223 protein-coding genes and 1 tRNA gene (2 of these 224 running past the window's edge) are annotated in these 226,603 nt (G+C 69.3%); 105 read left to right on the top strand and 119 right to left on the bottom strand.

Annotated elements, in window-relative coordinates; translation table 11 throughout:
* Positions 1-5, bottom strand: the beginning of a protein-coding gene (gene sodX, locus HRC28_RS11785) for a nickel-type superoxide dismutase maturation protease (RefSeq protein ID WP_182380255.1). It extends 358 nt beyond the left edge of the window; 5 of the gene's 363 nt are visible here — the first part of the coding sequence; it begins with the start codon at positions 3-5; its stop codon lies beyond the left edge, outside the window.
* A gap of 57 nt (positions 6-62) precedes the next feature.
* On the opposite strand from sodX, the gene sodN reads away from it, so the two are divergent.
* From sodN to HRC28_RS11765, 4 genes are all read left to right on the top strand, one after another.
* Positions 63-476 (top strand): superoxide dismutase, Ni, encoded by a 414-nt coding sequence (gene sodN, locus HRC28_RS11780; protein ID WP_056706331.1) that lies wholly within the window; start codon positions 63-65, stop codon positions 474-476.
* A gap of 142 nt (positions 477-618) precedes the next feature.
* Complete coding sequence (locus HRC28_RS11775) at positions 619-1,359, top strand: hypothetical protein (protein ID WP_182380254.1); 741 nt, start codon at positions 619-621, stop codon at positions 1,357-1,359.
* Between the two features lie 136 nt (positions 1,360-1,495).
* Positions 1,496-1,918 carry an anti-sigma factor gene (locus tag HRC28_RS11770; RefSeq protein ID WP_182380253.1) on the top strand — a complete coding sequence of 141 codons (423 nt, stop codon included), beginning with the start codon at positions 1,496-1,498 and terminating at the stop codon, positions 1,916-1,918.
* Positions 1,915-2,787: an RNA polymerase sigma factor SigF gene (locus HRC28_RS11765; RefSeq protein WP_182380252.1), complete on the top strand. Its 873-nt coding sequence runs from the start codon at positions 1,915-1,917 to the stop codon at positions 2,785-2,787. The genes HRC28_RS11770 and HRC28_RS11765 overlap by 4 nt, the downstream gene beginning before the upstream one ends.
* A gap of 4 nt (positions 2,788-2,791) precedes the next feature.
* Here the strand turns inward: HRC28_RS11765 and HRC28_RS11760 are convergent, their stop codons facing one another.
* Positions 2,792-3,190 (bottom strand): hypothetical protein, encoded by a 399-nt coding sequence (locus HRC28_RS11760; RefSeq protein ID WP_182380251.1) that lies wholly within the window; start codon positions 3,188-3,190, stop codon positions 2,792-2,794.
* A gap of 184 nt (positions 3,191-3,374) precedes the next feature.
* Here HRC28_RS11760 and HRC28_RS11755 point away from each other — a divergent pair, with 184 nt between their 5' ends.
* The gene (locus HRC28_RS11755; protein ID WP_056706341.1) at positions 3,375-3,629 is read left to right on the top strand and encodes a WhiB family transcriptional regulator; all 255 of its coding nucleotides are present in this window, start codon (positions 3,375-3,377) and stop codon (positions 3,627-3,629) included.
* A gap of 31 nt (positions 3,630-3,660) precedes the next feature.
* Here HRC28_RS11755 and HRC28_RS11750 read toward each other — a convergent pair whose 3' ends face one another.
* A complete protein-coding gene (locus HRC28_RS11750) occupies positions 3,661-5,139 on the bottom strand; it encodes a PAS domain-containing sensor histidine kinase (RefSeq protein ID WP_182380250.1) in 1,479 nt (492 codons plus the stop codon).
* A 101-nt stretch (positions 5,140-5,240) separates the two neighbouring features.
* On the opposite strand from HRC28_RS11750, the gene HRC28_RS11745 reads away from it, so the two are divergent.
* The 5 genes from HRC28_RS11745 (at position 5,241) to HRC28_RS11725 (ending at position 9,084) form a co-directional block, all read left to right on the top strand.
* Positions 5,241-6,089, top strand: a complete 849-nt coding sequence (locus HRC28_RS11745) for a DUF2785 domain-containing protein (protein WP_182380249.1) — start codon at positions 5,241-5,243, stop codon at positions 6,087-6,089.
* A gap of 29 nt (positions 6,090-6,118) precedes the next feature.
* Entirely contained in the window at positions 6,119-7,813 is a 1,695-nt protein-coding gene (locus tag HRC28_RS11740) for an acetolactate synthase (protein WP_182380248.1), read from the top strand.
* Position 7,814: 1 nt separating this feature from the next.
* Positions 7,815-8,198 (top strand): hotdog domain-containing protein, encoded by a 384-nt coding sequence (locus HRC28_RS11735; RefSeq protein ID WP_182380247.1) that lies wholly within the window; start codon positions 7,815-7,817, stop codon positions 8,196-8,198.
* Positions 8,199-8,473: 275 nt separating this feature from the next.
* On the top strand, positions 8,474-8,704 hold the full coding sequence (locus HRC28_RS11730; RefSeq protein WP_182380246.1) for a type II toxin-antitoxin system Phd/YefM family antitoxin: 231 nt from the start codon (positions 8,474-8,476) through the stop codon (positions 8,702-8,704).
* Entirely contained in the window at positions 8,701-9,084 is a 384-nt protein-coding gene (locus tag HRC28_RS11725) for a type II toxin-antitoxin system VapC family toxin (RefSeq protein ID WP_182380245.1), read from the top strand. The genes HRC28_RS11730 and HRC28_RS11725 overlap by 4 nt, the downstream gene beginning before the upstream one ends.
* Before the next feature lie 13 nt (positions 9,085-9,097).
* Here the strand turns inward: HRC28_RS11725 and HRC28_RS11720 are convergent, their stop codons facing one another.
* From HRC28_RS11720 to HRC28_RS11700, 5 genes are all read right to left on the bottom strand, one after another.
* The gene (locus tag HRC28_RS11720) at positions 9,098-9,925 is read right to left on the bottom strand and encodes an SDR family NAD(P)-dependent oxidoreductase (RefSeq protein WP_182380244.1); all 828 of its coding nucleotides are present in this window, start codon (positions 9,923-9,925) and stop codon (positions 9,098-9,100) included.
* A gap of 32 nt (positions 9,926-9,957) precedes the next feature.
* The gene (rsrA, locus tag HRC28_RS11715; protein WP_182380243.1) at positions 9,958-10,257 is read right to left on the bottom strand and encodes a mycothiol system anti-sigma-R factor; all 300 of its coding nucleotides are present in this window, start codon (positions 10,255-10,257) and stop codon (positions 9,958-9,960) included.
* Entirely contained in the window at positions 10,254-10,916 is a 663-nt protein-coding gene (locus tag HRC28_RS11710) for a sigma-70 family RNA polymerase sigma factor (protein WP_182380242.1), read from the bottom strand. Before HRC28_RS11710 ends, rsrA begins: the two co-directional genes overlap by 4 nt.
* Positions 10,917-10,996: 80 nt before the next feature.
* Positions 10,997-11,656, bottom strand: coding sequence for an alpha/beta family hydrolase (locus HRC28_RS11705; protein WP_237111804.1), 660 nt, complete (start codon positions 11,654-11,656; stop codon positions 10,997-10,999).
* On the bottom strand, positions 11,653-12,438 hold the full coding sequence (locus tag HRC28_RS11700; protein WP_182380241.1) for an SOS response-associated peptidase: 786 nt from the start codon (positions 12,436-12,438) through the stop codon (positions 11,653-11,655). The genes HRC28_RS11705 and HRC28_RS11700 overlap by 4 nt, the downstream gene beginning before the upstream one ends.
* A gap of 61 nt (positions 12,439-12,499) precedes the next feature.
* Between HRC28_RS11700 and HRC28_RS11695 the strand changes: the two genes are divergently transcribed.
* The 3 genes from HRC28_RS11695 to rsgA are packed head-to-tail and all read left to right on the top strand — an operon-like array spanning position 12,500 to position 15,407.
* Positions 12,500-13,012 carry a DoxX family protein gene (locus HRC28_RS11695; protein ID WP_182380240.1) on the top strand — a complete coding sequence of 171 codons (513 nt, stop codon included), beginning with the start codon at positions 12,500-12,502 and terminating at the stop codon, positions 13,010-13,012.
* Positions 13,013-13,059: 47 nt separating this feature from the next.
* A complete protein-coding gene (gene aroA / locus HRC28_RS11690) occupies positions 13,060-14,397 on the top strand; it encodes a 3-phosphoshikimate 1-carboxyvinyltransferase (RefSeq protein WP_182380239.1) in 1,338 nt (445 codons plus the stop codon).
* The gene (gene rsgA, locus HRC28_RS11685) at positions 14,397-15,407 is read left to right on the top strand and encodes a ribosome small subunit-dependent GTPase A (protein WP_182380238.1); all 1,011 of its coding nucleotides are present in this window, start codon (positions 14,397-14,399) and stop codon (positions 15,405-15,407) included. Before aroA ends, rsgA begins: the two co-directional genes overlap by 1 nt.
* Before the next feature lie 135 nt (positions 15,408-15,542).
* On the opposite strand, the gene HRC28_RS11680 is transcribed toward rsgA, so the two are convergent.
* Positions 15,543-15,992: a DUF2231 domain-containing protein gene (locus tag HRC28_RS11680; protein ID WP_182380237.1), complete on the bottom strand. Its 450-nt coding sequence runs from the start codon at positions 15,990-15,992 to the stop codon at positions 15,543-15,545.
* Positions 15,993-16,051: 59 nt separating this feature from the next.
* Between HRC28_RS11680 and HRC28_RS11675 the strand changes: the two genes are divergently transcribed.
* Both HRC28_RS11675 and HRC28_RS11670 read left to right on the top strand, forming a co-directional pair.
* A complete protein-coding gene (locus HRC28_RS11675; RefSeq protein ID WP_182380236.1) occupies positions 16,052-16,954 on the top strand; it encodes an inositol monophosphatase family protein in 903 nt (300 codons plus the stop codon).
* Positions 16,955-16,971: 17 nt separating this feature from the next.
* On the top strand, positions 16,972-17,403 hold the full coding sequence (locus tag HRC28_RS11670; RefSeq protein WP_182380235.1) for a CBS domain-containing protein: 432 nt from the start codon (positions 16,972-16,974) through the stop codon (positions 17,401-17,403).
* Between the two features lie 61 nt (positions 17,404-17,464).
* Here HRC28_RS11670 and HRC28_RS11665 read toward each other — a convergent pair whose 3' ends face one another.
* The 14 genes from HRC28_RS11665 to HRC28_RS11600 form a co-directional block, all read right to left on the bottom strand.
* Positions 17,465-18,436 (bottom strand): alpha/beta fold hydrolase, encoded by a 972-nt coding sequence (locus HRC28_RS11665; RefSeq protein ID WP_182380234.1) that lies wholly within the window; start codon positions 18,434-18,436, stop codon positions 17,465-17,467.
* The gene (locus HRC28_RS11660; RefSeq protein ID WP_182380233.1) at positions 18,433-19,896 is read right to left on the bottom strand and encodes a wax ester/triacylglycerol synthase family O-acyltransferase; all 1,464 of its coding nucleotides are present in this window, start codon (positions 19,894-19,896) and stop codon (positions 18,433-18,435) included. The genes HRC28_RS11665 and HRC28_RS11660 overlap by 4 nt, the downstream gene beginning before the upstream one ends.
* Positions 19,893-21,524, bottom strand: a complete 1,632-nt coding sequence (locus HRC28_RS11655) for an AMP-binding protein (protein ID WP_182380232.1) — start codon at positions 21,522-21,524, stop codon at positions 19,893-19,895. Before HRC28_RS11655 ends, HRC28_RS11660 begins: the two co-directional genes overlap by 4 nt.
* Positions 21,525-21,529: 5 nt before the next feature.
* The gene (locus HRC28_RS11650) at positions 21,530-22,321 is read right to left on the bottom strand and encodes a lysophospholipid acyltransferase family protein (RefSeq protein ID WP_202033314.1); all 792 of its coding nucleotides are present in this window, start codon (positions 22,319-22,321) and stop codon (positions 21,530-21,532) included.
* Entirely contained in the window at positions 22,318-23,091 is a 774-nt protein-coding gene (locus tag HRC28_RS11645) for an alpha/beta hydrolase (RefSeq protein WP_182380231.1), read from the bottom strand. Before HRC28_RS11645 ends, HRC28_RS11650 begins: the two co-directional genes overlap by 4 nt.
* A 139-nt stretch (positions 23,092-23,230) precedes the next feature.
* On the bottom strand, positions 23,231-24,214 hold the full coding sequence (locus HRC28_RS11640) for a hypothetical protein (protein ID WP_182380230.1): 984 nt from the start codon (positions 24,212-24,214) through the stop codon (positions 23,231-23,233).
* A gap of 32 nt (positions 24,215-24,246) precedes the next feature.
* Complete coding sequence (locus HRC28_RS11635) at positions 24,247-26,808, bottom strand: transglutaminase domain-containing protein (RefSeq protein ID WP_182380229.1); 2,562 nt, start codon at positions 26,806-26,808, stop codon at positions 24,247-24,249.
* Positions 26,738-28,021, bottom strand: coding sequence for a DUF58 domain-containing protein (locus HRC28_RS11630; RefSeq protein WP_182380228.1), 1,284 nt, complete (start codon positions 28,019-28,021; stop codon positions 26,738-26,740). The genes HRC28_RS11635 and HRC28_RS11630 overlap by 71 nt, the downstream gene beginning before the upstream one ends.
* Before the next feature lie 4 nt (positions 28,022-28,025).
* Positions 28,026-28,997: a MoxR family ATPase gene (locus tag HRC28_RS11625; protein ID WP_182380227.1), complete on the bottom strand. Its 972-nt coding sequence runs from the start codon at positions 28,995-28,997 to the stop codon at positions 28,026-28,028.
* A gap of 37 nt (positions 28,998-29,034) precedes the next feature.
* A complete protein-coding gene (locus HRC28_RS11620) occupies positions 29,035-35,181 on the bottom strand; it encodes an Ig-like domain-containing protein (RefSeq protein ID WP_182380226.1) in 6,147 nt (2,048 codons plus the stop codon).
* On the bottom strand, positions 35,178-36,656 hold the full coding sequence (locus HRC28_RS11615) for a serine/threonine-protein kinase (protein ID WP_182380225.1): 1,479 nt from the start codon (positions 36,654-36,656) through the stop codon (positions 35,178-35,180). The genes HRC28_RS11620 and HRC28_RS11615 overlap by 4 nt, the downstream gene beginning before the upstream one ends.
* Before the next feature lies 1 nt (position 36,657).
* Entirely contained in the window at positions 36,658-37,887 is a 1,230-nt protein-coding gene (locus HRC28_RS11610; protein WP_182380224.1) for an FHA domain-containing protein, read from the bottom strand.
* A complete protein-coding gene (locus HRC28_RS11605; protein WP_182380223.1) occupies positions 37,884-38,735 on the bottom strand; it encodes a protein phosphatase 2C domain-containing protein in 852 nt (283 codons plus the stop codon). The genes HRC28_RS11610 and HRC28_RS11605 overlap by 4 nt, the downstream gene beginning before the upstream one ends.
* 45 nt (positions 38,736-38,780) lie before the next feature.
* Positions 38,781-40,133 (bottom strand): lipase family protein, encoded by a 1,353-nt coding sequence (locus tag HRC28_RS11600; protein ID WP_182380222.1) that lies wholly within the window; start codon positions 40,131-40,133, stop codon positions 38,781-38,783.
* Positions 40,134-40,275: 142 nt separating this feature from the next.
* On the opposite strand from HRC28_RS11600, the gene HRC28_RS11595 reads away from it, so the two are divergent.
* Positions 40,276-40,644: an FKBP-type peptidyl-prolyl cis-trans isomerase gene (locus HRC28_RS11595; RefSeq protein ID WP_182380221.1), complete on the top strand. Its 369-nt coding sequence runs from the start codon at positions 40,276-40,278 to the stop codon at positions 40,642-40,644.
* A gap of 30 nt (positions 40,645-40,674) precedes the next feature.
* Here the strand turns inward: HRC28_RS11595 and HRC28_RS11590 are convergent, their stop codons facing one another.
* From HRC28_RS11590 to HRC28_RS11580, 3 genes are all read right to left on the bottom strand, one after another.
* Positions 40,675-40,908, bottom strand: coding sequence for an RNA-binding S4 domain-containing protein (locus HRC28_RS11590; RefSeq protein WP_182380592.1), 234 nt, complete (start codon positions 40,906-40,908; stop codon positions 40,675-40,677).
* A gap of 29 nt (positions 40,909-40,937) precedes the next feature.
* On the bottom strand, positions 40,938-42,197 hold the full coding sequence (locus HRC28_RS11585) for a DUF445 domain-containing protein (RefSeq protein WP_237111803.1): 1,260 nt from the start codon (positions 42,195-42,197) through the stop codon (positions 40,938-40,940).
* Positions 42,198-42,374: 177 nt separating this feature from the next.
* Positions 42,375-43,808 (bottom strand): MFS transporter, encoded by a 1,434-nt coding sequence (locus tag HRC28_RS11580; protein WP_202033313.1) that lies wholly within the window; start codon positions 43,806-43,808, stop codon positions 42,375-42,377.
* A 74-nt stretch (positions 43,809-43,882) separates the two neighbouring features.
* Between HRC28_RS11580 and HRC28_RS25615 the strand changes: the two genes are divergently transcribed.
* Together HRC28_RS25615 and HRC28_RS11565 are read left to right on the top strand one after the other, a co-directional pair.
* Positions 43,883-44,467 carry a TetR family transcriptional regulator gene (locus tag HRC28_RS25615; RefSeq protein WP_272902676.1) on the top strand — a complete coding sequence of 195 codons (585 nt, stop codon included), beginning with the start codon at positions 43,883-43,885 and terminating at the stop codon, positions 44,465-44,467.
* Complete coding sequence (locus HRC28_RS11565; protein WP_182380219.1) at positions 44,464-45,099, top strand: Pr6Pr family membrane protein; 636 nt, start codon at positions 44,464-44,466, stop codon at positions 45,097-45,099. The genes HRC28_RS25615 and HRC28_RS11565 overlap by 4 nt, the downstream gene beginning before the upstream one ends.
* A gap of 95 nt (positions 45,100-45,194) precedes the next feature.
* On the opposite strand, the gene HRC28_RS11560 is transcribed toward HRC28_RS11565, so the two are convergent.
* The 3 genes from HRC28_RS11560 to HRC28_RS11550 form a co-directional block, all read right to left on the bottom strand.
* Positions 45,195-47,339: a DEAD/DEAH box helicase gene (locus HRC28_RS11560; RefSeq protein ID WP_182380218.1), complete on the bottom strand. Its 2,145-nt coding sequence runs from the start codon at positions 47,337-47,339 to the stop codon at positions 45,195-45,197.
* Positions 47,340-47,491: 152 nt separating this feature from the next.
* The gene (locus HRC28_RS11555; RefSeq protein WP_182380217.1) at positions 47,492-48,466 is read right to left on the bottom strand and encodes a TIGR03086 family metal-binding protein; all 975 of its coding nucleotides are present in this window, start codon (positions 48,464-48,466) and stop codon (positions 47,492-47,494) included.
* 4 nt (positions 48,467-48,470) lie between these two features.
* A complete protein-coding gene (locus tag HRC28_RS11550) occupies positions 48,471-48,785 on the bottom strand; it encodes a metalloregulator ArsR/SmtB family transcription factor (protein ID WP_202033312.1) in 315 nt (104 codons plus the stop codon).
* 149 nt (positions 48,786-48,934) lie between these two features.
* Here HRC28_RS11550 and HRC28_RS11545 point away from each other — a divergent pair, with 149 nt between their 5' ends.
* Positions 48,935-49,489, top strand: coding sequence for a hypothetical protein (locus HRC28_RS11545; RefSeq protein ID WP_202033311.1), 555 nt, complete (start codon positions 48,935-48,937; stop codon positions 49,487-49,489).
* Between the two features lie 32 nt (positions 49,490-49,521).
* On the opposite strand, the gene HRC28_RS11540 is transcribed toward HRC28_RS11545, so the two are convergent.
* Complete coding sequence (locus HRC28_RS11540; protein ID WP_182380215.1) at positions 49,522-50,646, bottom strand: acyl-CoA dehydrogenase family protein; 1,125 nt, start codon at positions 50,644-50,646, stop codon at positions 49,522-49,524.
* A 107-nt stretch (positions 50,647-50,753) separates the two neighbouring features.
* On the opposite strand from HRC28_RS11540, the gene HRC28_RS11535 reads away from it, so the two are divergent.
* The 8 genes from HRC28_RS11535 to HRC28_RS11500 all read left to right on the top strand — a co-directional run bounded on the left by HRC28_RS11535 (position 50,754) and on the right by HRC28_RS11500 (position 57,357).
* Complete coding sequence (locus tag HRC28_RS11535) at positions 50,754-51,452, top strand: helix-turn-helix domain-containing protein (protein ID WP_182380214.1); 699 nt, start codon at positions 50,754-50,756, stop codon at positions 51,450-51,452.
* Positions 51,453-51,514: 62 nt separating this feature from the next.
* Positions 51,515-52,846 carry an NAD(P)-binding domain-containing protein gene (locus tag HRC28_RS11530; RefSeq protein ID WP_182380213.1) on the top strand — a complete coding sequence of 444 codons (1,332 nt, stop codon included), beginning with the start codon at positions 51,515-51,517 and terminating at the stop codon, positions 52,844-52,846.
* Positions 52,847-52,872: 26 nt separating this feature from the next.
* On the top strand, positions 52,873-53,229 hold the full coding sequence (locus HRC28_RS11525; protein ID WP_182380212.1) for a metalloregulator ArsR/SmtB family transcription factor: 357 nt from the start codon (positions 52,873-52,875) through the stop codon (positions 53,227-53,229).
* Complete coding sequence (locus HRC28_RS11520; RefSeq protein WP_182380211.1) at positions 53,226-53,921, top strand: aquaporin; 696 nt, start codon at positions 53,226-53,228, stop codon at positions 53,919-53,921. The genes HRC28_RS11525 and HRC28_RS11520 overlap by 4 nt, the downstream gene beginning before the upstream one ends.
* Positions 53,918-54,322 carry an arsenate reductase ArsC gene (locus HRC28_RS11515; RefSeq protein ID WP_182380210.1) on the top strand — a complete coding sequence of 135 codons (405 nt, stop codon included), beginning with the start codon at positions 53,918-53,920 and terminating at the stop codon, positions 54,320-54,322. Before HRC28_RS11520 ends, HRC28_RS11515 begins: the two co-directional genes overlap by 4 nt.
* Positions 54,323-54,425: 103 nt before the next feature.
* Positions 54,426-54,977 (top strand): PadR family transcriptional regulator, encoded by a 552-nt coding sequence (locus HRC28_RS11510; protein WP_182380209.1) that lies wholly within the window; start codon positions 54,426-54,428, stop codon positions 54,975-54,977.
* Entirely contained in the window at positions 54,974-56,977 is a 2,004-nt protein-coding gene (locus HRC28_RS11505) for an NADPH-dependent 2,4-dienoyl-CoA reductase (RefSeq protein WP_182380208.1), read from the top strand. Before HRC28_RS11510 ends, HRC28_RS11505 begins: the two co-directional genes overlap by 4 nt.
* Entirely contained in the window at positions 56,974-57,357 is a 384-nt protein-coding gene (locus HRC28_RS11500) for a nuclear transport factor 2 family protein (RefSeq protein WP_182380207.1), read from the top strand. Before HRC28_RS11505 ends, HRC28_RS11500 begins: the two co-directional genes overlap by 4 nt.
* A 63-nt stretch (positions 57,358-57,420) precedes the next feature.
* Here the strand turns inward: HRC28_RS11500 and HRC28_RS11495 are convergent, their stop codons facing one another.
* Positions 57,421-58,041, bottom strand: coding sequence for a LysE family translocator (locus tag HRC28_RS11495; RefSeq protein ID WP_182380206.1), 621 nt, complete (start codon positions 58,039-58,041; stop codon positions 57,421-57,423).
* A gap of 65 nt (positions 58,042-58,106) precedes the next feature.
* On the opposite strand from HRC28_RS11495, the gene HRC28_RS11490 reads away from it, so the two are divergent.
* The 7 genes from HRC28_RS11490 (at position 58,107) to HRC28_RS11460 (ending at position 63,597) form a co-directional block, all read left to right on the top strand.
* Positions 58,107-59,027 carry a LysR family transcriptional regulator gene (locus HRC28_RS11490; RefSeq protein ID WP_182380205.1) on the top strand — a complete coding sequence of 307 codons (921 nt, stop codon included), beginning with the start codon at positions 58,107-58,109 and terminating at the stop codon, positions 59,025-59,027.
* 148 nt (positions 59,028-59,175) lie between these two features.
* A complete protein-coding gene (locus HRC28_RS11485) occupies positions 59,176-59,991 on the top strand; it encodes an ATP-binding cassette domain-containing protein (protein WP_182380204.1) in 816 nt (271 codons plus the stop codon).
* Positions 59,988-60,650 (top strand): ABC transporter permease subunit, encoded by a 663-nt coding sequence (locus HRC28_RS11480; protein ID WP_182380203.1) that lies wholly within the window; start codon positions 59,988-59,990, stop codon positions 60,648-60,650. The genes HRC28_RS11485 and HRC28_RS11480 overlap by 4 nt, the downstream gene beginning before the upstream one ends.
* The gene (locus HRC28_RS11475; protein ID WP_182380202.1) at positions 60,647-61,354 is read left to right on the top strand and encodes an ABC transporter permease subunit; all 708 of its coding nucleotides are present in this window, start codon (positions 60,647-60,649) and stop codon (positions 61,352-61,354) included. Before HRC28_RS11480 ends, HRC28_RS11475 begins: the two co-directional genes overlap by 4 nt.
* Positions 61,355-61,356: 2 nt before the next feature.
* The gene (locus HRC28_RS11470; protein ID WP_182380201.1) at positions 61,357-62,271 is read left to right on the top strand and encodes an ABC transporter substrate-binding protein; all 915 of its coding nucleotides are present in this window, start codon (positions 61,357-61,359) and stop codon (positions 62,269-62,271) included.
* 76 nt (positions 62,272-62,347) lie between these two features.
* Positions 62,348-63,193: an SDR family oxidoreductase gene (locus HRC28_RS11465; RefSeq protein WP_182380200.1), complete on the top strand. Its 846-nt coding sequence runs from the start codon at positions 62,348-62,350 to the stop codon at positions 63,191-63,193.
* A gap of 14 nt (positions 63,194-63,207) precedes the next feature.
* Positions 63,208-63,597 carry a DUF1304 domain-containing protein gene (locus HRC28_RS11460; RefSeq protein ID WP_182380199.1) on the top strand — a complete coding sequence of 130 codons (390 nt, stop codon included), beginning with the start codon at positions 63,208-63,210 and terminating at the stop codon, positions 63,595-63,597.
* A 128-nt stretch (positions 63,598-63,725) separates the two neighbouring features.
* Here the strand turns inward: HRC28_RS11460 and HRC28_RS11455 are convergent, their stop codons facing one another.
* From HRC28_RS11455 to HRC28_RS11440, 4 genes are all read right to left on the bottom strand, one after another.
* Complete coding sequence (locus HRC28_RS11455; protein WP_182380198.1) at positions 63,726-64,061, bottom strand: GIY-YIG nuclease family protein; 336 nt, start codon at positions 64,059-64,061, stop codon at positions 63,726-63,728.
* 101 nt (positions 64,062-64,162) lie between these two features.
* Positions 64,163-65,425 (bottom strand): DUF1501 domain-containing protein, encoded by a 1,263-nt coding sequence (locus HRC28_RS11450; protein WP_182380197.1) that lies wholly within the window; start codon positions 65,423-65,425, stop codon positions 64,163-64,165.
* 7 nt (positions 65,426-65,432) lie between these two features.
* A complete protein-coding gene (locus HRC28_RS11445; RefSeq protein ID WP_182380196.1) occupies positions 65,433-66,893 on the bottom strand; it encodes a DUF1800 domain-containing protein in 1,461 nt (486 codons plus the stop codon).
* Between the two features lie 7 nt (positions 66,894-66,900).
* The gene (locus tag HRC28_RS11440; protein ID WP_182380195.1) at positions 66,901-67,326 is read right to left on the bottom strand and encodes a hypothetical protein; all 426 of its coding nucleotides are present in this window, start codon (positions 67,324-67,326) and stop codon (positions 66,901-66,903) included.
* A gap of 42 nt (positions 67,327-67,368) precedes the next feature.
* Between HRC28_RS11440 and HRC28_RS11435 the strand changes: the two genes are divergently transcribed.
* Together HRC28_RS11435 and HRC28_RS11430 are read left to right on the top strand one after the other, a co-directional pair.
* A complete protein-coding gene (locus tag HRC28_RS11435) occupies positions 67,369-68,712 on the top strand; it encodes a deoxyribodipyrimidine photo-lyase (protein WP_182380194.1) in 1,344 nt (447 codons plus the stop codon).
* Positions 68,709-69,341 carry an alpha/beta fold hydrolase gene (locus HRC28_RS11430; protein WP_182380193.1) on the top strand — a complete coding sequence of 211 codons (633 nt, stop codon included), beginning with the start codon at positions 68,709-68,711 and terminating at the stop codon, positions 69,339-69,341. The genes HRC28_RS11435 and HRC28_RS11430 overlap by 4 nt, the downstream gene beginning before the upstream one ends.
* 9 nt (positions 69,342-69,350) lie before the next feature.
* Here HRC28_RS11430 and HRC28_RS11425 read toward each other — a convergent pair whose 3' ends face one another.
* Both HRC28_RS11425 and HRC28_RS11420 read right to left on the bottom strand, forming a co-directional pair.
* Positions 69,351-69,611 carry a metal-sensitive transcriptional regulator gene (locus HRC28_RS11425; RefSeq protein ID WP_182380192.1) on the bottom strand — a complete coding sequence of 87 codons (261 nt, stop codon included), beginning with the start codon at positions 69,609-69,611 and terminating at the stop codon, positions 69,351-69,353.
* Complete coding sequence (locus HRC28_RS11420) at positions 69,595-70,026, bottom strand: DUF302 domain-containing protein (RefSeq protein ID WP_182380191.1); 432 nt, start codon at positions 70,024-70,026, stop codon at positions 69,595-69,597. The genes HRC28_RS11425 and HRC28_RS11420 overlap by 17 nt, the downstream gene beginning before the upstream one ends.
* Positions 70,027-70,121: 95 nt before the next feature.
* Between HRC28_RS11420 and HRC28_RS11415 the strand changes: the two genes are divergently transcribed.
* The 5 genes from HRC28_RS11415 to HRC28_RS11395 all read left to right on the top strand — a co-directional run bounded on the left by HRC28_RS11415 (position 70,122) and on the right by HRC28_RS11395 (position 74,817).
* Positions 70,122-72,281 carry an MMPL family transporter gene (locus tag HRC28_RS11415; protein WP_237111801.1) on the top strand — a complete coding sequence of 720 codons (2,160 nt, stop codon included), beginning with the start codon at positions 70,122-70,124 and terminating at the stop codon, positions 72,279-72,281.
* A 49-nt stretch (positions 72,282-72,330) separates the two neighbouring features.
* On the top strand, positions 72,331-72,732 hold the full coding sequence (locus HRC28_RS11410; protein ID WP_182380190.1) for a carboxymuconolactone decarboxylase family protein: 402 nt from the start codon (positions 72,331-72,333) through the stop codon (positions 72,730-72,732).
* Complete coding sequence (locus tag HRC28_RS11405) at positions 72,729-72,932, top strand: DUF2892 domain-containing protein (RefSeq protein WP_182380189.1); 204 nt, start codon at positions 72,729-72,731, stop codon at positions 72,930-72,932. The genes HRC28_RS11410 and HRC28_RS11405 overlap by 4 nt, the downstream gene beginning before the upstream one ends.
* Before the next feature lie 44 nt (positions 72,933-72,976).
* Entirely contained in the window at positions 72,977-74,449 is a 1,473-nt protein-coding gene (gene cls, locus HRC28_RS11400; protein ID WP_182380188.1) for a cardiolipin synthase, read from the top strand.
* Positions 74,450-74,604: 155 nt separating this feature from the next.
* Entirely contained in the window at positions 74,605-74,817 is a 213-nt protein-coding gene (locus HRC28_RS11395; RefSeq protein WP_182380187.1) for a hypothetical protein, read from the top strand.
* A gap of 190 nt (positions 74,818-75,007) precedes the next feature.
* Here the strand turns inward: HRC28_RS11395 and HRC28_RS11390 are convergent, their stop codons facing one another.
* The 9 genes from HRC28_RS11390 to HRC28_RS11350 form a co-directional block, all read right to left on the bottom strand.
* On the bottom strand, positions 75,008-75,340 hold the full coding sequence (locus HRC28_RS11390) for a helix-turn-helix domain-containing protein (RefSeq protein ID WP_202033310.1): 333 nt from the start codon (positions 75,338-75,340) through the stop codon (positions 75,008-75,010).
* Positions 75,341-75,708: 368 nt separating this feature from the next.
* Positions 75,709-76,461: an A24 family peptidase gene (locus tag HRC28_RS11385; protein WP_272902683.1), complete on the bottom strand. Its 753-nt coding sequence runs from the start codon at positions 76,459-76,461 to the stop codon at positions 75,709-75,711.
* Positions 76,462-76,514: 53 nt separating this feature from the next.
* Positions 76,515-78,698: a hypothetical protein gene (locus HRC28_RS11380; protein WP_182380185.1), complete on the bottom strand. Its 2,184-nt coding sequence runs from the start codon at positions 78,696-78,698 to the stop codon at positions 76,515-76,517.
* A 62-nt stretch (positions 78,699-78,760) separates the two neighbouring features.
* Positions 78,761-79,411 (bottom strand): type II secretion system protein, encoded by a 651-nt coding sequence (locus HRC28_RS11375; protein WP_182380184.1) that lies wholly within the window; start codon positions 79,409-79,411, stop codon positions 78,761-78,763.
* Positions 79,402-79,884: a type II secretion system protein gene (locus tag HRC28_RS11370; protein ID WP_182380183.1), complete on the bottom strand. Its 483-nt coding sequence runs from the start codon at positions 79,882-79,884 to the stop codon at positions 79,402-79,404. Before HRC28_RS11370 ends, HRC28_RS11375 begins: the two co-directional genes overlap by 10 nt.
* Entirely contained in the window at positions 79,884-81,089 is a 1,206-nt protein-coding gene (locus HRC28_RS11365) for a type II secretion system F family protein (protein WP_182380182.1), read from the bottom strand. Before HRC28_RS11365 ends, HRC28_RS11370 begins: the two co-directional genes overlap by 1 nt.
* Before the next feature lie 2 nt (positions 81,090-81,091).
* Complete coding sequence (locus HRC28_RS11360; RefSeq protein WP_182380181.1) at positions 81,092-82,831, bottom strand: GspE/PulE family protein; 1,740 nt, start codon at positions 82,829-82,831, stop codon at positions 81,092-81,094.
* Positions 82,832-82,840: 9 nt separating this feature from the next.
* A complete protein-coding gene (locus HRC28_RS11355) occupies positions 82,841-83,941 on the bottom strand; it encodes a type IV pilus twitching motility protein PilT (protein WP_237111800.1) in 1,101 nt (366 codons plus the stop codon).
* A gap of 79 nt (positions 83,942-84,020) precedes the next feature.
* Positions 84,021-84,365: a prepilin-type N-terminal cleavage/methylation domain-containing protein gene (locus tag HRC28_RS11350; RefSeq protein ID WP_182380180.1), complete on the bottom strand. Its 345-nt coding sequence runs from the start codon at positions 84,363-84,365 to the stop codon at positions 84,021-84,023.
* 210 nt (positions 84,366-84,575) lie between these two features.
* Here HRC28_RS11350 and HRC28_RS11345 point away from each other — a divergent pair, with 210 nt between their 5' ends.
* From HRC28_RS11345 to HRC28_RS11335, 3 genes are all read left to right on the top strand, one after another.
* Complete coding sequence (locus HRC28_RS11345; RefSeq protein WP_182380179.1) at positions 84,576-85,625, top strand: alpha/beta fold hydrolase; 1,050 nt, start codon at positions 84,576-84,578, stop codon at positions 85,623-85,625.
* A gap of 175 nt (positions 85,626-85,800) precedes the next feature.
* The gene (locus HRC28_RS11340; RefSeq protein ID WP_182380178.1) at positions 85,801-86,397 is read left to right on the top strand and encodes a hypothetical protein; all 597 of its coding nucleotides are present in this window, start codon (positions 85,801-85,803) and stop codon (positions 86,395-86,397) included.
* Positions 86,394-86,633, top strand: coding sequence for a hypothetical protein (locus HRC28_RS11335; RefSeq protein ID WP_182380177.1), 240 nt, complete (start codon positions 86,394-86,396; stop codon positions 86,631-86,633). Before HRC28_RS11340 ends, HRC28_RS11335 begins: the two co-directional genes overlap by 4 nt.
* Before the next feature lie 63 nt (positions 86,634-86,696).
* Here HRC28_RS11335 and HRC28_RS11330 read toward each other — a convergent pair whose 3' ends face one another.
* Both HRC28_RS11330 and HRC28_RS11325 read right to left on the bottom strand, forming a co-directional pair.
* Positions 86,697-87,473, bottom strand: coding sequence for an SDR family NAD(P)-dependent oxidoreductase (locus HRC28_RS11330; protein ID WP_182380176.1), 777 nt, complete (start codon positions 87,471-87,473; stop codon positions 86,697-86,699).
* A 16-nt stretch (positions 87,474-87,489) separates the two neighbouring features.
* Positions 87,490-87,921, bottom strand: a complete 432-nt coding sequence (locus tag HRC28_RS11325) for an Lrp/AsnC family transcriptional regulator (RefSeq protein ID WP_182380175.1) — start codon at positions 87,919-87,921, stop codon at positions 87,490-87,492.
* Positions 87,922-88,011: 90 nt separating this feature from the next.
* Between HRC28_RS11325 and HRC28_RS11320 the strand changes: the two genes are divergently transcribed.
* Together HRC28_RS11320 and HRC28_RS11315 are read left to right on the top strand one after the other, a co-directional pair.
* Positions 88,012-88,911: a phenylalanine 4-monooxygenase gene (locus HRC28_RS11320; RefSeq protein ID WP_182380174.1), complete on the top strand. Its 900-nt coding sequence runs from the start codon at positions 88,012-88,014 to the stop codon at positions 88,909-88,911.
* A 76-nt stretch (positions 88,912-88,987) separates the two neighbouring features.
* Positions 88,988-92,107, top strand: a complete 3,120-nt coding sequence (locus tag HRC28_RS11315; protein WP_182380173.1) for a M14 family metallopeptidase — start codon at positions 88,988-88,990, stop codon at positions 92,105-92,107.
* 96 nt (positions 92,108-92,203) lie between these two features.
* Here the strand turns inward: HRC28_RS11315 and HRC28_RS11310 are convergent, their stop codons facing one another.
* Positions 92,204-93,127 carry a LysR family transcriptional regulator gene (locus HRC28_RS11310; protein ID WP_202033307.1) on the bottom strand — a complete coding sequence of 308 codons (924 nt, stop codon included), beginning with the start codon at positions 93,125-93,127 and terminating at the stop codon, positions 92,204-92,206.
* Positions 93,128-93,203: 76 nt separating this feature from the next.
* On the opposite strand from HRC28_RS11310, the gene HRC28_RS11305 reads away from it, so the two are divergent.
* Entirely contained in the window at positions 93,204-94,541 is a 1,338-nt protein-coding gene (locus HRC28_RS11305; RefSeq protein WP_182380171.1) for an FAD-dependent oxidoreductase, read from the top strand.
* 58 nt (positions 94,542-94,599) lie between these two features.
* Here HRC28_RS11305 and HRC28_RS11300 read toward each other — a convergent pair whose 3' ends face one another.
* Together HRC28_RS11300 and HRC28_RS11295 are read right to left on the bottom strand one after the other, a co-directional pair.
* Entirely contained in the window at positions 94,600-94,965 is a 366-nt protein-coding gene (locus HRC28_RS11300; protein ID WP_182380170.1) for a DsrE family protein, read from the bottom strand.
* A gap of 144 nt (positions 94,966-95,109) precedes the next feature.
* Positions 95,110-96,180 (bottom strand): alpha/beta fold hydrolase, encoded by a 1,071-nt coding sequence (locus tag HRC28_RS11295; RefSeq protein WP_202033305.1) that lies wholly within the window; start codon positions 96,178-96,180, stop codon positions 95,110-95,112.
* 344 nt (positions 96,181-96,524) lie between these two features.
* Here HRC28_RS11295 and HRC28_RS11290 point away from each other — a divergent pair, with 344 nt between their 5' ends.
* The gene (locus HRC28_RS11290) at positions 96,525-96,857 is read left to right on the top strand and encodes a GIY-YIG nuclease family protein (protein WP_182380169.1); all 333 of its coding nucleotides are present in this window, start codon (positions 96,525-96,527) and stop codon (positions 96,855-96,857) included.
* 257 nt (positions 96,858-97,114) lie between these two features.
* Here HRC28_RS11290 and pruA read toward each other — a convergent pair whose 3' ends face one another.
* Together pruA and HRC28_RS11280 are read right to left on the bottom strand one after the other, a co-directional pair.
* Positions 97,115-98,755: an L-glutamate gamma-semialdehyde dehydrogenase gene (gene pruA / locus HRC28_RS11285; protein ID WP_182380168.1), complete on the bottom strand. Its 1,641-nt coding sequence runs from the start codon at positions 98,753-98,755 to the stop codon at positions 97,115-97,117.
* Between the two features lie 22 nt (positions 98,756-98,777).
* Positions 98,778-99,704: a proline dehydrogenase family protein gene (locus HRC28_RS11280; protein WP_182380167.1), complete on the bottom strand. Its 927-nt coding sequence runs from the start codon at positions 99,702-99,704 to the stop codon at positions 98,778-98,780.
* A gap of 82 nt (positions 99,705-99,786) precedes the next feature.
* On the opposite strand from HRC28_RS11280, the gene HRC28_RS11275 reads away from it, so the two are divergent.
* Positions 99,787-100,938: a helix-turn-helix domain-containing protein gene (locus HRC28_RS11275; RefSeq protein ID WP_182380166.1), complete on the top strand. Its 1,152-nt coding sequence runs from the start codon at positions 99,787-99,789 to the stop codon at positions 100,936-100,938.
* Between the two features lie 19 nt (positions 100,939-100,957).
* Positions 100,958-101,644 carry a lysoplasmalogenase gene (locus HRC28_RS11270; RefSeq protein WP_182380165.1) on the top strand — a complete coding sequence of 229 codons (687 nt, stop codon included), beginning with the start codon at positions 100,958-100,960 and terminating at the stop codon, positions 101,642-101,644.
* Positions 101,645-101,647: 3 nt separating this feature from the next.
* On the opposite strand, the gene HRC28_RS11265 is transcribed toward HRC28_RS11270, so the two are convergent.
* From HRC28_RS11265 to HRC28_RS11235, 7 genes are read right to left on the bottom strand one after another with little or no spacing between them, the layout of a single operon-like run.
* Positions 101,648-102,940 carry a serine hydrolase domain-containing protein gene (locus tag HRC28_RS11265; RefSeq protein WP_182380164.1) on the bottom strand — a complete coding sequence of 431 codons (1,293 nt, stop codon included), beginning with the start codon at positions 102,938-102,940 and terminating at the stop codon, positions 101,648-101,650.
* 22 nt (positions 102,941-102,962) lie between these two features.
* Positions 102,963-103,652: a histidine phosphatase family protein gene (locus HRC28_RS11260; protein ID WP_237111799.1), complete on the bottom strand. Its 690-nt coding sequence runs from the start codon at positions 103,650-103,652 to the stop codon at positions 102,963-102,965.
* A 1-nt stretch (position 103,653) separates the two neighbouring features.
* Positions 103,654-104,703, bottom strand: coding sequence for a phosphotransferase family protein (locus HRC28_RS11255; RefSeq protein ID WP_182380163.1), 1,050 nt, complete (start codon positions 104,701-104,703; stop codon positions 103,654-103,656).
* Positions 104,700-105,449 carry an SDR family oxidoreductase gene (locus tag HRC28_RS11250; RefSeq protein ID WP_182380162.1) on the bottom strand — a complete coding sequence of 250 codons (750 nt, stop codon included), beginning with the start codon at positions 105,447-105,449 and terminating at the stop codon, positions 104,700-104,702. Before HRC28_RS11250 ends, HRC28_RS11255 begins: the two co-directional genes overlap by 4 nt.
* Positions 105,450-105,457: 8 nt before the next feature.
* Positions 105,458-106,249 carry an SDR family NAD(P)-dependent oxidoreductase gene (locus HRC28_RS11245; protein ID WP_182380161.1) on the bottom strand — a complete coding sequence of 264 codons (792 nt, stop codon included), beginning with the start codon at positions 106,247-106,249 and terminating at the stop codon, positions 105,458-105,460.
* A complete protein-coding gene (locus HRC28_RS11240) occupies positions 106,246-107,547 on the bottom strand; it encodes a hypothetical protein (RefSeq protein WP_182380160.1) in 1,302 nt (433 codons plus the stop codon). The genes HRC28_RS11245 and HRC28_RS11240 overlap by 4 nt, the downstream gene beginning before the upstream one ends.
* Positions 107,544-108,803 (bottom strand): acyl-CoA dehydrogenase family protein, encoded by a 1,260-nt coding sequence (locus HRC28_RS11235; protein WP_182380159.1) that lies wholly within the window; start codon positions 108,801-108,803, stop codon positions 107,544-107,546. The genes HRC28_RS11240 and HRC28_RS11235 overlap by 4 nt, the downstream gene beginning before the upstream one ends.
* A gap of 39 nt (positions 108,804-108,842) precedes the next feature.
* Between HRC28_RS11235 and HRC28_RS11230 the strand changes: the two genes are divergently transcribed.
* The gene (locus tag HRC28_RS11230) at positions 108,843-109,418 is read left to right on the top strand and encodes a TetR/AcrR family transcriptional regulator (protein WP_202033304.1); all 576 of its coding nucleotides are present in this window, start codon (positions 108,843-108,845) and stop codon (positions 109,416-109,418) included.
* A gap of 146 nt (positions 109,419-109,564) precedes the next feature.
* A complete protein-coding gene (locus tag HRC28_RS11225) occupies positions 109,565-109,804 on the top strand; it encodes a hypothetical protein (RefSeq protein ID WP_182380158.1) in 240 nt (79 codons plus the stop codon).
* Between the two features lie 128 nt (positions 109,805-109,932).
* Here HRC28_RS11225 and HRC28_RS11220 read toward each other — a convergent pair whose 3' ends face one another.
* Genes HRC28_RS11220 through HRC28_RS11175 form a run of 10 tightly spaced genes read right to left on the bottom strand, consistent with a single transcriptional unit; the run spans position 109,933 to position 119,714 of the window.
* Positions 109,933-110,895, bottom strand: coding sequence for an NAD-dependent epimerase/dehydratase family protein (locus HRC28_RS11220; protein WP_182380157.1), 963 nt, complete (start codon positions 110,893-110,895; stop codon positions 109,933-109,935).
* Entirely contained in the window at positions 110,892-111,725 is an 834-nt protein-coding gene (locus HRC28_RS11215) for an SDR family NAD(P)-dependent oxidoreductase (RefSeq protein ID WP_182380156.1), read from the bottom strand. The genes HRC28_RS11220 and HRC28_RS11215 overlap by 4 nt, the downstream gene beginning before the upstream one ends.
* Positions 111,722-112,864: a hypothetical protein gene (locus HRC28_RS11210; RefSeq protein ID WP_182380155.1), complete on the bottom strand. Its 1,143-nt coding sequence runs from the start codon at positions 112,862-112,864 to the stop codon at positions 111,722-111,724. Before HRC28_RS11210 ends, HRC28_RS11215 begins: the two co-directional genes overlap by 4 nt.
* Before the next feature lie 42 nt (positions 112,865-112,906).
* Complete coding sequence (locus HRC28_RS11205) at positions 112,907-113,929, bottom strand: AraC family transcriptional regulator (RefSeq protein ID WP_182380154.1); 1,023 nt, start codon at positions 113,927-113,929, stop codon at positions 112,907-112,909.
* Between the two features lie 30 nt (positions 113,930-113,959).
* Positions 113,960-114,445 carry an SRPBCC family protein gene (locus tag HRC28_RS11200; RefSeq protein ID WP_182380153.1) on the bottom strand — a complete coding sequence of 162 codons (486 nt, stop codon included), beginning with the start codon at positions 114,443-114,445 and terminating at the stop codon, positions 113,960-113,962.
* Positions 114,442-115,437 (bottom strand): alpha/beta hydrolase, encoded by a 996-nt coding sequence (locus HRC28_RS11195; protein WP_182380152.1) that lies wholly within the window; start codon positions 115,435-115,437, stop codon positions 114,442-114,444. The genes HRC28_RS11200 and HRC28_RS11195 overlap by 4 nt, the downstream gene beginning before the upstream one ends.
* A complete protein-coding gene (locus HRC28_RS11190) occupies positions 115,434-116,291 on the bottom strand; it encodes a short-chain dehydrogenase/reductase (protein ID WP_182380151.1) in 858 nt (285 codons plus the stop codon). The genes HRC28_RS11195 and HRC28_RS11190 overlap by 4 nt, the downstream gene beginning before the upstream one ends.
* Positions 116,288-117,760 (bottom strand): NAD(P)/FAD-dependent oxidoreductase, encoded by a 1,473-nt coding sequence (locus tag HRC28_RS11185; protein WP_182380150.1) that lies wholly within the window; start codon positions 117,758-117,760, stop codon positions 116,288-116,290. The genes HRC28_RS11190 and HRC28_RS11185 overlap by 4 nt, the downstream gene beginning before the upstream one ends.
* A gap of 14 nt (positions 117,761-117,774) precedes the next feature.
* Complete coding sequence (locus tag HRC28_RS11180) at positions 117,775-118,821, bottom strand: PDR/VanB family oxidoreductase (RefSeq protein ID WP_202033300.1); 1,047 nt, start codon at positions 118,819-118,821, stop codon at positions 117,775-117,777.
* Positions 118,818-119,714, bottom strand: a complete 897-nt coding sequence (locus tag HRC28_RS11175) for a metal-dependent hydrolase (protein WP_182380149.1) — start codon at positions 119,712-119,714, stop codon at positions 118,818-118,820. Before HRC28_RS11175 ends, HRC28_RS11180 begins: the two co-directional genes overlap by 4 nt.
* Before the next feature lie 85 nt (positions 119,715-119,799).
* Between HRC28_RS11175 and HRC28_RS11170 the strand changes: the two genes are divergently transcribed.
* On the top strand, positions 119,800-120,459 hold the full coding sequence (locus HRC28_RS11170; protein ID WP_182380148.1) for a TetR/AcrR family transcriptional regulator: 660 nt from the start codon (positions 119,800-119,802) through the stop codon (positions 120,457-120,459).
* Here the strand turns inward: HRC28_RS11170 and HRC28_RS11165 are convergent.
* The 5 genes from HRC28_RS11165 to HRC28_RS11145 are packed head-to-tail and all read right to left on the bottom strand — an operon-like array spanning position 120,437 to position 128,048.
* The gene (locus HRC28_RS11165; RefSeq protein ID WP_182380147.1) at positions 120,437-121,903 is read right to left on the bottom strand and encodes an aldehyde dehydrogenase family protein; all 1,467 of its coding nucleotides are present in this window, start codon (positions 121,901-121,903) and stop codon (positions 120,437-120,439) included. The genes HRC28_RS11170 and HRC28_RS11165 overlap by 23 nt on opposite strands.
* On the bottom strand, positions 121,900-123,432 hold the full coding sequence (locus tag HRC28_RS11160) for a long-chain-fatty-acid--CoA ligase (RefSeq protein ID WP_182380146.1): 1,533 nt from the start codon (positions 123,430-123,432) through the stop codon (positions 121,900-121,902). The genes HRC28_RS11165 and HRC28_RS11160 overlap by 4 nt, the downstream gene beginning before the upstream one ends.
* Positions 123,432-125,600: a 3-hydroxyacyl-CoA dehydrogenase NAD-binding domain-containing protein gene (locus HRC28_RS11155; protein ID WP_182380145.1), complete on the bottom strand. Its 2,169-nt coding sequence runs from the start codon at positions 125,598-125,600 to the stop codon at positions 123,432-123,434. The genes HRC28_RS11160 and HRC28_RS11155 overlap by 1 nt, the downstream gene beginning before the upstream one ends.
* Positions 125,601-125,648: 48 nt before the next feature.
* Entirely contained in the window at positions 125,649-126,860 is a 1,212-nt protein-coding gene (locus tag HRC28_RS11150) for an acetyl-CoA C-acetyltransferase (protein ID WP_182380144.1), read from the bottom strand.
* A 60-nt stretch (positions 126,861-126,920) separates the two neighbouring features.
* On the bottom strand, positions 126,921-128,048 hold the full coding sequence (locus tag HRC28_RS11145; RefSeq protein WP_182380143.1) for an acyl-CoA dehydrogenase family protein: 1,128 nt from the start codon (positions 128,046-128,048) through the stop codon (positions 126,921-126,923).
* Positions 128,049-128,142: 94 nt separating this feature from the next.
* Between HRC28_RS11145 and HRC28_RS11140 the strand changes: the two genes are divergently transcribed.
* Positions 128,143-129,000: an enoyl-CoA hydratase-related protein gene (locus tag HRC28_RS11140; RefSeq protein WP_182380142.1), complete on the top strand. Its 858-nt coding sequence runs from the start codon at positions 128,143-128,145 to the stop codon at positions 128,998-129,000.
* A gap of 15 nt (positions 129,001-129,015) precedes the next feature.
* On the top strand, positions 129,016-129,639 hold the full coding sequence (locus HRC28_RS11135) for a TetR/AcrR family transcriptional regulator (protein ID WP_182380141.1): 624 nt from the start codon (positions 129,016-129,018) through the stop codon (positions 129,637-129,639).
* Positions 129,640-129,650: 11 nt separating this feature from the next.
* Here HRC28_RS11135 and HRC28_RS11130 read toward each other — a convergent pair whose 3' ends face one another.
* Complete coding sequence (locus HRC28_RS11130; protein WP_182380140.1) at positions 129,651-130,151, bottom strand: hypothetical protein; 501 nt, start codon at positions 130,149-130,151, stop codon at positions 129,651-129,653.
* Between the two features lie 152 nt (positions 130,152-130,303).
* Here HRC28_RS11130 and HRC28_RS11125 point away from each other — a divergent pair, with 152 nt between their 5' ends.
* Positions 130,304-131,605, top strand: a complete 1,302-nt coding sequence (locus HRC28_RS11125) for a lipase family protein (RefSeq protein WP_182380139.1) — start codon at positions 130,304-130,306, stop codon at positions 131,603-131,605.
* Between the two features lie 83 nt (positions 131,606-131,688).
* Here HRC28_RS11125 and HRC28_RS11120 read toward each other — a convergent pair whose 3' ends face one another.
* Entirely contained in the window at positions 131,689-132,246 is a 558-nt protein-coding gene (locus tag HRC28_RS11120) for a hypothetical protein (protein ID WP_182380138.1), read from the bottom strand.
* 230 nt (positions 132,247-132,476) lie between these two features.
* On the opposite strand from HRC28_RS11120, the gene HRC28_RS11115 reads away from it, so the two are divergent.
* The gene (locus tag HRC28_RS11115; protein WP_182380137.1) at positions 132,477-133,025 is read left to right on the top strand and encodes a hypothetical protein; all 549 of its coding nucleotides are present in this window, start codon (positions 132,477-132,479) and stop codon (positions 133,023-133,025) included.
* 80 nt (positions 133,026-133,105) lie between these two features.
* Here the strand turns inward: HRC28_RS11115 and HRC28_RS11110 are convergent, their stop codons facing one another.
* From HRC28_RS11110 to HRC28_RS11075, 8 genes are all read right to left on the bottom strand, one after another.
* Positions 133,106-133,354, bottom strand: coding sequence for a hypothetical protein (locus HRC28_RS11110; protein ID WP_182380136.1), 249 nt, complete (start codon positions 133,352-133,354; stop codon positions 133,106-133,108).
* Between the two features lie 40 nt (positions 133,355-133,394).
* Positions 133,395-133,637: a hypothetical protein gene (locus HRC28_RS11105; RefSeq protein ID WP_182380135.1), complete on the bottom strand. Its 243-nt coding sequence runs from the start codon at positions 133,635-133,637 to the stop codon at positions 133,395-133,397.
* Between the two features lie 84 nt (positions 133,638-133,721).
* Complete coding sequence (locus tag HRC28_RS11100) at positions 133,722-134,519, bottom strand: inositol monophosphatase family protein (protein WP_237111798.1); 798 nt, start codon at positions 134,517-134,519, stop codon at positions 133,722-133,724.
* Positions 134,520-134,816: 297 nt separating this feature from the next.
* Entirely contained in the window at positions 134,817-135,644 is an 828-nt protein-coding gene (locus tag HRC28_RS11095; protein ID WP_182380134.1) for a sterol desaturase family protein, read from the bottom strand.
* A gap of 31 nt (positions 135,645-135,675) precedes the next feature.
* Complete coding sequence (locus HRC28_RS11090) at positions 135,676-136,917, bottom strand: hypothetical protein (RefSeq protein ID WP_182380133.1); 1,242 nt, start codon at positions 136,915-136,917, stop codon at positions 135,676-135,678.
* On the bottom strand, positions 136,914-137,624 hold the full coding sequence (locus tag HRC28_RS11085; protein ID WP_237111797.1) for a hemolysin III family protein: 711 nt from the start codon (positions 137,622-137,624) through the stop codon (positions 136,914-136,916). The genes HRC28_RS11090 and HRC28_RS11085 overlap by 4 nt, the downstream gene beginning before the upstream one ends.
* A complete protein-coding gene (locus HRC28_RS11080; protein WP_182380132.1) occupies positions 137,621-138,520 on the bottom strand; it encodes a diacylglycerol kinase family protein in 900 nt (299 codons plus the stop codon). Before HRC28_RS11080 ends, HRC28_RS11085 begins: the two co-directional genes overlap by 4 nt.
* Entirely contained in the window at positions 138,517-140,079 is a 1,563-nt protein-coding gene (locus HRC28_RS11075) for an FAD-binding oxidoreductase (RefSeq protein WP_182380131.1), read from the bottom strand. Before HRC28_RS11075 ends, HRC28_RS11080 begins: the two co-directional genes overlap by 4 nt.
* A 17-nt stretch (positions 140,080-140,096) precedes the next feature.
* Here HRC28_RS11075 and HRC28_RS11070 point away from each other — a divergent pair, with 17 nt between their 5' ends.
* Positions 140,097-140,678: a TetR/AcrR family transcriptional regulator gene (locus HRC28_RS11070; protein WP_182380130.1), complete on the top strand. Its 582-nt coding sequence runs from the start codon at positions 140,097-140,099 to the stop codon at positions 140,676-140,678.
* The gene (locus HRC28_RS11065; protein WP_182380129.1) at positions 140,675-142,180 is read left to right on the top strand and encodes a glycerol-3-phosphate dehydrogenase/oxidase; all 1,506 of its coding nucleotides are present in this window, start codon (positions 140,675-140,677) and stop codon (positions 142,178-142,180) included. The genes HRC28_RS11070 and HRC28_RS11065 overlap by 4 nt, the downstream gene beginning before the upstream one ends.
* Here the strand turns inward: HRC28_RS11065 and HRC28_RS11060 are convergent.
* On the bottom strand, positions 142,177-142,575 hold the full coding sequence (locus HRC28_RS11060) for a low affinity iron permease family protein (RefSeq protein WP_182380128.1): 399 nt from the start codon (positions 142,573-142,575) through the stop codon (positions 142,177-142,179). The two genes, HRC28_RS11065 and HRC28_RS11060, sit on opposite strands and share 4 nt — an antisense overlap.
* A gap of 82 nt (positions 142,576-142,657) precedes the next feature.
* On the opposite strand from HRC28_RS11060, the gene HRC28_RS11055 reads away from it, so the two are divergent.
* The 11 genes from HRC28_RS11055 (at position 142,658) to HRC28_RS11005 (ending at position 155,021) form a co-directional block, all read left to right on the top strand.
* Positions 142,658-144,832, top strand: coding sequence for a molybdopterin-dependent oxidoreductase (locus HRC28_RS11055; protein WP_182380127.1), 2,175 nt, complete (start codon positions 142,658-142,660; stop codon positions 144,830-144,832).
* A gap of 1 nt (position 144,833) precedes the next feature.
* Positions 144,834-145,460 carry a class I SAM-dependent methyltransferase gene (locus HRC28_RS11050; RefSeq protein ID WP_182380126.1) on the top strand — a complete coding sequence of 209 codons (627 nt, stop codon included), beginning with the start codon at positions 144,834-144,836 and terminating at the stop codon, positions 145,458-145,460.
* Positions 145,460-146,416: a hypothetical protein gene (locus HRC28_RS11045; RefSeq protein ID WP_182380125.1), complete on the top strand. Its 957-nt coding sequence runs from the start codon at positions 145,460-145,462 to the stop codon at positions 146,414-146,416. Before HRC28_RS11050 ends, HRC28_RS11045 begins: the two co-directional genes overlap by 1 nt.
* Positions 146,417-146,533: 117 nt before the next feature.
* Complete coding sequence (locus HRC28_RS11040; RefSeq protein WP_182380124.1) at positions 146,534-148,168, top strand: GMC oxidoreductase; 1,635 nt, start codon at positions 146,534-146,536, stop codon at positions 148,166-148,168.
* A gap of 98 nt (positions 148,169-148,266) precedes the next feature.
* Positions 148,267-148,851, top strand: coding sequence for a hypothetical protein (locus HRC28_RS11035; RefSeq protein WP_182380123.1), 585 nt, complete (start codon positions 148,267-148,269; stop codon positions 148,849-148,851).
* A gap of 83 nt (positions 148,852-148,934) precedes the next feature.
* The gene (locus tag HRC28_RS11030) at positions 148,935-149,858 is read left to right on the top strand and encodes a zinc-binding alcohol dehydrogenase family protein (RefSeq protein WP_182380122.1); all 924 of its coding nucleotides are present in this window, start codon (positions 148,935-148,937) and stop codon (positions 149,856-149,858) included.
* 1 nt (position 149,859) lies between these two features.
* The gene (locus tag HRC28_RS11025) at positions 149,860-150,438 is read left to right on the top strand and encodes a nucleotidyltransferase family protein (protein WP_182380121.1); all 579 of its coding nucleotides are present in this window, start codon (positions 149,860-149,862) and stop codon (positions 150,436-150,438) included.
* A 128-nt stretch (positions 150,439-150,566) separates the two neighbouring features.
* Positions 150,567-152,048: an NAD(P)/FAD-dependent oxidoreductase gene (locus tag HRC28_RS11020; RefSeq protein WP_182380120.1), complete on the top strand. Its 1,482-nt coding sequence runs from the start codon at positions 150,567-150,569 to the stop codon at positions 152,046-152,048.
* Between the two features lies 1 nt (position 152,049).
* Positions 152,050-152,988: an alpha/beta fold hydrolase gene (locus HRC28_RS11015; RefSeq protein ID WP_182380119.1), complete on the top strand. Its 939-nt coding sequence runs from the start codon at positions 152,050-152,052 to the stop codon at positions 152,986-152,988.
* Entirely contained in the window at positions 152,985-153,851 is an 867-nt protein-coding gene (locus tag HRC28_RS11010) for a short-chain dehydrogenase/reductase (protein WP_182380118.1), read from the top strand. The genes HRC28_RS11015 and HRC28_RS11010 overlap by 4 nt, the downstream gene beginning before the upstream one ends.
* Before the next feature lie 165 nt (positions 153,852-154,016).
* Positions 154,017-155,021 (top strand): AraC family transcriptional regulator, encoded by a 1,005-nt coding sequence (locus tag HRC28_RS11005; protein WP_182380117.1) that lies wholly within the window; start codon positions 154,017-154,019, stop codon positions 155,019-155,021.
* On the opposite strand, the gene HRC28_RS11000 is transcribed toward HRC28_RS11005, so the two are convergent.
* From HRC28_RS11000 to HRC28_RS10990, 3 genes are all read right to left on the bottom strand, one after another.
* Positions 155,014-156,711: a cholesterol oxidase substrate-binding domain-containing protein gene (locus tag HRC28_RS11000; RefSeq protein ID WP_182380116.1), complete on the bottom strand. Its 1,698-nt coding sequence runs from the start codon at positions 156,709-156,711 to the stop codon at positions 155,014-155,016. The genes HRC28_RS11005 and HRC28_RS11000 overlap by 8 nt on opposite strands.
* Positions 156,712-156,818: 107 nt before the next feature.
* Positions 156,819-157,973, bottom strand: a complete 1,155-nt coding sequence (locus tag HRC28_RS10995) for a DUF1214 domain-containing protein (RefSeq protein WP_182380115.1) — start codon at positions 157,971-157,973, stop codon at positions 156,819-156,821.
* The gene (locus HRC28_RS10990; protein WP_182380114.1) at positions 157,970-158,566 is read right to left on the bottom strand and encodes a TetR/AcrR family transcriptional regulator; all 597 of its coding nucleotides are present in this window, start codon (positions 158,564-158,566) and stop codon (positions 157,970-157,972) included. Before HRC28_RS10990 ends, HRC28_RS10995 begins: the two co-directional genes overlap by 4 nt.
* A 27-nt stretch (positions 158,567-158,593) precedes the next feature.
* Between HRC28_RS10990 and HRC28_RS10985 the strand changes: the two genes are divergently transcribed.
* From HRC28_RS10985 to HRC28_RS10975, 3 genes are read left to right on the top strand one after another with little or no spacing between them, the layout of a single operon-like run.
* Positions 158,594-159,829: a sulfotransferase gene (locus HRC28_RS10985; protein ID WP_182380113.1), complete on the top strand. Its 1,236-nt coding sequence runs from the start codon at positions 158,594-158,596 to the stop codon at positions 159,827-159,829.
* Positions 159,826-160,845, top strand: a complete 1,020-nt coding sequence (locus HRC28_RS10980; protein WP_182380112.1) for a TIGR03617 family F420-dependent LLM class oxidoreductase — start codon at positions 159,826-159,828, stop codon at positions 160,843-160,845. Before HRC28_RS10985 ends, HRC28_RS10980 begins: the two co-directional genes overlap by 4 nt.
* Positions 160,842-161,645, top strand: coding sequence for an enoyl-CoA hydratase-related protein (locus HRC28_RS10975; RefSeq protein WP_182380111.1), 804 nt, complete (start codon positions 160,842-160,844; stop codon positions 161,643-161,645). The genes HRC28_RS10980 and HRC28_RS10975 overlap by 4 nt, the downstream gene beginning before the upstream one ends.
* Here HRC28_RS10975 and HRC28_RS10970 read toward each other — a convergent pair.
* Together HRC28_RS10970 and HRC28_RS10965 are read right to left on the bottom strand one after the other, a co-directional pair.
* Positions 161,629-163,155 (bottom strand): cellulase family glycosylhydrolase, encoded by a 1,527-nt coding sequence (locus HRC28_RS10970; RefSeq protein ID WP_182380110.1) that lies wholly within the window; start codon positions 163,153-163,155, stop codon positions 161,629-161,631. The two genes, HRC28_RS10975 and HRC28_RS10970, sit on opposite strands and share 17 nt — an antisense overlap.
* Before the next feature lie 41 nt (positions 163,156-163,196).
* Positions 163,197-163,832, bottom strand: a complete 636-nt coding sequence (locus tag HRC28_RS10965) for a TetR family transcriptional regulator (protein WP_182380109.1) — start codon at positions 163,830-163,832, stop codon at positions 163,197-163,199.
* 128 nt (positions 163,833-163,960) lie between these two features.
* Between HRC28_RS10965 and HRC28_RS10960 the strand changes: the two genes are divergently transcribed.
* Together HRC28_RS10960 and HRC28_RS10955 are read left to right on the top strand one after the other, a co-directional pair.
* Entirely contained in the window at positions 163,961-165,169 is a 1,209-nt protein-coding gene (locus HRC28_RS10960) for a serine hydrolase (protein ID WP_182380108.1), read from the top strand.
* A gap of 223 nt (positions 165,170-165,392) precedes the next feature.
* On the top strand, positions 165,393-165,728 hold the full coding sequence (locus tag HRC28_RS10955) for a cupin domain-containing protein (protein ID WP_237111795.1): 336 nt from the start codon (positions 165,393-165,395) through the stop codon (positions 165,726-165,728).
* On the opposite strand, the gene HRC28_RS10950 is transcribed toward HRC28_RS10955, so the two are convergent.
* Positions 165,710-166,858, bottom strand: coding sequence for an AGE family epimerase/isomerase (locus HRC28_RS10950; RefSeq protein ID WP_182380106.1), 1,149 nt, complete (start codon positions 166,856-166,858; stop codon positions 165,710-165,712). The two genes, HRC28_RS10955 and HRC28_RS10950, sit on opposite strands and share 19 nt — an antisense overlap.
* 90 nt (positions 166,859-166,948) lie before the next feature.
* Here HRC28_RS10950 and HRC28_RS10945 point away from each other — a divergent pair, with 90 nt between their 5' ends.
* The 4 genes from HRC28_RS10945 to HRC28_RS10930 all read left to right on the top strand — a co-directional run bounded on the left by HRC28_RS10945 (position 166,949) and on the right by HRC28_RS10930 (position 173,179).
* Positions 166,949-167,638: a response regulator transcription factor gene (locus tag HRC28_RS10945; protein WP_182380105.1), complete on the top strand. Its 690-nt coding sequence runs from the start codon at positions 166,949-166,951 to the stop codon at positions 167,636-167,638.
* Complete coding sequence (locus tag HRC28_RS10940; protein WP_182380104.1) at positions 167,635-170,226, top strand: DUF4153 domain-containing protein; 2,592 nt, start codon at positions 167,635-167,637, stop codon at positions 170,224-170,226. The genes HRC28_RS10945 and HRC28_RS10940 overlap by 4 nt, the downstream gene beginning before the upstream one ends.
* Positions 170,227-170,264: 38 nt before the next feature.
* Positions 170,265-171,875, top strand: coding sequence for a helix-turn-helix transcriptional regulator (locus tag HRC28_RS25145; protein ID WP_202033299.1), 1,611 nt, complete (start codon positions 170,265-170,267; stop codon positions 171,873-171,875).
* An 89-nt stretch (positions 171,876-171,964) separates the two neighbouring features.
* Positions 171,965-173,179, top strand: coding sequence for an NAD(P)/FAD-dependent oxidoreductase (locus HRC28_RS10930; RefSeq protein ID WP_182380103.1), 1,215 nt, complete (start codon positions 171,965-171,967; stop codon positions 173,177-173,179).
* Between the two features lie 28 nt (positions 173,180-173,207).
* On the opposite strand, the gene HRC28_RS10925 is transcribed toward HRC28_RS10930, so the two are convergent.
* Entirely contained in the window at positions 173,208-174,086 is an 879-nt protein-coding gene (locus tag HRC28_RS10925; RefSeq protein WP_202033298.1) for an LLM class flavin-dependent oxidoreductase, read from the bottom strand.
* Positions 174,087-174,103: 17 nt separating this feature from the next.
* The gene (locus HRC28_RS10920) at positions 174,104-174,814 is read right to left on the bottom strand and encodes an SDR family oxidoreductase (protein WP_182380101.1); all 711 of its coding nucleotides are present in this window, start codon (positions 174,812-174,814) and stop codon (positions 174,104-174,106) included.
* Positions 174,815-174,996: 182 nt separating this feature from the next.
* On the opposite strand from HRC28_RS10920, the gene HRC28_RS10915 reads away from it, so the two are divergent.
* The 5 genes from HRC28_RS10915 (at position 174,997) to HRC28_RS10895 (ending at position 179,961) form a co-directional block, all read left to right on the top strand.
* The gene (locus HRC28_RS10915) at positions 174,997-175,806 is read left to right on the top strand and encodes an SGNH/GDSL hydrolase family protein (protein WP_182380100.1); all 810 of its coding nucleotides are present in this window, start codon (positions 174,997-174,999) and stop codon (positions 175,804-175,806) included.
* Between the two features lie 147 nt (positions 175,807-175,953).
* Positions 175,954-177,618, top strand: coding sequence for a lytic polysaccharide monooxygenase (locus HRC28_RS10910; RefSeq protein ID WP_182380099.1), 1,665 nt, complete (start codon positions 175,954-175,956; stop codon positions 177,616-177,618).
* 29 nt (positions 177,619-177,647) lie between these two features.
* Positions 177,648-178,238, top strand: coding sequence for a hypothetical protein (locus HRC28_RS10905; protein WP_182380098.1), 591 nt, complete (start codon positions 177,648-177,650; stop codon positions 178,236-178,238).
* Positions 178,239-178,337: 99 nt separating this feature from the next.
* The gene (locus HRC28_RS10900) at positions 178,338-178,958 is read left to right on the top strand and encodes a sigma-70 family RNA polymerase sigma factor (protein WP_202033297.1); all 621 of its coding nucleotides are present in this window, start codon (positions 178,338-178,340) and stop codon (positions 178,956-178,958) included.
* A 1-nt stretch (position 178,959) separates the two neighbouring features.
* Positions 178,960-179,961 carry a cellulose binding domain-containing protein gene (locus HRC28_RS10895; RefSeq protein WP_182380096.1) on the top strand — a complete coding sequence of 334 codons (1,002 nt, stop codon included), beginning with the start codon at positions 178,960-178,962 and terminating at the stop codon, positions 179,959-179,961.
* A 100-nt stretch (positions 179,962-180,061) separates the two neighbouring features.
* Here HRC28_RS10895 and HRC28_RS10890 read toward each other — a convergent pair.
* Positions 180,062-180,135, bottom strand: a tRNA-Met gene (locus HRC28_RS10890).
* Positions 180,136-180,270: 135 nt separating this feature from the next.
* On the opposite strand from HRC28_RS10890, the gene HRC28_RS10885 reads away from it, so the two are divergent.
* From HRC28_RS10885 to sph, 7 genes are all read left to right on the top strand, one after another.
* Positions 180,271-181,569 carry a D-arabinono-1,4-lactone oxidase gene (locus HRC28_RS10885; RefSeq protein ID WP_182380095.1) on the top strand — a complete coding sequence of 433 codons (1,299 nt, stop codon included), beginning with the start codon at positions 180,271-180,273 and terminating at the stop codon, positions 181,567-181,569.
* On the top strand, positions 181,566-182,813 hold the full coding sequence (locus HRC28_RS10880; RefSeq protein WP_182380094.1) for an alanine racemase: 1,248 nt from the start codon (positions 181,566-181,568) through the stop codon (positions 182,811-182,813). The genes HRC28_RS10885 and HRC28_RS10880 overlap by 4 nt, the downstream gene beginning before the upstream one ends.
* 9 nt (positions 182,814-182,822) lie before the next feature.
* Complete coding sequence (locus HRC28_RS10875) at positions 182,823-183,794, top strand: LysR substrate-binding domain-containing protein (RefSeq protein ID WP_202033296.1); 972 nt, start codon at positions 182,823-182,825, stop codon at positions 183,792-183,794.
* A 76-nt stretch (positions 183,795-183,870) separates the two neighbouring features.
* The gene (locus HRC28_RS10870; RefSeq protein ID WP_237111794.1) at positions 183,871-184,707 is read left to right on the top strand and encodes an MFS transporter; all 837 of its coding nucleotides are present in this window, start codon (positions 183,871-183,873) and stop codon (positions 184,705-184,707) included.
* Positions 184,668-185,090 (top strand): hypothetical protein, encoded by a 423-nt coding sequence (locus tag HRC28_RS25350; protein ID WP_237111793.1) that lies wholly within the window; start codon positions 184,668-184,670, stop codon positions 185,088-185,090. The genes HRC28_RS10870 and HRC28_RS25350 overlap by 40 nt, the downstream gene beginning before the upstream one ends.
* 93 nt (positions 185,091-185,183) lie before the next feature.
* Positions 185,184-186,458: a discoidin domain-containing protein gene (locus HRC28_RS10865; RefSeq protein ID WP_182380093.1), complete on the top strand. Its 1,275-nt coding sequence runs from the start codon at positions 185,184-185,186 to the stop codon at positions 186,456-186,458.
* Positions 186,455-187,420 carry a sphingomyelin phosphodiesterase gene (gene sph, locus HRC28_RS10860; RefSeq protein WP_182380092.1) on the top strand — a complete coding sequence of 322 codons (966 nt, stop codon included), beginning with the start codon at positions 186,455-186,457 and terminating at the stop codon, positions 187,418-187,420. The genes HRC28_RS10865 and sph overlap by 4 nt, the downstream gene beginning before the upstream one ends.
* Here the strand turns inward: sph and HRC28_RS10855 are convergent.
* The 6 genes from HRC28_RS10855 to HRC28_RS10830 form a co-directional block, all read right to left on the bottom strand.
* Complete coding sequence (locus tag HRC28_RS10855; protein ID WP_182380091.1) at positions 187,399-188,028, bottom strand: trimeric intracellular cation channel family protein; 630 nt, start codon at positions 188,026-188,028, stop codon at positions 187,399-187,401. The two genes, sph and HRC28_RS10855, sit on opposite strands and share 22 nt — an antisense overlap.
* Positions 188,029-188,040: 12 nt before the next feature.
* Complete coding sequence (locus HRC28_RS10850; RefSeq protein WP_237111792.1) at positions 188,041-190,986, bottom strand: UPF0182 family protein; 2,946 nt, start codon at positions 190,984-190,986, stop codon at positions 188,041-188,043.
* Positions 190,979-191,539 carry a PPA1309 family protein gene (locus HRC28_RS10845; RefSeq protein WP_182380090.1) on the bottom strand — a complete coding sequence of 187 codons (561 nt, stop codon included), beginning with the start codon at positions 191,537-191,539 and terminating at the stop codon, positions 190,979-190,981. The genes HRC28_RS10850 and HRC28_RS10845 overlap by 8 nt, the downstream gene beginning before the upstream one ends.
* Before the next feature lie 37 nt (positions 191,540-191,576).
* A complete protein-coding gene (locus tag HRC28_RS10840) occupies positions 191,577-192,614 on the bottom strand; it encodes a PDZ domain-containing protein (protein WP_182380089.1) in 1,038 nt (345 codons plus the stop codon).
* Between the two features lie 27 nt (positions 192,615-192,641).
* On the bottom strand, positions 192,642-192,959 hold the full coding sequence (locus tag HRC28_RS10835) for a hypothetical protein (RefSeq protein ID WP_182380088.1): 318 nt from the start codon (positions 192,957-192,959) through the stop codon (positions 192,642-192,644).
* Between the two features lie 164 nt (positions 192,960-193,123).
* On the bottom strand, positions 193,124-193,552 hold the full coding sequence (locus HRC28_RS10830) for a molybdenum cofactor biosynthesis protein MoaE (RefSeq protein WP_182380087.1): 429 nt from the start codon (positions 193,550-193,552) through the stop codon (positions 193,124-193,126).
* Positions 193,553-193,657: 105 nt separating this feature from the next.
* Here HRC28_RS10830 and HRC28_RS10825 point away from each other — a divergent pair, with 105 nt between their 5' ends.
* Together HRC28_RS10825 and HRC28_RS10820 are read left to right on the top strand one after the other, a co-directional pair.
* A complete protein-coding gene (locus HRC28_RS10825; RefSeq protein ID WP_182380086.1) occupies positions 193,658-195,052 on the top strand; it encodes a zinc-dependent metalloprotease in 1,395 nt (464 codons plus the stop codon).
* Positions 195,049-195,591 (top strand): NUDIX domain-containing protein, encoded by a 543-nt coding sequence (locus tag HRC28_RS10820; RefSeq protein WP_182380085.1) that lies wholly within the window; start codon positions 195,049-195,051, stop codon positions 195,589-195,591. Before HRC28_RS10825 ends, HRC28_RS10820 begins: the two co-directional genes overlap by 4 nt.
* Position 195,592: 1 nt before the next feature.
* On the opposite strand, the gene HRC28_RS10815 is transcribed toward HRC28_RS10820, so the two are convergent.
* The 3 genes from HRC28_RS10815 to HRC28_RS10805 form a co-directional block, all read right to left on the bottom strand.
* Complete coding sequence (locus HRC28_RS10815; RefSeq protein WP_182380084.1) at positions 195,593-196,162, bottom strand: M48 family metallopeptidase; 570 nt, start codon at positions 196,160-196,162, stop codon at positions 195,593-195,595.
* Between the two features lie 9 nt (positions 196,163-196,171).
* On the bottom strand, positions 196,172-197,215 hold the full coding sequence (locus HRC28_RS10810) for a PHP domain-containing protein (protein WP_237111791.1): 1,044 nt from the start codon (positions 197,213-197,215) through the stop codon (positions 196,172-196,174).
* Positions 197,216-197,564: 349 nt separating this feature from the next.
* Positions 197,565-198,386 (bottom strand): enoyl-CoA hydratase/isomerase family protein, encoded by an 822-nt coding sequence (locus tag HRC28_RS10805; protein WP_182380082.1) that lies wholly within the window; start codon positions 198,384-198,386, stop codon positions 197,565-197,567.
* Positions 198,387-198,525: 139 nt separating this feature from the next.
* On the opposite strand from HRC28_RS10805, the gene HRC28_RS10800 reads away from it, so the two are divergent.
* Together HRC28_RS10800 and HRC28_RS10795 are read left to right on the top strand one after the other, a co-directional pair.
* Complete coding sequence (locus tag HRC28_RS10800; protein ID WP_168618186.1) at positions 198,526-198,684, top strand: DUF5679 domain-containing protein; 159 nt, start codon at positions 198,526-198,528, stop codon at positions 198,682-198,684.
* Positions 198,685-198,820: 136 nt separating this feature from the next.
* The gene (locus tag HRC28_RS10795) at positions 198,821-199,723 is read left to right on the top strand and encodes a hypothetical protein (RefSeq protein WP_182380081.1); all 903 of its coding nucleotides are present in this window, start codon (positions 198,821-198,823) and stop codon (positions 199,721-199,723) included.
* A gap of 28 nt (positions 199,724-199,751) precedes the next feature.
* On the opposite strand, the gene HRC28_RS10790 is transcribed toward HRC28_RS10795, so the two are convergent.
* The 5 genes from HRC28_RS10790 to HRC28_RS10770 all read right to left on the bottom strand — a co-directional run bounded on the left by HRC28_RS10790 (position 199,752) and on the right by HRC28_RS10770 (position 203,191).
* Positions 199,752-199,916, bottom strand: coding sequence for a hypothetical protein (locus HRC28_RS10790; protein WP_182380080.1), 165 nt, complete (start codon positions 199,914-199,916; stop codon positions 199,752-199,754).
* Between the two features lie 168 nt (positions 199,917-200,084).
* Positions 200,085-200,243, bottom strand: a complete 159-nt coding sequence (locus HRC28_RS10785; protein ID WP_162251469.1) for a hypothetical protein — start codon at positions 200,241-200,243, stop codon at positions 200,085-200,087.
* Positions 200,244-200,307: 64 nt separating this feature from the next.
* Entirely contained in the window at positions 200,308-200,574 is a 267-nt protein-coding gene (locus tag HRC28_RS10780) for a WhiB family transcriptional regulator (protein ID WP_056707208.1), read from the bottom strand.
* 152 nt (positions 200,575-200,726) lie between these two features.
* Entirely contained in the window at positions 200,727-200,981 is a 255-nt protein-coding gene (locus HRC28_RS10775) for a hypothetical protein (RefSeq protein WP_182380079.1), read from the bottom strand.
* Positions 200,982-201,106: 125 nt separating this feature from the next.
* On the bottom strand, positions 201,107-203,191 hold the full coding sequence (locus HRC28_RS10770) for an ATP-dependent DNA helicase UvrD2 (RefSeq protein ID WP_182380078.1): 2,085 nt from the start codon (positions 203,189-203,191) through the stop codon (positions 201,107-201,109).
* Positions 203,192-203,289: 98 nt separating this feature from the next.
* On the opposite strand from HRC28_RS10770, the gene HRC28_RS10765 reads away from it, so the two are divergent.
* Positions 203,290-203,535 (top strand): mycoredoxin, encoded by a 246-nt coding sequence (locus HRC28_RS10765; protein ID WP_182380077.1) that lies wholly within the window; start codon positions 203,290-203,292, stop codon positions 203,533-203,535.
* A gap of 1 nt (position 203,536) precedes the next feature.
* On the opposite strand, the gene nudC is transcribed toward HRC28_RS10765, so the two are convergent.
* Complete coding sequence (gene nudC / locus HRC28_RS10760) at positions 203,537-204,448, bottom strand: NAD(+) diphosphatase (RefSeq protein ID WP_182380076.1); 912 nt, start codon at positions 204,446-204,448, stop codon at positions 203,537-203,539.
* 39 nt (positions 204,449-204,487) lie between these two features.
* Here nudC and HRC28_RS10755 point away from each other — a divergent pair, with 39 nt between their 5' ends.
* The gene (locus HRC28_RS10755) at positions 204,488-204,991 is read left to right on the top strand and encodes an OsmC family protein (RefSeq protein ID WP_182380075.1); all 504 of its coding nucleotides are present in this window, start codon (positions 204,488-204,490) and stop codon (positions 204,989-204,991) included.
* A gap of 23 nt (positions 204,992-205,014) precedes the next feature.
* On the opposite strand, the gene HRC28_RS10750 is transcribed toward HRC28_RS10755, so the two are convergent.
* The 3 genes from HRC28_RS10750 to HRC28_RS10740 are packed head-to-tail and all read right to left on the bottom strand — an operon-like array spanning position 205,015 to position 211,762.
* The gene (locus tag HRC28_RS10750) at positions 205,015-208,167 is read right to left on the bottom strand and encodes an ATP-dependent DNA helicase (protein ID WP_182380074.1); all 3,153 of its coding nucleotides are present in this window, start codon (positions 208,165-208,167) and stop codon (positions 205,015-205,017) included.
* Positions 208,164-211,307, bottom strand: coding sequence for an ATP-dependent DNA helicase (locus HRC28_RS10745; RefSeq protein WP_182380073.1), 3,144 nt, complete (start codon positions 211,305-211,307; stop codon positions 208,164-208,166). Before HRC28_RS10745 ends, HRC28_RS10750 begins: the two co-directional genes overlap by 4 nt.
* Positions 211,308-211,351: 44 nt before the next feature.
* Entirely contained in the window at positions 211,352-211,762 is a 411-nt protein-coding gene (locus HRC28_RS10740) for a cupin domain-containing protein (protein ID WP_182380072.1), read from the bottom strand.
* Positions 211,763-212,383: 621 nt separating this feature from the next.
* Between HRC28_RS10740 and HRC28_RS10735 the strand changes: the two genes are divergently transcribed.
* Together HRC28_RS10735 and tpx are read left to right on the top strand one after the other, a co-directional pair.
* A complete protein-coding gene (locus HRC28_RS10735) occupies positions 212,384-214,990 on the top strand; it encodes a hypothetical protein (RefSeq protein ID WP_182380071.1) in 2,607 nt (868 codons plus the stop codon).
* Positions 214,991-215,047: 57 nt separating this feature from the next.
* The gene (gene tpx, locus HRC28_RS10730) at positions 215,048-215,539 is read left to right on the top strand and encodes a thiol peroxidase (protein WP_182380070.1); all 492 of its coding nucleotides are present in this window, start codon (positions 215,048-215,050) and stop codon (positions 215,537-215,539) included.
* 13 nt (positions 215,540-215,552) lie between these two features.
* On the opposite strand, the gene HRC28_RS10725 is transcribed toward tpx, so the two are convergent.
* Positions 215,553-215,852 carry an MGMT family protein gene (locus HRC28_RS10725; protein WP_237111790.1) on the bottom strand — a complete coding sequence of 100 codons (300 nt, stop codon included), beginning with the start codon at positions 215,850-215,852 and terminating at the stop codon, positions 215,553-215,555.
* A 359-nt stretch (positions 215,853-216,211) separates the two neighbouring features.
* On the opposite strand from HRC28_RS10725, the gene HRC28_RS10720 reads away from it, so the two are divergent.
* Positions 216,212-218,479 carry an immune inhibitor A domain-containing protein gene (locus tag HRC28_RS10720; RefSeq protein ID WP_182380068.1) on the top strand — a complete coding sequence of 756 codons (2,268 nt, stop codon included), beginning with the start codon at positions 216,212-216,214 and terminating at the stop codon, positions 218,477-218,479.
* An 81-nt stretch (positions 218,480-218,560) separates the two neighbouring features.
* On the opposite strand, the gene moeZ is transcribed toward HRC28_RS10720, so the two are convergent.
* Positions 218,561-219,769: an adenylyltransferase/sulfurtransferase MoeZ gene (gene moeZ, locus HRC28_RS10715; RefSeq protein WP_182380067.1), complete on the bottom strand. Its 1,209-nt coding sequence runs from the start codon at positions 219,767-219,769 to the stop codon at positions 218,561-218,563.
* 189 nt (positions 219,770-219,958) lie between these two features.
* On the opposite strand from moeZ, the gene HRC28_RS10710 reads away from it, so the two are divergent.
* The 4 genes from HRC28_RS10710 to HRC28_RS10695 all read left to right on the top strand — a co-directional run bounded on the left by HRC28_RS10710 (position 219,959) and on the right by HRC28_RS10695 (position 222,284).
* A complete protein-coding gene (locus HRC28_RS10710) occupies positions 219,959-220,609 on the top strand; it encodes a TetR/AcrR family transcriptional regulator (protein ID WP_182380066.1) in 651 nt (216 codons plus the stop codon).
* 87 nt (positions 220,610-220,696) lie between these two features.
* A complete protein-coding gene (locus tag HRC28_RS10705; RefSeq protein WP_182380065.1) occupies positions 220,697-220,924 on the top strand; it encodes a DUF3107 domain-containing protein in 228 nt (75 codons plus the stop codon).
* Between the two features lie 89 nt (positions 220,925-221,013).
* Positions 221,014-221,853 (top strand): protein phosphatase 2C domain-containing protein, encoded by an 840-nt coding sequence (locus HRC28_RS10700; protein WP_182380064.1) that lies wholly within the window; start codon positions 221,014-221,016, stop codon positions 221,851-221,853.
* A 59-nt stretch (positions 221,854-221,912) separates the two neighbouring features.
* Positions 221,913-222,284, top strand: a complete 372-nt coding sequence (locus HRC28_RS10695) for a hypothetical protein (protein ID WP_182380063.1) — start codon at positions 221,913-221,915, stop codon at positions 222,282-222,284.
* Here HRC28_RS10695 and ligD (HRC28_RS10690) read toward each other — a convergent pair.
* The 3 genes from ligD (HRC28_RS10690) to lhgO all read right to left on the bottom strand — a co-directional run bounded on the left by ligD (HRC28_RS10690) (position 222,264) and on the right by lhgO (position 225,436).
* A complete protein-coding gene (gene ligD, locus HRC28_RS10690) occupies positions 222,264-223,190 on the bottom strand; it encodes a non-homologous end-joining DNA ligase (protein ID WP_182380062.1) in 927 nt (308 codons plus the stop codon). The genes HRC28_RS10695 and ligD (HRC28_RS10690) overlap by 21 nt on opposite strands.
* Complete coding sequence (gene ligD, locus HRC28_RS10685) at positions 223,190-224,152, bottom strand: non-homologous end-joining DNA ligase (RefSeq protein ID WP_182380061.1); 963 nt, start codon at positions 224,150-224,152, stop codon at positions 223,190-223,192. The genes ligD (HRC28_RS10690) and ligD (HRC28_RS10685) overlap by 1 nt, the downstream gene beginning before the upstream one ends.
* Before the next feature lie 69 nt (positions 224,153-224,221).
* The gene (gene lhgO / locus HRC28_RS10680; RefSeq protein ID WP_237111789.1) at positions 224,222-225,436 is read right to left on the bottom strand and encodes an L-2-hydroxyglutarate oxidase; all 1,215 of its coding nucleotides are present in this window, start codon (positions 225,434-225,436) and stop codon (positions 224,222-224,224) included.
* Positions 225,437-225,488: 52 nt separating this feature from the next.
* Here lhgO and HRC28_RS10675 point away from each other — a divergent pair, with 52 nt between their 5' ends.
* Complete coding sequence (locus tag HRC28_RS10675) at positions 225,489-226,412, top strand: Ku protein (RefSeq protein ID WP_182380059.1); 924 nt, start codon at positions 225,489-225,491, stop codon at positions 226,410-226,412.
* On the opposite strand, the gene HRC28_RS10670 is transcribed toward HRC28_RS10675, so the two are convergent.
* A protein-coding gene (locus HRC28_RS10670) for a trypsin-like peptidase domain-containing protein (protein WP_237111788.1) crosses the window boundary here: on the bottom strand, positions 226,409-226,603 show its 3' portion. It continues 1,224 nt past the right edge of the window; 195 of the gene's 1,419 nt are visible here — the last part of the coding sequence; the start codon falls outside the window, past its right edge; the stop codon is at positions 226,409-226,411. The two genes, HRC28_RS10675 and HRC28_RS10670, sit on opposite strands and share 4 nt — an antisense overlap.

Raw genomic sequence — 226,603 nt, 5'->3', positions numbered from 1 at the left:
GCCATGCCGAGTAGTGTCGCAGGCGCAGCTTCGTTCCCCATCGAACTCAGGAGAGGACCCACATGTTCTCGCGTCTCATTCCCAGCCTGATCGCCCCGTCGATCGAGGTTTCCGCGCACTGCGACCTGCCGTGCGGCGTCTACGACCCGGCCCAGGCCCGCATCGAAGCCGAGTCGATCAAGGCCGTGATCGCCAAGGCACTCGACAGCGACGACCCGGACTTCCGGACCCGCGCCGTCCTCATCAAGGAGCAGCGCTCCGAGCTGGTCAAGCACCACCTGTGGGTGCTGTGGACCGACTACTTCAAGCCGCCGCACTTCGAGGCGTACCCGCAGCTGCACACGCTGATCAACGAGGCCACCAAGCTCGCCGGTGCCGGTGGCACCAAGGGCACCCTCGACGCCGGCGTGGCCGACCAGCTGCTCGCCAAGATCGACGAGATCGCCGAGATCTTCTGGGCGACCAAGAAGGCCTGACGAACCGGGACCAACGTCCCGATTTCGGAACCGCACGTCCTTCGGGGCGTGCGGTCCCTGTCATTTCGGGTGTCCCTGCCGATCGGGAGCTTCGTACCCGGGCGCCTCCAGACCCGGGAACCACCGGAGGGAGACACCCGCGATGCATCGCGCCCTGTTCAAGATTCTCGTCGTCCTGGGCCTCGGCCTGGGTCTGACGTTCACGTCCGCGCCGGTTGCGGGCGCGAGTGCACCGACCGCTGACCGCGCAGTGGCCGTCGCCGCCCAGGTGGCGCCGGACTGCTCCGCCAAGGAGGCCGCCCTGGCCAAGGCCCGCGCCAATTACGGCAGCCGGGTCAGCATGGCCAAGAAGGTCCGCAACCTGGTGGCGAAGGCCCAGCGGGCGGAGAAGCGCGCCAAGACGCGCAAGGCCAAGAAGGCCCGCCACGCCAAGGTGGTCAAGCTCAACAAGCAGTTCAAGGCCGAGATGGCCAAGGTCCGTGCCGGTCTGGCCGTGGTCAGGGTCCACCAGGCCCGGGTGACGGCGTGCAAGAACCCCGTTCCGACTGGTCCGACCGCGAGCCCGATCCAGACCCTCTGCGATGCCGGCGTCCCGCAGCAGGTCTGCGACATCCTCGGCCAGCTCGTTCCCGGCGGTTCCACGGCGAGCCCGCTGTACCTGCTCTGCTCGTCCGCTCCGCAGGCGAAGCCGCTCTGCGACCTGATCTCAACGGGCACCGCGCCTGAGCCGGCCGACCTGCTCAATGTCGTCAACACCGTGCTCAGCGCTCTCGGCCTCGGTGACCTGCTGGACGACCTGCTCGACGGCCTCGGCCTCGGGTCCGTCCTGGACCTGGACGACCTGCTGGACCTGCTCGACCTGCTCGGTGGTCTGCTGCCCTGAAGACTGACCTGAAGGCTGCCTTGAGGCTGGCCTGACCGCCGCTTGCTACCGGATGACGGCCGCGCTCCCGACGGGGCGCGGCCGTTGTCGTAGGCTCATGCCGTTCAGGTCCCCAGCCTTCCCTCGGAGGAACGGTATGCCCGAGACGAGCACCCCCGTATCCGGTGACACCGCCACCGCAGGCGACCCCACGGAGGTCGAGCTGCGGCTCCCTGCGGACGGCGCCTACGCAGCGGTGCTGCGCACCCTGACTGCCGGCCTGGCCGCTCGTCTGGACTTCACCATGGACGACATCGAGGACCTCCGCATCGCGGTGTCCGAGGCTGCGGCAATGGTGCTCGAGGAGGCCGACGAAGGCACCGTCCTCGACTGTCGGTTCCGGCTGACCCCGGGCGAACTCATGCTCACGATCAGCGCCGAGGCGCAGTCGCCAACACCGCCGGACTACGAGAGCTTCGGCTGGCAGGTCCTGGCAACGCTGGCGGCGGAGGCCGCGATCGACACCGCCCCCGGCTCCTATGCGGTGCGCCTCACGGTGCGGTCGTCGCTCGAGTCATGACTGCCGACCTCTCTCGGGGGAGCGCTGGCAGCGGGCGGTCAGCTGCAACCGAACGCACCCGCCGGATCAGCGCCCTGCTGTTCCTGTGGCTGCGCGACCCGGATGCCTTCGAGGACATCCGCGACGACGTACTCGATGAGTTCCGCGCGGACGACGTCTGCCAGGCCCTGCTGCGCAAGGACCCGCGCGAGGCCCTCCTCGAGCTGCACATGCCGCTGGTGGAGCACTGCGCGCGGCGCTTCCGCAACCGCGGCGAGCCCTACGAGGACCTCGTCCAGGTCGGCACCATCGGCCTGATCAAGTCGGTCGACCGCTTCGACACCGAGCGCGGCGTGGAGTTCTCGACCTATGCCACGCCGACGATCATCGGCGAGATCAAGCGGTACTTCCGCGACAAGGGCTGGGCGATCCGGGTCCCCCGTCGGCTGCAGGAACTGCGAATGCAGATCAGCGCGACGACCGCCGAGCTCACGCAGAGCCTGGGTCGCTCCCCCACGGCCCGCGAACTCTCTGAAGCGATCGGCTGCTCGGTCGAGGAGATCGTCGAGGGCCTGGAATCGAGCAACGCCTACTCCACGCTGTCCCTGGACGCCACCGACGACGACTCCGACCGCGGCGGCGGACAGAGCATGCTCGACGCGATGGGCGTCGACGACGAAGCTCTTGAGCACGTGGAGATCCGCGAGTCGGTCAAGCCGCTCCTGGAGAACCTCCCGCCGCGGGAGAAGAAGATCCTGCTGCTGCGCTTCTTCAAGAACATGACCCAGTCGCAGATCGCCGAGGAGATCGGCGTCTCCCAGATGCACGTCTCCCGACTCCTGGGCCGCACCCTCGAGCAGTTGCGCGAGTCCCTGGAGTCCGAGGCCTGACCAGCTACCGCGGCGCGGTCGGGTCGTGCTCGAGCGCCTCGATGGTGTCGGGGTGCAGCAGGCCGGCCAGCACGATCCCCGCACACAGCACCAGGCCGATCGTCACCGGCAGGTGCTCGCGCAGGTTCCACGCGAGCCCCAGGGCGATCAACTGGGTGAGCAGCACCGGACCGCGTGCCCAACCACTCCGGCGAAACAGTCCCCAGCCTGCGGCCATCAGCACGACGGCGTACACGAGCAGGAAGCCAGCCGTCGACAACCCCAGAGCCACCCGTTCGGAGTCCACACTCGCGAACTCGAGGACCGCAAGACAGAGCAGCACAATGCCCTCGACTCCGACCAGCGACGCCGCTACGGTCAGTGGCGGCGGGTTCTGGGCGGGCTCCACGGGGCTCTCGGTCACAAGTTTCAGCCTAGTTGCACGCTCAGCAGCACCCTTTGTGACCCATCCGACCACCCGAATTGCTTGATTAGTGAGCGATTCCTTGGAAGCCTTGCAGAAGCGATCGTGAAACCGTTCACTTTTGCGGTTTCACGTATGCCCGCAGCCGGGCCACCAGCACGTAGGAAAGAAGGCATCTCCACCCATGGATTGGCGACACGTCTCCGCATGCCTCGATGAGGATCCGGAGCTGTTCTTCCCGATCGGCAACACCGGCCCAGCCATCCTCCAGATCGAGGAGGCCAAGGCCGTGTGCCGGCGCTGCGACGTGCGCGAGCAATGTCTCGCGTGGGCGCTCGAGGCGGGACAGGACCACGGTGTCTGGGGTGGCCTCAGTGAGGACGAGCGTCGCGCGCTGAAGCGCCGCAACGCCCGCGCCCGCGTCCGCACGCCTGTCTGATCATTTGGCGCGCTGCCGCGCGGCGAGCGCGTCACTCCACGGGGAGGCTGATGCCTGCCCGGGTGCCACCGTCGACGCTGTGTCCCAGCGTCAGGTGTCCCCCGAGTTCGGACTCGACCAGGGTGCGCACGATCGACAGCCCCAGGCTGGTCGCGGCGTCCAGGTCGAAGCCGTCGGGCAAACCGCGGCCGTCGTCCTCGACGGTGACGTCGAGAATCGCTCCGTGCCGTTCGGCCCGCAGCACGATCTCGCCCTCGTCACCGTCGGCGTAGCCGTGCTCGGCCGCGTTCTGCATCAACTCCATGACCACCATCGCCAGCGGCGTGGCGATCTCGGAGTCGAGGACGCCGAAGCTGCCCTCGCGGCGGACCTGCACCTTCGCGGCGGTCGACCCGACGTCGATCACCAGCCGCGCCAGCCGGTCGGCGATGTCGTCGAAGGCGACGGTCTCCTCGACCGCCTGGCTCAGGGTCTCGTGGACGATCGCGATCGAGCCGACGCGTCGTACGGCCTCCTCGAGGGCTGCCGCGGCCTCCGGTGACTCGATCCGGCGCGCCTGGAGGCGCAGCAGGGCGGCGACGGTCTGCAGGTTGTTCTTCACCCGGTGGTGGATCTCCCGGATGGTGGCGTCCTTGGTGATGAGTTCGCGGTCACGGCGGCGCAGGTCGGTGACGTCGCGCAGCAGGATCATCCCGCCGATGTGCTCGCCCTTGGGGCGCAGCGGGATCGAGCGCACGATGAGCGAAACGCCGTCTCCGGGGCCGCCGGCGGACCCGAGCTCGGTGTCGCGATGGGCGCGCCCGCCGAGCACAGCACTCAGCGTCTCCTCGTCGGGCCGCTTCTTGGGCGGGACCAGGTCGCGGGTCAGGTCCGTCAGCAGCTGCCCGGTCAGGTCACCGATCAGGCCCAGCTTGCGAAACACCGACAGTCCGTTCGGGCTGGCGTAGACGACCCGGCCCTCGGCGTCGACGCGCAGGAACCCGTCGCCGACCCGGGGCGAGTCCGCGTGGTCACTGCGCTGGCCGGCGCTGGGGAACAGTCCGGCCGCGATCATGCTGGCGAGATCGGAGGCCGTCTGGAGGTAGTTGATCTCGAGCAGGCTGGGGGTACGGACGCCGAGCAGGTTCGTGTTGCGACTGATCACGGCGATGACCCGACCCTCGCGGCGCACCGGGATCGCCTCGACCCGCACCGGCACCTCGTCGCGCCACTCCGGGTCACCCTCGCGCGCGATCCGGCCGAGCTCGTAGGCGGTGTCGACGAGGGTACGACGACCGGCCGGCAGGAAGGTGCCGACGATGTCGTCGACGTACGCCGTCGGGCCGGTGGTGGGGCGCATCTGGTCCCCCGCCCAGAACCCCTTTCCCTGGCGGTCCGGGAGCCACATGACCAGGTCGGCGAAGGACAGATCGGCGATCACCTGCCAGTCGGCCTGGATCAGTTGCAGCCACGCGACATCGGCGGCGTCGAGGTCCGTATGACGCCGTGCAATCGCAGACAGGGAGGGCACGCGAGCAAACGTAACGGACCGGCCGTCGACTCCTTCACCCCCTTTGGCACAATGACCCCGGGGGATTCGGTTCGGGCTGGTCCGTGGAGGGTTTTTCTTTGATGGCGTCGGTGGACTGGTCAGGTCTCCAACGAGGCCTCCGCAACGGTGAACGCACGCCGCCCGCGGAGCATCGGCTTGCCGACCTCACAGCCGACCTCACCCGGATGCTGGGTGATCCGGACCCGCAGGTCCGCGACGGCCTGGCCTACCCGCTCCTTGCCACCTGGACCGAGCACGGCGTCTACGACGACCTGCTGGCCGCTCTGGGTGACGGCATGTGTGCCGGCCTGGAGGTCGGGTTGGGCGAGCGCGACACCGATTCGGTGTTCCGCCGCAGCTTCTCCGCGCTGGTGCTCGGCGAGTGCATCGACCGCGACACCCGCGTCCGCCGCCAGCCGCCCACCCGGATCCTGCAGTGGGGCGACCGGCTCGCCGCCTGGTACCTCCGTGAGCAGGACCTGCGTGGCTTCGTGCCCGGCAAGGGCTGGGCGCATGCGGCCGCCAACGGAGCCGATGCCCTCGGCGCGCTGGCCCGGTCGCCGTACTTCGGCTCCACCGAGCTGACCGTGCTCCTCGACATCATCGCCGACCGGGTCCTCTCCCCCGGCACCCCGCTGCTGGTCCACGGTGAGCCGGACCGGATCGCCTACGCGGTGCTCGAGATCCTGCGCCGCGACCGCGTCCCGCTGGCCGTCGTCGAGCCCTGGGTGCGCCGCATCGAGGCCGGGGCGACCGATCGTGCGTCGCGCAGCCGCGACCCGTACCTCGCCAGCGGCAACGCACAGGCCGTCCTGCGGGCGCTCTACCTCCAGCTCACGATCTCGCCGCGCCACCCCGCGATCCGCCCGGACCTGCTGCTCACGCTCGTCGACTCGCTGCGCCGGATCCACCCCGCGTTCCTCGCCTGATTCCGCAGCGCGCTGGCTAGGGTGCGGGGGTGACCTCCACTCCCCCGGAATCCGCACCCACCGAACTCACCGGCCACGCCGGTGAACTCGCCGTCGCCGTCGCCCAGGCCCACGGCGTCTCCACGATGTTCACCCTGTCGGGCGCCCACGTCTTCCCGATGTACGACGGCGCCGTGAAGTCCCAGGCTGAGGGGGCCGTGGGCCCGCCGGTGTCGATCCTCGACGTGCGGCACGAACAGACCGCCGCCTTCGCCGCAGAAGCCACCGGCAAGCTCACCCGGGTTCCCGGGCTGGCCGTGCTCACCGCCGGCCCCGGCGTCACCAACGGGGTCAGCGCGATGGCCCAGGCGAACTTCGCCGGGTCCCCGATGGTTGTCGTCGGGGGCCGCGCTCCCAACAACCGCTGGGGCACCGGCGCGCTGCAGGAGATCGACCACCTGCCGATCGTCACGCCGGTGACGAAGCACGCCGCGACACTGATGACCGCGAACGACGTCGCCGCCGGGTTCGACACCGCCTTCGCGCTGGCCCGGTCGTCCCACCGCGGACCGACCTACGTCGACGTGCCGATGGACGAGTTCTTCAACGTCGGCTCGGGATCGGTCCCGAGCATCGTCAACTACCGCGGCGCGGAGCCCGACAGCGACGCCATCGGGCGGATCGCGGCGTTGATCGCCCGCGCCGAGCGGCCGGTACTGGTGCTCGGCACCGACGTGTGGGCCGACTTCGCCGAGGAGGCCGCGCTGCGCCTGGTCGAGGAGATGGGCCTGCCCGCCATCACCAACGGCATGGGGCGTGGCGTGATCCCCGGCGGCCACCGCCTGCTCGTCACGAAGGCCCGCGGCGCGGCGCTCGGTGGGGCCGACCTGGTCGTGGTGGTCGGGACGCCGCTGGACTTCCGGCTCGGGTACGGCGTGTTCGGTGGCAAGGACGGAGCGGAACCCGCGGCCGTCGTACACATTGCCGACTCGGCGGACCAACTGTCGCGCCACGCCCCGCTGGCCGACTCGGTGGCCGGCGACCTCAGTTCGGTGTTCGACGGCCTGCTGACGGCGCTCGCGGGCTCCTCGCGGAAGGACGGGTCGGCGTGGGTCTCCTCGCTCCAGGACACTGCGGCCGCCGCAGCAGCCAGGGATGCCGGACTCCTCGGTGCAGAGGCCGACCCGATCCATCCGGCGCGGATCTACGGCGAGCTGGTCCCCCGACTGGCCGACGACGCCGTGGTCATCGGCGACGGCGGCGACTTCGTGTCGTTCGCCGGCAAGTTCGTCGAGCCGAAGCGGCCGGGCTGCTGGCTCGACCCCGGACCCTACGGCTGCCTGGGCGCCGGTCTGGGTGCAGCCATCGGCGCCCGCGTCGCGCGGCCATCCGCCCAGGTGGTGCTGCTCCTGGGGGACGGCGCTGCCGGCTTCTCACTGATGGACGTCGACACCCTGGTCCGGCACAACCTGCCCGTCGTGATGGTGATGGGCAACAACTCCGCGTGGGGCCTGGAGAAGGGGCCCATGCAGATGCTCTACGGGTACGACGTCGCTGCCGACCTCGCGCCGCGGACGGCGTACGACCAGGTCGTCTCCTCGCTCGGTGGCGCCGGGGAGACGGTCACCGACCCCCGTCAGATCGGGCCCGCCATGGATCGTGCATTCGCTGCCAATGCGCCGTACCTCATCAACGTGATCACCGACGTCAACGCGGCCTACCCGCGCACCACGTTCGGGATCTGAGGTGAGCGAGGCACGCCAGACGTTCGTCGTGACCGAGGCCGACACGGCTGCGGCCGTGGGCTCGGGGAGCCTGCCCGTGCTCGGGACGCCGCGCCTTCTGGCGTGGTGCGAGGCAGTGACCTGCAGCGCCCTCGAGAGCGCGCTCGGCGACGGCGAGACCAGCGTGGGCACGCGCATCGAGCTCGAGCACCTGGTCGCAACACCCGTCGGCGGCTCGGTCGAGGTGACGGCGCGGATCGTCCACAGCGACGGCCGGTTGCGGCGCTTCGCTGTCGCGGCGCGCAACCTCAGCGCAGCCGGGCGTCCCGGCAAACTGGCCGGTTCCGGTGAGGTGACCCGCGTGGTCGTCGACGCCGAGCGCTTCCTGGCCCGCGTCACCGGCTGACCGGAACAAGTTCCCGACCCGGATTGCGGTCCGGGACGGGTGACCTGAGAGACTGGGTCGATCTCGACCTCAGGAGGAACCATGGGCAAGACCGGACGCAAGCGCCGCTCCCGCCGCAAGAAGGGCGCGAACCACGGCAAGCGCCCCAACTGCTGACACGTCAGCGAGCGCCCGAACCCCCCGACCTCCCTGGTCCGGGGGTTCGTCGTTTTTGGGGCACCTCAGCGGGAGACGTGACCTAGTCCAACTGGACTAAGTCCGATACTATGAATGTCATGACGACGGTCAACATCCACGAGGCGAAGACGCATCTCTCCCGGCTGCTCGAACGGGTCGAGGCAGGCGAGCAGATCACCATCGCGCGCGCGGGGAAACCCGTGGCCGACCTCGTGCCGCACGCACGGGTGGACCTGGTCTTCGGAGCCCTGGCTGACCGGATCGACTACGACTCCGACCATTTCGACGACACCGATCCGACACTCAACGACCTCTTCGGTGTCTCGTGAAACGACTCCTGCTCGACACCCATGTGCTCCTGTGGCTACTGGACGACAATCCGCGCCTCGGCACCGCGGCGCGGCACCGCATCGCCACGAGCCCATCGGTGCTGGTGTCCTCAGCGAGCACCTGGGAGATCGCCATCAAGTCGTCCCTCGGGAAGCTGAGCGTTCCGAATGACCTCAGCGACGCGATCGTGGCCTCGGGACTCCACGACCTCCCCGTCACCCGGGCCCACACCCTGGCCTCCGACATCACGGCACTTCCCCACCGCGATCCATTCGACGCCCTCCTGGTAGCCCAGGCCCGGATCGAACGCGCGTCGCTGCTGACGGCCGACACCAAGATCCTCGACGCATGCGAGGACGCGATCGACGCACGGGTGTGACGTCGACGAACCCCTATTCCGGGCGCGGGAACTGCGCGCGCATCGCCAGGTCCCAGCCGCGATCGCCCAGCACCTTGCGGGCAGCCATCGCTGCCGGCGCCGAGATGGTCACGGTGTAGCGCGGCTTCGGGTGGGCCTTGGTCAGCGCCTTCTCGATCACCTTCGCCACCGCCTCGGGCGGGCCACCGAACTTCGCCATCGGACCGTTGTAGACGTCGCTGGTGGAGGACTGGACCAGTTCGTTGAACTTCGCGTACGGCCCGTCACCGGTCGGCATCCCGGCGGCGACGGCTGCCTCGAAGTTGGTCGTGATCAACCCGGGCTCGATGAGGACGACCTTGACGCCGAAGCCGCCGACCTCGAAGCGGAGCGCGTCGGAGAGGGCTTCGACGGCGTACTTGCTCGCGTGGTAGGCGCCGCCGCCCGGGAAGGTGAGCTTGCCGCCCATCGAGCCGATGTTCACGATCCGCCCCGAGCCCTGTTCACGCATGGAGGGCAGCACCAGTTGGGTGAGCCGGATCAGGCCGAAGACGTTCGTCTCGAACTGCCGTCGTACGTCGTCGACGTCGAGCGACTCGAGGGCGCCGGACTGGGAGTAGCCGGCGTTGTTGACCAGGGCGTCGATCCGGCCGGCACCGGCCAGGACCGTGTCGACGGCGGTCACCATCGACGCCTCGTCGGTGACGTCGAGGGCCAGCGTGTGGCAGCCGGCCGCCTCGAGGTCCGCGAGGACCTCGGGTCGACGCGCGGTGGCCCACACGTCCCAGCCGTTGGCAGCGAGACGGGCCGCGGTCGCAGCACCGATACCGGAGGAGCAGCCGGTGATGAGGACAGAGTTCACGTCCAGATCTTGCCGCAGATCCCGGCTTCTGGTCAGGCTCCGGTGATGCGGACCTGGATCTCCTGGATCTGGATCCGGACCCGCGCACGCAAGTCGTCGGGTGCCGTCTCGCCACACGAGCGGGCGACCAGGGTCTTGACCGTGCGCTGCAGGTCGTAGCGCTCCAGACAGGGGCTGCAGGAGTCGATGTGGGCGCGCACGATCGTGCAGTCGCCGGGCTCGAGCTCGTTGTCGATCAGCCGGACGATCCGCTCCAGGAAGTCGGCACACTCGGCGTTGGTCGGGTCGTCCCCGTGCGCGTGCTCGTGGCTGTGCGCGTGCTCGTCGTTCATCGCTGACCTCCCTCGACCGGAGCGTCGCCGCCGGTGCGGACGTAGTCGGAGAGCATGTCGCGGAGCTGGCGCCGACCGCGGTGGAGGCGGGACATCACCGTCCCGATCGGCGTTTCCATGATCTCGGCGATCTCCTTGTAGGCGAATCCCTCGACGTCGGCGAGGTAGACCGCGAGCCGGAACTCCTCCGGCAGTCGCTGCAGTGCGTCCTTGACCTGGCTGTCGGGAAGGTGCTCGAGCGCCTCCATCTCGGCCGACTTGAGGCCGGTGGAGGTGTGCGACTCCGCACGGGCGAGCTGCCAGTCCTCGACGTCACCGGTGTCGCCAGCAAAAGCCTGCTGCGGCTGGCGCTGCTTCTTCCGGTAGGTGTTGATGAACGTGTTGGTCAGGATCCGGTAGAGCCACGCCTTGAGGTTCGTGCCCGGCCGGAACTGGTGGAAAGCGGAGAACGCCTTCGCGAAGGTCTCCTGGACGAGGTCCTCGGCGTCGGACGGGTTGCGGGTCATCCGCATGGCGGCGCCGTACAACTGGTCCAGGAAGGGCAGCGCGTCCCGCTCGAAGCGGGCCGCGCGGTCCTCGGGGGTCTCGGTCGCGACGTCGACCTCGGCACCGGTGTCGAGGTCGGTGTCGAGGGAGGGCAGGTCAGAAGTCTCGGTCATCGCACCCCAGCCTAGAGGTTGCCCAACGGGCATGCCCTCGGTCGGGCGTTCCAGAGTCGCGATCATGTGAGCGGAACGCTTCAGACAGGGGCGGCATTCCCCACAATTTCACGGACGATCCATTCGAGCGTGGACTCGACCACGATCGCCATGGCGTCCTCCTCCGAGACCGGCCCGCTCTTCGGCACCTTGAGCCCGTGATCTGCGCCAGGCACAACGGCCAGATCGGCGTTGGCAGGCAACGGGTCGGGGAACTCTTCGGGACGGCCCATCGGGTCGCGTTCACCCTGGACGATCAGCATCGGGACCCCGGCACCGGTGAGCTCGCTGAGCCGGGACTTCTCGGGCTTGCCCGGCGGGTGCAGCGGGAACGACAGGGCCAGCACTCCGCTCGCGCCGAGCCCCCTGGCCGTGCGGGCGGCCGAGCGGGCCCCGGCCGAGCGACCACCGACCACCAGTGGGGTGCGGACCCGCAGGGCGTTGGCCGCGGCCCGGAGCCCGACGTCGAGGGTCGCCGGCGGCGTGGCCACCTTCCTGCCCGCCCGACGCCACGGCTGCTCGAAGCGCACGACGTTGATGCCCTGCCCGGGAAGCTGGGTCGCCAGAGCGACCAGGTCGCGGGCCTCGATCCCGCCGCCGGCACCGTGGCTGAGCAGGAGGGTCACCATGGGACGGCGGGCGCGGTGCATGACGATCCGGCCTTCGCCGTACTCGGTCGGGATCAGTCGTTCCTCGGTCACAGCAGCGTCTCCTGGCCGTCGTCGGGATCGGCGAGCGCGAGCGGCGCCACCAGTTCGGGGCCGTTGTTGCGGACGTTGCCCACCGCCGCCGAGACCGGGTACGCCGTCAGGCCGGCCTGCTGCGCGGGGGTGAGCAGGCTCGACAGATCCGCGACGGTGCGCCGCGGGTCGAGCCACTCGGCGCGGCTTGCCCGGTCGACCAGCAGCGGCATCCGGTCGTGGATCCGACCGAGTTCGTCGGTCGCCTCGGTGGTGAGCACCGTGCAGGTCCAGCGGAACCGGTCCTCGGCGTCCTCGGGCTTCGACGGGTCGCGCCAGATCTCGTAGAGGCCGGCCATCGCCAGGACGCCGCTGTCGTCGGGGTGAATGAAGAAGGGCTGCTTCTGCGGCTTGCCCTTCGCATCGGGCTGATCCAGGACGTACCACTCGTAGTAGCCGTCGGCCGGCAGGATGCAGCGGCGGGAAGCGAACGCCTTGCGGAAGGCAGGCTTCTCGGCCACCGTCTCCACCCGGGCGTTGATCATCCGGCTGCCGATCTTCTCGTCCTTGGCCCAGGACGGCACCAGGCCCCAGCGCAGCGCGCGCAGCTGCCGCACGGGATCGCCCTCGCGGTCCGGGTCGTCGTCGGTGCGCGGCGTGCGCTCCATGATCGCGTGGACCGGGTCGGTGGGCGCGATGTTCCACGACGGCGGCACGACCGCGCTTTCGAGGCGCGGGTCGAGCACCTCGAACTCCTCGACCAGGTCCTCCGGACTGCGACTGGAGGCGTAGCGCCCGCACATGCGGGCCAATCTATCCGGCCGCACCCCCGTGTGCTGCGACGGATGTCGGGTACGGAAGGCCATGGCTCTCACTCGATTGATCGCCCGACCGCTGCTCTCGTCGTACTTCCTGGCGAACGGGACGCAGGACCTCACCGACGCCCCGGCTCGCGCCAAGGACGTCGCGCCTCTCGCCGACATGCTGGCGCCCGCGCTCGCCAACGCGACGCCGGACTCGGTGCGCGTACCCACAGACCCGGTGACGTGGGTACGAATCAGTGGCGCCATCCAGCTCGCCGCCGGCCTCTCGCTCGCCGCCGGCAAGATGCCGCGCCTCTCCGCCGCCGTACTCGGCGCGACCCTGGTGCCGTCCACCGCCGCCCACCTGCGGTTCTGGGAAGCCGGCGACTCCGCCGACCGCAAGGCGCAGATCGTCCAGTTCACCCGGAACGCCTCACTGGCCGGCGGCCTCCTGATCGCGGCCTTCGACACGGCCGGCAAGCCCGGGCTGGCCTGGCGCGCCCACCACGCCGCCCACGACGCACGCCGCGAAGCCGCGCTGGTGACCTCGAAGGTGAAGGCACGCGTGCACTAGCGGTGGAGTGCTCCTGCACGCTCGAGCGTCACTAGACTGCACGGGACATGACCACGCCCTTGCCGCCTGCCGACCCCTGGCCCGCTCCCACCGCCAGCGCGCCGCTGCACGCGACGGTCGCGCTGCCCGGGAGCAAGTCGCTCACCAACCGCGCACTGATCCTGGCCGCGCTGGCCGATGGCCCCTCCGTCGTACGACGGGCGCTGCGCTCGCGCGACACCCTGCTGATGGCGCAGGCGCTGACCTCGGTGGGGGCCACCGTCGACACGTCCGGCGACGACTGGGTGGTGACGCCACTCGACGGCTCGGTGCCCGGTGATCGTGCCGTTGTGGACTGCGGGCTGGCCGGGACCGTGATGCGGTTCGTGCCGCCGGTCGCCGCTCTGGTGCGCGGCGAGGTCGCCTTCGACGGCGACGCCCACATGCGCAACCGTCCGGTGGGCGAAGTGCTCTCCGCGCTCGAAGCCCTCGGCATCTCCCTCGACTCCTCCGTGGGTACGCCCGGCGCGCTGCCCTTCACGATCGCGGGCACCGGCGCGGTGCCCGGTGGCACCGTCGTCATCGACGCGTCGGCCTCCTCCCAGTTCGTTTCCGCGCTGCTGCTGGCGGGTGCGCGGTTCGACGCGGGCGTCGACGTACGCCACGACGGCAAGCCGATCCCGTCGCTCCCCCACATCGAGATGACGATCGCGATGCTGCGCGACCGCGGTGTCGCCGTGGACGACGGCGACGCCAACCGCTGGGCCGTGGCGCCGGGTCCGATCGCAGCGCACGACGAGGCGATCGAACCCGACCTGTCGAACGCCGCACCGTTCCTCGCCCTGGCTGCCGTCTCCGGTGGTTCGGTGACGGTGCGGGACTGGCCGCTGGCGACCACGCAGGCCGGCGACGCCCTGCGCGACCTGCTCACCCGGATGGGCTGCGACGTCGCGTTCGGCGACGACGGCCTCACCGTGACCGGCCCCGAGGGCGGCCACCGCGGCCTGCTCGGGCTCGAGGCGGACCTGCACGACGTGGGCGAACTCGCTCCGGCGATCGCCGCCCTCTGCGCACTGGCGTCGACGCCTTCTCATCTCACCGGCATCGCCCACATCCGTGGCCACGAGACCGACCGGCTCGCGGCGCTTGCGACGGAACTCGGCGCCCTCGGCGCGGCCGTCATCGAGCACCCCGACGGGCTCTCGATCAAGCCCGCTCCCCTGTCGGGCGGCGTCTTCCACACCTACGCCGACCACCGGATGGCGCACGCGGGCGTGATCATCGGCGCCGCCGTTCCGGGCGTGCTCGTCGAGAACGTTGCGACCACGAGCAAGACCTTCCCCGACTTCGCCGCCTTCTGGTCCGGCCTCTTCTCCCCCGGCCGCCTCTCTTCCGGTCCGGTCTGATGGCGCGCTACACCGACCACGACGTCGAGCACTACGAACGTCCCCGGAAGCGCACCCGCCCCCGCACCAAGGACCGCCCCGCCCACGACGACGCCGTCGACGGCGTCGTCGTCACCGTCGACCGCGGCCGCTACACCCTGCTGATCGGCGACGCCGTCGTCACGGCGATGAAGGCCCGCCCACTCGGCCGCAAAGGCGTCGTCACCGGTGACCGCGTACGCGTCGTGGGCGACGTGTCGGGCGTCGACGGCTCACTGGCCCGGATCGTGGAGGTCACACCGCGTACGACCGTCCTTCGTCGTACGGCGGACGACGACGACCCCGTCGAGCGGGTCCTGGTCTCCAACGCCAGCCAACTGGTCGTGGTCACCGCACTCGCCGACCCCGAGCCGCGCACCGGCCTGATCGACCGCGCCCTCGTGGCGGCGTACGACGCCGGGCTGTCGCCGTTGCTCTGTCTCACCAAGTCCGACCTGGCCGACCCCGAGGTCCTGCTGTCGACGTACCGCTCGCTCGGCGTGCCCTGGGTGGTCACCCAGCGCGGACCGGACCGCACCATCCTGGGCCTGGAGGCCGTGCAGGAACGGCTGGCCGGCGAAGTCAGCGTCCTGGTCGGCCACAGCGGCGTCGGCAAGTCGACCCTGGTCAACGCGTTGGTGCCGGACGCGCACCGGAAGATCGGACACGTGAACGCCGTCACCGGCCGCGGCCGGCACACGTCGACCTCGGCCGTCCTGCTGCCGTTGCCGGACGACTGGGCCGGCGGCGGCTGGATCATCGACACCCCGGGCATCCGCTCGTTCGGGCTGGCGCACGTGAAGCCCGAGACGCTCATCGAAGCGTTTCCCGACCTCGACGAGATGACCGAGGACTGCCCGCGCGGCTGCACGCACGGCGAGGACGAACCCGAGTGCGGGCTGGACGTCGCGATCACCGACGGTGCGGCCGACCCGGACCGGGTGACGTCGTTCCGGCGGCTCCTCGCGGCCCGCTCGGTCACCGACTACTAGCGCGACTTGGGGCCTGTGACCGCCGAGTTGGGGTTTGCGACCGCCGAGTTGTGACTTGTCGACCGCGTCGACGTACAGAAACCCCAAGTCGCGCGTCACAAACCCCAACTCGCGCGCAAGAAACCCCAAGTCGCGCTAGGAGTCGATCTTCCAGGTGGCCTGGGCACCGGCGTCGCCGGTGAGGAAGACCAGTACGCCCGTGGCGAGGGCGGCCAGGACGGTCAGCGCCGTCAGCACGGTGCGGACGGTGCCGGTGCGGGTGTGGAACCAGGCCGACACGAACGCCAGGGCAGCGAAGACGGTGACCCCGATGCGCAGCTTCTCCGCCCACTCCTCGTGGTCCTCGATCCGCTCGGCCAGAGTTCCGGTCACCGCACCGAACCGTTCGTCGCGCAGGTCCTCGCCGGAGAAGAACGCAACCCAGATGCTGACCAGCGAGATGGCCGCGAGGACGACCAGCGGCCAGCGCAGGCGGTCGCGCCAGGACGGGACCGCGTAGGCCAGCGCCGCCAGTACGGCGAGCGGCGTGAACACGACAGCGGAATGGACGACGAGCGGGTGCAAGGGAACGCCGTTGATCTCCATGGTTGAAGAGTGCACCACCGCACCACACCGGATCCAGACCCACGCCGTAGGGTGCCCCTGTGGCCGCCCCTGATTACACCGACGACCTGCGACTGGCGCACCTGCTCGCCGACGACGCGGACTCGCTCACCATGGCCCGGTTCCGCGCGCTGGACCTGCACGTGATGAGCAAGCCCGACCTCACTCCCGTGACCGACGCCGACCAGGCCGTCGAGGAGTCGATTCGTCGTACTCTCTCCAAGGCGCGCAGCCGCGACGCCATCACCGGCGAGGAGCAGGGCACCTCGGGCCACTCACAGCGCCGCTGGATCATCGACCCGATCGACGGCACCAAGAACTACGTCCGCGGCGTCCCCGTCTGGGCCACCCTGATCTCGCTGGTCGTCGACGACGAGGTCGTCCTGGGCGTCGTATCGGCTCCGGCGCTCCAGCGCCGCTGGTGGGCGTCCACCGGCAACGGCGCGTGGACCGGCAAGGGCCTGATGAAGGCCACCGAGTGTCGCGTCTCCGACATCCGGCGCCTCGAGGACGCCTCGCTGTCCTACTCCTCCATCACCGGCTGGGAGAACCGCGGCATCGGCGACGACCTGCTCACACTGATGCGCCGCGTCTGGCGGACGCGTGCGTACGGCGACTTCTGGTCCTACATGCTGCTCGCCGAGGGCGCCGTCGACATCGCCGCCGAGCCCGAACTCGAGGTATATGACATGGCCGCGCTCGACATCATCGTGCGCGAGGCCGGCGGCCGGTTCACGTCCCTGGACGGTGCCGACGGGCCCTGGGGCGGCAACGCGCTGGCCAGCAACGGACACCTCCACGAGGCGGCGCTGTCGTTCCTCGGGAGCGTCACCGACGAGCGCACCGACCCCGACTGGCCGACCTCCGGACCGGGCAGCGTTTCCGACCTCCGGGCACATCGGCACCGTCTCACTGACGAAGACCGTGACGAGCCCGACCGCTGACGAGTAGCGTGGGTCACATGCGCATCAGCGACGTGCTCCAGTCGAAGTCACTCCGTGACGTGGTCACCATCCGCCCGGACGCGGGCGTCCGCGAGTTGCTCGCGACGCTCGCGGAGAACAACATCGGAGCAGTGGTCGTCAGTGCCGACGGCACGTCCCTCGACGGGATCGTGTCCGAACGGGACGTCGTGCGGACGCTGCACAGCGACGGCACGGTCATCAACGCCGTGGTCTCCTCGATCATGACGCCGCAGGTGAAGACCTGCTCCCCCGAGGACGAACTCGACGTCGTCATGCAGATCATGACCGACGGCCGCTTCCGGCACATCCCGGTCATCTCGGACGGCCAGGTCGTCGGGATCGTCAGCATCGGCGACATGGTCAAGCAGAAGATCGACCAGTTGCAGTTCGAGCGGGACCAGCTCGACAGCTACGTCCACCAGGGGTAGCGGCACACTTCCAGCAGCGGCTCACCGGGTTTCGAGGCTCGTCGCTAGCGCTCCTCGCACCTCAACCAGCGAGACGAGCCACCACGTCGGCGACGGCCGTCAGGAACACCGGTCGCCAGCGGTCGACGTCGAACACCACCGACGCGTGCCCACCGGGCGCCTCGAAGACGGCCGCGTCCGGGATCGCTGCGGCCAGCGCGCGCTGACGTGCGGTCGGGATGGCGTGATCGCGTGCGGTGACCACCACGGCCGTCGGTACGTCGATGTCCCCCAGCCACGGGCGGGCATCGAACCCGCCGAGCACGCCGAGCACCTCGGGCAGTGCCCACGCGCTCGTGCTGCGGAACTCGCGCCAGGCCCAGGTCGACATCTCGCTGCCCGCAGGTTCTGGGGTGTTCAGCGTCGCGCGGACCTCGCCGACGCGCTCGCGGTAGTGGTCGCGGAACCGGTCGTTGGCCGCGCCGAGCACCGGATAGAACATCGCGTCGCCCCGGTTGGCGTTCCAGCAACCCGAGGTCGAGGCCAACACGAGGCCGGCCGTGCGCGCCCCGTGCCGCCGCCAGAACATCTGCGCCAGCGCTCCGCCCATCGAGTAGCCGACCGCGACGACCGCGGGGATCTCCAGGGCGTCGAGCACCGCGGCCGCGTCGTCGACACACTCCTCGAGCGAGAAGCGCTCGGAGACGATGCCGCGACCGTGCCAGCGCTGGTCGAGCATCACGATGCGGTGGCTCCCCCGCAACTGGTCGAGCGTGCTGAACCAGGTGAGGTACGACGTCGTGGCCAGCCCGTGGAAGAGCAGCAGCGTCGGCGCGCCCGGATGGGGCGCCCCCGTGTCGACGACGAAGACCTCCCCTCGGCCCGGCAGGTCGAGGAAGCGTCCTTCGGGCAGGTCCGGCAACGCCGGGAACCGTTGTGTACGACGGATGCCGGTGCGGACGCCGTACACAGCCGCCTTGCCGCCGGCGCGGGCGGTGACGTACGAGCCGCGCAGCGCGTGTCGACCGGCGGACTTCATCACTCGGGTGGTCACGAAATCTTCTTTCGGCGGGTCTTGGTCGTGGTCACGGCGACGGGCGCGAGGTCGAGCTCGGCCAGCGCCTCGGGGAAGTACGACGCCAGCACCTGCACGTCCGGGAGCAGGTCCGGGCACGCGAGCAGCGAGAAGTTCATCCGGTCGACGTAGGACCAGACGGTGACGTTGAGGCCGATGCCGTCGACGAGCGGCCCGACGCTGAACAGGTCGGCGAGTCGGGCGCCGCCGACGGTCGCGGGCTCCCGCGGTCCGGGCACGTTCGAGACGATCGCCGAGAACGCGGCCGGGTGCCAGGACGCGGCGCGCAGCCGGGAGTAGGCGCCGACGGCGGCCTGGAACGGCCGAGGCGGCGTGAACTGCGACCAGTCCGCGAGGATCGAGGTGCCCAGCCGGGCCTGGATCCGCTTCGCGGACGAGGTGGTTTCGGAGATCTTCTGCAGCCGGGCAACCGGGTCGTCGATGTCGGTGGCCAGGGTGGTGAACAGGTTGGAGACGCGGTTGCCGCCGAGGCGCGGTACGGCGTCGCGCTCGTCAGCGCTGACCGGAACCCCCGCGAGCAACGAGGACGACGGCCGCTCGTCGTGGTCGGCCATCCAGCGCCGCAGTGCCCCGGAGACCGTGGCGAGGACGACGTCGTTGAGGGTCACTCCCTCGTGCTGCACCCGGATCCGCTTGAGCTCGGCCAGCGGCAGCGTCACTGTCGCGAACGAACGCAGCGGCGTGAGCGCTCCGTTGAACGACACCCGCGGCGCGTGCAGCACCGGCACCGGTGTCTTCGCTCCCGCGCGGCGCTCGCGAAACACCCCGAGGATGCCGAGGAACGTGCGCACCAGCAGCCCGGGAATGGTCGTGATCTGGGCCGCTGCGTCGGCCCACGCGTGCCGGACCAGGTTGAGCCGGCTGGGCAGCCGGTCGGCCGTGGCGTACTCCTCCTGCACCGCCTCGGGCGCGGCCGCGGACCGGACGTCCGTGACATTGGCGAGCAGTGCATTGGCCGCGGCACCGTCGGCGAGGGCGTGGTGCATCTTGCCGACGACAGCGACCTTGTTGCCTTCGAGGCCCTCGCAGTAGTGCAGCTCCCACAGCGGACGGTCGCGGTGCAGCGGCGTGCTCGCGATCATCCCGATCAGGCGCTCCAGGTCGCGCATGCTGCCGTCCCCGCCGATCCGGTGGCGACGGATGTGGTGCGGCACGTCGATCCGCGCCTGGGTCACCCACACCGGGTGGTTGAGGCCGAACGGGACTTCCACGACGCGGCGGCGCAGCGGGGGCAGGCGCTTGAGCCGGGCCAGCATGCCGGCGACGAACGAGTCGAAGTTCAGGTTGTCGTCGGCGTCGAGGATGGCGATCTTGAGCGTGTGCATGTGGACCGAAGGGGTCTCCATGTAGAGGAACCCGGCGTCGATGCCGGTCATCCGCTCGATGGCCGGCCGCACGTTCGTCGGGCCGCTGCTCACGACGCCACCGTCGGCAGGTCGCGCACCATGATCTTGCCGGACGCATTGCGCGGCAGCGCGTCCAGCTGCACCACCTCGCGCGGCACCTTGTAGCCAGCCAGTTGTGACCGGACGTGTGCCTTGAGGTCGTCCCCGGTCACGTCGTCGGCGTCGTCAGCCAGCGCGACATAGGCCAGCAGGCGCTGGCCGTAGGCCTCGTCGTCGACGCCGATGACGACGACCTCGCGCACGGCCGGGTGCGCACCGAGGACCTTCTCGACCTCGATCGGATAGACGTTCTCGCCGCCCGAAACGATCATGTCGTCGTCGCGGCCGACGACGTAGAGCCGCCCTTCCGCGTCGAGGCGTCCGACGTCACCGCTCACCATGTAACCGGCGATGAAGTCCTTCTCCGCGCCGGCCGTGTAGCCGTCGAACGGCGAGGCGCCGCGGACCAGGATCCGGCCGACCACGTCGGTCGCGACGTCGCGCCCCTGGTCGTCGATGACCCGCAGCAGGGTGCCCCGGACGGGCTTGCCCGCCGTGTCCGGCGCGTGCCGCAGGTCCGCCGGCTGCGCCACGCTGATCTGGCCGGCCTCGGTCGCGTTGTAGCTGTTGTGTACGACGTCCCCGAACCGGTCCATGAAGGCCAGCACCGACTGCGGGCGCATCCGCGAACCGCTCGCCGAGACGAAGCGGAGACTCTGCAGCGAGTACTTGTCGAGGACCGCGGCAGGCAGGTCCATGATCCGCTCGAGCATCACCGGCACCACGCTCAGCGCCGTCGCCCGGTGCTGATCGACCAGCGCCAGGGTGGCCTCGGGATCGAACTTGCGGCGCGTGACGACCGTGCAGGTCATGGTGGCCGCGATGACCAGTTGCCCGAAGCCCCACGCGTGGAACATCGGGGCAGCGACCACCGCGGTCTCGCCGCCGCGCCACGGGATCGACTCCAGCATGCCGGCGAGCTCGTCGGCTCCCCCGCCGCTGCGGCGCGCGCCCTTCGGCGTGCCCGTCGTGCCAGAGGTGAGCAGTACGACGCGACCGCGGGTCGCGGGCTTCGGCGGCACCTGGCCAGCACTGCCCTCGATCAGGCCCTCGATACTCAGGACCCCCGTGGGAACAGGCGATTCGGTCCAGCCGAGGACCTCGACGAGGCCGTCGATCCGGGACCGCGCATCGGCCACGACGTCGGCGAACTCCTCGTCGTAGAGGATCACGCGGGCGCCCTCACGCTCCAGGACGTCGGCCAGTTGCGGGCCGGAGAAGCCGGTGTTCAGCAGCAGCGCACTGCCCCCGAGACGGGAGTTCGCGAGCAGCGCGTCGACGAAGCCGCGGTGGTTGCGGCACAGGATGGCCACGGTCTCCACGGGGCCGCCGGCGAGGGCCAGCAGACCCGCGGCGAGCGCCGCCGAGCGGTCCTGGAGGTCCTGCCAGCTCAACGTACCGCGCTCGTCGATCAGCGCGGGGCCCTGCGGACGTCGTACGGCGGCGAGGGCGAAGCTGGTCGTCGCATTGGTGCCCTGCTCGCGCAGGACCCGGATCAGGCGGACGTACTTCGCCGGGCTCATCGGCACCAGCATCCGGCTGCTGACGAGCATCTTGAACACCCAGAGCTGGGTCCGCAGCTTCGCGATCAGGCTGGTCATGCGAGTCACCCCAGCACCGGGAAACGACGTTCCCGGGCCATCTCGGCGAGCGCGTCCTGCATCCGGCCACGCACCAGAGCGTCGACCTCGACCAGGTCGGGATCGGGCCCGAACTCCGCCTCGACGTCGATCGGGTCGAGCACCCGGGTGGTGATCTTGGTGGGCAGCGGGAAGTTGAGCGGCGCCGGCACGAGGCCGAACGGGAAGCCGACACCGATCGGGAACAGGTCGGTCCGCATGATCTTGCGCAGCGGCGAGTGGCGTCCGATCCACTCCCCGCGGGTGAGGAAGAACTGGGTCTCCTGGCCGCCGATCGAGACGACGGGCACGACCGGGGCACCGGCCTTGAGCGCGGTGCGGAGGTAGCCGGTCCGTCCGTTGAAGTCGACGACATTGGCCTGGAGGGTCGGGCGGAAGGTGTCGTAGTCGCCGCCCGGGAACACGATGGTGACCCCACCGGAGGCGAGGATCTCGTGCGCCGTCTCGCGGGTGGCCTTCACGAAACCGAACTTCCGCATGACCGGGCCGGCAACGCCGGTGAAGAGCATGTCGTGGGCCAGGCAGTACAGCGGGCGGTCGGCGCCGAAGGCGTCCGCGAAGGCCACCGCGATGATCGGGACGTCCATCGGCATCAGGCCGCCGGAGTGGTTGCCGACGATCAGCGCGCCGCCGTCGGGGACCTTCTCCATGCCGCTCACGCTCGAGCGGAAGTACGCCTTCATGGCCAGCTTGAGCGCCGGCAGCACCGTGGCGATGTACGACGGGTCGCGCCCCTCCAGGGCGCTGTGCCCGCTCACGACGCCGGCTTCCACTGGGCCGGGTCCTGACGGAGCCGGTCGACGACCGCGGCGAGCACCAGCGGGTTGGCCACCATGCCGACGTGGCTGCTGAGCACCTCGAGGTTCTCGGCGATCGGGTCGGTCGAAGGATCCACGGTGCAGCCCTGCCACGGAACGATGCCGTCGGTCTTCGACCACACGGCCGTCAGCGGCACCGGCACCGGGCCGCGGACCTGGTCGATGATCGCGCGGGCATTCGGAACGATGCCGTGCTTGTCCTTCGACTTCTCGAACATGCCGGTGGCACGCGTGCGCTCCCCTTCGGCCCGCCAGGGCGAACCGAGGCAGACGACCTGGCGCACCTGGTGCGGGTTCTCGTGGGCGAGCCAGCGGGCGAGCACGCCCCCGAAGCTCCAGCCGACGATGCTCACCGGCTCGTCGTAGCGGGCGGCGATGTCGGCGAACCGCTTCGGCAGGCCGGTGACGATCTTCTCGGTCAGGCCGTGGTTGGTGCCCAGGCCCCAGCCGTGGACGTTCCAGCCGCGCTGCGCGAGGTGCGCCCGCAGCCGACCGGTGAGCTTGTCGTGTGCCGAGAAGCCGGGCAGCACCAGCACCGGGCGGCCCTGCCCGAGGTCACGGTCCGGCAGGACACCGGCGGCAAGGTCGATCAGCCGGGAGGATCCGTACTCGACGGTCCAGCGCGGGAGTTCGAGCAGCATGAGCGCGCGGTGCGGCGCGCCAGATGCGCCGGCAGCCGGAGCACCGTGGTCACCTTCGAAGTCGTACACGCGGACCCAACCCCCAAATGTAGAACAAGTTCTAGTTTTGGAGAGTATGGCGTCCCACTGCGGTCAACGGCAAGGCCGAGCGACGCAGATCACCCGCGCCACCCTGCCCGCTCAGCCCGCCCAGCGAGGCCACCGTGGGTCAGCGGCAGGCCCAGGACGTGGAGCTCGAGGTGAGGGTGCTGCCCGACTTGGTGCGGATGACCACCTTCACCGCGCCTGCCGACGCCGGTGCGATGTTGCTCAGCGTGTACGACGTCCGCTGCAGCGCGCTTCCCGTCAGGACCGCGCGTCGGTCACCGTTGACGTACAGGCTGATCTTGGCGGCGTAGGCCCGGGCCCGACTGGTGAACGGGAGCCGGACGCGATTGAGGGTGCAGTCGCGGTGGTCGACCGAGACGTAGCCGAGGCCGTTGCCACTCAGCGAACGACGGGTGCCGACCGGAATGATGGCCACGAAGCCGTTGAAGACATTGGTGGCCGACGTCGGCGTGGTCGTACCGGGCGGCACGAAGGTCCTCGAACCGGCTCGCGCGGCCATGGTGTACCAACCGGACGGGATCAGCTGCGTCGCGGACCTGCCCGGAGCGACGGTGACGGTGCCCGTGAGGTCGGTGCGCTGTGCGCCCAGGATGCCGGTGACCTCGCCCCGCCCGCGGACGGTGCCACCGATGACGAGCCAGGACTTCTTCGTGACTCCGACATCCTCCGCCAGAGTGCTGGAACCAGTTCCGTAGCTGATCTTGCACGGCGACGCCGCAGACGGCGTCAGGGAAACGGCGTTCGAGATGCTCACGTCGAGGCGGTAGCCGCCACGGGAGTCGGCCGCGACCTTGCCGCGCCCGACCACGATGCCCCGGACCTTGCTCTTGGCCATGGTTCCGGTGCGGTCCAGGTTGACGGTACGCCAGGCACCATCCGCCGGAATCGACCGCGTCGCTGGTCCGGCGCCGGTGATCGCCACCGGACAGTCGGTAACGCTGCCACCCCGCACGATCGACTCCTCGACAGCCAGGTAGGCAGACCCGACGGCCGCTCCGGCCGGTGCCGGGTGAAGTCCCAGCCCCACCGCGAGGAGTCCGGCCGCGCCCGCACTGGCCCAACGACGAACTGCCATCATTCCCACTCCCGAGACCCTTTGGTTGCCGCTGACGACTGTCACGGCTTGCGCCGCAAAATACCATTCCGCCTGGTGCGCTGAGCAACGCGGCGCGGAGTGGACCGGACGCGTGCCACCGGCCCGAGGTTCCACAGGCGCCGCCCAAGTCCCCGCACCCGTGCGGCGACCCGGTCCCGGCCGGCGCGCCACGGCACCGAGGCCAACGAGAAGCGAGCCGCGATCCGGCGCCACCACGGCGTCGCCTTGCGGATCCGCTTGAGCGCGGTGCTCACGTCAGCCCAGTAGGCACTGGCCTCCTCGATGCTCGGCTCCCCCTCGCCGTAGACGTGGCGGTCGGCGGTGTGCGCCAGCGACACCACTGGGACGGCGTCGTACCGGCCGGCGGCGGCGTAGGCGCTCTCGCGACGGGTGGATCCCGGGGTCGGCCGTACGCCGAGGTCCCGCATCCGGTCCGCCAGTTCGCGCCATGCGCCTGTCAGGCGGGCCGTCGCGTCGGTTGACTTCCTGCGCTTGCGGCGGCGGAGGAACTTGAAGAGCAGCACTCCCCACAGCGGTGAGAGGAGCAGCGCGACCTTGCCGACGTTGAAGAGGATCGCGAGCACCGTGCCGAGCACCTCGAGGATGTTGACCCCGTCGCGCTTGCCGTCACCTTGCTGGAGGTTGTCGCTCGCCTCCTTGGGCTCACCGGGAACGCGCGGCGGCTGGAGCACCTGCGGCTGCGGTTCCTCGTTGGGCTCGTCGTTGGGCCGACGCAGCTTCTTGTTCTCCTGCGGCGTGGGCTCGAACGGCACCCATCCGGCGCCCTCGAGGTGGACCTCGGTCCACGCGGTGACCTGCTCGCCCCGGACCGCGCCGCCGCCCGGCGGCACCTTGAAGCCGATGACGACCCGGATCGGGAGGCCCATTTCCTGGCCGATGAGAGCCATCGCGGCGGCGTACTGCTCGGCGTTGCCGGCCGGTGTCGTCGTCTTGGCCAGCACCGCCAGTCGGCTCGTGCCGTGACCAGCCGGGACGTAGTCCTCGACCCCGTCGGAGTAGTAGCCGTGCTCGCGGAACGCGTCGCGCAGGAACAGTGCGATCGGCCCCGCCTCGCCACCACTGAAGCCTGCTTCGGACTGCCAGCGCTGGACCCGGTCCTTCAGCTCCTCGGGCACGATCTCCGGCACCGGCAAGGAAACCGAGTCGTCGGCCCTCAGGAGCGTGACGTCCTCGTCGACGACCTGCGGCGCCACGACCGCCTCGACCTGGAAGGTCGTGCCCTGCTCGACGCCACCGATCTGAGCGACCGTGCCGGTCTGCCGGTTGATGACCAGTTCGCTCGCCGCGACACCGTCGGTGCGGCCGTCCTTGACCGGCGTCATGGACAGCGTCTCTCCAACGCTGGGCACCCACACGCCGGTGTAACCGGCGATGGTGATCGTGCCGCGGGTCGTCGCCTTGAGGTTGGCGTCCGGATCGTTCCGCAGCCGCCGGAAGGTGCCGGAGTCATGGGGCGAGCCGGGGCCGCCGGACACGTTCCACACGATGCCGTCGTAGTAGTCCATGACCGCGAGCCGTACGAGGGTGCCGCTCTCCAGGCCCTCGACGGTGAACAACTGGGCGTTTCTTCCATCGCCCTTCTTGTAGGCGCGGAACTTCGACAACGGGCTCGGGTAGTCACGCGGATCGAACGGTGTGTCCACGTGATCGCGCAGCACCACCCGGTTGCCGCCCGGGTCCGCCAGCATGGCGAGGCCGGTGGCGACACCGCCGGCGAGGCCGACGACGACCAGTGTCGAGAGGATCCGGCGCCCCCACCGCGCACGGACGTTGCGCAGCGAGCGCCACCGCAGCCAGACCACACCGAGCGCGGCGGCCGCGAGGCCGCGGGTGAGCACCGCCTCGGCCTGGATGTCGCCGAAGGCCGCAGAGAGCAACAGGATCAGGACGAGGACCAGACCGGCCAGGCCCGGCCACCGCGACCGCCACAGGAGTACGGCGGCCAGCAGTCCGCCGACGAGGCCGATCACGAGCGGCACGATCAGTACGACGCCGTTCTCACCGAGCGGCGCCGGAAGGGTCAGGGACTCACGCCACGAGTGCGCCAGGCCGATCACCAGGTCACGCAGCGAATCGGCCGTGGGGATCACCCCGTTGCGAGCCCGTGTCGGCAACGCGACCGCAGAGCCGACGGCGAGATAGGCGGCCACGGTGACGATCGCGGTGACCCAGGGGCCCCAGCGCCAGCGCGCGCCGAGCCACGCAATGGCGACACCGAGGACGAGTCCGATCACGATGGCGGCCAGCCAGCGGGTGCCGAGGTAGACCTCGCCGAGGGGCCAGGCACACAACGTGCCGAGGCCGATGACGAGGAGCGCATCGATCACGGCGAGCCGCCACGACGGCATGGCGCCGCGTCGGCGACCTTCGGAGACGAGCAGCATCGGGCCGCTGTTGCTCAGGGCATCGCCCTCGCGGACGCGCGGTCCGGCCGCGTGATGCGACGACGGGGGCGGCGGGGCGCAGCAGGCGGCGGGAACGTGGGGGCGCTCATGATGAAACCCGTCGTACGGCGACGCCGAGCTCTTCGAGCCGCCCGACCGTCGCCACGGCGAGGTCACCGAGCCACCGCACCGACGGCTCCTGACCAACGAGGCAGCGCATCGCGATCACCCGGGTGTCGACGGGGAGGTACTGGCGGGCGCGGCGCAGGTCGGTGATGGTCACACCGGATCCGACGCACAGCACCATCACGCTCGCGGACAGCCCGTCACCGCTGAGACGGCGCGAGACGTCGACCAGCCGGGAGGCCTTCCAGTCATAGGCGAGCCCGGACAGCCCGTCGAGGAAACGTTGCGCCCCGCCGGAGGGCAGCGTCCCGTGGGAGGACACGGCGCTGAGTTGCTGGCCATCGGCCAGCGCCTGGGTCCCGAGCGAGCCGGCGACCGAGATCGCCATCTCGAACTCGTCGTCGCTGGCGTAGTCCTCCAGCCGGGAGCTCACCATGGTGAGCAGGTGCGAGCGCCGGGTCTCCTCGAACTGGCGGACCATGAGGGTGCCGGTCTTGGCGCTGGACTTCCAGTGGATGTGGCGGCGGTCGTCGCCGGGGACGTAGCCGCGCAGCGCGTGGAAGGACACGTCGTTGTCGGAGATCTTCGGCACGGTGCGGCCCTCGAGGTCGCGCACCAGCCCGGCGGCCGATCCGTCCACGCGCAGCGTCTTCGGGTGGACGTAGAGGGTGTCCATCCGGTTGAGGTGGCGCTCACGGCGCAACAACCCGAGCGGGTCGGAGCGCACCGCCACGACCGGTCCGACGTCGAGCACGGCCCGATGCGCGGTCGGGATGGCGAAGAGTTCTTCGTGCGTCGCCCCGGGGGCCAGGGCCGGGAGCTCGAACGCGGCGCGACCTGCGCCGACCGGGAACTCCACGACGAGTGAGCGTGACCGGTGCTGCGTCGGATTGGTCAGCGACAGGTAGCCGTTGGCCCGCTCCCCCACGATCACCCGCTCGCGCGCGAGGTCCAGACGCGCCACCAGCGGCTGCCGCCCGACCACGAAGAAGATCGCGAGGAGCAGCACCACGATCAGGAAGATCCCGCCGATCACCAGTTCACTCCAGCGCAGCAGCGGGCCCGCCACGACCAGCGCGATCGCCAGCAGCGCAACGATCCAGCCGGCGGCGGTGACCGTCTCGGTGACCGGCCGGGCCGCCTCACGCACCTTCTGGGTGCGCTCGACGATGCCGTCGCGTACGGCGCCCGTGACCGCCTGACGGCGACGGGAGAGATCGGAGAGCGTACGGCGCAAGCCGGCCGCCCACGAGCGGGGACTCATCGGCTCATCGACCAGCCGGCTCCAGCGGAACCGACACGCGCTCGAGGACGCGACGCACGACGTCCTCGGCCGTCGTACCGCGGAAGTCCTCCTCGGGGTCCAGGACCATCCGGTGCGCGAGGACGGGGACGGCGAGGGTCTTCACGTCGTCGGGGACCACGTAGTTGCGGCCGTACGACGCCGCCCAGGCACGGGAGGCACGCATCAGCGCGAGTCCGGCACGGACACTGGTGCCGAGGACGACCTCGGGTGCCTCGCGGGTGGCCTCGGTGATGCTCGAGATGTACTCGATGACCGCGGGCTCGACGTGGACCTGCTGGGCGAGCTGGATCATGGCGAGGACGTTGTCGCCGGTGATGATCGGGCTGACCACCGTGGCGGCCTTGCCCTTCGGCGCGTTCACAAGGATCCGGACCGTGTTCTCGTGGTCCGGGTAGCCGAGCGACGTCTTGATCAGGAAGCGGTCCAGCTGCGCCTCGGGGAGGCGATAGGTGCCGGCCTGCTCGATGGGGTTCTGGGTGGCGATCACGATGAACGGCTGGCCCACGGCGTGGGTGATGCCGTCCACGGTGACCTGGTTCTCCTCCATGACCTCCAGCAGCGCGGACTGGGTCTTGGGCGAGGCCCGGTTGATCTCGTCGGCGAGGACCACGTTCGAGAAGATCGGTCCCTTGTGGAACTCGAACTCCTGCGTGCGCTGGTCGAAGATCGTCACCCCGGTCACGTCGCTCGGCAGCAGGTCGGGCGTGAACTGGATCCGGTGGTGGTCGCCCTGGATCGTCTGCGCAATCGCCCGCGCCAGCGACGTCTTGCCGGTCCCGGGGTAGTCCTCCAGCAGCAGGTGTCCCTCAGCGAGGAGCGCGACGAACGCGAGCCGGACGATCTCGGGCTTGCCGAGGATCGCCTGCTCGACGTTGCTGACGAGTTGGGCGAAGGTCTGCGAGAACCACTCGGTCTGTTCGGTGGTGAGCGACATGCGTGTCCTTATCTGGCGGGTGGTTCCGTTGATGCGGTCAGTAGTTCTGGACGTGCTTGCCGGAAACGGTGGCTTCGACCTTGCCCACGCCCGTGACGTCACACTGGTTGCCGCCGTAGCGGCCACTGAATGACGCACCGACAGATGCACTGAAGTTGCACTTCGCGGGATCGACGGCAGCGATGTCGACCAGGGTCACGGACGCGGAGTTCGCCGCATCCCGGAACCCAGCGCCGTTCAGATTGACGCGGCAATCGTTGCCAAAGGCGTTGCAGCTGACACCGACCGACAGTTCCCTCGCCTTCGAGGTGCCGGTGAGCGTGATGGGGTCGCTGTACTTCCGGTCGCCCTCGGCCGCCGACACGGTACGGACCTCGATGGACCGCGACGTGTCGCCCTCGGGGACTGCTGGTCGGTAGCGGTAGCCGGAGTTCTCGTCGATCCAGGCACCGCCATCCACCCGGTACTGGACACCGGTCACGTTCATGCCGTTCTCGGCGCCAGCCGTCACCCTGAGGTCGATCTGGTAGTGGTCACCGCTCGTGCCAGACGTGTTCTCGGGGACGCCGGGTTTGCCCCAGGTGTCGATGTCCCCATGGAAGTCGCTCTGGCCCTCGACCGCACGGTCGCCGTTGAAGGTGACCGCCCACACCGTGATGCTGTGCTGGCCGTTCACCGGGAACTTGATCGCGGTACCACCGGACGGAGCCGACGGGACCGTCGTACTCCACCCGGTGTTGCTCTGCACGACGTAGTGATGGATCGTCAGGCCGCCGTCGTCGGCCGGCGCGTCCCAGGCGATCATCGCGGTGAGGTCCGCAGGGGACGAACCGACCTCCCTGAGGTTGCGGACCGGCCCCGCCTTCGTCCACGGCCGACCCGAGACGCTCGGGCTCTGGTCGCTGGTGCCGGCGTCGTTGGACGCGGCGACCGACAGCGTGACGGTCTGGCCCTTGCGAATGCCGTCGTTGGTGTCGAAGGTCTTCGAGGAGACCGTGGCGGGGACCTCGTAGGTCGAACGCGAGCAACCGGAGCAGTTGATGACGTAGCTCGACACCGCGTTGCCGTTGCTCTGGGACTCCGACCACTTCGACCAGTCGATCCGCACCCAGGGCTGCTGGGTGAAGACGTCGGCCTCGCTGGCCGTCAACTGGGGAGGAGCGCCCGATCGCAGGGGAACGCCGAAGGGCGCGACAGCCTTGGAGGCACCAGAGAACTCGCGCCGCGGATCGACGTCGTTGACCGCGCGGATCTCGAAGGCGTACGGCGTCCCGTTGGTCAGCCCGGGAATGGTGTACGACGTCGCGCCGCCCGGCGCCTGCCCGGTCCAGCCGCCCCCGGCTTCCTTGATCTCGTAGGACGTGATCGGCGAACCCTCGTTGTTGGGCGGCGTCCAACGCACCGTGAGCTGTCGGTCCATCCGGCTGCCGGTCGGCTTGGACTCGACGACGATGGTCGGCGGGGTCATCAGGTCCGGCGCCTTGTTGGGGGTGATCTCCTCCGACGCAGGGCTCTCCTCACTCCAGCCGACGGAGTTCTTCGCCTTGACGGTGAACGTGTAGGAGTCGCCCGGGGTCAGGTCGGTCAGGCGACACGTCGTTGCCGGACACTTTCGCTCGTAGCCCCCGGATCCCGTGACCTCGTACTCCTCGATGGGCGCGCCGTTGGCCTCGGGTTCGCGCCACGACAGCACTGCCGAGGATGCCTCGACCGACGACAGCACGGGCTGGGTGGGCGCCTCCGGCACGTCGAGTACGACGACGTAGATGCGCGCCGCGACATCGCGGTCGCGGTCGTCGGAGGCATCCGAGACGGTGACCTTGACCGTGGACCGGCCCGAACCGCTCGGGGTGAACGACACGGCAGAGCCGTCGACCTTCAGGCCCGACAGACGGCCGTTGCCCTCGATCCCCGGGTCGCTGACCTTGATCGGCTCACCCGGGAAGGGGTTCACTGCGTAGTCGGCGATGTCGACGGACATCGACTCGCCCTTCTTGCCGGTGACGTTGATGTCCGGGACCTTGAGCAGCGGCTGGTCCGATCCCACGACGCGCACGGTCACCGTTGCTTCGTCGGTGCCGCCCTCGCCGTCATCGGCGCCGACCTTGACCTTCAGGACGTCGCCGTCGTCGGCGCTGGACGTGATCGACAGGACACTGTCGCCCGCCTGGATGTCGGCCGACAGCCCGGTGTCGGCGGAGATCACGGAGTAGGTCATCGCGTCGAGGTCGCCCTCGTTCGCGTCCCTGGTCAGGCCGGACAGGTCGACCTCGGCAGCGTCGCCGTCGGCGGTGACGTCGACCGCCGCGTCGCGCATCGTCGGCGCGACGTTGCCGGCCGGCTTGACGTCGATCGGGATGGTCAACAGCGAGGTGAGTGCGGCGTCCTCGGCAGCGGTCCTGCCGTCGCTCACCCCGACGGTGACCGAGGCCGCACCGACGTGCCCCCGGGTCGGCGTGAACGAGAGCGAAGTCGGCGCATCCTTCACCGGGGAGGCAGCGCCGTTCACGGCGCTCGGCAGGGTGCCGGTCTCGATCCGCGGTTCGCGACCGGCGCGGGTGATGACCAGGTCCTTGAGATCGAAGACGACCGTCTCTCCCGCAACGACCTCGACGGGAATCCGCTCCTTGTCGGTCGTCAACTGGGGCGGGACGTTGTCCGTGCCGGTGACGAAGATGACGCCGAAGGTGCCGGTGGACTCGTCGTCCGCGTCATCGAGGCGGTAGAGCACGACCTGGTCCTCGGCCGTGAGGGTGACCTCGACGGTCGTGTCGTCGTCGGTCACCTCGCAGGTGCCCTTGCTGCCGGCGTCACAGTCGCTGACGCGCAGGTCGGCCTTGGCACCGTCGAAGTCGAGGTCGTTGTCGAGCACCTCGATCTCGACCGTGTCGCCGGGGTCGCGGCCGATGATGTCGCCCAGTTCCGCCACGTCATCGCGCGCAATCGGGGCATAGAACGGCGCGGCCGTGCTTGCCAAGACCTTGAGCACCGCGCTGTCCCGCGAACCGGCGGCGTCCTCGATCGTGTAGCCGACATTGGTCGCCTTCGAGCCGGTGTCGGGTGCGTCGCCGACCGGGACCTCGATGAAACCGTTGTCGTGCTTGATGTCCTCGGGGTTGAGTTCCTCGATGCGCAGCGGGTCGTCGTCGGGATCGACGTCGTTGGTGAGCACGTTGTAGGAGATCATCCGGTTGGGCTGGACCAGGACGTTGTCGTCGAGCGCGACCGGCGGCTGGTTCTCGACCTCTTCGGCGACGACACCGACCCGCACCTCGGCAATCCCCTCGGCGCCGTACTTGTCCTGGACCCGGATCTGGAAGAAGTCCGTGCCGGTCTTGCCCTCGAAGGCTTCGTAGCGGATCCAGTCCACGCCGGTGTCGAGGATCCGGCCGTTCTGCGGCGCGGTGGCGACGCTGCGGAAGGCCACCGCGTCACCGTCGGGGTCGGCGCCGATCAGGTCGACCGAGATCACCTTGGGACGGCCGCTGATGACACGGTCGATGATGGGCTGCGGCAACGGCGAGTGGTTGTTCTTCGCGGAGTCGGCGACGACGTAGATGCTCACTTCGGCGCTGGCCCTGAGCCCGTCGTCGTCACGCACGCCGTAGAAGACCGAATAGCTCCCCGGCTTCTCCGGTGCCCGCAGCCGCAGCGTGTCGCCTGCTACCCAGACGTCGAGGTCCTGGTCGTTGCGGAGGTCGTCCTGGAACAGGCGCGGCTTGCCGCCGTCGGAGTCCGAGTCGTTGCCCAGCACGGGAATGGTGGTGACGGACCCGGCGCGCACGGTCACCTGGTCCTTGTTGGCGACCGGATGGCGATTGGTCTGGCCGGCTTGACGCTGGGCCACCACCAGGTGCCCGACCGTGGAGCTCTTGCCGTCGGACACGACGTACTCGACCGTGGCCTGCTGCCCGATGATGTCGTTGGCCGAACTGACGACCGCCAGCCGCTTGTCGACGATCGACACCTTGACGCCCGGGATGGACGGACGCCCGATCCGCTTGACCACCAGCACGTCGCCGTCGGGGTCGAGGTCGTTGAGCAGCAGGTCGACCTGCGCCGTGCTGCCGGCAGTGATCGTGGCCTTGTCGCGCACCGCGACCGGCGGTCGGTTGTCCTTGGGCGGGGATTCGATGTCGAGGCGGATGAACGACGACCTGGTCGACGACGAGTTGTAGGCGGAGTACTGGAGGTAGTAGCTCCGGGCCCGGGCCGACTTGAAGGTGAACGTGCCGGACTCGAGGTCCTTGGAGATCTGGGTGCCCTCGTCGTTGCCGATGACCTTGACACTCTTCAGGGTGAGGTCGCGGCCTTCGGGGTTGCGGTCGTTCGTCAGGGGCTGGACCACGACCTGTGCGCCTGCGACGCCGGATGCGAGATCGGCGATGAGCTCAGGAGGTGCCGTGTCGCCGAGGACCTGGACCGGCAACTTCCCCTCGATCGTGTCGAAGCCGTCGTCGACCGTGTACGCGATCTCGGTGACCTTCGCGCCGGCACCCGTGTCGGAGAAGGTGATCGTGCCATCGGGCCGGTACTCGACCTCGCCGCCCCGTGCCCTCGCGTCGACCAGGGTGAGGTCGTCGCCGTCCTCGTCGAAGTAGTCCGCGAGCGCGAAGTAACTCGAGGTGGCGCCGCGGGCGACCTTGAGCTGGGGCTTCCGGTCCTTCATCATCTTCGGCGGGGTGTGCTCGGAGTCCTTGCGGATCGTCAGCCGGACCTCCGCGAAGCGCTCCTCGTTCACACGCCCGTCGCTCACGTAGTAGCGGAAGACCGAGACACCTTCGGCATCCGACGGTACGGCGACCTGGAGCTGGGTTCCGCCGCCGACGATCTTGACCTCGTACTCCGGTCCACTGACGTGCAGGGTCTTGGAGATGCTGATGATGTCGCCGTCGGGATCGTGGTCGTTGAGGGCGACGACGGGCAGCACGGTCGACCGGCCGGGGCGGGCTCCCAGGTCGTCGTCCTCCGGCTCGGGCGGCCGGTTCTCCTGGTCGGGGATCTCCTCGGTCGTCTCCTTGAGCTTGGACCGGTTCTGGTTCTCCGGGGCGACCTGGGGCCAGTTGCTGACCTTGGCCTTGCCGGGCTCCTGCACCAACCAGGAGTCGCCGGTCCGGGCGTCGTTGAGGACCACGACGTCGCGGTTGACCCGGAACCGGAGGTCGGCGTTGTCCTGCATCCCGGGGATGGGCGATTCGTCGTCGAACCGTTCGTTCTTGCAGTCGCGCAGGTAGTTGTGCGGCGACGAGGGGTCCGCCCAGGCGGCGTACACGCACTCGGTGCTGTCGAGGACGATCGGTGCGGCGGGCGACCCTGCGACAGGCTCGGGACTCGTCTTCACCAGCTTGCCGCCGTTGAGCGGAGTGACGTACAGCCCCTCCTGGGTCGCGACGTACAGGCCCTCGCTGGTGCCCGAGGGTTCCTGGAGTTCGACCCGGGTCGTGTCGTCGGTCGGCAACGCGATCGGATCGGCACCGGGTCGCGTCAGTTCGTTGTCCTGACGGTTGAACAGGACCGGCGTCTGGCCCACCACGCTCAGCGTGACCAGTTCCGGATCCCCCGGAATGGCGCCCTCGCCACGCAGGTCGATCTCGTCGTCGGCAACGGCCGCGCCGTTCTCGATCGCGAACGGCGTGACCCGGCCCTCGCGGTCGAGCACGTAGGCCCGGCCGTCCGTGCCGACGACTGCCGAGAGGGCGTTGGTGAGGTCGGGCTTGCTCGTCTTCGGGGAGAAGCTCGAGAACTGGCTCTGTGGCCGGACCCAGGCCTTGCCGCTGAGGTAGTCGACGACGGCGAACGTGTCGGCGCCGTGCGCAACGACGGCTCCGGTCGGCAGCGACGTCGGCTCCTTGACTGCGGCGAAGGCGATGTCGACCGACTTGACCGAACGGTCGGTGGAGCCGTCGTCGACGAAGAGGTTCGTGGCGCGCTGGAAGATGTCGAACTGGGTGCTGCCGGCGTCGACGCCGAGGTCGAGCTCCTTGATCTGCGGGTTGAGCCGAGCGACCAGGCCGAGGTCGTTGTTGGTGACCCACACGCCCCCGTCGTTGAGTTCGACCTCGGTGAACGGCTTGCCGTCGTACCGGTAGGCGAGCACGACGAGGGTGCCGATCAGCAGGGCGAGCGCCGACGCCGAGGCGGTCTTGCGCCACCGGCGTCCCCGGGTCTGCTGCTTCATCTTCATTGACCCACCACGCAGAGGGGCTTGGAGGGAGGCGAGGGCTGGCTGCCGACGCGGTTGAGGGACACGGCGAGGCAGAGGGTGGCGTCCAGTTCCACGGTGAGGGTCCTGCTTGTCTCTTCGACGTAATCGGGCTCAGGCAGGTTCGCTGCGTCCCCCGTGAACACGAGCTTGAACTCGTCGCCTTCCTTGGGATCCATCTGCTCCCAGCGGAAGGTCCAGCGCGTTCCCTTGCCCGACTTGGTGACGACGGGAGCGGCGGGTACGTCGATGACCTCGACCGGGTCCGCGGGCTGCTCGCCCCGGAGAGGCCCGGTCTTGTCGTCGCCTTCGCCGGAGTCACCCGCCACCAGGGCGTACCCGACGCCGGCCACGATCGCCGCGCCGACGACGCCGAGCGCGATCCGCGCCGGCAGGCCCAGGCGGGCGTCCTCCTCACGACGAGGAGCCGTACGGCGGGCAGAGTGCCCGTCCGTCTCGACCTGTGCTGCGCCCGGGATGCGCGTCACCTCGTCGACCGCAGGCTGCAACGGCGCCGGTCGGGCACTCACCGCGGCCGGGATGATCACCGAGACCGGGCGGATCAGGGTGCGCGCGTCGTTGGGGTGCTCCTCGACCAGGGCGGACGGCGAGGCGTCCATGACCTCCAGGCGCGTGGGCGACTGGCGCAACTCGATCTGCACGTCCTGCAGCTGGCGACCCAACGCCATCGCGGAGACCGGTCGCTTCTCGACCTGCAAGGACATGGCGCGGCGCAGGATGTCGACGAGGGACGCCGGGACGTCGGGGCGACGCAGCGGGGTCAGCTGCCCGCGCTCGATGCGCGAGATCAGGTTCGCGTTGTCGTTGGGGCCTTCGCGTCGCTCGAAGGGAGAGTGTCCGATGAGCAGCGAGTAGAGCGTCGCGGCGAGCGAGTAGACGTCGCTGCGAACGTCATGGCTGTCGGCCGACAGGGACTCCGGAGCCGACCACGGGATCGACAGGCCCTGGCCGGACGCGCCGGCCTCCCCCACGACCGAGGCGATGCCGAAGTCCGTCAGGAGCGGGACGCCGAACGCGCTGGTGAGAATGTTGTGCGGCTTGATGTCGCGGTGCAGGATGCCGGCCCGGTGGGCGGTCTCGACGGCACTGGCCACCTTGACGCCGATGTCGAGCACCTCACCGACCGGGAGCGGCTGGGCGCGATACCGCTGGGCGACGTGCGGCGGCGGGCAGAACTCCATCACCAGGAACGCGCGACCGTCCGAACTCACACCAGCCTGGTAGATCGGCACGATCGAGGGGTGGTTGGACAACTGCGCCATCACGTTGGCCTCGGCGCGGAACAACTCGAGCGAGCCCGTGTCGCTGCCACTGCGCAGCACCTTGATCGCGACCTGCCGGGTCGGCAGGTCCTGCTGGTAGCGGAAGACGTCGGCGAAGCCACCCTCACCGACGCGGTCGATGAAGGTGAAGCCGGGGATCTGTGGCGCCTGCATGTCAGCGCCCCTGCGCCGGGATGACGGTTGCGGTCAGTCCCTTGGACAAGGTGAGGACGTCGCCCACCGTCACTTCGGTGGCGACGCCGGGCGGCAGCGGGACCGGTGGCCGGCCGTGACGCGAGATCAGGGTGCCGTTGGTCGAGGTGTCGGTGACCGTGATCCGGGCGCCCTCCGCCGCGACCTCCAGGTGCGTACTGGAGACATACGGGTCATCGACCGTGACGAGGGCAGGCAAGTTGGCGCTGCCGCCGACCTGCTGGACGCGCGGGCTGCGCCCGATCAGCACGCGCCGGCGCACCTGCACCACCCGACCGGTGGAGAGTTCGAGGGACACCATCGGACGGCCCGGGTGCGTCGGGGTCATCGCGGTCGCCGGGGGCTGGCCGGCTCGCATGGCCTGCATCTGGGCCGTGGTGATCGTGCGTCCGTCGTGCTCCGGCGAGATGTCGCCCGTCTGCGGGGTCGGGGGCACGTAGCGCGGGGGCATCGGCGGGGCGTGGGCCGGAACGGGCACCGGCGGAGCGTGGGCCGGCACCGGGACCGGGACCGGCGGGGCGGGCGGGGTCGCGGGGGCGACGGCCGCAGGTGCTGCCGCAGCTCCAGGCACCCGGAAGACGGTGTGTTCGTGGGCGGGCTCCGCGGGCGCAGGCGCCACCGGTTCGGGCGCCACCGGTTCGGGCGCCACCGGCTCGGGCGCCACCGGCTCGGGCGCCACCGGTTCGGGCGCCACCGGCTCGGGCGCCACCGGCTCGGGCTGACGAACGGGCTCAGGGCGCACCGGCTCGACCGCGACCGGCGCAGGGTCGGTCGTCGTACCAACGGCGGGACGCCAGGTGACTCCCCCGCTGTGCACGACGCCCCCCAGCAACGGAAGGGCAACGCCGGTGGAGCGCGCTCCGATCGGAACCACCTCGACCACGGAACCGGCGGCCAGCGGCGCAGACGCCTCGTTCCAGGTGGCCGCGTCGGTGCCCTCGACCCGGAAGCCGTCGACGCACACGGCGAAGGCGCCGCGGACCAGGATGCGGACCTCGGCACGGTCGATCCGTACGGCGGCGAAGTCGGGCAACTCGCTCAGGACACCCCGCGAGAGCACCTCGACAACCGTGAGGGGCTCGAGGCCCCGCCCGGCGAGTGCCGCCACCTCGGCGAGTCGATCGGCCCCAGCAAGGACGACACCCTCGTCCGTGACGAGGGTGGCGAGGTCGCCGGCGACGTACGTCGTCATGCCTGACCCCCTGCCTTCGGGCGGGTGTCCTCGTCGGGCAGTTCGGGCCCGTGGACGACGTCGACCACGACCACCGTCACGTTGTCGTGTCCGCCGGCGGCGACGGCCGCGTCGATCAACGTCGCGACCGTCTGCTCGGGCGACATCTCCTCGGACAGGATGTGGAAGATCGCGATGTCGGAGAGCTCCGAGGTGAGTCCGTCGGAGCACAGCAGCAGCCGGGATCCGGGGACCGCGGGGACGAGCGAGAAGTCGGCCTCGGAGGTGGTCAGTGCGCCGATCGCCCGCGTGACCACGTGGCGGTCCGGGTGGGCGAGGGCCTCCTCCTCGGTGATCTCGCCGGCGTCGATCATCTCCTGGATCACCGAATGGTCCTTGGAGATCTGGTCGAGCACGCCCTCGGTGAAGCAGTACGCGCGGGAGTCGCCGATGTTGGCGAGCAGCCAGTAGCCGCGGCCGTCCTCCAGGACGTACGTCGCGGCGACGAGGGTGGAGCCGGGCGCCGAGGTGAACTCGGCGGCGAGGGCGTCGACGCTGCGTTGTGCGGCACCGATCGCGGCCTCGACGTCGATGGGCTGCACGTCGCGGGCGGCCAGCGGCTCGAACGACTCCGCGACCAGCCGGCTCGCCACGTCGCCGCGTGCGTAGCCACCCATGCCGTCGGCAACCAGGAAGACCGGCGGGGCGACCAGGGAGGAGTCCTCGTTGACGGTGCGGACCCGTCCGGGATGACTCCCGGCGGCGTACACGAGACGGGTCGCGAAGTCAGCGGACGACCACGTGTCCGCTCCCGTGACGTTGACCCGCACCTGCTGTCCCCCCGAGAAGCCCCATCCGTACCCGTCCATTCAACGGGATCCCTTGCAGGTCAGCCTAACGCGGGCACCCCTGTGTCATCTGGCCTTCAGCGGACCCAACGGGTTACCGGCCGGAATCGTTGCACAGTTGTTGCCGGCCGGAGTGCCTGCGAAGCGGGCCATCAACCACGGAACGGCCTCGGCCAACCAGAACGGCACCGACAGGAAATGGCTGAGCGGGTACTCGCGGTGGGTGACCTTGACGCCACCGGAGCAGTACTTCTTCGCCAGCGTCCGGACGTCACCCGCGACCATCACGCCGTCGCCGCGGCCGGGCGCCTTGTTGCCGATGGTGCCCTCCAGTTCGCCACCCGTGCCCTGCCCGATGAGCATCGGGATGGTCGGGTTCGGCCGAGCGCCGAGGTTCAGCTGGTTCACCAGCTTCACGAAGATCGGGATCGTCGACGGGTCGGTGTAGGCAGGCTTGACCAGCTTCTTCCAGGTCAGTCCCGGGTAGGCGCCGAGCACCTGGAGGATCGAGGCCTTCTGCATCTTGTTGTAGACGGTGACGCCGTACGCACTGAGATAGGGGCGGAGGTCGACGTTGAACGACCGGGCGACGCCGACCACGGCCATCGGGACGATGCCCGCCCACACGAGGCTGCCGTCGACGTACGTCAGGTTGGTCGCAGGACGCACCAGCACGCCGCCCTCGGCAGCACCGACGAGGCGCTTGTTGATGTCGGGGGCGTACGACGGCGCGAGGACCGAGGCCCAGTTCGTGGCGATCGCTCCGCCGGAGTAGCCGATCAGGCCGATCTTCGCGGTGAGCGCAACGACGCCGGTCGCGGGCACCTTGAGCGTCGCGCGGAGCGAGTCGAGGGTGACCATGCCGTACTCGGGACCGGCGGCGAAGTCGGCCGTCGGGCCCTGGGTGTCGGACATGACGATCGCATAGCCCTGCAGCAGGAACGGCACCATCATCGCGGTCTCGAAGTGGGCCGCCATCCCGCCCGGGTTCGTGCCACCGGCGACGGACCGGGACGGCCCGTCCTCGGGGTTCAGCGAGTCGTAGAAGGACTGGTAGGACATCACCTTGGAGGTGACCCCCGCGAGCGGCTTGAAGACCGAGGTCACGCCGGCGACGGCCTGGCCGCGCTGGTTGGTCGTGCGGAAGACGATCTGCACCACCTTGAGCGGCAACGGGATCCCGGCGATCGAATAGGACACGGTGCGCGTCTTCAGCACCGATCCGGGCGCGAAGTCCGCAAGCCGCTTCGTGCCGGTGTAGGTGTAGAACGGGTCAGGCGTCGCAGCAGCGGCGGCCACGACGCGGTCGGCGACCGGGGCCGCCTGTGCGGTCTGGCCGGCCGGGATCAGCGTCGCGAGCAGGGCGACCGCGGCCACGAGGACCCACCCGCGCCGTCCGTTGCGTGACGTCTCCTGCATGTCCAGCCTCCCCACCCCGCGTGACGGCCGTCACGCACCCTCGGACATGGTTATTGACGGTTGTGTCACTTGTCAATGGGTGGCGGTAGGACGCGCGCGCCCGCCCCTGACGGCGCTGGTGCCACGCCCTAGGGTGGTGCGCATGGAAAAGCCTGAAATCGACTTCGTCGACCCCACCCCGCCCACCGACCTCGTGATCACCGACCTCACCGTCGGCGACGGCGCCGAGGCCACGTCCGGCAGCACCGTCTCGGTCCACTACGTCGGCGTCGCCCTGTCCACGGGCGAGGAGTTCGACGCGTCGTACAACCGCGGCACCCCGCTGCAGTTCCGCCTCGGCATCGGCCAGGTCATCTCCGGCTGGGACACCGGCGTGCAGGGCATGAAGGTCGGCGGCCGCCGCCAGCTCGTCATCCCGCCCCACCTGGGCTACGGCGACCGTGGCGCCGGCGGTGCCATCAAGGGTGGCGAGACCCTGATCTTCGTCGTGGACCTGCTCGAAGTTCGCTGACCTCCAGCGGTCAGACCAAGGCTTGGCCAATTACCAGGGCAGGTTGTCCGGGGTGTCGCCTTCAGCGACCCGGGCGGCCTGCCCTGCCAGTTCCACGACGTCCCCCGGGACCAGCTGTCGTCCGCGCCGGGTCTCGACCTCGCCGTTCACCGTGACCAGTCCGTCGGCGATGGGCGGCTTCGCCTCCGCCCCCGACTCGACGAGGTTCGCGAGCTTGAGGAACTGACCGAGCCGGATCGATGCGTCGCGGATGCCGACGTCCATGGGGGTTGCCACCTCGCCAGCGTAGGTCCTCAGTGGATCGCGACGGACAACGCGTGGATGAGGACGCCGACCAGGCCGCCCACGATGGTGCCGTTGATCCGGATGAACTGCAGGTCGCGCCCCACGTGGAGCTCGATCCGCTGGGCGGCTTCCTTGCCGTCCCACCGCTCGATGGTGTGCGTGATGACGGCGGTCAGTTCGGCGCCGTACCGCTCCACGGCGAAGACGGCGCCGTCGGCGGCCATCTTGTCGAGCCGGTCGCGCAGCGCAGCGTCGGTGCGCAGGCGCGAGGAGGCGCCTTCGACCTCGACCAGCAGCCGGCGTCGTACGGCGCCCTGGGGGTCGTCGAGCGAGGTGAGCAAGGCCTTGCGGAGGGCCTTCCACATCGAGATCGCGGTCTTGATCACGGCGGGGTGATCGAGCACCCGGTCCTTGAGCCGCTCGGCGCGCTGCTGGGTGTCGGGGTTGACCAGCAGGTCCTGGGACAACCTGACGAGCATCGAGTCGAGCGCCTTGCGGGCCCGGTGGTGGGGGTTGACCTGGATCTCCTCGACCCAGCGCACCAGGTACCGGTGGGCGCGTTCGACGACGACTTCATTGAGCCGTTCGGGCGCCCAGGCCGGCGCCCGCTCCCCGATGACCGCGTAGACGGTCTCGGGGTTGGCGACCAGCCAGCCGTGGATCTCGTCGATCATCAGGTCGACGAGGCCGTGGTGCAGGTTGTCCTGGAGCGCCTCACCGAGCAGGCCGCCGAGCAGTGGGGCGATGGGTTCCTCGTGGAAGCGCGGGACCAGCGCCTCGGTCACCAGGGCCTCGATGTGGTCGTCGCGCACCTTGCCGAGCGCGATGGCAGCGATCTCGGAGCCCTCCTTCACGACGCGTTCGGCGTTCGCCGGGACGGCCAGCCAGTCCCCCACGCGCTGCGCGACGCCGATGCCGAGCACCCGCTCCCGGATGATCGCCTCCTGGAGGAAGTTGTCACCGACGAACTCCTCGAGTCCCTTGCCGAGGTCGTCCTTGCGCTTCGGGATGAGCGCCGTGTGCGGGATCGGGAGACCGAGCGGGTGCTTGAAGAGGGCCGTGACGGCGAACCAGTCCGCGATCGCGCCGACCATCGACGCCTCGGCGCCGGCGTTGACGAAGCCCCAGAATCCGTCCCGGCCCAGCGTCGCGAGGTAGACGGCAGCGGCGAACAGGAGCAGGGAGACGGCCACCGTGCGCATCCGGCGCAGCGCGCTGCGCCGGATCTCGTCGGAGGACGGGTCGGTGGCGATCAAGGGACCTGACACGCGCCCATCCTTGCCTAAAGCAGTAGGGGCGGCCCCGGTCGATGACCGGAACCGCCCCTGCGTGTCGCGGAACCCCCCAGTCACCGCCCCACACTGACCCAACGATGCAGGGACGACGAGGTTCCGGTTAACCGTGAAGTCTTGTCGCAGAAACCTCTCCGAGTGCGTTGTGGTGCTTCAGGCGGTACGACGGCGCGGGACCAGTCCGGCGAACAGGACGCCGAGGAAGGCGGCGCCCGCGCCGACGATGAAGCAGGCCCGGAAGGCGTCGGCGCTGGGGAGCGCGTGACCGCCGAAGTCGACGGTCGTGGCGGTCAGGATCGCGACCATCACGGCGGCCGCGATGCTGGTGCCGATGGACCGCATCAGCCCGTTGATGCCGACCGCCGAACCGGCCTCGCTCACCGGGACGTTCTCGAGGATCAGGGTCGGCATGGCGGCGTACCCGATGCCCACGCCGGCCGAGGTGATGCAGTTCGCCACCATGAGTTGCCACGGGGCGTCGGTGAGGAACACGGCGAAGAGGTAGCCGAGCCCGAGCACGATCCCGCCGATCATCAGGGTCACGCGCGCGCCGAGGAGCCCGATCAGGCGCCCGGAGACGGGCGAGAACGCCATCATCACGAGCCCGCCGGGAGCCAGCCAGAGCCCGGTCTCGATCAGGGTCTGCCCCAGGCCGTAACCCGTCTCGACCGGCGCCTGCAGCAGGCGGGGTACGACGATGGCCTGGGCGAGCATCCCGAAGCCGATCGCGATCGCGGCGATATTGGTCAGCAGGACCGGGCGGCGGGCGCTGACCCGCAGGTCGCACAGCGGGTCACTGACGCGCAGCTCGTAGCTGCCCCAGGCGAGGAGCACCAGCACGCCGGCGATGGCGAGGCCGATGGTGCGGCCGTGCGCCCAGCCCCACTCGTTGCCCTTGGACACGGCGACGAGCAGCGCGACGAGACCGATCGCGAGACCGACGGCACCCACCGCGTCGAACCGGCCGGGCACCGCGTCGCGGACGTGCGGGACCAGGGCGACGACGGCCAGCGCCACGGCAGCGGCCAGCACGGTCGAGACCCAGAACAGGGCGTGCCAGCTGTAGTGCTGAACGATCCACGCGGACAGCGGGAGCGCGATCGCGCCGCCGACGCCGAGGGTGGCGCTCATCGCGGCGATGCCGGTGGCGGTCAGTCGCGGCGGGGTGACCTCGCGCATGAGGGCGATGCCGACAGGGATGAAGCCCATGGCCAGGCCCTGCAGCAGCCGGCCAGCGAGCATCGGCACGAGCGTGTTGCTCAGGGCGCAGACGAGGGACCCGAGGACGAGGGCACCGGCGCAGATCGCCAGGACCCGCTGCTTGCCGAACAGGTCTCCGAGGCGGCCGGCGATCGGCATGGCGACGGCTCCGGCCACCAGCGTTGCCGTGACCACCCAGGAGGCGTTGGCCTCGGTGGTGCCGAGCAACCTGCCGAGCTCGCCCTGGATCGGGATCACCATGGTCTGGGTGAGGGCGGTGACAAGGCCACCGAAGCAGAGCACCACCACGGTGAGGAGCGGCGCGCCCGGGAGATCATCGGCGGGCGTACCGGTGGCCGCGGCCGGGCCGGGAGAAGTGGTGGTCACCAGCAGAGTCAACGGCGTTGACCCTTGGGTGTCAACGCCGTTGACCTTGGTTGTCGATGGCCTACGGTTGCGGTGTGACGAAGACCTCGGCCGAGCCGACCGACGACAGCCGGCTCCGGCCGGCCGGGCGCGCGACCCGGGCCGCGATCGAGGCGGCCGGGAAGAAGCTCTTCGCCGAGCGCGGGTTCGAAGGCGCCTCGGTCCGCGGCATCGCCGCCGAGGCCGGCGTCGATCCCGCCCTGGTGATCCGGCACTTCGGTTCGAAAGAAGCGCTCTTCCTGCGCACCATGGACACCTCGCTGGGCATCGGCCCGGTCATCGAGGGCCCCGTCGAGGACCTCGGCCGACGCCTGGTCACCTACTTCCTCGAGGGCGGGAACACCGCCATGCGGCGCCGCTTCGTCGCCATCGCGCAGGCCTCCCACCTCCAGCAGGTCCGCGATGAGATGGTTCGTCACACTGCCGAGGCCTACATCGCTCCCCTGGCTCCCCGCCTCGAGGGCGAGGATCGCGAGATCCGCGTCGCCCTCGTCGTCGCCCAGATTGCCGGTCTGCTCAACCTGCTGTTCCTCCAGGAGGACCCCGTGCTCAGTGCTGCTCCCCCGGACACCCTCGTCCGGCTGTACGGCGACGCGATCCAGCAGTTGGTGACGCCATGACCCGGGCCCGTGGGTGGCACGCCCTGACCGCGGCGGTGGCGATCGGCGCGCTCGTGCTCCAGACCGTCCTCGTGTTCCAGGGCTCGTCGGTGCTGGTGGAGGAGAACCCCCCGACACTGGCGACCCGCCTGATCCGCCTGGTCGCGTACTTCACGATCCAGAGCAACGTGTTGATCGCGATCGCCACGGCGATGCTCGCCCGCAATCCCGACCGCGACGGCACCGGGTTCCGGTCGCTGCGGCTGGCCGGGATCGTCGGCATCACCGTCACCGGCCTGGTGCACTTCTTCCTGCTGCGCCCACTGCTCGACCTCGAGGGCGGAAGCTACGTCGCTGACAAGTTGCTGCACATGGTCGTCCCGGCCCTCGCCGTCATCGGCTGGATCGCCTTCGGCCCCCGCCCGCGCGTCGAACGACGCGGGATCGAGGTCTCCCTGGCCTGGCCGATCGCCTGGCTCATGGTCATCCTGATCGCCGGTGCGGCCACCGACTGGTTCCCGTACCCGTTCCTCGACTACGACGAGAAGGGCTGGGGCCATGTGATCGCCGTGTGCATCGGGATCACGGCCCTGTTCGGTGCCGTGATCGCGCTCTACGGGTACGCCGACCAGAAGCTGTCCGCGCGCCCGTAGGCCTCAGCGGGATGCCACCTACATCGCTTGACCTGCGCTGGGCACTCACGTGGTGAGTGCTCAGCGCAGGTCAAAGGCATTCGGAGCCACCGGCGTCAGTCGCCGCGTTCCTCCAGCGCCGAGGTCAGCAGGGCGACCAGCGCCTCGGTCTGCAGGTCGATCGAACCGCCCTCGACGTCCTCGCCCGCACCGTCGAGGGCCCGCGCCGCGAGGCCGGCCTTCTTGTCGATGAGTTCGGCGATCCGGGTGTCGAGCGTCTGCGTGGCGATGATCCGCCAGGCGGTGACCGGCTCGTCCTGGCCGATCCGGTGCACCCGGTCGATGGCCTGCGTCTGCTCGGCGTCGGTCCACGAGAGCTCGGCGAGCACCAGGTTGGACGCGACCTGCAGGTTGAGGCCGACGCCGGCCGCGGTGAGCGAGCAGACCGCGACCTGCACCTCGGGGTCGTTCACGAACGCGTCGATCGCCTTCTGGCGAGCGGTGCTCGTTTGGTCGCCACGGATCGAGCTGTACTTGATGCCACGCTCGGCGAAGGTCTTCTCGGCCTGGTCCATCACGTCGATGTGCTTGGCAAAGAAGACGACCTTGCCGACGTTGCGCGCCAACTGGGCGGTGTAGTCCGCCGCGAGGCCGGCCTTGGCCTGGCCGATCCGACGCAGCATGCCGAACACGTTCTCGCCGGTCTTGGTCGAGTTGTCCTCGCGCTCCCAGGTCGCCACCCGACGCACGAGGTCGTGGTCGATCCCGTCGACCACGGTCCCGGCACGACGCGTGGACAGCGCGGCGTCGTACCGCTCCGTCATGCGGCGGGCGAGCTCCTGCTCGGCCTTGCGGATCGAGCGGCCGGCTTCGCCTTCGAGCTCGACCGGCATGTCCGCGATACGGCGGGCGGGGATGTCGGCGGCGACGTCGATCTTGCGGCGGCGCACGATGCCCTCGTCGATGACGGCGCGGCGGGCGGCGGGATAGAAGCCGAGGTCGGCCGGCGACAGGCCGGTCTCCTCGAGGGCTTCCATCAGCTCGCCCTGCGGGACGACGTCGTCGATCCAGCCGAGGAACTGCCAGATCGCGCGGAAGTCCTCGATGTCGTTGATCAGCGGGGTGCCGGTCAGCGCCATCAGCAGCGGACGGGCGATCCGCGCGCGGATCTTCGCGGACAACTCCAGCACGTTCTGCGAGCGCTGGGAGCCCTTGTTCTTGATGTAGTGCGCCTCGTCAACGATCATCCCGCGGAAGCCGTGCGTGGCCAGCCAGCCGGTGTGCCGGTCGAGGATCTCGTAGTTGACGATGAAGACGTCGGCGAAGCCGTCGGCGTCGTCGCCGTCACCGTGCAGGACGGTCGCGCGGCGGTTGGGGACCCACAGGTCCACCTCGCGCGCCCAGTTCGTCTTCACGACATTGGGTACGACGGCCAGCAGCGGGAACGCGCCCGCGGCTTCCGCGGCGAGCAGTGCCTGCGCGGTCTTGCCGAGGCCGGGCTCGTCGGCGAGCAGGTAGGTGCGGTGGCCCTCGGCGGCCGACGCGATCAACTGCGCCTGGTGCGGCATCAGTTCGCGGCCGGCCGGCGCGTGCCGACCGGTCATCGAGACCAGTTGATCGGCTTCCGGCAGCGGCATGCACGCCGGGGCGTCGGGTGCGGCGCGCTCGAAGGAGCGGAACAGCGGCTCGAGCAGTTCCCAACCGGCCAGGCGGCGGGGCCGGACGCGGGACCGGGCGTGCTCGAAGTCAGGGGCGAGGAACGGGTTGGCGAGCTGGCGCGCCTGCACGGACAGTGGGTACGCCCGCCGCTCGGCCGCGGCGCCGTCGACGATCTCGATGACCGGCTCGGGCTCCGGCTCGGGCTCGGCGCCGGCCTTGCGGAGCAGTTCGCGGCGGACGGCCTTGGCCGTCTCCGACATCTCGGCGTTCTCGTCGAGAAGGGTGAACAGGGTGCTGTCGCGGGCGGCGGTCTGGGCGAGGATCGTGGCGATCCCGTCCAGGCGCTTGAGCTCCTCGCCGCGGCGGCTGTCGGACAGTTCGGTGTCGCCCTTGACGCGGGCCCGCTCCTCGCGGGCCAGCAGTGCGACGACCTGGAACTTGGCGCGCACCTCCGGCATCGCGGAGCGGCGCGCGACCGCGGCCTCGACCTCACGCACGGCGCGCGCGAGCTGGGGAATGATCCCCTCTTCGTTGCGGCGCGTACGCGCCGCCTGGGGGTTCCGACGCTGCTGCGTCGCGCCCCGCTGGCCTCCTCGAGCCACAGGTTTCCTTCCGATGCGGACAGGTCCGCGAGGTTCCTTCGACGGTGACCGGGGCTCGCGCTGCTGCGGGAGTGCGCCGATCGGGTGCTCATCACCGGTGGCGCATCAGTTGCGACGACGCTCGGTGGTGGCACCAGATTAGCGCACTCCCTTCAGGCCGCGAGGGGCGTCCGTCCGCTGTACGCCGCCAGGCGGGTCAACGCGTCGGATCCCGCGTCCGCAACGACCTCATCGGCGAAGGCCCGGCCGCGCGCACCGGGGATGACCTGGGCGGCCGATCCGGCGACGTACTCGACGACGGCGTCGCTGACGGTGAGGGTCGCGCCGGTCGCCTGGGCGAAGTCCCAGGCGTGCAGGAGCAACTCGATCGAGACGATGCCGGCGAGGACGGGGGCCGGTGCTTCGCCGAACGGGCTCATCGCCATCCCGTCGAGCCCGCGACGACGCCAGGCCTCGATGACATCGGACGCGAGGGTCGAGACGGTGTCCTCGAGGGTCGTGCCCTGGGGACGGGTGAGCTCGGCGCCGGCCATGGTGCCGAGGGACAGGAGCGTGTCGAGCAGGTGCTCGACGAGCTGGTGGACGGTGAAGTCGGAGCACGGGGTGGGCTTCTCGCGGTCGGTCGAGACGACTTGGCGCAGCACGCCCTGCAGGACGGCGAGGCTCGCTTCGGCCGCGACGATCTCGTTCATCCTCTCGGGCGCGAAGGCCCACTCGTCGGGACCGGCGTCGCCCTTGGCGGCGGCCATCTCGAGGCGGCCGAGGAAGTGGTTCCAGCCCTCCGCGTGGCCGATCTCCTGCTCGGGGGTCAGGCCTTCGTGCACGAGCGTGACGAGCGAGCCGCCGTCGGTGGGCTCGACGGTGATGATCACGGCACTGTCGACGTCCTCGGCGCCGGGCATGTCGTCCCAGGCCCATTCGAGGACGATCCGGCGCCCGGGCTCGATCTCCCGAACAGTGCCAGCGACGACATTGCCCGGGGTCACCGTCCAGCGGTAGTCACCACCGGCGCGCAGGTCGACGCGGGCCGTGACGGCGGTCCAGCGGCGCAACCGCTCGGGCTGGGTGACGAGCGCGAACGCCTCATCGGGCGAGACGGGCAGGGAGACGGTCTTCGAGAAGGTCATGGCTCTACTCCTGGGTGCGGTTGTTGTTGAGTTCGTGGGCGTCGGCGACCAACTGGTCGAGCTCGGAGGTCCAGAACCGATCGATCTCGGCCTGGAGCCGGCGCAGTCCGTCGGGGACGACGCGGTAGATCCGTTGCCGGCCGGACTTCTCGGCCGCGACCAGTCCCGCGTCGGCCAGCACGAGCAGGTGCTGGCTGATCGCCGAACGGGTCACCGGGAACTGGTCGGCGAGCTCGGTGACGCTCATCGGGCCGGCCGCGAGCAACTGCAGGAGACGGCGCCGGCTGGGCTCCGCGGCTGCACTGAACGGGTCGGTCACGTTCAATACGTTAGCCGTCACTAACGCATTAATCAACCCACGGACCGGATTCACAGGTTCCTGCCAGTTCCACCGCAGCGCAGGCCAAGCCCCGGGGCGGACAGTCATGTCAGGTCCCCACCAAGGTGGGCCATGGAGAGGAGCACTTGATGAGCACGTACCGGATGAGGGCCGCGGCCCTCCTTGCCGCGGGCGCGGTTGCCGGCGGCGTCACCGCCGCCAGCCTGACCGCCACCGCGGACGACAGCACCACGAGCGACTCGTCGCCCAGCGCCGACGCCCGACCTGGCCCCGGAGGCCCCGGCGGCCACGGTCGCGGAGGTGCGCACGTCGACACAGCCGCGCTGGCCAAGGCGCTCGGCGTGACCGAGGACAAGCTCACTGCCGCCCTCAAGGCGGTCCGCGAGGACCTGAAGCCGGCCGACGGTGAGAAGCCGGCGGCGGGCGAGAAGCCCACGCCGCCGACGGACGAGGAGAGGGCCGACCGCCAGGCCGCCCTGGCCAAGGCACTCGCCGACGAGCTCGGTCTCGACGAGAGCAAGGTGGCCGACGCACTGGACACCGTCCAGGCCGCACACAAGGCCGAGCGTCGTACCGATCTCAGCGAGCGCCTCGACATGGCCGTCAAGGACGGAGACCTGACCAGTGCGGACAAGGCCTCCGTCCTCAAGGCGTACGACGCCGGGGTGCTCGGCGGGCGCTGAAGCCCCCTTCGCCGCTGGTCGCCGCTGGTCGCCTACAACCCCACTGCGTGGCGACCGGCGGCGACCAGGGTGTCCTCCGGCGTGAGCGGGTGGAACTTGACCGCCCGGATGTCGCGGTAGGCCCGCTCGATCACGGAGCCCTTGAAGAAGGCGCCGCCACCGGCGACCTCCATCGCGAGATCGCAGACCTCGATGCCGGCGCGGGCGACCTCGGCCTTGGCGGCCATCACCGCCAGGAAGGTCTCGTACGACGGCGCGGGGTCGTCGCCCACCAGGGCCAGCGCGCCATCGAGGGCCCAGCTGGCCACCTGCAGTTTGGTGCGCATCAGGCCGACCTGGCGCTGCACGAGGACGTCGTCCCTGCGCCGGGCGGCGGCCGTGACGGCGGCTTCGTAGGCGGCTTCGGCCACGCCGAGGTAGGCCCCGCTGACGATCGGGAACGCGACGCTCGTGATGACCTGGAGCGGCGGGTCGACGACGCCCCACGGACGGTTGGCGAGCACCTTCTCGTCGGGCACGAAGACGTCGACGAGGTCCACGTCGTTGCTCGCCGTCCCGCGCATGCCGAGGGTGTTCCAGTTGTCGGCGACCGTGACGCCCTCGGCGGTGACGGGGACGGCCATGTTGAGGACGCGTCGGCCCTGCTCGGGGTCGTCGAAGCCGAACATCGTGGAGAGCACGTCGCCGTGGCCGGACTGGCTGGCGAAGCGCTTGCGGCCGGTGACGCGGTAGCCGCCGTCGACCTTCACCGCCTCGCCCTGCGGGTGGGTGAAGTCGCCACCGCCGGTGGACACCAGGAGGATGTCCTCCTCGGCGACCCGGCGCAGGGTCGCCTCGGCACCCGGCAGGCCGCGGCGGTAGCGCCAGGCCGTGAACGCGACGACGTGCTGGTGCATGGAACTGGCCAACGCGGTGGAGCCGCAGTGGTGGCCGAGCTCGCGCTGCAGGGCGGTGAGTTCGGAGATCGTGGCGCCGTCGCCGCCGAGTTCGACGGGGACGGCGGCCCGGAGCAACCCGGCGCCCCGCAGGGCGTCGTACGCCTCGGAGACGAAGGTGCCTTCGATGTCGTGGCGGGAGGCGTGGGCGGCCAGCTCGGGGCCGAGTTCGGCGGCGCGAGCGAGCGGCGTGGTCGTGGACTTCGTGTCGGTGATCGTCATGTGTTCAATGTCCGACCATCCGGATCCGCCATCCAGTCCACAAAAGTGACCCGGGTGGTCCAAATTCAGGACTTCCACCCGGGCTCCCGCGGGACCACGATGAGCCCATGCCCGACTACGGCAACTTCTGCCCCGTGTCCATGGCCGCCGAGGTCGTCGCCGACCGCTGGACGCCACTGATCATCCGCGAGCTCGTGCTCGGCAACACGCGGTTCAACGACATCGCCCGCGCGATGCCGGGGATCTCGCGTTCATTGCTGGTGCAACGACTGCGGCATCTCGAGAAGCGCGGCGTGCTGGACACCTGGCCCTCCCCCACCGGCCGCGGCAGCGAGTACCACCTGACACCGGCCGGCCGCGACCTGGAGCGAGTGATCGACAGCCTCGGGCGCTGGGCGATCGAGTGGCTCTTCGACGAGCTGCGACCGCACGACGTGTCGCCGACGACCCTGATGTGGTGGATGCACCGACGCGTCGACCACAGCCGGCTGCCTCCCGGTCGGACCGTCGTGGAGTTCCGGCACACCGCGCCCGACCCGGTGTCGATCTGGCTGGTGATGGAGCACGGCGAGGTCTCGGTGTGCCTGCAACACCCCGGCTTCGAGGTCGACGTCGAGGTCACTGCGGCCACGCCGGCGCTCGCCGACGTCTTCCAGGGCTACTGCAGCTGGGCCGAGGCCGTGGACGCGGGCCGGATCGAGGTCGCCGGCCCGCCGCGTCTGGTCAGGACGCTGCCGAAGTGGTTCCTGTGGAGCCCGTGGGCCGACGTCACGCGGGAGCGGTCGGACCGGGTCCTGAATACATAGACGTTTGTCTATATAGGGGGTACAGTCCTGACATCGACGTTCGTCTATGTCAGGAGTTCTCCATGTCCCACCCCCTCGCCGGCCCCCTCGTCGTGGTCGGCGCCGGCCCGATCGGTCTCGCCGCGGCGGCGCACGCGCACGCACGCGGCCTGCCGGTCGTCGTACTCGAACAGGGGGCGGACGCCGGCAGTGCCGTGAGCGAGTGGGGCCACGTGCGGCTGTTCTCGCCGTGGTCCGAGCTGATCGACCCGGTCGCTGCGGCGTTGCTGGGAGACGGGTGGGTTGCACCCGACAAGGAGGCCTTCCCGACCGGAGCCGAGTGGGTCGCTGGATACCTCGCTCCCCTGGCGGCCGCGCTCGCCGCGACCGGCTCCGTCGAGGTGCGGTTCGGGCATCGCGTCACCGGGGTGGCCCGCCGCGGTCGCGACCTCGTCGTCGACGCGGGCCGTGACAGCGAGCCCTTCGCGCTCCACGTCGAGGGCCCGGACGGCACGGCGACCTTGCTGGCCTCGTCAGTCATCGACGCGTCCGGCACGTGGGGCTCCCCCAACCCGCTCGGGACCGACGGGTACGCCGCCCCCGGCGAGCGGGAGTACGGCGACCGGATCACCTACGGCATGCCCGACCTGGGCGACCCGGCCGTTGCGACGCGGTACGCCGGTAAGCACGTCGCCGTGGCCGGCACGGGCGCCTCGGCACAGAACGTCCTCGTCGCGCTCGGCCGGCTCGCCGCCACCGCCCCCGACACCCGCGTCTCCTGGCTGGTCCGGCGGTCCGACGCCGGATTCGGGGGCGGCGACAACGACCAACTGGTGGAGCGGGGCGCACTCGGCAAGCGCGCCGAGTCGGTGGCGTCGTCCGGCCTGGTCGACCGTCGTACGACGTTCCGGACGACTGCGGTCGCGTCCGCACCGGACGGCCGACTCCAGCTCGCGTCCGCCGACGGCCAGGTGGTTGACGGCGTCGACGAGGTGATCGTGGTGACGGGCTTCCGGCCCGACCTCGCAATCCTCTCGGAGGTGCGCCTCGACCTCGACCCCGTGCTCCAGTCGCCACGCACCCTGGCGCCGCTGATCGACCCGAACGTCCACTCCTGCGGCACGGTCTACCCGCACGGCGCCGCCGAGCTCGCCCAGCCGGAGGCTGGCTTCTACCTCGCGGGGATGAAGTCCTACGGCCGCGCGCCGTCGTTCCTGACCCTGACCGGATTCGAGCAGGTGCGCAGCATCGTCGCGGAGATCGCGGGCGACCACGAGTCGGCGGCGCGAGTCGAGCTCGTGCTGCCCGAGTCGGGCGTGTGCGGTGGATCGGGCTCCTTCGACGAGGCCGATAGCGGCGGGGGCTGCTGCGGCGCACCGGAGCCCGAACTGTTCACCCTCTCGCTACCCCACTAGACATCGACGTCTGTCAACATAGACACATGTCGAAGTCTCTCGAGCTCACCCCGGTGGAAACCGTGGCCTGCTGCTCGCCCCTGATGAGCGAGCCGATCAGCACCGACCAGGCCGACCGGATCGCCCCGTTGCTCAAGGCGCTGGCCGACCCGGTCCGACTTCGCCTGCTGTCGCTGGTCGGCGCGCACGCCGACGGCGAGGCCTGTGTCTGCGACCTCAACGACGCCTTCGACCTGTCGCAGCCGACGATCAGCCACCACCTCAAGGTGCTGCACGAGGTCGGCCTGCTCGACCGCGAGAAGCGCGGCGTGTGGGTCTACTACCGCGTCAACGCGGCGGCACTGGCCGACCTGTCCGGCCTGCTCGGGCGCGGCGTCCGGTGACCGCGCCGGCACGAAGCGCGCTGCTGCGCGCCGCCACGGCCGAGTTCATCGGCACCGCGCTCCTGGTCGCCACCGTCATCGGCTCGGGGATCATGGCGACCCGCCTCTCCCCCGACGACGTCGGCCTGCAGTTGCTGCAGAACAGCCTCGCCACCGGCGCGGTCCTGGTCGCGCTGATCCTCACCCTGCAGCCGGTCTCGGCCGCGTTCAACCCGGTGGTCTCGCTGGTCGAGGCGCTCCTCGGCCGGATCACGGCCATGACGGCGGTCGTGCTCACGGCGGCCCAGGTCGTCGGCGCGGTCGTGGGCGCCGTCCTCGCGAACCTGATGTTCGACCTCGATGCCGTCTCGATCGCCACGACCGAACGCACCGGCGGCCACCTCTGGCTCGCCGAGGGTGTCGCCACCTTCGGCCTGGTGCTCGTCGTGTTCGGCGGGATCCGCACCGGACGCACCGAGACCCTCGCGTTCGCCGTGGGCGGCTACATCACGGCGGCCTACTGGTTCACCTCGTCCACCAGCTTCGCCAACCCGGCCGTCACGATCGGCCGGATCTTCTCCGACACCTTCGCGGGCATCGACCCCGCGTCGGTCGCCATGTTCGTCCTGATGCAGGTCGTCGGCGCGCTGGTTGCGTACGGCGCCGTACGCCTGCTGTTCCCCGAAACCGTCTCCGAGGAGATCACCGCATGAGCAAGCCCACCGTCCTCTTCGTCTGCGTCCACAACGCCGGCCGCTCCCAGATGGCCGCCGGCTTCCTGCAGGCCCTGGCCGGCGACCGGATCGACGTACTCTCGGCCGGTTCGCAGCCCGCCGACCAGATCAACCCGATGGCCGTCGAGGCGATGCGCGAGGTCGGCATCGACATCGCAGCCGAGCAGCCGAAGGTCCTGACCACCGAGTCCGTGCAGGCCTCCGACGTCGTGATCACGATGGGCTGCGGCGACGAGTGCCCGTACTTCCCGGGCAAGCGGTACGAGGACTGGAAGCTCGACGACCCGGCCGGCCAGGGCCTCGACGCCGTGCGGCCGATCCGCGACGAGATCCGTGGGCGGATCGAGGCACTGATCGAATCCCTCAAGGTCGTCGAGTAGTCCGAGCCGCAGGCGGGGTCGTATCGAGACGGCTATGCAACTTGTTGCAGATCACACCCTGCAACTAGTTGCATAGCCGCCCGGGATCGTGCACGCTGGGGCCATGGCCCTCGAGCACGCGATCCTCGTCTCGCTCAGCGAGCGCGCCGCGTCCGGCTCCGAGCTGACCCGTCGCTTCGACGCGTCCATCGGCTTCTTCTGGACCGCCACGCACCAGCAGATCTACCGCGTGCTCGGCCGGATGGAGACCGACGGGTGGATCACCGTCGAAGCGGTCCCGCAGGTCGATCGCCCGACCAAGAAGGTCTACGCCGTCGCCGACGCCGGCCTCGCCGAGCTGCGCCGCTGGATGGCCGAGCCGACCCTGCCCGACCCCGTGCGCAACTCGCTCGGCGTCAAGATGCGCGGCGCCTCCCTCGGCGACCGCGCGGCCCTGCTCGACGACCTGCGCCGCCACCTCGACGAGCACACCAAGCGGCTCTCGCTCTACGAGTTCATGCAGAACCGCGACTTCCCCGACCCGGGCGCCCTGTCCGGCTCCGCCCTCGACATCTACCTCGTGCTGCGTGGCGGTCTCCTCATGGAGGAGTTCTGGATCCGCTGGCTGACCGAGTACCTCGACGCCCACACCGCTGCACCCCAGGAGAACCGATGACCAGCTATCCCCTGCTGACCTCCCGCGCCACCGTCGGCGGCCTCGACCTCCAGTCGCGGGCCGTGATGGGCTCGATGCACACCGGCCTCGAGGACCGCCCCTGGCACGTCGACGAGATGGCGGCGTACTTCGCCGAACGCGCTCGTGGCGGCGTCGGCCTGATCGTGACGGGCGGGTACTCCCCCAACGTCCGCGGCTGGCTGCTGCCCTTCGGCTCGCAGATGACGACGCGCCTCAACGCGCACCGCCACCAGCGGGTGACCGAGGCAGTGCACGCCGAGGGCGGCAAGATCGCGCTCCAGTTGCTGCACGCCGGTCGCTACGGCTACACGCCGTTCAGCGTCTCCGCCAGCGCGACCAAGTCGCCGATCACGCCGTTCAAGGCGTCCGCCCTGTCGACGCGAGCCGTGGAGAAGACGATCGAGGACTTCGTCGACTCGGCCAAGCTCGCGCAGAAGGCCGGGTACGACGGCATCGAGGTGATGGGATCCGAGGGCTACCTCATCAACCAGTTCATCGCTTCGCGCACCAACCGTCGTACGGACAAGTGGGGCGGATCGGCCGAGGCGCGGATGCGCTTCCCCGTGGAGATCGTGCGCCGGATCCGCCAGGAACTGCCCGACTTCTTCGTGATGTACCGGCTCTCGCTGCTCGACCTGGTGCCCGACGGGCAGACCTGGGACGAGACCGTGGAACTGGCCCACAAGCTCGAGGAAGCCGGCGCGAGCGTGTTCAACACCGGCATCGGCTGGCACGAGGCGCGGGTGCCCACGATCGTGACGAGCGTGCCGCGTGCGGCGTGGGCGGACAACACGCTGCGCCTCAAGTCGGAGGTCAGCATCCCGGTGTGCGCAAGCAACCGGATCAACACCCCCGATGTCGCGGAATCCCTGCTGGAGCAGGGCATTGACCTCATTTCGATGGCGCGGCCGTTCCTCGCGGACCCCGAGATCGTGTCGAAGGCCAGGGCGGGTCGCGCCGACGAGATCAACACCTGCATCGGCTGCAACCAGGCCTGCCTGGACCACACATTCAAGAACCAGCGCGCGTCCTGCCTGGTCAACCCGCGTGCCTGCCACGAGACGACGCTGGTGCTCAGCCCGACCCGGTCGGCCAAGCGCGTCGCCATCGTCGGCGGCGGCCCGGCTGGCCTCGCCACCGCTGTCAGCGCAGCCGAGCGTGGCCACGACGTGACGTTGTTCGAGGCGTCCGACGAACTCGGCGGCCAGTTCCGCCTCGCTATGCAGATTCCCGGCAAGGAGGAGTTCGCCGAGACGCTTCGGTACTACCGCCGCCGGATGGAGGTCCTCGGCGTCAACGTGAAGCTCTCGACGCGTGCGACGCCCGAGCAGCTGTCCGGCTTCGACGAAGTCGTCGTCGCGACGGGTGTCGCGCCGCGGACGCCGTCCGTCCCGGGCATCTCGCACCCGAAGGTGGTGTCCTACCCCGACGCGATCACCGGTCGCGTCGCGATCGGCGGCAAGGTCGCCGTGATGGGCGCGGGCGGCATCGGCTTCGACGTGTCGGAGTTGCTGGCGCACGTACCCGAGACGCTCGAGGAGTGGAAGGCCAACTGGGGCGTCGCCGACCCCGCGGTGATCCGCGGTGGTGTGACCGACAAGTTGCCGCGTACGCCGAAGCGCGAGGTGTGGTTGTTGCAGCGCAAGGAGTCCTCGCAGGGCAAGGGCCTGGGCAAGACGTCCGGCTGGGTGCACCGCGCGATCGTCAAGGACCTCGGCGTCCACCAGATCAGCGGCGTGACCTACGACCGCGTCTCCGACGAGGGCCTGCACATCACCGTCGACGGCAAGGCGCAGGTGCTCGACGTCGACCACATCGTGCTCTGCACCGGCCAGGAATCCGTCCGGAGCCTGTACGACGACCTGCTGGCCGCGAAGTTCCCCGGCTCCGTGCACCTGATCGGTGGCGCGGACGTCGCCGCCGAGGTGGACGCGAAGCGTGCGATCAAGCAGGGCACCGAACTGGCGGCGGCGCTGTGAGCGCCTTCCGGACGGCGGTGGAATCCCGCGACCTGGCTGCCATCTCGGATCTTCTGGCCGACGACGTCGTCTTCCGCAGCCCGGTCGCCCACAAGCCCTACGAGGGCAAGAAGATCACCGCCGCGATCTTGGCGAACGTGATCGAGGTGTTCGAGGACTTCCACTACGTCCGCGAGCTCGGGGACGACGCCGGCCACGCGCTCGTCTTCGAGGCGAAGGTGGACGGCCTGCAGATCACCGGGTGCGACTTCCTGGTGCTCGACGACAACGGCCTGATCACCGACTTCACGGTGATGGTCCGTCCGTTGAAGGCCGCCCACGCCCTGGCCGAAGCGATGGGTGCCCGGTTCGACCGCATCGTGGAGATGGCCTCCGCCTGACGCGAGGTGCGCCAGTTTCTGACGCGAGGTGCGCCAGTTTCTGCATCGAGGTGCGGAGGTTTCTCAGGCCTCCAATGCCACCGACGCACCCAGGGCCAGCAACACGGCACCTGAGGCGACGCTGACGCCCCGCTGTACGCCGGGCCGGCTGACCACGCCTCGTCCGCGTGCCACGAGCGCGACGAACAGCAGGTACCACGCAGCGGTCACGGCCGACCACAGCACGCCGAGCGCCAGCGTCGTCCAGAACGCCGCCTCGGTCGCGCCGGCGAAGCGCGGCAGCAGGGACAGCGCGAAGACCCCCGCCTTCGGGTTGCCGAGGTTGGTGGCGAGTCCCGTCAGATAGGCGGTACGTCGACCGCTGGCCGGCGGGTCCACCGCAACAGACACAGCGGACTCACCCGCCGGACGTCGTACGGACCAGAGGGTCCGGAGGCCGACGAATGCCAGGAACGCGCCGCCCGCGAGCAGCAGCACCCGGTAGAGCCCGGGTTCGGCGAGCAGCAAGGCCGACAACCCTGCGGCCGCGGCGAGCGTCCACACCACCAGCCCGGTGGCGGTGCCGGCGATCGTGGCGCGGGCGACGTCGGCGCCGTACACGAGGGTCTGGCGGAGCATGAGCGCCTGTCCGACGCCGGGGAGCATGGCGAGCAACCACGCGGTGACGATGAAGGTGATGAGCACCCGTCCAGATTCGCGCCGTGGCGGCATGAAGAAAACTCACGAAACCCGTGGTTGACTTCAGTATTGTGAAGGCTGATCTCGCAGAACAACTCCGCCTGCTGTCGCTGATCAACGAACACGGCACCCTCGCCGCGGCGGCCGACCTGCTCGGCCTGACGCCGGCCGCCGTCACCCAGCGACTGACCCGAGCCGAGCAGATCTGGGGCGTGCCGCTGGTCGAACGCGGTCCCCGCGGCGCCCGGTTGACGGTCGCCGGCGACGCCCTCGCCCGGCACGGCAACCGCATCGAGCGCGAGGTCGAGGAGGCGACCCAGTCCTTCGCCGCCTACCGGCAGGGCCTGGTCCATCGGCTCCGGGTCGGCGCCTTCCAGGCCGCCGCGCTGCATCTCCTTCCGCCGGCGATGACGGCGTTGCGGCATCACTCGTCCGACGTCGACCTCTCCGTCGTCGACCTCGAGTCGCGCGATGCGGTCGATCTCGTCGCGGACGGCGAGCTCGACGTCGCCGTACTCGCGGCCTGGGACGCACCGCCCGTGCTGCGCCCCGGCGTCGCCGTACAACTCCTGCTGGCGGACCCGATGGTCGTGGTGTTCGCCGACGACCATCCGCTCGCGCGGTCCCGCGGCCGCGTGCGACTCGACCGACTCGCCGACGAGTCGTGGGTCGTGATCCGCGCCGGGACCGCCGCGCGCCTGCAGTTCGACCGCGCCACGCGGGAGGCAGGCTTCGATGCCCGCATCCGCTTCGAGACGGAGTCGTACGACGTCGCGCAGGCCCTCGTCGGGACTGGGTACGGCGTCGCGCTGGTCTCGCAACTGGCCCTGCGCCCCGCGTCGGGACTCGCCCACCGCCGCCTCGCGGGACCGACCCTGCAACGCACGATCCACGCGGCAACGCCGTCCGGAGAGCGACTCACACCGCTCACCGAACGCTTCCGGGACCTGCTCGCCGACGTGGCTGCGGACCTGGCATCCGGCTGGCGCTGACCGCGCAACCGACGCGCCTCGACAGAGAAACCAACGCACTTCGTCGCAGAAACCCCCGCACCTCGACGCAGAACCCCCCGCACCTCGACAGAGAAACCCTCGCACTTCGCGCCACCGGGTTGTCCGTCCCTCCCCCTAGGGTGGACGGATGGGGATCGAGTTCAGGAATGTCGGGAAGACGTATCCGGACGGCACGGTGGCGGTGGCGGACTTCTCCTGCACGATTCCCTCGCACCGGACGCTGGCGCTGGTCGGGTCGTCGGGATCGGGCAAGACCACGCTGATGCGGATGGTCAACCGGATGGTCGATGCGACCGTCGGTGAGGTGCTGATCGACGGCCGTGACGTGCGCGAGCTCGACAAGGTCGCGTTGCGCCGCTCGATCGGTTACGTCCCCCAGGCCGGCGGCCTGCTCCCCCACCGTCGGGTGATCGACAACGTCGCAACGGTGCCGATCCTCAACGGCGTCCCGAAGAAGACCGCCCGTGACACCGCCCTCGACCTGCTCACCGTCGTGGGTCTGGATCACTCCCTGGCGAAGCGCTACCCCGGCCAGCTCTCCGGTGGTCAGCAGCAGCGCGTCGCTGTCGCCCGCGCCCTCGCTTCCGAGCCCAACATCTTGTTGATGGACGAGCCGTTCGGTGCGGTCGACCCGATCGTGCGCCGTGACCTGCAGGAGCAGTTGCTGCAGTTGCAGGCCGAGCTCGGCAAGACGATCGTGCTGGTCACCCACGACATCGACGAGGCGTTCCGGGTCGGCGACGAGGTCGTGATCCTCAAGACCGGCGGCCTCATCGCGCAGGTCGGCACCCCGCAGGAGATCGTCGCGGCACCGGCCGACGACTTCGTGCGCGACTTCGTCGGCACCGACCGCGCCGAACGCACCCTGAAGACCGTCGACATCCGCGGCCAGCAGGTGGTTGTCGACGGCGACGGCCGCCCGGTGGGTGTCCTCGACCGATGACCTGGCTCGACCTCAACCGCGACCTCGTCCTGGACCTCCTCGGCCAGCACGTGCGCCTCGCCGTACCCGCCGTCCTGATCAGCGTCGTCCTCGCGATCGTGCTCGGCCGGATCGCCTGGCGCTGGCCCCGCGTCGGCACCGTCGTCCTCGGCGCCGCGAGCCTGCTCTACTCCGTGCCCGCGCTCCCCTTGCTGATCGTGGTCCCCGTCGTCCTGTCGGTCCCGCTCCGCAGCGAGACCAACCTGATCGTGGCGCTGGCCATCTACGGCACCGCCCTGCTCGCGGGTACGGCGGCCGACGCGTTCCGCTCGGTCGACAGTCGGGTGCGTGAGGCTGCCGAGGCGATGGGCTATTCGCCGACGGGCATCTTCTGGCGGGTGGACCTGCCCCTCGCACTTCCGGTACTGATCTCCGGCATCCGCGTCGTCACCGTCAGCACGGTCAGCCTCGTCACGATCGGCGCCCTGGTCGGCATCTCGAGCCTCGGCAGCCTGTTGACCGACGGCTTCCAGCGCAACATCCGCGAGGAGGTCGCGACGGGCGTGATCGGCACGATGCTGCTCGCGGTCGCCCTGGACCTGCTGATCGTCGTGATCGGCCGGGCCCTGACGCCCTGGCAAACCAGCACCACGAAGACGAAGGCAGGTGCGTCCGCATGAGCCTCTTCGGCGACGCCCTCAACTGGATCTTCGACGGCGCCCACTGGGGCGGCCCCGGCGGCATCGACACCCGGATCCTGCAGCACCTGTGGGTCACCTTCGCGGCCGTCGGCATCGCCGCCGTACTCGCGATGCCGCTCGGCATCCTGATCGGCCACACCGGCCGTGGCCGACTCCTCGTCGTGGCCGTCGCGGGCGCCGTACGCGCGGTTCCCACGCTCGGGTTGCTGACCCTGCTCGGACTCTGGCTCGGCATCGGCGTCGAGGCACCGCTCCTCGCCCTCGTCGCCCTCGGCTTCCCGTCGCTCCTGGCCGGTGCCTACGCCGGCATCGAGTCCGCCGACGACGGTGCGGTCGACGCCGCCCGGGCGATAGGGATGAGCGAGTGGCAGATCATCACCCGCGTCGAGATCCCCCTCGGCGCCGACGTCCTCATCGGCGGCATTCGCGCCGCCACCCTGCAGATCGTGGCCACGGCCACCCTGGCGGCGTACATCTCCGACACCGGCCTGGGCCGCTACCTCTTCGCGGGCCTCAAGACCCGCGACTACCCGCAGATGCTGGCCGGTGCGCTGCTCGTCGCCGCGCTCGCCCTGCTCCTCGATCTCGCGCTCGGAGCCCTCCAGCGCGCCAGCCGGGGCCATACTCGCTCCCACGGCTCCCCGACCCGCATCCCCGCCGGGGCTGCGCCTTCGAAAGGTTGACCATGACCCGCATCCGCTTTGCGCGCAATGCAGTGGCCCTCGCCGCAGCCGGCGTCCTCACCCTCACCGCCTGCGGTGGCTCCGACCCCCTGGCCTCCGACGGCGGCGACAGCGACAGCGCGACCATCGTCATCGGCTCCCAGGCCTACTACTCCAACGAGATCGTCGCGGAGATCTACGCGCAGGCGCTCGAGGCCGACGACATCGAGGTCGACCGCCAGTTCCAGATCGGCCAGCGCGAGGTCTACCTGCCGGAGATCGAGAGCGGCGCGATCGACCTGTTCCCCGAATACACCGGCCCGCTCCTCCTCGCGCTCGACGCGAAGGCCACGGCGACCAAGCCCGACGAGGTGTACGCCGCCCTCGGCGACGCCCTGCCGAAGGGCCTGCGCCTCCTCGACGCCTCCCCCGCCACCGACCAGGACTCCTACGTCGTGACGAAGGAGTTCGCCGACAAGTGGGGCGTCGCGACGATCGAGGACCTCAAGAAGGTCACCGACCCGCTGGTCTTCGGCGCCAACTCCGAGGCGGAGTCCCGCCCGAATGGCCCGAAGGGCCTGAAGGCGACGTACGGCGTCGACGTGAAGTTCGCGCCGATCGAGGACAGCGGCGGCCCGCTCACCGTGAAGGCACTCCAGGACGGCGACATCCAGATCGGCCTGATCTACACCGCCGACCCGTCGATCAAGAAGAACGACCTGGTCACCCTCACCGACTCCAAGGGCCTGTTCCTGGCGTCCGCGTTCGTCCCGGTCGCGAGCGACGACGTCGACGATGACGCCGCCGCGATCATCAACAAGATCAGCGCCGCCATGTCGCCCGAGGACCTGATCGCCCTCAACGCCCGCAGCGTCGAGGAGAAGCTGCCGGCCGCGACGATCGCGAAGGACTGGCTGAAGGCAGAGAACCTGTCGTGATGATTTGGCCGACCGTGTCTCCGGCGCCGAGAGGTCAGCAAGCTGCCGAAAGGCGCCTCCCGCCACGGTGCCGGCCATGACGCTCGCCGTCACCGGTTCCACGGGAGCGCTCGGGCAACTCGTTGCCCGGGCGCTCTCGGAGCAGGGCATCGAGCAGCGCCTGCTGGTCCGCGACCTGGCGCGCGCCCCTGAACTCCCCGGCGCCGCGCCCGTCCTCTTCGCGTACGACGACCACGACCTCGCCCGTTCGGCGCTGGCCGGCGTCGACACCCTGTTCATGGTGTCGGGTGCCGAAGCGGTCGACCGGCTCGCACAGCACCGCGCGTTCGTGGACGCCGCGGCCGACTCCGGGGTGGAGCACATCGTCTACACGTCGTTCTTCGGCGCCGCCCCGGAGTGCACGTTCACGCTGGGCCGCGACCACTGGGCGACCGAGGAACACATCCGCGCGAGCGGCATGGGCTTCACGTTCCTGCGCGACAACTTCTACCTCGAGTTGATGGCCGACCTGGTCGGCGAGGACGGCGTGATCCGTGGGCCAGCGGGCGACGGTCGGGTTTCCGCGGTCTCTCGGGCCGACATCGCCCGATGCGCTGTCGCGGCACTCCTCGATCCCACGACACACGCCGGGTCGACGTACGACCTGACGGGGCCGGAGGCCCTCACCTTCACCGAGATCGCGGCGATCCTCGCGGCTCGGACGGGACGCGCGGTGACCTTCCACGACGAGACCCTCGACGAGGCGTACGCGTCGCGGTTGAAGTGGCCGGCCGAGCAGTGGGAGTACGACGCGTGGGTCTCCACCTACACGGCCGTCGCGCGTGGTGAACTGGCCGCGGTGAGTGGCGACGTACGCCTGCTCACCGGACGCGAACCTGTCAGTCTGGAAACCCTCCTGACCGACGACTCCAGCACCGCCTGAAAGCAGGACCCGCCATGACCGCTGTCGCCCTCGTCTTCGCCGGGCTGGCCGCCCTGCTCCACGTCTACATCTGGGTGATGGAGTCCCTCACCTGGACCAGCCCGAAGACCCGGGCGACCTTCGGCACCAGCGCCGAGGAGGCCGAGGCGACCAAGGAACTGGCCTACAACCAGGGCTTCTACAACCTGTTCCTCGCCGTGGTCACCGCCATCGGCATCGGGCTGATCGCCGCCGACCACGACGACGTGGGCGCCGCCCTGGTCTTCACCGGCGCCGGCTCGATGGTCGCGGCCGGCCTGGTCCTGTTGCTCTCCTCCCCCGACAAGGCCCGCGCCGCCCTGACCCAGCTGACCTTCCCCGCGATCGCCGTCGTCCTCCTGGCCGTGTCCAAGTTCGTCGAGTAGCCGCGAGGAACGAGCGGCGTATCGAGACGCCCGGCCCCGCAAGCTCGTCGCGTATCGAGACGCCCGGCCCCGCAAGCTCGTCGAGTAGCCGCGAGGAACGAGCGGCGTATCGAGACGCCCCGGCGACGCTACTCGCCGGCAACTGCAGGCGGCCCGTCCTCCTCTGAGTTCGCGGGACGCCCGAAGTCCTTCTTCGCAAGCGCCGGCAGCGCTTCGTAGTCCCCGCGAATCAGTGCCTCGCGTTTCGCCCGCGACCAGCCCTGCACCTGCTTCTCGATCGCGAACGCATCAGCGACATTGGCGTACTCGAACGACCAGGCGAGCGTGACGGGGCGCCGCCCCGATCGACTCGTGTACGCCGACCCGGTCCCCTCGTTGTGCTCCCAGAGCCGCTTTTCCAGGGCGTGGGTGCTTCCGACGTAGTAGGAGCCATCGGCACATTGCAGGATGTAGACGAATGCCATCCCGGAACCATGCTCCGGGACCACGCAGTTGTCGAACGGCTATCCACAGGCGTCTCGATACGCAGCTCGCTGGCGCTCGCCGCTACTCGACGAACTTGGCTCTAGAGGATCGCGCCGACGGTCTCGGGCTGGAACCCGGGGAACACCTGCGCGGACGACGCCCCCATCCGTTTCACGGCCACTTCGGCGAGGACGCTGCGGTAGTCGGTGGTGACGAGGAGATCGGCGTTGGCGGTGTTGGTCAGGCCCGGCCAGTTGCCGTAGTAGCCGCCCTTCACGCCCGCACCGAAGAGCATCATCGCGGTGCCGTAGCCGTGGTCGAGGCCGTAGTTCGCGTTCTCCTTGGTACGACGACCGAACTCCGAGAGCGTCACGAGGGTGACCTTCGCGGCCAGTGGTCCCAGGTCGGTGAAGAACGCCGCCACTCCGCGGGCGAACTCGGTCGTCATCCTCTGCATCTGGCCCCAGGCCAGTGGTCCGAGGTCGGCGTGGTGGTCCCAGGAGCCGTAGTCGACGGCGATCACGTCGGCGCCAACGTCCCCGCGAATGGTGCGCGCGGCGGCGGCCATCGCCTTGCCGAAGTCACCGGAGGGGTAGGCGGCGCCGTTGGCCGGTGTGGCGGAGACGGCCCTGACGGGCGCGAAGTCGCCGATCGCCTGCATGGCGGCCCGCGCGCCGACGCCGAGCGGTCCGGGCGCCCCAGCCCACATCGTCCGCATCGACTTCGGGCGCCGGCGCGCGGTGTCCCATTTGTCCGCGCCGGCGAGTTGCATGTCGGCGATGGTGTCGACGGCAACGCTGGCCTGCGGACCGGCGAGCGCGACGGGTGTCACGGATTCGCCGAAGCTGATCGCCTGCAGCGGGTTGGTGTAGCTGTCGCGGCCGATCAGCCGGTTGAGCCAGCCCACCCGGGCGGCCGATCCGGGGTCGGCGTCCTCGACTTCTTCGATGGCCGCGAAGTGGGACCGGTTCGGTGCGGGCAGTCCGGTGGCGTGGACGGTGGCCATCTGACCGGCGTCCCACAACGGCAGCAGCGGCGCGAGGTGCGGGTGCAGGCCGAAGAATCCGTCCTTCGCGAGCAGCGTCTCGGACGGCACCGCGATGCGGGGCCGGGCGGCGTAGTAGACGGGGTCTCCGTGCGGGACGACGAGGCTCATCCCGTCGACCGCGCCGCGCATCGACAACACGACCAGGACGGCGGGTGCCGATCGCGTGGCGGCAAACGAGGTCTCCATGAAGGCGGTGCCGAAGGCGCTCACCGCGGTCAGGCCAACGCCCGCCCCGACGGAACCGCGCAGCAGCCCGCGCCGCGACATCCGGGTGAACTCCGGGCACCCCTCAGCACATCCAGAAGCAGCAGTCACCAGGTCCTCATCTCGTCATGTGCGTCGGTGAGTCGAGGAAGACGGTGAGCACCCGCGCCCACTCCCAGCGCACGATCCGGTGGGTGGAGCTGATGACCTCGGACGGACGACACCCGGTCGCCTCACATGCCACCTGCAACATCAGGGCCGTCGAGCCGGCCCCGTGCACGCTCCGGGCGACGTGGTCGACGAGTTCGTCGAACCGGATCCGTCTCTGCGGCAACCAGCTGACCGCGCTCCGGTAGCCGGTGCCGACCTTGGGCCACCAGCCGCCGGCCATCGTGTAGTGGATGTCGAGCGAGGCGAGGAAGCGCGACGTCGATCCCCAGTCGGCGGCGGTGTCGGGCCGTCCGTCGGGTCGTTGCCAGCCGAACGGTGTCAGCCCGATCGACTGGCTCTGCCACAGGATCGCGTTCGCGCCTGACGAGTCGTCACTGGTCCGCGGCGGCGCCGTGAAGCGGGCCCCCAGGGCCCGCCAGGTCGCGACGACGTCCTCGGGTGGGGTGCGGACCTTCTTGCCGCGCGAGGTCGCGAACTCCGACGACGCGACGAGCGCCTTCAGCACCGGCCGGATCGCCGTACCGTTGGCGAGGTAGACCTGCGCGAGCCGGGTGACCAGCGCGTCCGAGGGCACGTCGGAGACGAACCGCCGCGCCAGCTTCAGTGCGATTCGCCGTGCCGTCGCGGGGTGGTGTGCGAGGTACGTCAGGTAGGCGGCCAGTGCCGTCCGTCCGTCGGGGTCGCTGTTGGCGTGCGCGAAGCCCATCACCTGCACCGGACCGGTCCAGTGCTTGACCGGGTCGTAGGAGAACGCCCAGTCCGACCAGAGCCCCACGCGGTAGCCGGTGAGGATGCGCGCGGAGTTCTTCACGTCGTCCTCGCCGTACTCCCCGCGCCCCACCGTGTGCAGTTCGAGCAGTTCGCGCCCGAGGTTCTCGTTGGGTGCGGACTTCGAGGAGTTCGCGTTGTCGAGGTAGACCGCCATCGCGGGATGCGTGATCGCGGCGAGCAGGAGTTCGTCGAAGCGACCCAACGCATGCTTCCGCACGGTCTTTCCGTACGACGACCGGAACGGCCCGACTTCACCCGTCGCTGGCACGTGGAGGTGATGCTCCCAGAACTCCGCCATCACTTCCCGCACCTGCCGCTGGGAACCGTACCGGCGCACCATCGCCCAGCACTGGTAGTTGGCGTCGGCCCGCCACAGCTCCTCGACCTCGTCCTTGTGCCGCTGCCACACGGTTTCGGGCGAGGCGTTGATCGAGGGCCACCAACGGGCGGTCTGGATGTAGACGTTGTCGTCGTACGCATCGGCCAGCTGCCGGTTGAACCACGGCCCGAAGCCGCCGGCGGCGGTGACCTGGTTGCGCAGCGCCGGCGTGTACCCGTTCGTGAAGCGACGGAGACCGTGGAGCGTTGCGGCGCTCGGAATCGTCGTACGGCGGTAGGGACGTGGCGTGTACGTCACCTACCCGTCATCGGCCTGCGGACGGCCCGCCTGAGCTGTTGTGCGCCTCGGCGCGCTGCTTGATCTCGGCCCACGGGCAGCGCTGCCGCAGCGTCGCGCCGCTCGGCGCCCCGTCCTGCTGCTTCGCCCAGTCGGAGTAGTCCGCGAACGTGCCGGTGCTCCCCGGAGCCGTGAGGTACGACGCCACGATGGCCACGACGTCGTCGTCGCTCCACCGACGGGTGGTCGAGCGGGTCTTGTTGGTCGCGACCCCGGCTCGGGCGCAGGCTTCGTTCCAGGAGCCGAACCGGCGGATCAGCAGCGCCGGGGAGGCGGCGTCGTGGCTGCGCTGCCAGGCGTCGTACGCGCCGGCGGTGAGGGGTTCACCGAGCTCGCCGGCTGCGGCCGCGAGGTCCGCGGCGAGCCGTGCGTCGGAGTACTCGGGTGCCCGCATGCCGGTCACGCTACTGCTTTGCGGCTCTGCCAGCATGGCGAGGTGACGCCGACGATCCTGTGGTTCCGCCGGGACCTCCGCCTCTCCGACCACCCGGCGCTGCTGGCGGCCGCAGAGTCCGGCCCGGTGCTGCCCGTCTTCGTCCTGGACCCGGTGTTGCTGGCCTCTGCGGGACCCGTGCGGATGGCGTTCCTGCAGGCGTCACTCAGCGCCCTCGACACAGACCTGCGGCGCCACGGACCGGGCCTGGTCGTCCGCACCGGCCGCCCTGCCGCCGTACTCGCCGACCTGGTCCGCGAGACCGGCGCGCGCGAGGTCCACGTCAGCGCCGACTTCAGCCCGTACGGCGTCCGGCGCGACCGGCACGTCGAGGAGACGCTTGAGGTGCCCCTGGTCCGGACGGGCTCCCCCTACGCCGTCGCACCCGGCCGCCTCACCACCGGCGCGGGCAATCCGTACCGCGTCTTCACGCCGTTCTACCGCGCCTGGGTGGAGCACGGCTGGCGGCACCCGGCGGACTCCGACCCGGCGGCCGTCGACTGGGTCGGCGCACCCAGCGAACAGATCCCCACGCACGCAACCACCACGGCAACTCTCCCCGAGGCCGGCGAGGCAGCCGCCCTGCAGCGCTGGCGCGACTTCGTCGGCACCCCGTACGACGACATCCGCGACCGCCCGGACCTGGACGCCACGTCGCGACTGTCGACCGCACTGCGCTGGGGCAGCGTCCACCCGCGCACCCTGCTCGCCGGCCTCGATCCGGCCGACCCGCACAGCGAGGTGTTCCGCCGCGAGCTGGCCTGGCGCGAGTTCTACGCCTCGGTGCTGCACGCCTGGCCGGCGTCGGCCACCGACTACTTCCGACCTGAGCTCAAGGATCTCCCCTACGTCACCGGCCCCGAACTGACCGATCGCCTCACCCGGTGGGCGGCCGGCACCACCGGCTTCCCGATCGTCGACGCCGGGATGCGGCAACTGCTCGCCGAGGGCTGGATGCACAATCGGGTGCGGATGATCGTGGCGTCGTTCCTGGTCAAGGACCTGCAGGTGGAGTGGCAGCACGGTGCCGCGCACTTCATGGCGCACCTCGTCGACGGTGATCTGGCGAGCAATCAGCACAACTGGCAGTGGGTGGCCGGGTGCGGCACCGATGCGGCGCCGTACTTCCGGATCTTCAACCCGATCACCCAGGGCGAGAAGTTCGACCCGGCGGGTGACTACATCCGCCGCTGGGTGCCCGAACTTGCCGGACTCCCGAAACCAGCAATCCACCGGCCCTGGCGCACCGAACTTCCCGTGGGCTATCCCGAACCGATCGTCGACCATGCCGTGCAGCGCAACGAGGCACTGGCCGCCTACCAACTGATCCGAGGGCAACGAACATGACCGACGCGCCGAAGTTCACCGACGTGCGCGTGCCGAAGGATCCGCGCGCGATCACGCTGGTCCTGCATGGCGGCGCCGAGCACGGCACCGGAGCAGTGGGCGTCCGGAGCCTCTCGTGGCGCCGCGGCCGCGTGCTGGCCCGCCACCTCGCTCCCGCACTGAAGGTGGACGGCATCGGCATCGTGCTCCTGCGCTACCGCGTCAAGGGCTGGAACGCCCGGCCCGGCGCGCTGCCCGACCCGGTCCAGGACGCGCGGTGGGCGCTCGACGAGATCCGCCGCCAGTACGACCTGCCCGTCGTGATCGTCGGTCACTCGATGGGCGCACGTACGGCTGTCGCCGTCGCCGACGACCCGTCGGTGCGCGGCGTGGTCGCCCTGGCGCCCTGGTTCCCGAAGGACGAACCGTTCGACGCGCTCGCGGACAAGGTGCTCCACGCCGCCCACGGAAGTCGCGACCACATCACCTCGGCGAAGGCGACGATGCGGTACGTCGAACGAGCTGGCACCGTCGCCAGGGAAGCCAGCTTCGTCGACATGGGCCCGGTCGGCCACTACCTGCTGCGGCAGTCGGGCCTGTGGAACCTGGTGGCGCTCAGCGGCGTGCAGAAGATCCTCGCGGACGCCTGAACCACCGAATCAGGCCAGGGCGAGGAAGACCTTCTCCATCTTCTTGGCGTCGACGCTGTCGGGCCCACCCTCGGCAAGGCACTTCTGCAGGCCGGTCGAGACGAGCGCGTAGCCACCCCGACTGATCGCCTTGTTGACCGCGGCGAGCTGCAGCAGTGCGGCCTCGCAGTCGGCGCCCTCCTCAAGCATCCGGATGACCGATGCCAGGTGGCCGTTCGCCCGCTTGAGGCGGGTGATGATGGCCTTGATCTCCTCAGGCTCCAACTGCATGACGCTCTCCTGCCTCGACGCTCAGAGCGTCCATCATCCCCAACAGCCGGGCGCGGGTCTCGGCGGCCACCGCCATGACTTCCGCATCCGGAGCGATTCGCACCAGGAGAGCAATGTCGAAGACCTCGACTCGGCTGTGCTGCGCGTCGACTTGAGTGATCACTACGTTGCACGGAAGCAGGGTCGCGATCCAGGGACTGGACTCGAGCGCGCGGTAGGCGAGTTCCGGGCGACAGGCACCGAGGATCACCTGTGCCGGCACGTCCACACCCAGCTTGGCAAGCAGGGTCGCTTGCAGGTCGATCTCGGTGAGGACGCCGAAACCGGCGTCTCCCAGCAGTTCTCGCACGCGCTCCACCGTGGGCGCGTGCGCCATCGGGACGGTGCTGCTCAGGGTGGGGTCGGTGGCTTCCATGGCGTTCCAATCGATCGAGGCTGGCATCCCCCCGGGGGGATATGTTACGTTCCCATCGTATCCCCCCGGGGGGATAAAGGGAAGGAGGCGTCACCGTGGCGCAATCGACAGAGGAACTGACCGACGCAACCGCCCCACCGACCGCGGTTCCTGGCCCGCTGGGCCGACTCGGCATCTGGGTGACCGAGCACCGCAAGATGGTCGGCATCGGCTGGATCGTCCTGGTGATCGGGCTCGGCATCTTCGCCCCCTCGGTCGAGAAGAACCTCTCGGGCGCCGGCTGGCAGGCGAACGGATCGGAGTCCGTCGCCACACGCGACCTGGTCCAGGAACACTTCGGCGGCACCGCGAGCCACGCGATCCAGGTGGTCGTGCACAGCACCGACGGTCCGCTCACCGAGGGCGACGGACCCGAGGTCCTCGCCGAGGTGACCCGCATCCTCGAGGCCGAGCCGCGCCTGGCCGAGGTGATCGCACCGCTGCCCGGCATCAGCATGTCCGGCGACCAGCACACGGGAGTCGTCCTCGCCGGCGCCGGCGTGGACACCAACGAGATGGTGCGCGTCGCGACCGACCTGAAGGAGGAACTGCAGGCCCTCTCCACTGACACCGTCCAGGTGAACCCGACGGGCTCGTCGCTGCTCTGGTCGGACTTCAACGAGGCCAACCTCGAGGCGATGCTGACCTCGGAGCTGTACTCGTGGCCCGTGACCCTGGCCATTCTCGTGCTCGCCTTCGGGGCGCTGGTCGCCGCCGGACTGCCCCTGCTGCTCACGTTGGCCGGACTCGTTGCCTCGGCCGGCTCACTCGTCCTGATCAACGAGCTCGTCCCGGTGTCGATCTGGGCGATGAACTTCGCCATGATGTTCGCCCTCGCCCTGGGCATCGACTACGCACTCTTCCTGGTCGTCCGCTACCGCGCCGCACGGCTGGGCCGCAACAGCTCACCGCAACGGGCGATCGCCGAGACCATGGACACGGCCGGCAAGGCAGTCCTGCTCTCGGGCGCGACCGTGCTGGTGTCCCTGTCGGCCGTGATGCTCGTGCCCTCGCCGTCGTTCCGTTCGATGGCCGGCGGGATCATGATCTCGGTCATCTTCGTCCTGGCCGCGACCCTGACCCTGCTCCCCCTCGTGCTCTTCAAGCTCGACCAGCGCATCAACCGGTTCGCCCTGCCCTGGGCCCGGGTCGGCGAGCACCGCTCCCCCCTCTTCGCTCGCTGGGGCGAGCACCTCTGGCGTCGCCCGTGGGCATGGGGCATCGGCTCCACCGCAGTGCTCGTGCTGCTGGCCACCCCGATCCTCGGCCTGCAGACCGGCATGCCGTCGATCAAGGTCCTCCCCGACGACGCGAGCGCCCGGATCGGCTACGAGCAGGTCAAGGACGCCTTCGGCCCGGGCGCCCCGGGGATGCTGCAGATCGTCGTCAACGACGAGGACGTCGACCGTACGACGCTGGTGGTCGACGCCGACCCGGGCATCGAAGCCGTGATGCCCGCCCAGCCCGCCGGCGACGGCTCGGGCCGCACCCTGATCCAGGCCGTGCCGACGGTGGATCCGTCCGACCCCGCCCTGCCCGCAATCCTCGACCGCCTGCGCACCGACCTGCCGTCGTCTGCGCTGATCGGTGGCGCTGCTGCCGAGAACATCGACCTCACCGCCCAACTCGACCGATCGACTCCGCTCGTGATCGGCGTGGTCCTCGTCCTGGGCTTCCTGCTCCTGCTGTTCGCGTTGCAGGCGCCCCTCATCTCGCTGCTCGGCACGCTGGCCAGCCTGCTGTCCACGGCCGCAGCCTTCGGGGTGGCCCGCCTGGTGTTCCAGGACGGCCACGGATCGGGGTTGCTCGGCTTCGAGCCCCAGGGCTTCCTCGATGCCTGGGCGCCGGTGTTCTTCTTCGCCATGATCTTCGCGATCGCCATGGACTACACCGTGTTCCTCCTCGCGTCCGCGAAGGAGCACTGGGAGAAGTCGGGTGACCCGAAGGAAGCGATGGTCGGCGCGGTCGCTCACTCCGGCCGGGTGATCTTCGCGGCCGGCGGGGTGATGGTCGCGGTCTTCTTCACCTTCGCCCTCTCCGGTCCGCTCCCGCCCAAGGAGATGGGCGTGATCCTCGGCGTCGCGGTGCTGCTGGACGCCTTCCTGGTTCGCCTGGTCCTGCTGCCGGTGCTGCTGCGCCTGACCGGCCGTGCCGCCTGGGCGACGCCCGCCTGGCTGCAGCGCATCCTGCCCACCATCACCTTCGCCCACGAATGAACAGCCCACGCCCCGCCACTGCACGTCCGCACTCGAAAGGACCCACCTCATGACCACTGACACCAACGACACCGCGGTGCAGGCCTCACTGCACGGCAAGGTCGTCCTCAACGACCTCGTCCCGCTGCACCGCAACCTGCGCCACGCCATCCCCGACGTCTACAAGGGCTTCGGAGAGTTGTCGAAGGCAGCGTTCGCCGATGGCGCCCTGGACAAGAAGACCAAGGAGCTGATCGCGCTGGCGATCGGCGTCGTCGAGGGTTGCGACGGCTGCGTGGCCTCCCACGGACAGGCTGCAGCCCGGGCCGGTGCCACCCGACAGGAGGCGGCCGAGGCCATCGGCGTGACGTTCCTGATGCACGGCGGCCCCGCCACCATCCACGGAGCCCGTGCCTACGACGCGTTCTGCGAGTTCGCGGACACGCTCGGACAACGAGGAGAAACGAAATGAACATCGACCGCGCCGTCTTCGCGCTCGCCGGAACCCTGGTTCTGGTCAGCGTCGCCCTGGCCACCCTGCTCTCCCCGTGGTGGCTGCTGTTGGCCGCCTTCGCGGGAGCCAACCTGCTCCAGTCGAGCATCACGGGCTTCTGTCCGGCTGCACTGATCCTGCGCAGGTTCGGCGTGCAGTCAGGTTGCGCCTTCCGCTGAGGCGCCTCCCGTGGGTCGAGCTTGTCGAGACCTAGTCTGCAGCCATGACCTGGCCCGATCCGACGTCGACCTTCGGCGTGATCTTCCTGATCCTGGAGGTGGGGCTCCGGGTCGTGGCACTCGGCGTCATCCCCGGCAACCGCAAGCCGTCGACGGGCATGGCCTGGCTGCTGCTGATTCTGGTGGAGCCGATCATCGGTTTCCTGATCTTCCTGACCTTCGGCCGCACCCGGCTGGGCAACCGCCGGGTCGGCCGCCAGCGCGAGGCGATGAAAGCCATCCGCGAACGCACCGACCAGCTCCCGTTGTCCTTCGACGCGAACCGGTTGCCTGCGCCGATCGCCCGCGTCGCCTCGCTCAACCACCGCCTCGGGGCGCTCCCCCTGACGGGCGGCAACGAGGTGCAGCTCTGGGACGAGTACTCCGGCGTGATCCTCGAGATGGCCGCAGAGGTCGACCGCGCGCGCAGCCACGTGCACGTCGAGTTCTACATCACCGCGTGGGACGACGTGACCGACCCGCTCTTCCAGTCGCTGATCCGCGCGACGGCCCGCGGGGTCGACGTACGCCTGCTGTTCGACCACCTCGGTTCGCGCGGCATCCCCGGCTACCACCGGATGCTGCGCCGCCTCCGCAAGACCGACATCGACTGGCATCCGATGCTGCCGATTCAGCCGTTGCAGGGCCGGTTCCGCCGCCCCGATCTGCGCAACCACCGCAAGATCCTCGTGGTCGACGGCAGCGTCGGGTTCACCGGTTCGCTCAACCTCACCGAGCCCTGTTACAACAAGCCGAAGAACCAGAAGCTCGGCCGCGAGTGGGTCGAGCTGATGGTCCGCCTGGAGGGCCCGGTGGTCGGTGGCCTGAACAGCGTCTTCGCGACCGATTGGTACGTCGAGACGGGCGAGCCGGTCGAACTGGTCGCCGTTCACGGCAAGCCCGACATCCGCCCCGACGAGGTGCTCGACGTGCCCTGCCAGGTCGTGCCGAGCGGCCCGGGCGTGCGCGCCGAGAACAACCTGCGGATGTTCACCACCCTGCTATACGCCGCCACGGAGCGGATCTCCCTGACCTCGCCGTACTTCGTCCCCGACGAGTCGCTCCTGTACGCCGTCACGACGGCCGCCGAACGCGGCGTGGAGGTGGAACTGTTCGTGAGCGAGGTCGCCGACCAGTTCATGGTCGGGCATGCCCAGGCGTCGTACTACAAGGAGCTGCTCCGGGCCGGCGTCCGGATCTTCCGGTACCCGGCGCCGTACGTCCTGCACGCGAAGCACTTCACGATCGACGACAACGTCGCGGTGATCGGTTCGAGCAACATGGACATGCGTTCGTTCGGCCTCAACTACGAGGTGTCGCTGATGCTCCCGGACCCTGCGGTGGTCGCTCGGCTGCGCGAGGTGGAGGACGGTTATCGCGCGCTGTCGAAGGAGTTGACGTTGGCCGAATGGGACCTCCGGCCGCGGCGCACGCGGTACGTCGACAATGTCATGCGCCTCACGGCCGCCCTTCAGTAGTCAATTGTGATGGGACCTTGTCCCGCTTTCGGCCCGACCTTGCCCTCTCCCATTGCGCCGGTCCGAGCCAGCATGGATCCTCGAAGAACAGGGCCTGAGGGAGAGCACGACGGGCCCTGGTCAACGAGGACTCGGGCACAACTGGGGGAGCAACCATGAGCGCACTGGCGTCCGAAACCGTCCTGGAGAACAGCCGGTCCGAGGTCCAGACCGGCCCGCGCCTTTCCCCCGAGCTCGAAGAGGTCATCCTCGAGATCGCCGCTTCCGAGCGTGCCCTCGACGACTTCCTCAACCGCAGCGACCGCCTGCACGACAGCAACATCCAGCACGACCCGTCGTCCTGCCTGGTCTGCTTCGCCGCTCGCTGATTCCAGCCAAGTTCGTCGCGTAGCCCGAGCCGCCTGGCGGTCGCGGTCAGTAGTGCACAGCAGGGTTGAGGATCTGACGGTGCCACATCTGCTCACGGTCCGCGGTACTGCAGACGCCCGGCCGGTACCGAGGTCACCGCGCCCGGGAGCCACACCCACACGAACGCGCTCGTTGGCCCCGCAGTTGTCATCAGAAGTCGTCCTGGAGGTCACGGGGACGGTTCCGGACCCGTTTCGGCAGGAGCGCCAGTTGGTTGCGTCCCTGGGCAACGAGGGCGGACAGTTCGCCGGCACCGGCACCGAACAGGTCCAGGCCCAGCAGGACGGCGACCTCGAACACGATCCCGATCGTGGAACTCGGCGCACCCTGCTCGATGCTGCGCAGCGTGTTCGCCGAGATCCCGGCCCGCTCGGCGAGCTCGATCTGGTTCCAGCGCCGAGCGCGTCGCCCTTGCCGCCCAGGACGACCGGAATGATCGACGCCTGACAGGCTCCGACTGTCGTGACCTGTAGTCGATCCCACGTCAGATCGAACAAGCTTTCGCGAACCTGGGCCGCAGGAATTTGACCATCCAGCCGGCCCCCTGGCGAGTAAAGCCCGGCAGACTTGGTGGCGCTTCACCGAATCAGGCCGTGGTGGGCGCTCCATGCAGGGGACACTGCACGGTTTGCGACCACCACGGCCTGTTGAAGACATTCCACCACCTCACGGCGGCTTTGCCGATCCCGCTTTTCCGATGTCCCCACTTCCGCTGGACAGCGCAGCGAGGCCGTCGCCGCAAGCTCGTCGCGTATCGAGACGCCCGGCCCCGCAAGCTCGTCGCGTATCGAGACGCCCGGCCCCGCAAGCTCGTCGAGTAGCCGCGAGGAACGAGCGGCGTATCGAGACGCTCAGTACCCGATCAGCTCCAGGTAGTAGTCCCCGAGCTCCCCGGCCCCCAGGATCGCGGCGAACGCCCCCAGGATCATGAACGGCCCGAACGGCACCGCGGTCTTGCGCCCGGCCTTGCCGCCAGACATCAGCAGTACGCCGGCAACGGCGCCGAGCAGGAAGCCCATGAAGGCACCGACGAGGAAGGTCCCCCACGTCAGATAGGCGGTCATCCCGCCGACGATCCCGGACAGCTTCACGTCACCGAAGCCCATGCCTCCCGGCGCGATCAGCCAGACGATGAAGAAGAACGCGAACAGGATCGCCGCGCCTTCGATCGCGCGCAGCAGCGCTCCTCCGTCTCCGCCGATGAGCAGCAGCCCACCCAGGACGACGTACGACGGCAGGACGATCTTGTCCGGCAGACGCTGGACGTCCAGGTCGATGAGCGCGAGCGCGATCCCGACGGCCGCGAAGGTCAGGTACGCCGGCAGCAACCGCAGTCCCTGCTCGTCGGTGCCGAGCCGCAGCGCCACCAGCACGAACGCCAGGCCCGTACCGGCCTCGACGAGCGGGTACCGCGCACTGATCGGCTCCCCGCAGTCGAAGCACTTCCCGCGCAGGATCAGCCACCCGATCACCGGCAGGTTGTGCCGGTTGCGGATCTCGTGCCCGCACTTCGGGCACGCCGACGGCGGACTGACGATCGACTCCCCCGCCGGCACGCGGTGCGCGACGACGTTGAGGAACGACCCGATGGCGAGCCCGAGCAGGCCAGCGAAGATCGGGACGAGGACCGAGAGGACCGAGAGGACTTCGTGCTCGCTCAGCGCTGGTGGCTCCAGTTCAGGACGGAGATCTGCCGGTTCGGCGGACCAGGGACCCCACCAGTATCGAACACCTTCACCCGCGCCTCCAGCGCGAACTCACCAGTACCTGCTGTACATCCGCTGGTGACCCCTGGGCACAGATAGACCTTGAGTCGGACCAGAGTCGTCTCGAACCCGAAGCCCGGTGAGTTGTCGGGGAGTTCGATGACAGCGCCCGGGAACGAGAACGACCCCGTCTCGAACACAACGAGAGAGCGGGCGATGACGCCGAACCTGAAGACCGACTCATCGAGGTTGTTGAGCGACAGATCGATCTTGGCGAGCGGGGTGTACGTGGTGCCCTGCACATAGAAGGTCGTGCTGTTTCCGAGCAGTTGTACGACCGCTGCACCGCCGACCGTGGCGACGGTGTTGCTGGGAATCGCGGCCGTGGTCTGTCCACGGAGCCCCGGCAGGTAGTAGGTCATCTCGAGTCGAACCGCATCCAGTTGGGCGACCTGCGGCGTGATCACCGGGGTCGGTCCTCCGGTCGACGTAGCCGTGGTGAGGGTTGACTCGAAGTTGACGTCCGCTCCGGTGTACCCGAAGTCATGCACGCGCTGCTGGAACGCACCCCAAGTGCTGCCGAGGGTCGCCAGGTCAACGGTGTCGGTGGTCAGGTTGGCGCGAGCCGGCAACGCCGTGGTCGTGAGCGCCGAACCGCCCGTGGGCGTCAGCGTAACGCGATTGACTTGCCCGCTGCCGGTGCTGGTGTTGCGGTGCGTCACCTTGAGCACCGCGCTCTTCAACACCGTCCCCTTCGGGAGCGATGTTCCCGTCTCGAACCCGTTCATCGTGATCGATCGAGTCTGGTTGCCAGCGTTGGTGGTCGTGCGTCGCCACACCGCGAGGTTGGCGTCGGTGGCTTGGTCGCCATCGACAGACTGCAAGTTCGGCGGAGTGGCGCCCGTGAAGGTGCCGTGGGTGCCCGCGGCGGTGACCGTGGGAGTAGTGCCCGTCTTAACGGTGAGCGCGGACCCTCCCGACACATCGGTGAGGGTGGCGGTTCCCGTCTTCTGACCGTAGATCGCGATCGGGGGCCGGCTGGTGTGGTACGTGGCGCAGAACTCGACCTCCGTGTCCTGACCGTTGGCCTCGATGAGCATCCGGCTGTCACCGCCGAATATCAACTGCACGCCAGCGGCGTTCACGTCGTCGATGGGGTTCACGCAGCGCCCCGGAACCGTGGTGTCGGCTGTCAGCGTGCCGCCGATGACCGTCTTGCGTGAACCGATCGTCCACACGTTGCCTCCGCCCGCTGCGATGTCGCTGTCGAAGAGGGTGTCGACGGAGTTGTTGTGGAAGTCGAAGTAGTACGGACCGGGCTGGAGGTGAATGAAGCACTGGCTGTTGGTGTTGGTCAGCGCGTTGAGCTTGGTGACGTCGTCGTAGTAGCCCGGGCTCAGGGTGACGGTGCCGTTGTTCGGGCAACTGGCCGGCGGCGTCTGGAGCGTGGGGATGCCAGTACCGGCAATGTCGAGATCGCTCTGGTAGTTCGGATCAGCCGTGGTGCTGGCAGAGCAGTTGACCACCGGCGCGATCATGGCCGCGATCGGCGTACAACCCGTGTGGGCGCGGATGCTCTCCGAGGACTCCAGGTTGCCATTGTTGTCACGGAAGATCGTCGAGTTCGACCAGATGCCGCCCTTCACGCGGAACGCTGCGCCCGAGCCGTTGGTCTTGAACGTGAAGCCATCCTCAGCGCCGCTGGTGCCCAAGGTGAGGATCGCGTTTCCCGGCTTGTTGGAGCTGTTGATCGGGACGGCCGAACCCTGCTCGCCCGTAGCGTCCTCGGCCTCACATTCCACCGCCGCGGACATCGCACTCTGGGTGTCACCCGTCTCCTTCGGGATGACGTTGTTCACGGCCAGGGTGTTGAGAGGAGTGGTGGATCCGCCGCTTCCGTTGTAGCCGAAGCAGCCGGTGCCCACAGCGTTGGTGTAGTACCAGGGCGTCGGCTCACCAGTCCCCGTGTTGTAGCCAGTCCTCAGCGCGTTGATCGCAACCTGGGCCGCACCGTCGGCGGCGTACGAAGACCGAGCGGCATCACGAAGCGCAATGGTGGCTCGCAGGCTGCCGTCACCGCGCGTCAAGACCAGACCGGTCACGACAGCCACCACCGTGACGATGATGATCGCCATGACGAGAATCGCTCCACGATCGTCTGGCGAATGCCGGCGAAGTCTACTCCGCAGTCGGTCGATCATGTCTGTCTCCGTTCGCCAGTGAGCGTGGCTGAATAGGCGGCGCCGCCGTTGCCGTCGGGATCCAGGATCGAGAGGCTGAGTTCGACGATCGCCGGCACGTTCGATCCGGTGCCGGTACAACTGATGTCACACGCCCTGGTCGGGACGGCGTTGAGGCTGTGCGCTACTTCGATTGAAGAGTCGATGGTCGAGCCCGTGCAGCGGACCCGGACGAGGTCGAAGGCGGTGCCATCCGGCTTCGCGACGTAGCTGACGGTCACCGTCGGGCCGACGACCGTGGAGTCGAGAACCAGCGGGTCGTACTCACTCCAGGCGAGCGTGACCACCCTCGTTCCGGTCGGCATCGTGCAGGCGGGCGTCACATCCACCGATTGGGCGAGCGGAAACGACTTCGACCCCGAGTCGTAGGTGCGCACACCGATGCTTGCGACGTCCCGCTGCCAGTAACTGGCCGCAAACTGGACGTCAAGGGACTCCGTCATACGCGACTGGGTGTCGACACTGAACTTCAGATAACTAATCAGCACACCTGCAACGCCCGCAGCAATGGCACCCATGATGATGACCGTGATCAGCAACTCGATCAGGGTGAACCCGGCGTCGTCTCGTCGGCGGTAACGGTGCCGTACCCGCTCAATCAGTCGCATGCCGTACCCGTGTCGCAGATCCGCCGAACGACGATGGTGAGCCGCTCAGTACCGCGCCCGTCATTCGACACCATCGTCAGCCGAAGGCGTTGCACGCCCGTGTCCCTCGACGGGCAGCTGCCCGTGGTGATGACCGATCCGTCGCCAGCGATTGGTGCGGCCGCTGCGTGATGGGGCGTGAAGTTGCTCGGAAGGCCGTCGAGTTCAGTGAGCACAGCGTTGACGTTGTAGGCGTCCGCCCCTGCGCACTTGACGTAGTTTCCGTTGGTGTTGAGGTACTTCTCGATCGCCTCGGCATAGCTGCGCACGTACGCGCCGCCTGTGGACTGCTTGCGGTGGATATCTGACGTCAGAATGCTCATCTGAAGTCCGGCCATGACGGCGAGGCCCGCTGTGCTGAGAATGATCAGAGACACCAACACCTCAACCAGCGTGGCGCCGGCGTCGGAGCGGGTGTCGCGGGGGGAAAGCATCAGAGTTCTACCTGCTCAAAGATGCCGTACATCGCCGAAACCAACGCGATCGCCACGAACCCGACGATGCCACCCATCGCGATGATCACGATGGGCTCGATCAGCGCAGTGAGCTTGGCGATCTTGTAGTCCAGCTCGTCTTCGTAGTACTGCGCGGTGACCTCGAGCTGGGTGTCCATCGACCCGGTCTCCTCGCCGACCCGCAGCATCGACGTGGCTGTACCAGGAAACAGCCGGGTGCGTGCGAGCGGAGTCGCGATGCCCTGGCCTTCCAGCATGGCCTCTTCAACCTCACCGAGTCGCTTCATGAAGACCCGGTTGCGCAGCGAGGACGTGGAAACGCGAAGTCCTTCAGTCAAGTTGACCCCAGCCCCGACCATGGAGGCGAGCACGCGACAGAAGCGCTCAACGAGGGCGTACTGGATGGTCTCTCCGAGCACCGGGACCTTGAGCAGGAAGGCGTCGCGAGCGTACTTGCCCTTCTCGAACCGTGTGCCAATCAGGAAGATCAACACGATGGCGGCCAGGGCAGCCAGGATCGCCCACCACCAGTTACCAAGGAAGCCGGTGGTGTTGAGAAGCATCCGGGTCGGCAGGGGAAGTTCGGCATCCAGATCGTTGAAGAAGTCCTCGAACTTCGGGAGCACGTAGATCGCCAGCACCAGGACGGTGACGACGGACATGCCAGCCACGACAGCCGGGTAGAGCATGGCGGACTTGATCTTCCGCCGCGCGATCAGGTCGCGTTCGATGTAGCGAGACAGCCGCGAGAGAACGGTGTCCAACTCGCCGGTCAGTTCGGCAGACCGGACGATGCCGCGGTAGAACTCGGGGAACACCTTCGGATAACGCTCCAGCGTGTCGGAGAACCGCTCCCCCGTACGCAGGCCGTCCTCGATCTCTTGCATCATCCGGCGGACCGATGAACTGTCACTCTCCGCGCCGATCGCATGAACGGCATCCAGAATCGGCAATCCGGCCCGGAGGAAGGCCGCGATCTGCCGGGACAGGTGCATGACCTGCTCGCGCTTGATGCGCGGGCCGGAGATCTCGTACTGCAGGATGCTCTTCTTCTCAGTGACCTTGAGGTCGCGCAGTTCCCGCTCGTAGAGCGCCACCTCGGCTTCACCGCGGCTGGGCGCCTTCTCGGTTCCCTTGACCCGGGACCCGTCGAGGTCGACTCCGACATAAGCGAACTTGGGCATGCTCAGACTCCCGCGACGTAGATCGAACGCATGACTTCGGCAACCGTGGTGGTGCCGTGAGTGACCAGTTGCGCTGCCTGCTCCTGGAGGGTGCGCATGCCCTGCATCCGAGCCAGCTTGCGCATCTGGTCGTGCGGAGCCTTGTCGATGATCAGTTCGCGCACTTCGTCGGTGATGACGAGCATTTCGTAGACCCCGATCCGCTCCAGATAGCCGGTCTGCGCGCAGAAGTGGCAGCCGGTGCCGTGCTGGAAGCCACCGATCGGCTCCGACCCACCGAAAGACTGCAGGAAGGCCATTTCGTCCGGCGACGGCTGGTAGGGCGCCAAGCAGGACGTGCAACTACGGCGAACCAGGCGCTGGGCAACGACCGCGGTCACCGAGGACGCAATCAGGAACGCCTCGATGCCCATGTCCAGCAAGCGGTAGAGGGCCGAGACGGCCTCCGTCGCGTGCAGTGAGGAGAGCACGAAGTGACCGGTCAGAGCCGACTGCACGGCAATGCGCGCGGTGTCGACATCACGGATCTCGCCGACCAGGATGACGTCCGGGTCCTGGCGCAGGATGGACTTCAACCCGCCGGCGAAGGTGATGCCCGCCTGCTCGTTGATCTGGATCTGATTGATCGAGTCGAACTTGTACTCGACCGGGTCCTCAATCGTCATCAGGTTGCGGTCCGGGCTGTTCAACTCGCCGAGCGACGCGTAGAGCGTGGTGGTCTTGCCACCGCCGGTCGGGCCCGCGCAGATCACCATGCCGTAGGGCGAGTGGATCAGCGCGGAGAAGCGTGCAGCCGTGTCGGGCGGCATTCCGAGTTGCGCAAGGTTGAAGAGCGGGCGGCTCTTGTCGAGCACCCGCATCACGACCTTCTCGCCACCGACCACGGCGGTCGTTGACACCCGGATGTCGACGTCGCGGCCCTCGACTTCCATGCTGATCTGGCCGTCCTGCGGGCGACGGCGCTCAACGATGTTCATGCCGCCGAGGATCTTGACGCGGCTGACGATGGCGGGCCCGATCGAGCCCGGCAGGTCGAGCACCTCAGTCAGCGAGCCGTCGATGCGATAGCGCACCCGGACTCGCTCCCCCGTGGGCTCGATATGGATGTCGGACGCCCGGTCACGCAGTGCCTGCGTGATCACCATCTGTACCACCCGCACGACGGGCGCTTCCTCGTTGGCGCTAGCCGTCTCGAGATTGGCAGCCTCGCGGCGGAGGAGGTCGCGCGCCTCGAAGGCCTGGATCTGGCCACCGACCTCACGGGTGGCCCGATGGGCGGCGTCGATGCTGCGTTCGAGGTCACGCTGCGTCGCGACCAGCGCGCGAACAGGCCGACCCAGCAGTGTCGACACTGCGGCTACTCGGTCGGGAGCCGGGTCCAGTACCGCGACAGTGACTGCTTCGTCGTCGGCCGCGACCGGCAGTGCCTGCAGCGCAACGGCCTGGTCCCGGGTCAGCAGAAGTACGACCTCAGCGTCGGGAGTGATGTCTCGGAAGTCAGCCACGCCGACCTGGTGGTGCTCAGCGAGCGTGCGTGCCAGCGTTTCATCAGTGATGTGCCCGGCGTCGATCAGTCTGTTGGCGAGCGACCCGCCACCATCCTGCGCCCGTACTGCGTCCAGTTGATACGGCTGGACCCGGCCAGCGCTGACCAGAATGCGGCCTAGGCGTTCGTCGTCCTCGTCGGTCCGGGGCACCAGAACTGGCGCTTCGACCTTGCTGTGCTTGCCTTTGAGGCGCATGCGGGAGCCCTACCGGCCCGCGCCAGCGGTGAACCGCGGGCGGGCCTCGATGTCCTTGGGATAGAGGCTGCGCGCGACGGCTTCCTCTTCGGTCACGATGCCGTCCTGGATCAACCGTGACAGCGACTGCTCGAGGGTGATCATCCCGTCCTGTGAGCCGGTGATCAGCGAGTTGCGCAGTTGGTGGGTCTTGCCCTCCTTGATCAGGTTCCGCACCGCCGGTGTTGCGGTGAGGACCTCGTAGGCCGCGGTCATGCCGCCGCCGATCTTCGGGATGAGTCGCTGGTAGACCACGCAGCTGAGCGCAGCGGCGAGCTGGACCCTGATCTGGGCCTGTTGCTCCGCGGGGAAGACGTCGATCATGCGTCCGACCGATTGCGCGGTGTCGTTGGTGTGCAAGGTGGCGAAGACAAGGTGGCCGGTCTCGGCCACGGTCAAAGCGAAGGCGATGGACTCGAGGTCACGCATCTCGCCGACCAACAGGACGTCGGGGTCCTCGCGGAGAACCGAACGCAAGGCGTTCGGGAAGCTGTCCGTGTCGGTCCCGACTTCGCGCTGGTTGACCGCCGACATCTTGTGATCGTGGACGTACTCGATCGGGTCCTCGACGGTGATGATGTGGCAACCACGGTTGGTGTTGATCAGGTCGATCAGCGAAGCGAGGGTGGTCGACTTGCCGGAGCCGGTCGGCCCGGTCATCAGAATCAGGCCCTGGTGCTTCATTGCGAGTTCCCGGAGCGCCGAGGGCAGACCGAGGTCGTCAGGGGTGGGCACGGTACGCGGGATCATCCTCAGAGCGACGGCGGTGAGCCCGCGCTGCGTGAAGGCGTTGCCGCGGATCCGGGCGTGCTCGCGCCAAGAGAACGAGAAGTCGTACTCGTGCTTCGAGTCCCAGGCACTCTGCTGCTCGGCCGTCAGCACCTCGGCCAGGAGCGCATCGGTCTCCTCCGCCGTCAGCGCAGACTGACCAGGGACCGGCGCGAGGGCACCATCGACCCGGAGCATCGGCGGCAGCCCGACAGTGAGAAGGAGGTCCGTGCCGCGAACTTCCCATAGCGCCGACAGCAACTGGTCGATCCGGTCACCGATGCGGTGCAGGTGGTGGAACACGTGAACTCCCAGAGTTAGAGGCCGAGGATGCCGCAGGAGGGCCGCCGCCGGAGCGACGGCCCTCCCAAGGACTGGTACGTCAGGCGTCGCAGCCAGGCGCGGTCGTGAACGCGCCAGTGCCGACGACGATCGTCGTAGCGTCGGTGATGTTCGACTCGCCGACCGGGTCCTCGCGCAGGAAGCCCGCGTCGGTGAGCGCGCCGACCGTTCCCGGGTAGGTGCCGAGCTCGGCCTTGTGCGCTTCGATGGCGGTCTCGACGGTGCGGATCTCGATCTCGCACGCAGTCGCAGCGGCGTTGTTCGTGATGCCGCGAACCGAGAACACCACGATCGCGGCGAGCACGCCGAGAATGATGATCACGATGAGGAGCTCGATCAGGGTGAAGCCGTTCTCGTTGCGACGGCGAGCAAGGGTGCGGAGCATGCGAAGTCCTTAGGGAGTAAGGGGGTGATGAACAGAAGGACCAGGCCCGAGCGCTGATGTAGCCATGAAACGACCATCTGCGACAGGGCGTCATGGCAATAGCAGAATCTTTACCTTTGGTCTAGACAGCAGTGCGCAAAGACTCAGAAAAGTTTGCCGGTTCCCGGGACAACGCCACGGGCAGCCCGTACCTTGCGCGACACTGGCGCCGTGGCAGCCAAGGACTCCGTCGTCAACCTGTGGGACTTCCTCGTCAAGGGCGGCATCGCCGACCTGAGCCGGACTCCCTCCGAGATCATCGCGACTGGTCGCACCCTGGAGTTGCACCGCTACGACAAGGTCAAGGGCGTGCGTGCCAAGGGACTGCCCGTCCTGCTCGTCCCGCCCCTCGGCGCCCAGGCATCGTGCTTCGACCTCCGCCGCGGCCTGTCCCTCGCCGAGGACTTCGTGGGCCGCGGGCGGCCGACGTACCTCGTCGACTACGGGCCCATGAAGGGTGCGGACACCAAGGTCGGCATCGAGCACTTCATCAACGACGTACTCCCCCAGGCGATCCGGAAGGTGTCCGAGGACGCCGGCGGGCGCGACGTCCACCTGGTCGGGTGGTGCATGGGCGGGCTGATCTCGATCGGCACCACCGCCCTCTACCAGGACCTCCCGATCCGCAGCCTCTCGATGGTCGCCAGCCCGTTCGACATGTCCAAGCAGCCGCTGCTCCGCCCGGTGCGTGCGATCGGCAAGGTCACCGGCGGCAAGCTGGTCGGTACGGCGCTCAAGGCCGCCGGGTCCGTGCCCGCACCGCTGGTGAGCATCGGGTTCAAGGCCACCGCGATCCCGGTGTACCTCAAGAAGCCGCGCACCCTCTGGAACAAGCGGCAGGACCGGGAGTTCCTCGGCCAGATCCAGGCCGTCGACAGCCTGATGAACAACATGCTGACCTACCCCGGCCGGGCGACCATTCAGGTCTACCAGAAGATGGCGCTCCGCAATGAGCTCGCCACCGGGCGCATCCAGGGGCCGAACAGGATGGTCGATCTGGCCGACATCACGGTCCCGGTGATGAACGTCGCCGGCACGACCGACGTACTCGTCCCTCCCCCAGTGGCGCACCACGTCGGCTCACTGGTCCCGAACTCACCGGACGTCCGGATGCCCACCGCACCCGGTGGCCACCTCGGCGTACTCACCGGCACCAAGGCGCCCGAGACGACGTGGGCGTACATCAACGAGTTCATCGGGAAGCACGACCGCAAGCGTTGAGGCGGGTTGGAAAGCGCAGAACCCTGACTCCCACCGTCCGGAGGGACCCAGGGTCCACTTCTCAGCGCCGTCACAGGGTTCTCCACAGGCAGCGATTCCGCCGTGGCAATGCGCTGGCCACTCCCGCTAGCGTCGCTGAGGGCGCCAGCCGGGCGCTGCACTCTCGGGAGGACCCTTGTCTGGCGAGCAGCGGGATCCGTTCGAACTGGCTGCCTTCCTCGATCATGCGTACGAGTCGTGGCTCGCGCGGCTCTCCGCCGAGGAGACGGCCGCGATCACAGCGTGGCAGGGGACGAACAGGCACTACGACAAGGTGCAGTCGGCGTTCCGGTCTCAGGAAGCCGAGGTGCCACGTGGCATTCGAGCGGAAGTCCGTAACCTCCGAACGGCGATCCGGTCGGCGCAACTCCCCATCGATCTTCAGACCTGGAAGGGGATCCGCTCGGTCTCCAGAGTGTTCGGAGTGACTGTCTCCTCACTACTCCCTGGAACAGTGGCTCGCTATCGCGGATTCTTCGCCGTCACCGCTGACCGGGCGGTGGCGACCCCAGAGTTCACACATCCACCCGGGCCGGCGTCCGCGGCAGTGCTTCAGATGACCTGGCGCGCAGGGTCCAACCTGGCGTGGATCGCCGGAGCAGGACAACGCGACCTCCGGTCGCAGTACGAGCTCCTGGCAGCTCCTGGAATCTCCCTTCGTGTCCTGGCCGTGACGTATCCTGCTGGAGCCGCGAATGTCCCCGAGATCAGCGTGGAGGTGAGCACCTCATGAGCTTCGAACATCGCCTGTTCGACGACGAAGGTTTCGCGCCCGCGGGCGCACCGGAGATCATCCCGATCGTCGACATCCTGCTGGAGCGCCTCGGTCTTGAGGGTGGTTCCCGAGACGAAAGGATTGACGGCATCCGCAAGTGGCTGCGCACGAACCAGCCATCACGGTCATTGCTCCGCGACATCGAGACGCAGGGCTACTCCGAAGCGCTGGACGAGTACCGCGTCGCTGGCTGAAGGCGTCGCCACGCTTGGGCAGGCCCGGAGGTTTCGAGGCTCGTCGCTGGCGCTCCTCGCACCTCAACCACCAGCGGTGGGGCGGCGCAGGGCGCGGTCGACGACGGGAGGGGCGTACCGGATCGCTGCGGCGGCCAGGCGGCTGCCGCGCGGGACGACGAGGAAGCCCCGGCGCCGGCGGAGCGCGCGCCGCAGCGCAGACGCCACCTGGTCGGGGGTGAGGGTCGCGACGCTCTCCTCGGCGGCCAGCACCTCCGCCGGCTTGTGCTTGTTCTCCTCGTCGAAGCCCGGGGTCAGGGTGTTCGGCGGGCAGAGCACCCGGACGTCGATGCCGTACGGACGCACCTCGCGGCGCAGCGCCTCGGAGAAGCCGATCACGCCGAACTTCGTCGCGCTGTAGACCGTGTAGCCGAAGACACCCGCCAGACCGGCCATCGACGACGTCGTCACGATGGTGCCGGCGCCGGCCTTGCGCAGGTGCGGTACGACGGCGCGACAGACGTTGATCGTGCCGACCAGGTTCGTGGCCACCATGCCCGCGATGTCCTCGTCTGGCAGGTCCTCCAGATAGCCCGGGCGGGCGTACCCGGCGGTGGTGACCACCAGGTCCGGTACGCCGAACTCGGCCACCAGTGCGTCCACGGCTGCGGTCGTCGTACTCGCGTCGGTGACGTCGACGGGCACCGCGATGGCGCCGGGCCCGAGCTGGACGAGGGCCGCGTCGAGCTTGGCCTGGGACCGGGACAGGACGACGACCTGGGTGCCTGCGGCCACCAGTTGGGTGGCGACCGCCAGGCCGATGCCCTCGGAGCCGCCGAAGACGAAGGCGCGTTGATGCATGGGGGGACGCTAGCGGTCAGGAGGGGCCGACGTGCTCCTCGAACACCAGCACCGTCTGGGTCGCGACCACCTCGGGTAGGGCCTGGATCCGTTCGAGGACCAGCTCGCGCAGGTGCTCGGCGTCGCGGGCACGGACCAGGATCACGCAGTCGAAGTCACCGGCGACCAGCGCGACGTGGGCGGCCTCGTCGAGCTCCCACGCCTTCTTGCGGAACGACTTCCAGGAGTTCTGCTTGATCCGGACGTGCACGTACGCCGGCAACCCGAGGCCCAGGGCCGCGTGGTCGACATCGATGGTGAAGCCGCGGATCACCTTGGTGTCGATCAGCCGCTTCACCCGCGCATAGGCGGTCGCGCGACTGAGCCCGATCCGTGACGCGACGTCACGGATGGATGTCCGGGAGTCCACCCGCAAGATGTCCAGAATTTCCCGGTCGACAGCGTCCATGCTGGACAGTCTGCCACCGCGGACGCCGTACAGACTGCCAAACGTCCGACCACGCTCGTCATTTCGTGGACTGCGTCACACAATGGAGGCATGTTTGAGGAAGCGCAGACCTTTGCCCCCGTGACGACCGACGAGGACGGATCCCTCAAGGTCCACCTGGGCGCCGACCACCCCGGCTTCGCCGACGCCGACTACCGCGCCCGTCGCGACGCCCTCGCCACGCTGGCCAACGCCTGGCGGCCCCGCACCCCCTGCCCCACCGCGGAGTACACCGACGCCGAGCACAAGGTGTGGCGCGTCGTGAGCGAAGCGCTCGTCACCAAGCACCGCGCCTACGCCTGCCGCGAGTTCCTCGACGGCAAGGAGTCGCTCGGCCTGCCGATCGACCGCATCCCGCAACTGTCCGAGGTCAGCGAGTGGCTCGCCCCGCTCACCGGATGGCGCTACGCCCCCGCCGCCGGCCTCGTGCCCCTGCGCGACTTCTACGGCTCGCTCGCCGACAAGTCCTTCTGGTCCACCCAGTACGTCCGCCACCACTCGGTGCCGCTCTACACGCCCGAGCCCGACGTCCTGCACGAAGTCGTCGGCCACGGCAACACCCTCGCCAACCCGCGCTTCACCGCGCTCTACGAGCTCGCCGGCCAGGCCTCGCGCCGCGTCCGCACCACTGAGGCGCTCGAGTTCATCAGCAAGGTCTTCTGGTTCACGCTCGAGTTCGGCATCCTCTGGGAGGGCAGCGACCTCAAGACGTACGGCGCCGGCATCCTCTCCTCCCCCGGCGAGATCGAGGCGTTCCGCGGCATGGACATCCGCCCCCTCGACATCGTCGACATGGGCAGCACCAGCTACGACATCACCGACTACCAGAACGTCCTGTACGTCGCGGACTCGTTCAGCCAGGTCGAGGACATGGTCGGCGGCTTCTGGGCGTCGTGCACGGATGAGTCGATCGCGCGGTTGATGGCGAAGGGCGCCAAGGCGCACGCCTGAGACTCCCCCGGCTCACGCCCTTGACCGTGACCCAGATCACAACCAATGTGTGTTCAGGACCATCCGCCTTCCACACATGAAGTTGAGGTCGACCGTGCGCTACCTACCCACCGCGCTAGCACTCACCGCCCTGACAGCCGGACTGCTGACCGCCAGTCCGCCCGCCAACACCAACCCCAGCCGGGACAACGGCGGCGGGGGTCTCGAGGTCTACGTCGTCGAGGCAGCCCCCGGCGAGCTCGAGACGCTCGAGGAGGTCGGCGTCGACACCCACCACGTCACCCACGAGGACGCGGGGCAGGGCCGGGTGCGGCTCGACGCCGTCATCACCGAGGCCCAGGCGGCGCAGTTGCGCAAGGGCGGGCTCGACGTCACGGTCAAGCGAGTCAACGGTCGCAAGGCCTCCGAGGCGGCCCGGCTGCAGAACCTCGCCGGCTATGACGCCTACCGGTCCTACAGCGAGGACGGCGGCATCGAGGACGAACTCCGCGCGACCGCCGCGGCAAACCCCGGGATCACCAAGCTCGTCACCGTCGGGCAGACGATCAACGGCCAGGACATCCTCGCGCTCAAGGTCACCAAGAACGCCCGGGCCCTCAACGACGGCAAGCGGCCCTCGGTCCTGTACGGCGCCGCGCAGCACGCCCGCGAGTGGATCACCCCCGAGATGGTCCGCCGGCTGATGCACCACTACATCGACAGCTACGGCTCCGACCCCGCGATCACGGGGCTCGTCGACACCACCGAGCTGTGGTTCCTGCCGGTCTCCAACCCGGACGGCTACGACTTCACCTTCACCGAGGACAACCGCCTGTGGCGCAAGAACCTCCGCGACAACAACAGCGACGGCACGATCACCCCCGGTGACGGCGTGGACCCCAACCGCAACTTCGCGGTCAAGTGGGGCTGGGACAACGAGGGCTCCTCGCCCGAGCCGGCCAGCGAGACCTTCCGCGGCGCGGGCCCGAACTCCGAGCCGGAGACCAAGGCGCTCGACGCCCTCATGGCCCGCGTCGGGTTCGAGTTCTACATCAACTACCACTCCGCCGCCGAGCTCCTCCTCTACGGCATCGGCTGGCAGGTGAGCACGCCGGCGCCCGACGACGTGATCTACGAGGCCATGGTGGGCGACGACGCCAACCCGGCGGTCCCGGGCTACGACCCGGACATCTCCGCCGAGCTCTACACCACCAACGGCGACACCGACACCCACGCCCAGGTCGCCCACGGCACGCTCGGCTTCACGCCGGAGATGACGACCTGCGAGACGGTCTCCGACTCCATCCCCGATGACGAGTGGGAGGCCGCGGACTGCCTCTCCGGCTTCAACTTCCCCGACGACGAGGAACTGATCCAGGCCGAGTTCGAGAAGAACATCCCGTTCGCCCTGTCGGTCGCCACGTCGGCCAAGGACCCCGACGACCCGGTCTCGGCCGTCAAGGACGAGGGCACGCCGCGGACCGCGGATGACCTGGTCTCCGACCCGTTCGCTGTGTCGCACGGCACCACCCAGCCGGTTGCGGTCACCGCGAAGAAGGCGATCAAGGACCTGCGACTTCGCTACTCCGTGAACGGCGGAGCACCCACGTCCGTCAAGACCTCGCTGTGGCAGGGCGGTGAGCGCTACGGCGACACCCACCACGACTACTACGGCGAGTTCCGCGGCAAGGTCACCGGTACGGCGCCGGGCGACTCGGTCGAGGTCTGGTTCACCGGCCTCAAGCCCGGCAAGGGCCCGGTCAAGAGCGAGCCGTTCACCTACACGGTGGCCGACGACATCGGCGGCGACGTGCTGATCCTGGCCGCGGAGGACGTCACCGGCGTCAGCCCGGCCCAGGGGGTCACCAGCTCGAAGTACGCCGATGACTACGCGGCGGCCCTCACGGCCGCCGGCTACTCCTCCGACGTCTACGACGTCGACGTCAACGCCCGCCGCGCTCCGCACCACCTCGGCGTGCTCTCCCACTACGACGCGATCGTCTGGGAGTCGGGCGACGACGTCATCACCCGCGCCGCGGGGCAGCCGGGCGGCACGGCGGCCAAGCTGGCCCAGGATCTCGAGCTCACGGTGCGTGACTACCTCAACGAGGGAGGCAAGGCGCTGGTCACCGGCCAGTACAACCTGTTCGCGCAGGGCACCGGTGCGACGTACTTCTACTCGCCGACGGCTCCGCCGGAGTGCACGGTCCGGGCCAATCCCTGCCTGCCGCTGGAGAACGACTTCCTGCAGTACTGGCTCGGTGCCTACAACTACGTCAGCGACGGCGGTACCGACCCCGACACGGGCAACCCGTTCCCGGTCGAGGGCGACTCCGGTGCGTTCGAGGGCTTCGCCGGCACCTTCAACGGTGGCGACAGCGCCGACAACCAGGCCCACACGGCTTCGTTGCTGACCACCTCGAGCTTCCTGCCCGAGGCCGAGTTCCCGCAGTTCGCGAGCTCGGAGCCGATCGAGTGGGGCCGCCCCGGCGGCGCGCCCTTCGACCCGCACACCGGTGAGTGGTACGTCTTCAGCCAGACGGCGGACCAGGCATGGAAGCGACTCAGCCGGACGGTCGACATGGCGGGCGCCTCGTCGGGTGCCCTGACCTTCCAGATGTCGCACGACACCGAGGCGGACTGGGACTACGTGGTCGTCGAGGCCCGCGAGGTGGGCACCGAGAACTGGACCACGTTGCCCGACGCCAACGGCCACACCTCGCAAGGCACCGGCGAGACGTGCGCGGCCGGTTGGGACGCGATCCACCCGTTCGTGTCCCACTACCAGGGCGCGGACTGCTCCCCGACCGGGACCACCGGGGCGTGGAACGCCGCGACAGGCAGCAGCGGCGGCTGGCAGGAGTGGAACATCGACCTGACGGCGTACGCCGGCAAGCAGGTCGAGGTGTCGATCTCCTACATCACCGACTGGGGCACCCAGGGCCTCGGGGTGTTCGTCGATGACACCGAGGTCGTGGTCGACGGTACGTCGACGACGACGTCGTTCGAGGACGGCCTCGGCGGCTGGACCCCGTCGGCCGCGCCGGCCGGGTCGCGCACCACCAACAACTGGGAGCGCAGCCAGACGGCCTTCGAGGAAGGAGCGGGCACCGTCACCGACGACACCGTGTTCACCGGCTTCGGTGTCGAGGGCCTGACCACGGCCGCGATGCGTCGCGACTTCATCGCCGCGGCCATGTCCCACCTCCTGGACTGACAACCCGGAGAGCAGCAGACCAGAAGGCCCCCGGCGTCGCGCCGGGGGCCTTCTGGGTCTCGAGACGGTTGCTGCGCAACCTCCTCGACCAACGGGTCAGCGAGCGCCGCGGGCCGCCCAGGCGACCAGCTCGCGCGCCGGGCCTTCGGGCGGGTGTGGCCCGCCCTGCCACACGGCGTGGAGTCGCCGGGTCAGGTCCAGGCCGCTCACGGTGATCCGGATCAGCCGGCCGGTGGCCAGGTCGTCGCCGACGGCGTGCGCGCCCACGGCGGCGGGGCCGGCGCCGGCAGCAACAGCGGCCCGGACGGACGCCGTACTCGACAACTCGAGGACGGGTTGGGCGCGCGGCAGGTCGGCCAGGGCGCGTTCCAGAACGGTGCGCGTGCCGCTGCCCGCCTCGCGTACGACGAGGGGCGTGGCCGCCAACGTCTCGGCGGTCACGCGGCGGCGGGATCGCTGCGCCCACGGGTGCGTGGGGCCGACCACCACGACCAGTTCGTCGGTGCCGACCAGCCGTCGCTGCAGGCCGTCCGGTGCGTCCGGCCCTTCCACGAAGCCCAGCGCAACCTCGCCGGCCAGCACCAGTTCGGTGACGCGTTCGGTGTTGGTGGCGGTCATGGTGATGTCGACGGGCGTCTGACCGCGCTGGACCTGCTGGGTGCGCAGACCGACGAGCCAGCCGGGCAGCAGGTGCTCGGCGATCGTCAGGCTCGCCGCAATCGCGAGGTGGCCTCGGCGGTCGACGCGCATCGCGGCGATGCCGGCGTCGAGTTCGTGCGCGGCGTCGAGGACGCGGCTGGCCCACTGCACGAGGAGTTCGCCGGTCGGGGTGAGCTCCGAGCCACGCTTGCTGCGGGTCACCAGCGGCTCCCCCACCAGCGACTCCATGGTCCGCACCCGTGACGACGCGGCCTGCTGGCTGATTCCCAACTCCGCGGCGGCAGCGCCCAGGCTGCCCGTGCGGGCGACCACGACGAGAAGTTCGAGGGCCCGCAGCTCCGGGACGTGGGGACTCAGCACACTCACAAGGCTACCTTGTGAGTACCCAACCACAACCTCGTTCTGTGACCTCGGGTTCGTCGACAGACTCATCGACATGACTCTTCGCGTTGCGATCGTGGGCGGTGGCCCCGCCGGTATCTACGCCGCCGACAACCTCATCAAGTCGGGCACGCCGGTGTCGATCGACATCCTCGAGCGCCTTCCCGCGCCATTCGGCCTGGTCCGGTATGGCGTCGCGCCGGACCACCCGCGGATCAAGGAGATCATCAAGGCGCTGCAGCGCGTGCTGGCCCACCCCGACGTCCGGTTCCTCGGCAACGTCGAGTTCGGCGTCGACGTGAAGCTCGAGGAGCTGCGCGAGTTCTACGACGCCGTCGTCATCAGCACCGGCGCCAAGGCCGACCGCGACCTCGGCATCCCCGGCGAGGACCTCCCCGGATCGCATGGCGCCGCGGACTTCGTCTCCTGGTACGACGCCCACCCGGACGCCCCGCAGACCTGGCCCCTGGACGCGAAGAGCGTCGCCGTGGTCGGAGTCGGCAACGTGGCGCTGGACGTCGCGCGGGTGCTCGCCAAGACCGGCGACGAGATGCTCACCACCGACATCCCGCAGCACGTCTACGAAGGCCTCGCGGCCAAGACGATCACCGATGTCCACGTGTTCGCCCGCCGCGGGCCGGCGTACGCGAAGTTCTCGCCGCTGGAACTGCGCGAGCTCAACCACTCGCCCAACGTCGAGGTGATCGTGCACCCCGAGGGGTTCGACGTCGACAAGCACGGCATGGAGCACATCGCCCAGCACAAGGCCCAGAAGATGGTCCTCAACACGCTCGCCAGCTGGGTCGGCGCGGACCCGGTCGGCAAGCCGCACCGGATCCACCTGCACTTCGCCGAGGCGCCCGTCGAGATCCTCGGCGACCGCGACGGCATCACCACGCTCCGCACCGAGCGCACCCACTCGCCCAACGAGGACGGCAACGTCGAAGGCACCGGCGAGGTGACCGACTGGGACGTCCAGGCCGTCTACCGCGCCGTCGGGTACCGCAGCACCGGCCTCCCGGACCTGCCGTTCGACGAGCGTCGCGCGGTCATCCCGAACGACGCCGGCCGGGTCCTCGACCTCGACGGCAACCCGATCCCCGGCACGTTCGTCACCGGCTGGATCAAGCGCGGCCCCGTCGGCCTGATCGGCCACACCAAGAGCGACGCCGCCGAGACCGTCGGCCACCTGCTCGCCGACACCGCCGAGACCGCCTGGTCGCGGACCCCCGAGGACGTCGACGCCTACCTCCGCTCGCGTCAGGTCGCTGTCGCCACCGATGTCGCGTGGGAGCGGTTGGACGCCCACGAGATCGCGCTCGGCGAGGCCGTCGGCCGCACCCGGATCAAGGTCGGCGACCGCGAGGAGATGCTGCGCGTCGGTCGCGGCTGAGGCGTCTCGATACGCCCTCGCCTGGCGGCTCGGGCTACTCGACGAACTTGCGAGGGCCTCAGTAGCTGAAGCTCGTCGCACCCTCGTCGCCGATCCACTGCCACATCGGGACGGTTCCACCGATGGTGGCGCCAGCGATCAGGTTCTCCGGGTCCAGCGCCTTGGCGTTGAAGCAGAGCGGGCACACAAGGTACGTGCCACCAGCAGCCTCATAGCGCGCCAGCAACTCCGGCAGCGACGGGCAGCCCTCGCAGGACCGGCCCACCGCAGTCCCGGGTACGGCGAGCCGCACCGCCTCCTTGGTCAGGAACATCAGCGTGGGGCGGCCGTGCTCGGCAGCGCCGAGCGCGACCAGAAACGCGACGGTGACCTTCTCGGGGTCTTCGAGTCCGGTGGCGAGACTGATGACGGCCTTGTTCGACATGGCGATCTCCCTGATTCCTAGAGGGTTTTCGGCGGTTTCGCCGACACCTCGAATCTAGGAATTCGGGCACCTCGCAGCATCGGCGCTCACGCGTAGCCGAACTCGCGTCGGGAGCCCGACGCGTACGTAGTGACTGCGCGTCGCTCAGGTCAGGACGCGTGCGACGGCCGCGGCGCGCGCCGTACGGCCGGAGAGGCCGAGCTTGAGGTAGACGTTCTGGAAGTGCCGCTCCACGGTGCGCACGCTCAACGTCAACTGGTCCGCGATGGCCGTGTTGTCGAGGCCCTCGGCGGCCAGCAGCAAGATCTCGCGTTCGCGCGCGGACAGGTTCGACACCGGAACCTGCGCCCGGTCCTCGCCGAGGAACGATCCGACCTCGTGCAGGAACACGGGCCAGGCCGGTTCGTCGGCGAGCAGTACGTGATTGGCCGAGTCCAGCATCACCAGCCGCGCGTCAGGGATCTCAGCCGCCAGCTTCGGACCCCAGTCCGGCGCGACCCGGTCCCGCTCGGCGTGCAGCACGAGCGTTGGTACGACGACCTCCGGGAGCAGCGGCGCCACATCCACCTGGTGGCGGGCGATCCGGCTGCACACGGCGTTCTCGGTGTTGGTCGATGTGCGTTGCAGTTCGTCCATCCACTCCATCTGCTGCTCGTTGGCACCGGGGATGAACGCGTTGGTGAACACGCGACGGAACAACGGATCCGGCCGCGCCCAGCCCGCGCGGATCATGGCCAGGAACGCCTCCTCCGCCGCGTCGTCGTCCTGCTGCAGGCCACCGGCCGCCATGCCGCCGTACAGCACCATCCGGGTGACGCGATCGGGGTGAGCGTGCGCGTACGCCAGTGCCACGGGCGCGCCGCCGGACATGCCGAGCACCGCAAACCGATCCAGGCCGGTCGCCTCGACCAGGGTCTCGAGGTCGGCGAGGCGGCGTTCCAGGGAGAAGTCCGCGACCTCGGTGCCGACCTCCCAGTCCGACAGGCCGAACCCGCGCTCGTCGTACCGGACGACAGTGGCGACATCGCCGAGGTCGTCGAGGAAGTGCCGCCACACCGGGCTCTGCCAGTCGTGCTGCAGATGGCTCAGCCAGCACGACACGATCAGCAACGGCGGCCCGGACCCGTGCCGCGCCCAGGCAATCCGCACCCCGTCATCGGCGCGACAGAACCGCACCTCCTGCGTCACCGGCGGCGCCGGCTTCGTGCTGGTCACGGCGTCAGGCTACGCCCGCCCGGGGGTTCAGTCCGGTGGTTGAGGCCTCGAAACCCCCGACTGGACCGGTGGTTGAGGTGCGAGGAGCGCCAGCGACGAGCCTCGAAACCTCCGGCTGGACCGGTGGTTGAGGTGCGAGGAGCGCCAGCGACGAGCCTCGAAACCTCCGGGCCTGCGTACGCGAGGTGGGCCCGGGGGTTTCGAGGCTCGCTTCGCTCGCACCTCAACCACCGGGCGGGCCTCAACCACCGGGCAGGCCTCAACCACCGGGCGGATCACGCTCCCATCCACAGGGCGCCGTCCGCCTTGTTTCGAGAACCCCTCGCGACGGGCACCTCGACGGCATGCCCTGGACCTACATCCTGCGATGCAGTGACGACTCCTACTACGTCGGAAGCACCGTCGACCTCGAAGGACGCATCTGGCAACACAACTCCGACGACCTCGGCGCCCTCTACACCCGCCGTCGCCGACCCGTCGAACTCGCCTGGTGCACCTGGTTCGCCCGCATCGACGATGCCTTCGCCTATGAGAAACGCATCCAGGGCTGGAGCCGCAAGAAACGCGAGGCACTCATCAATGAGGAGTACGACGCCCTGCCGGACCTGTCACGGCGGGCAGCGGTCCAGCTCCGGGCGGCCGAGGAAGCGGACGACGCCGAAGCGCCCGGTGGTTGAGGTGCGAGCGCAGCGAACCGCCCGGTGGTTGAGGTGCGAGCGCAGCGAGCCTCGAAACCTCCGGGCCCACCTCACGTACGCAGGTCCGGGGGTTTCGAGGCTCGTCGCTGCGCTCCTCGCACCTCAACCACCGGGCGGAACGGGGTTTCGAGGCTCGTCGCTGCGCTCCTCGCACCTCAACCACCGGGCGGAGCGGGGTTTCGAGGCTCGTCGCTGGCGCTCCTCGCACCTCAACCACCGGGCGGAGCGGCTTGGCGTCAGCCCTGGTGCGGGTGGCGGTGATCCTTCGGCGGGACGAGCGTCTCCTTGATGGAGCGGGGGGACGTCCAGCGGAGCAGGTTGAGGACGGAGCCGGCCTTGTCGTTGGTGCCCGACGCACGGCCACCGCCGAACGGCTGCTGGCCGACGACCGCACCGGTGGGCTTGTCATTGACGTAGAAGTTGCCGGCGGCGAACCGCAGCTCCTTGCTCGCCCAGTCGATCGCGTGGCGGTCGGTGGCGAGGATCGAGCCGGTCAGGGCGTACGGCGCCGCCGACTCGGCCTGCTTCACGATCGCCTCGAACGCGCCGGGCTGGCGGTCGTCGTACACGTGGATGACGAGGATGGGGCCGAAGTACTCGGTCCAGAACATCGCGTCGGTCGGGTCCTCGGCGACCACGATCGTGGGGCGCACGAACCAGCCGACGCTGTCGTCCGTCGTACCACCAGCAATGACCTCGAGCCCGGCGGTGGCGTGAGCCCGGGCGATGGCCTCGGTGTGCTTCGCGAAAGCGCGGGCGTCGATCACGGCGCCGGTGAAATTCGCGTAGTCCGCCGGGTCGCCGATCGGCAGGGCGTCGGTCTGGGATGCAAGGTCGTCGCCCATCCGCTCCCACAGGGAGCGCGGGACGTAGGCGCGGGAGGCGGCCGAACACTTCTGGCCGGAGTACTCGAAGGCGCCTCGGATCAACGCGGTGCGCAGCACGTCGGGATCGGCCGACGGGTGGGCGATGACGAAGTCCTTGCCGCCGGTCTCACCGACGAGACGCGGGTAGGTGCGGTAGTTCGGGAGGTTCGTCCCGACGGTGCTCCACAGCTTCTGGAAGGTGCCGGTCGAACCGGTGAAGTGGATGCCCGCCAGGTCCGGGTGCGTCAGCGCGACCTCGGAGACCGCGAGGCCATCGCCCGGGAGCATGTTGATGACGCCCGGCGGCATGCCCGCCTCGATCAGCAGTTCCATCGTCAGCGAGGCCGCGTGCTGCTGTGTGGGTGACGGCTTCCAGATCACCGTGTTGCCCATCAGCGCCGGCGCGGTCGGCAGGTTGCCCGCGATCGCGGTGAAGTTGAACGGCGAGATCGCGTAGACGAAGCCCTCGAGCGGACGGTGGTCCGTGCGGTTCCAGATGCCGGGGCTGTTCGCGATCGGCTGCTCGGCCAGGATCTGCCGACCGAAATGGACGTTGAATCGCCAGAAGTCGATCAGCTCGCACGCGGCATCGATCTCGGCCTGGAACGACGTCTTCGACTGACCCAGCACCGTCGCGGCGTTGATCCGCTGGCGCCACGGACCGGCCAGCAGCTCCGCTGCCCGAAGCAGTACGGCGGCCCGCTCGTCAAAGGACAACCCGCGCCATTCGGGCGCCGCTGCCCGGGCCGCGTCGACCGCACGGACGGTGTCGTCGATGGAGCTGTTGCGGAGCACGCCCAGCACCTTCTGGTGCGCATGCGGCTGGACGACCTGGAACTCCTCGCCGCCGCCCGCGACCCATTCACCGCCGATGTAGGCGTCGAACTGGCGAGGGCTGGCACCGGACTGGGTGTCGAGCTCGGCGGTCAGTGCCGTGCGCTCGGCGCTCCCGGGTGCGTAGGTCAGGTTCGGCTCGTTGATCGGAACCGGCGGGGTGGTGATGGCGTCCATGAGTTTTCTCCTTGGTCCCGGATCAGGAGCGGTGGGTGAGCGCGCGAATGAAGAAGGCGACGTTGGCGGGTCGTTCGGCGAGACGGCGCATGAAGTAGCCATACCAGTCGGTGCCGAACGGGAGATAGACCCGCATCTGCAGATCGGCGTCCACCGTCTGCTGCTGCAGGTCGGTCCGGACGCCGTACAGCATCTGGGTCTCCCACTGGTCGGCGTCGCGGCCGGCGACATTGGCCTGGAAGGCGGCGCGGGTCAGCATCGTCTCGTCGTGCGTGGCGATCATCGGGTAGCAGGTCGAGATCATCAGCGCGTCGATGGCGCGGCCGTAGGCGCGGTCCACGTCGGCCTTGCGCGGCAGCGCGACGGTGGCGGGCTCGCGGTAGGCGCCCTTGACCAGGCGGATCCGCGCACCGGAGCCGGCGAGCGCGGTGATGTCGGCCGGCGTGCGCAGCAGGTTGGACTGCAGCACGTTGCCCACCCAGCCGAACTCCTTGCGCAGTTCGGTACCGGCCAGCAGCGTCGCGTCGGTGGTGGTGTGGTCCTCCATGTCGAGGGTGACGGTGGCGCCGACGGCAGCGGCCGCGACGCAGATCTCGTGGGCGTGGTCGGTCGCGATGTCCGCGCCGGACGGCAGGGCCTGGCCGAGGGCGGAGAGCTTGAGCGAGACGTCCGCGCCCGTTGAGGAATCGGCCGCGGCGAGGGCCGAGAGCAACGCGAGATAGCCGTCGCGCGTGGCGCGCGCACCGGCGATGTCGGTGACGTCCTCGCCGAGGACGTCGATGCTGATCGCCCGGCCGCCAGCCACCAGGCGCTGCGCCGCTTGTACGGCGTCGGCGGTGGTCTCGCCGGCGACGAACCGGTCGACGACATTGCGGGTCACGGGGATCGACTCGACCGCGCGGCGGGCGCGGGCGCTGCGGGAGGCGCGGTTCAGGGTCTGGCTCAGCATGGCTCCACGCTAGGAGCGGCGCGGGTCACACGGAACGGACACTCGTCACACCAATCCGTGGCGAATGTGCGACATTTGTCCAATGGCAACGCTGGACGACCTGATCGAGGATCTGGCCCGTCTCGTCGACGCGCCCTGCACGCTCGAGGACCCCGACTTCCAGCTGATCGGCTTCTCCGACCACCGCAACGACGACGTCGTGGACGTGATCCGGCAGCGCTCCATCCTGGAGCGGCGATCGAGCACCGAGGTGCGCGCGTGGTTCCAGGCGCAGGGCATCGCCGACTCCCCCGGCCCGCTCCGCACCCCTGCCGACCCGGACCTCGGCATCGCCGCCCGACTCTGCGTCCCGGCCCGCCACCTCGGCCGGGTCCACGGGTACTTCTGGCTGATCGACCCGGACCAGCACATCGACGAGTCCACCTGGCCCGAAGCGATGCGGATCGCGGAGGCCGCGGCCGGCCTGCTCAACGTCGCCGAACGCCGCCAGGGTCACCGCGACGCGCTCTTCCGCGAACTCGTCGAGGGCGGGCACGTCGCCGCCCGCGCCTCGGCCGTCGACTTCGCCCACGCCGGCAGCCTCGACCTGCGCGAGCCGCTGAGCTGCGTCCTGGTCGAACGCCCCGACCTGCTCGACCAGATCGCCAGCCGCCCCAGCCGCGCCGGCGTGGTGTGGGTGCGGTCCAGCCCGGGCGTCGCCGGGGCGGTGGTCCGCGCCGGACTGGTCCCGGCCAGCGCAGACCTCGGCGGGCTGCTCACGGCCATCGGCCTTGGCCGCCGCGTCGACGCCCTCGACCGGGCCACCCGCGTCGCCGTCGGCCCCACCGTCGACGGCATCGACGAACTGGCCCGCGCCTACCGCGGCGCCGAGGTCGCGTTGCGCGTCGCCCGCAGCCGTGCCCCCGGGGAGGTCGTCGCGTGGCAGGCCCTCGGCCCGCTCGCCCTGCTCGGCGTCGCCCGCGACGACGACCTGTCCGCGGCGGTCATCGACCAGCAGATGCAGGCCTTCCTGACGGGAGCCGCGGTCGACGTACTCGAGACCGTGCGGATCTGGCTCGACGAGGCCGGCAGCGCCGGGCGTACGGCGACCCGGCTGTCCGTGCACCGCCAGACCGTCTATCACCGGCTCGCGCAGGTCGAGAAGGCCACCGGATCGGACCTCTCCCGCGGCCAGGACCGGCTGCGGCTGCACCTCGCGCTCCAACTTGCTCCTTATCTGGGGCCGGGACCCTAGGAGTCACTAGATTGCGCAGGTGCGCACCTCGACCAAGCTGAAGCTGGCCTTCGCGGCCCTTGCCGCCACCGACACCTGGCTCGCCGGCTCCAGCCGGCCGTCGGCGCACAAGGCGCGCTACGTCACCAAGCCGCTGCTGATGCCCGTCCTGGGCGCCTCGCTGGCGACGAACCAGAAGGCCGCCGGGTCGCCGTTGCGCGCCACCACGATCGCTGCGCAGGCAGCCGGCTGGGGCGGGGACGTCCTGCTCCTGGGGCACAGCGACAAGATGTTCGGGGCCGGCGCGGGCTCGTTCGGGGTGGGCCACCTCGCCTACATCACGGGCTTCCTGCGCAACAGCAAGGCCGCCGCGATGAAGGACAACAAGGTCGCCCTCGGCGTCGCGGGCATCTGGGCGGTCACCGCGCCCGGTGTCGCGTTCGCGGCGTACCGCCAGGAGAAGGCCCTCGGCGCCACCATGCTCGGCTACTCCGCCACCCTCGCCGCCATGGTCGCGCACGCCAACCACCTCGACGCCTCGCTTCCCCGCACCGCACGCCTGCTGACCGCTGTCGGTGCCGCGACGTTCATGGCATCCGACTCGATCCTCGGCGCGCGCACGTTCCTCATCCCCAACCCGCCCGACCGGCTCGAGTCGGTCGTCATGGCGACCTACACGGCCGGGCAGTTCCTCATCTCCGAAGGTGCGGCCCGCGCCGCACGCTGAGTCTCAGGAGCCAGAAACCCTCGCAGGTGCGGCCTTTCCGATCCGGTAGGGAATGTCGAGCCACCGCGTGACCTCGGGATAGATCGCCGACTTGCCCGACGTGATCATGCCGACGGACAACTCGCGCGCCGGATCGGCCCACCCGAGGATGTTGAAGAAGCCGAGATGTCCGAAGGCGCCGGGTGCGTCGCCGTACAGGCCAACCTTGGGCGTGCCCAGCATGAAGCCGTAACTGAACGGGATCGGCAGCGCGAGGCTCAGGTCGACCTCGAGGCGTGACTGCGGCATCAGGGCACGACGGATGGTCCGCTCCTCGAGCACCCGGACGCCGTCCAGTTCACCGCCGCAGCGCAGCATCTCGAAGAAACGGCTGAGTTCCTCGGCCGTGCTCACCCCGTTGGCGGCGGGCAGGATCCCCGTCAGGTAGCGGGGATCGTTGGAGATCCGGGTCGCTTCGTCGGGCGCGACACCGCCCAGGGCGCGGGTCAGAAAGGTCGAGATCGGCGGCACCGGCGGCGGTCCGGTCGGGTACGCGAGCCCCACCTTCGCCACGTCCTCGGGAGCGACGCCGTAGTTGGTCCAGCGGAAGCCCAGCGGATCAAGGATCCGGTCGGCCAGCACCTCACGGATGGTCTGGCCGGTCACTTCGCGGACGACCTCGCCGAGCACCGCGCCACCGGACACCGCGTGGTACGCCTGGCGCCGACCCGGCCGCATCACGGCCTTCGAGTCGTACATGAGCTCGCGGTGGAACTCCCAGTCATCGAGCCGGTCCAGGTCCAGCGCGCCCTTCGGCATGGCCGGGATCCCCGCACGGTGCGACAGCACGTGCGCGAGGGTGATCCCCTCCTTGCCGTGCCGCGCGAACTCCGGGAGGTACTCCGCCACCGGGTCCGCGATGTGCAGCAGGCCCTCCTCGTCGAGGCGGTGGATGAGCGTCGCGGTGATGGCCTTGGCCGCGGAGAAGATGCAGAACGGCGTCTCCGGCGTGGCCAGTTCCTTCGGGACGTCCGGCCCGTCCGCCGGACCGTTGCCGCGCGCGTGACCGATCGCCCGATTGAGTACGACGACCCCGCGTCGGCGTACACACAGGGTGATCGCCGGGTGCACGCCGCTGCGATAGAGCCCGCGGACGCCGTCCCAGATCGTCTCGATCCCCTCGACCGTCATGTCGACCGAGGCGGGATCGGCCTCGTCACCGATCGTCGTCACCGACGAGAGGGGGCGAGGAATCCGCGCCCGCCGCAAGGGATCGGGAACCCGGGCCACATCGTGGAGAAGCACCGAACGACGCATGTGCTCACCGTAGTGGCGGAAGTCAGCGGTAGGTCAGCAACTCCCGGTCGTGCTCGACATGGGTGTGGCTGTTGTACGACGACAGGTTCAACCCGGTGCGCCCGTGGATCACCTTGGTGACGCCGGTGTTCACCGCGACCCGGTTCAGCGACCCCCACAGTGAGGTGTCGCCGGCCAGCAGCAGCGATGCTGCCAGGCCGATCGGGCCGCCGGAGCTGACCACCAGCACGGTCCCCTTCTCGGGGCCGCGCTCGGTCATCCGCTCCAGGGCGCCCTCGACCCGGCCTGCGAACGCGGGGAACGATTCGTCGTACTCCTCGTCGTGGCCGCCGCCGATCCAGCGGGCGGTGGCCTCCTCGAAGACGGCCTGGAACGCCGCCTTCGGCTGACGGGTGCGTGCGAGGTCGGCGAGCATCAGCGCGCGCGAGCGGTAGAGCGGCTTGTGGACCTCCATGACGTGCTGGAAGTCGAACTCGTCCCAGTCCTCGTCGACGGCCACCGGCACGTGCTGCTCGAGGCCCTGGAGGATGCCGTCGGCCGTCTCGCGGTGCCGGCGCAGTCCACCGCGGATGATCAGGTCCGGCGTGATCTCCCGCGCCGCGAGCTCGCGCCCGAGCACCCGCGCCTGGAGGTGTCCGAGGTCGGACAGGGCGTCGTAGTCCTTCTTGCCGAAGGAGGCCTGTCCGTGACGGACGAGGTAGCCGATGCGCACCTCAGCCCACCTGCTTGATGATCGCGAGGCACCGGCGGTGCAGGACGTGGGAGGCGATCCAGAAGTTCTTGAACGCCGGGTTGCTGGTCTGCTTGTGGTGGTAGCGGTAGTAGATCTGCTGCAGGATCACCGCGAGCCGGAACATCCCGAAGACCTCGTAGAAGGCCCATTCCTTGTCGGTGAGCTCGAACCCCGACTTCGCCAGGTAGTAGTCGACGACCTCGCGCCGGCTGAGCATCCCGGGGATGTGCGTGGGCTGGCGACGGAACTGCTGGAACAGCTTCGAGTCGTCGGCCTGCACCCAGTAGGCGGTGACGGCGCCGAGGTCCATCAACGGGTCGCCCAGGGTCGCCATTTCCCAGTCCAGCAAGGCGATCGGCTTCGTGGGGTCGGCTTCGTCGAGCACGACGTTGTCGAACCGGAAGTCGTTGTGGATCAGGCAGGTGGCGCGGTCAGCCGGCTGGTGCTCGTCGAGCCAACGCATCACCTTCTTGTACGACGGCACGTTCCACGTCTTCGCCTTGCCGAAGCGGCCGATCCAGCCGCCGACCTGCCGGGCGACGTACCCCTCGCCCTTACCGAGCGTGGTCAGTCCCGCGGCTTCAGGATCGACGCCGTGCAGGTCGACGAGCAGGTCGAGCACGTTGGTGCACAGTGCGCGCACCTGTTCGGGGGTCAGGTCCAGGCCCAGCTCCTTGCGCGGGATGTGGCCGGCGACGCGCTCCATGACGTAGAACTCCGAACCGATCACCGACTCGTCCTCGCAGAACGCGACCATCGGGGCGACGTACGGGAAGACGGGGGCGAGGGCGGACTGGATCCGGTACTCGCGACCCATGTCGTGGGCGCCCTTCGCCTTGGTGCCCGCGGGCGGGCGTCGCAGGATCAGGTCAGGCCCGTTGGTCGAGCCTGTCGAGACCTTCAGCAGGTACGTCAGGTTCGACGCACCCCCCGCGAACTGGCGGACCTCCTCGATGTCACGGCCCAGCCAGGCCGCGACGGCGTCGACGTCAAAGCTGTCCTCGTCGCGGACCTCGGCGGCGTCGTTCATGCCAGCTTCCGTACGACGGACAGGGGCAGGCGCTTCATGGCGTAGCCCAGCGGCACCCACGGCCAGGCGGGGACGTACGCCTTGGCCTTGCGCTTCTCGATCGCGTCGACCATCGCCCGGACGCCGGTCTCGGTGTCGACCATGAACTTCGTCTTCTGCTCGACCTTCGCATTCATCTCCGAGCGGATGTAGCCGGGGTAGATGATCGAGACGTCGATGCCGGGGACGTTCTCGTTCTGCAAGCCCTCGGCCAGCGCCGCGACGCCGGCCTTGGTGGCGGCGTACGTCGTGATCGTCTTGCGCTGGCCCCGCATGGCGGACATCGACGAGATCATGACCAGGTGGCCGCTCTTCTGCGCCCGGAAGATCTCCATGGCCGCCTCGGTCTGCGCGAGGGCGGCGACGAAGTTGGTCATCGCGGTCTGGCGGTTGGCCTGGTAACGCCCGGTGCCGAGCGGCGCGCCCTTGCCCAGGCCGGCGTTGATGATCACGCGGTCGAGCGTGCCGAACTCCGCAGCGAACTCGTGGACGACCCGGAAGACGGCGTCGTCGTCGTTCACGTCGAGTGCCTTGAGGATCACCCGGGTGTCAGGGTGGGCGGCGGAGATCTCCGCCGCCACGGCCTCGAGGCGTTCCGTACGACGGGCGCACAACCCCAGGTCGTAGCCCAGATCGGCGAACTGGCGCGCCATTTCCTCGCCAAGACCCGAACTGGCGCCGGTGATGACGATCGTTCCCTTGCTCATGCCGCTCCTCATGATTGGCCTTCGGTGATGGACTTGATGCGGGCGCCGAACTTCCGCTGCTCGCGGTCGTACAACGGTCGTGCGAAACGCTTGGTCCAGACTGCCTTGCGGGCGGCCGGGTCCGGGAGGATCACCATCGCCTTCTTGTCGAGGCCCTTGAGGACCGCGGCGGCCACCTGCTCGGCCGTGTACGGCGACTTGTTGATCAGGCGCGCAGCGATGGCGTCCATCACGGTGTCACTGCCGCCCAGCGACTGGGCCAACGGCGTCTTGATGAAGCCGGGGCACAGCGCGGAGACATCGATGCCGTGCGGGTGCAGCTCGTAGGACAACGTCTCGCTGAGCGCCACCACGCCCGCCTTGACCGCCGTGTACGACGACATCCCGGGCGGGTGCACGAGCCCGGCCAGGGACGCCGTGTTGAGGATGTGACCGCTCCCCTGCGCCTTGAACATCGGCGTGAACGTGCGGCAGCCGCGGACGACGCCCAGCAGGTTGATCTCGATGACCTTGCGCCACTCGTCGAGGCTCACGACGTCGATCCGGCCGCCGGTGGCGATGCCGGCGTTGTTGATCAGGATGTCGAGGCCGCCCCAGTTCTCCTGGACCCAGGTGAGGGCAGCGGCCCAGTCGTCGTCGGAGGTGACGTCGAGCTTGATGCCGTCGGGGTGGTCGAGCTTGTCGAGACCCGGTTGCAGGTCGGCCACGAGGACGTCGTCCCCGCGCGCCCGGAAGGCCGCGGCCATGGCAGCGCCGAGGCCCGACGCCCCGCCGGTGATCAGGACACGCTTCTTGCTCATCGGGTCTCCACTCCCTTGCTCCAACCGGCCTTCAGGTCCTGCAGCGTTGCATCCGGCACCGGGACGTCCCCGGACAGGGCGAGAGAACTGCCGGTGAAGTTCACGTCGTAGTCGGTGCGTCCGGTGGTGATCGAGAGCCGGAGCGTCACCGGTGCCCCGACCTGGTCGACCTGCATCTCGGCCATGGCCAGACCGAGGTCGTACGGCGTCGCCCCGTCTACCGGATACAGGTTGACGTGGGCGAACTCGTCACCGGAGACGACGACATTCGCGCCCGCCCATTGGGGGTCCGCCCAGAGCGCGATGGCGAGGGCCCAGTCCTTGCCCCCGTCCTGCGGCTGGATCACCGAGATGTGGCGTCCGTCCACGTCCCCGAGGGTCCATGCGGAGCCGACCTCCCGGTAGACGTCGGCCGCGCGCTCGCGCAGCAACCGATCGAGTCGCTGGCCGTCGGTCGGGTTCGCTGCCACGAACTCCAAGCGTCCATCGTTCGTGACGTCGATCAGGCCCGGGTCGTCCGCAAGGGCTTCCTCGATGACCTCGAGGTCGTCGAACCGGTGGTCGCGCGGGGGTCCGGCCTTGACGTCGTACCCGACCTCGACGGAGGCGACCTTGGCATACGCCGGGTCGGCACGCAGGTCCTTCTCTGCGGCGGCCAGGTCGGCGTCGTCGTCGAGGCGGATCGACACCTTGCCGTCACTGACGGTGGCGCCGTCGACCTCGTACGAACCGAGGGCCGAAAGGAGGGCGTCTTCGTCGGTCAGGTCGTCGCCGGGCTCGGCCTCGTAGCGCCAACCGGCAGTGAGGACGACCACGCTGGCGTTGCCCACGTCGGCCAGTTGTACGGCGGTGGTCTCGGGGCGGCCGGGCTCGCCCGGGGTCACCGAGAACCTCGGCTCCCTGCCGAACTGCCCGTCGAACCTCTCGACCTCGAGCTCGCGGGCCAGGGCCATCGACGCGCCGGCGCTGACGGCGTGGGTGCCGGAACCGATCCGGCCGCCGATGCCGGTGTCGGCCAGCACGACCTGGATCGTCACCTTGGACTCACCCGCGAAGTTCTCGAGTTCGCCGACGACCGCCGCGATCTCCTCGCTCGTCGCGTCGCCCTCGATCTCCACGTCGACATTGCAGCGCTTGCTGAACTCGTGCTTGTAGCAGTCCAGTTCGTGGTCGACGACGGCCAGCCCGTTGAGCGCAGGATCGAGCTCGTCGATCTTGACCGGGTCCTCGCCCGCGCAGCCGCTCATTCCCAGACCGGTCAGCAGCAGCGCGCTCCCGAGGACGCGCTTCCGGGTCACCGGCTGACGCCGTACTTGCCCAGCTCGAGGCGCGCCACCATGCCGAGGTGCACCTCGTCGGGACCGTCGGCGAGCCGCAGGGCGCGGGCGTTGGTCCACGCGCCGGCCAGCGGGAAGTCGTTGGAAATGCCACCGCCGCCGTGGATCTGCATGGCGAAGTCGATGATCTGCTGGGCCATCCGCGGGGCAGCGACCTTGATCTGGCTGACCTCGCTGATCGCGTTCATCGGGCCGCCGACGTCCAGCTTCCACGCGGCATTGAGCACCAGGAGGCGGGTGGAATCGATGGCGATCCGGGCCTCGGCGATCCGCTCGCGGTTGCCGCCGAGGTTGACCAGCGGCTTGCCGAAGGCGATCCGGTCGGTACCGCGCTGGCAGGCCAGTTCGAGGGCCTTCTCCGCGAGGCCGATCAGGCGCATGCAGTGGTGGACGCGGCCGGGTCCGAGGCGGCCCTGGGCGATCGCGAACGCCTCGCCGGGTCCGGCGACAAAGTTGGCGACGGGGACGCGGACGTTCTCGAACACGACTTCGCCGTGGCCGATCGGCTCGTCGTAGATGCCCATCGTGGGGAGCATCCGGGCGACGCTGACACCGGGGGCGTCGCGCGGCACGAGCACCATCGAGTGCCGGTGGTGACGGTCGGCGTCGGGGTCGGTGAGGCCCATGACGATGAGGACCTTGCAGTCGGGGTTGCCGACGCCGGTGATGAACCACTTGCGACCGTTGATGACGATCTCGTCGCCGTCGACGACAGCAGTCAGCTCCATGTTGGTCGCGTCCGAGGACGCGACGCCGGGCTCGGTCATCGCGAAGGCGCTGCGGATCCGGCCGTCGAGCAGCGGGTCGAGCCACTCGTCCTTCTGCGCCTGGTTGCCGTACTTGAGGAGCACCTCCATGTTGCCGGTGTCCGGGGCGTTGCAGTTGAAGATCAGCGGCCCGAGGAAGGACCGGCCCGTGAGCTCGGCGATCGGGGCGTAGTCGACGTTGCTGAGGCCGGTCCCGCCGTGAGTGCCGTACTTCTCGGCGTACGGGCCCTCGTGGCCGGCGGGCAGGAAGAGGTTCCAGAGGCCCTGGGCGCGCGCCTTGGCCTGGAGCTCCTTGATGATCGGGAGGGGCGCCCACGGGTCGCCACCGCGGTTGCGGATCTCCGAGATCTCGTGGTGGTACGCCGCTTCGATCGGCTCGACCTCGGTCGCGAGGAACTCACGCGCCAGTTCGGTGAGCTCCTGGGCGCGGGGGCTGGGTGAGAAGTCCATGGCTTGACCTTGTCACACTGTTGAGCAATGCTCAATAGCGTGGATGCAGATCACACCCGACGCCGGCTGTCCCCCGAAGATCGACGCCGCCAACTGCTCGGCATCGGCCTGAGCATGCTGGTCGAGAAGCCGATCCAGGACCTCTCGATCGACGCCGTCGCCGCCGAAGCCGGCATCTCCCGCGGCCTGCTCTTCCACTACTTCCCCACCAAGACCGACTACTACGACGCCGTCATCGGCGCCGCCCTCCGCCGGGTCCTGCGCAACACCGCCCCCGACGAAGGCGTCTCCCCCGAGCTCGCCTGTGAGCAGTTCGTGTCCCGTGTCTACGCCCAGATCGAACGGCGCCGCGAGTTCTACGTCGCCCTCGTCTTCGGCAACGGCACCATCGCCGTCGGCGGCAACCGGTTGGAGTCACACCGGATGACCATCGCCCGGCGACTCATCGCGGCATTCGGACTGGACGAGGGCACGGCGCCCGTCGTACACGCCTGGACGGCGTACGTCGAAGACCGCGCCCTCCTCTGGACCGGCTCCGATCCTGCCGACCGGGTGGCGCTCGAGGTGGACGTCACCCACTGCTGCCGGGCCCTGGACGCACTCCTCACCCTCTGACGAGGTGCGTGGGTTTCGCACGCGAGGTGCGGAGGTTTCTCACACGAAGTGCGGAGGTTTCTCACACGAAGTGCGTGGGTTTCTGCGTCGAGGTGCGCCGGTTTCTGCCAGTACGGTGTCGTCCCGTGACGTGTTCCCAGCGGGCAGTGGCCGGCCTGTTCCTCCTCGCATGGGTCTACGTAAGTTTCAGCCGGATCCTCGACGGCCAGATCCTGCTGGGCCTGGCCCTCATGGCGCTGCTGGCCCTGACGGTGACCGCGAGTCCGCTCATCGACCTCGCCGAGAGACACGCACCCTGGGGCGAGCGCGCCCTGCAGGCCGCCTTCGTGGGTGCACTGATCGTGGCGCTGTACGCAGCCGCCCGGGAGTGGTCCTCCTTCATCTGACCAACCCCGCACCTCGACCGAGAAACCGGCGCACTTCGAGGTAGAAACCCCCGCACCTCGCATGAGAAACCCCCGCACCTCGCATGAGAAACCCCCGCACCTCGCGTGAGAAACCCCCGCACCTCAATTCAGATCAGGGAGTTCTCGCGAAGCCACGCTTCGGTACGGCGCATGCCTTCGTCGAGGTCGACCTCGGGAGCGTAGTCGAGAAGACGACGGGCCTTGTCGATCGAATACGTACCGGTGCGGGTGAAGTAGTGCATGGTTTCCGCGCTGGCTTCGGTACGACGACCGACCACCCGCGCCGCACCCGAAGCCACCGACCCCAGACCCACCGCCACCACGGTCGGCAACCGCACAGGACCGCGTTTGCCGAGCATCCGGTAGTAGTGCCCGAAGAACTCCGCACAGGTCACGCCGACTCCCCCACCGATCGTGAAGACCTGCCCCGCAGCGGCAGGATGTTCGACGGCCAGCTGCAGGCCGGCGACCAGGTCGTCGACGTACACGGGACTGAAGATGCCGCGGCCCATCGCCGGCAGCACGAACGCGCTCCGACGGATCAACTCCACCGGCTGGATCGTCCACGGCCGCGAGCCCGGGCCGTACACGTCGCCGGGGCGCACGATGACCGCCTCGATCTCGCCCGCAGCGTGCGCCTGCAGGACGACCTGTTCGCTGGCGATCTTCGAGTCGACGTAGGAGCCGCCGTCGTTGCGGACGGGGTGGTCCTCGGTGACCTGGTCGGGCCAGCCGAGGTCTCCGAACGCCCGCACCGACGACACGTGCACGAACCGCCGCGCCCCGCCCGCGATCGCGGCGTCGAGCGCCCGACGGGTGCCGAGCACGTTCACCTGCCACGCCTCGTCATGCGTCGCGGTGTTCGTCACCAGCGCGGCCGTGTGGACCACCACCTCAGCGCCAGCAAAATGCCCTTGCCACCCGTCGCCGGACGACGTCGAGCCGGCAACGACGTCGTACAAAGGATCAGCGACGAGATCCACTCCCGAGGTGCGAATCCCCTGCCCACGCAGGCGATCGGCCAGCGCTCGGGCGATGAACCCGCGCCCGCCGGTGATGAAGACCGTCACTCGGGCACACCGTTCTTGCGGAGCTTCGCCTGCTGCCGCCTGCCCATCCCCACGGCCACGGGCAGTGCCTTGAGACTGATGTCCGGCACAGCGTCGAACAGGCGCACCTGGACACCACGCCACCGGGGAACCGCCGTGACCTGGCGCGGCTTCCGCAACACGCCAGCCACGGCGTCGACGACCTCGGACGGCTTGAGCAACTTGCCCGAGAACGACAGCGCCGCTTCCGGGTCGTCGAGCTTGTCGTGCAGCATCGGCGTCCAGATGCCGTCGGGGCACACGCAGGAGATGTTGATGTCCTGGTGGCCCGCGAGGTTCAGGTCGCACTGCGTCGACAGGCTGAAACCGATCGCGCCGTGCTTGGAGCCGGAGTAGACACCTTCACCCGGTACGGCGACCAGGCCAGCCAGCGACACGATGTTGACGACGTGGCCGCCACCGTTGTCCTTCATCGCCAGGATCGCGGCGACGGTCCCGTTCATCAGGCCGAGCGTGTTGACCTCGACCATCAGCCGGCGGGTGGCTTCATCCTGCTCCCACGCGGGGCCAGTGACCAGCACGCCAGCGTTGTTGACCCAGACATCCAGCCGCCCAGCCGCTGCGACGACGCCCGCAGCAACGGCCTCGACCTGCGCACCATCGCGTACGTCGAGCACGGCAGCCTCGGCACCGATCTCCTCAGCGGTCGACGACGCCAGCGCGAGGTCCACGTCGGTGACCAGCACCGAGTAGCCCTCGGCCACCAGGTGCCGGGCGATCTCCTTGCCGAGCCCGCGGCCGGCGCCGGTGACGACGGCACCCCGCCGATCCCCCACCTCCCGAACCGTCATGCCTTCGAGCCCGTGATCGTGCCGTACGAGATGCCCCCCTGGAACTTCGTCGGCCGCACCGGCCAGAACCGCTTCCAGTCCGCGAGCTCGGTCGACGGCAGGATCTGCAGGAAGCGCGGGTCGTCCTTGCAGGAGTCCGCCATCGTCTTCTCCTTGACCATGGAGTCGTACTGGTCCTGCGCATCCTCGAGGGTGTTGGCGTTCGGGCAGATCTCCCGGCCGTATGTCTCGTGGTACTTCTTCACGCCGGGGATCTTCGACAGCTCGGGCTGCCAGTTGTCGATCGAGATGCCGTTCTCCGAGGAGACCCACACGCCGTCGGGCGTGTTGATGCACAGCGAGTGGTTGCCGTCGGTGTGGCCGGGGGTCCACAGCAGCGTGAGGCCCGGGCCGAGCTCGATGTCGCCACTGAACTTCACGAACGCGTCCGGGTCGACGCCCTCGAGTCCGTCCTCGACGTACCAGGCCCACTGCATGGGGTGGAGCGACTCGAGGGTGGCCAGCTCGCGTTCGTGCACCAGCATCTTCGCGTTGCCGAACAACGGCTTGCGCGGCTCGGACTCACCCGGCACCACCACAGAGGAACCCATGATCATCCGCGGGTCCTGGACGTGCAGGTGGTCGAACGTGCAGAAGTCGATGTCGTCGGGCGACAGGCCAAGCTTCTCCAGCGCGTCGAGCGGCTCGGCGTAGTACTTCAACATCACCGTCGACGCGATCCGCTGACCGCCGGGGATCTTTTCCATCAGTTCGTTGAGCTGGGCGTAGAACGGCGCCTCGGCCGAGCCCTCCGGCATCGTCGGCTCGAACACCAGCGTGCGCGCGTTGCCGTCCCAGTCGTCGTACTGCACGACGATCATCCGGTTGATCATCGCGATCAGCGGCAGGGTCGGGACGCTGACGGCGTTGTGGAAGGCGAAGCCGACCGGGTACGGCGCCGCGGCGATGTCGACCGACTGGACCGCCTTGACCTGACCCTGCGCCTTGAACCGCGGCTTGTACGCCTCGGCCGCCGCACGGACCGCCCGCAGCCGCTCGCCGCGCGGCCAGACGTCATGGACGCCCTCGAACTCGGGGATGGAGCGGGCGCCGATCGCGGCCAGCGGATCGACGTTCTTCGGGGTCGCCTTCGTGCTCATGGGGCCGATCCTGTCACCGGCCGCGACTGCAGTCTTGGGCTTCTACGACGATTCCTTGACCGATCGCGACACACCCTCCCGCCGCAGCCGCGACGGAGGCTTGCCGAACCAGCGCACGACGTACCGCGTCAGCGTCGACTGGTCCGCCAGTCCGAGCGCCGCCGCGACCTGGGCGAGCGGCAGGTCCGAGTGGGCGAGGTGGCGCAGCGCCGCCTCACGCCGCACCCCGTCGAGGACGTCGCCGTACGTCGTCCCGGCGGCTGCCAACCTGCGCTGCAGCGTGCGCCCGTGCAGGCCGAGTGCGTCGCCGACCGACGCGACGTCGGTCGACCCGTTGCCGAGGATCCGCTCGAGGTAGCCGCGCACCTGGGTCGTCACGCCCTGCCCCGGGGCCGCGAAGCGCGCGGAGAGGTAGTCGAGCCCCATCTGCCGCACGTGCGGGTTCGCGTCGGGCAACGAGACGGCGAGCATGCTCGCCGGCAGGACCAGCGCGGCGCGGCCCCGCTCGAACCGCACCGGGCTGCCGAAGCATTCCTCGTAGCGCGCCAGCGGGCTGATCGGGGCGTGCGGCAGGTCGACGGCGATCAACCCGAAGGCGCCCGCGGTGTACTGCCGCACCACGCGGTGCGCGAAGTGCATCACCATCTCGTTCAACTGGCACACCGGCGGGGGCGACGTCGTCACGTAGACGAGAGCGATCGCCGACGGGTCGGGCTCAGGATGAGCGGTCACGCTCACCGCCGGGCTGTGCACGAACATGAACCGCCCCGCGGCATCAAGGGCCTCGCCCACGGTCGCGGAGTGCTGCATCACCACCGACAGCAGGCCGAGCATGCCCTCGTCCTGTCGCTCACCGACGCGCAGGCCGAGATCCAGCAGCCCAGTGGATGCGGCGGCGTACTCCAGCACCTGCACCACGCCGTCGTGAGGGATCAGCGACGCGTCGTCCAGCAACGCAGCGGGGTCGATGCCGAACCGGCGCAGCATCGCCGCAGGGTCGCCACCGGCTTCGGCCACGACATCGGTGAAGCCGCTCAGCGCCGCGGACCGGACCAGATCTCCCACAGCCCCAACGATAGGGACACCGTGCAGGAATCAGGCGGTGAGCTTCTTCTTCAGCCCGCCCACCATCGCGCCAATGGCCAGCGACAGTACCGGCGACACCAGGACACCGGTCGGGCCGGCGAACTTCGCCACCTCGACGGCGACGGTCCAGGTCAGGCGCGAACCGGTCGGCGTCGACTCGACGACGTAGTCCTCGGCCATCCGCTTGATACCCGGACGGGTGGACTCGGCGACGAAGAACGTCTTCCGCTTGCCTTCGTCCCATCGGTAGAACTGCTCGTGCACGGTGACGGCACCGGCGACGGTGACCTCGCGGACCGTGCCCACGCCGAAGGGGCGCTCGGCGAGCCACGTCATCTTCGTCGCGCCGGGGCCCCAGCCAACGACAGCGTCGTCGGCCGTCAGCGCGGCCCACAGGGTCTCGACCGGGACCGGCACGTCGAGCACCTTCACGGTGCGCGCCGGGGCGGTCCGCAGGAACTCGTCATCGGCGGGAGCAAGGGGGTACCAGGTCATGAGTTCATCCTCAGGTTCGAAGCAGGGAACGGGACGTCGTCGTCGATGCACGCCCGCATGAAGGTAGCGGCTCGACGCAGCGCACGTCGCGCCTCGGGTACGGCGCGATACAGCGTCACGTAGGAATGCACCTGGCCCCGCGACACGATCAGCTTGTTCTCGACGCCCGCGCGATCGAGCCGTTCGTGCAGTCGCTCGGAGTCACCGGCGAAGCATTCGGTGCCGCCCACGTGCGTGTGGATCGGCGGAAACTTCCGCAGCAGGCTGAGGTGGGCGGTGAGCGGCGACAGGCGCGGGTCACGGAAGTTGCCGCCGGGGTAGAACGCCTCCGCGCAGCGCGCCGCGAACGTGGGCGTCAACACCGGGTCGGGATGGAGCGCGTCGCGGTGCACGGCCTCGGTGAGCGCAGGATCGAGCAGCGGCGAGAACAGAGCGCACGCCGCCGGCATCGGCCGCCCCGCCTCGGCCAGCGTCGTCAGCAGGCCGATCGCCAGGTGTCCGCCCGCCGAGTCGCCGGCGACGGCGATCTGGTCGGGTGCGTGACCCTGCTCGATCAGCCAGTCGTACGCCGCCAGGGCGTCGTCGAGCGCAGCCGGGAACGGATGTTCGGGGGCGCGCCGGTACCCCACCGCGAGCACGGGGAGGCCGCTGAGCGCGGCGAGCGGCTCGGTGACACAGCGGTAGGCGCGGGGCGAGGACGCGACGTAGCCGCCACCGTGGAAGTAGAGGATCACCCCGCCGAACTCGTCGTTGAAGTTGCGGGCCTGGACCCACTCCCCCGAGAACGCCGGCGTCGTGACCTTCTCGACCCGGGCCGTGGTCGGCCATCCCGCAAGCATGCCGCCGAAGCCGACGAGCCCGCGCAGGTAGTGCAACTGGACGCCTTCGAGGCGGAGCCGGTCGACCTGCGGACGCACCAGGGCGCGTCCACCGGTCGCGACGACCCGGCTGGTCAGACTGGGCCCGAGCAGCTTGAGAACGCCGACGATCACCGATCGGACTCCGCGCGGGCCTCAAGGTCGTGGATCATCGCGTGCACCCGCTTGTCGCGGGCCAGCACCCGGTCGGCGCCGGCGTTGAGCACGCCGCGGAAGAGCGAGTACGGCATCCAGCGCACCGGAGCGATCGTCGCGCCGGAGCGGTGGGCGATGCCGTGCGCGATCGACTCGGCGGCGTCGTCCGCGGAGATGCGGTGGTTCAGCGGCCAGCCGAGCAGGTCGTCGAGCTTGCGCCCCAGCGGGTCGTTGTCGAGGGTCGCGGTTGCCAGCGGCGTGTCCACGAACCCGAAGTAGGCAACACCGGCGCTGGCGCCGTGCGGGGCCATCTCCAGCTTGAGCGCGCGGCCGATCTGCTCGGCCGCGGCCTTGCTCGACATGTACGCGACACCACCGATGCCGGGCGAGAACGCGGCGCACGAGGCCACCACGACCACGTGGCCCTTCTCGGCAATGACGGCCTCGAGAGCGGGCTGCACCGTGTTGAGGATGCCGGTCTGGTTGATCGCGATCACCCGGTCGTAGTCGGCCAGGTCCATGGTGCGGATCGTGGCCGGCGGCGGGGTGACCCCGGCGTTGGCGACGACGACGTCGAGCCGGCCGTGGTGGTCGATCACGCGCGCCACGACCTCGGCCATCGCGGCCCGGTCCGTGACGTCAGCAACGGCGGTGAAGACCCGGCTGTCACCCAGCGACTTCGAAGCGGCCTTCAGCCCCGGCTCGTTGACGTCGACCAGGGCGACATATGCGCCCTGTTCGTGGAGGCGACGCGCGAGGGCCAGGCCGATGCCCTGCCCGGCGCCGGTGATCAGGGCGACCTTGTCGCGGACGTCGTACGACTTGCCGATCACTGGCACACCCCGTAGTGATCGAGGTTGACCTTGCTGGTGCGACTCTTGAACGTGGCCGAGAAGCCCGGGAAGTGCGTGAAGTTCCTGCCCGTCGGGCTGAGGTAGTAGCTGTGGCAGCCACCGGTGATGAACACCGACCTGGCCAGCCCCTCGTTGGCCCACTCGAAGTAGTCCTGCTGTGCCTCGGCGGTGACCTCGAGGGTCGCGAGGTCGCGCTCCTCCATCTGGCGCAGCGCCTCGACGATGTAGTGGACCTGGTTCTCGATGGTGATGACGGCCGAGGTGTAGACGCCCGAGTTGGGCCCCAGGATCATGAAGAAGTTCGGGAAGTTGTGGAGCGAGGTCCCGAGGTAGGCCGCCATCTCCCCCGTGCGCCAGACGTCGCCGATGCTCGAACCGTCGCGGCCGTGGACCACGCCGAAGCCCGGGTGGTCAGTCATCTTGAAGCCGGTGCCGAAGATGATCGTGTCGAGCTCGTGCTCGACGCCGTCGGAGGTGACGATGCCGCGCGGGGTCACCTTCGTGATGCCCTCGGAGACCACCGTCGCGTTGTCGGCCGTCAGCGCCGGGTAGTACTTGTTGGAGAACGTCGGGCGCTTGCAGCCCACGGCGTAGTCCGGCGTCAACCGCGCACGCAGCTCCGGGTCCCTGACCTGCTTCTTGAGCAGTCCGCGGGCCATCATCTCGAGCGGCTTCTGCAGCTTCGGCTCACTGATGAAGCCGGGCACCAGGGCCTCGAAGGACAGTTCCCACGCCTTGCGGGCGGCCGCCTGGGCACCGGGGACGCGGTGGTAGAGGGCGTGCGTGGCCTTGCCGACCTTGCGGTCGGGGTGCGGCAGGATCCAGGTGGGGGTGCGCTGGAAGACGGTCAGGTGACCCGCCTTGCGCTGGACCCGCGGAATGAACTGCACGGCAGACGCACCGGTGCCGATGACGCCGACCCGCTCGCCGGTCAGGTCGTGGTCGTGGTCCCAGGTCTGCGAGTGGAAGACCGTGCCCTTGAAGGACTTCAGACCGGGAAGGTCCGGCGTCGACGGCGCGCTGAACGGGCCGATGGCACCGACCAGCACGGTCGCGGTCAGGTCGCCGCTGCTGGTCCTGATCCGCCACAGCTGCGCCGTGTCGTCCCAGGACGCGTCGGTCACCTCGGTGCCGAAGCGGATGTGCGGCAGGACCTCGAAGTCCTCCGCACACTGGTGCATGTAGGTCTTGAGCTCTTCCTGCAACGGGTAGAGCCGGCTCCAGTTCGGGTTCGGCGCGAACGAGAACGAGTAGATCAGCGACGGCACGTCGCACTGGGCGCCCGGGTAGTTGTTGATCTGCCAGGTGCCGCCCACCTCGTCCGCGCGCTCGAGTACGACGAAGTCGTCCCTGCCGGTCTGCTTGAGGCGGATCGCCGTACCAAGGCCGCCGAAGCCGGCGCCGATGATCGCGACCCTCACGTGCTGCCCGTTGAGTTGCTGAGTCATGGTGAGCCTTTCGGTCAGAGATCGAGGGTCAGGCTGTCGCCGGCGGCACGCGAGACACAGATCAACATCGAGTCCTCGCGTTCCTCCGCCCGCAACTTGTTGTCGCGGTGCTCGACCGCGCCCTCGATGACGGCGTGCTTGCAGCTGCCGCAGAAACCCTGCTGGCAGGAGTAGCGCACGCCCGGGACCTCACGACGGATCGCGACCAGCGCGGACTCGTCGGCCGCCACCTTCACGGTCACGCCCGTGCGGGCCAGGCGGACATCGAACTCGTGGCCGCCCACGACGGGAGGGGCGGAGAACCGCTCGCTGTGCAGCGAGCCGGTCGGGTTGAGCGCGCGCTGCAGGATGCGCGCGGTGTCGATCATCTGCGGTGGGCCACAGACGTAGATCGCAGCACCGGCCTCGGCGCGGCCCAGCAGGGCGGCGACGTCCGGCACGCCGAACTCGTCGTCGGGAAGCAGTTCGAGCTCGCCGCCCTCGAGGGCCTGCAACTCGTCGATGAACGGCATCGTCGCCAGCGACCGGCCGACGTAGATCATCGTCCAGTTCTTGCCGCGGCGCGAGGCCTCGCGCACCATCGGCAGGATCGGCGTGATGCCGATGCCGCCGGCGATGAAGAGGTACGACTCGACGTCGATGAACGTGAACGCGTTGCGCGGTCCGCGCACCGTGATCGTGTCGCCCTGGGCGACCTCGTCGTGCAGGGCGAGCGAACCGCCACCACCGTTCTCGATCCGTCGTACGGCGATCCGGTAGCTGCTGCGGTCGGCAGGGTCACCGCACAGCGAGTACTGACGCTGCGCGCCCGAGGGCAGGAAGACGTCGAGGTGGGCGCCGGGCACCCAGGCGGGCAGGTCCGAGCCGTCGGGATTGCGCAGCTCGAAGCTGATGACGTCCTCCACGACGGTCGTGGTGGAGGCCACCACCAGGTCCATGTCGAAGCCGGTCATCCGCACCGGGGTGGAGCGCGAGAGGTACGGCGCCGCGGCGCTGGCCGCGAACACGGCGGAGTACGCCTGCGCGCCCTTCGCCAGGGCACGCAACGGCAGCGTCGTCACCGTGCTGCCGCCTCGGTGCCGCGCGCTGCCGGGGACACCGCGAGGTAGCGGACGGCCTTGTCGATCGGCCCCATCTGCGAGGGGTGGAAGCCGGGGCGGAGGTACTGCGGGATCTCCTTGATGACGAACTGGATGCCGGGCATCAGGCCCTTGCGGGTGTCCTTGACGAACTCGATCGGCCAGGTCCACTTGTGCCGGGTGACGGTCGGGTCCTGGGCGTACATCCAGCTGGACGTGTAGAGCCAGAGGGCGAGCAGGCCACCCGAGGCGATGAACGCGGTGCGGACGCGACGGGCGTAGCTGCCGTCGACGTACTGGTAGACGTCGTAGGCGACGTTGCGGTGCTCCATCTCCTCGGCACCGTGCCAGCGCAGCATGTCGAGCATGGTGGGGTCGACACCGATCTCGTCGAACTTCTCGTTGTCGAGCAGCCACTCGCCGATCACGGCAGTGAAGTGCTCGGCAGCGGCGTAGATGCCGAGGCGCTCATGGAACCAGGCCTCGCCGGCCCGGCCCTTCAGACCGTGGTCACCGAAGACCTGCCCGATGATGAACTCCATCAGGTGGGTGATCTTCGGGATGTCGAAGCCGTTCTGCTCCAGGTAGATCCGGAACGACTCGTGCGAACTGGCGTGCGTCTCCTCCTGGCCGATGAAGCCCTGGAGCTCCTCCTGCAGGCGGGGGTCGTCGATCTGGGACAGGGCGCGGCCGAGGACGTCGGCCATGGCGCGCTCACCCTCGGGGAGCACCAGGTGCATGACGTTCCAGAAGTGCGTCGCATACGGGTGACCGGGGATGTACTCGGTGGGGACACCGGTCCAGTCGAAGGACACGTCGCGGGCGTTGATCGCGAGGGCTTCGCTCGTGTACGCGCGGTTCGGCTTCTTTGCCATGGTCTTGCCTCCAGGATCCGACGAGGCCTCCAATGTAACAAAGCAACGTTTGTTGTTGCAATGTTTCTTTCGTATGCTCTGCATCATGAGAGACGCCCTGAGTCGCGCGGTGGCCTCGGTCGCAGACGCGGTCGGGACGGACGGCGACGACGGCCACCACGCCCCCGAGGTGCACGCAATCCTCGACGCCGCGCTCGCCCAGTGCGCCGAGTTCGGCATCAAGCGCACGACCATCGGCGACATCGCGCGGCGCGCCGGGATCGATCGGGTCACCGTCTACCGCCGGATCGGCAACAAGGAACAGGTGATCCAGGCCGTCGTCACCCGTGAGGCGACGCGGCTCTTCCTGGACGTCGCGGCCACGGCCCGGCGCGGAACGACCCTGGCGGAGCGGGTCGAGCTCGGCTTCACGTCGATGATGCAGCAGGTCCGCGGCCACGCGATGCTCGCCCGCATGCTCCAGGTCGAGCCGGAGACCGTGCTCCTGCAACTGACCACCGAAGGCAGCGTCCTCGTCACCGGCGCGACCGTCGCCACCCTCGGCTTCTTCGGCGAAGCGGTCGAGGACGGCCTGCTCGAGACGACCGAGGGCATGGAGGCCGACGCGGAGCTGCTCGTCCGCGTCGTGCACTCCTACCTGCTGACCCCGCGCGCCCTCATCGAGCTCGACTCCCCCGAGCAGCTCAACGAGTTCGCGCGCCGGCACCTCGTGCCGATGGTCCTCAGAGGCCGTGCCGCACGCTGAGGATCTTCCTCATCACCGGCAACACGTGCCTGGCCCGCTTGATCGCGATCAACTCGAAGCCCGGCAGGCCGAACTTCTGGCGTACGACGCCGCGGGTCTGGGCGAACTCGCGCAGGCCGTCGGCACCGTGGACCCGGCCGAAGCCACTCGCACCCACCCCACCCATCGGCACCGCACCCATGCCGGCGAACGCGATCACCGCGTTGATGCTGACCTGTCCCGCACGCAGTCGATCGGCGATCTCGTCGCCCCGTGAGCGGGAGAAGACCGAGGCGCTGAGCGCGTAGTCGTGGTCGTTGGCGAACTTGATGCCCTCGTCCACACCGTCCACCCGGCACAGCGTGAGGGTCGGCCCGAAGGTCTCCTCGCGCACCGCCAGCGCGTCCTCCGGCAGGTCGGTGATGACGATCGGCTCGATGAACCGCTGGCCGATCGACGCCGGCCCGCCCTTGAGGAAGGTCGCACCTCGCTCCTCGGCGTCGGCCACGTGTCGTCGTACGACGTCGACCTGGGAGGGCATCGTCATCGGCCCGTAGTTGGCCTTGTCGTCCTGGCCGGAGCGGACTCCGTCGAGCTGCTCGAGCAGGAGGGCCTGGAACTCGTCAGCGACCTCGTCGACGACGTACACCCGCTCCACGCCGACGCAGGTCTGGCCGGAGTTCGCGAAGGCGCCCCACGCCACGGCCCGGGCCGCAGCCTTGAGGTCGGCATCCTCAGCGACGATCACAGGATCCTTGCCGCCGCACTCGAGGACGACAGGCGTGAGCGTCTCTGCACACTGCGCCATCACTCGCTTGCCCGTCCGGGTCGAGCCGGTGAAGCCGATCTTGTCGACGCCCGCGTTGCACAGCGCCGCGCCGGTCTCGCCGAGGCCGGTGACCAGGGACAGGACGCCCTCGGGGGCGTCCGGGTTAGCCGCGGCGAACGCGTCGACGTACCACTGGCTCACGGCCGGGGTGAACTCGCTCGGTTTCAGCACGACCGTGTTCCCGACGGCCAGCGCGAAGGCGACGGCGCTGTTCGGCGAGTAGAGCGGGTAGTTCCAGGGCCCGATGACACCGACCACGCCGAGCGGGTCGTAGCTGACCCGGGCGGAGTAGTTCGCGAAGAGCGGACCGGGGTTCACCTTCTGGGTGCGGAGCACCTTGGCGGCGTTCTTCTCGGCCCAGTGCAGGTGCTCGACCGTCAGCACCACCTCGAGGACGGCGTCCTCGACCGGCTTGCCGTTCTCGCGGTGGATCAGCTCGGCGATCTCGTCGACCCGGTGCCAGATGTCGCGGCGCCACGCCGCCAGCCGCTCAGCGCGGCCGTCGAAGCCGATCCCCCGCCACCAGGTGGTGGCCTCGCGCGCCGTACCGACGATCCGACGCACTTCTGCCTCCCCCATCACGGGGAACGCGGAGACGAGCGTGCCGTCGGCGGGGTTCAGGCTGTCGAACGTCATGCCTGCCCCTTGGCGTACGACGCACGCAGGTCGCGCTTGAGGATCTTGCCGGCACCGTTCACCGGGAGCTCCTCGAGGAAGTCGATCGAGCGCGGAACCTTGTAGTTGGCGATCAGGCCCTTCACGTGGGCGATCAGGGCCTCGGAGGTGAAGTCGGCGTCAGGGGCCTTCACGACACAGGCGTGGACGGTCTCGCCCCACTGGTCGCTGGGCAGGCCGATGACGGCCGACTGCAGGACACCCGGGAACTTGGAGATCGCGCCCTCGACCTCGGCGGAGTACACGTTCTCACCGCCGGTGACGATCATGTCCTTGATCCGGTCGACCACGAACACGAAGCCGTTGGCATCGATGTAGCCGCCGTCGCCGGTGTGCATCCAGCCGTCCTTGAGGACCGCTGCGGTCTCCTCGGGCTTGTTCCAGTACCCGAGCATCACGTTGGCGCCGAACACGCAGATCTCGCCGACAGTGCCCGTCGGGACCTGGTTGCCCTTGTCGTCGAGGATGCGGACCTCGGTGTGCGGAGCAGCCTGACCAGCGGCAGTGAGCAGACCGTCGACGTGGTCGTCCGGGCCGAGCAGGGTGGCGACCGGGGCGAGCTCGGTCATGCCATAGGCCTGGGTCAGCTTGGTGTTCGGCAGCAGCGCCTTGGTGCGGAGCAGGACGCCCTCGGAGATGACCGAGCCGCCGTACATGATGCGCTCGAGCGCCGAGAGGTCGTGGTCCCTGGCTTCCGGGTGATCGACGACCATCTGGATCATCGTCGGCACCATCAGCACGTCGGTGATCTGGTGCTTCTCGAGGGTGACCAGCACGTTCTTCGGCTCGAAGAACGGGATGGTGACGTGGGTGCAGCCCAGCAGGTTGGCGCCCAGGTTGCCGGCCAGGTCGGCCAGGTGGAACATCGGCGCTGCGTGCAGGTACGTCGAGTTCCGGTTCAGCAAGTACCCACTGGCCACCGCCCCCAGAGCGGAGGTCAGCAGGTTGCGGTGCGAGAGCATGACGCCCTTGGGGAAACCAGTCGTGCCACCGGTGTAGAAGAGCCCGGCCAACTGGTCGTCACCGCGGCGTACGTCGGCAACCGGCTCGTTGTCGGCAACCAGCGCCTCGTAGGAGACCATGCCCTCCGGCGTCGGACCGTCGCCGCAGTGGACCAGGGTCGTCACCGACGGACAGTTGGCGGTGATCGCCGGTGCCATCGGAGCGAACGCGTCGTCGATCAGCAGCACCGTGGTGCCGGAGTCGTTGAGCGCGTAGATGATCTCCTGCGGGCTCCACCGGATGTTGATGGGATTGAGCACCGCATTCGCCCACGGAATGGCCGAGTAGTACTCGACGTACCGGTCGCCATTGAGGGACAGGATGGCGACCACGTCGCCCTCCGCAACGCCCAGCCCCTGGAGGCCGGCCGCGAAGCGCGCGACGCGGTCACCCATCTCCGCGAAGGTGTGGCTGCGATCGCCGTGGATCGTGGCGATCTTGTCGGGCGTCGCCTGCAGTGAACGGTGGAGTCCTTGGGTCAGGTACATCAGTAGGTTTCTCCTGCTTCTGCCTTGGCGACCAGGGACGCCGGCGGGGTGAACTGGGGGCCGTACTTGTCCGCGAGGTCGCGGGCTCGCGCGACGAAGCCGGCCAGGCCGCCTTCGTAACCGTTCATGTACTGCACGACGCCGCCGGTCCAGGCCGGGAAGCCGATGCCGAGGATCGAGCCGATGTTGGCGTCCTCGACCGAGCGCAGCACGCCCTCGTCGAAGCACTTCACGGTCTCGATGGACTCGGCGAAGAGCATCCGCTCCTTCATGTCCTCGAGCGGGATCTCCTTGGTGCCAGCACCGAAGTGTTCGGCCAGGCCTTCCCAGATTCCGGTGGCCTTGCCGTCGACGTAGTTGTAGAAGCCGGCGCCCTGGGCACGACCCGTGCGGTCGAACTTCTCGATCATCGCGTCGATGACGTCGTACGCGGGGTGGTGGAAGTACAGGTGGCCCTTGCCGTCGGCCTCGAGGCCGGTCTGGGTGGCCTTCTGGATCTTGCTCATCGTGTGGAAGTTGAGCTCGTCGGACAGCTTGAGCGGTGCCGCCGGGTAGCCGGCCTGGAGACCGGCCTGCTCGATCGACACGGCGGAGATGCCCTCGGCGACCATGGCGTTGGCCTCGTTGAGGAAGGTGCCGATGACGCGGCTGGTGAAGAAGCCGCGGCTGTCGTTGACGACGATCGGCGTCTTGCGGATCTGCTGCGCGATGTCGAAAGCCTTGGCGAGGGTCTCGTCGGAGGTCTTCTCACCGGCGATGATCTCGAGCAGCGGCATCTTGTCGACGGGCGAGAAGAAGTGCAGACCGATGAAGTTCTCGGGCGTCTGCACGCCCTCGGCGAGACCGGTGATCGGCAGCGACGAGGTGTTGGAGCCGAGGACCGCGCCGGGGGCGAGGAAGGGCTCGATCTCCTGGAACACCTTGTGCTTGAGCTCGACGCTCTCGAACACGGCCTCGATCACCAGGTCGCAACCCTCGAGGTCGCTGGCCTCGGCGGCCGGCTTGATCTTGGCGAGCAGGCCGTCGGCCTTCTCCTGGGTCATCTTGCCGCGAGAGACGGCCTTGTCGAGCAGGTCCTTGGAGTAGCCCTTGCCGCGCTCGGCGTTCTCGAGCGAGACGTCCTTGAGGATGACGTCCATGCCGCCCTGGGCACAGACGTACGCGATGGCCGCCCCCATCATGCCGGCGCCGAGGACACCGACCTTCGTGGCGACGTACTTCTCGTAGCCGTCGGGGCGGCTGCCGCCGGCGGCAATGTGCTGCATGTCGAAGAAGAACGCCTTGATCATGTTCTTCGCGACCTGGCCGGTGGCCAGCTCGACGAGGTAGCGCGACTCGATGACGAGCGCGTTGTCGAAGTCGACCTGCGTGCTCTCGACGGCGGCCGACAGGATCGCCCGCGGAGCCGGCATGTTCGCGCCCTTGATCTGTTTGCGCAGATTCGCCGGGAACGACGGCAGGTTGGCCGAGAACGCCGGAACGGCCGGGGTGCCACCGGGGATCCGGTAGCCCTTGACGTCCCACGGCTGGACGGCGTCAGGGTTGGCCTTGATCCACGCCTTCGCGGCGGGAACCAGGTCCTCGATCGTCGGGACGACCTCGTTGACGAGGCCCGCCTTGACCGCACCGTTGGCGTCGAACTTCGCGCCGGTGGTCAAGATGTTGAGGACGGCGTCGAGGATGCCGAGCATCCGGACAGTACGGACGACGCCGCCGCCACCCGGGAGCAGGCCGAGCTGGACCTCGGGCAGACCGATCTGCATGCCCTTGACGTCCGCAGCGATGCGGTGGTGCGTGCACAGCGCGATCTCGAGGCCACCGCCGAGGGCGGCACCGTTGATCGCGGCGACGACGGGCTTGCCGAGCGTCTCCAGCTTGCGCAGCGCGGCCTTGATCTCGCTCACCGAGTCGAACAGGCCCTGGGCATCTTCCCTGGTGGCCGCGAGCAGCGCGTGCAGGTCACCACCGGCGAAGAAGGTCTTCTTCGCGGAGGTGAGCACGACACCGGTGACGGCGTCCTTCTCGGCGATGAGGCGCTCCACCGCGGCGGTCATCGACGCGCGGTAGTCGTCGTTCATCGTGTTTGCGGACTGGTTCGGGTCGTCCATCGTCAAGGTGACGATGCCGTCCGCGTCCTGCTCCCACGTGATCGTGTTGGTGTCAGTCATCTGAAGTAGTTCCTTTGGCGAAAGGTGAAAGACGGAAAGTGGGAGAGGTCAGAGGCGTTCGATGATCGTGGCGACACCCATGCCGCCACCGATGCAGAGCGTGAGGATGGCGCGCTTGCCGCCGGTCCGCTCCAGCTCGTCGACCATCGTGCCGAGGATCATCGCGCCGGTCGCACCGAGCGGGTGACCCATCGCGATCGCGCCGCCGTTGACGTTGAGCTTCTCGTCCGGGACGTTGAAGTCCTTCTGCCACTTGAGGGCGACGGAGGCGAACGCTTCGTTGATCTCCCACAGGTCGATGTCGTCCGGCGTCAGGCCGGCGTTCTTCAGCACCTTGTGGGTGGCCGGGGTCGGGCCGGTCAGCATGATCGTGGAGTCGGCACCGGAGGTGGCCGTCGCGACGACGCGGGCGCGGGGCTTCAGACCGAAGGTCTTGCCGACCTGCTCCGAACCGACGAGCACCAGGGCGGCACCGTCGACGATGCCGGAGCTGTTGGCACCGGTGTGGACGTGGTTGATCTTCTCGACGCTGTGGAACTTCTGCAGCGCGACGGCGTCGAAGCCGCCGGCGTCGCCCATCGCAGCGAAGGCCGGCTTGAGGCCCGCGAGCGACTCGACGGTCGAGCCGGGACGCATGTGCTCGTCGCGGTCCAGGATCAGGAGGCCGTTCTGGTCGTGGACCGGAACGATCGAGTTCTTGAAGCGACCCTCGGCCCAGGCCTGCGCCGCGAGGTTCTGCGAGCGGACGGCGTACGTGTCGACGTCCTCACGACTGAAGCCTTCGACGGTCGCGATCAGGTCGGCACCGATGCCCTGCGGCACGAAGTAGGTGTCGTAGTTGGTGGCCGGGTCCATCGCCCAGGCGCCACCGTCGGAGCCGATCGGGACGCGGGACATCGACTCGACGCCACCGGCGAGGACGAGTGAGTCCCAGCCGGAGCGGATCTTCTGCGCGGCCGTGTTGACGGCCTCCAGGCCGGAGCCACAGAAGCGGTTGATCTGGAGACCACCCACGGTGTCCGGCAGGCCGGCGGCGAGCGCCGCGGCCTTCGGGATGACCGAGCCCTGGTCGCCGATCGGGGACACGACGCCAGCGACGAAGTCGTCGATCGCGTTGGTGTCGAGGTCGGGGTTGCGCTTGCGGAGTTCGTCAATCAGGCCCACCAGCAGGTCGATCGGCTTCACGCTGGTCAGTGCACCGCCCCGGTTCTTGCCGCGGGGCGTACGGATGGTGTCGTAGATGAAAGCTTCGGTGCTCACGCGAGCAGTCCTTTCCTAGGTACTTCGCGATGGGTGAGTCGGTGATCGAGCTCGTCGAGATCAGAGCGAACGGGCGATGAGTTCCTTCATCACTTCGTTGGCACCGGCGAGGATGCGCAGCACGCGCACATCGGTGTAGATGCGGGCGATCGGGTACTCGTTCATGTAGCCGTAGCCGCCGAACAGCTGCAGGCAGCGGTCCGCGACCTCGGTGGCCCGGTCGGAGATCCAGTACTTCGCCATCGAGGCCTCGGTGGCGTCGAGCGTGCCGGCAACGTGCTTCTCGATGGACTGGTCGAGGAACGCCCGGTTGAAGCGGGAGATGGTCTCGCACTCCGCCAGCTCGAAGCGGGTGTTCTGCAGCGCCATCAGCGGCTTGCCAAATGCGTGGCGGTCCTTGGTGTAGGCGATCGTCAGCTCGACGGCCTTCTCGATCTGGGCCTGGGCCAGGATCGCGGTGATGAGTCGCTCCTGCGGGAGCTGCTCCATCATCTGGTAGAAACCGTGGCCCTCCTGGGGGCCGAGCAGGTTGGCCTGCGGGACCCGGAGGTCCTCGAACGCCAGCTCTGCGGTGTCCTGGTCCTGCTGGCCCATCTTGTCGAGCACGCGCCCGCGGGTGAAGCCCGGGGTGTCGTCGCCGACCTCGGCCACGATCAGCGAGATACCGGCGGCGCCGGCCTCGTCACCGGTCTTGGCAGCGATCACGATGAGGTCGCAGATGTGGCCGTTGGAGATGAACGTCTTCGCGCCGTTGATGACGTAGTCGTCGCCGTCCTTGACCGCACGCGTCTTGATCGCCTGCAGGTCGGACCCGGTGCCGGGCTCGGTCATCGCGATCGAGAGCACCCACTCCCCCGAACAGACCTTGGGCAGCCAGCGCTTCTTCTGCTCCTCGGTGGCGTACGCGTTGACGTAGTGGGCAACGATGCCGACCGAGACGGCAAAGCCCATCGAGGTGTCGCCGGCACGGACCTGCTCCTCGAACAGCACGGTCTCGGCAGCGAACGACGCGCCACCGCCGCCGTACTCCTCAGGGAGGGACATGCCCACGAGGCCGAGTTCGCCGGCCTTCAGGTAGGCCTCGCGGCTCGCGTGGCCCTGCGCCCGGTGCTCATCGGCACGCGGGAGGACCTCCTTGACGAAGTACGTCGCAGCGAGCTCACGGACAGCCTCGAGGTCTTCGGTCATCCAGGACGAAGTAGTTGTTGGCACAGCGCCAATAGTGCACTACTGTTGGCAGCCGGTCAACAAGCGCATCGAAAACGTACGGAAGCAGGCCACCATGGACTCCACGCTCGCGAGCACCTTCACGGACATCACCTACGAGGTGGCCGACCGGATCGCCACGATCACGCTCAACCGGCCCGCTGCACGCAACGGCTACACGCTCACCATGGCCGACGAACTGAACGTCGCACTCGACCTCGCCGACCAGGACGAGGACGTCCGCGTCGTCGTCCTCACCGGTGCCGGTGACCACTTCTGCGTCGGCGCCGACCTCTCCGGCGGCGAGTTCGACACCAACGAGGACGTCGACGACGTCAACGCCTGGCAGGAGCCCGCGGGCCGGTGCTCCAAGCGTGTCTTCACGATGAACAAGCCCGTGATCGCCGCGATGCGCGGGGCAGCCGTCGGCGCAGGCATCACGATCACGCTGGCGTGCGACTTCCGCCTCGGCTCGACCGACTCGAAGTTCGGCTTCGTCTTCGGCCGCCGCGGCATCTTCCCCGAGGGCGGCTCCGTCTGGTACCTCCCCCGCCTGGTCGGCCTGACCAAGGCCCAGGACTGGATGATCAGCGGCCGGGTCTTCGGCGCCGACGAGGCACTGTCCTCGGGCCTGGTCACCTCGATCCACCCGCCCGACGAGGTGCTCAACGAGGCCTACGCCCTGGCTCGCGATCTGCGCGACAACACCGCACCGGTCTCGATCGCCGTGATCCGCCAGATGCTCAACCGCCTCAGCGGCCTGGACTCGCCGTTCCCGGCACACGAGATCGACTCGCGGCTGATCTCCGGCCTGCTGACCAGCGCCGACGCGATCGAGGGCGTGATGTCCTTCCTCGAGAAGCGCCCGCCCGTCTTCCCCGGGACCGTTGAGAAGAACGTTCCCGAGTGGCTCCCCTGGGTCGAGCAGGACTGATGAAAGGCTTGGCCCGTGACCACTGAGCCTCGTTGGCGTCGCCTCGGCCCGGACCAGCGGCGCGAGGAGATCTTCGCGAGCGCGCAGCGCCTCTTCGCACTGCGCCCGTACCGCGACGTGTCGACGGCCGACATCGCCGGCGACGCCGGTGTGGCCCGCGGACTGCTCAACCACTACTTCGGCACCAAGCGCGACCTGTACCTCGAGGTGGTGCGTGCGGCCGCATCCGTCCCCGAGGACGTCATCGACCATGCCCCCGGGGGCACGCTCGAGGAGCGCATCGACGCGGCCGTGAACTGGTTCCTCGACTCGTTGTCGGGCCAGGACGCCGCCTGGATCAATGCGGCCGGGTCCTCGGGCCTGGGCCGCGACCCCGAGCTCGAGCGGATCCTGCTCAAGGCCGAGGACGACGCCGTCGACCGCGTGCTCGAGACGATCGACATGGCCGATCTGACCGATCACCGCGAGGAGCTGCGTGCGTTCATCCGGGCCTACGGCCAGCTGGCGAAGGCCGCCGGTCGCGAATGGCTGATCAAGAAGAAGCTGAGCCGCGAGCAGGTCCACCTGCTGCTGCGGCAGAGCCTGCTGACGATCGTCGAGAACGTGCTTCCCGAGACGATCGCCCGCGACCGCGCCTGATCGTCCCCGGACTACTTGTTGGTGTCGAGGGCGAACCAGAGCACGAGGACCGGCGGCTTGTCCTTGCCGACCTTGGCCATCGCGGGGCCGAGGTACATGCCGGGGGCGACCTCGCGGATCTCGTCGTGGATCTTCTTGATGAGGATCGGGTTCCCCTTCTGCTCGTAGTCCAGCACGATCGTCGGCTCGCCGTCGATCGACGACGGCTGCACGCTCGTCTTGAACGGGAACCAGTTCATCCTGGCGCCGGCCTTGACGCGGTTGATGCCGTCCGCGGTCTGCTCGCTGGTCGCGTCCATCGTCTTGCCGTCCCATGGGAACAGCGGGTGCTTGGCAAAGATGTCGATGACCTTGTTGACGACCGGGACGCCATCCAGGCCGCGGACCGCGACCATGCGGCCCTTCGGCTTGTTGTCGAGGGCGAGCGCGAAGTTCTCGGGGACCGTGCCACCGGCATACAGCGCGGCAAGGTCATCGAGGCTGAGCGCGGCAAGGTCGTCGAAGGTGAGCATGGGTCCTCGATCTCGGACGGGAGCAGATGTGACCAGCATCACGCACTTTGCCCACGTCGGACAGTGCTCTCCGGCGTCATCGTCCCGGGTGCGGGAGAGCCGCCCTGTGGCATCCGTCCACGTTACGGTCCGCCAAATGCTTGTATGGCGTCGTGCAACCTCTGCCCGATCAGGCCCCGGCGCCCACGGCCGACGCGAAGCATGTGCGTCCACTGCTCCCCCAGGACGACCCGTTCTTCGCACCTCCGGCCGAACTCGGGCTGCTCGCACCGGGAGAGATCATCCGGTCCCGCGAGGTCGAACTGGCCTTCCTCGGCCTGATCCCCCAGCAGGTGTCAGCCTGGCAACTGGTCTACCGCAGCACCGACCTGCACGGCGCACCCGAAGCCGCCGTCACCACCGTGGTGCTGCCCGAGGGCGCCGATCCCGACGTGCCGCGACCGCTACTGGCCTACCAGTGCGCGATCGACGCGATCTCGGGCAAGGCCTTCCCGTCGTACTCGATGCGTCGCGGCGCGCGCTCGTGGGGTTCGATTCCGCCCCTGGAGTTCTCATTCCTGGCGGGCATGCTGCGCAAGGGTTGGGCCCTCTCGATCGCTGACCACGAGGGCCTGCTCGGCCGGTTCGGCGCAGCCCGCGAGCCCGGCTACCGCGTCCTGGACGGCATCCGCGCCGCCCTCGACTTCGAGGCGCTGGGACTCCAGGACTCCACCCCCGTGGGCATCATGGGCTACTCCGGCGGCGGCATGGCCTCGTCGTGGGCGGCCGAGATGGCGCCGTCGTACGCCCCCGAACTGAACATCGTCGGCGCCGCTCTCGGCGCTCCCGTGGGCGATCCGGCGCAGACGTTCATCCGTCTCAACGGCACTTTCCACGCCGGCCTCCCGGCGATGGTCGTGGCCGGCCTGCGCAGCGGGTACCCGGGCCTGTCGTCCGTCATCCACGAGCACGCGTCGTTCCAGGGTCGCAAGCGACTGCAGCGCCTCGAGAAGTGCAGCACCCTCGGCGCCGTCGTCCATCACCGTGGCGACGACTTCGACAACTACCTGGACGCACCGTTGGCCGACGTCCTGGCCACCCCGGAGATCCAGTACGTCTTCGGCGACCTGCGCCTCGGCCAGAACATCCCGACCTGCCCGATCCTGATGACTCAGGCACTGCACGACCAGATCATCCACGTCGAGGACGTCGACGGCCAGCACGACCGGTACGTCGAAGGCGGCGCCACCGTGCGTTACGTCCGCGACCGGTTCAGCGAGCACCTCAGCCTGCACCCGCTCGCGCTGCCGCTGATGATCAACTGGATGGCCGACCGCTTCGCGGGCAAACCCGCACCGAGCGGCACCCGCACGGTCTTCTCGGTCGCCCTGTCGATCCGGTCGCTGTGGGGGTACGTCGGCATGGTGTCGGGCGTCGTCCGCACCGTGGCCGGGTTGCCGCTGCGCGGTCGGTAACGGCTACTCCCCCGCCGGGTCGAACGATGGATGCGCCCGGATCTGTCTCTTTGTAGCCGACGATCGGACGGCGGTTCTAGCGACTAGGTTTGAAATACTTCGCGGATGCTGAAGGTGCGGGGGTTGGCCGAGACGAGCGTTTCCGCGAGCGCCCGGCGCACCGCCAGATGACGGTGGGTGCTCCAGCCGTCGCCGAACGTCTCAGGCGAAGCGATGAGGTCGGTGTCGCCGCTGAGCGCCTGCGGACGAATAGGGGCATCTCCTTCTACGACCGGCAGCCATCGCCATCGCCCGCAGGCAGAGCACGTTGCACCAATGCTGTTGCCGCTGTACTGACGATGGCGCTCCAACACGACTCGACCAAGCTCCTCGGGGTCGTACCAGGGCTCCTTGCCGACGCTCGGGATGAGTTGCTGCACGCCAGTTCCGCCTGACCGTGGTTTGCGGACCTCCCGCATACTCACGTTGAAACGTGCCGCTACGTTCTGGGCCGTCGCAGCGTCGAGGCAAATGGCGTTGAACTGCCAGTTAGGGATGAACACCGAGGCTGTCGGGAATCCGCTGCCCTGGAGCGTGAGATGACCAGTCTGTTCGCTGAACGGTGTGCCGCAGGAGTGGCACCACCCGTCCTCGCCGTACATGGGGCCGAGCCCCCAAGAGTCCTCAGGCCAGGGCCAACCCGGGGTGAACCTGTAATCCAAGGCAACACGCCGGCCATCGACCAGCTAAGGCCGGGAATGTCGCGCCCTGCCGAAAACGCACTCTTCTGCCGCTGAGCGGTCTTGGCGGGTCGATAGTGGGTCGAGCGGTGAGCACTCATCTTGTCCTCACTGTCGCGCGCCGGTACGCGGGTGAGTGGAACACTTCCGCCATGGGAGCCAAGGATAGGAATCACGCTATGCACGACTCTGCGCCTGGGCATCGCGTCTCCCCGGGGGTAGCGCTGCCCAACGCCAGGATTCACGGGCTCGTGGACGGTGAGCGTCCGCTGTTCGCATTCTTTCTCATCAAAGTGATGACCCCAGAAGGCCCGCGTTGGGGCGCACGCAGTGGCGGTGACGGTGTCAACGACCTGGATCTCTACGGTGCCTTGGATGTGCAGGCTGAGATTCTTCGGCAGAAGCTGGTCAGCGAGTGGTTCTACGAGGACGACGACGAAGATGCCGACGAATCGGTCGCAGACCGATCTGAATCTCGGCTTCCGATCGATGATGTCTTGGGGGTCCTGGACATTGAGGCGCTGGATTCTGATTGTGCTGTCGAGTTCGTCTTCGTCCTGATCAAGACACTGAGCGAGAACGGAACGAGTTGGTCGTTCAGGACTTCCGCTGCGCCAGTTCACGAGGAACTGCTCGGCGCGCTAGTTGCCCAGATGATGCGATGCCGCGAGACGTTGGCTGGAAGTCTCGGCCAGATCTGAAGCCCCTCCCGGCCGCGGCAAGAGACTCGACAACGGACTGAAACGTCTTCCAATGCCGCAGTCACGCCGATGAGCGGTCGTCAGCGGGGACGCCGGCTACGACCACTCGGACGTACTGGCTCGCCGAACGCAGCAGCGACCATGCGGCGAACCTGCTGGCGCTGCTCTGTATCCATGAGAACCGGATCGAATCCTTCGGCAACGATCACTGCGTCCGTGAAAGCGTCAACTGATGGTGGTGGATTGTTGACGATCTCCTGTTGGTCCTCTGGCGGAAGGCAGTAGCCGAGCCGCACACAGAGATCGTTCAGAAGCCTGCCCGCATCCACGCCGGAACCGTAGCCCGACAAGCGCCCGGACCTGCAGCGACTAGTTCGATTCGGGAGGCAGCCGGCGCCGCGCTTCCGCGATGAACCGTTCGACCACGTCGAACGGCAGTCTCGCTTCGCGGTGGCAACGGAAGTCGAACCCAGAGCCGTCGTCATGCCAGAACGCTTCCAACACAGGACCTGGCTGCGGATCCGAGAAGTCGGTGAGCTCCAGAGCCATGCCGTCTGCGATGACGTTTGAGGCCATCACCGTTCCGAATCTGCCACCGTCTGAGACGTCCATGGAGACGAGTCTGCAGCCAACGCAAGCGCAGCGGTGCCAACGCAGTCATCTGCCGCCGATCGGTCGTGCCGCGGGTGCGCGTGACTAAGGCGCTTCACCCATGTGTGGCCGGATGAGTTGAACCAGGCGCTGGTGGGTAACGGTTTCAGCCGCCACGATCAGGCCGCGGCCCCCCTCCAGCGATTGGCCGGTCAGGTCCGTCACGACGCATCCCGCGCTGCGACACAGTGCGATTCCCGCCGAGAAATGAACGTTGTCGGTGAAGTTTCCGTCGCTGACGTATCCCGCTCGACGCCCGCCAGCGACCCACGCAACAGCCAGCGTCGTGGACACCACCCGGGCGCCGAAGACTGCGCGGAAGGCTGGGTCAGCAAGGAGCTGCGGACCCACGAACGGCCGGTCAGTAGGACCATCGCAGTTGACATCGACAAGGCGGGACTCCGGTGAGGGATCGAGCGGCACGTCGGAGCCATCGCGGCGAACGAAGGCACGCTGCCCGTCGGTCCAGAAGAACTCACCGGTGATCGGATCTGCTGACACGGCGGCGATGTTCGACGAGCCGTCAAGGAGCGCCACGTTGACGGCAATGAGCGGGGTCTGCGCCGCGAAATTGACGGTGCCGCACAGAGGGTCGACAAGCCAGCGACGGTCACCAGAGCCACCCGAGTGACCAAATTCCTCCCCGATACGAATGTCGCCGGGACGGGCCGCTTCAATCACACCGAGGATCGCGCGCTCGGCATCAAGGTCGACTTCGGTCGCGAAGTCTGCCCCATCCTTCTCGTGACGGATGTGCACGGCTCCATAGGCCGCACGCACAACCGCCGCACCCGCCGCGGCAGCAGACAGGGCCACCTCGATGTCGCTGGCCGGCTCCTTCACGAGGTCATTCTCAACCATTCGATCCCGCAGAAGCCCCGTGCGCCGACGACGTTGCTCGCACTCGTGCAGATCTGCTGCTGACGGGGCGGGACGCCCGCTCTTGCCGCGGCGCGCTGGGGACTGCCTCACATCATTGGGGAACTTCTGATGAACCTGCTTGATCAAGAGTTCCCCAATGATGAGCACCGGCCGCGCACCAAGCAGGCGGGGTGATCCAGACCTCCTGGACCTCGCCGGCGTCACCGGAGCCGGGCAGCGCCAGCCGGCCGACGTTGGGGGGCACCACGGTCATGGTCGTCATCGCGTCGGGCTCCAGCCCGGCCCCTTGAACAGGTACCCGAGCCGGGCACGCCAGGTGTCGGCGCGCCACACGTCACGGCCGATCGCGGAGAACTCGTGGGTGGCCACCCGGAACGGGTTGAAGGAGTTGACGTTCTTGGTGAGGCCGAACTTGACCCGCTCCCCCTCCGGCTCGAACGTGCCGAACATCCGGTCCCAGATGATCAGGATCCCGGCGTAGTTCTTGTCGAGGTACTGGCTCTGCGAGCCGTGGTGCACGCGGTGGTGCGAGGGTGTGTTCATCACGAGTTCGATCGGCTTCCACATGTGGTTGATCCGCTCGGTGTGGATGAAGAACTGGTAGACGAGGCTGATCGACTGCTGGAGCAGGATCATCCACGGCTCGAAGCCCAGGAAAGCGAGCGGCAGCCAGAACGGCAGCGAGCTGAACGGCGTCCACGGCTGACGCAGCGCGGTGGTCAGGTTGTAGAACTCGCTCGAGTGGTGCACCACGTGGCTGGCCCAGAAGACCCGGATCGTGTGGTGGGTGCGGTGGTACCAGTAGTAGAGGAAGTCGTCGGCGAAGAACAGCGCGCCCCAGACCCACGGGTTGTCCGCCGGGAGTTCCCACGGCGCCAGCAGGAAGGCGCCGGCGTACGCCGCCACGACGACCAGCTTCCAGCCCAGGTTGATGAAGACGCTGCCGATGCCCATGGTCAGGCTGGTGACCGAGTCGCGGCGCTCGAAGCCGAACTCGTCGTCATCGGGCAGCCAATGGAAGGACGCGGCCTCCAGCACCAGGCACACGATGAAGACCGGGATGGCGTGCAGGATCAGGTCGAACATGGTGGAACCCCCTTGGACGGCTGACCCCAGGTCAGCCGGACAGCCCGAGTTCATTGAGTAGGACGAAGGTGGCCGCGAGCGCGGCCTGTCGCGGGAACTTGTTGTCGAGCTTCGACGAGCCGAGCCGGTGCGAGCGCGGGAACGGTCCGAGCGCGATGTCCCAGTGATGCGCCCGGACGACGCCGAGCGTCGTCGACATCGGCTGGTGCGACTGGGCGTGCTCGACGGCCAGTTGCATGTCGTTGGCGCCGCATTTGCGGCCCAGGCTGATCGCGGCTTGCGCCTGGAAGTGCGGGACCTCCAGCGGCGAGACGGCACCCGCAACGTTGAAGACAGGTACGTCGGTGTCGTCGATGGCTTCGGCGTACTCGGCGGCGAACCTCTTCCGCTCGGCGGTCGTCAGGTCAAGGAGCGCGGCCTTGAGGTCGAACTCGTCGCGACGCTCGAGCAGGCCGTCGAGGTTCGCCAACGGCAGGGCGGCCTTCAGGATCGGCAGGATCGCGGCGCGCCCCGGGCCGAGCGTCATCGGCAACGGCGCGAGCACGCGATAGAGGTCGTCGACGAAGGGCGTGCCGCCGATGCAGCCCGCCCAGTTGACGACGGCCCGCAGTTGCGGAGCCACGTCGAGGTGGAGCCCCTGGAAGACGTAGGCGTCGGTGGCTCCCTTGGAGTAGCCGAACAGCACGACGTCGCCGGGCTTCCGGGGCTTGGCAATCGGCACGCCGGCCGCGTCCGATCCGATCCCCCGCACGGCGGCGTCGAGGAGGTTCACCGCGTTGGCGCCCGCTCCGCGGATGCCGTGCGAGTCGGCCCGAACCACCGACAGCGAATGCCGCTGGGCGACCACCGGGAACTCGTCGGCGAAGCCGATCAGCGGGATCCCCGAGTGCACGAAGCTCGGGCTGTAGACCACGGACTGCTTCTTGCGTCCGGCCCGGCGCGCGGCCGGCAACTCGAGGCGCCAGTCCTCGATGTCGTGGGCGAGGAAGCGTTCGGCGATCTTCTGGCGATCCGACCGAGCATCGTTGCGACGACGGACCGAGGCCACGGCGAGCGCCTTCTCGTCCGTGATCGCCTCGACCAGGAACAGGTCGCGCCACCGCCGGCCGAGCCACTGCTTGACCCGGGCGTTGGTGAGCACACGCCGGTCGGCCGCCAACCGCTCCCGGAGTACGACGATGAACTGGTCGTGGTCGCGGACCCGCTCCAGTTCCATCAGGTCCGCGATGGCGGCGTTCGGCATCCGGCGTCCGCCGGACGCGCGCCCGGTCATCGCAGCGCGTACGTCGCCAACGACACCGCGACGTAGTGACACACGAAGGCGAGGATCGTGAAGGTGTGGAACACCTCGTGGAACCCGAACCACTCCGGCTTCGGGTTCGGCTTCTTGAGCCCGTAGATCACGGCGCCCAGCGTGTAGAGGATGCCGCCCGAAGCGACCAGCACGAGCGTGGCGACCGCGACCGCCGTACCGAGCTTCTCGCTGCCGTCGATGAAGTCGGGGATGAAGAAGACAGCGGCCCAGCCCATGCCGATGTAGATCGGCGTGTAGAGCCAGCGCGGGGCGCCGGTCCAGAACACCCGGAACAACACACCGGCCAGGGCGGCCAACCAGATCACCAGGAGCAGCACCAGTCGCGACGTGCCCTCCAGCAGCAGCATCGCGAACGCGGTGTAGGTGCCCGCGATCAGGACGAAGATGTTGGCGTGGTCGAAGCGGCGCAGCAGCGCCCAGATCGCCGGCTGCCAGGTGCCGCGGTGGTAGATCGCGGAGACGCCGAAGAGCAGCAGCGCCGAAGCGATGAAGACGGCGGAGCCGATCTTGGTCTCCCCGGTCGGCGACAGCACGATCAGGACGACGCCGGCAGCGATCACGAACGGGACGGTGCCCGCGTGCAGCCAGCCGCGCAGCTTCGGCTTGAGCTCGGCCATCTTGTCGGCCATCACCGTGAGGGCGGCCTCGTGGTCTAGGAACTTCACGTGAGGATCTTCAGGGCACCCGGGAGAACCTGGACAATCGCTGGCGACTTCGCCGACGTCGGCAGCATCCCGAGCGGTTCGCCGTCGCCGCCCATCGGGACCGACGGGCTTCCACTGATCTCCACTGTTGCCCCCCGCAGCACGGTCACCTGGTCGAGCAGCACGTGCGACCCGTCGTACGCCTTCGGCAACGCCTTCATCATCTCGCGGCGCGAGACTGCTTCGATGACGATCACATCAAGGAGTCCGTCGGTCAATGACGCGTCCGGGGCGATGTGGATCCCCTTGCCGTAGTAACCGGAGTTCGCCACGACCACGGTCGCAGCACGGTAGGACTTCGACGCGCCGTCGACGACGACCGTGAAGTCGCAGGGGACGTACGTCGCCAGCGAGTGGATCGCGGCATAGGGGTACTGCAGTTTGGCCGGCATCCAGCGGACCTTGTCCACGATCTCGCCTGCGCGAGCGTCGACGCCGGAGTAGACGGAGCCGGCGACCAGGCGCGGCTCGGCGCCGGGCAGCGTGACGGAGATCAGGTCGGTCGGCGTCTCGGCGCCCTCGAGGAGCACCTTCGCGATGACCTCGGAGTCCTCCGACAGCTTCAGCATCCGGGCGAAGTCGTTGCCGCGGCCGGCCGGGACCATGCCCAGCACGCCGTTTTCCTGCGAGACCTGACCGGCGATCGAGGACAGCATGCCGTCGCCGCCGACGGCGACGATCACGTCGCCGCGCGCGACGCCGGCCTTGACCAGGTCGAGCGTGGCCTTGGGGCCGGGCGAGTACGTGACCTCGACCTCGGCGCCCGCGTCACGGAGCAGTCGCGCGACGGGAACGACGGCCGCCGGAGCCGCACCGCCGCCCGACAGCGGGTTGACGAGGAAGGAGAACGACCTCACGGGATCAGCACCCCCGGGTTCAGGATCCCGGTGGGATCGACGGTGGCCTTCACGCCGCGCAGCATAGCGACGCCGACGGGGCCGATCTCGCGCTCGAACCACGCCTTGTGGTCGGTGCCGACAGCGTGGTGGTGCGTGATCGTCGCGCCGGACTCGATCATGGCGTCGGACGCCGCCGCCTTGGCTGCGAGCCAGCGCGGCAGCGGGTCGTCGCCCTGCTTGGCCGCGACGGTGAAGTACAGCGAGCAGCCGGTCTCGTAGACGTGCGAGACGTGGCAGAGCACCAGGGTGCCCTCGCCGAGGCTGGCCTCGAGCGCGCTCTTCACCGCGGCGTACAGGCGGTCGGTGTTGGACCAGAAGGTGGCGGTCTCCAGCGTCTCCACCAGGACGCCGACGTCGAGCATCGAGTCGCGGAGGTACGGCGCGTGGAAGCGCCCGGCCTTCCAGGCGTTGCCGCGCTCCTCGCCGAGCGCCTCGCCGCCCAGGGCGGTCAGCGCCTCGGTGACGACGCCGCGCTTGTTGGCGATCGAGGCGCCTTCGTGGCCGACGATCATCAGGCAACCGGTGGCGGCCTCCGCACCGACGGCCGTCTGGCTGGCCAGGTTGAGCGCCGTCTCGCTCTCGTCGGAGAGCCGGATGATGGTCGGGAGGATCTGGTTCTGCGCGAGGTGGCGCATCGCGGCCTGACCGGCAGCGAAGGTCTCGAAGCGCCAGGCTTCGTACGCCGTCTCGGTGGCGATCGCGCGGACCCGCACCGTGACCTCGGTGATGACACCGAAGGTGCCCTCGGAGCCGAGCACGAGCTGGCGGAGGTCGGGGCCGGCGGCGTTCAGCGGCGAGGAGCCGGCGACCAGTTCACCGATGGGCGTGGCGACCTTGAGGCCGACGACCAGCTGGTCGAAGCGGCCGACGCTCGCGCTGTTCTGGCCGCTGCTGCGGGTCGCCGCGAAGCCACCGATGGTGGCGAACTCGAAGGACTGGGGGAAGTGGCCGAGCGTCATGCCGTGGGCCGCGAGGGCCGCCTCGGCCTCGGGGCCGCGCATGCCGGGCTGCAGCTTCGCCGTCATGGAGATCGGGTCGACGCTCACGAGCTGGTTGAGCCGGATCAGGTCGAGGCTGACCAGGCCGGCGTAGCCCTCGCGTCGCGCAACGAGACCGCCGGTGACCGACGTACCGCCACCGAAGGGGACGACCGCGACGTGGTGGTCGACGGCCCAGGCGAGCAACTGGACGACCTCGTCGTGCGAGCCGGGGCGTGCGACGGCGTCGGGCGCGTCGGTGAGGTCACCGGAGCGAGCCTTCAGCAGGTCGGGGGTCGACTTGCCGCGAGTACGCAGGCGACGACTCTCGTCGTCCGTGAGGACGTTCGCAGCGCCGATGACGTCGCGCAGGCCGGCGAGGAGGTCGTCGGAAAGGCCCGAAGCGGGAAGGGAGACGTCCGCGACGGCCGGCGTGCTGAGCGCACCGAACGCGAACTCCACGAGGCCCTGGGTGGACTCCGGCAGGGGGCCTGCGTGGGCGGGGCTTCCCCAGCGCTGGGGGTGCATTTCCTGGGTCATGCGTTACAGTGTGACACATGACGTCAGTTCGTAACAAGGATCGGTTCCTTGACGCAGCCCGCGAGGTCATCCTCACGGTGGGCTGGAAGCGCGCGACCCTCACCGATGTGGCCCGCCGCGCGGACGTGTCCCGGATGACGGTCTACCGCGCCTATCCCGACATGCAGTCGATCCTCGCCGACCTGATGACGCGCGAGTGGGTCGCGCAGATCGACCAGGTCGTCAACGAGGTCGTGCAGGAAGCGGACGGCCTGCTCGACGTGATCGCGCGTCGCATGGCCGCGGCCGTCTCGGTGCTGCGCGAGAACGAACTCTTCCGACGGATCGTCGACGTCGATCCCGAACAACTGCTGCCCTACCTGATCGACCGGCGCGGCCGCTCCCAGGACGTCATCATCGGCGCTCTTGCCGACCGCCTTGCAGAAGCGCAGGCCACCGGCGAGATCCGCTCCGGGAACCCGTTGCTGATGGCTCGCTCCCTCATGCTCGCCGCCCACGGCTTCGCCATCTCGGCGCACACGATGCAGGACGACGAACTGACCCAGACCGACTTCGACACCGAACTCACCGCTCTCGTCCGGAGGTACCTCGCACCATGACGTCCACTCCTTCCCGCGTCCGTCCCGGCCTCGCCGACGCGCCCGTCTCGGTCGACGTACTGGTCATCGGCCTCGGCGTCACCGGCGCCGGCGTGGCTCTCGATGCCGCCTCGCGTGGCCTGTCGGTGCTCGCGGTGGACGCGCACGACATGGCCTTCGGTACGTCGCGCTGGTCGAGCAAACTGGTGCATGGCGGGCTCCGCTACCTCGCCAACGGGCAGGTGGGCGTCGCCCACGAGAGCGCCGTGGAGCGCGGCATCCTGATGGAGTCGACGGCTCCGCACCTGAGCCACCCGATGCCGATGTTGCTGCCGCTGATGTCGAGCGTCTCGCTCGCCCAGGCCGCGCTCGCCTCCGCCGGTTTCCGTGCCGGTGATGCCCTGCGGATCAGCGCCGGCACCAGCGTCGACACCCTCCCCCGGCCCCGACGGATCTCGCGCAACGAGGCGCTGCGCCTCGCGCCGTCGCTGCGCCAGCAGGGCCTGCGCGGCGGCCTCCTCAGCTGGGACGGCCAACTCGAGGACGACGCCCGCTTCGTCACCTGTCTGTGCCGTACGGCGGCCTCCCTGGGAGCCGAGGTGCGCACCCGCGCCCGCGTGGTCTCGGCGACCGGGAAGGGCGCTGTGCTCCGCGACGAGCTGACCGGCGAGACCCACGCCGTGACGGCGCGGGCCGTCATCAACGCCACCGGGGTGTGGGCCGGATCGCTGGTCGAGAACGTGAAGCTGAAGCCGTCGCGCGGCACCCACCTGGTGCTGCGCGCGTCGACTCTCCCCGGTCTGGCTGCGGCCCTCACCGTTCCCGTCCCCGGCACGACCAGCCGGTTCGTCTTCGCCCTCCCCCAGCCGAACGGCACCATCTACGTCGGCCTCACCGACGAGGAGACCGAGGGCGACATCCCCGACGTCCCGCAGGCCAGCGAGAGCGAGATCGGCTTCCTGCTCGACGTCGTCGGTGCCGCCTTCGACAAGCCCATCCGCCGTGCCGACGTGATCGGCACCTACGCCGGCCTGCGTCCGCTGCTCGACTCCGACGGCTCGACCGCCGACCTGTCCCGCAAGCACGCCGTGCTCACCTCACCCACCGGTGTCGTGACCATCGTCGGCGGCAAGCTGACCACGTACCGGCAGATGGCCGAAGACGCGGTCGACGCGGTCGCGCTGACCTCGTCGCCCTGCCTCACCCGCAACCTGCCGCTGCTCGGCGCCGCGCCCCGCGACGAACTCGCCCTCCTCGAAGCCCCCGCCCGTCTTGTACGACGATTCGGCACCGAGGCCGCCCTGGTGCTGTCCAACGCGGTCGATGTCACCGGGCTGACCGAGGACGAGCTCCTGGCACCCGGCCCGCAGGGGGTGACGCTCGCAGAGCTCGTGTTCGGCATCACCCACGAAGGTGCTGCCGATGTGGACGACCTGCTGGATCGTCGTACCCGGGTCGGGCTGGTGCCCGAGGACCGGGCGGCCGCGCTCCCGATGGCGGAGCGGGCGTTCGCGCTGAGCTAGTCGGTGCTCTCGCGGTCCTGCAGACCGACGGCGGCACGCAGTTCCTTGGCGTGCTTCCTGACGTCCTCGGACGCCGAGTCCGCAGCGATCGCCGCGAGGGCTGCGGCGAAGGCATCGAGCTTCCGGTGCAGCGCCTGCTCGGATCGTCGGTTGTGGTTCTCCAGCAGCACGACGAGGAACAGGGTCAGGATCTCGGCCGGGAGCACGAACGCGATGTACCAGTGGTCGAGCGAGTGCAGCAGGAAATAGCTGGGTGCCCACAGCACGGTGAGGCCCACGATCGCGAGGAAGAACACGTCACGGGACGCGATGTCCTGGGCCCGGGCGGCGACTTCGTCGAACCAGCTCCGCTCGGAGGAGACCTCGGACGGGTTGCGATGTTCGTCGTCACTCATCGCGCCACGCTACTGGCTGAGGGGCCGCAGCCCCCGCGACGTGACCATGGCGGGCAACTCCCCGGTCGGTCACACTGCTCGAATGACGGTCGAACAGAAGGTCACCTACTGCCGGATCTGCGAACCGCTGTGCGGTCTGGTCGCCACTGTCGAGGACGGCCGCCTGCTCTCGCTCCGTCCCGACCAGGACCACCCGCTGTCCCGCGGCCAGGCATGCCCGAAGGGGATCGCGTTCACCGACGTCCAGAACGACCCCGACCGGGTGCTGCATCCGCTGCGCCGCAACGCGTCCGGCGAGTTCGAACAGGTGAGCTGGGACGACGCCCTGTCCGACATCGCGACCCGCTTGAAGAAGGTCCGGTCGACGTACGGCGGCAAGGCGGTGGGGATGTACTTCGGCAACCCGAGCGCCTTCTCCTACTCCACGACCCTCTGGGTCGCGGGCTTCATGAAGGGGCTGGGCTCCGACCACCTCTACTCGGCCGGTTCGCAGGACATCAACAGCAGGTTCGTCGCCAGCCAGTTGTTGTACGGCGCCCTGACCCAACTGCCGTTCCCGGACCTCCCCCGCACCGACTTCCTGCTCGTGCTCGGCGCCAATCCGCTCGTGTCCCACGGCAGCGCGATCAACGCGCCACGCATCAAGGACCACCTGAAGGCGATCACCACCCGTGGCGGTCGCGTCGTCGTGGTCGACCCCCGTCGGTCCGAGACGGCCCGGGCCTTCGAGCACATTTCCGTGAAGCCCGACTCCGACGCGTGGCTGCTCCTCTCCCTGCTGCACGTGGTGTTCGAGGAGGGTCTGGCCGACGAGGCCGCCCTCCGCAAGCAGGCCCGTGGCGTCGACCTGCTTCGCACCGCCGCGGCCGCGCAGTCCCCCGAGGACACGGAAGCCATCACCGGCGTGCCCGCGGCGACGGTCCGGCAACTCGCACGGGACTTTGCGACCGCGCCGAGCGCGACGGCGTACGGCCGAACGGGTGCGTGCCTGGGCCGGCACGCCACGCTGGTCAGCTTCCTGATCGATGCGCTCTCCATCGTGACCGGCAACCTGGACCGGGCCGGCGGCACGTTGTTCAGCGTCGGCGCCATTCCGCTGGAGGAGATGGCCGAGCGGGTCGGGCTGGCGTCGTACGACAAGAAGCGCTCGCGGCTCGGCGACTTCCCCGAAGTGCTCGGATCGTTCCCCGCAGCCCTGATGGCCGACGAGATCACGACCCCGGGCAAGGGCCAGATGAAGGCGATGTTCCTGGTCGCCGGCAACCCGGTCCTCTCGGTCCCGAACGGCGAGGCGCTGTCCGCTGCGCTGCCCGAACTCGACCTGCTCGTGTCGCTCGACCTCTACGTCAACGACACCAACCGGCATGCCGACTACGTCCTGCCCGCAACGACCTTCCTCGAGCGCGAGGACTTCCCGATCGCCATCGCCTCGGCAGCCCCGACGCCCTTCTTCCAGTCGACCGAGGCGGTCCTGGCGCCGTACGGCGAAGCCCGCCAGGAGTGGGAGATCGTCGACGAGATCGCTCGTCGTGCCGGGGTCGCGTTGTTCATGCTCGGGCCGCTGCGGCACGTGGGGAAACCGGTCGCGCTGGCTCATCGGCTCTCGCCCGTCTGGCTGAGCCCGCGCGCCCTGATGGAGAACCTTCTCCGCCTCGGCCCGTACGGCGACAGGTTCGGCCTGCGACGTGGCGGACTCAACGCCGCCAAGCTGCGCAAGAACCCGCACGGCATCGTCCTGGGCGACCACGCCGCGACCGGGCAGCTCAAGCACGCCGTACGACACCGCGGCGGCAAGGTGCGCCTCGATCCCCCGGCGATCGCCGAGGAACTCGCCCGGCTCGGTGATCGGCACGTCGACGACCCGGCGTTCCCGTTGCGGCTGATCGGGCTGCGCGAACTGCGCTCCCAAAACTCCTGGATGCACAACAGCGAGCTGCTGATGAAGGGCAAGCGCGAGCATCGCGCACGGATCAACCCGAGTGACGCGGTCGCCTCCGGGATTGCCGACGGCGGGCAGGTCCGGATCCGTTCAGAACACGGCGTCATCGAGACGATCGCCCTGCTGACCGACGAAGTCCGCGAGGGTACGGTCGCCGTGCCGCACGGCTGGGGCCATGTCGGCGGTGGCTGGGAGCGCGCGAACAAGGCCGGTGGCGCCAACGTCAATCAGCTCACGTCGAGCAATGTGACCGACGTCGAGCGACTGGCGGGCATGTCCCACCTCAACGGCGTGCCCATCGCGCTCGAGGCGGTCTGACATGAGCATCTGGGGACGAGTCTTCGCGGCCGGCTACGACCGGATCATGGAGGGCGCCGAGAAGTCCGTGCTCCGCGCGCATCGCCAGGCGCTCGTCGGGCGCGCGAGCGGGCGGGTGCTGGAGATCGGCGGCGGCACGGGCGCCAACCTGCCGTTCTACGGCGACGACGTGGCCGAGCTCGTGATCACCGAGCCGGAGGAGCCGATGGCCCGCCGCCTGGAGGACAAGCTCGCCGCGTCCGCCCGGACCGCCGAGGTGGTGCGGGCGCCGGCGGAGGACCTCCCCTTCGTCGACGCGAGCTTCGACGTCGTCGTCTCCACCCTGGTCCTGTGCACGGTCGGCGATCCGGCGAAGTCACTCACGGAGATCCGCCGACTGCTCAAGCCGGACGGCCGGTTGCTGTTCCTCGAGCACGTGCGATCGGACGACCCCGGTCTCGCCCGTTGGCAGGACCGCCTGCACGGCATCCAGGTCCGGATCGGGCACGGCTGCCACTGCAACCGCGACACGCTCGCCTCGATCGAGAGCGCCGGATTCACGGTGTCCGAACTGCGGCACGACCAGCTGCTCAAGGCACCGCCGATCGTGCGGCCACTGGTCATCGGGATCGCGCAGGCCAAGGCCTGATGCGGCCGGCCGCAGTGTGCCGCATCGACCACGTCAACGTGCTCAGCAAGGATCCGGAGGCCACCGCCGCCGTACTGGCCGAGGTTCTCGGACTCCCCGTGAGCGCGCCCCAGGTCGGCTGTCCCACGTTCGAACTCATCATCCTCGCGGCCGGCAACATGACCCTGGAATCGACCCGGCAACGGGGTGGTCCACAACCGGGCGACGGCATCGCACTGACCGGCATCGTCTTCGAGCCCGCCACCACGGCGGCAGCCTCCAGCGCCCAACTCCAGGACCGGGGCGTGCCCCATCTCGCACCGCTGGCCTTCGCCGGACCCCACACGCGCCCCTCCACGTATGGGCCCTTCCGACGAGCCACGGATGGCCCCAACTGGCGGGTGTTCCCGGTCGACGGCGTGCTCAGCGAAGGGACGCCGGTCGTCTCCAGAGCGAGCGCCCGGGCGCTCGTCGCCGGCGCGCCCATGTCCGGGGCGATGGGCTCGGCCATGGGACGAGTTGCCTCTGGCCGCCGTCTCGGGCGGATGTCCGCCGGGTTGTTCGCACTACCGCCCGAGTACCTCGCCATCTGCGAGTGGGGCCACGACGTCCCGGCCCGCCGGGCGGCCGACGCGCAGAGGTTCGCTGAGACCCAGGCGGCGGGCCCCGGCCTCACCGGTGTCCGGGAAGTCGTCGTCACCGCCAGCGACCTCGACGCAGCCCGGCAGCGCTGGCAGGGGCTCCTCGATCCGGCCATCGGCACCGGGGACCGGTGGGTGCTGGACGACGGTCCCGCGCTCGTCCTGGAAGCAGGGAACAGGGACGGCCTCGCCCGCCTCGTCTTCGGCGCCACCTCGATCCCGGCAACCAGCGCCTGGCTGGCCGAACGCGCCCTCCTCGGCGCCGGGTCGACCGACACCGAACTCCGGATCGAGCCCGCCAGGGTCGGCGGACTCGACCTGCGGATCACCGGCTGACTGGACAGATGTCCAAGGAAACGCGAGTACCCCCTACCCGTCAGTAAGGGGTGACGGGTCGTCGATCCGCCCTGTAGAACATGTTCTTGTTTCGTCCGACAACGTGAGGGAGATCACATGCAGGACACAACGACGCCGGGCAAGGGACGCAGCCGCGTCTCCCGGCGCGGATTCCTGGCCGGCACCGGCTCGGCCTTCGGCATCGCGGCGGTAGGACTGCCCGCCGCGATGCCGGGGCGGGCAAGTGCCGCAGCGATCGGGAACGGCGCCTCGGTTCCGGCGCTGGTCATCGGGACCGGGTACGGCGGCGCGGTGGCCGCGTTGCGCCTCGCGCAGGCCGGCATCCCGGTGGAGATGGTCGAGATGGGCATGTCGTGGGACACCCCCGGTCCTGACGGCAAGATCTTCGCGAAGGTGACCTCGCCCGACAAGCGGGCCTACTGGCTGCGGACCAAGTCCAAGGCACCGGTCAGCAACTTCTTCGGGTTCCCGATCGACACGACCATCGAGAAGTACACCGGCGTCCTCGACGCCGAGGAGTTCGCGGGCATCACGGTCTACCAGGGCCGCGGCGTGGGCGGCGGTTCGCTCGTCAACGGAGGCATGGCTGTCACCCCCAAGCAGTCGCGCTTCAACACGATCCTGCCGTCGGTCGACGCGACGGAGATGTACAACACCTACTACCCGCGGGCCAACGCCGCGCTCGGCGTCGCCTCCATCGACCCGGCCTGGTTCGAGACCGCGAGTTGCTACCAGTACGCCCGGGTGGGACGGAAGCACGCGCAACGTTCGGGCTTCGCGTGGACGTTCGTCCCCGACATCTACGACTGGAATTACATGAAGGCCGAGCAGGCCGGGACGGTCACCCGTTCGGCGCTCGACGGCCAGGTCATGTACGGCAACGACCACGGCAAGAAGTCCCTCGTCCAGACCTACCTCGCCCAGGCCCTGGCCACCGGCCGGGTGAACGTCTCGACCCTGCACAAGGTCACCTCGGTGGCGCCCGCGTCGGGCGGTGGCTTCACGGTGACGATCGAGCAGATCAACACCTCGGGCACCGTCGTCGCCACGAAGACGGTCACGGCCGACAAGGTGTTCTTCGCCGCGGGCAGCGTCGGCACCAGCAAGTTGCTCGTGAAGCTCAAGGCGACCGGCGCGCTGCCGGCGCTGAACAACGAGATCGGCAAGGGCTGGGGCGACAACGGCAACGTGATGGTCGGTCGCGCCAACCACATGTGGGACGCAACCGGCACCCTGCAGTCGACGATCCCCTGCTCGGGCATCGACAACTGGGACGCGGGCGGTGCCTTCGCGGAGGTCGCTCCCCTGCCGACCGGCATCGAGACCTACGCGTCGCTCTACCTGGCGATCACGAAGACGACCCGTCGTGCCGAGTTCACCTGGAACGCTGCGGCCAACAAGGTCGACCTGTCCTGGCAGACCGCCTGGAAGCAGGACTCGATCAACATGGCCAAGACCATCTTCGACAAGATCAACAGCAAGGAAGGCACGATCTACCGCACCGACCTGTTCGGCGGCTACAAGACCTGGCAGGACGGTCTCACGTACCACCCGCTCGGCGGCGCGGTCCTCAACAAGGCGACCGACAACTACGGCCGGCTGCACGGGTACAACGGGCTCTACGTCATCGACGGCGCGTTGATCCCCGGCAACACCACGGTGAACCCGTTCGTCACGATCACCGCGTTGGCCGAGAGGAACATCGACAACATCCTCGCCAACGACGTCTGAGCGACGGGACCACCGCCTGCCCAACACATGACCTTTGGCCCTCACCCCCGGCACCGAACCGCGACAGGCTCGGAGCACGAACTGAGGAGGTCATGACCATGGCGGTCATCCACAAGCACAGCGTCACCCCCACCACCACGTCCAGTGATTCCGGCGGTGTCCAGCTGCGGGGTACGGCGGCCCGAGCGGTCGCCGTACTCCGCATCGGCTTCGGTCTCACGTTCCTGTGGGCCTTCGTCGACAAGCTCTTCGCGCTCGGCTTCCACACCGGCTACGACCAGACCGGGACACTCGACCGGTTCGGCGACGCGGCCTGGATCAACGGCGGCAGCCCCACCGAGGGGTTCCTCGCCTTCGGAGCGGACGGCCCCTTCAAGGGCTTCTACAACAGCATCGCCGGTGCGGCCTGGGCCGACACCCTGTTCATGCTGGCCCTGCTCGGCATCGGCCTCGCGCTGACCCTCGGCGCCGCGATGCGCCTTGCCGCAGGCTCCGGCGCCCTGCTCTACGTGATGATGTGGACCGTCGTCCTGCCGCCCGAGAACAACCCGGTGATCGACGACCACCTGCTCGGCGCGATCACGCTCGTCGTCCTCGCCCTGGTCGGTGCTGGCGCCACCTGGGGCCTGGGAGCCCGCCTCGAGAAGACCGAGCTTCTTCGCCGGTTCCCCGTCCTGCGCTGACCCGACGTCACTTGGGCGGTGCTGGGATGATCGGAGGTCGGGCCTCGTCTGAGGCCCGACCTCCGATCGACGGGAGACGAGCGATGAAGGCGTTCCGCCTCGATTCGCCTTCAGCCCCGCCCACGCTGGTCGACGCACCCGCACCCCTGCCTGGCCCCGGCCAGGCGGTGGTGCGGGTGCTCGCGTCCGGCATGAATCCGGTGGACCTCAAGCAGGCGGCGGATGCTTCGCTACCGGTCCCCCGCGTGGTGGGCAACGAAGCGGTCGTCGAGTACGACGGCCGCCGGTTCTACGCCGAACGCACCCTCTCCCCGCACGGCTCGTTCGCCGAGTTCGCCGTGGTCGATCCGGCCCGGCTGGTCGCGGTCCCCGACGAAGTGAGCGACGAGGCCGCGCTCGCCGTCGGCATCGTCGGCCTCGCCGCGTGGATGCCGCTGGTGCACCTCGCCCGCCTGCAGCCCGGTGAAACGGTCGTCGTCCTCGGCGCCACCGGCGCGGTCGGGCAGATGGCGGTGCGGGTCGCGCGCCTGCTCGGCGCCGGTCGGGTCGTCGCAGTCGCGCGCGACCGCACCCGGCTCGGTGCCCTGGCGTCGACGGCCGACACCAGGGTCGTGCTGGACCCGGACGACGTCTCCGAACTCGTGGCTGCCACGGGCGGCGGAGCCGACGTCGTCTTCGACCCCGTGTACGGCGCCCCGCTGGTCGCCGCACTGCAGGCCACCCGCCTCGGCGCCCGGGCGGTCTCGGTTGGTGCTTCGGCAGCCGGTTCCGTGGACCTTCCCTTCGCCGTCGTACGCGGGCGGTCGCTGCTGACCTACAGCAACCAACTGGCCGACCCGGACCTCAAGGCCGAGGCCTCGGTGGCGCTGCTGGAGCACGCGCGCCGTGGCGACCTCGTGCTGCCGACGGAATCGTTCCCGCTCGATGCGGCTGCCGAGGTCTGGGAGCTGCAGAAGACCTCCCCCGGCCGCAAGCTCGTGCTGGTGCCCTTGCGATCGAGCGACTGAGATGGCGCACGGACTTCTCCTCGCGGCAGGTGCAGGCCGCCGGATGGGACTCCCCAAGGCCCTCGTCACGGCGCCCGACGGCGTGCCGTGGCTGCTGACCAGTGTCCGGGCCCTCGCTGAAGGCGGGTGCGACGCCGTCACCGTCGTGCTGGGCGCATCAGCAGAGGAAGCCGCCGCCCTGTTGGCGGACAGCCCGGTCGAGGTGATCGTTGCTGCGGACTGGGAGAACGGGATGGGGGCGTCCCTGGCCGCAGGCTTGCGCCACCTCGGCGCCCTGGACCAGCGCCCCGACGCCGCGCTGGTCCATCTGGTCGACCTGCCCGATGTCGGACCAGCCGTCATCCGACGGGTGCTCGGCGCGGGCGAGCAGCTCCCCTCCGCTGCATCGACAGAAGTTCTTCGTCGCGCCGCCTACCGCGCCGTACCCGGGCACCCCGTGCTGCTCGGGCGAGCCCACTGGGCTGGGATCCTCGACAGCGCCACCGGCGACCAGGGCGCGCGGAGCTACCTTGCCAGCCATGACGTGGCGCTCGTCGAGTGCGGGAACCTCGCGACCGGCGATGATGTCGACCATGCCTGAGGCGATCAACGAAGGCTGAGTCGAAGGCTGAGTCGAAGGCGCCGTCCCCGAGGGGGTGTCCGGAAAAGCCAAAACAGTGTCCTCGTCCGTCAAGACCCTCACGTCTGCTGGCGCGCATCGTGGTGGACATGAGCACACACCACTTCGACGTCGTCGTCATCGGTGCCGGCCTGTCCGGTATCGGCACCGCCTGCCAGATCACCAGCCGGCACCCCGGCAAGACCATCGCCGTCCTGGAACGCCGGGAGCGGGTCGGTGGGACCTGGGACCTGTTCCGGTATCCGGGCATCCGCTCGGACTCCGACATGTTCACCTTCGGGTACAAGTTCCGGCCGTGGGTCGACTACAAGGTCCTGGCGCCCGGCGCGTCGATCCGCGACTACATCGCCGACACCGCTGCGGAGCACGGCATCGACGAGAAGATCCACTACGGCGTGAAGATCGTGGCCGCCGACTGGTCGAGCGACGAGGGCCGCTGGACCGTCACGGCCGAACGCGAAGCGACCGGCGAGACGGTGACCTACACCTGCACGTTCCTGGTCAGCGCCACCGGCTACTACAACCACGACGCCGGCTTCCTGCCGACCTTCCCGGGCTCCGACGACTTCCAGGGCCAGCAGATCCACCCCCAGCACTGGCCCGAGGACCTCGACTACACCGGGAAGAAGGTCGTCGTCATCGGCAGCGGCGCGACGGCCGTGACCCTGGTGCCGTCGATGGCCGGTACGGCGGAGCACGTGACGATGCTGCAGCGCTCACCGTCGTACATCTTCACGGTGCCGGCGTTCGACAAGATCTCCGCGGCGCTCAACCGCTTCCTGCCCGAGAACGTGGTGTTCCAGCTCGCCCGCAAGCGCAACATCGCCCTGCAGCGCGCCATCTACGTCTCGTGCCGCCGCTGGCCGAAAGCGATGCGCCGCTTCCTGCTCTCGCACGTACGACGTCAGGTCGGGCCGGCTGTCGACATGGCCCACTTCACGCCGAACTACCTGCCGTGGGACGAGCGGCTGTGCGCGGTTCCCGACGGCGACCTGTTCAAGGCGCTGAAGGCCGGTGACGCCTCCGTCGTGACCGACCACATCGACACGTTCACCGAGACCGGCATCCGCTTGAAGTCCGGCCAGGAGCTCGAGGCGGACATCATCGTCACGGCGACCGGCCTGCAGGTGCAGATGCTCGGCGGACTGAAACTGACCGTCGACGGCGAGGTTCACGAACTGCATGACCAGATGACCTACAAGGCCGTGCTGGTCGAGGACGTGCCCAACCTGGCGTGGATCTTCGGCTACACCAACGCCCCGTGGACGCTGAAGTCCGAAATCGCCGGCGAGTACATCTGCCGCCTCCTGCAGCACATGGACGACCACGGGTACGACGTCGCGACACCCCGCGACACCGTCGGCTGCGCGACGGGTGACGGCATCCTTGACTCCCTGCAGTCGGGCTACGTGCAGCGGGCCAAGGACACGCTCCCCCGTCAAGGAAAGCAGGGACCGTGGAAGGTCGAGATGGACTACGGCCGCGACTCCCGGGTGCTCCTCGAGGACGCCATCGATGACGGGGCACTGCACTTCGAAGCGCTGCGCCCGACCCTCGCCCAGGTCGGCTGACATGGACGCCATCACCTTTCGCAGCGCAGGCGTTCCCTGTGCGGCCTGGCACCTTCCCGGCCAGGGCGACCACTTCGCGGGCGATCACGGGCGGCCGTGCGTCGTCATGGCCCATGGTTTCGGCGGAACGCGCGACACCGGCCTCCTCGGGTACGCCGAAGGGTTCGCTGCCGCCGGACTTGACGTCCTGCTGTTCGACTACCGCGGGTTCGGAGACTCGGGCGGGTCACCCCGCCAGCACGTGTCCTTCCGCCGCCAGCACGTCGACTACGTCGCTGCGATCGCGGCGGCACGGCAGTTGCCCGGAGTCGATCCCGAGCGAATCGTGCTGTGGGGGACGTCGTACTCCGGCGGACATGTGGTCCCGGTTGCGGTCGCGGACGGACGCATCGCGGCCGTCGTATCGATGACTCCCGCCATGGACGGACTCGCCGCACTGATGGCGATGTACCGGCACGGCGGACTCGGCCGACTGCTCCCGCTGGTCGTCCACGGCCTCCGCGACGCGGCCCGTGGCCTGTTCGGTCGCGCCCCGCACCACATCCCGGTCGTCGGTGAGCCCGGCTCGAACGCCGTGTTGACCGCACCGGGCGCGCTCGCGGGCTACACGGCCCTGGCCGGACCCACCTGGCGCAACGAGGTGCGCGCCCGCGTCGCCCTCGAGGTCGCCTTCAACCGGCCGATCGGGCGGGCCTCACGACTGAGGTCGCCGCTGCTCGTCCAGGTCGGCGCGAACGACTCGGTCGCCCCGCCTGCCGCTGCCCGGAGCACCGCGGAACGCACAGGCGGTCCGGCAGAGCTGCGGGAGTACCCCGTCGACCACTTCGACGTCTACGACGGTCCGGTTCAACAGCGCCTGTTGGCCGATCAGGTCGCCTTCCTGCGCCAGCACGTCCCTGGCCACACCATTCCCACGACAATCGAGGTGCGCACCGCATGAGCAACTACTCCATCAGCGGCAAGGTCGCACTGGTCACCGGCGCCGCGCGCGGCATCGGGTTCGAGACCGCCCGCCAACTGGCAGAGCGGGGCGCCTCGGTCGCGCTGGTCGATCTCGACCTGGCCGCCACCAAGGCCGCAGCGGCGCGGATCGGCGACCGGGCCATCGGGCTCGCGGTTGACGTCACCGACGCTGCAGCCATGCAGGGCGTCGTCGACCAGGTCGTCGCCGCCTTCGGCCGCCTCGACATCGTCGTGGCCAACGCCGGCATCGCACCCCGGGTCGCGACGTTGCGCACGATGGATCCGGCCGTCTTCGAGCGCGTGCTCGAGGTCAACCAGCTCGGCGTGCACCGCACCGTGCACCCGGCACTGCCCCACGTGATCGCCAACCGTGGCCACGTCGTGGTGACCTCGTCGATCTATGCCTTCGTCAACGGCGTGCTGATGGCGCCGTACGCAATGTCCAAGGCAGGCGTGGAGCAGTACGGACGCGCCCTGCGCGGCGAGTTGGCGCAGTACGGCGCCACGGCGGGTGTCGCGTACTTCGGCTTCATCGACACCGACATGACGCGGGACGGCTTTGCAGACGACATCGCAGCGCGATTCCTCGCCACGTTCCCGGCGTTCCTGATGAAGAAGCTCACCCCGGCCGAGGCGGCCGCGAGCGTCGTCGCCGGCATCGAGCGCCGCAGCGCGCGCACCATTGCTCCACGGCGATGGACCGGCTACTCGGTCCTGCGCGGGCTGCTCAACCCGCTGCTCGACGTCCGTACCGAGCGCCATCGCGTCGTCCAGACGGTTTTGAAGGACGCCGACCAGCAGTTCACAGCACCACGTGCGACAGCAGAGGTCTCGTCATGACCGCTCTCGTCGGCACGTTCGCCTTCATGCTCATCCCGATCTGGATCCCGCTGGCAACGTCCGGAGCCGGCTTCGTCTCCGACCGCCTCCGGTCGCACCGAGTCGTTGCGCAGCGGAGCGCGGCAACACATACTCTTGTCATTTCCGGACAGGAGTGGAGACGCGGTGGGAAGCCTGATCCGATCCACCGGCCTGTGGGGCTATCCCGATCTGGTTCGTGAGCTCGGCGGAGATCCGGCGCCGTTCCTGAAGCGGTTCGGTCTTCGCGAAGGCGTCGAGCGTGAGGACGATGCGCTCGTGCCCCTCGATGCGGTCGTGCGGATCCTGGCCACCACCGCTGACGAACTCGACTGTGCCGACTTCGGGCTCCGCCTGGTCCGCTGGCAGGGACTGGGGATCCTCGGTCCGGTCGCCGTCATCGCCCGGAACTCCGACACGGTGCAGGAGGCGCTGCAGGCGATCGCCCGCTATCTCTACGTGCACTCCCCCGGCCTGGTCCTCACGGCGGAACCGCGCGGGGCGGGAGCCGGGATCCGGTTCACCTACGAGGTGATCGAGCCGTCCGCCCCCGACGCACGCCAGGGCTACGAACTGAGCATGGCCAACGCTGTCCTGATGCTGCGCCTCCTGGGCGGACCGGATGCGCGCCTCAGCACGGTGTCCTTCCTGCACGAACAGATGGGCTCGACGGCGGCGTACGACGAGACGTTCGGCTGTCCGGTCCGCTTCGCTCAGGAATGGTGCGGGTTCGAGATCCCTGCGGACCTTGCCGCGCGGCCGATCGACAGTGCGGACCCGGAGACCCGGCGCATCGCCACGAAGTACCTCGAGGCCAACTACCTGCCGGACACTGCCTCCATGTCCGAGCGGGTGGCCGAACTCGTCCGCCGACTGCTGCCGACGGGTCACTGCACCGCCGACGACATCGCCGACCAGCTCGGCATGCACGAGCGCACGCTGCGCAGGCACCTGACGAGCGAGGGCACCGGTTGCCACGAGGTGATTGACCAGGAGCGTCGTGTCCTTGCGGCCAAGTACCTGGCCGACCCGCGCCTCCAGTTCGGCCAGATCGCGGCATTGCTCGGGTACGCCGAGCAGAGCACCCTGAACCGGTCCTGCCGACGCTGGTTCGACAAGACGCCACGCGAATACCGCTCCTCGATCAGGTAGGCGGCAGCACCCGCTCGAGAAACGCGCTCGTGAAGACGCCGTGCGGGTCGAGGTCCTGCAGGGTCGCGACCGCGGCATCCCAGGTGTCCTGACCCGACCGCCCGGCGCGCAACGACTGCGGAATCCGGTGGGCGATCGCATCCGCGTCCGTGAACCCACCGGCGTCCGTGAACGCCCACTCCTTGCACCACTCGACACGCAGGCCCGGGAACTCCGCCGTCGCCCACGTCTCCATCCGGGCGCAGAACTCCGGGAACGTGGTGGTGCCCGGCAGGCTCAGCGTCTCGAACCAGACGGCCGTGTCCCACTCCGGGTGATCGGGCCGCGGACTCACCGCCGAGAGCGTGGGGACCTGCGCGCCCGCCCCCACGTCCGTCGGTACGTCGACGCCACAGGCCCGGATGTGCAGGGTCAGGCTGACCGGGTGCTCGTTGCGCGCGGCGTACTCGTCCACGACCGCCCGGTGCTTCGTGACGTAGCGGTGCACCACGGACTGCACGTCCGCGCGACGACACAGCACGGCCAGCCCGAAGTCGTGCGAGGGCAGGCTGTTGGCGCCGTCCCAGACGAGGACGTTCCTCGCCGAACCCCACAGGTCCCCGGACACGGTGGCCAGCAGGCCGGCCGCCACGACGGCGTACATCGCCTGACCAAAGATCGGCGTCGAGATCGGGTTCCCGGCCACCAGCTGACTGGCCAGGGCAGCCACCTCCGGCGGGATGTTGTCCACGAAGAGGTAGTTGTAGGGCTTGGTGACCGCGCGCGACAGCGGCGGCTTCACCGGCGTGATCTTCCACGTCTTGACCCACGGTTTCTCGGTGCAGGTGAACCACACGACGTCGACACGTCCGGTGCGGTTGAGCAGGTCCGCGAACGAGTTGGGACCCGCCGTGGCGCCGTACAGCGTCGTGGCGGGGATGTTGACGTAGCTCTGGCAGCGCATCTTGAGGTTCGCGCCCGCCTGGACCACGACGTCGTACACGAAGGCCCGTCCGAGATTGACCAGCAGCGCACCGATCTCGGGGTCGCTGCGGACGAAGGTGCGCAGCACGTACGAATCGGCGTCCGCGTCCCACACGACGGCGCGGAGTTCGGTGACCAGATTGCTCAGGCTTCCGTACGTCGTCCCGGGGGTCCGCACTTCGCCGACGGCCGGCACCGATGCACCGTGTCCACCGATGGCCAGCGCGCCGCCGACCGTAATCGTGCCGATGGTGGGGACGCCCCCGTCGAGGCCGAGCCCCTTCGCCTCGAGCGCGGCCAGCAGGTCGTCGAGCAACGTCCCGGCCCGCACGCGCGCACGCCGGGTCTCCGTGTCGACCTCGACGCCTGTCAGGCTGCGGGTGTCGACCAGGAGCACCGGCGGCGAGCAACCGTCCTCACCGGTGACCAGCGGCGACCACGTGTGCCCCATGCCGCGCGGGCGCAGCCGCCAGCCCGATGACCTGGCCCAGTTGGCCAGCCGGATGACGTCCTCGACGTTCGTCGGGCGGCAGGTCCATGCGTCCTCGACACGGATCACCGTGGACCAGTTCTGGAAGACCTGCCGGTAAGGCGTGATCCCGGACGGGAAGGCCGTCGGGGTGGCACACGGACTCGCAGCTGCGGCCGCTTCGGTGCCGAGCAGCAGGCGTCCGACGGGCACCCACGCAAGGCCACCCACGAGCGCGCGGCGTGAAACTGTGGACATCCGGGACCCCCGTCCGTTGTCCTCCCCACCTCACAGTGACGGAGACCAGCGGGACGGGGAATGGCCCGAATGGGTGATCCGGACACAGGCCGTCCGTGCTATTCGCGTCAGGGCAGTTCGGTCGGCGCCTCGCTGCGCGACACCAGCCGCACCTCCGGTCGCGCGGGTACGACGTCCCCGAGGAACCAGCGGAACGCGAGGCTCCCCCGCGGCTGGCCCAGCGTGCTGATCGCGTTGGGGTGATCCAGCCGGTCCCGCGCGATCACGATGGTCACGGTGCCGTCGGAGTTCGGCTTCGCCGTCGTCATGTTGAGCGAGGTGCGCCCGTCCGTCGCCGTGTGGCCGGCCATGAACTGGTTCCACGTCGTCAGGTTCCAGAACCGGCAGGTCGGCGGCTGGTGCGTGACCACGAGCGCCTCGTCCGGCCCGAGGTCGTAGCTGCCGAAGGAGTAGCACGCGTCGGTGGCCGACCAGCCGAAGTTGAAGTCCGGCACCTGGTAGGGATCCGCGAATTCGTTGGCCACCTGCGCGGCGTTGTGGCCGAGCTCGAGGCGGTCGCCGTCGATCCGCTCCCCCAGACGGAGCGGCACGATGGCCGTCATCGTGCGCAACCAGGTCAGCGTCGATCGCAGTGCGGTCGCCGTGGCTCCGTCGCTCCGCACGATGGGGTCGGCTCCCTCCAGTGCCTCGATGCGCCAGGTCACGGGCCTGCCCGTCCGCGGGTCCGCCTGGTAGTCGCGGGTGAACGCGACCGCGGCATCATCGGCGAGCTCGATGAACGGGCCGGACCAATCGGCCGGCCGCTCGGGAGCGAGCAGCAGTTCGAAGTTCCCGCCCTCGTCGATGGCGAGGTCGCTGTCGTTGAGGACACCGATCACGCGGTCCGACCAGGCACCGGGCGACGGCTCGTTGTAGACCGTGAGCGAGAAGTAGACGCTGTCACCGCGGTGACCCGACACGAGGTAGGAGCGGCGCGGGTCCAGGGGTGCGTAGGAGTACCAGGCGTCCGTGTTGTCGCCACCCCAGCGGCGGTCCCGCCGGAACGGATTGACCGTTTCGATGAAGACGGGCCGGCTCTTCTCGGCGAACAGGTAGGTGTCGAGACCGACCCCGAGCGCGGTCGCGAGCATCCGGTAACCGTCGACGACTCCCGTCTCGCCCTCGACGGCACGGTCACCAGCCAGGAAGGTCTGCTCGAGCTCGCCGAGACCGGCGAGCAGTTCGTGCCAGGCCGCCGTGGACTGCCAGCCGGTGGTGGTCATGTCGTGATTCCTTCCAGCGCCAACGTGCAGATCGAGTTGATCCACGCTTCGTCGAGCACGGTCTGTCCGGGCGTCAACACCGCGAGGAGCGCGCTGCCACCGATGATGTTGAGCAGATGGTCGGCACGTACGCCGCGTCGTACCCGGCCCTTCGCAGTGGCGTCGTCGAGGAGTTGTTGGACCTCACCGATTCGCGACACCCACAGCTGGTCCATCAGTTCACGGTGGAGCTCGGGATGTGGCACCAGATCGCTCAGCAGGCCGGGCAGGGCGGCTCGCGCCACCGGATCGGAGAACAGCAGGGCGCTGCCGCGCACGAGTGCTTCCACGTCCGTACGCAGGTCACCGGTCGACGGCAGGCCTGTCGCGAGGGACTCGGGGAAGACGGCCTCGTGGACCAGGTGGGCCTTCGACTCCCAGCGCCGGTAAATCGCCGGAGTGTTGGTGCCCGAGCGGGTGGCCACGGCGGCGAGCGACAGGCCGGCGTACCCCTCGGTCGCGAGGAGTTCGCGGGTCGCCGCGATGACCGCCTCGTCGATCCGGCGGTCGCGCGGTCTTCCCGCGGTTCTGGTCTCGGAAGTCGTTGCTTTCATTTCGTTATTGATCGTAATGTATTGCTCATGCAGCAACAACCCGTCGTGATCGACGACCTGGCCACACCGACGTTCACCCCGGAGGTGGTCGAGATCCAGACGTTCCTCGGGTCCCTCGCTCCCGACCTGCCGCTGACGTCCGAGAGCCTGCACGCCGCGGCCGTCGCGCAGACCGGTCTCGACGACTTCGGCCCGGACGACTACCGGGAGCGTCTCGACGTGTTGCTGGGTGCCATCCACGTGCTGCCGCTGACCGGCGCCGGTCAGGTCATGCTGCACTCCCAGTTGACCCAGCACCTCAAGAACCGGCTGCTGCTGGAGGACCTGCTGGGGCGACACCCCGAGATCCGTGACATCGAGCTCGCGCCGCCGGTCATCATCGCCGGGCTGCCCCGCACCGGCACCACGCACCTGCACAATCTCCTTGCTGCAAGCGGGTTGTTCCGCACCCTCCCCTACTGGGAGAGCCTCGAGCCCTTCCCCCTGCCCGCGGAAGCCGGAGTCGAGCCGGACCCGCGGCGCGGCCGCTGCGACCAGGCGATCGAGTTCGTCGACCAGGCCATGCCGCTGTTCCGCGCCATGCACGAGATGACGACCGACCACGTGCACGAAGAGATCCAGTTGCTGGCCAACGACTTCTCCTCGATGTTGTTCGAGACACTCGTCGACGTACCGGCGTCGCGGGAGCACTACCTCGCGCACGACCAGACCCCGCACTACCGTCATCTGCGCCTGCAACTGCAGGCCTTGCAGTTCCTCGACGGCGGGCGACGCTGGCTACTCAAGTCGCCGCAGCACCTCGAACAGCTGCCGACGCTGGCCGCGGTCTTCCCCGGCGCCACCGTCGTCCTCACCCACCGCGATCCCGCCCGGGTCACCGTGTCGATGGCGACGATGCTCGCCTACAGCCGCCGGATGAACCTCGAGTCCGTCGACGCGTTCGCCATCGGTCGCGACTGGAGCGACCGCCTCGACACCATGCTCTCGACCCTGCTCAAGGACCGCGACCACGTCCCGGAACTCCGGACGATGGACGTCCGGTTCGGCGACTTCATGGCCGACGAACTCGACACTGCCGCACGGGCGATCCGGCTGGCGGGCGACGTCGTCACCGAGGAGGCGCGCGACAAGATGGCCCATTACCTGGACACCCACGTGCAGGGCCGGAACGGCACCATCGACTACCGGGCAGGCGACCTCGGCCTGGACGTCGACGAGCTCACCGAGCGCTTCGCGCCCTACATCGAGCGGTTCCTGGCGTGACCGGCCTCGCGGTCGACATCCGACTCGACGCAGCGCCCGACCACGTGGCGGCCCGTGCGCAGGAACTGGCCTCGACCGGCGTCGCGGGACTCTTCACCTTCGAAGGGGCCCACGACGCCTTCCTCCCCCTCGCGGTGGCGGCGACGTCCTGCGGTCCGATCGACCTGATGACCAATGTCGCGATCGCACTCCCCCGCAGTCCGATGCATCTCGCGAACCTCGCCTACGACCTGCAAACCCTGTCCCGGGGCGGGTTCCGGCTCGGACTGGGCTCGCAGGTGAAGGCCCACATCGAGCGACGGTACGGCGCCACCTGGGACCGGCCCGTCGCGCAGATGAAGGACCGGGTGCAGGCGGTCAAGGCCGTGCTGGACGCGTGGCAGAACGGCACCCGGCTCGACTTCACCGGCGAGTACACGCGCCTGGACCTGATGCCGCCGATGTTCAACCCCGGCCCGAATCAGTACGGCGTCCCGCCGGTGCTCCTCGGAGCACTGGGGCCTGCGATGACGCGCGCTGCGGCAGAGGTGGCCGACGGCCTGCTGGTGATGCCCTTCAACTCCGCACGGCACTTCACCGAACGCACGCTGCCCGCAATCGAGGAAGGTCTGAGCCGACGCGAGGCTGACGCCAGCGGCTTCACCATCCACCCGCAGGCGATCCTCGCCATGGCGTCGGATCCTGCGGAACTGGCCGGTGCCATCGAGGGCGTCCGCCGCCTGCTGGCGTTCTACGCCTCCACGCCGGCCTACCGCCCGGTGCTCGAGGTCGAGGGCCGAGCTGATCTGCAACCCCAGTGCGCGGACGCCGTACGACGGGGAGAGCTGGCGACCAGCGCGCACCTCATCGACGACGACCTGCTCGCCCGGCTGGCCGTGGTCGGTACGCCGCAGGAGTGCGCACAGCAACTGCTCGACCGCTTCGGCAGCCACGCAGAACGGGTCTGCTGCTACTTCCCCGGGTCTGACCCGTCGCTGGACCTGATCAGCCAACTGGTCACGGCGCTACGACCGTGACGACCCCGGCCAGCACGGCGGTGACGCTCGTCGTCGACGACGGCGTCGCCCTGATCACCCTGGCCGGGTCGGACGGGCTGAACCTCTTCTCGCGCTCGACGGGGCGCGCACTCGGCGACGCGCTGCGCACCTGCGACGAGGACGATGCGGTCCGGGCCGTCGTACTGACGGGCGCCGGTACGGCCTTCTGCGCCGGAGCCGACCTGAGCCCGGGCTCGCGTGCGTTCGACGATCCGGACGAGGCGTTCTCCGCCTCGCCAGTGCAGCCGCCGGCCTGGCAGGTGCGCAAACTGGTCATCGCCGCCATCAACGGCCCCGCGATCGGCATCGGCCTCACCATCGCCCTGCAGTGCGACCTGCGGATCGTTGCCGAGGACGCCAAACTCGCGATCCCGCAGGTGCGCCGCGGCATGATCGGCGACGCGCAGAGCCACTTCACGCTGCGTCGTCTCGCCGGCACCGCAGTCGCGGCCGAGATGCTGCTCACCGGCCGCACGATCCGCGGTTCCGAAGCGGCGACGCGCGGTCTGGCGAATCAAGCCCTGCCGGCCGGCGACGTACTCCCCACAGCACTGGAGATCGCCCGCGACGTCGCGACCAACGTGAGCCCCGCGGCCCTGGCCCTCAGCAAGGAACTGCTGTGGTCCGACCTCTCCCCCGAGCACATCGCGGACGCAGAGACCGAGGCCCATCGGATCCTGATGGGCCACCCGGATGCGGCCGAAGGGCCCGCAGCGTGGCGCGAACGGCGTACGCCGAACTGGACGCTGCGGGCCTCCGACGTCACGAAGCCGGCGTGACCTTCACGGTGATCGTTGCCGCCCCCGGCAGCGAGGAGACCGTCAGGCGCGCAGAGTTGGGCGCCGACGTGACCGTGCCGCCGGTGACCTGGACCTGGTAGCCGTTGGCGAAGAACCGCGGGTGCACGAAGAACTCCGACACCGAGCCACCCGGGAAGTTGCCGCCGCCACCCGCACGAGCCGTCGAGTACGACGCCTGGAAGGTCGACGTGGCCTTGTCCCAGTTCCAGCTCAGCGGCGTTCCAGCGACGACCTTGGGCGCCGGCTTGGTCAGTACCGTCAGCAGTCCCTGCTTGATGTTGTCGTCGGTCGGCGCCTTGCTGATGTCGTTGATCAGGCCGTACTTCGCGTCGTGCCCGAAGTCCTGTCCCCAGTAGGCCCAGTGCATCCAGCTGAGCATCTGCTTGTCGGCCTGGTTGAGCAGGCTCTCCACGACGACGTCTGTGTCACCGGCGCCGAACTCGTTCATCAGGAGCGGCTCGCCGGTCGCCTTGAACTGCGCCTGGGCGTTGGCGAGGTTGATGCCGGTGAGGACGTCGCAGGGCAGCGACGGAATCGGGAGGGGCACCGGCGCCAGGGCCAGCGCGCAGTAGTTGTGGAAGGCGAACCCGACCTGCGGGTCGTTCATCGAGGGGTGCCAGGTCCGTGCACCGAGGCCGAAGAACGCCTGCGGCTCGACGAAGACAAGGCGGTCACTGTCGACCTGCCGGATCGACGCCAGCACCTTGCGGTGGAACGGCGCCAGCTTGAGTACGTCGAACAGCGGGCACCCGATGGGCAGGGCACAGGTCGCCACGTCGAGGATCCCCGGGGACGGCTCGTTGTCGATCTCGAAGACCGTGTTCGGATCATCACCGAACCGCTGCGCGACGTGCTTCCACGCCGCGGCGTAGTGGTCCTGCAGGCCGATGCCGTCGGGCGCCTTGACGTTGCGCCAGAAGTTCTCGTTGGCGATGGCCGCACCCGGCAGCACGTTGGCGGGAGCCGGCAGGAAGGTCAGCCCGGGGATGCCGTAGGAGATGCTCGCCCACGCGGGAGCACCGTTGCCGCCGTACGTTTCGCTGTAGCCGTCCTGGTGGAAGTTCACCACCGGCATCAGGCCGTGCTCGGCTGCGGCGGCAGCCAGGTCGACGATCTTGTCGATGTAGACGTCGTCGTACTGGCCGGGCTGGGGTTCGACGGCCGCCCACGTGAAGCCGAGCCGGATCGCATTGAAGCCGTTGTCGGCCAGGAACTGCAGGTCGTCCTCACCGAAGCCCAGGGCATCCGGCGTGTACGGCGCGAACTTGTTGATCATGTTCGTGCCGTGGATGACCACGGCGCGGCCGTCCTGGTCTGTGAACCAACGACCGGTGTGTCGCAGGTTCTCAGCGACCGGGAACGTCGACGTCTCCCCCGCAGATGCCGGCTCTGCCGAACTGGGGCTGGTCGTGGCCAGTCCCACGACGGCGAGGCTGAGGCAGGCGGCAAGGGCGACGGTGCGGCGGAGCGCGCCGAACGTGGGGAGCATGCTCGGCACGGTACAAGGCAACGGCCTTACCAAGTCAAGGGCTAGCCCTTAATCTTTGCCTGCTCGTGCGCAGGGGCAGCCGTCACCAGACCGGTCAGCACGTCGATGAGCTCCTGGCGTCGCCGCTCGCGGGCGACCTCGTCGAGGGAGTCGGCAGTCCGTTCGTACTCAGCCACCAGACTCAGCAGGCAGATCGCCATCGCGTCGGTCCGGAAGCGGCGATCGGACTCGGGAACCATCGTGATCTGCCGCGACATCCGGCCCATGACGATCCGCAACGACGGGTGCCGCTCGTCCGCCAGGACGTCCGGGTCGAAGACCGCCGGATGATCGCGCACCCGGTCAAGGAAGCGCGCGAAGTGCGTGGCGTCGGGGCTGTCGACGATCTGCACCATCGGCAGGACCAGCATCGCCACGAGGCTGCGGATGTCGTGGTGGGTTCCCGACGACTCGGCATCGGCCAGCATCTGCACCCGCGCCGCTTCCATCTCGCCGAGGCGAGCATTGACGGCCGCAGCGATCAGACCGTCGCGGCCGCCGAAGTAGTAGTGCACGGCGGACTTGTTGCGCAGACCCGCCGTACGGGCGACGTCCTCGAGCGAAGCGCTGGGGCCGCGCTCGGCGATCAGCTCCTCGGCAGCACGCAGGATCCGCGTCGCCGGCGCCGTCTCGCTCATGGCGCCACCCTAGCCATCGCCGCGGGACGGCACGTCGAAGAAACCTCTCCGGAAAAGTTGCAAGGTTCCTCTCCCCCGCTGCTCCAACAGTCACCAGCACATCAACCCTGACTGAAGGAGCAACTCCGATGAACCTGCGCCGCACCGCAGCCGCCCTCGCCCTGGCCGCTGCCGCACTGCCCCTGACCGTGGGCAACGCGCCCGCCGCCCACGCCGAGGACGCCGTCTTCACCAACACCCAGGCCAGCGTCGCCGAGATGCGCGCCTCGGTGGCCACCCAGATGCAGAACAAGGCCTTCGGCTGGCAGCTCGCCATCTCGCAGAACGGCACCCTCAAGGTCGCCGACGAAGGTGGCTTCGCCGTCTCCGCCGCCGACAACAACGGCGTCCCGATCCCGATGCAGGCGAGCATGCAGATGGAGCTCGCCAGCGTGACCAAGAACGTCACCGCGGTCGCCACGATGAAGTTGCTGCGTCGCAACGGCCTCACCCCGGAGACCCTGGTCTGGCCCTACCTGCCGAAGACCTGGGACACCACCAAGTTCACGCAGGTCCGGTTCCGCCACCTGCTCACCCACACCTCCGGCATCAACCAGGCGCTCGCCGCCCTCGCCAACCCGCCGAGCAACAACGGCTGGAACGCGATGAAGACCGTCGTCGAGCTCGGCACCGTCGTCGACTCGCAGCGCCAGTACAAGAACGCCAACTTCGCGCTCCTGCGGATCATCAACGCCGAGCTCTGGAACCGCAGCGGCGGCAAGAAGTACACCAACGCCGCCGAGGAGATCACCATCACCGCGGCCAACCACACGTCGTACGTCCTCGAGTTCATGAGGGAGTTCATCTTCAAGCCGGCCCAGATCGGCGGCATCGGCTGCATCACGCCCGGCACCACCACGGGCGTCCGCTCCTACCCGCTGAACGCCACGCAGGCCAGCAACGGCAGCGTCCGCGGCACCGGCAGCGAGGAGTGCGCCGGAGCCCGCGGCCTCGCGATGTCCTCCACCCAGCTCGTGCAGTACCTCAGCAAGCTGCGCAGCGGCGCGATCATCCCGCAGGCCGACCTGGCCTGGATGGACCTGTGGCGTGCGGGCTGGAACGAGGACTCCAACGGTGGCGACGGCGGCCAGTCCGGCCCGGCCGACGGCGAGATCGACAACTGGCGCTCGCCGGGTGCCTTCTGGCACGGCGGCGACCTGCTCGGCACCAACCAGCTGCACACCTGCGCGATGACCTTCGCCGACGGAACCCAGGCCACCCTCCTGATCAACTCCGACTTCAACGGCAACACGCAGTGCGGCGTCCTGCTCAAGGCCTGGTACGACGCCAAGCCCTGATCTGACGAACCAGAGCCGCCCGCATCGCTGACTTCCAGCGGTGCGGGCGGCTTCGTACGTGGCCGACAGGTCCCATTCGGCCGGTGCTTTGTGGGCAGAACCGGCGTAATGTCGAAGGTCCAGTCCGGTCCGCAAATCGGCTGTCGACTCGGGGTGCAGCCGTTGGCCCACCTGACGCCACCCCATCCCGAGAGGCTTCATCATGGCGTCCGAGAAGCAGAGCATGAACACCCCGCACGAGACCCGGCCCTTCCAGGCACACGGCCACATGGACGTCGTCACCCTCGGCGACTTCACCCTCGGCAAGGGAACCTTCGAGCCCGGCTGGCGATGGTCGAACGACGTGAAGCCGATCGCCGGCACCGACTCCTGCCAGGTCCGGCACTACGGCTACTGCGTCTCGGGCCAGATGACCGTGCAGTTCGACGACGGCAGCGAGATGACCGTGGGGCCGGGCGACGTCACGCTGATCGAACCGGGTCACGATGCCTGGACCGTCGGCGACGAAGCCTGCGTGATGTTCGACTCCGGCGTCGCGGCCTACGCCAAGCCGAGCTGACCGCTGGCAATGGCCGCGGCCAGCGAGCCACGGACCGGGAAGCGCGCGAAGAGAGTCGCCTGCACCGCGTGGTAGAGGTCGGGCTTGCCCGGCCAGACGGTGCGCAGCGGTTGCTGGTTCCGATCGAGTTGGTGGTGCCACGACCCGTGCTCACGATCGAGCAGGTACCGGTCGGCGTACTCCCACCAGGTCCGGGCGTCGCGGTCGTAGCGCTCCTCGCCCGTCGTTGCGTGGAGCACGGTGGCCGCGGCGACCGCCTCGGCCAGCACCCAGTGCATCCGGTCGTGCACGACCGGGCGACCGTCCCAGTCCGTCGTGTAGACGAATCCCTCCGCGCCGTCGACAGCCCACCCGTCGGCTGCGGCGCGCTCGTACAACGCAACCGCCGCGGCCGTGTGGTCCTGGCCGGTCTCGGCGTCCAGGTGCAGCAGCAGGCGGGCCCACTCGAAGGCATGGCCGACCGTGGCGCCGTACGGCTTGAACGGGTCGTCCGGCTGCTCACGGTTGAAGTCGGGCTGCGGCACCCACTGCTCGTCGTAGTGCTCGGGCAGCCGCCATCCGAAGTCCCTGCCGATGCCGACGACTCGCTCGCAGATGCGGGCGGCGCGATCGGTCCAGACACCGCCGACCGCCAGCATCGCTTCGACCGCGTGCATCGTGCCGTTCAGCCCGCGGTACGGCGCCGGGGTCGACCAGTCACGGTCCCACTCATCGACGCACATACCGCTGCGTTCGTCCCAGAACCGCTCCTCGAACACCGTCGCGGCCTCGGCGAGCAGTCGCTCCGCTCCCGGGATGCCCGCCCGGTTCGCGGTGGCCGCGGCCAGCAGCACGAACGCGTGTTGGTAGCAGGACTTCTGGACCGGCAGCCAGCCGCCGTACTCGTGGTCGCGGAACTCCTCGTCCAGCGCCACGAGGGCTCCCGCGGCCAGGGACCCCGATCCGGGGTGCTCGAGCAGGACGCCGAGGCTCCGCACGTGGAGGGACCGTGCGGCGAGCCAGGTCTGGCGCGGTTGGCCGGCGTCGGCGAGCCCGATGTCGTCGAGCCACGAACCCGGCGCAGCACTGGTCCCGAAGCCCAGGAGGCGGCTCTGCTCCGCCTCGAGCCAGCCAGTGTCGCCAGGTCGCATGGGCTGTTCCTATCAGGCACAGCCTGATCTCCACAGAACCTGCACACGTCGTGCACACCATCTGACCCTCGGGGCTCCTAGCCTCGGACCATGAGCTCGAAGCACCGGCTGCTCGTCGTCGAGGACGACGCGGTCATCAACCAGGCCCTTTCGGACCGACTCGAGGCCGAGGGGTACGACGTGGTCCGAGCCTGGGACGGCCCGGGCGCGGTGGCGGCGTTCGCCGAACACGACCCGGACCTGGTGGTGCTCGACGTCATGCTCCCCGGGTACGACGGCCACGAGGTGTGCCGTCGGATCCAGGCCGAACGCCCGGTGCCGGTGATCATGCTGACCGCCCGCGCGGAGGAGTCCGACGTCCTGGTGGGCCTCGGCGTCGGGGCTGATGACTACCTGACGAAGCCGTTCCGGATGCGCGAACTGGTCGCGCGGATCGGCGCTCTCCTGCGTCGGGTGGAGCGCGCCGCCGAACTGGTCGGACGTCGTCCGCTCGTCCTTGGCGCGCTCCGTGTCGATCCGGCCGCGCGGCGCGTGTGGCGCGACGACGACGAGATCCACCTGACGCCGACCGAGTTCGATCTCCTGGTGTGCCTCGCGGCCAGCCCGGGGGCGGTGGTCACCCGCGACAAGCTGATGGCCGAGGTCTGGGGTTGGCCCGGGGCCTCCGGCACCCGCACCGTCGACAGCCACGTGAAGGGGTTGCGGGCCAAGGTCGGAGCCGATCTCGTGCGCACCGTTCACGGTGTCGGCTATGCCCTTGAGATCGGGACCGGATCGTGACCACCCAGCCGCTCGCGCCGATCACCTCCCTGAAGGTCAAGCTCGGCCTGCTGGTCGCGGTGAGCGCCACCGTGGCCGCGGTGATCGCGAGCCTGGGGCGCACCGCCGGCGTCTCGGCCTGGCTCAGCGTCCCCGTCACGATGGTGCTCGCCCTTGCCGTCACGCAACTGCTCGCCGTCGGGATGACCTCACCGCTGCGCCAGATGACCGCAGCAGCGGGGCGGATGGCGACCGGTGACTACGCGGTCCGGGTGGACGACGGGTCGCGCGACGAAGTCGGTCAACTCGCCCGCGCCTTCAACACCATGGCCCGCGACCTGGCCGACGTCGACCGGCAGCGCCGCGAACTGGTCGCCAACGTTTCCCACGAACTCCGCACCCCGCTGGCCGGGCTGATCGCGCTGCTGGACAACCTGGTGGACGGCATCGCGCCGCGCGACCCTGCGTCGCTGGAAGCCGCGCTGCGTCAGGCGGAACGGATGAGCAACCTGGTCGAGGACCTGCTCGACCTGGCCCGCGTCGACGCCGGCCGAGCGCCCCTCAGCCCGGAGCCGGTCGACCTGTCCGCACTGCTCGCCGACGCGACCGCCGAGGCCCGCGTTCTCGGTCGAGCCGTCGAGTACGACGTCGAGGTGCCCGACGACCTGACGGTGCAGGCCGATCCGGCGCGGCTCGGCCAACTGGTCGCGAACCTGCTGGACAACGCGTCACGACACAGCCCCGCCGGCGGCACCGTCCGGGTGGTGGCTGCACTGCACGGCGACCGGGTGCGGCTCGAGGTGCACGACCAGGGCCCGGGCCTCGCGGCCGCCGACCGGGACCGGGTCTTCGAACCGTTCGGCACCCTCAGGGAAGCCGAGGGCGGCGGCGGCACCGGACTCGGTCTCGCCATCGCCCGCTGGGTGACCGACCTGCACGGCGGCAGCATCCGCTTCGTCGACCCCGAGGACGGCGTCGGCGCCCGGGTTCGGGTCGAACTGCCACTGACGCCGCCGGACCGGCCGCGCGCCGACGTACTTCCCTCGACCGCCCCCCTCACCCGTCCTCAGGAGGACCTCATGCCCAGCCTGCCCCCGCCACCCGCCAGCGCACCACCGGCCCCAGCGGGACCGTGGACCTCGACCTCAGCCCAGGTCGCGGCCCGTCCGCTGCTCGATGACCTCTTCGGCACCCTGTGGACCGACCGCGGAACGCCTGGTCGGCTCGGGCTGCTCGCCGCCGCCCTCGGCGTCGGCGTGTTCGCTGCCGTCGTGTTCCCCGAGCGCTCCCTCGGCCTGGGCACCAGCCTGGTCCTGCTGGCCGCCGGTGTCGTGGTGATGACGGCCAGTATCCGTCGCCGCGAGCCGTTCACGATGACCTGCGGAGCGCTCTGTGCCCTGTTGGCGCTGGTGCCGACCGTGCGCGCCGCCGAGTGGATCGCCGTGCTCTGCGTGTTCGTCGGTGCCGCACTCTGCACTGTCGCGCTGACCGGAGGACGTTCGGTGAGCGGGTTCCTGCTCTCCGGGATCGCGTGGCCGCTGGCCGGCCTGCGCGGCCTGCCCTGGCTGGGCCGATCCATCGGGCGACTGACCGGGCTGGGACAAGGTGCCGCACTGCTCCGGACCGTGGTCTGGTCAGTCCTCGGGCTGATCGTGTTCGGGCTGCTCTTCGCGTCCGCCGACGCCCTGTTGGCGGAGTGGGTCGACGCGCTCCTGCCCGAGCTCACGATGGACCTGTTCGTCGCGCGGATCTTCGTCACGGTCGCGGTCACCGCAGCCGTGCTCGGGGCGTCGTACCTCGCCCTGAACCCACCGCGCGTGGACCGGACAGCCGGCCACCCCCCGGTCACCCACCGCTACGAATGGCTCGCTCCGGTTGCCGTCGTGATCGTCGTCTTCGCAGCGTTCCTCACCGCCCAGGCCACCGTGGTCTTCGGCGGCCACGACTACCTGCGTCGTACGACGGGACTGACCTATGCGGAGTACGTGCACCAGGGCTTCGGACAACTCACCGTGGCGACGGCGCTGACACTGCTCGTCATCGCTGCGGCCGGACGGAAGGCACCACGGGAGACGGTGGCCGACCGCGCCTGGCTGCGCGGTTCATTGGGCCTGCTGTGCGTCCTGACCCTCGTGGTGGTCGCCTCGGCGTTGCACCGGATGGCGCTCTACCAGGAGGCCTACGGCTTCACCCGGCTACGCCTGCTGGTCGACGTGTTCGAGGGCTGGCTGGGGCTGGTCGTCCTCGCCACGATGGTTGCCGGGATCGCGTTGAACGGCGCGTGGGTGGCGCGCTTCGCCCTGGTGAGCGGCGCCGTTGCCGTCCTCGGCGTCGCCGCCATCAACCCGGACGCCTGGATCGCCCAACACAACCTTGACCGCTACGCCGATGACGGCAAGGTCGACTGGTCCTACCTCCAGGGGCTCTCGGAGGACGCCGTACCGGTCCTCGAAGACCTGCCGTCGGCGGAGCGGGCCTGCGTGCTGTTCGGCCGGGAGGTGCGGAACGACGACTGGCTGGAGTGGAACCTCGGCCGCGATCGCGCCAACCTGACCTCCGCCGACATCCCGCGCAGCGACGACGCCGTGTGCCAGGAAGTGACCCGGTAACCACGCTCTCGAGGTGCCAGCGGTGCCATGATCGGATGGTGGCCGCCAGCGAGCACGTCGAGTTGGGACGTGCCGCACTGCGCATCGGGGATGCGACCGGCGCACGGGCGGAGTTCGAGTTCGGGGAACCGACACCGGAGGTGCTCGAGGGCCTGGCCGCGGCGTCGTACGTGTTGGCGGAGTACCCGCGGGCAATCGAGGAGTTCGAGCGCGCCTACGCCGGCCACCGCCTCAAGGGTGACGGCGTCGGTGCGGCGCGCGTGGCGCGGACCCTGGGCTACATGCACGGCACGACCGCCGGCGACTGGGCGGTGGCCAACGGATGGATCGCGCGCGCGAAGACCCTGCTGGGGCAGCTGCCGCAGTCGAGCGAGCGGGGCTGGGTGGCCCTGACCGAGGGCATGTTCGCCGAGGCCCGCGAAGCGAAGGAGACCGCCTTCCACACGGCCATCGAGATCGGGCGCGACAACGACGACCTGAACCTCACGTTCGCGACCATGTCCTACCTCGGCGCGAGCCTCGTCCACGGCGATCACACCGAGGAAGGCATGGTGTTGCTCGACGAGGCGCTCGCAGCGGTGGCAGGTGGCGAGGTCGAGGACTTCATCATCATCGAGGAGATCTTCTGCCAGCTGTTCTCCGCGTGCGAGTACGCCCAGGACGTGCACCGGGCCGAGCAGTGGATCCGGGTCGGCGAGCAGATCGCCGAGCGGCGCGGGCTGCCTGCGGTGAGCGCCTACTGCCACACCCACTACGGCGGCATCCTGACGGCCGCAGGCAGGTGGCCCGAAGCGGACGTGGCCCTCACCGAGGCGGTGCGGCTGTGGGCCCTGGGCAAGCGCACGCTCAAGGCCGGTGCCTTGATCCGGCTGGCGGACCTGAGGGTCAAGCAGGGCCGGTACGACGAGGCGGCCAGCCTGCTCGAGGACCAGACCGACGGCGAGGCCGTACTCCCCCGGTCAGCGCTGCACCTCGCGCGCGGGGAGTCGACGATCGCGCTGGACCTGCTGAAGCGCACGGCGCAGAAGACAGACCCGGGCAGCGGCGCGTGCGTCCCGTTGCTGGCGCAGCTGGTCGAGGCACAGCTGGCCTGCGGCGAGGACCCCGAGCAGACGATCGCCGATCTCGCCGCGTGCGCCGAGTCGCACCGGACGCCGTACACGACAGCGTTGGTGGCGCTCGCCCGAGCGCACGCTGCGCAGGACGATCCGCGCGTGTGGCTCCGGGACGCCCTGGACGGTTTCACCCGGACCCAGTTGCCGTTCGAGATGTCTCTGTGCCGCCTCGACCTCGCCCGGGCCTGCAGGCAGGAAAGTCCCGAGGTCGCGGTCGCCGAGGCGCGCGCCGCGCTGGCCGTCTTCACGAAGCTCGAGGCCGCACGGTACGTCGACGCGGCATCCGCGGTGCTGCGTGAGCTCGGCCAGAAGGTCGCTCCCCCGCGGTCCTCCGGCCAGGTGCTCACCAAGCGCGAGGCCGAGGTTCTCCAGTTGCTGGGGGACGGACTCTCCAACCCCGAGATCGCCGAGCGGCTCTTCATCAGCCGCAAGACCGTCGAACACCACGTCGGCAACCTGCTGCTCAAGCTCGGGCTCCGCAACCGCGCCGAGGCCACCGCCTACGCCGTACGACGAGAACCAGCCGGCAACTAGGGGAGTTCCCCGATACCCGCCTCGCTTCGACCAGCGACGGTGGCGTGAAGGCCCGATTCCGCGCCTCATCGCCCGTCCGAGGAGAAGCCATGAACTACGACGCCATCGTCATCGGGGCCCGCGCCGCGGGTTCGCCGACCGCCATGCTGCTGGCCCGCAAGGGCTACCGCGTGCTCGCCGTCGACCGCGCGACGTTTCCGAGCGACACCCTCTCGACGCACATCGTCCACGCTCCGGGCGTCGCCGCGCTCAAGCGGTGGGGACTTCTCGACGCGCTGGTCGAGTCGGGCTGCCCGCCGATCGACGGGTACCGGTTGGACTTCGGTCCGGTCATCATCAGCGGAACCAGCCGACCCGTTGAGGGCACGACCACGGCCTACTCCCCGCGTCGGACCGTGCTCGACGCGATCCTCGTGGCGGGTGCCCGCGCGGCAGGGGTCGAGGTCCGTGAGAACTACAACGTCGACGAGATCCTGGTCGAGGACGGCCGGGTCGTAGGGATCCGAAGTGGCCAGCGCGAAGACCGGGCCGGGATCGTCATCGGCGCCGACGGCCGCAACAGCCGTCTCGCCAAGGCCGTCCACGCCGAGGACTACAACACCAAGCCGCGCCTCCAGTACTCCTACTACGCCTACTTCAGCGGTCTGCCGACCGACGGATTCGAGATCTACATCCGACCCGACCGAGGCTTTGCGGCTGCCCCGACGAACGATGGCCACACCATGGTCGTCGCCGGCTGGCCGTACGCCGAAGCGCAGGCCTACAAGGCCGACGTCGAAGGAAACTTCCTCCAGACCCTGCAGTTGGCGCCCGAGTTCGCGGCACGCATGGCGAAGGCCACGCGGGAGACGCCGTTCCTCGGCGGAGCTGTGCCGAGTTGGTTCCGCAAGCCGTACGGCGACGGGTGGGCACTGGTCGGCGATGCCGGCTACAACAAGGACCCGATCACTGGCCAGGGCATCAGTGACGCCTTTCTCGATGCCGAACGATGCACCAACGCGATTCACCAGTGGCTCAGCGAGGGCAAGGAATTCAGCGAGGTAATGGGCGCCTGGCACCAGGAGCGCGACACCAAGGACATGCCGATCTACGAGTTCACCGCGCAGCTCGCCACCCTCGAGTTGCCGCCACCGGAGATGCAACAGCTCCTCGGCGCGGTGCAGGGCAACCAGCAGGCCATGGACGGCTTCGTCAGTGTCATCTCGGGAGCGGTGTCACCCGCCGACTACTTCTCCGAGGAGAACGTGGGGAGCATCTTCGCCGCGTCGCGGGCCTTGGTTGGTTCCTCGTCGCCGGCGACCTGAACACCGGCTCGGTTCGTCGTACGGACGCTCAAGCCAGGAGATCCGCCACCAGCGCGACCTGGCGTGGGTCGTCGCTCGTCGGGATCAGGTTCACCTCGTCGGCACCGATCGCTGCGAAGCGGGCCAGGAGGTCCCGCAGGTCGGCCAGGGTGCCGGCGAACCCCGCTGTCGGCGCCAGCGCATCGACCAACGTGGGCGGCAGCCAGTTCATGTAGTGCCGTAGGTGCCGGTGGATCTGGCCGCGCGGGTCGTCGGACGTCTCTGCGAGGGCGAACCAGAAGGACGTCGTGAGGCGTGGTGCCTCTCGGCCGGCAGCCGCCCAGGCCTCCCGGGCGACGTCGAACAGCGTCGCCGTACCGGAGACGTCGGTGCCGTCCAGCGCCATTCCGGCGAGACCGTCGGCCCAGCCCGCTGCATGACGCAGGGTCCTGGGCCCGTGGGTCCCGACCAGGAGCTCGGGACCACCGGGCCGGTGAGGACGGGGACCGACCGGCAGCGTGGCGCCAGTCAGGTTCTCGCCGTTCCAGACCCGCCGGAGAGTGCGGGCACGCTCGGCCAGGTCCGCCATGGTGCGATCCGCCAGATCGGCGCCGACCGCGGCGTAGTCCTCATCGCGACCGCCGACACCGAGCCCGACCGAGAGTCGGCCATGCGACAACCGGTCCCCCGTCGCCAGCGCCTTCGCCAACAGAACCGGGTCATGCAGTTGAGGTACGACGACCGTCGTGGTGATGCGGACGCGACGGGTCCAGGCCGCCACCGCGCCGAGCAGGGTGAGCGCGTCGGGGTTGTCGAAGGCGATCCGTTCGCCGAAGCAGAGCGAGCTGAACGGTCCTTCGTCGATCCGCTCGGCCCATTCCTGCAGGCTGTCGGGACCGATGTCCGGCTCCATGACAGGCAGGGTCATACCCACGCCCATGGAACTCACCACACGACACCGCGATCGACCACGAGGTTGGCCCCGGTCACCGAGCGCGCGACCTCGGAGGCGAGATAGAGCAGTGCCTCGGCCACGTCCTCGGGCGGCATGAAACCGGGGATGACCGACTGGCTCTTCGCGATCAGCTCCCAGTTCACGTTCTCCGGCAGACCGGCCGCGGCGGCCTGGATCATCGGGGTCTCGATCCCACCCGGTGACACGCAGTTCACGCGGACACCGCGAGTGCCCAGCTCGACGGCGAGTGCGCGCATGCCCAGCAGCAGCGCCGCCTTCGAAGCGCAGTACTGCGCGTTGTACGGCTGACCCATCACCGCCGAGATCGAGGCGACGGACACCACGTTGCCCTTGCTCGCCACCAGAGCCTCCGAGAAGGCCTGGGTGAGCATCAGCGGCGCCAGCGCGTTGACGTCAAAGTGCTTGCGCAGTCCCGCCGGGGTCAGCTTCCCGATCTCCGCGAACTGCTGGATTCCGGCGACATTGCACAGGACGTCCAGCCCGCCGAGCTCGGCCAGCGAGCTCTCGACGAAGGCGTCGCGTGCCGCATCGTCGGTCAGGTCACACCCCACCACCCCGTCGGCCGCGACGACATCGGTGGCCACGACCCGCGCCCCCTCGGCCCGGAACAGTTCGGCAACGACGCGGCCCAGGCCGCCGGCAGCTCCAGTCACGATGACGCGACGATCAGTGAAACGCATGAGCCACACCCTAGAACGTGTTCTAGTTCTTGTCGCCTGCTGGCCGAAAGGAGCTGATCGCTGTCCCATTGGCCCTTCCCCGTGATGGTGCGATCTGGGTAGCCGAATGGGTAGAACTCCGGATGTGCCGGACCTACGCATCGGGCGACTCTGGACTGACTTCCCACAATGAGGTGGCCGTCATGACCCAGCAGCAGGCAACTCCTGACTACATCCGCTTCGTCGCGCTCGGAGACTCCGCCACCTACGGCCTGGGTGACCGGGTGGGCGGTGAGTGCCGCGGCTGGGCGCGGCTGCTGGCCGACGCGATCGGCGAGACCCACCACGTCTCGTTCTGCAACCTCGCAAAGCCCGGTGCGGGTGTGCCCGACGTACGACGCGAGCAGCTGGCCGACGCGGTCGCCCACCAGCCGGTGATCGCTTCCCTCGTCGTTGGCCTGAACGACGTGATGAAATCGACCTGGGAACCGATCCGGATCCGCGAAGAGCTGCTCGAATGTGCCGCCGCGCTGGCTGCCACCGGAGCGGTGATCATCACGGTCCGGTTTCACGACCATGGGCAGGTCCTCGGCCTGCCGCGCTGGCTCGCGCGGCCGATGGCCCGGCGGATCGCCGTCCTCAACGAGATCTATGACGAAGTGCACGCCCGGTTCGGCCTGATCCGCGTCGATCTCGACTCGGACCCGATGACCGCACGCCGAGAGTTCTGGTCCGCTGACCGCCTTCACCCTTCCGAGCTCGGGCACCGCCACCTCGCGCGCCTGGCCGCGCGGGAGCTGAACACCGAGGGCCTCGCCTTCGGCCCGCCGAGCCGGCAGTGCGGACAACCCGTGGCCACCCGGCGAGAAACCGCCCGCATCCTCGCGAAGGAGGGTGGTCCATGGATCGCACGGCGCGTGCGGGACCTCGGCCCCTGGGCTGCCCGTCGTGGCGTGCACCGAGTCCGCGACCGCATCACAGGCAAGCCAGCAGCCGCCATGCTCGCGCCGTGACCTCATCGGCTCCTCGCCAGCCGGTGTAACGCTCCTCTCCCGATCGGCGAAGTGCCAGTAGCGGGCCGGCGTTTCGACCGGCCCGCACCAAGGGGAGGCAGACGGCCGTTCGGTTCTCCAGCGGCTGGCTGTCCGGGAGGAGCACAGATGGATGCATTGTCGAAGCACGTTGCTTCGAAGCGGAAGCCGTGGCGAAGGGCGCTGCCGCTGGCACTGGCAAGCGCGGTAGTGGCATCGCTACTGGTCCTCGGTGGCGCTGAACCCGCCCGGGCCCACGGCTACGTCGCGGGTGGGGCAGTGACGTCCCGGGCAGCCATGTCGGCGAACGCGGACCGCGGCGCGGTGCAGTACGAGCCGCAGAGCCTGGAGGCTCCGAAGGGCTTCCCCGCGGCAGGCCCCGCGGACGGCCAGATCGCGTCGGCGGGCGGCAAGTTCGGCGGGAACCTCGACGCCCAGTCGTCCACCAGGTGGGCCAAGAACCCGGTCCGGTCCGGCCCGATCGCGATCACCTGGACCTACACTGCCGCGCACGCCACGTCGCAATGGCGGTACTACCTCACGACTCCGGGATGGGATCAGAACGCACCCCTGGCCCGCAAGGGGTTCGAGCTCATCAAGACCGTGGACCACGACGGGTCGAAGGCGTCGAACAACTTGACCCACTCCGTGACGATCCCGGCGAACCGCACCGGCTACCACGTACTGCTCGCCGTGTGGGACATCGCCGACACCGCGAACGCGTTCTACAACGTCATTGATCTCGACGTGAGCGGCACCGCCCCGCCGGCGGACGTTCAAGTGCCCACGACGCCCACCGGACTCAGCGCGTCGGCGACGTCGTCGGCGGTGTCGCTCTCCTGGTCGCCCTCCTCGGACGACGTGGCCGTCAGCGGCTACGAGGTGTTCCGCGACGGCACCAGGATCGCCACGACGACCACGGCCGGCTACGCCGACTCGTCGGTCAAACCCGACACCTCGTACCGCTACGAGGTCCGCGCTGCAGACGCCGCCGGCAACGTCTCGGCCAGGAGCGCGTCGCTCACGGTCACGACCAAGGCCGCTCCGGCCCAGGACACCGCGCCACCAGTCGCTCCCGTCCTGCACGCGCACGACCTCACCTCGACCAGCGTGAAGGTCCACTGGGAGGGCTCGACCGACGACACGGGAGTGACCGGATACGAACTGTTCCGCAACGGGTCGAGGATCCTCAGTACGGGGTCCGGCACCAGCACCTACGTGGACCAGAGCCTTGCCGGTGAACGCACCTACGGTTACACCGTGCGCGCCCTCGACGCCGCCGGGAACGCATCAGCGCCGAGCAACACGGTCACGGTGACCACCCCGAAGGCATCCGACCCCGATCCCACGGGTGACCGGGAAGCTCCGTCGAAGCCCACCGGCCTGGCGGCCACCCTCACGACCGCGACCCAGGTCGCGCTCAGCTGGCGAGCGTCGAGTGACAACGTCGGCGTGGCTCGCTACGACGTCTATCGCTTCATCGAGCACGGTGCGCCCCGGACGAAGGTCGGGACCACCACGCAAACGAGATTCACTGACTCGGGCCCGGACGCCGACACCCGCTACCACTACCTGGTGTCAGCGGTCGACGCCGCGTGGAACGTCACCGACAGCGACGTCCTGCACGTGATCACTCCAGGCGCCGCCACCCCGGCGACGTGGAACCCGCGCGGCACCTACGCCAAGGGTGATCTGGTCACCTACCAGGGCCAGATCTACCAGGCAGTTCAGTCGCACACCGGGAACGGCGACCCAAACTGGATCAACGCGCCGTCCCTGTGGTTCCGCCGCTAGCGGAGGGACGCGCAGGACGGGTCCGGTCGGTGCCGCAGGCGCATCGGCCGGACCTGCTGCGCGGCCCTCGTCGGAGATCCGGGGCGCATGTCGCTGGTCGTCACCTCGCGGCCCCAGCAGGAGTCGTCCCCTACGGCGTCGCTGCCGCCGTGATCACGGCCGGGTGGGCGGCAGCGATCTGGACTTCACAGCACCTCCAGACTGGCCCGGTCGTGCAGCACTGCGCGCTGTTCGTCCACCTGGCGTCGTTGGTCGTCGGGTTCGGAGCGGTGATCACCGTCGACTGGTTCGGCGCCCAATGGCTGCTGAGGCAACGGAGCCTGGGCGACGTCCTCAACGTCATCTCTGGCGCCCATGGCCTGATCTGGGTCGGCCTCGCCGGGCTGGTTCTCTCGGGGAGTTTCCTCGATCCCGACGTCGAAGCCACCTGGACCCGGGTGAAACTCGTCATCGTCCTGGTCGTGGGCCTCAACGGCCTGCACGCACACACGTTGCGCCACGCCCTCGAGGGAGCCGACACCATCGGCCCGTCCGTCCTGCGCCGTGCGGCGGCAGCGGCGCTCATCTCCCAGGCAGGGTGGTGGACGGCCGCCCTCATTGGCTATGGCAGTACGGCCTGAGGTTTGTCACGCATGGTGATCATTGGCGACAATCCGGGCGACCCTGCCCACGTCCCGGGCAGGCACCGACAAGGCGGGCTACGGGGAGCTGAGGCGAGGGTGACCCTGGACGACCGACCTGGTCGCCTCCTGAACGACGAACAGGTGCCGCTCGTCGGGAGCGACGCAGACCTGATGGACCTCTTCTACCGTGAGCACAACGAGGACATGAAGCGATTCTTCGCGCGTCGCACCGCCGACCCGCATGAGATCGCGGACCTCACCGCGGACCTCTTTGTCGCCGTGATCAAGCACGCCCATCGCTACCGGCCGGAGGCCGGGCGGCCCATCGCCTGGCTCTACGGCATTGCCCGCAATCTGGTGGCCGACTCCTCGCGCCGCCGCGCCCGCCGGTTCCGGGCCGAGTCGAAGATCCAGGGTCGCCGGCTGCTCGACGAGACCAGCGCGCTGCAGATCCTGGAGCGGGTGGAGTCGGAACGGGCGGCGCGTGATCTGTACACCGCACTCGACGTCCTCTCACCGAAGGACCGGAGGCTGATGGAGTTGGTCGCCGTCGACGGGTGCTCGGTGGTCGAGGCGGCTGCAGTGCTCGAGATGAAACCAGGGAACGCGCGCGTCCGGTTGCACCGCAGTCGGGCGAGGCTCCAGCGGGAACTCGACAACCCTTTCCTTCTTGACGACGAACCCACGGCAAACTCCTCCCGGGCGACGGAGGCATGAAGTGACCGACAACGACATGAGTCGACTGCCAGCCCTCGACGCCTTCGATCGCCAGCTCATGCTGCACCTTCGGGGCGAGATCCAGGACCGCGGCAGGCGCCGGAAGTCGCGGCTACGACGGGCTGTGGCTGGGGCAGGGGTGCTCGCCGCCGCGGTGGTGGCCGCGATGACGGTGTCGCTCGGATCTCCGGCCTTCGCCATCGAGCAGTCCGCGGACGGCGGGGTGGTCCTGACGATCAATCGCCTGGAGGATGCGGGCGGCGTGACGGATGGTCTCGCGGAGCACGGCATCCGCGCTGAGGTGGTCTACGGCGCGCAGAGTCCGGGTCGGGAGTGCGTCGGCTCTCGCTCTGCGGCTGCCTTCACGACGAGGATCGACGACGACGCACTGGTGCTGCGGATCCCGCCGGAGTCGGTGTTGGCAACGCGGGAAGGCGTTCTCCGGATCATTGCGACGCAAGGGTCCCTCGACTCGGTGCGGGTCAGCTACGACGTGGCCGGCGTCCCCTGTGCATCTGCCCCTGGGACCGGGACACCCGGGCCGGACCCCGAGTCGACTCCCGGTGCACCGTCCATCGAACCGACCCATCCGGCGTCGACCGGCCCGGACGCGAGCAGCTCGCCGAGGCCGTCCCCGTCGCCCACGAAGACCGGCGACACGGCGTCACCCACGGCGGAGCCTTCACCGACTCCCGGCGTGAGCAGGCTGGTCGTCACGTTCACCACGACGTCGGACTGGGACTCCGGGTACGTCGGCCAGTTCACGCTGCGCAACCCGACGAACCATCCGATCACGGACTGGGTGCTGGAATTCGAGTTGTCGCAGGCGGTGGAGATCGTCCACCACTGGAACGCCGCCCTCACGCGCGCCGGGACCCGGGTCACCGCCACGGCCGTCACCGGCACGGAGTCGATTCCTGCCGGCAGCTTCGTGACCGTCGGGTTCGAGGCCCTCGGCACGTCGCGCCCCGCCAACTGTCGGATCGACGGGGCTCCCTGCTGACGGCGTGCGAGGTCTCCCGACACCGAGGATCATCACGTTGGCGTTGACCCGAAATGCATTCAGGCCCAAGATCCGAAGATCCTGGGCCTGAACTTTTTTGTAGCGGGGGCAGGATTTGAACCTGCGACCTCTGGGTTATGAGCCCAGCGAGCTACCGAGCTGCTCCACCCCGCGTCGGTGAACACAACGTTAGGGCATCACTCAAGGCCAACCAAATCCAGGGGTCACGGGATCCACAAGCCGGACCGGTGAATCCCGCTCGGAACGGGTGTTTCACGCCGCCGTACGACGACACCTAGCGTCGTTCGTATGGACACCTGGACGAACTGGGCGGGCGACGAACACTGCACGCCCGCCGTACTCGAGCAGCCAGCGACCGTGGACGAGGTCGTCGGCGCCGTGCGGCGTGCCGGTGAGGACGGGCGCACGATCCGGGTGGTGGGTGCCGGTCACTCCTTCGGCGACATCGTCTGCACCGACGGATCCCTGATGACGCTCGACGGCCTCACCGGCCTGCTGCACGTGGATGCGGACGCCGGACTGGTGCGGGTTGCGGCCGGCACCCGGCTCCACGAGCTCAACCGGCTGCTCGACCTCGAGGGCCTGGCGCTCGCCAACCTCGGTGACATCGACTCCCAGAGCGTCGCCGGCGCGATCTCGACGGGCACCCACGGCACCGGTCGGTTGCTCGGCAACCTCGCCACGTTCGTCGAGTCGCTGCAGCTCGTCACCGCCGACGGTACGGTGCTCGAGGTCTCGGCTGCCGAGTCCGAACTGCTCGCCGCGGCACGTCTCAGCCTCGGCTCGCTCGGGGTGATCACGGCCTACACGCTGCGCGTCGTACCCGCCTTCAACCTCCAATCCGAGGACCGTCCCCTCGCCCTGACCGAGGTGCTCACCGACCTCGACGACCTGGTCGACAGCAACGACCACTTCGAGTTCTTCTGGTTCCCGTTCACGGACACCGCGCTGACCCGCGCCAACAACCGCACGGACGAGCCGGAGAAGCCGGAGAACCGCTTCGCGAGCTACGTCAAGGGAACGCTCGTCGAGAACAACGTGCTCGACCTGGTCTGCCGGCTGGGGCGGCGACAGCCGCAGCGAATCCCGCAGCTCAATCGCGCGATCACGAAGCTGCTGCCGTCGTCGACCCGCGTCGACCGGAGCCACCGGGTCTTCGCCAACACCCGTTCGATCCGCTTCAACGAGACGGAGTGGGCCGTTCCGCGGGAGGCCTGCCGATCGATGGTCGAGGACATCCGCGCACTCGTTGAGCGCCAGGACCTTGCCGTGAACTTCCCGATCGAGGTTCGCTTCGTCGCCGGGGACGAGGCGTCGTACCTCAGCCCGGCCTACGGACGCGAGACCGCCTACATCGCCTTGCACATGTACCAGGGCATGGCCTGGCGGGGCTTCTTCGCCGAGGCCGAGCGGATCGCCGCGGCGTACGACGGCCGTCCCCACTGGGGCAAGCGACACGGTCTCGACGCGACCACGCTCTCGCGTCTCTACCCCGAGTGGGAGCGCTTCCAGAACCTCCGGGGCAAGCTCGACCCGGACGGCCGTTTCGCCAACGACCACGTGCGCCGCGTGTTCGAGGCACGATGAGCACCGCCGTCGACACCTTTGCCCTCGACCACGGCCGACCGACCAGCGGCGTCGGCTACCCGGCCCTGGAAAGCGCCACCGCGCACCTCGAGCCACCCTTCGCGGTGATCGACGTCGACGCGCTCCAGGCCAATGCCCAGGCGATGGTGCGCCGCGCAGCCGGCAAGCCGATCCGGCTCGCGACCAAGTCCGTTCGGTGCCGGGCCATCACCCGCGCCGTCCTGCAGACCGAGGGCTACGCAGGGATCCTCGCGCTCACCCTGGCCGAGGCTCTTTGGCTCGCCGAGGACTGCGATGACGTCGTCGTCGGCTACCCGACCACCGATGCCACCGCACTTCGCACCCTCGCTGGCAGTCCGGAACTGGCCGCCCGCGTCACGATCATGGTCGACTCGACCGACCAGCTCGACCTCGTCGAGAACGCGATCGGCAGCGTCGTCGGCCCGGGCAATCACCGGATCCGCGTGTGCATCGACCTCGATGCGTCCCTCCGTTTGCTCGGCGGCCGGGTTCACCTCGGGGCTCGCCGGTCCCCCGTGCACACCCCGGAGGCAGCTGCGGCGCTCGCCCGCGACGTCGTACGACGCCCCCGCTTCCAACTCGTCGGGCTGATGGCGTACGAAGGCCAGACGGCAGGAGTCGGCGACAACGCGCCCGGGTCACCGCTGGGCCGACTCCAGATCCGGGCGATGCAGCGTGTCTCGGTGAGCGAGCTCGCAGCGCGCCGAGCGGAGGCCGTGGCCGCCGTCCAGGCCGTCGCGCCGCTGGAGTTCGTCAACGGCGGTGGCACCGGCAGCATCGAGCAGACCGTTGCCGAAGCGGCCGTCACCGAGGTCGCCGCGGGGTCCGGGCTCTATGCGCCGGTCCTCTTCGACCGCTACCGCTCCTTCCAGCCGCACCCCGCCGCCTTCCACGTCCAGTCCGTCGTACGACGTCCGGCGAGCGACATGGCGACGGTGCTGGGCGGCGGCTGGGTCGCCTCGGGGGCCGCAGGGCGCGACCGGCTGCCGACACCGAGCTGGCCGACGGGGCTCGAGCTGACTGCGACCGAGGGCGCCGGTGAGGCCCAGACGCCACTGCGTGGTCCGGGGGCCGCCGACCTGAGCGTGGGCGACCGGGTGTGGTTCCGGCACGCCAAGGCGGGCGAGTTGTGCGAGCGCGTCGACGTGCTGCACCTGGTCCGGGGCGACGCCGTCGTCGCGACCGTGCCGACCTACCGGGGCGAGGGCATGGCGTTCCTCTGACCGGACGGCTTGAGCCGTTACGATCCAGGGATCACCGACCTGCACACGCGCAAGCTGCGCTACTTCATCGCCGTCGCCGAGGAGCTGCACTTCAGCCGCGCGGCCGCGAAGTTGTTCCTTGCCCAACAGGCCCTCAGCCGGCAGATCCGGGAGCTCGAGGACGAGCTCGGCGTCCCGCTCTTCATCCGGAGCACGCGCAAGGTCGAGCTGACGGCGGCCGGCGAGGTCTTCCTCGCCGGAGCTCGCGCTGCGGTCGACGCCCTGGACGAGGCGGTGACCATGGCGACCCGAACCAACCGGGCCGTGACCGGCACCCTCCGCCTGGGCTTCTTCCCCGGCGCGGCGCTCGAGCTGACTGCTCCCCTCGTCACCGAGTTCCGCACTCGCTATCCCGACGTGACCATCGAGATGCGCGAGTCACCGGTGCTTGACCCGTCCTGCGGCCTGATCGACGGCACCTCGGACCTCGCCCTCGTGCGCCTGCCCGCAACTGTCGAGGGACTGTGCACCGAGACCCTGTTCACCGAGCCCGTCGTGGTCGGCGTCTCCAGTGGGCATCCCCTCGCCCACCGGTCGAGCGTGACGGCTTCCGAACTGCTCGACCTGCCCATCACCCTGTCGCACACCGTCGATCCGGTCTATCGCTCGTTCTGGGTCCTCGACGGCTTCCGCGCCGACGGCCCGGCACCGCAGATCGTGGCGACCAGTTCGATCACCGAGGAGGCGCAACTGGTGGCCACCGGCACCGCCGTGTGCGTGACGGCCGCGGCCGCAGCGCGCTACGTCCCGCATCCCGGCATCCAGTACGTGTTGATCACCGATGCCCCGCGGTCCGAGCTCGCGCTGGCCTGGCGCGAGGGCGCTGAGTCCCCGCTCATCGAACGGTTCCGCGCGTGCGCCCTGGAGGTGCGCGACCTCGAGGTGGAGATCGTCGACCTGATCGAGAACCCCTACCGCGCGACCCCGGACCACGCCGGCTGATCCACACTGCTTTCCGGTGGATCAGGGCCGGAGTTGGTGTTTCCCTCCGCGCCAGCCCGCTGCGACGGTGGGCCCCATGCCTGCTGATCCCCTACCGAGCCGCTGGTCCGTCATCGCGGCGTACGCCTTCGTGGCCGCAGCAACCCAGTTGCTGTGGCTCAACTTTGCCGGCGTCACCACCGTTTCCGCCGATCACTACGGCGTCTCCGAGACCGCGATCGGCTGGCTGGCGCAGGTCTTCCCGCTGCTGTTCATCGCGCTCGCAATCCCGGCCGGCGCGTTGCTCGACCGCTGGTTCCGCGGCGGTCTCCTGGCCGGCGCGCTGCTCACTGCGGCCGGGGCGCTGGTGCGGGTCGTCGGCGACGACTTCGGATGGGTGCTGGCCGGGCAGGTGCTCATCGCCGTCGCACAACCCTTGGTGTTGACCGCCATCACCGGTGTGACCAGCAACTACCTGGCCGAGAAGGACCGGCCCACCGGCATCGCCATCGGCACCGCGAGCACCTTCTTCGGCATGCTCGCCGCCTTCGTGCTCGCGTTCGTCTACTCCGAGGGAGCCCAGCTCCGCAACCTGGTCGTGGTGTCCGCGGTGATCGCGTGCACGGCGGCGGGCGTCCTCGCCACCGCGCTGCGCGGCACCCCACCCCAGCTCGCCGCCGATCGTCGATCCGATCGACCCACAGTGCGGTCCGTGTGGGCCGATCCGTTCGTGCGGCGCCTGTGCCTGCTGGTGACGTTGCCGTTCGGCACCTTCATCTCGCTCACCACCTTCGCCCAGCCACTCCTGGAGCCGGCAGGCGTCTCCGCCGACGCCGCCAACCTGATCCTGATGGCGAACGTCGTGGCGGGCATCGTCGCTGTGCGGTGGTGCCCGTGCTCGCGGCACGTCTGGGCAAGGAGGTGGCGTTCATGATCACCGGCATGGTCGCCGCGGTGCTCGGCTGCACCGCGCTGGCGATCGCGCCCGGTGTGGCTGTCGGCTTCCTCGCCCTGGTGGCCATCGGCATCGCCCTGGTGCCGGCCCTGCCGATCGTCCTCGAGCTGACCGAGCGTCGTACCGGCGAGGCCGACGGTCTCGCGTGCGGGCTGATCTGGATGGCTGGCAACCTCGGCGGCCTCGTCGTCGCCACGGTGGTCGGCCTGCTCGTCGACCTACCGGCGACAGCCTTCCTCGTCACCGCAGCGGCAGCACTGGTCGGTGTCCCCTGCGCGATCTCGCTGCGGCACCACATCGCAGAGCTGCCCTCGCTCGCCACCCCCACGGCGCAGCCAGGCATTCACAACCGGATCGCGTGAATCGGTCCGGGAATGGGCGTTTCCCTCCACGCCCCGGCGAAGCGAGAGTCAGGGGGTCGGTGTGAGACCGACGCCACACCGAAGGAGACCCCCTTGCGCGTCCTGTCCCTGACCTCCGCTCTGGCGCTGGCTGCCGGCGTCCTCGTCGTTGCATCGCCCCAGGCCCACGCAGCTGACGTCCCCGGTCCCGGAGTCGGCCACTACGTCGCCCTCGGCGACTCCTTCACGGCCGGTCCACTGATCCCCAACATGTCCTCGCTGCAGTGCGTCCGTTCGACGAACAACTATCCGAGCACGCTGGCGGTCAAGCTCGGCGTCTACTACGAGGACGACCGGTTCTCCGACGTGTCCTGCTCCGGAGCAGACACGACGTCGATGGCGGGTGACTTCACGACAGCGATCGGCACCACCGTGGGTCCACAGTTCGACGCGCTGCGGCCCGACACCGATCTGGTCACCCTGGGCATCGGCGGGAACGACGAGGTCCTCTTCGGCACCCTGATCCGCGAATGTCCGACCCTTCGCGACACCGACCCCACGGGCAGCCCGTGCAAGAACGCCTACACGGTGAAGGGCGTCGACACACTGGCGGCCATCGTCCCCCGGACCCAGAAGCGCGTGGACGACGTCATCGACGGGATCAAACAACGCTCGCCGCACGCGAAGGTCCTTGTCGTGGGCTACCCCCGGCTGATGCCCGCCGACGGCACTCCCTGCCCCGACCTCACGATGGCCAACGGGGACATCTCGTGGGCCGACGGCCTGGAGCGCAAGCTGAACGCTGCGCTGGCCAAGGCCGCGGCAGACAACGGCGTCACCTACGTCGACACCTACGGCCCGTCCCTCGGCCACGACGCCTGCGCGGGCGACGACGCCTGGGTGCAGGGTGGCTACCTCAACCTGCTCGAGAGCATTGCCTGGCACCCCTTGCGCGCCGGCATGGACGCCGTGGCCCAACTCGTCCACAACAAACTCAACGGCGTCGACCTCGCGGCCGGGCGCCTCGTCACGGCGTCCTCGACGCAAAGCGGCTACGCCCCGTCCAGTGCCGTCGACCAGGACCCCTACACCCGGTGGGCCAGCTACTACTGGAGCGACGGCCAATGGCTCCAGGTCGACCTCGGGACCCGCAAGACCATCCGCCGACTGGAACTCAACTGGGAGTACGCCTTCGCCAAGGGCTACCGCATCCAGGTGTCTGACAACGGCAGCACCTGGCGCACCGTCTGGTCGACGATCAACGGCGACGGCGCGCACGACACCGTGCGATTCGCCGCAACCACCGCCCGCTACGTCCGGATCGTCGGCGATCAGCGCGGCACCGGCTATGGCATCTCCCTCTACGACGTCGAGGTGTACGGATCGTGAGGACCACCCTGCTCCGCACCGCCCTGGTCACCCTCGCCAGCGTGGCGCTGGCCGCGACATCCACCGTGGCCGCGCCCCTGTCGGCTTCCGCAGACGAGACTCCGTCACCCGGACCCTTCCGCGTGCTCACGCACAACGTCATGTTCCTCGCACCGCTGATCGGCGGCATGGCGAACCCGACCCGAGCCAACCTGATCGCCGAGTCGGACTACGTCACCGGGTACGACGTCGTCGCGCTCAACGAGGCCTTCGACAACGGGCCCACCGATGCCCTCATGCGCGGCCTCGCAGCGGAGTACCCCCACCAGACCCCGGTGCTCGGACGTTCACGAGCAGGCTGGGACCAGACCCTCGCGCCATGGACCTGGCACCTCACACCGGAGGACGGCGGAGTGACCGTGCTCAGCAAGTGGCCGATCATCCGTCAGGTCCAGTACGTCTATGGGGACGGCTGCGGTTTCGACGCCCTCTCCAACAAGGGCTTCGTCCACGTCACTCTCGACGTGCGCGGTCAGGCCGTCCACGTCGTCGCCAGCCACACCCAGGCCGACGACTCCCTGTGCTCGGACCCGGCGGCGGTCCGTGCCTCCCAGTTCGCCGAGCTGGACGCCTACCTCGACGGCCAGCACATCGCGTCGGACGAGCCCGTGGTCATCGCCGGTGACCTCAACGTCGACCGGGCCACACCGGAGTACGCCGCGATGCTGGCGGCCACGGACACCATCCCCCCGACGTCGTACGACGGCGAGGCGCCCAGCTTCGATCCGGCGGGCAACTCACTGACGGCTCACCGCTACCCCGGGCTGCCCGGGCAGGACCTGGACTACGTCCTGCTGCGCCGGACCAACCAGCTGCCGGGCCCGTGGACCAACACCGTGCTCACGCCCACGTCACCGCCGTGGACCTCAGGCGGCAAGACCTTCGACGACTACTCCGACCACTACCCGGTCGCCGGCGGCTGATCCGGTCCGGTACGAGGCACCGGAGCAGCCCACCCCCGGCGAATCGCGAGCAGCCGCCAGCCGATCGTCACGGCGGCTGCTGGCCCGATCATCACGGCCGGATCGATGCCCAGTTCGACGCCGGTCGCGGCCACCGCGGCCCCCGCGAGAGCGGGAATCGCGTACAGCTCGCCGTACCGGAAGATGACGGGCACCCGGCCGACCAGCAGGTCGCGGATGATCCCGCCGCCGACTCCCGTCAGCATCCCGAGTGCGGCCGAAGGTGCTGGCCCGAGGCCGAACTCCTGCGCCTTGAGGGCACCAGCCACGCAGAACAGGCCGAGCCCGAAGGCATCGAACACGTTGATGACCCGTTCGAGTCGCTCCACAGCGGGATGCCACGCGAAGGTCACCAGCCCACCGATGACCGGCACCAGCAGGTAGCGCCAGTCCTCGATGGCGGGCGGCGGAACCGCACCGATCACCAGGTCGCGGATCACACCGCCACCGAGACCGGTGGCCATCGCCAGCCCCACGACACCGACGATGTCGAGCTGGTTGCGCACCGCGACCAGCCCACCCGAGATCGCGAAGACGAAGATCCCGACGAGGTCGAGGGTCAGGAGCATGGCTGCCCCTGACTACTCGGCGTCGCGCTGGTCGGCCAGCTTGACGGCCTCCTCGACGGCACTCTGGGCGACCTCCAACTGGCGGGCCCACTCGACCGTGTCGCTCTTCGCCTGGGCCTCCTCGGCAGCCTTGAAGGCGTCGTCGGCCTTCGTCAGCTGGGCGGCGATCTGCTGGTCGAGGGTCAGGTCCGGCTCTTCCGGCGTCTCCTCGCCCGGCGTCTCCTCGCCCGGTGTCGGGTCGACGGGCGTCTCCGCGCCGCCGAGCTTGACGCCGAGCGCATCCGCCAGCGCCGAGGGCAGGTCGCGATCGATGCCCACGCGGGCGCCGTACTTCACGATCACGTACTGCAGGATCGGGAACGCCGACGTCGCGCTTCGAGCGGCGTAGACGGGCTGGATGTAGATCAGCCCGCCGTTGACCGGCAGGGTCAGCAGGTTGCCGAAGCGCGGCGGGGTCGCACCCGCGACGCGGTACTGCTGCAGCTTCTGCGCCACCGCGTCGTTGCCCTGCATCTCGTTCGCGACCTGACCGGGGCCAGGCGTGTTCTCGTCGGCCATCTCCAGCAGCCGCAGCTTGCCGAAACCGTCCGAGGTCGCGTCCGAGTTCACCTGGAGGTACGACGTCAGCGTGTTCTGCGCACCACGGGGCTTGAAGACCGAGGTGAGCGACCAGTCCTTGGTGTCATCGACACCCGTCGAGAACAGTCGGTACGGCGGCTGGAACACCGCGCGCGCGGCGTTCGGGTCCTCGGGGACCTCCCACCGGTTGTTGCCGGAGTAGAACTCGCCGGCGTTCTCGACGTGGTACTTCGCGAGCTGGAAGCGCTGGACCTTGAACAGGTCCTCCGGGTAGCGCAGGTGCGCCATCAGTTCGTCGGAGATCTCGCTCTTCGGCGTGACCGAGTCCGGGAACACCTTCATCCACGTCTTGAGGATCGGGTCCGTCTCGTCCCACTGGTAGAGCTTGACCGTGCCGTCGTACGCGTCCACGGTGGCCTTGACCGCCGAGCGCATGTAGTTGATCTCGTCGGTCGGCAGCGTCTGCAGACCGGTCTCCTGCTGCAGCGAGTCGTCGATCATCGAGTCGAACGATTCACGCTGCGCGTTCGGGTACTTGTCGGTCGTCGTGTAGCCGTCGATGACCCACTGGATCCGTCCGTCGATGACGGCCGGGTAGGGGTCGCCGTCCACGGTCAGCCACGGCGCGACCTTCTCGACCCGCTCGAGCGGGGTGCGGTTGTAGAGCACCTTCGAGTTGCTGTTGACGCGGCCCGAGAGCAGGAAGTTCGGCTCGCCGAACTTGATGGCGTACATCAACTGGTTGAAGCCACTGCCGACCTTGACGCCACCCTTGCCGTCGTACGTCGTCGTGGTGCGCTCGTCGTCCGTCGCGTCGTCAGTGCTCGGCAGGCCGAGCTCGACGTCGTTGGCGTCCTTGTTGGCCTTGCCGACGATGGAGTACGTCGGGCTCTGCTCGCCGTAGTAGACGCGGGTCTCGAACTTCTCTGCGTCGGTCAGGTCGCTGCCGCCGACGATGTCCTCGCCGCGGATGCCCTCGGCCCAGACGATCCGGCCGTTGGCCTGGTCGGCGATGTTGATCTTGTTGCCGTAGGCGGCGATCAGGCCCTCACCGTGGGTGTACTCGGTGTGCAGGTTCGACCAGTTCTGGTCAGAGGCCTGGATGCCGGACTGGTCCAGTTCGCGCACGCCGAGGACCAGTGGCACCTCCTGGCCGTTGATGACGTAGCGGTCGACGTCGAGGACGGCCGGGACCGAGTAGTAGGCCCGGATCCGCTGCCGCTGCTGGAAGGTCTCGCGGACCTGGAGCGGGTCGACGACGGGCGTCGTCGTCAACTGACCCAGTACCTGGCTGCCCTGGGCCTGCGTGGTGTCGCCCGACGGGATCCCCTGGTACGACGTCTCGGTGGTGATGTCACTGAGTCCGTACGCGTCACGGGTCGCATCGATGTTGGCCTGGATGTAGCTGTTCTCCTTGTCGGCCTCCGACGGCTTCACCTGGAAGTTCTGCACGATGGCCGGCCAGATCATGCCGAGCAGCACGGCCGACAGCGCCAGCAGCGCGAGGCCGACGGACGGCAACTGCCACGTGCGGCGCCAGATGTTGAGGAAGAACAGCACGGCGCAGATCAGCGCCACCGCGACGAGGATGTTGCGCGAGGGCAGCACGGCGTTCTCGGCGGTGAAGTTCATGCCGGTGAAGAGCCGGTGGTCGTCGGTCACCAGGTCGTAGCGGTCGAAGAAGTAGTCGACCGACTTGGCCAGCACGAACGCACCGAGCAGCACGGAGAACTGCACCTGGGCAGCACCGGAGAGGCGGTCGTGCTGCTGGTTGAGCCGGATGCCGCCGTACAGGTAGTGCACGACAGCGGTCGCGATCAGCGCGACGACGGCGATCGCCATCGCGAAGTCGATCACGAAGTTCCACCACGGCAACTCGAAGACGTAGAAGCCGATGTCCTTCTTGAAGTACGTGTCCTTCTGCCCGAACGACTCCGCGTTGCGCCACAGCAGGAAGGTCCGCCACTGGCCCAGCGCCGACGTACCGGCGAAGATCCCGACGACCAGAGCGACACCGGCGAGCAGCCAGCCACGGATCGGGGTCACGGCGTCGCGGTAGCGCTCGACGCTCGCGTCGCCGCCGGCCATCCGGAACAGCGGCCGGAAGCGGTAGGCAAGGTGCATGTTGAGCGCGACGACGGCGGCCATCAGCGCACCGAAGACGAGGAACAGGCCGACGCGGGTCCACAGCATCGTGCTGAAGACCTGGCCGTAGCCGACCTCGCGGTACCAGAGGCGATCGGTGTAGATCGACGCGAACGCCGTGAGCAGGAAGAAGCCGACCACCACGATGACGCCGGTGATCACCAGCGCGCGGGCGCGGCGGCCGGGGCGCTCGGGGACCGGGCGCTCGGGCTCTTCGTCGAACAGGTCACTCATCGTTGCCACCCATGGGTTCTTCTTCCAGCGTGCCACGCAGGAGTTCGAGCAGGGCAGGCACCAGGTCGGTACCGCCCATCACTGCACTGTCGTTGTCTTCGCTCCGCAACCGGAGCGCGCAGTAGGACGCCCCCGAGCGCGTCACTCCGGCAACGATGCGTACGTCTTCGGCGTCGGGGTGTTCCCGCGCAAATTCCTGGGCTGCCGTGGGGTCCGACGGCACCTGGCCGTCCACCGCCGGCGGCAGGACGAGGCGCTCCACCACGGCCACACAGCCGACGATGACCTCGGGCCAGACAATGCCCGGCAGCACTTCCTCGAGTTCCTGGCCCTCGGGCAGTTCGTCCTGCTCGATCGGCGTCAGCGAGCCGCGCTCCATCGGTGAGTCCAGTCCGAGCTGGGCCGCCAGCGCCGGCTCGTGCTCGACGATGTGGTTGGTGTCGACCAATGCGTACAGCCGTGCCGGCTGGTCCCAGCCCGCACGGGCGTTGTGCCCTTCGACCTCCAGTACGGCGGCCGCGAGGGCCAGGTCGACATCCAACTCGTAGTCCATGGGCTCGCTTCGTCGCTTCGTCTTGGCGTGGTGGTGGTCAGCAGGTCGGGAGCTTGGCGTCGTGGTCGCCAGCCCACTTCTCGAGGGCCAGGCGCGCTTCGTGCATCGTGGTGGCCTTGACCAGGCGCAGGTCGGGGTCGAGGTCCTTGACGTCAGGACAGTTGGCCTTGGGCACGAAGAACAGCTTCGCCCCGGCCTCCTGTGCCCCGGCGATCTTCTGCTCGATGCCGCCGATCGGGCCGACGGTCCCGTCCGGCTGCAGTTCGCCGGTGCCAGCGATGATCTCGCCACCGGTCAGCGACCCCGGCGTCAACGTGTCGTAGATGGCCAGCGAGAACATCAGGCCCGCGCTCGGTCCGCCCACCGACGGGTCGACGCGCAGGGTGATCTTGAAGGGGAAGTCGTAGCCGAGCCCGACCGAGACCCCGACGCGCGGCGTGCCTTCCTCGATCTTCGGCTTGACCCGCACGTTCAGCTCGCGGCCGTCGCGCAGGATCTTGAACTCCACGTTGCTGGTGTCGGTGTGCTTGCGCACCGCCTTGACCACGTCGTCGCCCGTCGTGATCGGGGTGCCGTCGACTTCCTGGAAGATGTCGTGGACGAGCAACTTGCCCTCCGCGGGACCGCCCTCGCTCACGGCCGCGACCTGGACCGCCGTCGGAACGTCCGTGCCGAGTTCCTTGAGCGCGATGGCCTTCGCGACGTCCTGCGACGTCGTCATCTGGATGGCGCCCTCAGCCTCTTCGTCCTCGGCCGACTGGTCCGGCGGGTGGACGACGTCGTACGGCAGGATCGCCTTGTCGCGGTCGAGCCAACGCGACATGGCGTCGCCGAGCGAGAGCTTCTGGCCGTTGGACGACGCGACCACCGTGGTGAACCGGATCTGGCCGTCGTCGTAGTACGCCTTGTGACCGTCGACCTGCACCAGTTCGGCTTCGTCGGCGTCCTTGCCGAGCACGTCGAACGTGGGCCCCGGGCTGTACGACGCGAACGGCAGCGGGACCGCGAGGGCGACGCCACCCAGGATCAGCACCAATGGTCCCGCAATGCACACGGCGATCAGGCGCTGGGTCATGGCGCCTACCTTCTCAGACGGTGCCAATCAGGACGCGCGGCGGTCGCTGGTCGGCTGGTCGTCGGCGCTCACTGCGGGCTCGTCCGCACTGCCCGGGAGGACCACCGGCCGCGCCTTCGAGGGCCGTACGGCGACGCCGGAAGCGCGGTCGGGCGTGCGGGGAGGTACGGCATAGCCCGGGCGCGAGGACTGCTCACGCGACAACGCCTCGCCCAGCTTGCGAGCGGCGGCCTCGCGGCCTGCGTCGCTCACGACACCCTTGCTCTCGCGGCCCCACCAGCCGACCCCCACCATCGCGGCGAGGGTCACCACGGCGGCGGGTACCAGCCAGAACAGGATCTCCATCTGACGAGCGTAGGTCGGGCGTCCACGGGGATCGGACAGGACACGCGGTGGCAGTGGCCCTGGGCGTCCGGTGCGTGCGATGGCAAGGCGGAGGAGGGAAGGCGACCTTTGAGCGAAGCGGGTCGTCGACCGACGACAACGCAGCCAACGTGCGTGCCGGGCGCTCAGGGCGATCCGACCCACTCATCGGTGCCGTCAATGAAGAGTTGGTGCTTCCAGATCGGGACCTCGGCCTTGAGGGTGTCGATCAGTGCCCGGCTGGCCTCGAAGGAGGAGCCGCGGTGACCGGAGGTCGTGGCGATCACGACGGCCAGGTCACCGATCGCCAGGTCGCCCACCCGGTGCACGGCGGCGACGCCCGTGACGTCGTACTCCTGCGCGACGCGATCGCAGACCGCCTGCAACTGGTCGAGCGCGGTGGGGTGGGCGGAATACGACAGGCCGGTCACGCCGTGGCCGTGGTCGTGGTCGCGTACCCGCCCGACGAAGAGCACCAGACCGCCGGCGGTGGGGTCGTCGAGGCTGTCCAGGACGTCGACCACCGACAGTGGCTGGTCCGAGATCGCGACGAGGCGCACCGCTGGGTGAGTCATGGCTGCACTCTATTGCCGCGGATCGCGGCGACTCGCCACAAGGTCAGGGTCCCATCAGGGGTCTCCCCCACACCATCGGTTGGCGAACCGGCGTAAATTCGAGCCATGAGCAACGATGGGGACAACCCGGGCCAAGATGACGGGGCCCAGCCGAATCCGTTCAAGGGCACACCCTTCGAGCAGATCTTCGGCGCGCTGGGTGGTGCGTTCCCCGGCGGGATGCCCGCAGGCTTCCCCGGCGGCGCCGGTGGCCTCGGTGGGATGGACTTCCTCGCGCAACTCCAGTCCCTGATGCAGCCCCACGACGGTCCACTCAACTGGAACGCCGCCAACGACATCGCCCGCAAGGCAGTCGCCGCAGAGCCCGATCCCTCCCCCGGCCAGCGCGACGGCGACCGCGTCTCCGACGCCGTCCGGCTCGCGGACCATTGGCTCGACACCGCCACCCAGTTCCCCTCCGGGGTGAGCACGACGGCCGCGTGGAGCCGTGCCGAATGGCTCGTCGAGACCCAGCCCGTGTGGAAGGTCCTCGTGGAGCCCGTCGCGGCGAAGTCGGTCACCAGCCTGTCCAGCGGACTGCCCGAGGAGATGAAGGCGGCAGCCGGCCCTCTCGTCGGCATCATCGGCCAGGCCGTGGGCGGCATGCTCGCGATGCAGATCGGCCAGGGCCTTGGTGCCCTCGCCGGCGAGGTGCTGACCGCCTCTGACATCGGCCTGCCGCTCGGCGCCCCGGGCAAGGCCGCGCTGGTGACCAGCAACGTGCGCGCGTTCGCCGAGGGCCTCGACGTGTCCGAGGACGACGTGATCCTCTACCTCGCCCTGCGCGAGGCCGCCCACCAGCGACTCTTCGCCCACGTGCCGTGGCTGCGCGAGCACCTGCTCGGCGCCGTCACCGACTACGCGCGCGGCCTCGAGATCAATGCCCAGCAGATCCAGGACCGGGTCCAGGAGCAGTTGAGCGGGATCGACCCCACCAACCTCGAGTCGGTGCAGGGACTGCTCGAAGGCGGGCTCTTCGACCCGCCGCAGACCGCTGCCCAGACCGCCGCCCTCTCGCGCCTGGAGATCGCCCTCGCTCTCGTCGAGGGCTGGGTCGACGAGGTCGTCGGCCAGGCCACCCACGAACGGATGCCCGCGGCCACCAAGCTTCGCGAAGCCGTACGACGCCGCCGGGCCGCCGGAGGCCCCGCGGAGCAGACGTTCGCGGCACTGGTCGGGCTGGAGTTGCGGCCCCGCCGACTCCGCGACGCGTCGACCCTCTGGGGCGGCCTGCGCACCCGGGCCGGCGAAGAGGCCCGCGACGGCGTCTGGATGCACCCCGACCTGCTGCCGACCGCGGCCGACCTGGACGACCCGCTGTCCTTCCGCGCCGAGGCGACGGCGCCCGAGGAGCTGTCCGAGGACGACTTCGACGCCGAACTGCGCAAGTTGCTCGAGGGCGACGGCCCGGCGCCGGAGGCGCCTGAGTCGCCCGAGACGCCGGACTCCCCGACCGAGTGACGCTGCACGCCGACGCTCTCGCAACCCTGCGGGAGTGGAGTGCTCCGGGCGACGTCCAGGAGGAGCTGCGGGGCCGACTGGTGCGGCATCTGGAGTCGACGCCGGACGGCATGTGGCGGTCGTCGTACCCGGACCACCTGACGGCGGGCACGATCGTGCTGGCCGCCGACGGCGACCGGGTGCTGTTGAACCTGCACCGCAAGGCAGGCCGCTGGTTCGCGTTCGGCGGGCACGCCGAGGAAGGCGACGCGACGCTGGCGTCGGTGGCGCTGCGCGAGGCCCGCGAGGAGTCCGGCATCGCCGACCTCGCCTTCCACCCCGAGCCGCTGCAACTCGACGTCCACGTCGTGCCGTTCTGCGATCCGCGCGGCGGTGTCAGTCACCTCGACGTGCGCTACGCAGCCCTGGCTGCGGCCGATGCGCAGGAGATCGTCAGCGAGGAGTCGCTGGCCGTGCGTTGGTGGCCGATCGACGGCCTGCCCGAGCTCGAGCCGAGCATGCTCGACCTGATCGGTCGCGCCCGCCGCCTGCTCTGCTGAATCAGTCCACGTCCTCGCCGGCGGGAAAGATCTCCTCCGACGGCGGCCGCGAGATCCGGGCAGCGTCCGACCAGCCCGCGAGGTACCCCTTGGCCTTGTCCGACGCCGGGTAGTTCGACACCCAGCCCCAGAACTTCTCGTCGTGCTGCGGCTCGATCAGGTGTGCCAGTTCGTGGACGATCACGTAGTCGACCACCCACTCCGGCATCCGCTGGAGCCGCTCGGACAACCGGATCGTGCGGTCGCGCGGCGTGCACGACCCCCACCGTGAGCGCTGGTTGCTCACCCAGCGCACCGACTCCGGCACCGCGAGACCACCCAGGTACTCGTCGCTGAGCACCCGTGCGCGTTCGGTCAGGTCCTCGTCGCTCCAGCCACGCGGTACGGCGGACTTGAGTTCCTTGCGCTCGATCCGCGCGACCATCCGGGTCACCCAGGCGCGTTCCTCGGCGCCCGAGAGGTTGTTGGGCACGAGTACGACGATCTTGTCGCCGTCCCGATAGGCAGAGACCGTCCGACGGCGGCGCTCCGACCGTCGTACCTCCACCCGGGGCTTGCTCCGCGCACCCATGTCCAGACCCTACGACGCAGCCCACTCCAGGAGGCGCTCGACAGGCCACGTGTTGACGATCCGGTCCGCGTCGATCCCGGCGGCCTCGGCGCGCTCACAGCCCAGCAACGGGTAGTCGAGTTGGCCGGGAGCGTGCGCGTCGCTGTCGATCGAGAACACGCAGCCGATGTCACGCGCCAGCTCGAGCAACTTCGTGGGCGGGTCGCGACGCTCGGGGCGCGAGTTGATCTCCACCGCCACGCCTTCCTCAGCACAGGCCTCGAAGACGGCTTGCGCGTCGAACCGGGACTGACCGCGGGTCCCGCGGTTACCGGTCACCAGGCGACCGGTGCAGTGCCCGAGGACGTTCGTGAACGGGTTGCGTACGGCGGCCACCATCCGGCGCGTCATCGCTTCGGAATCCATCTGGAGCTTCGAGTGGACGCTCGCGACCCGCACGTCGAGGCGGGCCAGCATCCGGTCGGTCTGGTCCAGACGGCCGTCGTCGAGGATGTCGACCTCGATACCGCGCAGCAGCCGGAATCCGGCGGCGGACAGGTGGTCGTTGACGGCGGCGATCACATCGAGCTGGCGGGTCAACCGCTCGGCGGACAGCCCGCGGGCCACCTTCAGCCGGGGCGAGTGGTCGGTCAGCACCAGGTAGTCGTGACCGATCTCGATGGCCGTCATCGCCATCTCCTCGATCGGCGAGCCGCCGTCGGACCAGTCCGAGTGCGAGTGCAGGTCTCCGCGCAGTTGCGCGCGCAGTGCGGTCCCCGCTCCGCCACGGGTGAGCGGGCCGCCGTACTGCTGTTCGGCCTCGGCGAGCTTGTCGGGCACCTGCCCCTCGACCACCTGGGCGATCACCCGCGCCGTGCTCGAGCCGACACCGGCGATCTGGGTGAGCGTCCCGGCGCCGGCGCGCTGGGCGACCTCGTCGGGCGCGAGCGGCAGGATCGCCGCCGCGGCTCCCCGGTACGCCTTCACCTTGTAGCTGTCCGCACGCCCGCGTTCGAGCAGGAAGGCGATCCGGCGCAGCGCCGCGACCGGCGTCCCGTCGTACTGCTCGCTCACGGCAACTTCTCCTCCAACAATCTTTTCTCCACAGGCGGTGGACGAACCTGTGGGCTCCATTGTCGCTGGTCACGCCCTCGTACGACGTCCGCCGCCCCACCGAGAGCACCGCTTCATCCACAGGCGATTCACCGTTGTCCGACGCTCGTCCACGGCGAGGACCGCTCTTCCACAGGTTTATCCACAGCCTTGTCCACAGGCAACGCGCCCGACAGATTGACCGCACCCCACCCGGTGCCTAGCGTCCTCACCAGACGAGGCCCCCGGGCCTGCAGTTCTTCGCTCGCAAGGGGAAGGCAAGCGAAGAGCCGCTGCAGATTCGGGGGCCCCGCCCATTTCTGGTGGGCCGTCAGCGCCCCTCGAACGCCGGCGCCCGCTTCTCCTGCGCGGCAGCGATCCCCTCCAGCAGGTCCGCCGTCGCCAGGGTGACCGGCTGCGCCAGCGCCTCCCACTCGAGCGCGGTCTCGATGTTCGCGTGGCCCAACTGCAACGCGCGCTTGGTGAGTCGTGCGGCGATCGGGGCCGTACCGGCGACCTCGGCCGCCACGGTCAGCACGTCATCGCGGAAGGTCTCGGGCTCCATCACGCGCGACACCATGCCGAGCCCGAGTGCCTCGTCGGCGTCGACGAGGCGGCCGGTCAGGAACAGGTCGCGCGCCGCAGCGGCTCCCACGACGTCCGGCAGCAGGTACGTACCGGCCATGCCCGGGTGGATGCCCAGCTTCGTGAACGGCACACCCATCCGGGCACCCCGCGCGGCGTACCGGATGTCGCAGGCCAGCGCCATGCACAGGCCCGCGCCGATCGCCGGGCCGTTGATCGCCGCGATGGTCGGCACCTCGAGCTTCCGGATCGACAACCACGCCCGGTAGAACGGCAACATCCGGCTGCGCAGTTCGTCGACGCCCGCGTCGGGCTCGGACGCCAGCCACGCCAGGTTGCCGCCCGAACTGAACGCGCGGCCCTCGCCCGTCACCACGACGACCCGCACCGAGGGGTCGCTGGCGAGGTGATCGACGGCCGCAACCCACGACGCCGTCATCTCGTCGCTCATCGCGTTGCGCAGGTCCGGTTGGTCCAGGACGAGCATCGCGACCCCCTCCGAGGGCCGCTCGAGACGCAAATGGACCAGATCGGGGGCGGAGGATGAATTCAGAGCCGATTCAGACATGCGGGGCACGCTACTGCGCCTGCGAGGCGGCGTGCCGTAGGGTCAAGGAGGTTTGGAGCGCGTCTCCGAACTCCGACGGGCTTCCCCCAAGGTCCCCGTCGCGACGACCGAACGAACGACATTGAGCAAGGAGGCCGTCATGGCGGAGACCTGGAGCGGCGAGTTCTACTGCGTGAAGTGCAAGGCCAAGCGCGAGGCAAGTGGCGAGGTCAAGGTCAACGACAAGGGCACCCGGATGGCCAAGGCCGTCTGCCCTGAGTGCGGCACGAACCTCAACCGCATCCTCGGCAAGGCCTGAGTTTCCTCAGTCCAACAGACCGAAATGTCGCGGGCGACTCCACTTCGGTGGGGCCGCCCGCGTCTGCGTTTTCCCGCTCCTCCCTGCCTGTGGATGAGCGCCGCCGCCTGATCCGGTTCGGTGGCACCCTGCTGCCATGCCCGAGCCCAGCACGGTCACCCACGGGGTCCACCACCTGACGCTGCGCCCCGGAACCCCCGTGATGGCGCGCTCCCCCGGTGTCCTGCAGGTCGGTCTGGACGAGCCGGCGGTGCGCGTGAGCGACGATCCCGCCGTACGACGGGTGCTGGCCGCACTCGCCCGCCCCTCCGGCATTCCGGTGGGCACGGAACTCCCGGCCGCCGCCACCGACGTCCTGCTCCGCCTCGACCGGGTCGGTCTCCTCGTCGAGGTCCCGGACGCCGAACTGCGCCCCGACCCGGCCTTGGTCACCCTGCGCGCCCAGTTCGGTCCCGACGCCGTACGACGCCAGGAGAGCCGGGACGCAGCCACGATCGCCATGCATGCGGCCCCTGCGACACACGCCGTGCTCGCACCGCTGCTGGACCGGGCCGGCCTGCGCCACCTCGACGCGGGTCACCCCGCTGCCGCGGACCTCACCACCACCGCGCACCTGGTCGTCACGACCGGCCCTCTCGACCGCGCCCTGCTGGACCCGCTGGTCCGCGACTCGGTCCCGCACCTGCTGGTCACAGGTGCCGCCTGCGGACGTCGGGTCGGACCGTTCGTCCAGCCGGGCCTGACCGCCTGTCTGCGGTGCGTGGACGCGCACGAAGCGCTCCAGGACCCACGGCGTCCGCTGCTGCTGACCCAGGCAGCACGCGCGGCGGCCGACTGGCCACCGCCGGTGGATCCGCTGCTCGACGAGATCGCTCTGGCCTGGGCAGTGCGGGACCTGGTCCGCTACATCGAGGGCGACGAGCCGAGCACCTGGTCGGCCACGATCGATGTCGGGCCGCTCGATCCTCCGCAGCGGGTGCGCTGGGGACGCCATCTGGACTGTGGCTGTGCGTGGGACACGATCACGCAGTTCCCCTGACAGATCAGCCTTGACGGATCGGCCCGGGCTACCACCACTCGCTGTCGAGCTTGGCCTCCATGGAGCGCAGGTACTCCCGCGAGCAGTCATCGCAGTAGCGACGAACCCGACCGCGCTCGACGGCGGTCGTCCACGTCAACGGCGCGTCCTCACCCTCGGCCCGCCGGCCGCAGAAGTCGCACGTGACGGTCATCTGTTCAGAGTAGAAGCCCGGAGGGCGGACCCCTAACAACGGCGAAGGGGCCGGACCCGACCTGTGCCTGTTTGGCGGTCGGTTCCGGCCCCTTCTGATTCACCCGCGATCAGGTGGGTCCTCCGAGGAGGTGTCTCGTGAGATCCGTGGCGGGACCTCACAGGTTGATCACAGAGCGCGAGCGAGGGCGAGACGGGCCTGCTGCGCTGCGCGCTCGGCCTTGCGGCTCAAGCGCCGGGCGCGGACCACGCGAGTGGCCACGCGCAGCTGCTGCGCCTCTCCCAGGCGCGTGACCATCTGCTCACGCGCCAACTGTTCGTTCATCATCTGAAACATGGTGGTACTTCCGTTCTGAGTGGTCTGTGGTTGGTGTCGGTACTGCGGGTGCGGACTACGCCGCGGCGTCCTTGCGCGGACGTCCCCGGGGACGCTTGCGTGGGATCACCACGCCGGCGAGGAACAACTCGCCGCCCCAGACGCCCCACGGCTCACGCCGCTCCTGGGCGCCGGACAGGCACAGCTGCTGGACAGGGCAGTCCAGGCACAGCGCCTTGGCGGACTCGACGTCCGACGGTGACTCGGCGAACCACAACTCCGCATCGTTCAGCCGGCACGGCAGCAGCTCGTCCAGCGTCGGCTCGAGAACACTGGTCGTCATCTGCTTTCACCTCCTCTTCAATGACCTGATCGCGTTGGTCGATTTCCTTGAGGGGATCTGCGACTCCGCGTTCTCGGTCTGAGAAGCACGAAGGCCGCGGATCCCGGTCTTTCGGGTTCCGCGGCCTGGAGGCTGCCTAGCTGATGCTCAGATCAGACAGGTGGGCTCCAGGCGTGGAAACCAGAGACGTACACGGCGTTGAAGCCGCGGTGTCCCGTGCCGGTGAGGGCGCGCTCTCGCTTGACGGCCGGAACGGCCTTGATGTCAGTGGCCACGGCGTCAACGGCGGCGCTGAACGGAGCAAAAGCAGCGTTCGGAGCCGTCGGAGCAGAGGTGGCGCATTCGAGAGCGGACAGCGTGAGCTGCCAGGTCGCCATCGGGATCGGAATGATCGTCATGTTCTTCATGGTTTCGCCACCTCCTTCGGTGCCTTGAGAGCGCAAGCCGTGCCAGGGCTCTGATGCGCAACGGATGTTGTCTGACGACCGTAATGGCCGCGTATCAGGCCGCGCAAATCATTTATCGGGTTTTTTCAACGATTTTCTGAAACAACCGCGAGAACGGCCTCGCCGTACCGCTCAATCTTCGTTTCGCCGACCCCGCTGATGGCACCGAGTGCCTTCAAGGTGGCGGGCTTGTGCTCGGCGATCAGTTCGAGCGTTGCGTTGGTGAAGACGACGTACGCCGGCAGCGGCTTGCCGTCCTCGCCGCTCTCCCGCGCGGTTTCGAGACGCCACTCCTTGAGCCGTTCGAACAGCGCCTCGTCGTAGCGCATCGGGTGGTGCGAGCACCGGCCCCGCTTCTTCTCCGCGGCACTCGCCAGCGGCTGGAGGCACTCGCGGCACCGCGCCACCTTGGTGGCGCGACGGTTCGCCTGCGGACGTTGGGCCTCGGGCAGCATCGGCACCAGGAAGCGCGACGGCTGGCGGCGCGCTGCCTGTCCCGGGTTGCGGGCCGCGGCCCACGACACCATCAGGTCCTGGCGCGCGCGGGTCATGCCGACGTAGAGCAACCGTCGCTCCTCCTCGACCGCGCCCGGGGGCGCGCCCTCCTGACTGGCGTAGACGAACGGCAGCGTGCCGTCCTGGACGCCGCAGCAGAAGACGGCGTCCCACTCCAGACCCTTGGCAGCGTGGAACGTCGCCAGCGTGACCCCGTCGGCGGTCGGCGCGTGCTGCTCGCTCGCCCGGCGCTCGAGGTCGGCCACGAAGGTCGTCATCGACGCCTCGATGCCGAGCTCGGTCGAGAACTCCTCGGACTGGTCCACCAGCGCCTGGAAGGACTCCCAGCGGTCGCGGACCTGTCCCCGGCTCGTCGGCGGCGCGGCCGTCCAGCCCATCGACGCCAGCACGGCCTTCACGATGTCGAGCCACGGCCCCGAGTCGGCCTCGCCCGAGCGCGCCGCACCCCGCAGGCGCGTCACCGCCTCACGCACCTCGCGACGGTCGAAGAAGCGCGCGGCACCGCGGACGACGTACGGAATGCCACGGTCGGTCAGCGCGTCCTCGAACGTCTCGGACTGCGCGTTGATCCGGAACAGCACCGCCATCTCGCCGTACGACGTCCCGGCGCGATGCAGCTTCGCGACCCGGTCCGCGACACTGGCCGCCTCGGCCACCTCGTCGGGCTCGCCGACGTACCGCACTGCGGAGCCGGCGGCCTGCTGCGAGCGCAGGTCGACACCGGCGCTGGGCGTGCCGGCGAGCAGCTTGTTGGCGACCTCGACGATCTGCGGTGTCGATCGGTAGTTGCGCACCAGCTCGATCGAGGTGGTACCGGCGTAGCGCTTCGGGAAGTCGCGCAGATAGGTCGCATCAGCGCCGGCGAAGGAATAGATCGTCTGCGCCGGGTCGCCGACGACGCACAGTTCGTCGCGCCCGCCGAGCCACAGGTCGAGCAGGGCCGATTGGAGGGGCGAGACGTCCTGGAACTCGTCGACGACGAACCACTTGTACTGACGACGCACCTGGGCCGCCACCCGCTCGTCGCCGGCGAGGACGCCGGCCGTCAGCAGCAGCACGTCCTCCATGTCCATCCGGCCCTGGTCACGCTTGACGTCCTCGTAGGCCGCGAAGACACGAGCGATGTCCGAGGGCGTGTGGCCGTCGATGCTGCGGCCCTTGGTCGGCGCGATCCGCGCGTAGACGTCGGACCCCACGTTGCTGACCTTGGCCCACTCGATCTCGGAAGCGAGGTCACGCAGCAGCGCCTGGTCGCCGCGGACGCCAATGTTGCGACAAGCGGAGGCGATCATCGGGATCTTCGACTCGATCAGGACCGGCAGCTCGGTGCCGTAGACGTGCGGCCAGAAGTACCGCAACTGGCGCAGCGCCGCACTGTGGAAGGTCCGCGCCTGCACGCCCGGGGCGCCGAGGGTGCGGAGCCGCTGGCGCAGTTCGCCGGCCGCCCGCGTGGTGAAGGTGACCGCGAGGACCTCGGACGGGGCATAGACGCCCGCCTGGACGCCGTGGGCGATCCGGTGGGTGATCGCCCGGGTCTTGCCAGTGCCCGCACCGGCCAGCACCCGCACCGGCCCCCGCAGCGTCTCGGCCACCGCGCGCTGCTCGGGGTCGAGCGCAGAGAGGAGCTGTTCGATCGACGAGGACACCGTGGACATCCCGGGGAACATCTCCTTCGCGTGCGTGGTTGGGTGGGAGATCAGACCCTAGACGCCGGAGGCGACACTTCCCGATGAGCACCGCTCAGGAGAGCCCGATGAGCTCCTTCACGATGTACACCACGCCCTGGTGTGGCTACTGCAAGCGGCTCAAGAGCCAGCTCGACCGCGAGGGCATCGCCTTCGACATCGTTGACATCGAACAGGTGCCGGACGCGGCCTTCCTCGTGGAGCAGGCCAACGGCGGCAACCAGACCGTCCCCACCCTCGTCTTCGCCGACGGCACCGCGCAGACCAACCCGAGCGTCGCGCAGGTCAAGGCCAAGCTCGCGTCGCTGGTTTGACTCACCAACTCCCGGGGAGCGCGCCGCCGTACCAGTCCTCGATGAGGGAACGGCTGATCGAGACGCCTCCCGGGAGCACGAGCGACCCGTCCTCAGCGCAGGCACGCATCTGTGCACGCGTGAACCACCGTGCGTCCTCGACCTCGTCGTCGTCGAGCCGGATGGCCTCGGACGTCGCGCGTCCGTGGAAACCGAGCATCAGGCTCGACGGCAGCGGCCACGCCTGGTTGCCGAAGTAGGTCACCTCACCGACCTCGACGCCGGTCTCCTCCAGCACCTCGCGTCGTACGGCGTCCTCCAGGCTCTCGCCGGGCTCGCAGAAACCGGCGAGCGTGGAGAACCGGCCCTCGGGCCACATCGCACCGCGACCCAGCAGGCACCGCTCGTCCTCGCTGCCCGGTTCCCCGGCCGCCACCAGCATGATCACCGCCGGGTCCGACCGCGGGAACTGCGGCTTCCCGCAGGCGTCACACATCAGTTCATGGCCGGCAGCACGGGACGAGAGCGTGCCACCGCAGCGGGGGCAGAACCGGTGCGCCCAGTGCCACTCAGCCAGACCGAGCGCGTGGAACACCAGCGGTGCCTGACGAATGGACTCGCCGGCAAGGAACGGCAACAGGCCGCGCAGGGGCAGCCAGGTCTCACCGTCGGCCTTCGCCAGGTCACCCGAGGCGATCACCGCCCACCAGGTCGTACCGTCCCGCTCCCCCAGCAACACGCGTACGCCGTCCGGTGCCTCGGCAGCGGAGACCCACTCCAGCCCGTCGGGCCCGGGACGGACCCGGGTACCAGCGACGACCAGCACGCGGCTGTCCGGAGCCGCCCACCGATCTGCCAGCCAGGCCTCGTTGTTGCGGTGCAGGCCGTGGCGTTCGTGAGCGTCGGCCGCGAGTGCCAGATGCGGAAAGGTCACGCCTGCAGACTAGTGAGGCGATCCACGCGATGATCAACCATGGATGCAGCAGCGCTCCGGGCCGCGCAGGCCCCGCTCAAGGAGAAGTACCGGTCCGACCCCACCACGGCCCGGATCCCCACCAACGCACGAGGCGATTACCGCGACTCCGAGGTGACGGCCACGGTCGACGGCTTCGCCGGCCCCGTCCGCGCCGGTCTCCACAGCGCTGCCGGCGGTGACGGCACCGATGCCTGCTCGGCCGACCTGCTGCTCGAGGCCGTTCTCGCTTGCGCCGCCGTGACGCTGCGCGCGGTCGCGACGTCGATGGGCGTCGAGATCCGGGACGCCCGCCTCGCCGCCGATGCCTGGTGGGACGCCCGCGGGACGCTCGGCGTGGATCGTCAGGCACCGATCGGCGTCCAGGACATCGTCGTGACCCTCACGCTCGACACCGATGCGGACGACGCCACTCTGGCCCGCCTGGCCACGGCGACGGAGCGGTACTGCGTGGTCGGGCAGACGCTCGCCACGCCGCCGACGATCCGGGTCGAACGCGCCTGACCGAGGTGCCTCAGCCCCGGCGATCAGCCGAGCAGTTTCTCGATCTCTTCCCGGTCGGCGAGGTCGTCGTGCACGACCAGGTCGCCGGTGCGGACGTAGTAGAACGCCGCGCGCACCTGCTCGACCGGCACGTCGTGCAACTCGGCCCACGCGAGCCGGTAGAGCGCCAACTGCAGCGGATCGGCGTTCTGTCGAGCGCTCGTCTTCCAGTCCACGACGAGGTAGCCCGGCTGCCCGGAACCTGTCGAAAGGTCGGGCTCCTCGTAGACGGCGTCGATCCGCCCGCGCACGATCTGCCGCACACCGGTCGGGCTGGTCAGCACCAGCGCAAAGGCCGCCTCGATCGCCACCGGCACGCGGGTGGCGAAGGTCCCCGTCTCGAACCGTTCGGTGAGTTCCTTGAGATCCGCGTCGTCGTCGATACCGGCGTCGCCACGGCCCGGGAGGTCATCGGGTTCGAAGAGGCCCTGCTGACCGAACCTGGCCTCGACCCAGGCATGGAAGCGGGTGCCGAAACGCGCCGCCGGAGCCGGCGGGCGGGGCATCGGCCGCGCGAGGTCCCGCGCAAACCCCACGGGGTCGTCCCGCAGCCGTCCCAGCGACGTGGCCGAGAGCGTCGCGGGCAGGGCGACCTCGCGGTCGGGGGTCCGCTCAGCACGCGCCTCCGTCAGCAACCGGTCGATCTCGGCATCCCAGCGCTGCACCACCGGGTCGTCCGAAGGCTGCGGCGGCCCGGCCGCGCGGACCGCTTCCGCCGCGGCGATCCGGCGCTGCACCTCGGGGGTGTGGTGGTTGATCGGCCACGGCAGGTCCGGGTCGAGGCTGAGGTACGGCGACTCCTCGCCGACGGGCTCCTCCAGCCACGCATCCGGTTCGGCACCCCAGACGGCCATCGCCTCCCGGGTCGCCACGAGGTACGGCGAGGGGCCCACCCCGTTCTTGAGCCCCGGCCGGAAGCGCCAGCACGACACGAACAGCCGGTGCCGGGCACGGGTCCAGCCGACATACCCGAGGCGGAGTTCCTCGAGGCGCTGGTGCTGACGGCGCTCCTCGTCGTACTCCTTGAGGCCGTCGGAAGTGTGTGCGCGCAGCTGTGGCATGTCGGAGGCGTCACCGCGCAGCGACACCGGCAGCGCGCCCGGCGTCGAGACGGAGGTCGGACGCAGCGTGGAGACCGGGAACTTCTTGGCGCTGACCCCGGGCAGGAACACGACATCCCATTCCAGGCCCTTCGAGCGGTGCACGGTCAGCAGCTTCACCGAGTCGGCCTCGGTCGGTACGGCGACGTCGAGTCCCTGCCCCGTCTCGTCCTCGGCCTCCAGCCACGACAGCAACGCACCCAGGTCCGTCCGGCCGTCGAGGCCGGTGAACTCCGAGACCGCCTTGACGAACAGGTCGAGGTTGTCGCGCCGGGCTGCGGCTGCCGGGCTGACCGACGAGGCCAGTTCGACGTCGATGCCGGTGACGTCGATGATCCGGCGCACCAGGTCGAGCACCGGCTCTCCTGCGGCCGTGCGCAGGCGGCGGAGCTCCTTGGCCAGCATCGCGAAGCGCTCGCGCGCCTCCGGCGAGTAACTGGCCTCCCCCGGTGACTCGAGCGCATCGCACAGCGCTGCCACCTCGATCGGGTCGCCGGCGGCGACGGCCTGCGCCAACTGCTCGCGCAACTCGTCGGGACGCACCGGACGGCCACCGGAGAGCTCGCCTGCACGACTACCCAGGAGCGCGAGGTCGCGCAGCCCGATCTGCCAGCGCGGCCCCGTCAGCAGTGTCAACAACGCTGCGTTGGCCGTCACGTCGTGGACGAGGGTCAGGCTGGCGAGCACTTCGGAGACCTCGGGCAGCCGGAGCAAGCCCTTGAGGCCGACGATCTCGACCGGGATCTCGACAGCGGTCAAGGCGTCGAAGACGTCGGCGGCATGGCGGTTGTCGCGCACCAGGACGCCGATCTCCTTCCACTCCGTGCCGGCCAGATGCGCGCCGGCGACCTCCTTGGCCAGCCATGCGAGCTCGTCGTCGTAGGTGTCGTGCACGCAGGCCCGCACCTCGCCGTCGCCGGCCTCGTCCTTGGCCTCGAGACGTACGACATTGCGCGCGGCGGCGTACAGCGGCGTAGCGAGGTGGTTGGCCACGTCGAGGATGTGCCGGTCGGAGCGCCGGTTGGTCGCCAACTGGTACGTCGCCGCCGGACCGTCGTGTGCCGGGAAGTCGGTGTTGAACTGGAGGATGTTCGAGACCGACGCACCGCGCCAGCCGTAGATCGCCTGGTTCGGGTCGCCGACGGCCATCACCGGATGGCCACCGCCGTACAAGCGGCGCAGCATGAGCGCCTGGGCCACCGACGTGTCCTGGTACTCGTCGAGCAGCACCACCCGGAACGCCTCGCGCTCGGCCGCACCGACCTCGGGGTGTTCCTCGGCCAACTGCGCCACGAGGGCAATCTGGTCGGAGAAGTCCATCAGGCCGAGCTCGGCCTTGAGGTCGCGATAGGCCTGGACGAGGCCGAGCAGTTCGGTTCTCCGGTCGATCACGTTCATCGCCTCGGTCAGCGGCTTCTTCGCGCGGCTGGTCACCACTTCGGTGGCGAAGGCGGCCCGGTCGAGTCGATCGCGCTCGCGCACCATTGCAGGGGTGCGGAGGTGTTCCGACATCTCCGCGTCGAGGGCGAGGAGCGCCGAGATGACCGTGTCCGGGTGGTCGCTGAGCAGCTCGATCGTGCCGTCGTACCGGCCGATCGCACGCGCGGCGAGCTGGAACCTCTGGGCATCGGCGATCAACCGGGTGTCGGGCTCGTGCCCGATCCGCAGGCCGTGCTCGCGCAGCAGGTTCGAGGCATAGGAGTGGTACGTCGCGACGGTTGGCTCGTCGTTCTCCTCGTCGACCGGACGGTGCGCGCCCAGCAGGCCCGCACGCAGCAGGGAGTCGCGGATCCGGTGCTGCAGTTCGCCGGTGGCCTTGGTGGTGAAGGTGAGGCCGAGCACCTGCTCGGCCTCGACGACGCCGTTCGCGACCAGCCAGAGAACCCGGGCAGCCATCACCGCGGTCTTGCCGGAGCCGGCTCCCGCGATGATCACGCCGGGCGCAAGGTCAGCGGTGACGGCCGCGAACTGCTCCTCACTGAACGTCCAGTCGACGCCCATCAGCTTCCGGAGGTCCTCTGGCGTGGAGTACTTCATGACAGCACCGATCCGGTGGCGAAGGCCGGGCAGATGGCCTGGAACGAGCAGTAGCGGCAGTGGCCGCTCTTGGGGTTGGGCGAGGGCCGGGCGACGAACTCCTCAGCGCGAACCGCCGCGACGGCCTCGGAGAGCTGGTCGTGGATCAACGTCGGTTCGCCCTGGCTGTCCACACGCGGCAGGTCCTTGCCGAGGCGGAGCTGGATCAGTTCGGCACCGCCGGCGCGGGCACCTGCCGGGACACCCTCGAGCCCGTCGAGAGCACCGTTGTCGACGGCCAGCTGGTACAGACCGAGCTGCGGGTGCTCGGCGATCTCCTTCTTCGTCGGGCCGTACTTGCCCGTCTTGAGGTCCACCACGACGACGTTGCCGGACTCGTCGAGCTCGAGCCGGTCGGCCTCGCCGGTCAGTGTCACGGCCGTGCCGTCGGCAAGCTGCACGGTCGCGCGGACCTTCTGCTCAGTGGCCAGCACCATCCGGGCACCGGGGTGGCCGTGCCAACCGAGGAAGCGCTGCAGGCAGTCGTGGATCGCGACCCGTTCACGCGTCGCACTCCACGGCGTGCGGAACTCCATGCGCCCCCACACCTCGTCGACATGGGTCATCAGCTCGTCGATGTCGGGCTGCACCTCGCCCTTGTGGAGCCGGTCCGCCAACGCGTGGACGATGGTGCCGAAGCCCTGGTTGGTCGAGCTGACCCGTGAGCCGCCGGCCTCCCGCTCCAGGAACCATTTGGCCGGGCACTCCAGCAGTCCCGACAGGGCGCTGGCCGACAGCGAGACCGGCTTCTCGCCGGGTCGGATCGGGACGATGCTGCGGCTCGAGGACCGCAGGCCCCACCACGTGGAGGGATCGGCGTACGGCGCCGCGGGGCGGCCACCCACGTCGGCACCAGCCAGCAGGTGCAGGCGTTCGGCCGCGGCCGTCCGCAAGGACTCCGGGCTGTCCGGATCGGCGACCACCTGGCGGAGCTCGGACACCAGCCCCGCGAGCGACAGTGGCCGGCGCGGCCTGCCGACGACATGGCGCGCCGTCTGACCGTCCTCGTCGGTGGGCTGCAGTTCGTCGAGGAAGCGCGAGGGCTGTTCACCGTCGGGATCGGGTGACTTGACCGCCGTGACGACAAGACGCTGCCGGGCCCGGGTCGCCGCGACGTAGAACAGGCGTCGCTCCTCGGCCAGCAGGGCGCCTCGGGTGGGCGGATCGAGCAGCCCGTGGGCACCGATCCGATCGGCCCCGAGCAACGAACCGCGCAGCCGCAGGTCTGGCCAGACCTGCTCCTGGACGTGCGTGACGACGACCAGCCGCCACTCCAGGCCCTTCGCACGGTGGGCCGTCATCAGACGGACCGAGGCCCCACGGACGCCGCGCTCGGCAAGCGTGTCGGCCGGAATCTCCTGCGCGAGGAGCGTCTCGAGGAACGTCTCGACGCTCGTGTGGCCGCGCTGCTCCTCGACCCTCGACACGACCTCGAACAGGGCACAGAGCGCGTCGAGGTCGCGGTGGGCCAGACGCGCACCGGGACCTCCGCGGGCAATCGACGCCGTGAGCCGCTCCTGCCAGGGCGAACCGTCCCACAGCGCCCACAGGAGGGCCTCGGCCCGGGCGCCGGCCGCATGGAGCTCACGCGCTGCGGCCATCCGGCCCCCGAGCCCGGTCGCTGCGGGGTCGAACACCGCATCGCGAAGCAGTTCCCGTGCCGGCCGCTCCGGGGCGTCCGCACGCAACCCACGGGTCAGCGCGCGCACCTCGGTCGCATCGAGCCCGCCCAGCGGACCCGTGAGCAGGTCCTCGACCCCTTCGATTCCGGGATCTGCAACGGCGCGCAGCGCGGCCAGCATCGAGGCGACCGCGGCCTCCTGGACCAGCGGGATCTCGTCGCGCGCCACGTCGACGGGTACGCCAGCGGCGGCCAGTCCCCGTCGCAGCGCCGGCAGCGAGGCGCGCCCCGAGCGCACCAGCACCGCCATCTCGTCCCACGGCACGTCGTCCTCGAGGTGGGCCCGGCGCAGCAGGTCGGCCAGGTGCTCGACCTCGGCCCGCTCGGTGTCGAACGTCCGGACCTCCAGCGCCCCGGCCAGGCCGGCCGGTGCCTGGGGCGAGAGGAACGCGTTGCGCGCGGCCCCCGGGATCGAACCGTGCAACGGCAGCCGCGCGGCGATCCGCTGTGACCCCGCCAGCAGTTCGGGGCCGAACCGGCGCGTCGTACGCAGCGCCACGACGTCGGCGGGGCGGCCCTCAGCCGTCGGGAACTCGGTCGGGAACTCGAGGATCCCGCGCACCTCGGCACCGCGGAACGCGTAGATCGACTGGTGCGGATCGCCGACCACGACGAGGTCGCGCCCGTCGCCTGCGAGTGCCTGCAGCAGCGCCACCTGGCCGGGGTCGGTGTCCTGGTACTCGTCGACGAACACGTGGCGGAACTGCGCACGGAGTTCGTTGCGGTGCTCCGCTGCCTCGATCGCCGCCCGCCTGATCAGGTCGGGGTAGTCGATCGCGCCGAGGCTGTCGAGGGAATCGAGATACTGCTCGAGGAAGAGCCCGGCGGCGACGTACTCGTCGAGGTCGTGGGCCACGCCGAGTGCCTCGAGGTCCCTCCCGTCCAAGCCCTTCTCCCGGGCCCGGGCCAGGACGGAGTGCACCTCGCGGGCGAACCCGCGCGTCGCCATCGCCTGCCGGAACCGGTCCGGCCATCGGACCGACTCCGGGTGGTCGGCCAGCAGTTCCCGGAGTACGACGTCCTGCTCGGGTGCGGACAACAGACGCAACGGCGCTTCGTACAACTCGGCCGGCGCGTAGCGGCGTACGAGGGCGTAGGCGAAGGAGTGGAAGGTCGAGCTCAGTTGCGGACCGGTCGTGCGTCCGAGCCGCGCGCTGACCCGGTCGCGCAACTGGTCGGCGGCCTTGCGGGAGAACGTCAGTGCGAGCACCTGGTCGGGATGGGCACCGCGCACCTCGATGCGGTCGACGATCGCCTCGACGAGCGTGGTCGTCTTCCCCGTGCCGGGACCCGCCAACACCAGCAACGGACCACCAGCGTGGTCGACGACCTGACGCTGGTGCTCATCGAGCTCGGGCGGCGGACCTGCGGGCGGGGGCGTCACCAGGCGATAGCTGACCGGTCCGCTCGCTTGCTCCACGGGCGTCACTCAACCATCCCGGCCCGACACATCCCCGGGCGGCATCATGCCAGTTCGAAGTCCGCGAAGTCGAACCCCGGCGACACCAGGCAGCTCACCAGAGCATCGGCATCCGACGGCAGCGTCCGTTGCCACACCCCCGCTGGAACCAGCCCCTGCGGTACGTCGGCCCCGACCACCAGGCGCATCCCGACCGCGGCATCCGGTACCGCCCCGTCCCCACCCAGCTCGACCGTCACGACCCCCGTGTGGGCCAGCCAGGTCTCGTCCGAGGCCACCCGGTGCCACGCCGACGACTCCCCCGCGGGCAGCAGGAAGTAGATCAACGTCGCCGTCGCCCGCACCCGCCCGTCGGGCAACGTCACCGTCTCCGGCGACACCCACGTCTGCCGGTACCACCCACCCTCCGGGTGGGGCTCCAGGTCGAACTTCGTCGCCAACTCCGGTCGCTCCATGCCCCAAGTCTGCCGGGCGACGTCCTCGGGCCCTGGTGTTGTCCCTCGCTGGCTTAGGAGCGGACCGCCGTCGCCGGCGTCCGGTTTGTTGCAGAGCCTGCGGTTTTGCATGATTGACGCCGACAACGACGATCCGAAGCGCCCTCGAGGGACAACACCCGTGCCCGAGGACATCGCTCATGCCGCGAAAAGGTGAAGGGCCCTCGTGAGTATGAGTCACAAGGGCCCTTCGGTTGATCGGTACTGGTGACGCTCCCGATCGATCTCCTTCTGCGTCTGATCCCACTCGCCTCGTCACCCGGCTCGTGCGGCCAGCGTCCCCGTGAGGGGCCGCCTCACCTTCACCCCGAAGGGTTCCGGTAGGGCCGGTTGGATCTTTGCCTTCCGGCGATCCCGCTCTCCCGGAGGAGTGCGTGGGAGAAGTTCTACGCCGGTCCAGACAACCTTGGCAAGGGGTTTCCTCCCGGTTTCCCCAATGTTTTTCGTCCTCCACCGATCGTCGGCGTGTCGTCCACAGACACGCCCGGCGCCCTCCACAGAAACACCGCGTTTCTCCCCAGACCGGCGGTATGCCTGTGGAGAGATGAGTACGACGACTCAACGCGAGTGAGTCGCGCGGTCATGCCTGTTCGGAGGCTCGTCTGGCTCAATGGAGCCATGCGCTACGCCGATCCCGCCCTGTGCCCCGACTGCCGGTCGCCGCTGCCCGCGGGCGTTCCGGTCTGCCCCACGTGCCAATTGCTCGTCCGGCACCCGCTCGCCGTCGACCTGTTCCGCACGCTGCGTCGCGCGGACGAACTGGTGGTCGAGCTCCGCACGGTCAGCACCGAGTTCCACGGAAAGCCGGCCGCTGCCCCCGCCGCTGCTCCGGTCGCAGCGTCGGCCCCGCTCGGTGGCCCGCTGGTACCTCCGGGTGCGGTCACGGTGCCGAAACGCGCCGTACCGCCCCCGCCGGGACCGGCCGGGCCGGCCCGGCCTCCCGCGCCTCCGGCACCGCCGCTCCCGTCGTACCCGGCCGCCCCCGTTCCTGGCGCTCCGCAGCGTCGCGGTGTCGCGTCCGCGTCGGTCCCGAAGATCCTGCTCGGCCTCGGTGCCTTCTGCCTGCTCGTCGCGGCTGTCATCTTCCTGGCCGTTTCCTGGTCGGCCCTGGGCGTCGGTGGCCGTACGGCAGTGCTCGCAGGCCTGACCCTGACCGCCGGCACCTCGGCCCTGCTCCTGCACCGCGCCGGCCTGCGCATCGCCGGCGAGTCACTGATCGTCGTTGCGCTGGGCCTGTTGGCCCTCGACGTGTTCGGAGCGGGTGCGTCCGGGTGGCTCGGTGACGGAGGTGACGGGGTCACGGCCTGCGTGGCCGGACTCGTCGTCGCGGCCGCCGGCATCGTGCTCGGTCTGATCCGCGTCGGCGACGAGCCTCGTCTCGTCGCTCCCCACGTCATTGCCGGCATCGGTACCGCAGTCGCCTACTTCGGCGCCCTCGACGTCACCGAACACCAGCTCGTCATCGGCCACGCGTTCACCGCGCTGGCCCTCGGCATCGTCCTGCTCGCCCGTTGGCAGAACGTGCCGGTGCTCGCCTGGAGCCAGACGATTGCCGGGTCCTTCGCCTGGCTCGGTGCCAGCGGCCTCGCCCTCGCTGACGCCCTGTCGGAACCCGACCTCCACCAGCTCTGGATCGACGGCTCCGGTTGGTCGCTCCTGGTCTCCGCCGCAGTCCTGCTCGCCCCCGGCCTGATCCTCCGCGATCGCGGACTCCTCCTCGCCGGCGCCAGTTGCGCCGCCATGGTGATGACGGTCGTCGTCACCCTGCCGAGCGTCGACACCGACACCACGACGGTCGGACTGGTCGCCGTCGCCGTCACTGCAGCGTGGGTACTGGCCCTCGGGCTCCTGCCGCGGTCCTTCCGCGCGATTGCCATCGCGCCGTCGGCGGTCGGCAGCGCGATCCTCCTCTCGCTGTCGCTGGTCACCGTGGCGATCGCCTTCGCCCGCTGGGCGGACCTCTCGACCGGCTTCGAGCGTCGCTTCGACCTCACCATCGGCGGCACCAATCCGGAGACCGAGCCGCTGCTCCTGGTCCCGTCCCTGATCATTCCGATCGCCTTCGTCGCCCTGCTCGTCTCGGCCCGCCGCCGCGACCACCTCGGCATCTGGGCCCAGGTCGCCGCGATCGTGGCCGGCCTCGGCGCCGCCGCCACCCTCGCGTCGTACGACGTCACGCTGGCCCTGCCGGTCGCCGTACTCACCCTCGTGGCACTCGGCACCACGGTCGCGGCGCTGACCGCAACCGGAGGCCGGGCCGTCGGGCTGAGCGTCGCCGCGATGATCAGCGCCGCGGCAGCCTCGATCGCAGCCGTCCCCAGCGCCCCGATGGCGGCCATCGTCGCCGGTCTGGCCACTGCAGCCGCGGTCGTGCTTGCCCTGCGCGGCTCCGAGGCCGTACGTGTCATCGGCTCCCTCGCGGCCGCACCGTTCCTCGGCCTCGCGACCAGCGCGACCGTCTACGCCGCTGGCGGCGACGCCGCGTGGGTCGCGATTCCGGTCCTCCTCGCCGTCGGTCTCCTCGCCCTGGCGCGGCCGCGCCTCGAGATCGAACTGCCGGCCCTCGCCGTAGCGGTCCTCACGTTCCCGATCTCGGGCGCCGAGACCACGGACGTCGGTGGGTACACCGCGCTGTGGTTGACCGTTGCCGGCTTCCTGTTCTGCGCGAGCGCCTTGATCCACGAGTCGCGTCGCCTCGGCGCCTGGATCGGCGGGGCGCTCCTGCTGCTCGCCACCTGGGTCCGACTGGCCGACCTCGACGTGGAGGCACCCGAGGCCTACACACTCCCGCTCGCCCTCGCGCTGCTCGGCTTCGGCCTGTGGCGGATGCAGAGGTCGGACGAGGTCGGAACCGCCGAGGCGCTGCTGCCCGGCCTCTTGCTCGGCACCATCCCGTCACTGCTGTGGGTGCTCAACGACCCGCTGTCGATCCGCGCACTGATCCTCGGCGGGGCCTGCCTCGCACTCACCCTCACGGGCGCGGCCCTGCGCTGGAGCGCACCGCTCATGGTCGGGGCCACTGTCGGCGCCATCGTGGTGTTCCGCGAGATCGGCCCCTACGCGGGCGACTTCCCGAAGTGGGTCTGGATCGGTCTCGCCGGCGCGCTGCTCACCATCGTCGGCATCACGTGGGAGCGCCAACTGCTGGAGGTCCGCAAGGCGGTCGGCTATCTCGGCCGTCTCCGGTGACCCTCGCCGGTGACCCTCGCCGGTGACCGTCGACTACTGACCTGCTAGACAAAGGGCATGGCTACCACTGCACTCGGCGGCAACCCCGTCTCGACCGTCGGCGAACTTCCCGCCGTCGGCGCCCCCGCCCCGTCCTTCTCGCTCGTCGGTTCCGACTTCAGCACGGTCACCCTCCCCGAGGGTTCCCGCGCGGTGCTCAACATCTTCCCGAGCATCGACACCGGCATCTGCGCCGCGAGCGTGCGCAAGTTCAACGAGCTCGCCTCGGGCCTCGAGAACACCACCGTCATCAACGTCTCGCAGGACCTCCCGTTCGCCCAGGCCCGCTTCTGCGGCGCCGAGGGCATCGAGAACGTCCAGGTCGGTTCGGGTTTCCGTACCTCCTTCGGTGACGACTACGGCGTGAAGCTCGTCGACGGCAAGTTCGAGGGCCTGCTCGCCCGCTCCGTCGTGGTCGTCGACGCCGACGGTTCGGTCCTCTACACCGAGCTCGTCCCCGAGATCGGCACCGAGCCGAACTACGACGCCGCCATCGCCGCCCTGGCCTGAGCGACCACCACCGTCAGTCCCCCGTCGCGGGATCCCAGAACGCCCGCGGCATGTCGAGGCCGCCGCTGACCTTCAGCGGCGTGTCCTCGTCGAGGTAGTGCGCACGGGCCCGGTCGTCGTGGCTCGGCGGGAGAGTGCCATCGGCACGGACCACCCGCCACCACGGCACCGGGGCGCCGTACCTCGCCATCACCGAACCAACCTGCCGGGGGCCTCCCCCTGCGACGGCCGCCAGCGCGCCGTACGTCGTCACCCGACCGGGCGGGATCCGCTCGACCAGGTCGAGCAGCGTCTCGACGTACCCCTCGTCCACGCGTCCATCTAACCGGTTCGCACCCACCAACGCCGAGAGCCCCATCCGTGAGGACGGGGCTCTCAGTTGCTCCCTCGGTGCGGTGAACGCTCTGACCGATTCGCGGTGGTCCGGGACATCAGGACCACGATGTCTTGACCAACGAGAAGAACGCGCCCGGGGTTACGCGCGGGACTTGTGGGGTTCGCGGGTTGCAGGCTGCCTGGTAACGCATTGTGCAAATTTTCGTCCAACCCTTGCGTCCGACAGTGATTTACGTGTGAGGTACCGACGGACGCCGAAAATCTGCAGGTCTCGGGCGACGTTCCGTCTTCCATGACTTTTCGGTGCCCTCTCACCATTATTTCTCGGAGGCATCTGTGAAGAAACTGGCATCCGGCTTGCTCGCCGGCGCCGCAACCATCGCCCTCGGTGGCGCAATGTTGCAACCGGCCCAGGCCGACACGCCCGCCGACGGCCCTGCGAAGCAGCGCCCGGCGCACGCCAAGAAGCACGATCGGCCCGGTCCCAAGACCCACGAGCAGCGTCGCGAGATGCGCAAGGCGCTCGAGCTGGTGGAGAACGGCAGCGCCCGTCTCCAGCAGCGGGCCGACGGCGGCGCGACCGTGAAGCTCGCCACCGGCGAGTACGTCGAGTTCCCGGTCGAGAGGAGCGACAAGATCCTCACCCTGCTCGGCCAGTTCGGCACGGCCAGCGTGCCGGCCCAGGGCACCGACCCGGGACCGCAGCACAACGAGATCGCCGAACCGGACCGCGCGGTCGACAACTCCACGGAGTGGGTGCCGGACTTCAACAAGGCGCACTACGACGAGATGTTCAACGGCGACGGCGAGTCGTTCAGGAACTACTACAAGGAGGTCTCCAGCGGTCGCTACGACGTCACCGTCACGACCGAGGACTGGGTGACCGTCCCCGGCAACGCCTCCACCTACGGCGACAACGCGGTCGAGGACGACGGCGGCTCGTGGGCCTTCATCGCCGACACCGCTGACGCCTGGTACGCCGCACAGGCCGCTGCGGGCAAGACGCCTGCCCAGATCGACGCCTACCTCGCGCAGTTCGACGAGTGGGACCGCTACGACTTCGACGGCGACGGCGACTTCAACGAGGCCGACGGCTACATCGACCACTTCCAGGCAGTCCACGCCGGCGGCGGCGAAGAGGCCGGGTCGGGCGACGACGCCATCTGGTCGCACCGCTGGTACGTCAACGGCAACCTCTACGGCCAGACCGGCCCGACCGTTGGCGACAGCCAGAACCTGTACGGCGGCGCCCAGGTCGGTGACTCGAAGTACTTCATCGGCGACTACACCGTCGAGCCGGAGAACGGCGGACTCGGTGTCTTCGCGCACGAGTACGGCCACGACCTGGAGCTCCCGGACTTCTACGACACCGCGGGTGGCGAGAACGGCACCGGCTTCTGGACGCTGATGTCCTCGGGCTCGTGGCTGAACCACGGTCAGGAGTCGATCGGCACCACGCCCGGCATGATGGGTCCGGAGGAGAAGTACTACCTCGGCTGGCTCGACTACAGCGAGGTCAACCCCGGCCAGAACGGCAGCTTCACGCTGTCCCCGTCGCAGGAGACGGCCGTCGGCCAGGACCAGGCGATCAAGGTCAACCTGCCCGACAAGACCACCACGAACGTGTACACGAAGGCTCGCCGGGGGAAGTACTCCTGGTACTCCGGCCGCGGCGACAACCTGGTCCACACACTGACCCGGGCAGTTCCACCGTCGAAGGCGGTGCAGGTGAGCGCTGACATCTGGAACCAGATCGAGGAGGACTACGACTTCCTCTACGCCGAGTACTCCGTCGACGGCGGCAGCAGCTGGACCCAGATCAAGGCCATCACCGGCAACGCGGACTGGACCTCACACCGGTGGAGCTACTCCATCGGCTCGAAGGCGAAGGCATCGATCTTCCGCTTCCGCTACGCCACCGACGGTGGTGTCAACGAAGCAGGAGCCTTCATCGACAACGTCTCGATCAAGGGCCAGAGCAAGGCGTTCACCGACGGCGCAGAGAACGGCGCCAACGGCTGGACGGTCAAGGGCTTCACCGCCTCGACCGGCACGGAGACCAAGACGACGCCGCGCTACTACCTCATCGAGAACCGGCAGTACGTCGGGTACGACAGCACCCTCCAGGTGGGGCCGTACAACTTCTCCGAGGGCATCACGCGACCCGACTGGGTGGAGCACTTCGCCTACCAGAACGGCATGCTCGTCTGGCTCGTCGACATGGCCTACGCCGACAACAACACGAGTGCCCACCCGGGCGGGGGCTACGCCCTGCCGGTCGACGTACGACCGGACTCGCTGACGTACCCCGACGGCTCCAGCCCGAGCAATCGCCGCGAGCCGTTCGATGCCACCTTCGGCATCTCGGCGACCGACGAGGTCTGCCTGCACAAGCAGGTGGCGACGGCCGGCGGACACGACACGCTCGCCGCGTGTGCTCCGTCCGTCGCCGGTGTCCCGACGTTCAACGACACCAACCCCGAGGCCTACTGGAGTGCTGCCAACGAGCAGAACTCCGTGAAGGTCGCCGGAGTCGGAGTGACCGCCAAGGTCACCGCGGAGAACGCCGACGGCACCATCCAGGTCCAGGTCACGAACCCGTGACCTGACGCCGGGGACGCAACAGGCCCCCGCGATCCTCACGGATCGCGGGGGCCTGCTTGCGTTCGAACTACGTGCGTTCGATCAGTACGACGGCTGGCTCGGGTCGATCTGGTTGACCCAGGCCACCACGCCGCCGCCGACGTGCACGGCGTCGTCGTAACCGGCGCCCTTGACGATCGCCAGGCACTCGGCCGAGCGGACGCCGCTCTTGCAGTGCAGGACGACCTGCTTGCCCGAGTCGACACCCGGCAGCTGCGCGAGCGCGGTGCCGTTGAGGAAGTCGCCCTTGGGCACGAGGACCGCGCCGGGGATGTGGTTGATCTCGGCCTCGGCCGGCTCCCGCACGTCGATGAGGACGAAGTCGCGCGAACCCTCCTCACGCTCCTTGATCATCGAGGCGAGCTGGGTGACGCTGATCGTCGCGTCGACGGCGGCGTCGGCCGCCTCCTCCGAGATCGCGCCACAGAAGGCGTCGTAGTCGATGAGACCGGTGACGGTGGGGTTCTCGCCGCAGAGTGCGCAGTTCGGGTCCTTGCGGACCTTCAGCTTGCGCCACTCCAGCTCGAGGGCGTCGTAGATGACGAGCTTGCCGATGGCCGGGTCGCCGGCACCGATGAGCAGCTTGATGGCCTCATTGACCTGGATCGAACCGATCGAGGCGCACAGGACACCCAGCACGCCGCCCTCGGCGCACGAGGGAACCATGCCCGGCGGCGGCGGCTCGGGGTAGAGGCAGCGGTAGCAGGGGGCGTCGTCGGCCATCGTGGGCGCGAAGACCGAGGCCTGGCCGTCGAAGCGGTAGATCGAGCCCCAGACGTAGGGGATCCCGAGGAAGTACGCCGCGTCGTTGACCATGTAGCGCGTCGCGAAGTTGTCCGTGCCGTCGACGATGAGGTCGTAGCCCTTGAACACGTCCATGACGTTGTCGTTGTCGAGGCGCTCGTTGTGCACGATGACGTTGACCAGCGGGTTGATCTCGGAGATCGACTCCTGGGCCGAGATCGCCTTCGGGCGACCGAGGTCCGACATGCCGTGGATGACCTGGCGCTGGAGGTTGGACTCGTCGACCTCGTCGAACTCGGCGATGCCGAGCGTGCCGACACCGGCGGCGGCGAGGTACAGCAGCGCAGGGCTGCCGAGGCCGCCCGCGCCGATCACGAGGACCTTCGCGTTCTTGAGGCGCTTCTGTCCGTCCATCGCCACGTCGGGGATGATCAGGTGGCGGCTGTAGCGGCGGACCTCGTCGATGGTCAGCTCGGCGGCCGGCTCGACCAGCGCGGGAAAGCTCACGTCGTACTCCTCGGAAACGATGGGTGTCAGTCCAGGGACAACACCGTGCAGGTGCCCGGCTGTTCCCTCGACCCTTCCATGGTCCCTTCCCCGACCAAGGAGTGGACACCACGTCCCGTCATCCGGACCCGGTCCCACTGACCCGGGCGCCTCCTCTGTCCACGCCTACCAACGAGTAGGCTTCACGTCGTGGTGACCGAGCAGTTCGACCTGGACGACAGGCGGCCCCGCGGCGTACGACTTCCCCGCCGCGAACGACGCGCGCAGTTGCTGGCCGCTGCCCTCGACGTGTTCGTGGCGCAGGGCTATCACTCCGCTGCCATGGATGACATCGCCGAGCGCGCCGGCGTCTCGAAACCGGTGCTCTACCAGCACTTCCCCGGCAAGCTCGAGCTGTACCTCGCCATCCTCGACACGGCCTGTGACGCGATGATCGCGAGCTGCCGCCGGGCACTGGAGTCGACGCAGGACAACAAGCAGCGCGTGGCCGCGGCCATGGACGCGTTCTACGACTACGTCGCCCACGACACCGGTGCGTTCCGGCTGGTCTTCGAATCCGACCTCACCAACGAGCCCGCGGTCCGCGACCACATCGATCGTGTCACCACCGAGTGCGCCGACCTGATCACCTCCGTGATCCAGGACGACACCGGTCTCCCGCCGGACGCGTCACGGCTGCTCTCGGTGTCGCTGGTGGGAATGGCCCAGGTCAGCGCGCGGTTCTGGCTCACTGACACCGAACGCGGTCTGACCGGGTTGCCCCGGGACGAGGCCGTCGCGCTGGTGTCGGGCCTGGCCTGGCGCGGCATCCGTGGCTACCCACGCACCGACGAGCACTGATGTCCCGGGTCGAGCCGACCAACGCCTGACTAGGCTGGAACGAGACGGCCGGGTTCCCCGCCGTCCCCACGAACGAGGAGAACAACCATGACCGTCGAGGTCAAGCTCGGTGTGCAGCACACCGCCCGGGAACTCGTCATCGAGACCGAGGAGACCAGCGAAGGCGTCGAGGCACTCGTCAGCGACGCACTGGCGTCCGACGGTGTCCTCAAGCTGACCGACACCAAGGGCAAGGTGACCGTGGTTCCGGTCGCCAAGCTCGCGTACGTCGAGATCGGCCGCAGCGTCGCCGGGCAGGTCGGCTTCCGGAGCTGACCCGGTCCTGATTGACCGGGGCTCCGCGGAACTCTGAGGGCACCCACAGACGTTTCACAGGTTGACCGGGCACCATCGACACAGGGTCGATGGCGACCGGTTCCTGGGAGGTGAGTGCGGTGCTCCAGTTCCGCTTCGCAGCGCACAGCGACGTCGGCCTCGTCCGCGACAACAACGAGGACGCCGGCTTCGCCGGTCCCTACCTGCTCTGCGTCGCCGACGGTGTCGGTGGCGCGGCCGCCGGCGAGATTGCCTCCGCCACGACGTCGTACGTCGTCAGCGCGCGAGCGCTCGCCCACCCGGGGGTCGATCCGGTCCGGCTGTTGACCGCCGCCACCCACGAGGCGCACGACCAACTGGTCGCCGGGGTGGCCGCCGACCCGCGGCGCGTCGGCATGGCCACCACGCTCACCGCGATCCTGACCAACGGCGTCGAGACGGCCCTGGCGCAGGTCGGCGACTCCCGCGCCTACCGGCTGCGCGACGGTGCCCTGACCCAGTTGAGCCACGACCAGACGATGGTCCAGGCGATGGTCGACGCCGGGCGGATCACCCTCGAGCAGGCAGCCGCGTCGCCGTACAAGCACATCGTGCTGCAAGCGGTCGACGGCGAGCACACGCCCGAGCCCGACGTCATGCTGCTCGACCTGCAGCCCGGTGACCGGTTGCTGCTGTGCAGCGACGGCCTGAGCGACGTCCTCTCCCCCGCTGCGATCCAGATGCTGCTGGGCCTGGCGTCCCGCAGCCTGGCCACCGAGCGGCTCGTCCGGGCTGCGCTCGACAGCGGCAGCCGCGACAACGTCACCGTCGTCGTGGCCGACGTCGTCGACGCGCCCGCCGTGACCGGCAACGGCCAGGTGTTCGGAGCCGGCCACGACCTCGGCAACGTCGTGGACCCGGCCGCGGTGCGTCCGCTGCGGTCGGCCTGAGAGGGCACCGCTACCACAAGTTTCCGCCGCGTATCGGCGCCGAGTCCTACACTGGCCGGGTGAGTGGATCGCGGAGCTTCGAGTACGCGCGCCTGTGGGTGCCGCTGTACGACGCTGCCACGCTCGCCGTGACCCGGCCCGTCTACCTGATCGAGGCCGCCGACGGCTTCGAGGGCATCGCCGCGGAGAAGAACACCACGCTGATGGGCCTCTTCAACGAACTCGGCCGCCACGGCTGGCGGATCGAGCCCACGGCCCTGCGCGTGGACCACCCGACCTCCGAGATCCAGTTGCTCATCGACGCAACGCTCGACGAGGCCGATCACGCCACCTCACCCCACGACCTGGCCAGCGCGGTCGGGTCCAGCGGCGACCCAGCGGGTGTGGTCACCGAGTTCGACGTCTACGCCCTACGTCGCAGGATCAAATAAGTCGCCGTACTCCTCGACCCGTTCCAGCACCTGGGCGGGCGTGAACTGATCGAGGCCCAGCGGATCCTCCGCCCCCTCGGCGACCTCGTCCCACGTGATCGGGGTGGCGACCTGGGGGCGCGGGGTGCCGCGCAGGGAGTACGGCGCCACGGTCGTCTTGGAGCCCGCGTTCTGTGACCAGTCGAGGAACACCTTGTCGCGGCGGCGGGCCTTGGTCATGGTGGCGGTGACCTGCTGGGGATACGCGGCCTGGAGTTCCTCGGCGACCTCCTTGGCGATCTCGCTCGTCTCGGACGACGGCTGCCGCTCGGGCAGCCGGGCGTAGAGATGCAGGCCCTTGCTGCCGCTGGTCACGGGCAGTGCGTCGAAGCCACGCTCGGCAAGGGCGTCCCGGGCCAGCAACGCCACCTGGCAGCAATCGTGCAGACCGGCCCCCTCGCCCGGGTCGAGGTCGATCACGATCCGGTCCGCGCCGAGCGGCTCGTCCTTCTCGTCGACCGTCCACTGGTGCACGTGGAACTCCAGTGCGGCGAGCTGGACGGCCCAGATCAAGGTCGGGAGTTCCTCAATGATCGGGAACCGCAGGGTGTCGCCGTGCCGGCTCGCGCCACGGCTGCCGGTGGTCGGTACCTCGGCGGTCCGCACCCAGCTCGGTGTCCCGGCCGGGGCGTTCTTCTCGAAGAAGCTCATGTCGCCGACGCCGTGCGGCCAGCGGATCCGGGTCACCGGCCGTCCGGCCAGGTGCGGCAGCAGGACCGGTGCGATCCGGGCGTAGTAGTCGAGCACCTCGCCCTTCGTGGTGCCCGTGGCGGGATACAACACCTTCTCGAGATTCGTCAGCCGCAGGGTGCGGCCCTCGACGTCGACGTGCACCTCGGTCTGCTGGTGCTCGGACTTGCGCGGCATCAGTGCCCTCCCGGGTTGTCGGCCAGATCGTCGGCCAGATCGTCCACGGAGACGTCGGAACGCATCCCCTGGTACGACGGCTGGCGCAGCCGTTCGTAGCCCAGTCCGTGCGTGTCGACATCGATCACCACGACGGGGTCGACCCAGAACGTGCCCTCGGCGTCGGCGCGCGGCACCTCGTCAGCGAACGGGCTGCCGACCCGGCCCAGCGGCGCGAGGGCGTCGGTCAACGATCGCGACTGCTTCGGGCCGATGCCGCTCCCGACCCGGCCGCGGTAGCGCAGCCCGTCCGGCGTGACCTCACCGACCAGGACGGCGGCGAGCCGGTCGCTCGATCCGGTCTGCGGGCGCCAGCCGCCGACCACGAACGTCCCACGGTGCCGGTGCGCGAACTTCAGCCAGTGATGGCTGCGCTCACCGGGCCGGTAGGTGGAGTCGATCCGCTTGCTGACGATCCCCTCGAGCCCCTGTGTGCGCGTGGCTTCGAGCAGCATCGCGCCATCGTCGTACTCCGGCGGCACCTGCCAGCCCGAGGTGCTCAGATCGAGGTCAGCGAGCCGGCGGCGCCGCTCCTCGAGTGGGAGTCCGCACAAGTCCTCGCCCCGCAACCGGAGCACGTCGAAGACCATGTAGGTCGCGGGGATCCGCTGCGCCAGGCGCGCGACCGTGGCGGTGTTGCGGACGTGCATCCGCTCCGCGAGCACGCGGAAGTCGGGGATCCCGCGCTCGTTGAGGGCGATGATCTCGCCGTCGAGGACGGTGTCCGCGAGTCCGGTGGGCGCGGTCACGAGCTCGGGCCAGGCGGCCGTGATCCGGTTGCCGTTGCGGCTGGCCAGGGTCACGGCCCCGTCGATCGTGGCCAGGGCCCGGACGCCGTCCCACTTCACCTCGTGGCGCCAGTCGTCGCCCGGCGGCACGTGGGTGCCCGGCGTCGCGAGCATGGGAAGCAGCACGTCGATCATTGTATTTGCGCGAGACGCGTCTCCGGCGCAGCTTCGGGCAGCAAGCTGCCAGCGACGCCTCCCGCCGCGCTACCGCGCGGGCCGTGCCGGGATCCGGTCGACGACGTACTCCGCAATCGCCAGGCTCGAGGTCGCGGCAGGTGACGGGGCGTTGCGCACGCTGGTGACACCGTTGCTGTGGGTGATCCGGAAGTCGTCGACCAGAGTGCCGTCGCGTTCGACCGCCTGGGCGCGGATGCCGAATCCGGCGCGCACCACGTCCTCAGGCCCGATGGCCGGGACGTAACGCTGCGCAGCGCGCAGGTAGGCGCGCACGGACAGTGAGCCGCGCACCTCCTGGACGCCGGTGCGCCAGTGCGTGCCGGCCATCCGCCAGAAGCCCGGCCAGGTCACGATGCTGGCCACGTCGGCGAGGCGCACCGATGAGCGACGGTAGGCGTCGCGGTGCGGCGCCATCACGGCGTTGGGCCCCACCTCGAGTGCGCCCGTCACTCGGCGGGTGAAGTGCACGCCCAGGAACGGATAACGCGGGTCGGGCACCGGATAGACCATGCCGCGCACGAGGTCCTGCTTGGCCGCCGACACCGCCAGGTACTCCCCGCGGAACGGAATGATGCGCGGGTCCGCGTCCTGCCCGGCCAGCCGGCCGAGTCGATCGGACTGGAGTCCGCCGCAGAGCACCACCTGGTCGACGTCGTACGACGTCCGGCCGGCCGTCACCGTGACCCGACCGCCGCGCTGGCTGATCCCTGTGACCTCGCTCCCGACCACCACGCGACCGCCCGCGGCCTCGACGTCGCGGGCCAGCTGCTCGGCGACGGCGACGTAGTCGGTGATCGCGGTGCGGGGTGAGTGCAGGGCGGCCAGGCCGACGGCGTGGGGCTCGATCTCGGCGAGCGCAGCAGCATCGAGACGACGCAGTCCCGGCACACCGTTCTCCCGCGCGGTGCGCTCGAGGGCGTCGAACCTGCCCTGCTCGTCGGCATCGACGGCGACCACGACCTTGCCGCACTCGTCGTAGGGCAGGCGGTGCTCGGCGCAGTACTCCCGCAGCAGGTCCCGTCCCCGCGTGCACAGGTCCGCCTTCAGGCTGCCGGGGCGGTAGTAGATGCCGGCGTGCACGACTCCTGAGTTGTGGCCGGTCTGGTGGGCACCGACGCGATCTTCCTTCTCGAAGACCAGCACCTGGAGACCCGGGCGACGACGGATGAGTTCGCGGGCGACCGCGAGCCCGACGATTCCGCCGCCGACGACTCCGATCGATGGGCCAGGGGGCTGCTGCACGGCTCCATCGTTGCAGTCGAAGGGGTCGGCGCTTCGGCGTAGGCTGCTCCCCATGCGTGCGATCTGGAAGGGTGCGGTCTCCTTCGGCCTCGTCAGTGTGCCGGTCAAGCTGTACAGCGCGACCGAGAGCCATGACGTGTCGTTCCGTCAGGTGCATGCCAAGGACGGCGGCCGGATCAAGTACCAGCGGGTGTGCGCCATCGACGGCGAAGAGGTGCCGTACTCCGACATCGCGAAGGGGTACGAGACCGAGGACGGCGAGATGGTCATCCTCACCGAGGACGACCTGGCCAACCTGCCGACGACCTCCTCCCGCGAGATCGCGGTCGAGAAGTTCGTGCCGGTCGACCAGATCGACCCGATGCTCTTCGAGAAGTCGTACTACCTCGAACCCGAGGGCACCGGCGCCAAGCCGTACGCCCTGCTCCGCCAGGCGCTGCTCGACTCCAACCGGATGGCCGTCGTCACCGTTGCCCTGCGCCAGCGCACGTCCACCGCGGTGCTGCGAGTGCGTTCCACGCCCAACGGCGACGTGATCGTGCTGCAGACGATGATGTGGCCTGACGAGGTCCGGGTGCCCGACTTCTCCGTCGAGGTGGGTGACGTCAAGGACGCCGAGGTCGCGATGGCGAAGATGCTGATCGAGACCCTGTCCGGCGACTTCGACTCGGCCGACTTCGAGGACGACTACGCCGAAGCCGTGGAGTCCGTGGTGAAGGCCAAGATCGAGGGCGGCGAGGTCAAGCGCACCGAGACGTCCGCCAAGACCGGCGGCGAAGTGGTCGACCTGTTGGCCGCCCTGCAGCGCTCCGTCGAAGCCGCCAAGACGTCGCGCGGCGAGGCCGAGCCCGAGGCGGCGCCCGCAAAGAAGACGTCTCCCGCCAAGAAGACCGCAGCCAAGAAGGCAGCCCCCGCGAAGAAAGCGGCTGCCAAGAAGACCCCGGCGAAGAAGACGGCCGCAAAGAAGGCGAGCTAGCCGACCTCGTCCTCGGCCCGGTCGATCAGTTCCTTCACGACGTCGATCGAGCGGATCCGGCCGCTGGTGACGGTCGTGTCGCGGTCGGAGAACAGCGCCGTCGGGATGCCGATCAGTTCGGCGTCGTTGTTGACGGCCATGCCGCCGGAGTTGCCGGGTGCGATCCGGGCGTCGGTGTCGAGCTCCGATCG

The sequence above is a fragment of the Nocardioides sp. WS12 genome, assembly GCF_014108865.1.
Classification (GTDB): Bacteria; Actinomycetota; Actinomycetes; order Propionibacteriales; family Nocardioidaceae; genus Nocardioides.
Note: the sequence above shows the minus strand (reverse complement) of the source record. Positions and strands in the feature narration are given on the sequence as shown.

Excerpts from the sequence above, each read along its gene's own strand:
- HRC28_RS11530 (WP_182380213.1), top strand. The coding sequence starts at position 51,515 with ATGTCCCACCCCCTCGCCGGCCCCCTCGTCGTGGTCGGCGCCGGCCCG.
- HRC28_RS11485 (WP_182380204.1), top strand. The coding sequence starts at position 59,176 with ATGGGGATCGAGTTCAGGAATGTCGGGAAGACGTATCCGGACGGCACG.
- HRC28_RS11755 (WP_056706341.1), top strand. The coding sequence starts at position 3,375 with ATGGATTGGCGACACGTCTCCGCATGCCTCGATGAGGATCCGGAGCTG.
- HRC28_RS11185 (WP_182380150.1), bottom strand. The coding sequence starts at position 117,760 with ATGACTCAGCAACTCAACGGGCAGCACGTGAGGGTCGCGATCATCGGC.
- HRC28_RS11380 (WP_182380185.1), bottom strand. The coding sequence starts at position 78,698 with ATGGCGATCATCATCGTCACGGTGGTGGCTGTCGTGACCGGTCTGGTC.
- HRC28_RS11470 (WP_182380201.1), top strand. The coding sequence starts at position 61,357 with ATGACCCGCATCCGCTTTGCGCGCAATGCAGTGGCCCTCGCCGCAGCC.
- HRC28_RS10840 (WP_182380089.1), bottom strand. The coding sequence starts at position 192,614 with ATGACCCAGCGCCTGATCGCCGTGTGCATTGCGGGACCATTGGTGCTG.
- HRC28_RS11155 (WP_182380145.1), bottom strand. The coding sequence starts at position 125,600 with ATGACTGACACCAACACGATCACGTGGGAGCAGGACGCGGACGGCATC.
- HRC28_RS10705 (WP_182380065.1), top strand. The coding sequence starts at position 220,697 with ATGACCGTCGAGGTCAAGCTCGGTGTGCAGCACACCGCCCGGGAACTC.
- HRC28_RS11215 (WP_182380156.1), bottom strand. The coding sequence starts at position 111,725 with ATGACGGTTCGGGAGGTGGGGGATCGGCGGGGTGCCGTCGTCACCGGC.
- HRC28_RS11600 (WP_182380222.1), bottom strand. The coding sequence starts at position 40,133 with ATGCAGGAGACGTCACGCAACGGACGGCGCGGGTGGGTCCTCGTGGCC.
- HRC28_RS11305 (WP_182380171.1), top strand. The coding sequence starts at position 93,204 with ATGACTCTTCGCGTTGCGATCGTGGGCGGTGGCCCCGCCGGTATCTAC.
- HRC28_RS10805 (WP_182380082.1), bottom strand. The coding sequence starts at position 198,386 with ATGTCTGAATCGGCTCTGAATTCATCCTCCGCCCCCGATCTGGTCCAT.
- HRC28_RS10755 (WP_182380075.1), top strand. The coding sequence starts at position 204,488 with ATGGATGCAGCAGCGCTCCGGGCCGCGCAGGCCCCGCTCAAGGAGAAG.
- HRC28_RS11545 (WP_202033311.1), top strand. The coding sequence starts at position 48,935 with ATGAGCACGTACCGGATGAGGGCCGCGGCCCTCCTTGCCGCGGGCGCG.
- HRC28_RS10955 (WP_237111795.1), top strand. The coding sequence starts at position 165,393 with ATGAACACCCCGCACGAGACCCGGCCCTTCCAGGCACACGGCCACATG.
- HRC28_RS11620 (WP_182380226.1), bottom strand. The coding sequence starts at position 35,181 with ATGAAGATGAAGCAGCAGACCCGGGGACGCCGGTGGCGCAAGACCGCC.
- HRC28_RS11505 (WP_182380208.1), top strand. The coding sequence starts at position 54,974 with ATGACCAGCTATCCCCTGCTGACCTCCCGCGCCACCGTCGGCGGCCTC.
- HRC28_RS11040 (WP_182380124.1), top strand. The coding sequence starts at position 146,534 with ATGCAGGACACAACGACGCCGGGCAAGGGACGCAGCCGCGTCTCCCGG.
- HRC28_RS11730 (WP_182380246.1), top strand. The coding sequence starts at position 8,474 with ATGACGACGGTCAACATCCACGAGGCGAAGACGCATCTCTCCCGGCTG.
- HRC28_RS11315 (WP_182380173.1), top strand. The coding sequence starts at position 88,988 with ATGAAGTTGAGGTCGACCGTGCGCTACCTACCCACCGCGCTAGCACTC.
- HRC28_RS11540 (WP_182380215.1), bottom strand. The coding sequence starts at position 50,646 with ATGACGATCACCGACACGAAGTCCACGACCACGCCGCTCGCTCGCGCC.
- HRC28_RS10765 (WP_182380077.1), top strand. The coding sequence starts at position 203,290 with ATGAGCTCCTTCACGATGTACACCACGCCCTGGTGTGGCTACTGCAAG.
- HRC28_RS10770 (WP_182380078.1), bottom strand. The coding sequence starts at position 203,191 with ATGTCCACGGTGTCCTCGTCGATCGAACAGCTCCTCTCTGCGCTCGAC.
- HRC28_RS11325 (WP_182380175.1), bottom strand. The coding sequence starts at position 87,921 with ATGGACGCTGTCGACCGGGAAATTCTGGACATCTTGCGGGTGGACTCC.
- HRC28_RS10915 (WP_182380100.1), top strand. The coding sequence starts at position 174,997 with ATGACCCAGCAGCAGGCAACTCCTGACTACATCCGCTTCGTCGCGCTC.
- HRC28_RS10850 (WP_237111792.1), bottom strand. The coding sequence starts at position 190,986 with ATGAGTGACCTGTTCGACGAAGAGCCCGAGCGCCCGGTCCCCGAGCGC.
- HRC28_RS11000 (WP_182380116.1), bottom strand. The coding sequence starts at position 156,711 with ATGTCCACAGTTTCACGCCGCGCGCTCGTGGGTGGCCTTGCGTGGGTG.
- HRC28_RS11015 (WP_182380119.1), top strand. The coding sequence starts at position 152,050 with ATGGACGCCATCACCTTTCGCAGCGCAGGCGTTCCCTGTGCGGCCTGG.
- ligD (WP_182380062.1), bottom strand. The coding sequence starts at position 223,190 with ATGCCGCGCAAGTCCGAGCACCAGCAGACCGAGGTGCACGTCGACGTC.
- HRC28_RS11160 (WP_182380146.1), bottom strand. The coding sequence starts at position 123,432 with ATGTACCTGACCCAAGGACTCCACCGTTCACTGCAGGCGACGCCCGAC.
- tpx (WP_182380070.1), top strand. The coding sequence starts at position 215,048 with ATGGCTACCACTGCACTCGGCGGCAACCCCGTCTCGACCGTCGGCGAA.
- HRC28_RS10835 (WP_182380088.1), bottom strand. The coding sequence starts at position 192,959 with ATGGAGATCCTGTTCTGGCTGGTACCCGCCGCCGTGGTGACCCTCGCC.
- HRC28_RS11335 (WP_182380177.1), top strand. The coding sequence starts at position 86,394 with ATGAGCTTCGAACATCGCCTGTTCGACGACGAAGGTTTCGCGCCCGCG.
- HRC28_RS11130 (WP_182380140.1), bottom strand. The coding sequence starts at position 130,151 with ATGCTCACCTTCGACGACCTTGCCGCGCTCAGCCTCGATGACCTTGCC.
- HRC28_RS11300 (WP_182380170.1), bottom strand. The coding sequence starts at position 94,965 with ATGTCGAACAAGGCCGTCATCAGTCTCGCCACCGGACTCGAAGACCCC.
- HRC28_RS11710 (WP_182380242.1), bottom strand. The coding sequence starts at position 10,916 with ATGACCGAGACTTCTGACCTGCCCTCCCTCGACACCGACCTCGACACC.
- HRC28_RS11210 (WP_182380155.1), bottom strand. The coding sequence starts at position 112,864 with ATGAGCACGAAGGCGACCCCGAAGAACGTCGATCCGCTGGCCGCGATC.
- HRC28_RS11370 (WP_182380183.1), bottom strand. The coding sequence starts at position 79,884 with ATGCTTTCCCCCCGCGACACCCGCTCCGACGCCGGCGCCACGCTGGTT.
- HRC28_RS11070 (WP_182380130.1), top strand. The coding sequence starts at position 140,097 with ATGACGTCAGTTCGTAACAAGGATCGGTTCCTTGACGCAGCCCGCGAG.
- HRC28_RS11535 (WP_182380214.1), top strand. The coding sequence starts at position 50,754 with ATGCCCGACTACGGCAACTTCTGCCCCGTGTCCATGGCCGCCGAGGTC.
- HRC28_RS10920 (WP_182380101.1), bottom strand. The coding sequence starts at position 174,814 with ATGCGTTTCACTGATCGTCGCGTCATCGTGACTGGAGCTGCCGGCGGC.
- ligD (WP_182380061.1), bottom strand. The coding sequence starts at position 224,152 with ATGATCGACGTGCTGCTTCCCATGCTCGCGACGCCGGGCACCCACGTG.
- HRC28_RS11115 (WP_182380137.1), top strand. The coding sequence starts at position 132,477 with ATGGGAGCCAAGGATAGGAATCACGCTATGCACGACTCTGCGCCTGGG.
- HRC28_RS11455 (WP_182380198.1), bottom strand. The coding sequence starts at position 64,061 with ATGGCATTCGTCTACATCCTGCAATGTGCCGATGGCTCCTACTACGTC.
- HRC28_RS10845 (WP_182380090.1), bottom strand. The coding sequence starts at position 191,539 with ATGGACTACGAGTTGGATGTCGACCTGGCCCTCGCGGCCGCCGTACTG.
- HRC28_RS11105 (WP_182380135.1), bottom strand. The coding sequence starts at position 133,637 with ATGGACGTCTCAGACGGTGGCAGATTCGGAACGGTGATGGCCTCAAAC.
- HRC28_RS10855 (WP_182380091.1), bottom strand. The coding sequence starts at position 188,028 with ATGCTCCTGACCCTCGACCTCGTCGGGATCTTCGTCTTCGCGATCTCG.
- HRC28_RS11360 (WP_182380181.1), bottom strand. The coding sequence starts at position 82,831 with ATGCGCCTCAAAGGCAAGCACAGCAAGGTCGAAGCGCCAGTTCTGGTG.
- HRC28_RS11250 (WP_182380162.1), bottom strand. The coding sequence starts at position 105,449 with ATGAGCAAGGGAACGATCGTCATCACCGGCGCCAGTTCGGGTCTTGGC.
- HRC28_RS11035 (WP_182380123.1), top strand. The coding sequence starts at position 148,267 with ATGGCGGTCATCCACAAGCACAGCGTCACCCCCACCACCACGTCCAGT.
- HRC28_RS11120 (WP_182380138.1), bottom strand. The coding sequence starts at position 132,246 with ATGTACGGCGAGGACGGGTGGTGCCACTCCTGCGGCACACCGTTCAGC.
- HRC28_RS11140 (WP_182380142.1), top strand. The coding sequence starts at position 128,143 with ATGGACTCCACGCTCGCGAGCACCTTCACGGACATCACCTACGAGGTG.
- HRC28_RS10925 (WP_202033298.1), bottom strand. The coding sequence starts at position 174,086 with ATGACCCTGCCTGTCATGGAGCCGGACATCGGTCCCGACAGCCTGCAG.
- HRC28_RS10950 (WP_182380106.1), bottom strand. The coding sequence starts at position 166,858 with ATGCGACCTGGCGACACTGGCTGGCTCGAGGCGGAGCAGAGCCGCCTC.
- HRC28_RS10945 (WP_182380105.1), top strand. The coding sequence starts at position 166,949 with ATGAGCTCGAAGCACCGGCTGCTCGTCGTCGAGGACGACGCGGTCATC.
- HRC28_RS10995 (WP_182380115.1), bottom strand. The coding sequence starts at position 157,973 with ATGACCACCACCGGCTGGCAGTCCACGGCGGCCTGGCACGAACTGCTC.
- rsgA (WP_182380238.1), top strand. The coding sequence starts at position 14,397 with ATGGCGCGCTACACCGACCACGACGTCGAGCACTACGAACGTCCCCGG.
- HRC28_RS11695 (WP_182380240.1), top strand. The coding sequence starts at position 12,500 with ATGGCTCTCACTCGATTGATCGCCCGACCGCTGCTCTCGTCGTACTTC.
- HRC28_RS11010 (WP_182380118.1), top strand. The coding sequence starts at position 152,985 with ATGAGCAACTACTCCATCAGCGGCAAGGTCGCACTGGTCACCGGCGCC.
- HRC28_RS11625 (WP_182380227.1), bottom strand. The coding sequence starts at position 28,997 with ATGTCGCTCACCACCGAACAGACCGAGTGGTTCTCGCAGACCTTCGCC.
- HRC28_RS11420 (WP_182380191.1), bottom strand. The coding sequence starts at position 70,026 with ATGGAAGCCACCGACCCCACCCTGAGCAGCACCGTCCCGATGGCGCAC.
- HRC28_RS11170 (WP_182380148.1), top strand. The coding sequence starts at position 119,800 with ATGAGAGACGCCCTGAGTCGCGCGGTGGCCTCGGTCGCAGACGCGGTC.
- HRC28_RS10870 (WP_237111794.1), top strand. The coding sequence starts at position 183,871 with ATGCCTGCTGATCCCCTACCGAGCCGCTGGTCCGTCATCGCGGCGTAC.
- HRC28_RS11060 (WP_182380128.1), bottom strand. The coding sequence starts at position 142,575 with ATGAGTGACGACGAACATCGCAACCCGTCCGAGGTCTCCTCCGAGCGG.
- HRC28_RS10880 (WP_182380094.1), top strand. The coding sequence starts at position 181,566 with ATGAGCACCGCCGTCGACACCTTTGCCCTCGACCACGGCCGACCGACC.
- HRC28_RS11525 (WP_182380212.1), top strand. The coding sequence starts at position 52,873 with ATGTCGAAGTCTCTCGAGCTCACCCCGGTGGAAACCGTGGCCTGCTGC.
- HRC28_RS11245 (WP_182380161.1), bottom strand. The coding sequence starts at position 106,249 with ATGAGCAAGAAGCGTGTCCTGATCACCGGCGGGGCGTCGGGCCTCGGC.
- HRC28_RS10930 (WP_182380103.1), top strand. The coding sequence starts at position 171,965 with ATGAACTACGACGCCATCGTCATCGGGGCCCGCGCCGCGGGTTCGCCG.
- sodN (WP_056706331.1), top strand. The coding sequence starts at position 63 with ATGTTCTCGCGTCTCATTCCCAGCCTGATCGCCCCGTCGATCGAGGTT.
- HRC28_RS10700 (WP_182380064.1), top strand. The coding sequence starts at position 221,014 with ATGGCGACCGGTTCCTGGGAGGTGAGTGCGGTGCTCCAGTTCCGCTTC.
- HRC28_RS10825 (WP_182380086.1), top strand. The coding sequence starts at position 193,658 with ATGAGCAACGATGGGGACAACCCGGGCCAAGATGACGGGGCCCAGCCG.
- HRC28_RS11200 (WP_182380153.1), bottom strand. The coding sequence starts at position 114,445 with ATGACCTGGTACCCCCTTGCTCCCGCCGATGACGAGTTCCTGCGGACC.
- HRC28_RS11765 (WP_182380252.1), top strand. The coding sequence starts at position 1,915 with ATGACTGCCGACCTCTCTCGGGGGAGCGCTGGCAGCGGGCGGTCAGCT.
- HRC28_RS11510 (WP_182380209.1), top strand. The coding sequence starts at position 54,426 with ATGGCCCTCGAGCACGCGATCCTCGTCTCGCTCAGCGAGCGCGCCGCG.
- HRC28_RS10675 (WP_182380059.1), top strand. The coding sequence starts at position 225,489 with ATGCGTGCGATCTGGAAGGGTGCGGTCTCCTTCGGCCTCGTCAGTGTG.
- HRC28_RS11095 (WP_182380134.1), bottom strand. The coding sequence starts at position 135,644 with ATGTTCGACCTGATCCTGCACGCCATCCCGGTCTTCATCGTGTGCCTG.
- HRC28_RS11020 (WP_182380120.1), top strand. The coding sequence starts at position 150,567 with ATGAGCACACACCACTTCGACGTCGTCGTCATCGGTGCCGGCCTGTCC.
- HRC28_RS11045 (WP_182380125.1), top strand. The coding sequence starts at position 145,460 with ATGCGGCCGGCCGCAGTGTGCCGCATCGACCACGTCAACGTGCTCAGC.
- HRC28_RS10775 (WP_182380079.1), bottom strand. The coding sequence starts at position 200,981 with ATGAAGAACATGACGATCATTCCGATCCCGATGGCGACCTGGCAGCTC.
- HRC28_RS11365 (WP_182380182.1), bottom strand. The coding sequence starts at position 81,089 with ATGCCCAAGTTCGCTTATGTCGGAGTCGACCTCGACGGGTCCCGGGTC.
- HRC28_RS11465 (WP_182380200.1), top strand. The coding sequence starts at position 62,348 with ATGACGCTCGCCGTCACCGGTTCCACGGGAGCGCTCGGGCAACTCGTT.
- HRC28_RS10990 (WP_182380114.1), bottom strand. The coding sequence starts at position 158,566 with ATGAAAGCAACGACTTCCGAGACCAGAACCGCGGGAAGACCGCGCGAC.
- HRC28_RS11025 (WP_182380121.1), top strand. The coding sequence starts at position 149,860 with ATGGCGCACGGACTTCTCCTCGCGGCAGGTGCAGGCCGCCGGATGGGA.
- HRC28_RS11175 (WP_182380149.1), bottom strand. The coding sequence starts at position 119,714 with ATGGCAAAGAAGCCGAACCGCGCGTACACGAGCGAAGCCCTCGCGATC.
- HRC28_RS11395 (WP_182380187.1), top strand. The coding sequence starts at position 74,605 with ATGAGCGCACTGGCGTCCGAAACCGTCCTGGAGAACAGCCGGTCCGAG.
- HRC28_RS11425 (WP_182380192.1), bottom strand. The coding sequence starts at position 69,611 with ATGCAGTTGGAGCCTGAGGAGATCAAGGCCATCATCACCCGCCTCAAG.
- HRC28_RS11745 (WP_182380249.1), top strand. The coding sequence starts at position 5,241 with ATGGCGTCGGTGGACTGGTCAGGTCTCCAACGAGGCCTCCGCAACGGT.
- HRC28_RS10800 (WP_168618186.1), top strand. The coding sequence starts at position 198,526 with ATGGCGGAGACCTGGAGCGGCGAGTTCTACTGCGTGAAGTGCAAGGCC.
- HRC28_RS11350 (WP_182380180.1), bottom strand. The coding sequence starts at position 84,365 with ATGCTCCGCACCCTTGCTCGCCGTCGCAACGAGAACGGCTTCACCCTG.
- HRC28_RS11320 (WP_182380174.1), top strand. The coding sequence starts at position 88,012 with ATGTTTGAGGAAGCGCAGACCTTTGCCCCCGTGACGACCGACGAGGAC.
- HRC28_RS10965 (WP_182380109.1), bottom strand. The coding sequence starts at position 163,832 with ATGAGCGAGACGGCGCCGGCGACGCGGATCCTGCGTGCTGCCGAGGAG.
- HRC28_RS11475 (WP_182380202.1), top strand. The coding sequence starts at position 60,647 with ATGAGCCTCTTCGGCGACGCCCTCAACTGGATCTTCGACGGCGCCCAC.
- HRC28_RS10815 (WP_182380084.1), bottom strand. The coding sequence starts at position 196,162 with ATGGGTGCGCGGAGCAAGCCCCGGGTGGAGGTACGACGGTCGGAGCGC.
- HRC28_RS11330 (WP_182380176.1), bottom strand. The coding sequence starts at position 87,473 with ATGCATCAACGCGCCTTCGTCTTCGGCGGCTCCGAGGGCATCGGCCTG.
- HRC28_RS11775 (WP_182380254.1), top strand. The coding sequence starts at position 619 with ATGCATCGCGCCCTGTTCAAGATTCTCGTCGTCCTGGGCCTCGGCCTG.
- HRC28_RS11075 (WP_182380131.1), bottom strand. The coding sequence starts at position 140,079 with ATGACCCAGGAAATGCACCCCCAGCGCTGGGGAAGCCCCGCCCACGCA.
- HRC28_RS11480 (WP_182380203.1), top strand. The coding sequence starts at position 59,988 with ATGACCTGGCTCGACCTCAACCGCGACCTCGTCCTGGACCTCCTCGGC.
- HRC28_RS11610 (WP_182380224.1), bottom strand. The coding sequence starts at position 37,887 with ATGACGACGTACGTCGCCGGCGACCTCGCCACCCTCGTCACGGACGAG.
- HRC28_RS11165 (WP_182380147.1), bottom strand. The coding sequence starts at position 121,903 with ATGACGTTCGACAGCCTGAACCCCGCCGACGGCACGCTCGTCTCCGCG.
- HRC28_RS10985 (WP_182380113.1), top strand. The coding sequence starts at position 158,594 with ATGCAGCAACAACCCGTCGTGATCGACGACCTGGCCACACCGACGTTC.
- HRC28_RS11680 (WP_182380237.1), bottom strand. The coding sequence starts at position 15,992 with ATGGAGATCAACGGCGTTCCCTTGCACCCGCTCGTCGTCCATTCCGCT.
- HRC28_RS10960 (WP_182380108.1), top strand. The coding sequence starts at position 163,961 with ATGAACCTGCGCCGCACCGCAGCCGCCCTCGCCCTGGCCGCTGCCGCA.
- HRC28_RS11655 (WP_182380232.1), bottom strand. The coding sequence starts at position 21,524 with ATGACCAGCCTGATCGCGAAGCTGCGGACCCAGCTCTGGGTGTTCAAG.
- HRC28_RS11700 (WP_182380241.1), bottom strand. The coding sequence starts at position 12,438 with ATGTGCGGGCGCTACGCCTCCAGTCGCAGTCCGGAGGACCTGGTCGAG.
- HRC28_RS10785 (WP_162251469.1), bottom strand. The coding sequence starts at position 200,243 with ATGATGAACGAACAGTTGGCGCGTGAGCAGATGGTCACGCGCCTGGGA.
- HRC28_RS11235 (WP_182380159.1), bottom strand. The coding sequence starts at position 108,803 with ATGGACTTCTCACCCAGCCCCCGCGCCCAGGAGCTCACCGAACTGGCG.
- HRC28_RS11065 (WP_182380129.1), top strand. The coding sequence starts at position 140,675 with ATGACGTCCACTCCTTCCCGCGTCCGTCCCGGCCTCGCCGACGCGCCC.
- HRC28_RS10790 (WP_182380080.1), bottom strand. The coding sequence starts at position 199,916 with ATGACCGTCACGTGCGACTTCTGCGGCCGGCGGGCCGAGGGTGAGGAC.
- HRC28_RS11030 (WP_182380122.1), top strand. The coding sequence starts at position 148,935 with ATGAAGGCGTTCCGCCTCGATTCGCCTTCAGCCCCGCCCACGCTGGTC.
- HRC28_RS10750 (WP_182380074.1), bottom strand. The coding sequence starts at position 208,167 with ATGAAGTACTCCACGCCAGAGGACCTCCGGAAGCTGATGGGCGTCGAC.
- HRC28_RS11405 (WP_182380189.1), top strand. The coding sequence starts at position 72,729 with ATGAACATCGACCGCGCCGTCTTCGCGCTCGCCGGAACCCTGGTTCTG.
- cls (WP_182380188.1), top strand. The coding sequence starts at position 72,977 with ATGACCTGGCCCGATCCGACGTCGACCTTCGGCGTGATCTTCCTGATC.
- pruA (WP_182380168.1), bottom strand. The coding sequence starts at position 98,755 with ATGGACGCCATCACCACCCCGCCGGTTCCGATCAACGAGCCGAACCTG.
- HRC28_RS11615 (WP_182380225.1), bottom strand. The coding sequence starts at position 36,656 with ATGCAGGCGCCACAGATCCCCGGCTTCACCTTCATCGACCGCGTCGGT.
- HRC28_RS11050 (WP_182380126.1), top strand. The coding sequence starts at position 144,834 with ATGAGCATCTGGGGACGAGTCTTCGCGGCCGGCTACGACCGGATCATG.
- HRC28_RS11630 (WP_182380228.1), bottom strand. The coding sequence starts at position 28,021 with ATGAGTCCCCGCTCGTGGGCGGCCGGCTTGCGCCGTACGCTCTCCGAT.
- HRC28_RS11145 (WP_182380143.1), bottom strand. The coding sequence starts at position 128,048 with ATGACCGAAGACCTCGAGGCTGTCCGTGAGCTCGCTGCGACGTACTTC.
- HRC28_RS10970 (WP_182380110.1), bottom strand. The coding sequence starts at position 163,155 with ATGCTCCCCACGTTCGGCGCGCTCCGCCGCACCGTCGCCCTTGCCGCC.
- HRC28_RS11255 (WP_182380163.1), bottom strand. The coding sequence starts at position 104,703 with ATGAACGACGCCGCCGAGGTCCGCGACGAGGACAGCTTTGACGTCGAC.
- HRC28_RS11430 (WP_182380193.1), top strand. The coding sequence starts at position 68,709 with ATGACCGACGCGCCGAAGTTCACCGACGTGCGCGTGCCGAAGGATCCG.
- aroA (WP_182380239.1), top strand. The coding sequence starts at position 13,060 with ATGACCACGCCCTTGCCGCCTGCCGACCCCTGGCCCGCTCCCACCGCC.
- HRC28_RS11375 (WP_182380184.1), bottom strand. The coding sequence starts at position 79,411 with ATGCGACTGATTGAGCGGGTACGGCACCGTTACCGCCGACGAGACGAC.
- HRC28_RS10885 (WP_182380095.1), top strand. The coding sequence starts at position 180,271 with ATGGACACCTGGACGAACTGGGCGGGCGACGAACACTGCACGCCCGCC.
- HRC28_RS11265 (WP_182380164.1), bottom strand. The coding sequence starts at position 102,940 with ATGCGTCGTTCGGTGCTTCTCCACGATGTGGCCCGGGTTCCCGATCCC.
- HRC28_RS11460 (WP_182380199.1), top strand. The coding sequence starts at position 63,208 with ATGACCGCTGTCGCCCTCGTCTTCGCCGGGCTGGCCGCCCTGCTCCAC.
- HRC28_RS11275 (WP_182380166.1), top strand. The coding sequence starts at position 99,787 with ATGGCAACGCTGGACGACCTGATCGAGGATCTGGCCCGTCTCGTCGAC.
- HRC28_RS11290 (WP_182380169.1), top strand. The coding sequence starts at position 96,525 with ATGCCCTGGACCTACATCCTGCGATGCAGTGACGACTCCTACTACGTC.
- HRC28_RS11555 (WP_182380217.1), bottom strand. The coding sequence starts at position 48,466 with ATGACCTTCTCGAAGACCGTCTCCCTGCCCGTCTCGCCCGATGAGGCG.
- HRC28_RS10735 (WP_182380071.1), top strand. The coding sequence starts at position 212,384 with ATGCCTGTTCGGAGGCTCGTCTGGCTCAATGGAGCCATGCGCTACGCC.
- rsrA (WP_182380243.1), bottom strand. The coding sequence starts at position 10,257 with ATGAACGACGAGCACGCGCACAGCCACGAGCACGCGCACGGGGACGAC.
- HRC28_RS10740 (WP_182380072.1), bottom strand. The coding sequence starts at position 211,762 with ATGGAGCGACCGGAGTTGGCGACGAAGTTCGACCTGGAGCCCCACCCG.
- HRC28_RS10910 (WP_182380099.1), top strand. The coding sequence starts at position 175,954 with ATGGATGCATTGTCGAAGCACGTTGCTTCGAAGCGGAAGCCGTGGCGA.
- HRC28_RS11440 (WP_182380195.1), bottom strand. The coding sequence starts at position 67,326 with ATGCGGGCACCCGAGTACTCCGACGCACGGCTCGCCGCGGACCTCGCG.
- HRC28_RS11410 (WP_182380190.1), top strand. The coding sequence starts at position 72,331 with ATGACCACTGACACCAACGACACCGCGGTGCAGGCCTCACTGCACGGC.
- HRC28_RS11770 (WP_182380253.1), top strand. The coding sequence starts at position 1,496 with ATGCCCGAGACGAGCACCCCCGTATCCGGTGACACCGCCACCGCAGGC.
- HRC28_RS10780 (WP_056707208.1), bottom strand. The coding sequence starts at position 200,574 with ATGACGACCAGTGTTCTCGAGCCGACGCTGGACGAGCTGCTGCCGTGC.
- HRC28_RS11595 (WP_182380221.1), top strand. The coding sequence starts at position 40,276 with ATGGAAAAGCCTGAAATCGACTTCGTCGACCCCACCCCGCCCACCGAC.
- HRC28_RS11605 (WP_182380223.1), bottom strand. The coding sequence starts at position 38,735 with ATGGACGGGTACGGATGGGGCTTCTCGGGGGGACAGCAGGTGCGGGTC.
- HRC28_RS11090 (WP_182380133.1), bottom strand. The coding sequence starts at position 136,917 with ATGACCGGGCGCGCGTCCGGCGGACGCCGGATGCCGAACGCCGCCATC.
- HRC28_RS10795 (WP_182380081.1), top strand. The coding sequence starts at position 198,821 with ATGCCCGAGCCCAGCACGGTCACCCACGGGGTCCACCACCTGACGCTG.
- HRC28_RS11590 (WP_182380592.1), bottom strand. The coding sequence starts at position 40,908 with ATGGACGTCGGCATCCGCGACGCATCGATCCGGCTCGGTCAGTTCCTC.
- HRC28_RS11565 (WP_182380219.1), top strand. The coding sequence starts at position 44,464 with ATGACCCGGGCCCGTGGGTGGCACGCCCTGACCGCGGCGGTGGCGATC.
- HRC28_RS11055 (WP_182380127.1), top strand. The coding sequence starts at position 142,658 with ATGACGGTCGAACAGAAGGTCACCTACTGCCGGATCTGCGAACCGCTG.
- HRC28_RS11280 (WP_182380167.1), bottom strand. The coding sequence starts at position 99,704 with ATGCTGAGCCAGACCCTGAACCGCGCCTCCCGCAGCGCCCGCGCCCGC.
- HRC28_RS10830 (WP_182380087.1), bottom strand. The coding sequence starts at position 193,552 with ATGACTCACCCAGCGGTGCGCCTCGTCGCGATCTCGGACCAGCCACTG.
- HRC28_RS11670 (WP_182380235.1), top strand. The coding sequence starts at position 16,972 with ATGCGCATCAGCGACGTGCTCCAGTCGAAGTCACTCCGTGACGTGGTC.
- HRC28_RS11515 (WP_182380210.1), top strand. The coding sequence starts at position 53,918 with ATGAGCAAGCCCACCGTCCTCTTCGTCTGCGTCCACAACGCCGGCCGC.